General features: G+C 45.1%; 189 protein-coding genes, 9 tRNA genes, 3 rRNA genes, 1 other RNA gene and 3 pseudogenes (2 of these 205 cut by a window edge). 177 read left to right on the top strand and 28 right to left on the bottom strand.

Annotation, left to right across the window (positions count from 1 at the left end):
• From MKX35_RS09720 to MKX35_RS09785, 14 genes are all read left to right on the top strand, one after another.
• Positions 1 to 1,010, top strand: the 3' portion of a protein-coding gene (locus tag MKX35_RS09720) for a LysM peptidoglycan-binding domain-containing protein (protein ID WP_076300748.1). It extends 799 nt beyond the left edge of the window; the window shows 1,010 of its 1,809 coding nt (coding positions 800-1,809); its start codon lies off the left edge, out of view; its stop codon occupies positions 1,008 to 1,010.
• A 445-nt stretch (positions 1,011 to 1,455) separates the two neighbouring features.
• Positions 1,456 to 3,013: ribosomal RNA gene (locus tag MKX35_RS09725) — 16S ribosomal RNA — on the top strand.
• A 232-nt stretch (positions 3,014 to 3,245) separates the two neighbouring features.
• Positions 3,246 to 6,174: ribosomal RNA gene (locus MKX35_RS09730) — 23S ribosomal RNA — on the top strand.
• Between the two features lie 146 nt (positions 6,175 to 6,320).
• Positions 6,321 to 6,437: ribosomal RNA gene (rrf, locus tag MKX35_RS09735) — 5S ribosomal RNA — on the top strand.
• Together the 16S, 23S and 5S rRNA genes form the textbook arrangement of a ribosomal RNA operon.
• 133 nt (positions 6,438 to 6,570) lie before the next feature.
• Positions 6,571 to 7,110, top strand: coding sequence for an AAA family ATPase (locus MKX35_RS09740; protein ID WP_076287119.1), 540 nt, complete (start codon positions 6,571 to 6,573; stop codon positions 7,108 to 7,110).
• Between the two features lie 82 nt (positions 7,111 to 7,192).
• Positions 7,193 to 7,267 (top strand) — tRNA-Glu (locus MKX35_RS09745).
• An 88-nt stretch (positions 7,268 to 7,355) separates the two neighbouring features.
• Positions 7,356 to 7,431, top strand: a tRNA-Val gene (locus tag MKX35_RS09750).
• A 43-nt stretch (positions 7,432 to 7,474) separates the two neighbouring features.
• Positions 7,475 to 7,551: transfer RNA gene (locus tag MKX35_RS09755), tRNA-Met, on the top strand.
• 26 nt (positions 7,552 to 7,577) lie between these two features.
• A tRNA-Asp gene (locus MKX35_RS09760) sits at positions 7,578 to 7,655 on the top strand.
• A 15-nt stretch (positions 7,656 to 7,670) separates the two neighbouring features.
• Positions 7,671 to 7,743: transfer RNA gene (locus MKX35_RS09765), tRNA-Lys, on the top strand.
• A gap of 36 nt (positions 7,744 to 7,779) precedes the next feature.
• Positions 7,780 to 7,854: transfer RNA gene (locus MKX35_RS09770), tRNA-Gly, on the top strand.
• A gap of 10 nt (positions 7,855 to 7,864) precedes the next feature.
• Positions 7,865 to 7,941, top strand: a tRNA-Arg gene (locus MKX35_RS09775).
• A gap of 19 nt (positions 7,942 to 7,960) precedes the next feature.
• A tRNA-Leu gene (locus MKX35_RS09780) sits at positions 7,961 to 8,039 on the top strand.
• A gap of 80 nt (positions 8,040 to 8,119) precedes the next feature.
• Positions 8,120 to 8,192, top strand: a tRNA-Lys gene (locus tag MKX35_RS09785).
• A gap of 118 nt (positions 8,193 to 8,310) precedes the next feature.
• Here the strand turns inward: MKX35_RS09785 and MKX35_RS09790 are convergent.
• The 3 genes from MKX35_RS09790 to MKX35_RS09800 all read right to left on the bottom strand — a co-directional run bounded on the left by MKX35_RS09790 (position 8,311) and on the right by MKX35_RS09800 (position 11,840).
• Positions 8,311 to 9,231 (bottom strand): aldo/keto reductase, encoded by a 921-nt coding sequence (locus MKX35_RS09790; RefSeq protein WP_042191140.1) that lies wholly within the window; start codon positions 9,229 to 9,231, stop codon positions 8,311 to 8,313.
• A 218-nt stretch (positions 9,232 to 9,449) separates the two neighbouring features.
• The gene (gene fabV / locus MKX35_RS09795) at positions 9,450 to 10,640 is read right to left on the bottom strand and encodes an enoyl-ACP reductase FabV (RefSeq protein ID WP_076284851.1); all 1,191 of its coding nucleotides are present in this window, start codon (positions 10,638 to 10,640) and stop codon (positions 9,450 to 9,452) included.
• A 264-nt stretch (positions 10,641 to 10,904) separates the two neighbouring features.
• Positions 10,905 to 11,840 carry an aldo/keto reductase gene (locus MKX35_RS09800; RefSeq protein ID WP_076299710.1) on the bottom strand — a complete coding sequence of 312 codons (936 nt, stop codon included), beginning with the start codon at positions 11,838 to 11,840 and terminating at the stop codon, positions 10,905 to 10,907.
• Positions 11,841 to 12,024: 184 nt separating this feature from the next.
• Here MKX35_RS09800 and MKX35_RS09805 point away from each other — a divergent pair, with 184 nt between their 5' ends.
• The 11 genes from MKX35_RS09805 to yajC all read left to right on the top strand — a co-directional run bounded on the left by MKX35_RS09805 (position 12,025) and on the right by yajC (position 24,254).
• Complete coding sequence (locus tag MKX35_RS09805; RefSeq protein ID WP_076299709.1) at positions 12,025 to 12,999, top strand: ornithine cyclodeaminase family protein; 975 nt, start codon at positions 12,025 to 12,027, stop codon at positions 12,997 to 12,999.
• A gap of 11 nt (positions 13,000 to 13,010) precedes the next feature.
• A complete protein-coding gene (locus tag MKX35_RS09810; protein WP_081382906.1) occupies positions 13,011 to 14,174 on the top strand; it encodes a dipeptidase in 1,164 nt (387 codons plus the stop codon).
• An 11-nt stretch (positions 14,175 to 14,185) separates the two neighbouring features.
• On the top strand, positions 14,186 to 16,312 hold the full coding sequence (locus MKX35_RS09815; protein WP_076299707.1) for a CocE/NonD family hydrolase: 2,127 nt from the start codon (positions 14,186 to 14,188) through the stop codon (positions 16,310 to 16,312).
• A gap of 116 nt (positions 16,313 to 16,428) precedes the next feature.
• Positions 16,429 to 17,148 carry a BofC C-terminal domain-containing protein gene (locus MKX35_RS09820; protein WP_179086702.1) on the top strand — a complete coding sequence of 240 codons (720 nt, stop codon included), beginning with the start codon at positions 16,429 to 16,431 and terminating at the stop codon, positions 17,146 to 17,148.
• A 254-nt stretch (positions 17,149 to 17,402) separates the two neighbouring features.
• Positions 17,403 to 17,906 (top strand): crossover junction endodeoxyribonuclease RuvC, encoded by a 504-nt coding sequence (gene ruvC, locus MKX35_RS09825; RefSeq protein ID WP_036677679.1) that lies wholly within the window; start codon positions 17,403 to 17,405, stop codon positions 17,904 to 17,906.
• On the top strand, positions 17,903 to 18,520 hold the full coding sequence (gene ruvA / locus MKX35_RS09830; RefSeq protein ID WP_076299706.1) for a Holliday junction branch migration protein RuvA: 618 nt from the start codon (positions 17,903 to 17,905) through the stop codon (positions 18,518 to 18,520). Before ruvC ends, ruvA begins: the two co-directional genes overlap by 4 nt.
• Positions 18,521 to 18,556: 36 nt before the next feature.
• The gene (gene ruvB, locus MKX35_RS09835) at positions 18,557 to 19,564 is read left to right on the top strand and encodes a Holliday junction branch migration DNA helicase RuvB (RefSeq protein ID WP_042191128.1); all 1,008 of its coding nucleotides are present in this window, start codon (positions 18,557 to 18,559) and stop codon (positions 19,562 to 19,564) included.
• 32 nt (positions 19,565 to 19,596) lie between these two features.
• Positions 19,597 to 21,699, top strand: a complete 2,103-nt coding sequence (locus MKX35_RS09840) for a SpoIID/LytB domain-containing protein (protein ID WP_081382904.1) — start codon at positions 19,597 to 19,599, stop codon at positions 21,697 to 21,699.
• 9 nt (positions 21,700 to 21,708) lie between these two features.
• Entirely contained in the window at positions 21,709 to 22,737 is a 1,029-nt protein-coding gene (gene queA, locus MKX35_RS09845) for a tRNA preQ1(34) S-adenosylmethionine ribosyltransferase-isomerase QueA (RefSeq protein ID WP_076299705.1), read from the top strand.
• Between the two features lie 21 nt (positions 22,738 to 22,758).
• Positions 22,759 to 23,895 (top strand): tRNA guanosine(34) transglycosylase Tgt, encoded by a 1,137-nt coding sequence (gene tgt, locus MKX35_RS09850; RefSeq protein ID WP_042130504.1) that lies wholly within the window; start codon positions 22,759 to 22,761, stop codon positions 23,893 to 23,895.
• Between the two features lie 50 nt (positions 23,896 to 23,945).
• Entirely contained in the window at positions 23,946 to 24,254 is a 309-nt protein-coding gene (gene yajC, locus MKX35_RS09855; RefSeq protein WP_076299704.1) for a preprotein translocase subunit YajC, read from the top strand.
• 94 nt (positions 24,255 to 24,348) lie between these two features.
• Here the strand turns inward: yajC and MKX35_RS09860 are convergent, their stop codons facing one another.
• A complete protein-coding gene (locus MKX35_RS09860; RefSeq protein ID WP_256716318.1) occupies positions 24,349 to 25,188 on the bottom strand; it encodes a phosphatase PAP2 family protein in 840 nt (279 codons plus the stop codon).
• A 95-nt stretch (positions 25,189 to 25,283) separates the two neighbouring features.
• Positions 25,284 to 25,676 carry a TIGR04086 family membrane protein gene (locus MKX35_RS09865; protein ID WP_042191121.1) on the bottom strand — a complete coding sequence of 131 codons (393 nt, stop codon included), beginning with the start codon at positions 25,674 to 25,676 and terminating at the stop codon, positions 25,284 to 25,286.
• A gap of 225 nt (positions 25,677 to 25,901) precedes the next feature.
• On the opposite strand from MKX35_RS09865, the gene MKX35_RS09870 reads away from it, so the two are divergent.
• Positions 25,902 to 26,666 (top strand): DUF421 domain-containing protein, encoded by a 765-nt coding sequence (locus tag MKX35_RS09870; protein ID WP_076299702.1) that lies wholly within the window; start codon positions 25,902 to 25,904, stop codon positions 26,664 to 26,666.
• A gap of 5 nt (positions 26,667 to 26,671) precedes the next feature.
• On the opposite strand, the gene spoVB is transcribed toward MKX35_RS09870, so the two are convergent.
• On the bottom strand, positions 26,672 to 28,267 hold the full coding sequence (gene spoVB / locus MKX35_RS09875) for a stage V sporulation protein B (RefSeq protein ID WP_076284844.1): 1,596 nt from the start codon (positions 28,265 to 28,267) through the stop codon (positions 26,672 to 26,674).
• A 196-nt stretch (positions 28,268 to 28,463) separates the two neighbouring features.
• On the opposite strand from spoVB, the gene MKX35_RS09880 reads away from it, so the two are divergent.
• The 6 genes from MKX35_RS09880 (at position 28,464) to MKX35_RS09905 (ending at position 35,245) form a co-directional block, all read left to right on the top strand.
• The gene (locus MKX35_RS09880) at positions 28,464 to 28,715 is read left to right on the top strand and encodes a post-transcriptional regulator (RefSeq protein WP_042191115.1); all 252 of its coding nucleotides are present in this window, start codon (positions 28,464 to 28,466) and stop codon (positions 28,713 to 28,715) included.
• Positions 28,716 to 28,942: 227 nt separating this feature from the next.
• The gene (gene secD / locus MKX35_RS09885) at positions 28,943 to 30,193 is read left to right on the top strand and encodes a protein translocase subunit SecD (protein WP_042191112.1); all 1,251 of its coding nucleotides are present in this window, start codon (positions 28,943 to 28,945) and stop codon (positions 30,191 to 30,193) included.
• Positions 30,183 to 31,082, top strand: coding sequence for a protein translocase subunit SecF (secF, locus tag MKX35_RS09890; RefSeq protein WP_076284843.1), 900 nt, complete (start codon positions 30,183 to 30,185; stop codon positions 31,080 to 31,082). Before secD ends, secF begins: the two co-directional genes overlap by 11 nt.
• A gap of 165 nt (positions 31,083 to 31,247) precedes the next feature.
• Entirely contained in the window at positions 31,248 to 32,198 is a 951-nt protein-coding gene (locus MKX35_RS09895; protein WP_042191108.1) for a cation diffusion facilitator family transporter, read from the top strand.
• Between the two features lie 29 nt (positions 32,199 to 32,227).
• A complete protein-coding gene (gene recJ / locus MKX35_RS09900; protein WP_076284842.1) occupies positions 32,228 to 34,630 on the top strand; it encodes a single-stranded-DNA-specific exonuclease RecJ in 2,403 nt (800 codons plus the stop codon).
• 96 nt (positions 34,631 to 34,726) lie between these two features.
• The gene (locus MKX35_RS09905; RefSeq protein ID WP_042191103.1) at positions 34,727 to 35,245 is read left to right on the top strand and encodes an adenine phosphoribosyltransferase; all 519 of its coding nucleotides are present in this window, start codon (positions 34,727 to 34,729) and stop codon (positions 35,243 to 35,245) included.
• A 207-nt stretch (positions 35,246 to 35,452) separates the two neighbouring features.
• Here the strand turns inward: MKX35_RS09905 and uraA are convergent, their stop codons facing one another.
• On the bottom strand, positions 35,453 to 36,766 hold the full coding sequence (gene uraA, locus MKX35_RS09910) for a uracil permease (protein ID WP_042191101.1): 1,314 nt from the start codon (positions 36,764 to 36,766) through the stop codon (positions 35,453 to 35,455).
• A gap of 306 nt (positions 36,767 to 37,072) precedes the next feature.
• On the opposite strand from uraA, the gene MKX35_RS09915 reads away from it, so the two are divergent.
• Both MKX35_RS09915 and dtd read left to right on the top strand, forming a co-directional pair.
• Positions 37,073 to 39,253 carry a RelA/SpoT family protein gene (locus tag MKX35_RS09915; RefSeq protein ID WP_076284873.1) on the top strand — a complete coding sequence of 727 codons (2,181 nt, stop codon included), beginning with the start codon at positions 37,073 to 37,075 and terminating at the stop codon, positions 39,251 to 39,253.
• A 21-nt stretch (positions 39,254 to 39,274) separates the two neighbouring features.
• The gene (dtd, locus tag MKX35_RS09920; RefSeq protein WP_076284841.1) at positions 39,275 to 39,718 is read left to right on the top strand and encodes a D-aminoacyl-tRNA deacylase; all 444 of its coding nucleotides are present in this window, start codon (positions 39,275 to 39,277) and stop codon (positions 39,716 to 39,718) included.
• Between the two features lie 165 nt (positions 39,719 to 39,883).
• On the opposite strand, the gene MKX35_RS09925 is transcribed toward dtd, so the two are convergent.
• The 3 genes from MKX35_RS09925 to MKX35_RS09935 form a co-directional block, all read right to left on the bottom strand.
• On the bottom strand, positions 39,884 to 41,005 hold the full coding sequence (locus tag MKX35_RS09925; RefSeq protein ID WP_076284840.1) for a TolB family protein: 1,122 nt from the start codon (positions 41,003 to 41,005) through the stop codon (positions 39,884 to 39,886).
• 130 nt (positions 41,006 to 41,135) lie between these two features.
• The gene (locus MKX35_RS09930; RefSeq protein ID WP_179085779.1) at positions 41,136 to 42,599 is read right to left on the bottom strand and encodes a sensor histidine kinase; all 1,464 of its coding nucleotides are present in this window, start codon (positions 42,597 to 42,599) and stop codon (positions 41,136 to 41,138) included.
• 2 nt (positions 42,600 to 42,601) lie between these two features.
• Entirely contained in the window at positions 42,602 to 43,294 is a 693-nt protein-coding gene (locus MKX35_RS09935) for a response regulator transcription factor (protein WP_076284838.1), read from the bottom strand.
• A gap of 103 nt (positions 43,295 to 43,397) precedes the next feature.
• Here MKX35_RS09935 and MKX35_RS31850 point away from each other — a divergent pair.
• The 17 genes and pseudogenes from MKX35_RS31850 to MKX35_RS10015 all read left to right on the top strand — a co-directional run.
• Positions 43,398 to 43,493, top strand: a pseudogene (locus MKX35_RS31850) (hypothetical protein); the annotation flags it as partial.
• An 84-nt stretch (positions 43,494 to 43,577) separates the two neighbouring features.
• On the top strand, positions 43,578 to 43,733 hold the full coding sequence (locus tag MKX35_RS09940; RefSeq protein ID WP_179085778.1) for a hypothetical protein: 156 nt from the start codon (positions 43,578 to 43,580) through the stop codon (positions 43,731 to 43,733).
• A 148-nt stretch (positions 43,734 to 43,881) separates the two neighbouring features.
• On the top strand, positions 43,882 to 44,391 hold the full coding sequence (locus tag MKX35_RS09945) for a type 1 glutamine amidotransferase domain-containing protein (protein ID WP_076299701.1): 510 nt from the start codon (positions 43,882 to 43,884) through the stop codon (positions 44,389 to 44,391).
• Between the two features lie 44 nt (positions 44,392 to 44,435).
• A complete protein-coding gene (locus MKX35_RS09950) occupies positions 44,436 to 44,885 on the top strand; it encodes a hypothetical protein (protein WP_076284836.1) in 450 nt (149 codons plus the stop codon).
• A gap of 351 nt (positions 44,886 to 45,236) precedes the next feature.
• Positions 45,237 to 45,377, top strand: a complete 141-nt coding sequence (locus MKX35_RS09955; protein ID WP_339266673.1) for a hypothetical protein — start codon at positions 45,237 to 45,239, stop codon at positions 45,375 to 45,377.
• A 189-nt stretch (positions 45,378 to 45,566) separates the two neighbouring features.
• Positions 45,567 to 46,820, top strand: coding sequence for a histidine--tRNA ligase (gene hisS / locus MKX35_RS09960; protein WP_076299700.1), 1,254 nt, complete (start codon positions 45,567 to 45,569; stop codon positions 46,818 to 46,820).
• A gap of 81 nt (positions 46,821 to 46,901) precedes the next feature.
• On the top strand, positions 46,902 to 48,680 hold the full coding sequence (gene aspS, locus MKX35_RS09965; protein WP_042191089.1) for an aspartate--tRNA ligase: 1,779 nt from the start codon (positions 46,902 to 46,904) through the stop codon (positions 48,678 to 48,680).
• A gap of 66 nt (positions 48,681 to 48,746) precedes the next feature.
• On the top strand, positions 48,747 to 49,502 hold the full coding sequence (locus MKX35_RS09970) for a tRNA threonylcarbamoyladenosine dehydratase (protein WP_042191088.1): 756 nt from the start codon (positions 48,747 to 48,749) through the stop codon (positions 49,500 to 49,502).
• Between the two features lie 238 nt (positions 49,503 to 49,740).
• Positions 49,741 to 51,039: an NCS2 family permease gene (locus MKX35_RS09975; protein WP_076299699.1), complete on the top strand. Its 1,299-nt coding sequence runs from the start codon at positions 49,741 to 49,743 to the stop codon at positions 51,037 to 51,039.
• A 130-nt stretch (positions 51,040 to 51,169) separates the two neighbouring features.
• The gene (locus MKX35_RS09980; protein WP_076284835.1) at positions 51,170 to 53,353 is read left to right on the top strand and encodes a HelD family protein; all 2,184 of its coding nucleotides are present in this window, start codon (positions 51,170 to 51,172) and stop codon (positions 53,351 to 53,353) included.
• Positions 53,354 to 53,748: 395 nt separating this feature from the next.
• Entirely contained in the window at positions 53,749 to 54,030 is a 282-nt protein-coding gene (locus MKX35_RS09985; protein ID WP_042191081.1) for a CD3324 family protein, read from the top strand.
• 244 nt (positions 54,031 to 54,274) lie between these two features.
• Positions 54,275 to 55,579 (top strand): replication-associated recombination protein A, encoded by a 1,305-nt coding sequence (locus MKX35_RS09990; RefSeq protein WP_076284834.1) that lies wholly within the window; start codon positions 54,275 to 54,277, stop codon positions 55,577 to 55,579.
• A 374-nt stretch (positions 55,580 to 55,953) separates the two neighbouring features.
• Positions 55,954 to 56,970, top strand: coding sequence for an ABC transporter ATP-binding protein (locus tag MKX35_RS09995; protein WP_076284833.1), 1,017 nt, complete (start codon positions 55,954 to 55,956; stop codon positions 56,968 to 56,970).
• A complete protein-coding gene (locus tag MKX35_RS10000) occupies positions 56,957 to 57,892 on the top strand; it encodes an ABC transporter ATP-binding protein (RefSeq protein WP_076284832.1) in 936 nt (311 codons plus the stop codon). The genes MKX35_RS09995 and MKX35_RS10000 overlap by 14 nt, the downstream gene beginning before the upstream one ends.
• Before the next feature lie 4 nt (positions 57,893 to 57,896).
• Positions 57,897 to 58,859: an oligopeptide ABC transporter permease gene (gene opp4B / locus MKX35_RS10005; protein WP_076284831.1), complete on the top strand. Its 963-nt coding sequence runs from the start codon at positions 57,897 to 57,899 to the stop codon at positions 58,857 to 58,859.
• A 27-nt stretch (positions 58,860 to 58,886) separates the two neighbouring features.
• The gene (locus MKX35_RS10010) at positions 58,887 to 59,792 is read left to right on the top strand and encodes an ABC transporter permease (RefSeq protein ID WP_076284830.1); all 906 of its coding nucleotides are present in this window, start codon (positions 58,887 to 58,889) and stop codon (positions 59,790 to 59,792) included.
• A 19-nt stretch (positions 59,793 to 59,811) separates the two neighbouring features.
• On the top strand, positions 59,812 to 61,659 hold the full coding sequence (locus tag MKX35_RS10015; protein WP_076284829.1) for an oligopeptide ABC transporter substrate-binding protein: 1,848 nt from the start codon (positions 59,812 to 59,814) through the stop codon (positions 61,657 to 61,659).
• Positions 61,660 to 61,999: 340 nt separating this feature from the next.
• Here the strand turns inward: MKX35_RS10015 and mnmA are convergent, their stop codons facing one another.
• Positions 62,000 to 63,121, bottom strand: coding sequence for a tRNA 2-thiouridine(34) synthase MnmA (gene mnmA / locus MKX35_RS10020; RefSeq protein WP_076299721.1), 1,122 nt, complete (start codon positions 63,119 to 63,121; stop codon positions 62,000 to 62,002).
• Positions 63,122 to 63,413: 292 nt separating this feature from the next.
• On the opposite strand from mnmA, the gene cymR reads away from it, so the two are divergent.
• A complete protein-coding gene (gene cymR, locus MKX35_RS10025) occupies positions 63,414 to 63,833 on the top strand; it encodes a cysteine metabolism transcriptional regulator CymR (protein ID WP_042191066.1) in 420 nt (139 codons plus the stop codon).
• Positions 63,834 to 64,055: 222 nt separating this feature from the next.
• On the opposite strand, the gene MKX35_RS10030 is transcribed toward cymR, so the two are convergent.
• Positions 64,056 to 65,273, bottom strand: coding sequence for a sialidase family protein (locus tag MKX35_RS10030; protein ID WP_076284828.1), 1,218 nt, complete (start codon positions 65,271 to 65,273; stop codon positions 64,056 to 64,058).
• Between the two features lie 33 nt (positions 65,274 to 65,306).
• Positions 65,307 to 65,672: a hypothetical protein gene (locus tag MKX35_RS10035; protein ID WP_042191062.1), complete on the bottom strand. Its 366-nt coding sequence runs from the start codon at positions 65,670 to 65,672 to the stop codon at positions 65,307 to 65,309.
• A 199-nt stretch (positions 65,673 to 65,871) separates the two neighbouring features.
• On the opposite strand from MKX35_RS10035, the gene MKX35_RS10040 reads away from it, so the two are divergent.
• The 3 genes from MKX35_RS10040 to MKX35_RS10050 all read left to right on the top strand — a co-directional run bounded on the left by MKX35_RS10040 (position 65,872) and on the right by MKX35_RS10050 (position 68,735).
• Positions 65,872 to 66,246: a hypothetical protein gene (locus MKX35_RS10040; protein WP_042191060.1), complete on the top strand. Its 375-nt coding sequence runs from the start codon at positions 65,872 to 65,874 to the stop codon at positions 66,244 to 66,246.
• A gap of 157 nt (positions 66,247 to 66,403) precedes the next feature.
• Positions 66,404 to 67,612 (top strand): glycosyltransferase family 2 protein, encoded by a 1,209-nt coding sequence (locus MKX35_RS10045; RefSeq protein ID WP_076299698.1) that lies wholly within the window; start codon positions 66,404 to 66,406, stop codon positions 67,610 to 67,612.
• 25 nt (positions 67,613 to 67,637) lie between these two features.
• Positions 67,638 to 68,735 (top strand): glycosyltransferase family 4 protein, encoded by a 1,098-nt coding sequence (locus MKX35_RS10050; RefSeq protein ID WP_076299697.1) that lies wholly within the window; start codon positions 67,638 to 67,640, stop codon positions 68,733 to 68,735.
• A 76-nt stretch (positions 68,736 to 68,811) separates the two neighbouring features.
• On the opposite strand, the gene MKX35_RS10055 is transcribed toward MKX35_RS10050, so the two are convergent.
• On the bottom strand, positions 68,812 to 69,486 hold the full coding sequence (locus MKX35_RS10055) for an SOS response-associated peptidase (RefSeq protein WP_076299696.1): 675 nt from the start codon (positions 69,484 to 69,486) through the stop codon (positions 68,812 to 68,814).
• Positions 69,487 to 69,611: 125 nt separating this feature from the next.
• Between MKX35_RS10055 and MKX35_RS10060 the strand changes: the two genes are divergently transcribed.
• The 6 genes from MKX35_RS10060 (at position 69,612) to leuS (ending at position 76,549) form a co-directional block, all read left to right on the top strand.
• Positions 69,612 to 70,061 (top strand): DUF523 domain-containing protein, encoded by a 450-nt coding sequence (locus tag MKX35_RS10060; protein WP_076299720.1) that lies wholly within the window; start codon positions 69,612 to 69,614, stop codon positions 70,059 to 70,061.
• A gap of 229 nt (positions 70,062 to 70,290) precedes the next feature.
• A complete protein-coding gene (locus tag MKX35_RS10065) occupies positions 70,291 to 71,436 on the top strand; it encodes a cysteine desulfurase family protein (RefSeq protein WP_042191052.1) in 1,146 nt (381 codons plus the stop codon).
• A 99-nt stretch (positions 71,437 to 71,535) separates the two neighbouring features.
• Positions 71,536 to 72,057, top strand: a complete 522-nt coding sequence (locus MKX35_RS10070; RefSeq protein WP_042191050.1) for a PRC-barrel domain-containing protein — start codon at positions 71,536 to 71,538, stop codon at positions 72,055 to 72,057.
• A 14-nt stretch (positions 72,058 to 72,071) separates the two neighbouring features.
• A complete protein-coding gene (locus tag MKX35_RS10075) occupies positions 72,072 to 72,281 on the top strand; it encodes a hypothetical protein (protein WP_036677557.1) in 210 nt (69 codons plus the stop codon).
• A gap of 233 nt (positions 72,282 to 72,514) precedes the next feature.
• Positions 72,515 to 73,582: an AI-2E family transporter gene (locus tag MKX35_RS10080; protein WP_042191048.1), complete on the top strand. Its 1,068-nt coding sequence runs from the start codon at positions 72,515 to 72,517 to the stop codon at positions 73,580 to 73,582.
• A gap of 516 nt (positions 73,583 to 74,098) precedes the next feature.
• Positions 74,099 to 76,549, top strand: a complete 2,451-nt coding sequence (gene leuS / locus MKX35_RS10085) for a leucine--tRNA ligase (protein WP_076299695.1) — start codon at positions 74,099 to 74,101, stop codon at positions 76,547 to 76,549.
• A 59-nt stretch (positions 76,550 to 76,608) separates the two neighbouring features.
• Here leuS and comER read toward each other — a convergent pair whose 3' ends face one another.
• Positions 76,609 to 77,460 carry a late competence protein ComER gene (comER, locus tag MKX35_RS10090; protein WP_076284823.1) on the bottom strand — a complete coding sequence of 284 codons (852 nt, stop codon included), beginning with the start codon at positions 77,458 to 77,460 and terminating at the stop codon, positions 76,609 to 76,611.
• 186 nt (positions 77,461 to 77,646) lie between these two features.
• On the opposite strand from comER, the gene MKX35_RS10095 reads away from it, so the two are divergent.
• The 6 genes from MKX35_RS10095 to MKX35_RS10120 all read left to right on the top strand — a co-directional run bounded on the left by MKX35_RS10095 (position 77,647) and on the right by MKX35_RS10120 (position 84,823).
• A complete protein-coding gene (locus MKX35_RS10095; RefSeq protein ID WP_076299694.1) occupies positions 77,647 to 78,285 on the top strand; it encodes a ComEA family DNA-binding protein in 639 nt (212 codons plus the stop codon).
• Positions 78,286 to 78,400: 115 nt separating this feature from the next.
• On the top strand, positions 78,401 to 78,919 hold the full coding sequence (locus tag MKX35_RS10100) for a deoxycytidylate deaminase (RefSeq protein WP_042191041.1): 519 nt from the start codon (positions 78,401 to 78,403) through the stop codon (positions 78,917 to 78,919).
• Positions 78,920 to 79,036: 117 nt separating this feature from the next.
• Positions 79,037 to 81,715: a ComEC/Rec2 family competence protein gene (locus MKX35_RS10105; RefSeq protein WP_081382903.1), complete on the top strand. Its 2,679-nt coding sequence runs from the start codon at positions 79,037 to 79,039 to the stop codon at positions 81,713 to 81,715.
• A 363-nt stretch (positions 81,716 to 82,078) separates the two neighbouring features.
• A complete protein-coding gene (locus MKX35_RS10110; protein WP_042191039.1) occupies positions 82,079 to 82,618 on the top strand; it encodes an RNA polymerase sigma factor in 540 nt (179 codons plus the stop codon).
• Complete coding sequence (locus MKX35_RS10115) at positions 82,615 to 83,733, top strand: hypothetical protein (protein ID WP_076299693.1); 1,119 nt, start codon at positions 82,615 to 82,617, stop codon at positions 83,731 to 83,733. The genes MKX35_RS10110 and MKX35_RS10115 overlap by 4 nt, the downstream gene beginning before the upstream one ends.
• Positions 83,734 to 83,806: 73 nt before the next feature.
• Positions 83,807 to 84,823 carry a LacI family DNA-binding transcriptional regulator gene (locus tag MKX35_RS10120; protein ID WP_076299692.1) on the top strand — a complete coding sequence of 339 codons (1,017 nt, stop codon included), beginning with the start codon at positions 83,807 to 83,809 and terminating at the stop codon, positions 84,821 to 84,823.
• 543 nt (positions 84,824 to 85,366) lie between these two features.
• On the opposite strand, the gene MKX35_RS10125 is transcribed toward MKX35_RS10120, so the two are convergent.
• Entirely contained in the window at positions 85,367 to 86,317 is a 951-nt protein-coding gene (locus MKX35_RS10125) for a sugar kinase (RefSeq protein WP_076299691.1), read from the bottom strand.
• 345 nt (positions 86,318 to 86,662) lie between these two features.
• On the opposite strand from MKX35_RS10125, the gene MKX35_RS10130 reads away from it, so the two are divergent.
• The 5 genes from MKX35_RS10130 (at position 86,663) to holA (ending at position 91,254) form a co-directional block, all read left to right on the top strand.
• Entirely contained in the window at positions 86,663 to 87,304 is a 642-nt protein-coding gene (locus MKX35_RS10130) for a bifunctional 2-keto-4-hydroxyglutarate aldolase/2-keto-3-deoxy-6-phosphogluconate aldolase (RefSeq protein ID WP_042130419.1), read from the top strand.
• A 235-nt stretch (positions 87,305 to 87,539) separates the two neighbouring features.
• The gene (locus MKX35_RS10135) at positions 87,540 to 87,776 is read left to right on the top strand and encodes a hypothetical protein (protein WP_042191032.1); all 237 of its coding nucleotides are present in this window, start codon (positions 87,540 to 87,542) and stop codon (positions 87,774 to 87,776) included.
• Between the two features lie 384 nt (positions 87,777 to 88,160).
• The gene (locus MKX35_RS10140) at positions 88,161 to 88,709 is read left to right on the top strand and encodes an RNA polymerase sigma factor (RefSeq protein WP_036677530.1); all 549 of its coding nucleotides are present in this window, start codon (positions 88,161 to 88,163) and stop codon (positions 88,707 to 88,709) included.
• Positions 88,706 to 89,956 (top strand): anti-sigma factor family protein, encoded by a 1,251-nt coding sequence (locus tag MKX35_RS10145; protein WP_076299690.1) that lies wholly within the window; start codon positions 88,706 to 88,708, stop codon positions 89,954 to 89,956. Before MKX35_RS10140 ends, MKX35_RS10145 begins: the two co-directional genes overlap by 4 nt.
• A 278-nt stretch (positions 89,957 to 90,234) precedes the next feature.
• Positions 90,235 to 91,254: a DNA polymerase III subunit delta gene (holA, locus tag MKX35_RS10150; RefSeq protein ID WP_076299689.1), complete on the top strand. Its 1,020-nt coding sequence runs from the start codon at positions 90,235 to 90,237 to the stop codon at positions 91,252 to 91,254.
• Positions 91,255 to 91,503: 249 nt separating this feature from the next.
• On the opposite strand, the gene rpsT is transcribed toward holA, so the two are convergent.
• Positions 91,504 to 91,776 carry a 30S ribosomal protein S20 gene (gene rpsT / locus MKX35_RS10155; RefSeq protein WP_042130412.1) on the bottom strand — a complete coding sequence of 91 codons (273 nt, stop codon included), beginning with the start codon at positions 91,774 to 91,776 and terminating at the stop codon, positions 91,504 to 91,506.
• 310 nt (positions 91,777 to 92,086) lie between these two features.
• Here rpsT and gpr point away from each other — a divergent pair, with 310 nt between their 5' ends.
• The 16 genes from gpr (at position 92,087) to dnaJ (ending at position 112,407) form a co-directional block, all read left to right on the top strand.
• Positions 92,087 to 93,088 carry a GPR endopeptidase gene (gene gpr, locus MKX35_RS10160; RefSeq protein WP_042191024.1) on the top strand — a complete coding sequence of 334 codons (1,002 nt, stop codon included), beginning with the start codon at positions 92,087 to 92,089 and terminating at the stop codon, positions 93,086 to 93,088.
• Positions 93,089 to 93,244: 156 nt separating this feature from the next.
• Positions 93,245 to 94,618, top strand: coding sequence for a stage II sporulation protein P (locus MKX35_RS10165; RefSeq protein WP_076299688.1), 1,374 nt, complete (start codon positions 93,245 to 93,247; stop codon positions 94,616 to 94,618).
• A 64-nt stretch (positions 94,619 to 94,682) separates the two neighbouring features.
• A complete protein-coding gene (locus tag MKX35_RS10170; RefSeq protein ID WP_076299687.1) occupies positions 94,683 to 95,168 on the top strand; it encodes a hypothetical protein in 486 nt (161 codons plus the stop codon).
• Positions 95,169 to 95,302: 134 nt separating this feature from the next.
• Positions 95,303 to 97,117 carry a translation elongation factor 4 gene (gene lepA, locus MKX35_RS10175; RefSeq protein WP_076299686.1) on the top strand — a complete coding sequence of 605 codons (1,815 nt, stop codon included), beginning with the start codon at positions 95,303 to 95,305 and terminating at the stop codon, positions 97,115 to 97,117.
• 105 nt (positions 97,118 to 97,222) lie between these two features.
• A complete protein-coding gene (locus MKX35_RS10180; protein WP_256716316.1) occupies positions 97,223 to 99,028 on the top strand; it encodes a cache domain-containing sensor histidine kinase in 1,806 nt (601 codons plus the stop codon).
• Positions 99,013 to 99,780 carry a response regulator transcription factor gene (locus tag MKX35_RS10185; protein WP_076299684.1) on the top strand — a complete coding sequence of 256 codons (768 nt, stop codon included), beginning with the start codon at positions 99,013 to 99,015 and terminating at the stop codon, positions 99,778 to 99,780. The genes MKX35_RS10180 and MKX35_RS10185 overlap by 16 nt, the downstream gene beginning before the upstream one ends.
• A 95-nt stretch (positions 99,781 to 99,875) precedes the next feature.
• Positions 99,876 to 101,180, top strand: coding sequence for an ABC transporter substrate-binding protein (locus MKX35_RS10190; RefSeq protein ID WP_076299683.1), 1,305 nt, complete (start codon positions 99,876 to 99,878; stop codon positions 101,178 to 101,180).
• A gap of 91 nt (positions 101,181 to 101,271) precedes the next feature.
• Positions 101,272 to 102,156 (top strand): carbohydrate ABC transporter permease, encoded by an 885-nt coding sequence (locus MKX35_RS10195; RefSeq protein WP_231573337.1) that lies wholly within the window; start codon positions 101,272 to 101,274, stop codon positions 102,154 to 102,156.
• Between the two features lie 63 nt (positions 102,157 to 102,219).
• Positions 102,220 to 103,047, top strand: a complete 828-nt coding sequence (locus tag MKX35_RS10200; protein ID WP_076284811.1) for a carbohydrate ABC transporter permease — start codon at positions 102,220 to 102,222, stop codon at positions 103,045 to 103,047.
• Positions 103,048 to 103,066: 19 nt separating this feature from the next.
• On the top strand, positions 103,067 to 105,316 hold the full coding sequence (locus MKX35_RS10205) for an FAD-dependent oxidoreductase (protein WP_076299682.1): 2,250 nt from the start codon (positions 103,067 to 103,069) through the stop codon (positions 105,314 to 105,316).
• A 212-nt stretch (positions 105,317 to 105,528) separates the two neighbouring features.
• Entirely contained in the window at positions 105,529 to 106,701 is a 1,173-nt protein-coding gene (gene hemW, locus MKX35_RS10210; RefSeq protein ID WP_076299681.1) for a radical SAM family heme chaperone HemW, read from the top strand.
• A 93-nt stretch (positions 106,702 to 106,794) separates the two neighbouring features.
• Positions 106,795 to 107,286 carry an N-acetyltransferase gene (locus tag MKX35_RS10215; RefSeq protein ID WP_042194380.1) on the top strand — a complete coding sequence of 164 codons (492 nt, stop codon included), beginning with the start codon at positions 106,795 to 106,797 and terminating at the stop codon, positions 107,284 to 107,286.
• 104 nt (positions 107,287 to 107,390) lie between these two features.
• On the top strand, positions 107,391 to 108,422 hold the full coding sequence (hrcA, locus tag MKX35_RS10220; RefSeq protein WP_042191003.1) for a heat-inducible transcriptional repressor HrcA: 1,032 nt from the start codon (positions 107,391 to 107,393) through the stop codon (positions 108,420 to 108,422).
• A gap of 62 nt (positions 108,423 to 108,484) precedes the next feature.
• Entirely contained in the window at positions 108,485 to 109,066 is a 582-nt protein-coding gene (grpE, locus tag MKX35_RS10225; protein WP_042191002.1) for a nucleotide exchange factor GrpE, read from the top strand.
• Positions 109,067 to 109,180: 114 nt separating this feature from the next.
• Positions 109,181 to 111,028 (top strand): molecular chaperone DnaK, encoded by a 1,848-nt coding sequence (dnaK, locus tag MKX35_RS10230; protein WP_042190999.1) that lies wholly within the window; start codon positions 109,181 to 109,183, stop codon positions 111,026 to 111,028.
• Between the two features lie 257 nt (positions 111,029 to 111,285).
• Positions 111,286 to 112,407 (top strand): molecular chaperone DnaJ, encoded by a 1,122-nt coding sequence (dnaJ, locus tag MKX35_RS10235; protein WP_042130386.1) that lies wholly within the window; start codon positions 111,286 to 111,288, stop codon positions 112,405 to 112,407.
• Between the two features lie 316 nt (positions 112,408 to 112,723).
• Here dnaJ and MKX35_RS10240 read toward each other — a convergent pair whose 3' ends face one another.
• A complete protein-coding gene (locus tag MKX35_RS10240; RefSeq protein ID WP_076299680.1) occupies positions 112,724 to 117,205 on the bottom strand; it encodes a S8 family serine peptidase in 4,482 nt (1,493 codons plus the stop codon).
• Positions 117,206 to 117,489: 284 nt separating this feature from the next.
• On the opposite strand from MKX35_RS10240, the gene MKX35_RS10245 reads away from it, so the two are divergent.
• The 11 genes from MKX35_RS10245 to mtaB all read left to right on the top strand — a co-directional run bounded on the left by MKX35_RS10245 (position 117,490) and on the right by mtaB (position 127,400).
• Entirely contained in the window at positions 117,490 to 117,849 is a 360-nt protein-coding gene (locus MKX35_RS10245; protein WP_042190997.1) for a hypothetical protein, read from the top strand.
• Positions 117,850 to 117,888: 39 nt separating this feature from the next.
• Complete coding sequence (locus MKX35_RS10250; RefSeq protein WP_042130382.1) at positions 117,889 to 118,068, top strand: YfhD family protein; 180 nt, start codon at positions 117,889 to 117,891, stop codon at positions 118,066 to 118,068.
• A 93-nt stretch (positions 118,069 to 118,161) separates the two neighbouring features.
• On the top strand, positions 118,162 to 118,536 hold the full coding sequence (locus tag MKX35_RS10255) for a hypothetical protein (RefSeq protein WP_076299679.1): 375 nt from the start codon (positions 118,162 to 118,164) through the stop codon (positions 118,534 to 118,536).
• A 521-nt stretch (positions 118,537 to 119,057) separates the two neighbouring features.
• On the top strand, positions 119,058 to 119,969 hold the full coding sequence (locus MKX35_RS10260; protein ID WP_076299678.1) for a methyl-accepting chemotaxis protein: 912 nt from the start codon (positions 119,058 to 119,060) through the stop codon (positions 119,967 to 119,969).
• 197 nt (positions 119,970 to 120,166) lie between these two features.
• Complete coding sequence (locus tag MKX35_RS10265) at positions 120,167 to 120,727, top strand: RNA polymerase sigma factor (RefSeq protein ID WP_076299677.1); 561 nt, start codon at positions 120,167 to 120,169, stop codon at positions 120,725 to 120,727.
• Positions 120,687 to 122,363 carry a DUF4179 domain-containing protein gene (locus tag MKX35_RS10270; protein ID WP_076299676.1) on the top strand — a complete coding sequence of 559 codons (1,677 nt, stop codon included), beginning with the start codon at positions 120,687 to 120,689 and terminating at the stop codon, positions 122,361 to 122,363. The genes MKX35_RS10265 and MKX35_RS10270 overlap by 41 nt, the downstream gene beginning before the upstream one ends.
• 136 nt (positions 122,364 to 122,499) lie before the next feature.
• Complete coding sequence (locus MKX35_RS10275) at positions 122,500 to 123,078, top strand: DNA-3-methyladenine glycosylase I (RefSeq protein WP_042190988.1); 579 nt, start codon at positions 122,500 to 122,502, stop codon at positions 123,076 to 123,078.
• Between the two features lie 190 nt (positions 123,079 to 123,268).
• Positions 123,269 to 124,324 (top strand): 50S ribosomal protein L11 methyltransferase, encoded by a 1,056-nt coding sequence (gene prmA, locus MKX35_RS10280; RefSeq protein ID WP_076299675.1) that lies wholly within the window; start codon positions 123,269 to 123,271, stop codon positions 124,322 to 124,324.
• A 2-nt stretch (positions 124,325 to 124,326) separates the two neighbouring features.
• On the top strand, positions 124,327 to 125,010 hold the full coding sequence (locus MKX35_RS10285; protein ID WP_076284800.1) for a site-2 protease family protein: 684 nt from the start codon (positions 124,327 to 124,329) through the stop codon (positions 125,008 to 125,010).
• 278 nt (positions 125,011 to 125,288) lie between these two features.
• A complete protein-coding gene (locus tag MKX35_RS10290) occupies positions 125,289 to 126,053 on the top strand; it encodes an RsmE family RNA methyltransferase (protein WP_076299674.1) in 765 nt (254 codons plus the stop codon).
• Between the two features lie 3 nt (positions 126,054 to 126,056).
• Entirely contained in the window at positions 126,057 to 127,400 is a 1,344-nt protein-coding gene (mtaB, locus tag MKX35_RS10295) for a tRNA (N(6)-L-threonylcarbamoyladenosine(37)-C(2))-methylthiotransferase MtaB (protein WP_076299673.1), read from the top strand.
• A 788-nt stretch (positions 127,401 to 128,188) separates the two neighbouring features.
• Here the strand turns inward: mtaB and MKX35_RS10300 are convergent.
• Both MKX35_RS10300 and MKX35_RS10305 read right to left on the bottom strand, forming a co-directional pair.
• Positions 128,189 to 128,515, bottom strand: a complete 327-nt coding sequence (locus MKX35_RS10300; RefSeq protein ID WP_042190979.1) for an AzlD domain-containing protein — start codon at positions 128,513 to 128,515, stop codon at positions 128,189 to 128,191.
• Entirely contained in the window at positions 128,506 to 129,240 is a 735-nt protein-coding gene (locus MKX35_RS10305) for an AzlC family ABC transporter permease (protein WP_076284796.1), read from the bottom strand. The genes MKX35_RS10300 and MKX35_RS10305 overlap by 10 nt, the downstream gene beginning before the upstream one ends.
• Before the next feature lie 229 nt (positions 129,241 to 129,469).
• On the opposite strand from MKX35_RS10305, the gene MKX35_RS10310 reads away from it, so the two are divergent.
• The 4 genes from MKX35_RS10310 (at position 129,470) to MKX35_RS10325 (ending at position 135,043) form a co-directional block, all read left to right on the top strand.
• Positions 129,470 to 131,680, top strand: coding sequence for a hypothetical protein (locus tag MKX35_RS10310; RefSeq protein WP_341044127.1), 2,211 nt, complete (start codon positions 129,470 to 129,472; stop codon positions 131,678 to 131,680).
• Positions 131,681 to 131,838: 158 nt separating this feature from the next.
• Positions 131,839 to 132,399, top strand: a complete 561-nt coding sequence (locus tag MKX35_RS10315) for an ECF-type riboflavin transporter substrate-binding protein (RefSeq protein WP_076284794.1) — start codon at positions 131,839 to 131,841, stop codon at positions 132,397 to 132,399.
• A 110-nt stretch (positions 132,400 to 132,509) separates the two neighbouring features.
• The gene (locus tag MKX35_RS10320; protein WP_076299671.1) at positions 132,510 to 134,216 is read left to right on the top strand and encodes an ABC transporter ATP-binding protein; all 1,707 of its coding nucleotides are present in this window, start codon (positions 132,510 to 132,512) and stop codon (positions 134,214 to 134,216) included.
• Positions 134,213 to 135,043 carry an energy-coupling factor transporter transmembrane component T family protein gene (locus tag MKX35_RS10325; RefSeq protein WP_042190968.1) on the top strand — a complete coding sequence of 277 codons (831 nt, stop codon included), beginning with the start codon at positions 134,213 to 134,215 and terminating at the stop codon, positions 135,041 to 135,043. The genes MKX35_RS10320 and MKX35_RS10325 overlap by 4 nt, the downstream gene beginning before the upstream one ends.
• 52 nt (positions 135,044 to 135,095) lie before the next feature.
• On the opposite strand, the gene MKX35_RS10330 is transcribed toward MKX35_RS10325, so the two are convergent.
• The gene (locus tag MKX35_RS10330) at positions 135,096 to 136,082 is read right to left on the bottom strand and encodes a Na/Pi cotransporter family protein (protein ID WP_076284792.1); all 987 of its coding nucleotides are present in this window, start codon (positions 136,080 to 136,082) and stop codon (positions 135,096 to 135,098) included.
• Positions 136,083 to 136,181: 99 nt separating this feature from the next.
• Between MKX35_RS10330 and MKX35_RS10335 the strand changes: the two genes are divergently transcribed.
• A complete protein-coding gene (locus MKX35_RS10335) occupies positions 136,182 to 137,606 on the top strand; it encodes a class I SAM-dependent rRNA methyltransferase (RefSeq protein ID WP_076284791.1) in 1,425 nt (474 codons plus the stop codon).
• A gap of 288 nt (positions 137,607 to 137,894) precedes the next feature.
• Positions 137,895 to 138,043, top strand: a pseudogene (locus MKX35_RS10340) (alcohol dehydrogenase catalytic domain-containing protein); the annotation flags it as partial.
• 25 nt (positions 138,044 to 138,068) lie between these two features.
• Here MKX35_RS10340 and MKX35_RS10345 read toward each other — a convergent pair.
• Positions 138,069 to 138,743, bottom strand: a complete 675-nt coding sequence (locus MKX35_RS10345; RefSeq protein WP_076299670.1) for a DUF4097 family beta strand repeat-containing protein — start codon at positions 138,741 to 138,743, stop codon at positions 138,069 to 138,071.
• A gap of 397 nt (positions 138,744 to 139,140) precedes the next feature.
• Here MKX35_RS10345 and MKX35_RS10350 point away from each other — a divergent pair, with 397 nt between their 5' ends.
• The 30 genes and pseudogenes from MKX35_RS10350 to rnpB all read left to right on the top strand — a co-directional run bounded on the left by MKX35_RS10350 (position 139,141) and on the right by rnpB (position 176,570).
• Positions 139,141 to 139,941 carry a MerR family transcriptional regulator gene (locus MKX35_RS10350; RefSeq protein WP_076299669.1) on the top strand — a complete coding sequence of 267 codons (801 nt, stop codon included), beginning with the start codon at positions 139,141 to 139,143 and terminating at the stop codon, positions 139,939 to 139,941.
• Between the two features lie 293 nt (positions 139,942 to 140,234).
• Positions 140,235 to 143,747, top strand: a complete 3,513-nt coding sequence (gene addB / locus MKX35_RS10355; protein ID WP_076299668.1) for a helicase-exonuclease AddAB subunit AddB — start codon at positions 140,235 to 140,237, stop codon at positions 143,745 to 143,747.
• A gap of 2 nt (positions 143,748 to 143,749) precedes the next feature.
• Positions 143,750 to 147,868, top strand: coding sequence for a helicase-exonuclease AddAB subunit AddA (gene addA, locus MKX35_RS10360; RefSeq protein WP_076299718.1), 4,119 nt, complete (start codon positions 143,750 to 143,752; stop codon positions 147,866 to 147,868).
• 41 nt (positions 147,869 to 147,909) lie between these two features.
• Positions 147,910 to 149,091 (top strand): exonuclease SbcCD subunit D, encoded by a 1,182-nt coding sequence (locus MKX35_RS10365; RefSeq protein WP_076299667.1) that lies wholly within the window; start codon positions 147,910 to 147,912, stop codon positions 149,089 to 149,091.
• 1 nt (position 149,092) lies between these two features.
• On the top strand, positions 149,093 to 152,506 hold the full coding sequence (locus MKX35_RS10370; protein ID WP_076299666.1) for an AAA family ATPase: 3,414 nt from the start codon (positions 149,093 to 149,095) through the stop codon (positions 152,504 to 152,506).
• A 366-nt stretch (positions 152,507 to 152,872) separates the two neighbouring features.
• Positions 152,873 to 153,232, top strand: coding sequence for a histidine triad nucleotide-binding protein (locus MKX35_RS10375; RefSeq protein ID WP_042130338.1), 360 nt, complete (start codon positions 152,873 to 152,875; stop codon positions 153,230 to 153,232).
• Positions 153,233 to 153,371: 139 nt separating this feature from the next.
• Entirely contained in the window at positions 153,372 to 153,545 is a 174-nt protein-coding gene (gene rpsU, locus MKX35_RS10380) for a 30S ribosomal protein S21 (protein WP_036657994.1), read from the top strand.
• A 15-nt stretch (positions 153,546 to 153,560) separates the two neighbouring features.
• Positions 153,561 to 154,004 carry a GatB/YqeY domain-containing protein gene (locus MKX35_RS10385; protein WP_042190953.1) on the top strand — a complete coding sequence of 148 codons (444 nt, stop codon included), beginning with the start codon at positions 153,561 to 153,563 and terminating at the stop codon, positions 154,002 to 154,004.
• 139 nt (positions 154,005 to 154,143) lie between these two features.
• Positions 154,144 to 155,508 carry an NfeD family protein gene (locus MKX35_RS10390; protein WP_076299717.1) on the top strand — a complete coding sequence of 455 codons (1,365 nt, stop codon included), beginning with the start codon at positions 154,144 to 154,146 and terminating at the stop codon, positions 155,506 to 155,508.
• Between the two features lie 63 nt (positions 155,509 to 155,571).
• The gene (gene floA / locus MKX35_RS10395) at positions 155,572 to 156,573 is read left to right on the top strand and encodes a flotillin-like protein FloA (protein ID WP_042190951.1); all 1,002 of its coding nucleotides are present in this window, start codon (positions 155,572 to 155,574) and stop codon (positions 156,571 to 156,573) included.
• Positions 156,574 to 156,591: 18 nt separating this feature from the next.
• A complete protein-coding gene (locus MKX35_RS10400) occupies positions 156,592 to 157,143 on the top strand; it encodes a hypothetical protein (RefSeq protein WP_076299665.1) in 552 nt (183 codons plus the stop codon).
• Between the two features lie 169 nt (positions 157,144 to 157,312).
• Positions 157,313 to 157,606, top strand: coding sequence for a sporulation protein YqfC (yqfC, locus tag MKX35_RS10405; protein WP_060621997.1), 294 nt, complete (start codon positions 157,313 to 157,315; stop codon positions 157,604 to 157,606).
• A complete protein-coding gene (gene yqfD / locus MKX35_RS10410; RefSeq protein ID WP_076299664.1) occupies positions 157,603 to 158,784 on the top strand; it encodes a sporulation protein YqfD in 1,182 nt (393 codons plus the stop codon). The genes yqfC and yqfD overlap by 4 nt, the downstream gene beginning before the upstream one ends.
• A gap of 15 nt (positions 158,785 to 158,799) precedes the next feature.
• Positions 158,800 to 159,771 carry a PhoH family protein gene (locus MKX35_RS10415; protein WP_042190944.1) on the top strand — a complete coding sequence of 324 codons (972 nt, stop codon included), beginning with the start codon at positions 158,800 to 158,802 and terminating at the stop codon, positions 159,769 to 159,771.
• 14 nt (positions 159,772 to 159,785) lie between these two features.
• A pseudogene (locus MKX35_RS10420) lies at positions 159,786 to 162,042 on the top strand (HD family phosphohydrolase).
• A complete protein-coding gene (gene ybeY, locus MKX35_RS10425) occupies positions 162,039 to 162,536 on the top strand; it encodes an rRNA maturation RNase YbeY (RefSeq protein ID WP_076117315.1) in 498 nt (165 codons plus the stop codon). Before MKX35_RS10420 ends, ybeY begins: the two are co-directional and overlap by 4 nt.
• On the top strand, positions 162,536 to 162,931 hold the full coding sequence (locus MKX35_RS10430; RefSeq protein WP_042190936.1) for a diacylglycerol kinase family protein: 396 nt from the start codon (positions 162,536 to 162,538) through the stop codon (positions 162,929 to 162,931). Before ybeY ends, MKX35_RS10430 begins: the two co-directional genes overlap by 1 nt.
• Before the next feature lie 205 nt (positions 162,932 to 163,136).
• Positions 163,137 to 163,556, top strand: a complete 420-nt coding sequence (locus MKX35_RS10435; protein ID WP_042130321.1) for a cytidine deaminase — start codon at positions 163,137 to 163,139, stop codon at positions 163,554 to 163,556.
• A 664-nt stretch (positions 163,557 to 164,220) separates the two neighbouring features.
• A complete protein-coding gene (gene era / locus MKX35_RS10440; RefSeq protein WP_042190933.1) occupies positions 164,221 to 165,114 on the top strand; it encodes a GTPase Era in 894 nt (297 codons plus the stop codon).
• Positions 165,115 to 165,226: 112 nt separating this feature from the next.
• A complete protein-coding gene (locus tag MKX35_RS10445) occupies positions 165,227 to 165,370 on the top strand; it encodes a YqzL family protein (RefSeq protein WP_076117313.1) in 144 nt (47 codons plus the stop codon).
• Between the two features lie 36 nt (positions 165,371 to 165,406).
• The gene (recO, locus tag MKX35_RS10450) at positions 165,407 to 166,162 is read left to right on the top strand and encodes a DNA repair protein RecO (RefSeq protein WP_042190931.1); all 756 of its coding nucleotides are present in this window, start codon (positions 165,407 to 165,409) and stop codon (positions 166,160 to 166,162) included.
• Positions 166,163 to 166,586: 424 nt separating this feature from the next.
• Positions 166,587 to 167,474 (top strand): glycine--tRNA ligase subunit alpha, encoded by an 888-nt coding sequence (gene glyQ, locus MKX35_RS10455; protein WP_042130314.1) that lies wholly within the window; start codon positions 166,587 to 166,589, stop codon positions 167,472 to 167,474.
• Positions 167,467 to 169,542 carry a glycine--tRNA ligase subunit beta gene (glyS, locus tag MKX35_RS10460; RefSeq protein ID WP_076284782.1) on the top strand — a complete coding sequence of 692 codons (2,076 nt, stop codon included), beginning with the start codon at positions 167,467 to 167,469 and terminating at the stop codon, positions 169,540 to 169,542. The genes glyQ and glyS overlap by 8 nt, the downstream gene beginning before the upstream one ends.
• 239 nt (positions 169,543 to 169,781) lie before the next feature.
• The gene (locus MKX35_RS10465; RefSeq protein ID WP_076299716.1) at positions 169,782 to 170,258 is read left to right on the top strand and encodes a YaiI/YqxD family protein; all 477 of its coding nucleotides are present in this window, start codon (positions 169,782 to 169,784) and stop codon (positions 170,256 to 170,258) included.
• Between the two features lie 39 nt (positions 170,259 to 170,297).
• Positions 170,298 to 172,118 carry a DNA primase gene (dnaG, locus tag MKX35_RS10470; protein WP_042190927.1) on the top strand — a complete coding sequence of 607 codons (1,821 nt, stop codon included), beginning with the start codon at positions 170,298 to 170,300 and terminating at the stop codon, positions 172,116 to 172,118.
• 40 nt (positions 172,119 to 172,158) lie between these two features.
• Positions 172,159 to 173,292 carry an RNA polymerase sigma factor RpoD gene (gene rpoD / locus MKX35_RS10475; RefSeq protein WP_042130309.1) on the top strand — a complete coding sequence of 378 codons (1,134 nt, stop codon included), beginning with the start codon at positions 172,159 to 172,161 and terminating at the stop codon, positions 173,290 to 173,292.
• 106 nt (positions 173,293 to 173,398) lie between these two features.
• Entirely contained in the window at positions 173,399 to 174,223 is an 825-nt protein-coding gene (locus MKX35_RS10480; RefSeq protein ID WP_076284781.1) for a hypothetical protein, read from the top strand.
• A gap of 5 nt (positions 174,224 to 174,228) precedes the next feature.
• A complete protein-coding gene (locus tag MKX35_RS10485) occupies positions 174,229 to 174,999 on the top strand; it encodes a tRNA (adenine(22)-N(1))-methyltransferase (protein WP_076284867.1) in 771 nt (256 codons plus the stop codon).
• Entirely contained in the window at positions 174,975 to 176,090 is a 1,116-nt protein-coding gene (locus MKX35_RS10490) for a Nif3-like dinuclear metal center hexameric protein (RefSeq protein WP_076284780.1), read from the top strand. The genes MKX35_RS10485 and MKX35_RS10490 overlap by 25 nt, the downstream gene beginning before the upstream one ends.
• Before the next feature lie 64 nt (positions 176,091 to 176,154).
• Positions 176,155 to 176,570, top strand: an RNA gene (rnpB, locus tag MKX35_RS10495) — RNase P RNA component class A.
• Positions 176,571 to 177,101: 531 nt separating this feature from the next.
• Here the strand turns inward: rnpB and MKX35_RS10500 are convergent.
• Entirely contained in the window at positions 177,102 to 178,322 is a 1,221-nt protein-coding gene (locus MKX35_RS10500; protein WP_076299662.1) for an aminotransferase-like domain-containing protein, read from the bottom strand.
• A 93-nt stretch (positions 178,323 to 178,415) separates the two neighbouring features.
• Between MKX35_RS10500 and pdxR the strand changes: the two genes are divergently transcribed.
• Entirely contained in the window at positions 178,416 to 179,855 is a 1,440-nt protein-coding gene (gene pdxR, locus MKX35_RS10505) for a MocR-like pyridoxine biosynthesis transcription factor PdxR (RefSeq protein ID WP_076299661.1), read from the top strand.
• 5 nt (positions 179,856 to 179,860) lie between these two features.
• On the opposite strand, the gene MKX35_RS10510 is transcribed toward pdxR, so the two are convergent.
• Positions 179,861 to 181,801 (bottom strand): S8 family peptidase, encoded by a 1,941-nt coding sequence (locus MKX35_RS10510; RefSeq protein WP_076299660.1) that lies wholly within the window; start codon positions 181,799 to 181,801, stop codon positions 179,861 to 179,863.
• Between the two features lie 309 nt (positions 181,802 to 182,110).
• On the opposite strand from MKX35_RS10510, the gene MKX35_RS10515 reads away from it, so the two are divergent.
• The 6 genes from MKX35_RS10515 (at position 182,111) to thiI (ending at position 186,948) form a co-directional block, all read left to right on the top strand.
• Positions 182,111 to 182,608 carry a YpuI family protein gene (locus MKX35_RS10515; RefSeq protein WP_042190914.1) on the top strand — a complete coding sequence of 166 codons (498 nt, stop codon included), beginning with the start codon at positions 182,111 to 182,113 and terminating at the stop codon, positions 182,606 to 182,608.
• Positions 182,609 to 182,841: 233 nt separating this feature from the next.
• On the top strand, positions 182,842 to 183,063 hold the full coding sequence (locus MKX35_RS10520) for a DUF1540 domain-containing protein (RefSeq protein ID WP_042190912.1): 222 nt from the start codon (positions 182,842 to 182,844) through the stop codon (positions 183,061 to 183,063).
• A 12-nt stretch (positions 183,064 to 183,075) separates the two neighbouring features.
• Positions 183,076 to 183,489 carry a DUF5353 domain-containing protein gene (locus tag MKX35_RS10525; protein ID WP_231573335.1) on the top strand — a complete coding sequence of 138 codons (414 nt, stop codon included), beginning with the start codon at positions 183,076 to 183,078 and terminating at the stop codon, positions 183,487 to 183,489.
• 182 nt (positions 183,490 to 183,671) lie between these two features.
• Positions 183,672 to 184,379, top strand: a complete 708-nt coding sequence (locus MKX35_RS10530; RefSeq protein ID WP_076284776.1) for a lytic transglycosylase domain-containing protein — start codon at positions 183,672 to 183,674, stop codon at positions 184,377 to 184,379.
• 127 nt (positions 184,380 to 184,506) lie between these two features.
• Entirely contained in the window at positions 184,507 to 185,658 is a 1,152-nt protein-coding gene (locus tag MKX35_RS10535) for a cysteine desulfurase family protein (protein WP_076284775.1), read from the top strand.
• A 3-nt stretch (positions 185,659 to 185,661) separates the two neighbouring features.
• Positions 185,662 to 186,948 carry a tRNA uracil 4-sulfurtransferase ThiI gene (thiI, locus tag MKX35_RS10540; protein ID WP_231573334.1) on the top strand — a complete coding sequence of 429 codons (1,287 nt, stop codon included), beginning with the start codon at positions 185,662 to 185,664 and terminating at the stop codon, positions 186,946 to 186,948.
• 37 nt (positions 186,949 to 186,985) lie between these two features.
• Here the strand turns inward: thiI and MKX35_RS10545 are convergent, their stop codons facing one another.
• On the bottom strand, positions 186,986 to 187,678 hold the full coding sequence (locus MKX35_RS10545; protein WP_042190906.1) for a TerC family protein: 693 nt from the start codon (positions 187,676 to 187,678) through the stop codon (positions 186,986 to 186,988).
• A gap of 172 nt (positions 187,679 to 187,850) precedes the next feature.
• Between MKX35_RS10545 and MKX35_RS10550 the strand changes: the two genes are divergently transcribed.
• The 6 genes from MKX35_RS10550 (at position 187,851) to MKX35_RS10575 (ending at position 193,494) form a co-directional block, all read left to right on the top strand.
• Entirely contained in the window at positions 187,851 to 188,510 is a 660-nt protein-coding gene (locus MKX35_RS10550) for a TerC family protein (protein ID WP_076284774.1), read from the top strand.
• 269 nt (positions 188,511 to 188,779) lie between these two features.
• The gene (locus MKX35_RS10555) at positions 188,780 to 189,289 is read left to right on the top strand and encodes a hypothetical protein (RefSeq protein WP_042190902.1); all 510 of its coding nucleotides are present in this window, start codon (positions 188,780 to 188,782) and stop codon (positions 189,287 to 189,289) included.
• 206 nt (positions 189,290 to 189,495) lie between these two features.
• Positions 189,496 to 191,337, top strand: a complete 1,842-nt coding sequence (typA, locus tag MKX35_RS10560; protein ID WP_042190900.1) for a translational GTPase TypA — start codon at positions 189,496 to 189,498, stop codon at positions 191,335 to 191,337.
• A gap of 125 nt (positions 191,338 to 191,462) precedes the next feature.
• Positions 191,463 to 191,759 (top strand): YlaH-like family protein, encoded by a 297-nt coding sequence (locus MKX35_RS10565; RefSeq protein ID WP_042190898.1) that lies wholly within the window; start codon positions 191,463 to 191,465, stop codon positions 191,757 to 191,759.
• Between the two features lie 83 nt (positions 191,760 to 191,842).
• Entirely contained in the window at positions 191,843 to 192,940 is a 1,098-nt protein-coding gene (locus MKX35_RS10570; RefSeq protein ID WP_042190896.1) for an LCP family protein, read from the top strand.
• Between the two features lie 101 nt (positions 192,941 to 193,041).
• Positions 193,042 to 193,494: a pyridoxamine 5'-phosphate oxidase family protein gene (locus tag MKX35_RS10575; RefSeq protein ID WP_076299659.1), complete on the top strand. Its 453-nt coding sequence runs from the start codon at positions 193,042 to 193,044 to the stop codon at positions 193,492 to 193,494.
• A 29-nt stretch (positions 193,495 to 193,523) separates the two neighbouring features.
• Here the strand turns inward: MKX35_RS10575 and MKX35_RS10580 are convergent, their stop codons facing one another.
• On the bottom strand, positions 193,524 to 194,099 hold the full coding sequence (locus tag MKX35_RS10580; RefSeq protein ID WP_076299658.1) for a YhcN/YlaJ family sporulation lipoprotein: 576 nt from the start codon (positions 194,097 to 194,099) through the stop codon (positions 193,524 to 193,526).
• Between the two features lie 105 nt (positions 194,100 to 194,204).
• Here MKX35_RS10580 and MKX35_RS10585 point away from each other — a divergent pair, with 105 nt between their 5' ends.
• A complete protein-coding gene (locus tag MKX35_RS10585) occupies positions 194,205 to 195,536 on the top strand; it encodes a PhoH family protein (RefSeq protein ID WP_042190890.1) in 1,332 nt (443 codons plus the stop codon).
• Positions 195,537 to 195,926: 390 nt separating this feature from the next.
• Entirely contained in the window at positions 195,927 to 197,153 is a 1,227-nt protein-coding gene (locus tag MKX35_RS10590; protein ID WP_076299657.1) for an extracellular solute-binding protein, read from the top strand.
• Here MKX35_RS10590 and MKX35_RS10595 read toward each other — a convergent pair.
• Positions 197,145 to 198,272, bottom strand: coding sequence for a coiled-coil domain-containing protein (locus tag MKX35_RS10595; protein WP_256716314.1), 1,128 nt, complete (start codon positions 198,270 to 198,272; stop codon positions 197,145 to 197,147). The two genes, MKX35_RS10590 and MKX35_RS10595, sit on opposite strands and share 9 nt — an antisense overlap.
• Before the next feature lie 327 nt (positions 198,273 to 198,599).
• Positions 198,600 to 198,836 (bottom strand): DUF2626 family protein, encoded by a 237-nt coding sequence (locus tag MKX35_RS10600; RefSeq protein ID WP_042130273.1) that lies wholly within the window; start codon positions 198,834 to 198,836, stop codon positions 198,600 to 198,602.
• A gap of 345 nt (positions 198,837 to 199,181) precedes the next feature.
• Here MKX35_RS10600 and MKX35_RS10605 point away from each other — a divergent pair, with 345 nt between their 5' ends.
• The 27 genes from MKX35_RS10605 to spoIIGA all read left to right on the top strand — a co-directional run.
• Positions 199,182 to 199,832, top strand: a complete 651-nt coding sequence (locus MKX35_RS10605) for an RsfA family transcriptional regulator (protein WP_042130271.1) — start codon at positions 199,182 to 199,184, stop codon at positions 199,830 to 199,832.
• Positions 199,833 to 199,996: 164 nt separating this feature from the next.
• Entirely contained in the window at positions 199,997 to 200,953 is a 957-nt protein-coding gene (locus MKX35_RS10610) for a ketopantoate reductase family protein (RefSeq protein WP_076299656.1), read from the top strand.
• 27 nt (positions 200,954 to 200,980) lie between these two features.
• Positions 200,981 to 201,367: a DUF3397 domain-containing protein gene (locus MKX35_RS10615; RefSeq protein ID WP_042190883.1), complete on the top strand. Its 387-nt coding sequence runs from the start codon at positions 200,981 to 200,983 to the stop codon at positions 201,365 to 201,367.
• A gap of 151 nt (positions 201,368 to 201,518) precedes the next feature.
• Entirely contained in the window at positions 201,519 to 203,228 is a 1,710-nt protein-coding gene (locus tag MKX35_RS10620) for a peptide ABC transporter substrate-binding protein (RefSeq protein WP_076284769.1), read from the top strand.
• A gap of 222 nt (positions 203,229 to 203,450) precedes the next feature.
• Entirely contained in the window at positions 203,451 to 204,383 is a 933-nt protein-coding gene (locus MKX35_RS10625) for an ABC transporter permease (RefSeq protein ID WP_076284768.1), read from the top strand.
• Between the two features lie 33 nt (positions 204,384 to 204,416).
• Positions 204,417 to 205,331 (top strand): ABC transporter permease, encoded by a 915-nt coding sequence (locus MKX35_RS10630; protein WP_042194363.1) that lies wholly within the window; start codon positions 204,417 to 204,419, stop codon positions 205,329 to 205,331.
• An 11-nt stretch (positions 205,332 to 205,342) separates the two neighbouring features.
• Positions 205,343 to 206,338: an ABC transporter ATP-binding protein gene (locus tag MKX35_RS10635; protein ID WP_042190876.1), complete on the top strand. Its 996-nt coding sequence runs from the start codon at positions 205,343 to 205,345 to the stop codon at positions 206,336 to 206,338.
• Positions 206,335 to 207,255 (top strand): ABC transporter ATP-binding protein, encoded by a 921-nt coding sequence (locus MKX35_RS10640; RefSeq protein ID WP_042190873.1) that lies wholly within the window; start codon positions 206,335 to 206,337, stop codon positions 207,253 to 207,255. The genes MKX35_RS10635 and MKX35_RS10640 overlap by 4 nt, the downstream gene beginning before the upstream one ends.
• Before the next feature lie 231 nt (positions 207,256 to 207,486).
• The gene (gene bshC / locus MKX35_RS10645) at positions 207,487 to 209,118 is read left to right on the top strand and encodes a bacillithiol biosynthesis cysteine-adding enzyme BshC (protein ID WP_076284767.1); all 1,632 of its coding nucleotides are present in this window, start codon (positions 207,487 to 207,489) and stop codon (positions 209,116 to 209,118) included.
• A gap of 122 nt (positions 209,119 to 209,240) precedes the next feature.
• A complete protein-coding gene (locus tag MKX35_RS10650) occupies positions 209,241 to 210,512 on the top strand; it encodes an adenosylhomocysteinase (protein WP_179085783.1) in 1,272 nt (423 codons plus the stop codon).
• Positions 210,513 to 210,876: 364 nt separating this feature from the next.
• On the top strand, positions 210,877 to 211,314 hold the full coding sequence (gene mraZ, locus MKX35_RS10655) for a division/cell wall cluster transcriptional repressor MraZ (RefSeq protein WP_036683674.1): 438 nt from the start codon (positions 210,877 to 210,879) through the stop codon (positions 211,312 to 211,314).
• 36 nt (positions 211,315 to 211,350) lie between these two features.
• A complete protein-coding gene (gene rsmH / locus MKX35_RS10660; RefSeq protein ID WP_042190866.1) occupies positions 211,351 to 212,304 on the top strand; it encodes a 16S rRNA (cytosine(1402)-N(4))-methyltransferase RsmH in 954 nt (317 codons plus the stop codon).
• Between the two features lie 23 nt (positions 212,305 to 212,327).
• On the top strand, positions 212,328 to 212,720 hold the full coding sequence (locus MKX35_RS10665) for a septum formation initiator family protein (RefSeq protein ID WP_076284765.1): 393 nt from the start codon (positions 212,328 to 212,330) through the stop codon (positions 212,718 to 212,720).
• A gap of 123 nt (positions 212,721 to 212,843) precedes the next feature.
• On the top strand, positions 212,844 to 214,997 hold the full coding sequence (locus tag MKX35_RS10670) for a penicillin-binding transpeptidase domain-containing protein (protein WP_341044139.1): 2,154 nt from the start codon (positions 212,844 to 212,846) through the stop codon (positions 214,995 to 214,997).
• Positions 214,998 to 215,077: 80 nt separating this feature from the next.
• A complete protein-coding gene (locus tag MKX35_RS10675) occupies positions 215,078 to 217,003 on the top strand; it encodes a stage V sporulation protein D (protein WP_076299654.1) in 1,926 nt (641 codons plus the stop codon).
• Between the two features lie 55 nt (positions 217,004 to 217,058).
• Complete coding sequence (locus MKX35_RS10680; protein ID WP_076284762.1) at positions 217,059 to 218,546, top strand: UDP-N-acetylmuramoyl-L-alanyl-D-glutamate--2,6-diaminopimelate ligase; 1,488 nt, start codon at positions 217,059 to 217,061, stop codon at positions 218,544 to 218,546.
• Complete coding sequence (locus MKX35_RS10685; protein ID WP_305953487.1) at positions 218,546 to 219,949, top strand: UDP-N-acetylmuramoyl-tripeptide--D-alanyl-D-alanine ligase; 1,404 nt, start codon at positions 218,546 to 218,548, stop codon at positions 219,947 to 219,949. Before MKX35_RS10680 ends, MKX35_RS10685 begins: the two co-directional genes overlap by 1 nt.
• A 21-nt stretch (positions 219,950 to 219,970) precedes the next feature.
• A complete protein-coding gene (gene mraY, locus MKX35_RS10690; RefSeq protein ID WP_042190854.1) occupies positions 219,971 to 220,936 on the top strand; it encodes a phospho-N-acetylmuramoyl-pentapeptide-transferase in 966 nt (321 codons plus the stop codon).
• A 3-nt stretch (positions 220,937 to 220,939) separates the two neighbouring features.
• Positions 220,940 to 222,361, top strand: a complete 1,422-nt coding sequence (gene murD / locus MKX35_RS10695; RefSeq protein ID WP_076299652.1) for a UDP-N-acetylmuramoyl-L-alanine--D-glutamate ligase — start codon at positions 220,940 to 220,942, stop codon at positions 222,359 to 222,361.
• Positions 222,362 to 222,415: 54 nt separating this feature from the next.
• Positions 222,416 to 223,513, top strand: a complete 1,098-nt coding sequence (spoVE, locus tag MKX35_RS10700) for a stage V sporulation protein E (RefSeq protein WP_042130238.1) — start codon at positions 222,416 to 222,418, stop codon at positions 223,511 to 223,513.
• Positions 223,514 to 223,518: 5 nt separating this feature from the next.
• On the top strand, positions 223,519 to 224,631 hold the full coding sequence (gene murG, locus MKX35_RS10705) for an undecaprenyldiphospho-muramoylpentapeptide beta-N-acetylglucosaminyltransferase (RefSeq protein ID WP_042190850.1): 1,113 nt from the start codon (positions 223,519 to 223,521) through the stop codon (positions 224,629 to 224,631).
• A 308-nt stretch (positions 224,632 to 224,939) separates the two neighbouring features.
• On the top strand, positions 224,940 to 226,223 hold the full coding sequence (gene murA / locus MKX35_RS10710; RefSeq protein ID WP_042190848.1) for a UDP-N-acetylglucosamine 1-carboxyvinyltransferase: 1,284 nt from the start codon (positions 224,940 to 224,942) through the stop codon (positions 226,221 to 226,223).
• 63 nt (positions 226,224 to 226,286) lie between these two features.
• Positions 226,287 to 227,057 carry a cell division protein FtsQ/DivIB gene (locus tag MKX35_RS10715; protein ID WP_042190846.1) on the top strand — a complete coding sequence of 257 codons (771 nt, stop codon included), beginning with the start codon at positions 226,287 to 226,289 and terminating at the stop codon, positions 227,055 to 227,057.
• A gap of 344 nt (positions 227,058 to 227,401) precedes the next feature.
• A complete protein-coding gene (gene ftsA / locus MKX35_RS10720) occupies positions 227,402 to 228,664 on the top strand; it encodes a cell division protein FtsA (RefSeq protein ID WP_042190844.1) in 1,263 nt (420 codons plus the stop codon).
• Positions 228,665 to 228,725: 61 nt separating this feature from the next.
• The gene (ftsZ, locus tag MKX35_RS10725) at positions 228,726 to 229,847 is read left to right on the top strand and encodes a cell division protein FtsZ (RefSeq protein ID WP_076284759.1); all 1,122 of its coding nucleotides are present in this window, start codon (positions 228,726 to 228,728) and stop codon (positions 229,845 to 229,847) included.
• Positions 229,848 to 230,199: 352 nt separating this feature from the next.
• Entirely contained in the window at positions 230,200 to 230,352 is a 153-nt protein-coding gene (locus MKX35_RS10730) for a hypothetical protein (protein ID WP_341044140.1), read from the top strand.
• A gap of 143 nt (positions 230,353 to 230,495) precedes the next feature.
• Positions 230,496 to 230,686, top strand: the start of a protein-coding gene (spoIIGA, locus tag MKX35_RS10735; protein ID WP_042194361.1) for a sigma-E processing peptidase SpoIIGA. The gene runs 757 nt beyond the window's last position; 191 of the gene's 948 nt are visible here — the first part of the coding sequence; its start codon is at positions 230,496 to 230,498; its stop codon lies off the right edge, out of view.

A 230,686-nucleotide genomic window follows, 5' to 3' on the forward strand; every position in this document is an offset into this window, starting at 1 on the left:
AGGCAGATGCTTGTGACAACATGGGATATCCAGGCCTAGGAGGAAATCCTTATCTCTATGATTCTTATCAAAATAGCCCTAATATGAACATGAATTGGGCACCAAGTTATGTTCAACCGGCGTCATATGGACCCGAATGCATGTCTCCATACTACTTTTCAGAAAATATGTATTCACCTAACATGAGTCCAGAACAATGGAATCCGAATGCTGCGCCTAATGTGAGTCCAGAACAATGGAATCCAAACGCTTGGCCTAATATGAGTCCGGAACAATGGAATCCGAATGCTGCGTCTAACGTGAGTCCAGAACAATGGAATCCGAATGCTGCGTCTAATGTGAGTCCAGAACAATGGAATCCGAATGCTTGGCCTAATATGAGTCCGGAACAATGGAATCCGAATGCTGCGCCTAACGTGAGTCCAGAACAATGGAATCCAAATGCTGCACCTAACAATATGGAGGCTAATGTTTCAGGGATGAACCCGATGTATGGGATGTCATCGAACCTTCCTTGGCCAACTACTTGTGGGTGTGGGGGAATGCATGTTCAACCCTATTCATATGAAATGCCCGTATATAATACCTATCCTGCATATGGAAACCCAAATACATTCTCTGCTTATGGAGCGGGAACACCTAATCAGGGAATAGTTCCAGCATCTCCTCTTGGAGCTTTTGGCGGGCCGATAATGTCGAGTATTCCGTCTAATCCGCAGTATCCAGGTATTGGTAATTATTCGCAGCATAATCGGGTTCCGGAAATCCAAGATCCTGAAACGTTTGTACAGGACACTCCCGAAGTTGCTAGAACAGTGAGTGAGGAATCTACTTCTGGCGCTTCTCTCAAGAGCAAGGGAACTGCAACGAAGGAAACGGCATCAAAAGCAAAGACCTCGAGTCAAAACAGCAGTAAGAAAAACAAAACAGCTGTGAAGTCTCAACGTTCAAATGCTGGTGGTCGTACAGAGAGCTCAAAGAAACGCAGAAATCCGTGGATTTCTAATTAATACAGTTCTAAACTAACATCCAATCTCTATTTAACGTGTAGGTTCTGATTATTAGAATCTGCACGTTTTTTTATGAGAAGATGGGAACGAGAAGTAGGACTGAGGCGAAAGTACTTATTTATGTTTTTTGAATTTAGGGGTTGTTTTTAAAGTGGGTTATATGTTACATTATAAATCCAGTCGCAAAGAGGAGATATAAACTTTCGGTTGGTGAATGTTAATCCGGATGAAATTACAAAAGACTTTGAAAAAAAGTGTTGCATTTCATCGGAAAACATGATATATTACAAAAGTTGCTGCTGAGACATTGAACGGCGCCAACGAGAACTTGATCTTTGAAAACTGAACAACGAGTGAGTAGGAAATCACGAAAGTGAAATCCAAAATTAGAGAATTAATTTTCTCGTCAGATGTTTCAAAATGAGCATATCGCTCTTTTCAATACTAATTGGAGAGTTTGATCCTGGCTCAGGACGAACGCTGGCGGCGTGCCTAATACATGCAAGTCGAGCGGAGTCATTTTGAAAGCTTGCTTTCAAAATGACTTAGCGGCGGACGGGTGAGTAACACGTAGGCAACCTGCCCCTTAGACTGGGATAACTACCGGAAACGGTAGCTAATACCGGATAATTTCTTTTTTCTCCTGAAGAAAGAATGAAAGACGGAGCAATCTGTCACTGAGGGATGGGCCTGCGGCGCATTAGCTAGTTGGTGGGGTAACGGCCCACCAAGGCGACGATGCGTAGCCGACCTGAGAGGGTGAACGGCCACACTGGGACTGAGACACGGCCCAGACTCCTACGGGAGGCAGCAGTAGGGAATCTTCCGCAATGGACGAAAGTCTGACGGAGCAACGCCGCGTGAGTGATGAAGGTTTTCGGATCGTAAAGCTCTGTTGCCAGGGAAGAACGTCCGGTAGAGTAACTGCTATCGGAGTGACGGTACCTGAGAAGAAAGCCCCGGCTAACTACGTGCCAGCAGCCGCGGTAATACGTAGGGGGCAAGCGTTGTCCGGAATTATTGGGCGTAAAGCGCGCGCAGGCGGTCATTTAAGTCTGGTGTTTAAACCTTGGGCTCAACCTGAGGTCGCACTGGAAACTGGGTGACTTGAGTACAGAAGAGGAAAGTGGAATTCCACGTGTAGCGGTGAAATGCGTAGATATGTGGAGGAACACCAGTGGCGAAGGCGACTTTCTGGGCTGTAACTGACGCTGAGGCGCGAAAGCGTGGGGAGCAAACAGGATTAGATACCCTGGTAGTCCACGCCGTAAACGATGAGTGCTAGGTGTTAGGGGTTTCGATACCCTTGGTGCCGAAGTTAACACAGTAAGCACTCCGCCTGGGGAGTACGGTCGCAAGACTGAAACTCAAAGGAATTGACGGGGACCCGCACAAGCAGTGGAGTATGTGGTTTAATTCGAAGCAACGCGAAGAACCTTACCAGGTCTTGACATCCCTCTGAATCCACTAGAGATAGTGGCGGCCTTCGGGACAGAGGAGACAGGTGGTGCATGGTTGTCGTCAGCTCGTGTCGTGAGATGTTGGGTTAAGTCCCGCAACGAGCGCAACCCTTAACTTTAGTTGCCAGCAAGTAATGTTGGGCACTCTAGAGTGACTGCCGGTGACAAACCGGAGGAAGGTGGGGATGACGTCAAATCATCATGCCCCTTATGACCTGGGCTACACACGTACTACAATGGCCGGTACAACGGGAAGCGAAGCCGCGAGGTGAAGCCAATCCCATCAAAGCCGGTCTCAGTTCGGATTGCAGGCTGCAACTCGCCTGCATGAAGTCGGAATTGCTAGTAATCGCGGATCAGCATGCCGCGGTGAATACGTTCCCGGGTCTTGTACACACCGCCCGTCACACCACGAGAGTTTACAACACCCGAAGTCGGTGGGGTAACCCGCAAGGGAGCCAGCCGCCGAAGGTGGGGTAGATGATTGGGGTGAAGTCGTAACAAGGTAGCCGTATCGGAAGGTGCGGCTGGATCACCTCCTTTCTATGGAGAATCGTCTTCTGCAATGAAGACATTCAAATCGGAAGTTAAACTTCCAAAATCTCAGGTTTAGGCCTGTTACTCACTCGTTGCTCAGTTTTGAGAGTTTAAGCTCTCAGTAAGACTTGATCCTTGAAAACTGGATACCGAAACGAATTTGCGTTTTAGAACATCTTTTAGCAACTTGTGCAAACAAGTAAATGTTATTAGTGAGATTTTTCTTAGGAGAAATCAAGGTTAAGCTAATAAGAGCACACGGAGGATGCCTAGGCGCCAGGAGCCGACGAAGGACGTGGCGAACAACGAAACTGCCTCGGGGAGCTGTAAGCAAGCTTTGATCCGGGGGTGTCCGAATGGGGAAACCCAGCTGTGGTAATTCGCAGTTACTCATCTCTGAACACATAGGAGATGTAGAGGCAGACCAGGGGAACTGAAACATCTAAGTACCCTGAGGAAGAGAAAACAATAGTGATTCCGTCAGTAGCGGCGAGCGAACGCGGAACAGCCTAAACCTAAGAGCTTGCTCTTAGGGGTTGTGGGACGTCTCACATGGAGTTACAAAGGAATATGGTAGGCGAAGAGGTCTGGAAAGGCCCGCGATAGAGGTAAAAGCCCTGTAGCCTAAACTGTGTTCTCTCCGAGACGGATCCCGAGTAGTGCGGGGCACGTGAAACCCCGTATGAATCCAGCAGGACCATCTGCTAAGGCTAAATACTACCTGGCGACCGATAGTGAAACAGTACCGTGAGGGAAAGGTGAAAAGCACCCCGGAAGGGGAGTGAAATAGAACCTGAAACCGTGTGCTTACAAAAAGTCAGAGCCCTATCTATGGGTGATGGCGTGCCTTTTGTAGAATGAACCGGCGAGTTACGTTTAACATGCAAGGTTAAGTCGAGAAGACGGAGCCGCAGCGAAAGCGAGTCTGAATAGGGCGAATGAGTATGTGGACGTAGACCCGAAACCGTGTGATCTACCCCTGTCCAGGGTGAAGGTGCGGTAACACGCACTGGAGGCCCGAACCCACGCATGTTGAAAAATGCGGGGATGAGGTGGGGGTAGCGGAGAAATTCCAATCGAACTCGGAGATAGCTGGTTCTCCCCGAAATAGCTTTAGGGCTAGCCTCGGTATAAGAGTAGTGGAGGTAGAGCACTGATTGGGTGCGGGGTCCGCAAGGATTACCAAGCTCAGTCAAACTCCGAATGCCATATACTTATTGCCGGGAGTCAGACAGTGAGTGCTAAGATCCATTGTCAAAAGGGAAACAGCCCAGACCATCAGCTAAGGTCCCCAAGTGTGTGTTAAGTGGGAAAGGATGTGGAGTTGCACAGACAACCAGGATGTTGGCTTAGAAGCAGCCACCATTGAAAGAGTGCGTAATAGCTCACTGGTCGAGTGACTCTGCGCCGAAAATGTAACGGGGCTAAACACACCACCGAAGCTATGGCTAGATACGTATGTATCTGGGGTAGGGGAGCGTTGTATGTGGGTTGAAGGTGTACCGTAAGGAGCGCTGGACAGCATACAAGTGAGAATGCCGGTATGAGTAACGAAAAGATCAGTGAGAATCTGATCCGCCGAAAGCCCAAGGTTTCCTGAGGAAGGCTCGTCCGCTCAGGGTAAGTCGGGACCTAAGGCGAGGCCGAAAGGCGTAGTCGAAGGACAACAGTTTGAAATTACTGTACCACCGTAATCCGCTATGAGCGATGGGGTGACGCAGGAGGGTAGTGACGCGGACTGATGGATATGTCCGTCTAAGCAGTGAGGCTGATGTGTAGGCAAATCCGCACATCATTAAGGCTGGGCTGTGATGGGGAGCGAAAATTACAGTAGCGAAGGTCATGATCTCACACTGCCAAGAAAAGCCTCTAGCCAGGAGAAGGTGCCCGTACCGCAAACCGACACAGGTAGGCGAGAAGAGAATTCTAAGGCGCGCGGAAGAACTCTCGTTAAGGAACTCGGCAAAATGACCCCGTAACTTCGGGAGAAGGGGTGCCCCGGTAGTGTGAATAGCACGAGGGGGCCGCAGTGAAAAGGCCCAAGCGACTGTTTAGCAAAAACACAGGTCTGTGCGAAGCCGCAAGGCGAAGTATACGGGCTGACGCCTGCCCGGTGCTGGAAGGTTAAGGGGAGTGGTTAGGGGTAACCCGAAGCTATGAACCGAAGCCCCAGTAAACGGCGGCCGTAACTATAACGGTCCTAAGGTAGCGAAATTCCTTGTCAGGTAAATTCTGACCCGCACGAATGGCGTAACGACTTGGGCGCTGTCTCAACGAGAGATCCGGTGAAATTTTAATACCTGTGAAGATGCAGGTTACCCGCGACAAGACGGAAAGACCCCATGGAGCTTTACTGCAGCTTGATATTGAATTTGGGTACGATCTGTACAGGATAGGTGGGAGCCGTAGAAATCGGAGCGCAAGCTTCGGTGGAGGCGCCGTTGGGATACCACCCTGATCGTATCTAGGTTCTAACCTAGTACCCTTACCGGGTACGGGGACCGTGTCAGGCGGGCAGTTTGACTGGGGCGGTCGCCTCCTAAAGAGTAACGGAGGCGTTCCAAGGTTCCCTCAGAATGGTTGGAAATCATTCGAAGAGTGCAAAGGCATAAGGGAGCTTGACTGCGAGACCTACAAGTCGAGCAGGGACGAAAGTCGGACTTAGTGATCCGGTGGTACCGCATGGAAGGGCCATCGCTCAACGGATAAAAGCTACCCTGGGGATAACAGGCTTATCTCCCCCAAGAGTCCACATCGACGGGGAGGTTTGGCACCTCGATGTCGGCTCATCGCATCCTGGGGCTGAAGTAGGTCCCAAGGGTTGGGCTGTTCGCCCATTAAAGCGGTACGCGAGCTGGGTTCAGAACGTCGTGAGACAGTTCGGTCCCTATCTGTCGTGGGCGCAGGAAATTTGAGAGGAGCTGTCCTTAGTACGAGAGGACCGGGATGGACGTACCGCTGGTGCACCAGTTGTTCCGCCAGGAGCATGGCTGGGTAGCTACGTACGGACGGGATAAGCGCTGAAAGCATCTAAGCGTGAAGCCCCCCTCAAGATGAGATTTCCCAATTAGTAAGACCCCTTGAAGACGACGAGGTAGATAGGTTGGAGGTGGAAGTGCAGTAATGCATGGAGCTGACCAATACTAATCGGTCGAGGGCTTATCCTATACTTAAGACGAAAATTCAATTCGGATTCAGTTTTCAGGAATCAAGTTCTAAACCATATGGTCCTAGTGGCTGTATGATGATGAATTTGTTTTCAGCATTTGGCGATGCTGAGACCTGAATAATGCATTTGTACCGCAAATGCCCGTTTGGTGGCGATAGCGGAGGGGTTCCACGCGTACCCATCCCGAACACGACCGTTAAGTCCTCCAGCGCCGATGGTACTTGGACCGAAGGGTCCTGGGAGAGTAGGACGTTGCCAAGCACGCAAGACCACTGTTGAGTAATCGACAGTGGTCTTTTTGTTGTGCCTTGTAGAGTGAATTTGCTTGTAAGGGTTTTTATGATAAAGTGGTTTAATAGAGTAACTAATAGATTATTCATGGGGGATAAAGATCTTGATTATATGGATCAATGGAGCTTTTGGTGCGGGGAAGACAGAAACTGCATATGAATTACATCGCAGACTTCCTGATTCTTTTGTATACGATCCAGAGAATGTAGGGTATTACATAAGAGCAAACATTCCCGATGTGATGACAAAAAGTGACTTTCAGGACTATTATCTTTGGCGTGAAATTAACCATTCCATGTTAAAATACATAGCTAGCGAATATAGGGGAACGATTATCGTACCTATGACCATAGTCAACCCAGAATATTGGATGGACATTGCTGGTAATCTAATAAATGAGGGATTAGAGGTTCATCATTTTACTTTGTGTGCCTCACGAGAGACGCTGCTCAAGAGATTGGGTGGTAGAGGTGAAGGGAATGACTCGTGGGCCGTTCAACAGATCGACAGATGCCTCACAGGGCTTAATAAGGACGTATTTAAAGACCATTTAGACACAAATAACCTGACTACTCTAGGAGTCGTAAAGATGATAGCTAGTAAGCTTGATATCACTTTAACGCCTATTATAGAAGAAAAGTGAAAATATATTAATTTAGGTATTGCTATACTTCGAAATACATGATATAATCTTTTTTGTTGTCAAAACATTTTGTTTTCAATAAGGCCCGTTGGTCAAGGGGTTAAGACACCTCCCTTTCACGGAGGTAACATGGGTTCGAATCCCATACGGGTCACCAATTTCTTTAAAACGTAATTGTTCTTCTGAAATAAAATGTTGCATTACAGGTTGGAATGTGTTATGATAATTGAGTTGCTTCTTTACATGGAGGCTTAGCTCAGCTGGGAGAGCATCTGCCTTACAAGCAGAGGGTCGGGGGTTCGATCCCCTCAGCCTCCACCATGAAGCTTTCTTATGGTAATGAATAGCTAAATATTTTTAATGACGCGGGGTGGAGCAGCCCGGTAGCTCGTCGGGCTCATAACCCGAAGGCCGCAGGTTCAAATCCTGCCCCCGCAACCAATTTTCATCAAGCAATTATATCTTTTGGAACCGTGGTGTAGTTGGCCTAACATGCCTGCCTGTCACGCAGGAGATCGCGAGTTCGAATCTCGTCGGTTCCGCCATTTTTCTTGCTTCATGAGCCATTAGCTCAGTTGGTAGAGCACCTGACTTTTAATCAGGGTGTCGAAGGTTCGAGTCCTTCATGGCTCACTTCTTAAGTGAGTCGGACACTAATACATACCGTGTGCGGACGTGGCTCAGCGGTAGAGCATCGCCTTGCCAAGGCGAGGGTCGCGGGTTCGATTCCCGTCGTCCGCTCCATATAAATTTTGCGCCCTTAGCTCAGCTGGATAGAGCGTTTGACTACGAATCAAAAGGCCGGGAGTTCGAATCTCTCAGGGCGCGCCATATTTTAACTTCATACTTTGCCGGCGTGGCGGAATGGCAGACGCGCTCGACTCAAAATCGAGAGGGAAACCGTGGAGGTTCGAGTCCTCTCGCCGGTATCAATTAGCAAGCGAAGCTCTTATGCGTTAAGCTAAGGGCTTTTGCTTTTCAAGTATAGTAAGGTAAATCATTATATTGTGGACTCTTAGCTCAGTTGGTAGAGCAGTAGACTCTTAATCTATTTGTCCAGGGTTCGAGCCCCTGAGAGTCCATCCTTAAAAGAAACGGCAGAGATGCCGTTTCTTTTTTTATAAGAGTTATACGGTTTCAATTATAGTCACAAAAAAAGCCACAAAGTACGATATTAGCGTACTTCGTGGCTTTTAATATTTATGGAAGGATATTACCCGCAGCGCGGTAAATTTCATACCATTCTGGTCTGGTGAGTGTAATATCGGATGCTTTGGCAATATCCCGCAATCGCTGCGTATTGGTTGTACCTACAACAGGCTGCATATTTGCCGGATGTCTGAGAATCCAGGCAATGGCAATAGCAGTATTGGTAACCTCTTTTTCAGCTGCTAAGCGGTTAATGACCTCGTTCAATTCAGGGAACTTGTCGTTGTCCAAGAATACACCTTCAAAAAATCCATATTGGAAAGGCGACCATGGCTGAATGGTCATGTCGTGTAGACGGCTATACTCTAAGATCCCGCCATCATGAACAACCGAACCGGAGTTGGTCATATTCACATTGAAGCCGGTATCAATCATACCCGTAAACATAATGCTCAATTGCAGCTGGTTGAACAGCAGCGGTTGCTTTACATTTTTCTTAAGTAGCTCGATTTGTAACGGATTCTGGTTGCTGACACCAAAATGCTTGACCAATCCCTTGCTTTCCAGAATGTCAAAAGCCTCAGCCACTTCTTCCGGCTCGAACAGCGTGTCAGGACGGTGAAGCAAAAGCACATCGATATAATCGGTCTTCAAGCGTTTAAGGCTACCCTCCACAGATTGTAGGATATGCTCTTTGGAGAAATCAAAATAGCCCTTGCGGATTCCGCATTTGGTTTGGATCAGCATTTTATCGCGCATACCAGGATTGTTCTGAAGTACCCCAGCGAATACCTCTTCAGCTTTTCCGTCCGCGTAAATGTCGGCATGATCAAAGAAGTCTATTCCGAGCTCCAACGCACTATGTACATGTGTATCAGCCTCTTTTGCAGACAAATCCGCAATCCGCATACAGCCCAGCGAAATTTGGGATACGTCAAGTACTCCATTCGCTACACTAATTTTCTTAACCATGAGTGATTCACTCCTTAGAATGTAAGTTAGAACTTGCAGTATTCTATCAAACCATATCACAAAGTGGGAGGCTAAGCCAATATGCCCTACGACGTATAGGTAGGTTGTAAGCAAAGTACAAAAAAGAGGCCGCCACATCAGTAGAATTCACTACTTTTGCAGACAACCTCTTTTTTTTATACATCCATAATTAATATATGGAAGTGCTCAGAAACATTTTAGTACATATTCGGAATGTCGACATTAGGATCAATATCTGCTTCGTAGTCTACGCCATCTGTTCTAAAGCCAAACAGATTGAAGAAATCTTGGCGGTAGCCTTCAAGATCTGCCAGCTCACCTGCATTATCAGTTGTCAGCTCGTCCCAACGTTTCATAACCTCTGTCTGAACGTCCTCACGCATTTCCCAGTCGTCAATGCGGATCAAGCAGCTTCCGTCAGCAGTAGCCTTGCCTTCACCGTATAGGTGCTCAGAGAACAAGCGATACATTTGTTCAATACAGTTCTCGTGCAGGCCTTTTTCCTTCATCACTTCATAAAGTGCAGAGATATATAGGGGCACTACAGGAATAGCTGAGCTGGACTGAGTTACGAGCGCCTTATTAACGGATACAAAGGCACGTCCGCCTTTTGATGAAAGAAGGTCATTCATTTGGATCGCAGTCTGTTCCAGATCGTGCTTGGCTTGGCCAATTGTTCCGTCCCGATAGATAGGGTGAGTGATTTCAGGCCCGATGTAGGAGTAAGCAACGGTAGTAGCACCATCTGCAAGGACATCAGCTGCTTGAAGCTGATCGATCCACATTCTCCAGTCTTCGCCGCCCATTACAGCGATGGTCTGACGTACTTCCTCTTCATTAGCAGGCTCAATGGTGGTCATGGATACTTCGCCTGTATGGAAGTTCAAGGTTTTATTCGAATAAGCTGTTCCCACTGGTTTAATAACGGAGGAGAAGGTTTCTCCTGTTACCGGATGGGTACGACGAGGTGAAGCGACACTATAAATAACTAAATCGATGGTGCCATATTCAGCTTTAATCAATGCAATGGTCTTCTCTTTAATCGCATCAGAGAAGGCATCGCCAACTATGCTGTGTGATTTAAGTCCAAGCTCTGCTGCTTGTTGTTCAAAGGCAGCGGAGTTGTACCAGCCTGCAGATGCGGTGCGCTGACCTTCCGCAGCCTTATCGAAGAACACACCAATGGTATTGGCGCCAGCACCAAAAGCAGCTGAAATTCTAGAAGCCAGTCCGTATCCGGTAGAGGCACCGATGACAAGTACATTCGCAGGTCCCTCAATTTTCTTTTGCGCTTTTACATATTCAATTTGTTGTTCTATTTGTTTGGCGCATCCCTCTGGATGGGCTGTTGTGCATATAAATCCGCGTGTTTTAGGTTGAATAATCATCAAGGAATTCCCCTTTGTATAAAAATTTAAGTCTACTGATACACAGAGAAAGTATAGCAAACAATATTTACTAATACAAAGAATTTAGGATATTCGATAAGAATCCGCTGCCCTGTATTTTTGTTTGTTGGCTAGCTGCGCTATCGAGTCTTGATCATTTATTAAGGCTTGCGGACTCCAGTGACGCTATTCCGTAGAAAAGGGGCTATCCCAGTAGTCATTTCATGACATCTAGGACAACCCCCTTTACATTATAAGGCGCTATTACGCCTTAAAGATTGAATCAATCGCTTTGATCTCATCCGGTGTCAGCTGAACTTTCAGAGTCTGGAGATTCGATACGATCTGCTCCGGACGTTTAGCTCCGGGAATAAGTGCGTCGATGGAAGGTACGGTCAAATACCAGGCTAGCACCACATGTGCGACTTCAACACCTTTGGTATCGGCAATTTGGCGAACCTTGTCCACCTTCTCCAGGTTTTTGGAAAAGGTCGCTCCTTGAAACATTGGGTTGTTCTTTCTATTGTCGCTGAACGTATCGCCTTGCTTATACTTGCCGCCAAGAAGGCCGGACGCGAGTGGGAAGTAAGGAACGAAAGAAATGCCAAGCTCCTGCGTGTAAGGGAGCAGTTCTTTTTCTGCATCACGGTGCAGCAGGTTGTAATGGGATTGGAGAACATCCACATGCCCGTCCTTGTTGGCTTCTCTCAGCTGTTCAATGGAGAAGTTGGAGACCCCGATCGCTTTGATCTTTCCTTCATCCTTCAGCTTCTTAAGCTCGCCAACAGCTTCATCCTTAGGAGTGCTTTCATCAGGGAAATGAATATAGTAAAGATCGATATAATCGGTCTGGAGGCGTTTCAAGCTGTCTTCCACAGACTGTCTTAGAAAAGCTGGAGAGTTGTCGATCGTAACCTTATCGCCAGTAATCTTGTGAGCGCCCTTAGTAGCAATAACCACATTGTCACGGCCGCCTCTTTCTCTCAGCACTTCTCCAATAAGTTCCTCGGATCTACCTGGACCATAGATAAAGGCAGTATCAATGAAATTGATCCCATGGTCAAGAGCGTTGCGAACGATGTCTTTACCAGTCTCATCATTTAAGCCGGGAAATAAATTATGCCCACCAACAGCATTGGCACCCAGTCCGAGAGGGAGTACCTGCAAATTTGTTCTACCTAAAGTTATTTTACTAGACATAATCAATCGTCAGCTCCTTAAAATAGAATATGAACTATATTAAGTATAGCTAATAGCCCGTGGTAAGACAAATTGCTGATTTTCAGCTTTATACATGAATATTTAAAGCGTATAAGTTATGATATAAAGAATAATTTTGCGTTCCCACATTTGTTGCCACAATGAAGTAAAGGAGGTTTGTCTTATGCTAGTTATTAATCAAAATGAAGTGGCTGAGCTATTAGCAATGGAGTCTTGCATCACAGTGATGGAATCCGTTTTGAAGGACTTGTCCGCAGGACAAGCCATACAGAGCTTAAGACAAGTACTCCCGCTGCACCAAGGCAATCTGATTGGCTTAATGCCGGGCTTTTTGCAGAGTGAAGAAGTAGCAGGTGCCAAAATCATCAGTGTGTTTCCAAGCAACCAGGGCTCAGGTTTACCTTCCCATCAAGGGCTTGTTACGTTATTCGATTCTTCTACCGGTGTTCTGAAAGCTGTAGTAGATGGACAGAAGATTACCGCAATTCGCACAGCGGCTGTTAGCGCAGTAGCCACTCGTTATTTGGCTAGAGAAGATGCAGAGGTGCTTGCCATTCTAGGTACGGGCGAGCAAGCCAAAAGCCATCTGGAAGCGATGCTACTGGTTCGATCGATTCGTGAGGTCAGAGTTTGGAGTAGGACACTTGCAAAGGCAAGAGATTTCCAAGCAGAAATGAGCCGTAAATATGGTGTGGACATCCTTGTGGCTGAGTCTATTCAAGAGGCAGTTAATCCAGCAGATATCATTTGTACCGTAACGGCATCTACAGAGCCTGTGCTCAAAGGAGAATGGCTGAAGCCTGGAGTACATATCAATGCGGTTGGAGCCTGTAGAGCAGCGGATCGTGAGCTGGATTCGGAAACCGTACGGTTAGCTAAGTTATATGTAGACCGATTGGAATCCGCGCATAATGAATCTGGGGATTATTTAATTCCGCTGAACGAAGGCGTGATTACTTCAGGCCATATTATCGGTGAAATCGGTGAACTGATCAGCGGGAATATTGAGGGCAGAGCTACAGCTGATGAGATCACTCTTTTTAAAGGACTAGGACTTGCAATAGAGGATTTAGCAGCAGCCAACTTCATTTATAATGAAGCTGTTAAATTACAAAAAGGCATTGAAATTGCATTCTAAGGAGCGACCACATGATGAGCACATATGAAGGTTTGTATGATTTCAAGTTGACGGAGCAAGACGAAGAGCGGGCCGTACATTTGCATGAGCAGAACATTAATATTGATTTGCTATTTCAAGGTCCCTTATCTCCAAACGCAATTCCAGAGTCTGTGTCCGAAAAAATAAAAGAGCTGTGTGAGCCCTATAAAGATGAGCCGATGATATATAGCAGCATGCCAGCAAAAATGATCACAAAGCTGTTGGCCAGCGGTGAGATCCCCGAGTATAAAAGTGAATGGTATAAATCGGGAATTACCGCGGGTAACCGGGAACTTCACTTAGAATCTTTAGAAAGCATGGTCACTAGCATGGCTGAAGTTCAGCTTCAGTTCGACTCCGCAGATTGGTTAGTAAAAGCATTAACCGCAGAGGACATTCGTTCAGCCAAGCGTAATGGGCATAAAGCGGGTATTATCACGGCACAAGAAACAGATGGCCTAGGTACCAATCTGGACCTATTAGATGTGTTACATAATTTTGGCTTAAGAATTTTACAATTAACTTATAACAATCAGAATCAGGTCGGTGCAGGCTGTGCAGAACAGTCGAACGCTGGGATTACGAATTATGGAAAAAGATTCATTGAGCGTTTGAACAAGCTCGGGATCATTATAGATACGGGACATTGCGGAAAACAGACCACGCTCGATGCTTGCCAGTATTCTAAGACTCCGGTCATTGCTTCACACACGGGTGTAGAGGCTATCTATCCACATATGCGCTGTAAAAGTGATGAAGAGATTATCGCGATAGCGAAGACGGGGGGAGTCATCGGTATTTTTGCTATGCCGTGGTTTGTTCATGAAGATCCTAACCATACGACCATTGATCATGTGCTGGATCATATCGAATATGTGAGTCGGCTTGTAGGCGTGGATCATGTCGGGATTGGAACGGATTGGCCGATGAGCGATGTGCTCTGGTCATTGGTTTATTTTAAAGAACATATTGCACCTAAGCTAGGATTTGCCAAAGGAGACGGACCTTCTACTGAAACCGTTGCTGGGCTTGAAAAATATAGCAATTTTATCAATTTTACTAGAGGTCTAGTGGCTCGCGGTTATAAGGATGAGGATATTGCAAAGATTATGGGTGGCAACTGGCTGCGTGTATTTGAAGAAATTTGGGGATAGGGGATAAATAGATGACAACATACTTGAACACAACTACATTTAACTTCTACTGTTCTGGCATTTATTCAGGGAAAATACATTTTACGGAACAACAAATTAAACTCGCTAAGGTTGATCCACGCAGACGAACACAAATGCAATACAATGCGCTGGATGGCCAGTTCAAGACCGTTCTTCCATTTCAAAAAATCCACGAACACATGGGCGCTTACGCTAAAGCAGAATGGGTCAATGATGAGGTAGTTCTAAGTAATGGTGATCTTTATCAAAAGCATATTCAGTATCAGGCTGTATTGGATGGCCGTGAGCTTACTTCACAAGTATGGGCGCTACGAAAAGAGACGGCACTGGATATTGTGACCTTGGATGGTGAGATTATTGCCTTTCTTACGCCGAATCGGTATGGCATCGAGCTGATTGTTAAAGCAGGATATGAGACGCTGACGCCTCTGGTTGTTTATGATGATCCCCTTTTGTCCAAGCCAGAGTATGGTGTAAATGATTTGGGTACGAATCTGATTCCGATGCGTGATGGCGTGAGACTGGCTACGGATGTGTTTCTTCCTGAGGGCATTCAGCCGGGAACCAAGCTGCCGACGATTCTTGTGAGAACCTGTTATGACCGTAACGGGAAAAAAGAGATTTTTATGAGATGGGCTAACAAAGGTTATGCAGTGGTGTCACAGGACGTTAGGGGTCGGGCGGATTCGGAAGGGGAATTGATCCCTTTTTATAATGAACGGGATGATGGTTACGATACGATCGATTGGATTATCGCGCAGGATTGGTCAGATGGCAATGTTGGAATGTGGGGCGCGTCCTATCTCGGTTTTGTGGTTGTCTCGGCGGCGACCAGTGGGCACCCTAATTTGAAGGCTGTTGTGGATGAAGTGAATGTTGGCTCACCGTTTGTAGATACAGCGCGTAAGGGTGGGACGCTTTGCTCTTGGCCACTCTTGTCTTGGACGCTTGCACAATCTGTGGGTACCCGGACGGATTTTGATATTTTTGGGGGCATTACGGTGAACCCAGAAGCGGCCGTCGATGCGAGACCGATTAAGGAGATTCCACAGCAAATGATCGGCAAAGCATCTGGACCATGGGATTTGTGGAGCCAGCATCCGGAGTATGATGATTTCTGGAGAAACTGTACCTTTACGGAACGCGGGGATCAAGTGCAGGTCCCTATGTATGTGATCTCAGGCTGGTATGATGGCGACAGCCCTGGCGTATCGGAGACTTGGAGAATGCTGACTGAACATGATGTGCCAAATCGTAAAATCCGTCTGGGTGCATGGGAGCATGGGCCAAACCGAGCCAGAGATTATGAGGGTGTAAGCTTCGGCAATGATGCAGTCGTCTATGATTATGATGTTTCTGTATTGCGCTGGTTCGACCGCTTCCTCAAAGGCATTCCGAACGGAATAGATCAGGAGCCTAGAGCCTCTTATTATGTCGTTGGTGAGAATCAGTGGAGAACGTCGGAGGATTGGACACCAGTTGAAGCTACAACTACGCCGTTTTATCTTTCCAGTGCTGGTCGGGCTAATTCAGGACAAGGAGATGGGAAGCTGCTCACAGCGCCAGAGGAACACTCTCCAGAAGATACTTATGTCTATAACCCAAATGATCCTATGAATGATAGCGGTGAGCGGGAGCCTGAAAATTTGCGGAAATATGAGCTCCGAAATGATATTCTTGTGTACACTAGTGAGGTGTTGACGGAAGAATTGACTATTGCTGGCGAATTGTCTGCTGTCATCTACGCCGCTAGCACAGGTAAGGATACGGATTGGGTAGTTACACTTAGTGGTGTGAATGAACATGGAGACTCTATCCGGTTATCTAACTATATTGTCAGAGCTAAATATCGTCATGGGTTTGATGCACCAGAGCTGCTCACGCCAGGGCAAGTGGAGGCATACGATATTTTCATGCCGAATATTGCTCACAGATTTGCGGTAGGACACCGAATTCGTTTTTCGATTACCTCTTCCAGTAAATTCGTTGCTTTCCCGAATACGAATACTGGTGGTAACCCGTATGAAGACTCAGAGGCGATTACAGTGCTGCAGACTGTTTACCATAATAGTGAATATCCAAGCCATGTGAAGCTGCCGGTTATTCCTAACGCTTGAACGATACTGCAAGGTCAACCTTGCAATTAGGATAAAATAGCGATTATTCACAGAAAAGCGCATAAATGATCCCTTCTCAGGTCACAATAGGGAAAAACCAGAATGAAGGGATTAACGTGTCGCGCATAAAAAAACAACTTTGGCAGCGATGGAGACGTTGGAAAAAGGCGCTTTGGGTAGGGGCAGCTTGTTTAGCTCTTACTGTACTGGCATGGCGCAGTATGCAGGTACCTGAGGAAATCAGTGGACTGCTGACGGATTCTAGTTGGACGGATAGTGCCGAAAGCGAGTTGGCCGCAGCTGTATTTAAAGTAGGCGTGGACAGCGGTGAGGAGAAAGAGAAGAGCACCATAAAAAACGAACAACTGTTGCAGACGATCGCTCAAAGCGGACGCAGCAGAACCGTTCATTTAAAAATATCGTATGTATCTGGGGAAGAAGTTCAGACATTGCCAGGTGTAAAAAACCCGCTTCAGCTTAAAAAAATAATTCACGAACACCCTGCATGGAGCGGCTTCATCAGCAGTGATGGAGATTTGTGGCTGGAACAAAAAGTGAATGATCTATCGACCCTAACGAAAAAAGAAGCCTATATCGGGGTCGATGCATTTGGGAACTTGAAATTATTTAAAGGCCCTCCGGTACAGGAAAAGGTTCTGAAGACCTTTTTTCAAATGGATATGGGTTCCTTGAAATCCTCTCTGCCGGAAAGTATTTGGAAAGAGCTTCATGAGGGCATTCGTGTACAAGATATTGAAGAGTACAACAGCGTATTGTCCACCTTCAGTGACTATGCGCGTGAGGCTGCCGAACATGTCATGCAGAATAAGCAATAGCATCCTTAAGCATATCAGCTGTCCTAAAGTCATTATTAATGGCTATAGGGCAGCTTTTTTTTGCAAATATAAGAAAGTTTGAGGTTCTCATTGTAGGCCTAAAGTTGTCATTTCGCATTAGAGGGTAAACTTTTTTTCTCCCGGAAGGGGTATTTTTGCTATAATGGTTTGAAGGAATACATATGTTCGCTTCATAGCGGAGTAATGGATGAAAACGGTGGAATAAACTGCCTGTTATAGAGGAGAGATCGTGCTTGCGCATTTTGGGAATTGATCCAGGGCTGGCGATTGTCGGTTTTGGCTTTGTGGATAAGGAAGGTCATAAGTTGACCCCGGTCCAATATGGTTGTATCCAGACTGAGGCTCACACACCTGAGGAAGAACGTCTGCTGCATGTCTATGAAGGCATGGGTCAGCTCATTGATAAATATAAACCTGATGCTGTAGCGATAGAGAAGTTGTTCTTTGCACGTAATGTTACAACAGCATTGCCAGTAGCACAGGCCCGCGGAGTGACGATATTAGCTGCAGTACAGCGTGGCTTACCCGTCTCGGAATATACACCTATGATGGTGAAGCAGGCTGTAGTTGGTTATGGTAAGGCAGAGAAACGGCAGGTACAGGAAATGGTGAAGCTGCTACTGAAATTATCGGCGATCCCTAAACCGGATGATGTAGCGGATGCACTCGCGGTAGCGGTATGTCATGCCCATTCGAGCAGTCTTAATTCTAAATTAAATGAGGTATTGCGAAAATGATAGATTTCTTAAGAGGACCCGTCGTTCATTTAGAGTCGGAATATGTGGTGCTGGATGTACAGGGCGTAGGATATCGGGTGTTCTGCCCGAACCCTTATGCTTTTGCTAAAGTAGAAGGGCCTGTAATGATCTATATTCATTATCAAACACGTGAGGATGCGACGCTTCTGTTCGGGTTCCCGACTCGGGAGGAGCAAAAATTGTTCCGCAAGTTGATTGAGGTATCTGGGATCGGTCCGAAGGTTGCGCTCGGAATACTGACAGGTGGAACTCCAGATCAGTTGATCTCGGCAATTTACCAAGAGAATATAACCTTCTTAACGAAACTGCCGGGCATTGGCAAGAAGACGGCGCAGCGGATGATCCTAGATTTGAAGGACAAGCTGGACGGACTCAGTATGGCTTCCATGCAAACGGGATTATTTGCAGTTCCAATGGAAGAAGCATCGGATGGGTTAGCTTGGCAAGAGGCTAGGGATGCCCTTAAGGGATTGGGTTATACCGAAAGTGAATTGGACCGTGTGTGGCTCGCTATGAAAAAAGAGGGCGCAGAGACAGGGACTGTAGATGTGTTGATGAAGAAAGCACTTGGGCTATTATATATTGCTAAGTAAAGCCGAACACATCCTTGAAGAAAGGGAGCGATAGGAATGGATGACCGGATTATATCCGCTAATTTGATGATGGACGAGCAAGCCGTAGAATTAAGTTTACGCCCTCGTTATCTGGGAGAATATATCGGACAGAATCAGGTAAAAGAAAACCTGAAAATATATATCGAAGCAGCCAAAATGAGAAGTGAAGCGCTGGATCATGTGCTGCTCTACGGGCCTCCAGGTCTCGGTAAAACAACACTCGCAAACATTATCGCCAATGAGCTGGGTGTGAATTTACGAACAACGTCCGGTCCTGCTATAGAGCGGCCGGGAGATTTAGCCGCCCTGCTGACGAACCTGCAGGAAGGCGACGTGCTGTTCATCGATGAAATTCACCGCTTACACCGGACGGTGGAGGAGGTTATGTATCCGGCGATGGAGGACTTCGCGCTGGACATCATGATCGGCAAAGGGCCAAGTGCCCGTTCGGTACGCTTGGATTTGCCGCCTTTCACACTTATAGGTGCTACCACCCGTGCTGGCCTGCTGTCAGCGCCACTACGTGATCGTTTCGGAGTGGTCAGCCGCTTGGAGTTCTATACCATAGATGAGCTAAGCTTCATTGTTGCTCGAAATGCAGATCTTTTAGGGATTGAGATTGTCGGAGATGCGGCGGAAGAGATAGCGCTTCGTTCCCGTGGAACGCCGCGGATTGCGAACCGACTATTGAAGCGAGTCCGTGATTTTGCTCAAGTGCGCGGCGATGGGATTATAACCCCTGAGATTTCTGGGGAAGCCCTGAAGATGCTACAAGTGGATCCACGTGGGCTGGACAGCATCGACCATAAGATGTTAAGAGCGATGATTTCAAGCTTTCGTGGCGGTCCTGTAGGGCTGGATACGATTGCTGCTACAATTGGTGAGGAAAGTCAGACCATTGAGGATGTTTATGAGCCCTACCTGCTGCAGATAGGATTCTTGCAGCGGAGCCCTCGTGGAAGAATTGTAACCCCGGCCGCTTATCATCACTTAGGCCTTCCGCTCCCTCCGGAGCAGCACTGAGTCAGTAACTACATTTAAAAGGAGGATGCTGGATGAAGCATACGAAGATGAAATGGAGAGGAATAGCACCATTAAGCAAAGGATTGCTAGCAGCTGCGATTGCTGTGGGAAGTCTCTTGATCCCTGCGGGTGCCAGTCATGCCGATTCTAATAGTACGATACGAGTTGCCCTTTATGCCGATATTGGTAGTAAATATAAATCTACCGTGCCAGTAGTAACTATGTTATCGACACAAAGCTTCAACTTGATGTCAAACCAACCAGGGAGCACTCCTTTGTTATCGGTGCCTGCCCAGAGCAGAATTCGTGTTAGTGTGGATGGTTATAGAGTAAAGGTAATGGAGACTTCAAGCTGGAAAACAGCTGCCGATGCAGCTAAAAAGCTTCAGTCCACCTCTGATAAGCCTCAAATTTATATGATTTCTAGAAATGGAACCAATGTGTATCAGTTGTATACAGGTGTCTATGCCAGTGAAGCTGCTGCCAAGGATGGACTTGCCCGTGTAGTAAAGGCAGGACTCGGCATTCCTGCTGATCAAACCCCTGCGGTGAAAGGGGATAAGCATTTATCGGCGGGTCGCTATTTTTCGGAACAAGAAGCTGATACTGCTCTGAGTAGTATTACAGCTGCTGGTTTTGATGCCTGGAAGGTGTTTCTCTCAGGAAGTGATGGCAGTGCTCAGTTTGAGGTATGGGTAGGCGAAGCTGCGAACGACAAAGATTTGGGTGCTGTTCAGACCGCAGTGTCTGCAGCATTGCCACAGCTTGCTATGTCTGCTGCAACTTCACCTGGGTTAATCATGCGTCTGGATGCTGGGCTGGACCTTAGCAGCGAGACACAGGCTAATCATTATATGGTTTCCGGAAATGATGCTAAATTTTTGGCCGTTGGCAGTGAGGCTGGAATTCAGCTCGAAGAAAGATCCAAGCGTACCTACCGTGGAAATATGGAACTAAGTAATTTGAGAGGTTCCCTAGCGGTTATCAATGAAGTGCCACTGGAACAATATTTATATGCAGTGGTTGGAGGAGAGGTTTCCTCCAGTTGGCCGGATGAAGCTCTAAAGGCTCAGGCTGTCGCCGCCCGAAGCTATGCAATGGCGCAAGGCAACCGTTTCGAAGTAGCGAATGTAGTGGATTCTACATTGAGTCAGGTATATAACGGAATCGGATCAGAGGCTCCAGTTATTATTAAGGCAGTGGATGCTACTGCCGGTGAAGTATTGATGAGTGGTGGTAAAGTTATAGAGGCTGTGTTCTCCTCGAACAGTGGCGGAGTAACCTCTGATCCATCAGAGGTATGGGGAAATGGTGGAGATGCATTTGCCAGCGTTCCCAGCAAAGAGGATGTCGTAGCTACCGCGACCGCTAAGAAGTGGTATTATTTACTGCTCGCTAATGGCACCTCTGGATACGCACGTGAGGATAACATTAAATTGACAGGAAATAAAACTGCAGCGGGACTGGCTATAGCGACAGCTACCACTAAAGATGTCAATGTACGCCCCCTTCCTGCTGTTGAAAGTAGTGTAAGTGCGGTAGGTAAGCTGAATCCAGGCGAGAATGCTGTTGTTCTAGACAAAGTCTATGAGTCCGGTAGTTATAGCTGGATCAAAGGGCCATACACCTCTGCCGACCTTCTAAAAAGCTTGCAGGGTAAAACAACTAGCGCGCTTCCTTCCAGCATCCTTAATCTGCAGGTCACTCAGCGCGGCCCTTCTGGAAGAGCGATTCAGGTGAAAGCAAATGGTCAGGCACTGGATGTGAAATATCCTGATATGTTCCGTTCTGCGTTCAATGGATTGCCAAGTACATTGTTTGATATTGTACCAGCCGGAAGTTATACTGTATTAGGCGCTGACGGTGCTACCAGCACGATTGGAAGTTCACAGAGCGCAGGTGTACTCTCTGCATCAGGTAAGGTTAATGTGAACGGTAGTGGAACTGTAGTGATGGGTGGGGATTCCTCAGCCAGAGCGATTACTAACAGTTCGGGCTTTCTGTTCATTGGCCAAGGATACGGTCATGGTCTAGGCATGTCGCAATGGGGCGTGAAAGGCATGGCTGACAGCGGGTATGATTACAAGCAGATATTGCAACACTATTATCAGAACGTTACTATAGTTAAGGAATGAAGACAGACCATGAATGTAGACGCATATGATTTTCATTTACCGGAAGAATTAATTGCCCAGACACCACTCTCTGACCGTAGCTCTTCTAGACTGCTCTTAGTAAACAAGGAGGATGGGGAGCTGGCTCACCGGCATTTTACCGATATTATTAATTATTTTCAACCGGGAGATACGCTTGTTCTGAATGATACGAGAGTCATTCCTGCCAGATTGTTTGGGGCTAAAGAAGATACGGGGGCTAAAGCTGAAGTGCTTCTCCTTAAGAATCTGGGAGACGATCGTTGGGAAGCTCTTGTAAAGCCAGGTAAAAAGCTCAAGACAGGAGCGGTTATCATCTTTAGTGATGAGCTTCGTGCTGTTATTGAGGACGAGGCTGATATGGGTGGACGAACGCTTCGGTTCATTTATCAGGGTATTTTTCAGGAGATTCTGGACAGGCTGGGAACAATGCCACTGCCTCCTTATATTAAGGAAACACTCGATGATCGGGAACGATATCAGACCGTTTATGCTAAGCATGAAGGATCAGCTGCTGCTCCTACAGCAGGGCTTCACTTTACCAAAGAACTGTTGGATCAGATTGAAGCCAAGGGTGTAAATATTGCTTATATTACACTTCATGTAGGTCTCGGAACGTTCCGTCCGATGTCTGTAGAGAAGGTTGAAGAGCATGTTATGCATTCAGAGTATTTTGTAATGTCTCAAGAAACAGCAGACACTATAAATGCTACCAAGGAACAAGGTGGTCGCATTATAGCGGTAGGGACAACTTCTTGTCGGACACTTGAAACAGTCGGAAGACAATGCGAAGGCGGTCCACTAGTGGAATGTAGTGGCTGGACGGATATTTTCATCTATCCGGGCTATAAGTTTAGTGTAGTTAGTGCGTTAATTACTAATTTTCATTTGCCGAAGTCGACTTTGGTGATGTTGGTTAGTGCTTTGGCAGGTCGGGAACATATTCTAGCTGCTTATGAAGAAGCGATAGAGCAGAAGTACCGGTTTTTTAGCTTTGGAGATGCAATGTTTATTTACTAAGGTAAGAGGATGGGTTAACTTATGGCAGCAATTACTTATGAGCACATCAAAACGTGCAAACAATCCGGAGCAAGACTTGGAAGAGTCCATACTCCACATGGTGTGATTGAGACACCTGCATTTATGCCAGTCGGCACACAAGCTACAGTCAAGACAATGAGTCCTGAAGAACTGAAAGAGATGGATGCTCATATTATTTTGAGCAATACGTACCATTTGTTCCTGAGACCGGGCCATGATATTGTCCGTGAAGCAGGCGGACTGCACAAGTTCATGAACTGGGACCGTCCCATTCTAACGGATAGCGGCGGATTTCAAGTATTCTCGCTTAGTGACATGCGCAAGATTACCGAAGAAGGCGTTCATTTCCGTTCCCATCTAAATGGGGATAAGAAGTTCTTGTCTCCTGAAGTAGCTATGGAAGTTCAGAACGCACTTGGCTCTGATATCATGATGGCATTCGATGAGTGTCCTCCATTCCCAGCGGAATATGACTACGTGAAAAAATCATTGGAGCGTACAACACGCTGGGCAGAACGTTGCCTGAAAAGTCATGCTCGCCCGAATGATCAAGGGCTGTTCGCTATCGTTCAAGGAGGTATGTATGAGGATCTTCGCCGTCAGAGCGCGGCAGATTTGACTTCCATGGATTTCCCGGGGTATGCTATTGGAGGGCTCAGCGTCGGAGAGTCCAAGCAGCTAATGTATGAAGTGCTGGATTATACAGTTCCCCTGCTGCCACAAGGCAAACCTCGCTATTTGATGGGCGTTGGTTCACCGGATGCGCTGTTGGAAGGTTCAATCCGGGGAGTGGACATGTTCGACTGTGTCCTGCCTACCCGTATTGCTCGTAATGGAACAACGATGACCAGTCAGGGAAGACTCGTTGTACGCAACGCAAAGTATGCCCGCGATTTTGGGCCGCTTGATCCGGAGTGCAACTGCTATACATGCCGGAATTATTCCCGCGCTTATTTGCGCCATCTAATCAAAGCCGATGAAACCTTCGGACTTAGATTGACGACATACCATAACTTGCACTTCCTGTTGGATTTGATGCGTAAAGTGCGCGAAGCCATCAAGGAAGATCGGCTGCTTGATTTTCGCGATGAGTTTTTTGCTAAATACGGATTATATGATAATCTTAAAGGCTTCTAAAGCTTCGTTGAGGTCCATGTTTTAATGTGCTTTGAAAGGGGGGGAGAAATATGTTTCAATATGCAGCAACAACAGGCGGAGGTAGTATACTGGGTCTTGTAGGTCCATTCGTACTTATGTTTGTAGTATTCTACTTCTTGCTGATTCGTCCGCAACAGAAGAAGACCAAAACACGTAATGCAATGTTGAAGTCTCTGAAAAAGGGCGATAAAATCGTTACTATTGGTGGTCTTCACGGTACGATCATGGAGATTTCCGATGATATCGTGGTTCTACGGGTCAATGATGTAACTAAACTGACCTTTGATCGCGGTTCCATTAGTCACTCCGTTGCCACGGACGTGGAGGAGAAAGTATAGTTTCGTTATTTAAAAGTACATAAAAAGCGGTGTCTTCTCATTAAGAGAATGACACCGCTTTTTTGACGTTCATCTTTCATCGTGATCTATGGGTTTAACGCATATCCGTTATTCGGCTGCGAACGGTGAGCGATTCTTCACGTCCCCGTAAGGTTAATTTGGCAAGCTGTACACCAACTGTTGAAGCTAGGACTGCTAGCAGAGTGCCGCCTATCATATCTGTAAGCCAATGAATGCCCAGATAGAATATACCAAAGACGATTACGACTGCGGAAATACTCGTAATAACCATCCACCGGCGGTTTCCTGAACGGAATGCCAGTAATGCCATCGTAACGGAAATGGACGTATGTAGACTCGGGAAGCAATTGTTGAGACCGGATAGAGGGCGGTACTCTTGCTCAAACTTCGGAAATACATCCAGCATAGTAAATTTAACGCCTGCAGGTACATAGGACCATACTTCATTTACAGGGAAGTATAGGTAGAATGGAATTGCTACAGCATAGTTAATGATAATAGCATAGCAGGTTGCGTACAGCATCACACGGTTCTTATCTAACAGATAGACACCTAGAGAAGCTGCTAGTACAGATTGAAGCATGAAGATGTAGAAGAAAACTATGATAGGCGTTAGCCATGGACTATAGAATATATCCTGAACAACTTGGACAAAATGCCCCTCTAGTCCAAATATAAATGATGTATAGTCTGAGGTGAGATGCATTTTTTCTTCAATTTGTAGTTCATATTTATTCAAGACCAGTACACCAAACATGCCTACCATCAGTAGCAGAAACTTATAGGATTGCAGCATCTCTTTCCCAATTTCAACTAATGCCATGATTGGATTTCGACGAGCGCCAATCCATACTAATATCACTACTAATGCAACTGTGTACAAAACAATATGATTCATTGATTGGTAAAACAAAGCATTCGAAGCCTCCTTGATTCTCTTTATGAAGTCAGATGATCACAGTTTAACATATTTCCAAGGAATGTTTCGAATTTTATGGAATAATAATTTTAGCTTTTCTGTAAATTAACCCCAAACATTCCGCCAAGTGCACCAATTGCTGCCGCAGCTAGAACCCAAAGAAGGTCAACACCAGAGGGTGAGCTATCCAGTGCCAGAAATCCAATTAACAGAACGATAATCCCGTAAAAGATTCCTGTAAGACTTCCTTGATACCAGCCTTTGTTCGTGGCTCTGCGACCGGCGGTTAGTCCTCCGAATGCTGCGGCTATGCCGTGCACTATATAAGTGTACATTGAGAGATCCTGCTCCTTCAGACCGCTGCCCCATAATAAAAGAGAGAGGACAAACGCGCCAAGCAGCATCCAAAGGAATGATCGACATAGGCCAGACAATACAGGATTGGCTATTCTCCATGAGAACAGGCGCCGGATTAAATACATGGTACAACCTCCTAAAGTTTTTTTAGAAAAATAATCTACATAAGTTATTATTCATTGTATGGGGAGGCTTGCCCCAATAGTACAAGAATGGGCATTGTAGCCTTTTTACCATTAATTAATATGTGAACTTCCGAATGTTCCCTGTGCTGAGCGGTCAGAATAGGGTTACATTAATCCGCCCGAGAAAACAAGTCTGCGGGTGAGAGTGGAGGGGAGCGAAGCTATATGTCCCAGCATATCACTACCCATATTTTCTTGACCGTGCTGATGTATTTCTTCATATTCCTGTGCATGCGTATCATGGGGAAGAGGGAAATCGGTAAGCTGTCTGTATTTGATCTAACGATCTCAATTATGATTGCTGAGATTGCTGTTTTTGTGATCGAGGATATTAATCGCCCGATTTACGAAGGTCTGGTTCCGATGGCCACACTGGTTATCATTCAAGTTGTGGTTGCTCAGCTCAGTCTTAAGAGTAGAAAGATTCGGCTGTTAATGGACGGTAAACCGAGCATACTTATTTCTGGAGGCAAGCTGCACCGGGGAGAGATGCGTAAACAAAGGTACAATATTGATGATCTGTTGCAGCAATTGCGTGGTCAGAACATCGCTAGTCCTGCTGATGTGGAATTTGCGATTCTGGAGCCCAGTGGTCAGCTTACCGTTATCGAGAAAGACAAAGGACTTTCATCTTCCAATCAAACAGGCAATAGCAGTTCAGTTGCTGAGAACAATAAGACCGATGAGGATGCTGATGTAAGCAGTCAGAAAGTTAAACTGCCAAAGAACAAAATCAGATATGAAGGGCTTCCTATTCCATTGATTATGGATGGAAAGGTCCAGGATCATAATTTAGAGATGATAGGAAAAACAAGGTTCTGGTTAAGAACACAGATCCGCCAAAAGGGTGTATCAGATTTTCGGGATGTATTTCTTTGCTCCATAGACCATAAAGGCCGAGTTTATGTTGACAGTTTGGATAATCGCTAACCATTCTAAAGCCAACGCTTAATGAAAGGCAGTCGATCCAAATCACGAAGGGAAATAAGGCCAGCTAATAGACTGAGACCGAAATACAGGGCCATTCCTACCGCAGAGGCAAATAAAAATTGAATCCATTGTGCTTCTGCAATGGGAATGGAGATGTATACATAACGCACGCCTGCTCCCATAATGATCATTGCACATAAAGTCTTAATGGTATCGGTTATTCGTAAGGATAATGAAATTAGACTGACTACGCTGTACCCGTGCAGCAGAGTAACAAGAACGCTGTTCACAATAATGGCGATGATTGCGCCGTAGATTCCGTATTCTGGCTGTGAAGCTAATATAACAATCAGAATGATTTTGACTACTGCCCCAATAAGAGTATTGATGAGTGCCCTTCCCGGTCTGTCCATAGCTTGAAGTGCAGCTTGTAAGGGTGCTTGAACATAGATGAACAAAGCGAAAGGGGCCATTAGTTTTAGCATAGGAGCGGTGTCCGGATTTCCGTATAACAAGTTGCATAGTGGGACTGCCAGTACATACATAAGAACAGCAAAGGGAGCCCCTGTTACAAGAGCGAGTCGAAGAGCTTGGTGCATTCGTTTGTGAATGGTAGGCAAGTCCTTTCTCGCGGCAGCCTCGGATAAGGAGGGAACCAAAGACACTGCGAGAGAGGAAGTTAACGCACCGGGAAGCAACAGTAAGGGGATAACCATTCCTTGTAAAGACCCATATTGAGCAGTCGCGGCGGCTGTTGCGATTCCGGCTAGTGCAAGACTACGTACGGTAATTATAGATTCCAGTAGATAGGAAAAAGAACCGACAAGCCGGCTTGCCGTAACAGGAATTGATACACCTAGTAAACGCCGTAGTATGGGGGAAGTTAATTGTACGGCATCTGGATCAGGAGGTATAACTTCCTTCTCAATCGTTTGCTGTTCTAGGATGGGGGTTGTTTTTTTATCCTTTTTCGTGATGACATAATATTGCCACAGAATGGCTAACATTCCGCCAATCTCTCCCACCGTTACGCCTAGCATCGCCCCTGCAGCTGCAAAAGCGATACCTTTAGGTAACAGCAGCCAAGAGAACCACAGCATAAAAAATATTCGCACGATAGACTCAAAAACGGAAGAAAGTGCGGAAGGAATCATGTTCTGCCTACCTTGAAAATACCCGCGGTATATTGCAGATACAGCAACAATTCCAATCATTGGGATCATGGCAATAAAAGTATAATAAACTCTGTGGTCTGTTAAGATCACATTGGAGACCCATGAAGCACTGACCAGCGCAACAATGGTAAAGAAGATTCCTAGTCCGACACTAAGAGTAAGGCCAGTCCGTAAAATTTGCCGCGATTTCTCAGGGCGGTTCTCTCCCTCTGCTTCCGCTACCATCTTTGCAATTGCTAGGGGAAGTCCGCCTGTGATAACAGTAGCCAGTACGATAAAGAAAGGGTACGCGAGCTGATATAGACCCACACCTTCTGCTCCAATGATGCGTGGCAAAGCAATTCGGGGTATAAATCCAAGCATTCGATTAATGATGCCGGCGGCAAGCAAGATTAAAGTTCCTTGTATAAAGCTCTGTTTCCTCAAAGGTCACGCCTTCTTCCCCAAATGAAATGAAACGCTGGCCAACTTGTCTATTCTTATGGATATGCTATACCCCTATCCCGGCATGCCTTGTTTTAGTAGTTGTAACTTTTTATGACGGAAGGAGGAAAGCAGAGAACTTGGGTCGAATACCTATGGTAAGCATACGAACACGAGCGATCTTTGGAGGTGTCATCACGTGGAATCGGAACAGTGGAATCATGATCAACATAGTGAAGAAATCGAAGCCATGTGCCGCAGCAAAGCTGAAGAATTCCGGCTCCTCGGCTATGAGTATGTAACCAGCAAGGATATTTGGGATTGTATCAGTCGTAATTATGATAAGGACGGAATGCCTCCCTTACATAAGCTGGTAAATGATATTTATTCCTTAAAAGCCAATAGTTACATGACTTATTTGACTCTTGCAGCTTATCGGGGGTTGAACTGAACAATACACATCTCGCTTCTTTTCTTTGCGAAAAGCCTTATAAAGCAGTAAAGTAAGAGAATAATAATAACTTCACATCTCCTATATAAACGGATGTCTTGCTGATATGTGCAGGGGCGGCCGTTTCTTTGTGTGAGTATAGCTATGACTATGCTGTGAATTGACGGTCATTTCACGTGTAGCTATAATAGGAATATTGAGTGAATGAAAGGGGAACTAGCTAGAGCATGAAGAGACTAATGGGCTTTATTATTACCGTGCTCGTTTTGACAGGCGTCATGGCATTTACTACTCCTGGACTGCTGGACAAGGTTAGACTTGGTCTTGACCTGAAAGGCGGATTTGAGATTTTGTACCATGCAGAGCCTATGGAAGCGGGAGCAGCGTTGTCCCGAGCTTCACTGTTGAAAACAGCAGAAAGTTTGGAAAAACGGGCCAATGCGCTCGGAACCAGTGAACCAGAGGTTACAACTGAAGGTACTGACCGTATTCGTCTGAAAATTGCAGGCGTTACTGATGAAGCCGAGGTTCGTAAGAAGATGAAGGAGCCTGCAGTTCTGACTTTCCGTAGTGCTGCTGAAGGTGACGCTGAAGGTACTTACAGCAAGATCGAACTGGTAGGTAGTGATTTTGTTGAAGGTGCGGCAGAGGTTGGACGGGATAACCTGAATCAGCCAATCATCAGTATCAAAATAAAGGACAAGGATAAATTCGCAGAGATTACAAAACGCCTCTTAGGAAAGAATCTCGCAATTTATTTGGATGAGAACAAACTATCTGACCCTACGGTACAAGCAGTACTTACCGATGGTAGTGCGTCTATTTCCGGTCAGTATACAATTAAAGAAGCACGTGAACTGGCTGACACTATTAATCTTGGTGCGTTGCCACTGAAACTTACTGAGAAATACTCCCAAAGTGTGGGTGCAACACTTGGTAAACAATCGCTTGATCAAACGATCAAAGCCGGTCTTTTGGGTTCTTTGATTATTCTTATCTTCATGATCGGTATGTATCGCTTGCCAGGTCTCTTGGCTAGTTTTGCGCTGATCTTGCATACATGGCTGCTAATTGTAGTCTTTGTCTTAGCAGACTTCACATTGACGTTGCCTGGTATAGCCGCATTTATTCTGGGTATAGGGATGGCCGTCGATGCCAATATCATTACAAATGAACGGATAAGAGAAGAAATGCGCAGTGGTAAAAGTGTACTTTCCTCTGTTAAAGCAGGTAATAAATCCTCTTTCCGGACAGTAATGGACTCCAATGTCACAACTGTTATTGTGGCAGGTGTCATGTTCGCCTTCGGTACAGGTGCAGTCAAAGGCTTCGCATTGGTGCTGATCGTGGAAATCGTTCTGAGTATCGCTACGAATCTTTATTTCTCCCACTGGTTGCTTAGCCAGCTTGTTAAAGCCGGTAAGCTGAACAAACCGAAGAGTTTCGGTGTTAAGGAGAGTGATATTCGTGCGCTTTAAGAAAGAGCTTGATTTCGTACATTTGAGTAAATTTTTCTATGTTTTTTCTATCGCCCTTACAGTGGCAGGTTTGATTTTCCTAGCAACCTTTGGATTGAATTACAGCGTTGATTTCAAAGCGGGATCTAATGTTGATATTTCTCTGTCTAAGAATTTGACATTGGAAGAGGTTAATTCAGCAGTTGAAAAAACTGGGATTTCAAGTGAGCCAAGCATTACGATAGGAAGTGAACGGGTTAACGTTCGTTATGATCAAGTGCTCGATGAGCAACAAGATGAAGCTCTTAAAGCAGAGATCTTGAAGCTGGACGAAAAAGCATCGTTTGAGATTAACACCGTGGATACTGAAATGTCTAAAGAACTTGCACGCAATGCGATCTATGCGGTTCTCATTTCTTGTCTAGGGATTATCATTTATGTAAGTATTCGTTTTGAATGGCGGTTTGCATTGGCAGCTATTGTTTCATTGATCCATGATGCCTTTATGGTCGTTGCAATCTTCTCCATCTTCCGCTTGGAAGTGGATTTGACGTTTATTATTGCGGTGCTTACGATTATCGGTTATTCCATCAATGATACGATCGTTATCTTTGACCGTATCCGTGAGAATTTGCGTTTTGGTAAACAAAAAACCTATGAGGATTTAAAAGAGCTTGTGAATAAGAGTGTGGCTCAAACGCTTATGCGTTCTCTTTACACAGCATTTACCGTATTTATTGCGGCGTTCTTCCTGTTGATTCTTGGAGGCGAGTCCATCAAGATGTTCTCGCTTGCGATGGTTATCGGATTGCTATTCGGAGCGTACTCCTCTATCTTTATTGCAAGTCCGGTCTGGCTACTGCTTAAGAAGCGTGAGAAGATAAAGGTAAAGAGCCCGGCTAAAGGGTAATGTCTCAAGAGAAATAACATGGCTACACTTGAATGAAAAAAACATCAACTTTATAATTTAAGAAAGCCGCGTCAAATGCGACGCGGCTTTCGAAATCTTTGGGGTAGTATGTCATGTGTATTGTATCATCATGAGATTACTTGCTAGTGGTAAGGGGGGCCTCGTATGAATAAAGAACGATCACCGCAAAGCAAGACGGTTGCTTGGACAGGGATCATCAGCGATGTTACTTTGGCAGTAGCTAAGGGGAGTTTTGGCTATATTTCAGGTAGCAAGGCTTTAATGGGCGATGCATTATATTCTGGAGCAGATGCTGCAGCTAAATTGGCGGATATTCTCCCATGGCGCTCTGAACAAAGCAGAAAGAGCAAGCAGCGGATAGAAGAGCGACGAGGGAATAAGGAGCCGCTTTTAGCTATACTTTTTTCGGTATTAATTCTTATGGGGGGGCTGCAAATCGCCTTCTCTGCAATCCGTGACTTAACCGAGGGACAGTCATCCACTCGCGGAGAACTTGCACTTGTAACTGTCTTACTATCTATTGTACTTAAAGAAGCTGTATTTCAATATCAATATCGGTACTTTAAAAAAATAGGTGATGGCAGTCATGCTGCTTATGCCAATAGTCATCGTTTCAGTTTGTATACTTCTATCACAGTATTAGTTGGGATATCGTTATCAATGGGGGGTACCTATTGGCATCCTCTACTCTATATGGACCCTATTGCTGCACTTTTAACAGGATGCTTAATTCTACGTAAAGGTTATTTGCTCATTGTTAATACTGTTAGTGTTAAGAATGCGCAGGAGCTACCTTCTGAGGAGGCAGCTAATTTTATTGAAACCGTACAACGTGTTCATGGTGTTATTCGTGTAGAACATTTGAAGGCACTTGAGCAAGGGAATTATGTGAATCTGCAAGTGAAGATCAGTGTAAATCCGCGTATTACGGTGATGGAAGCACAGGATATTTCAGAATGTGCAAGAAAGTTGCTGCAGCACAGGTTTGTTCATGTTGGTGAGGTACATATGGACGTAGTTCCTTATGATCCTGGTTATCCATACAAAAGTAATTATGAATTGGTGGATAATGATATTCCGACGCTGCTTCAGTAGTTCGCAAGGTGAGAGAAAGGTGAGCGCTATTGCTTTATTCAAAAACAAGATGGCAATCTCCGGCAGCCGATCCCGACGTCGTAAGGGATATGGCCCGGAGCCTTTCTATTTCTCCGCTCTTATCCTCACTATTAGTGACTAGAGGAATTGATACGCCACATGAGGCTCTATCGTTCATGGATGGCGGTGTGGAAGCTCCGCATGATCCGTTCCTTCTAAAAGGAATGGCCGAAGCGGTTCCCAGAATTAGAAAGGCTTTAAAAGAAGAAGAACATATTCTGATTTACGGCGATTACGACGCTGATGGTGTGTCCAGTACAGCATTAATGATTCATTTGCTGCGTTACTTAGGCGCTTCCTTTGATATTTATATCCCGCACCGTTCTAATGAGGGCTATGGGCTGCATAATCATGCTTTGGATTGGGCTTTACAGCAGGGTGTATCCTTGATCATTACTGTAGATACTGGCATTAGCGCCTATCATCAGATTGCTTACGCTAATGAACTCGGGATTGATGTGATTGTTACGGATCACCATGAGCCACCAGAGCTTCTCCCAGAGGCTTATACGTTGATTAATCCGAAGCTGCCCGACTGCCCCTACCCGTTCAAAGGATTGGCAGGTGTAGGTGTAGCTTATAAGCTCGCCCAGGCTATGCTAGGGGAGGAAACTCCCGAAGAATGGGCAGAGATAGCTGCTATCGGTACTGTAGCAGATTTAATGCCGCTGCTGGGTGAGAATCGTGAGATTGTTCGAAACGGTTTGGTGAGTATGCGAAATTCTCGATTCCCAGGTATTCGTGCCTTACTCGGTGTTAGCGGCGTGACCATGAGTACTGTGAGTGCGGTTAATATCGCTTTTGGAATGGCGCCTCGTATCAATGCGAGTGGTCGTCTGGATCATGCTGGACGGGCAGTGGCGTTGCTTACAACCGAGCATACTGATGAGGCAGAGCAACTGGCTGGGGAGCTTGATCTGCTTAATAAAGAACGCCAATTGGTCGTAGAAAGAATTGTAGTGGAGGCCACTGCAAAACTGGAGCAGATGACTCAGGGTGGAGAAATACCAGACATCATAGTCCTTGCTGAACAAGGCTGGAATGTGGGTGTGGTAGGTATAGTGGCTTCCAAACTGCTGGAGCGTTACTATCGACCTGTGATTATTCTGGATATTCATCCGGAGACCGGCATGTGCAAAGGTTCTGCCCGCTCTATTCCTGGACTTGATATATATGCGGCGTTATCCTCTTGTTCTAACTTAATGGATCATTTCGGTGGTCATCCAGCAGCCGCGGGAATGAGTCTGCATCGGGACGGCTTAGAAGCCTTCGCTGCGGCATTAAATGAATACGCTGCTACTGTGTTAACACCGGAGCATTTCGTTCCTGTTACTTCTGCTGATGCAGAAGTGTCGATTTCCGATTTGTCCCTACAGACCGCGCTTGAATTGGAAAGGCTTGCACCTTTCGGGATGTCGAATCCATTGCCAAAGTTCATCATTCGCGGGGCTACAGTGAAAGAGACACGCACCATGGGGCAAGAAGGAAAACACTTGAAGATCGTCTTGCAACAGGGTAAGAGTACGATCGAAGCCTTGGCTTTTGGTAAAGGGGATTTGGCTAAGCTGCTCCCTGTGGGCACCCCGATCAATGTGCTGGCTGAACTGTCGATCAACGAATGGAATGGCTCAAGGAAACCACAGCTGATGCTACAGGATTTATCAGTTCAGGATGCTCAATTATTTGATCTTCGTGGTGCTGCTGACGCTGTGCGGCAGGCTGCGCATATTAGAGAGCTGCTACTTCCCTATAGTGGTGCTGGCCCATATCGTGCTGCAGCAGTATTCCAGAGTGGACGTATGTCTTCACAGACTGAATTGATAGGAATGTCCTTCTGGGTATATGATAAAGAAGCTGGCATTAGCGCCGCTATTAAGGATGATTCGATTCAGGAGTCAGGGCATGTCTCACTGTTATGTCTACTGGATATGCCGGAGACTCCTGAACAACTAGACGCGTTACTAAAGGCTTTTCCTAATGCTGATAATATTGCGTTATTGCATTCTATAAAGGATGGCCGAGAACGACTTATCATTCCGACACGGGATCATTTTAAAATACTCTATAAATTGCTGGCTTCGATCACTGCTGTTGCAACGCCAGAACATGAAGTGCTGCTGCGGCTAAGTCGACAATCCTCATTAAGTATTCGAATGCTTAGTAATATGCTAGATGTGTTCGAGGAGCTGGATTTTATCGAAAGAAGTCAAGGAAGTGTGACCTTTATTACGCAGCCTACAGCTAAAAGCCTTACAGCATCAAGACATTTTGTTAGACTGGGGCAGATGGCGGAAATGGAGCAGTACTTCATGGAAGGTAGCTTGTCTGAACTGCAGGATTGGATGTTATCACGCCGTTTAGGCGTATCATAAAGACTAAACAAAACAAAGCAGACGCTTACGAAGTAAGTTTTGTCGAACCGGACTCAAAGTAGCATATGCTAACAAAACTTTTAGGAGATGAAAAATTTGGATTTTAAAGATAGTATTCGCGTGATTCCTGATTTCCCAAAAGAAGGTATTAGTTTTAAAGATATCACCACCTTGTTAAAAGATGGTGATGCATATCGCCAAGCGATTGATGCCTTGAAAGCTCTTGTATCCCACTTAGAAATCGATGTGATCGCTGGACCGGAAGCACGTGGTTTTGTAGTTGGTGCACCTCTTGCTTATGCATTGGGTGTAGGCTTTGTGCCGATTCGTAAGAGTGGTAAACTGCCGTATGAGACTATCGAGGTTGGATATGATCTTGAATATGGTAAAGACACACTTGCTGTTCACACGGATGCCATTAAGCCTGGACAAAATGTATTGATTGCTGATGATTTGTTAGCAACAGGAGGTACTATAGCTACTTCGGTTAACCTTGTGGAGCAGCTTGGTGGTAAAGTGGTAGGCGCAGCGTTTTTGATTGAATTAGTTGAGCTTGCTGGACGTAATAAGCTTTCTGGAATTGAAGTTATTACATTAGTTGATTACGAAGATTAATGCGATAAACTTGTCTTTTCCCGGGAAATAAATCGGGATTTATGTATCGAATAATGTGGAAAAGTGCAAACAACAGCAATTCTCTGTTACTACTAGCGGAGGGTTGCTGTTTTTCGATTTTTTGGTCAAAAGAGATACGAAAAAAGACTGCCCAATCCATAAAATGGATCTGGAGCAGTCTTTTTGAATTATTAATTCATAAATAAATTAGTGAGCAGCTTTATCGCTTTCTCCACCTTCATTAGACAGTCCAAGAACTTCAATGAGTTTGAAGAATAGGGCTAGAACGATACCAACAATCGTAGCTAGAGCCATACCACTGAGTTTTACGCTACCCATAGTAAGGGTTGTACCACTAATTCCGACAACAAGCACCAACGTAGCCATAATCATGTTAGTGGCTTTGGAAAAATCAACTTTTTGCTCTACGAAGATTCGCAGACCGGATGCGGCAATTACACCGAACAACAGTAGTGATACACCACCCATTACAGGTGTTGGGATGTTAGCGATAACGGAGGAGAAAGTTCCAGAGAACGATAGCAGAATCGCAATCACTGCTGCGCCACCGATCACATATACAGAATAAACTTTAGTTAATGCCATAACCCCGATATTCTCACCGTAGGTTGTATTTGGAGTAGAACCGATAAAACCGGAGATAATTGTAGATATCCCGTTACCCATCAGGGAGCGGTCAAGTCCAGGGTCTTTAGCCAGATCTCTGCCAACAATATTGCTGGTTACAAGTAAGTGTCCAATATGTTCAACGATTACTACTAGCGATACTGGGATGATAGTCAGGATTACATTCCAATCGAAGGATGGAGTAACAATGGTAGGGTGAGCTAAAAAATTCGCATTAGATATTGCAGCAGTATCCACCATTTTCATAATATAAGCTAAGCCATAACCAGTTACGATACCGATGAGGATGTGAATGATTTTTGGGAAACCGCGGAAGAGTACAGCTCCAATTACGGTTACGCCCAGTGTCACCATAGAAAGTGTGATTGCTTTGCCATCTGGAGTCCAGTCTGCAACTGCAACACCTTCAGGGGCAATAAGTCCTGCCATTCGCGCGGCAACAGGCACAAGTTCAAGTCCGATCGTTGCTACGATAGCTCCCATTACTGCTGGAGGGAAGACAACATCGATCCATTTTGTTCCTGCATAACGGATGATCAAAGCAACGAGCACAAAGATAACACCTGTGATGATGAAAGCGCCCAAAGCAAGCGAGTACCCTTTCATATGATCATCTTTATGATCAGCAAGCACTGATAATACGGGTGCGATAAATGCAAAGCTGGAGCCAAGGTAAGCAGGTATTTTACCACGGCAAATCCAAATGTATAGCAGTGTGCCGATACCGTTCATCAGCAAAATCATGCCAGGGTCAACCCCGAACAAGTTAGGCACTAGCACTGTACTGCCAAACATGGCGAACAAATGCTGTAGGCTTAATAGAAAACCGGGGCCCCATGGAAGTTTTTCATTAACTTGAATTTCGCGTTGCAATGGAGTTCACTCCTCTTTCTTAATGGATATGATGTTGTCCAGCGAAAATCCGCCTTTACTAGATTAAATAGAACTGGACATTTTTACAACAACATTTTCACAAGTGTTATTAATTTGTCCGATTTTCATAACTTTTACTTCTTGAGTACCATGAGATGGCAAGTGTTGACGTAATCCCTCGTAAGCGTCATAATTATAGACAACTTTGAACAAGAGCGTAAGTTGCTTGCGAAATGATTGGAACCTGCAGATTTCAGAATGATTGCGGGTTCATTTTATTATAGAAAGGAAACGGATACGACGAGAATGGGCATAGAGCGATTAATTGATAAGGCTGGCGCCTATATAAAAGATAAAGATCTTCTCCGCATCCGGGAAGCTTATGAATTTGCCGATCAGGCTCATCACGGGCAGATCCGCAAGTCGGGGGAGCCATACATTCTGCATCCGCTGGCGGTGGCAGATATTGTCGTCAATATGCAAATGGATGTTATATCTATTGTTGCGGCGCTTTTGCATGATGTTGTGGAAGATACGACGGTCTCATTGGAACAAATCCGCACGAAATTTGGCGATACCTGCGCGATGCTTGTCGATGGCTTAACTAAGCTGGAACGCATCCGTTTTCGCTCAAAGGAAGAGCAGCAGAACGAGAATTACCGTAAGATGTTTATTGCGATGGCGCAGGATATCCGGGTCATCGTTATCAAACTAGCGGATCGTCTGCATAATATGCGTACGTTAAAGTACCAATCTGAAGAGAGCCAGCGACGTATTTCTTACGAAACGCTGGAGATTTTCTGTCCTGTGGCTGATCGTTTGGGGATTTCCGCGATTAAGTGGGAGATGGAGGATATTGCGCTTCGTTACTTGAATCCGCAGCAGTATTATCGCATTGCTAATCTAGTGCATAAGAAGCGGGCTGAACGTGAGCAATTTATCGACAGCGTAATTGGCCGTATTCGTGCCAAGCTAGATGAAATGGGCATTGAAGGTGATCTTTCAGGTCGTCCGAAGCATATCTACAGTGTCTATAACAAAATGAGTACGAAAAACAAACAGTTTAATGAGATCTATGACCTGCTGGCCATCCGTATCATTGTGGATAATATCAAGGATTGTTATGCAACCCTCGGAATTATTCATACCCTTTGGAAGCCAATGCCAGGTCGATTTAAAGATTATATAGCTATGCCCAAAGCCAATATGTATCAATCTTTGCATACTACAGTGGTAGGTCCTGGCGGAGAGCCAACCGAAGTGCAAATTCGCACTTGGGAAATGCATCGTACGGCTGAATTTGGGATAGCAGCACACTGGGCATACAAAGAAGGAACCAGCAATAATGTGAATCCTGAGAATCGGATGCCTTTTTTTCGCGAAATATTGGAGCTTCAGCATGAGGCCAAGGATGCCGAAGAGTTCGTAAAATCACTCAAAATGGACTTTTTCTCGGATCTTGTGTTCGTGTTTACGCCTAAAGGCGAGGTTATTGAGCTTCCTGCGGGTTCTGTACCACTTGATTTCGCATTCCGTATTCATACCGAAGTGGGTAATCGTACGATTGGTTCTAAGGTGAACGGGCGGATCGTACCGTTAGATCACAAGTTGAAGACGGGAGATATTGTAGAGATACTGACATCGAAGCATTCGTACGGACCAAGCCGCGACTGGCTCAAGATTGCTCAATCCTCACATGCGCGAAGCAAAATTAAGCAATGGTTCAAAAAAGAGAAACGTGAGGAAAATGTCGAAAAAGGTCGCGAAGCGATTGAACGTGAGCTGAAGCGTCTGAATGTCGAAGTTTCTGAGTGGATTTCTGATGATAAGCTTTTAGAAGCAGCGAAGAAATTTGCTTTTAACGATGTTGAGGATATGCTGTCTGCCGTTGGATTTGGTGGGATTACCGCTTCGCAGATTGCTTCCCGTTTGACGGAAAAGCTGCGCAAAGAGCAGGAAGAAGCTGCTAATCATTTAGAGCTTACTTCAGAGATGAAGGAGATCAAGTCTTCCGGCGAAAAACGTAATCAACCAACCAATGGTGTTAGTGTAAAGGGAATTGAAAATTTACTTGTCCGTTTTGCACGATGTTGTAATCCGGTACCGGGTGACGACATTGTAGGGTATGTTACACGGGGCCGGGGTGTATCTGTACATCGCCAGGATTGTCCTAATATTCCGGGTGAAGGTGACGGAGAAGAAGCAGCAAGGGTGATTGAAGTGGAATGGGAAGGTACGATGGAAGCAAACTACAGTGTGGATATTGAGATTACAGGTCATGATCGTAATGGACTGCTCAATGAAGTGCTGCAGGCAGTTTCCGAGAGTAAAACGAACATTTCTGCGGTCACTGGGCGCTCTGACAAGAATAAAATGGCAATGATTCATATGACCATTCTCATTCGTAACACGGAACATCTGCAATCCGTTGTAGATAAAGTGAAACGAGTCAAGGATGTATATACAGTGAATCGGATCATGCAATAGGGCAAGGAGCGGAGTAGTACGATGAGAGTTGTAGTACAGCGTTGTAAGGACGCCAAAGTAACCGTGGATAAGGCAGTGACCGGAGAAATTGGCAAAGGCTTAATGCTGCTAGTTGGCGTTACGCATGAGGATACAGAAAAGGATGCCAAATATTTGGCGGATAAAATAGCAGGACTGCGAATTTTTGAAGATGATGCTGGTAAAATGAACTACAGTGTCACAGAGACTGAGGGAGCGATTCTTTCAGTATCCCAGTTTACTTTATACGGGGATTGTCGTAAGGGGAGACGGCCGAATTTCATGGGAGCAGCAGCTCCTGCGGAGGCCGAGCGACTTTATGATTACTTTAACCAAGAGCTTAGAGCTGGCGGCCTTCAAGTGGAGACGGGTGTTTTTGGAGCGATGATGGATGTGTCGCTGACCAATTGGGGCCCGGTTACTCTCATTTTAGATAGCCGCAGTTAATGAAAAAAATGTCGAAGATTGCTTCCTATTTATCAAGACCTTAACATCAAAAATTTCAAACTTAAAAAGCGTCCAACATATTAGTCACGACTAATATGTTGGACGCTTTTTTTGTATTGTAATATTCGTTCTCCGTTGGTGTAATCAACATATTAATCTTGTTAATCACTTCAACACTAGCCGATAAGTCGTGAGTTTGGGCTTATTATCCACAAATGTGCTCGTCGAGACCATTAGTTGCTTGCCCGAAGGACTCCAGGCGACGGTTGCGACATCCTGGAAATCGCCGAGTTGCTCGATCTTGCCGGTCTTCGCATTCGCAACGTAGACACCGTTCATGCCGTCCCTGTCCTTGTTATACACGGCGAACGCCAAGTACGAGCTATCTGGGGACCAATCGAAGGCGTACATCTGAGTCGTCACGGCGAGCTTAGTCCGCTTCGAGGTGTCGTTCGAGTTCATGAGGAACAGCGTGCGTTCCGTATCCCCCGTACTCTTCAGCATGGCTAACTGATTGCCGTCAGGGGACAGCGACATTCTCCAGACGGATTTGTCCACGATCGTCTCTTTCTTCGTCTCCAGATTGTAGGCCGACAGTGTGTTATCGGGATTAGGGTTGACGTAGAAGAGCGTATTCCCGGTCTTCGCTGCATAATCGAATATGACGTTTTTATCTTTGCTAAGCAATACCTCGTCTTTACTAACTGTCCCAACCTGCAGAATAGCACCTTTACCGTTGCCGACGATCAGATGGCTGGAGTCTGTCCACTGGCCCCATTCCTGTCCGCCCCTATCCTTATCCGTGATTATTCGGCTAGTTCCGGTTGGCACATGCACAAGGACACCGCGGCCACCGTCCATCATGAACGAGGTGTTTTCATGGAAAAAGACATATTGGCCGTCCGGCGAGACAATCGGACTCTCATGCACGCGGTCTTCGCTCGGTTTCAGCGCCTTGACCTGCTTCGTTTTCAAATTGTAAATGTACAGCTGGGCAGGCTTCATTGGACCAGAGTCGGAATCAATCTTCTTCGCGTCCGGATTCGTCTGGGCAATTAATAATTCGTTCTCGTTCAGCCAATCTTGCGCATACAGGCCGTCAAGTCGCTCGAGTTGATCCATGGTAATTGGTTTATCGATTTGCGAATCAGGCTTCTCTGGCTTGTTCTTGTCGATGACGGTAACTGGTGGGCTATTAGTTGCTCCACCGCCGTTACTCTGTGTTGTGCTGCTGCAGCCTGCGATCCCAACCGCTAGTAATACGATCCCAACTTGTTTCATCTTCATGAATGATGTATCTCCTTCTAAGCTGTGTTATAAATCTGATAAGAGTGTACCAACAGGATGTCTCCACAGTATTTCGAATTGTTTCCAAGTTGTAAACGGATCGAGACTTGGAGAAGAGAGAAGTTATGACTTATACAGAATCATGATGATAGAGGGGAAACTGTACTTCAAACACGCTCCCAGTGGAGTCTGACCGTTTCAATTGTATGATTCCTCTTTGCTTCTCCAACCATTGCTGAACGAGAGCAAGTCCCAAACCGCTTCCTTTCGTTTCTTTTGAACGCGCCTTGTTCGCGGTGTAGAAGGGTTCAAAGATTCGCTCCTGGGATTCGAAAGGAATGCCAATTCCCGTATCAATAATTTCTACCTTTGCGTGATTCTGTTCGGTATACAATCGAATATTGACGCTTCCACCGGGGAGGTTGTATTTGATCGCGTTGTCCAGTAAATTAACGAAGATGTGTATTAAACTCTCGCGTTCCGCCCATATGGTGGCAGGTACTGTGTGAAGCTGAAAGGTTAGTCCGAATTTGTCAGCCTTGCCTTTCATAAGAGAGATGAGCTCGTCCAGCACGATATCAAGTGACACGGCTTCAGCCTGATATTCGAATTCGTACTTCTCCAGTGAGGCAAGGCGCAGCGCGTTTTCCACTAGCTTGTGCAGTCTAGACGATTCCTTGCGAATGCTTTCCATCGCTTGCTGAAACAGTAAAGGATCATCTGGGTACAGTTCCAGTAGATCGGCATATGCAGTGATAGAAGTGAGAGGTGTCTTAAGTTCATGACTAATATTGTTAATGAATTGCTTCTGTTGCTGCTCCAATACTTGTAGCTTGTCTACGACAAGCGATAGCTTCGCTTTCTCCGTTTCTAACTTCTTCATACTCGATTCGATCTCACGGCTCATGCTATAAATGCCCTCGCTTAATTCGCCAAGTTCATCCTTACGGACTAGTGGTGCATGATCAATATACGCTCCTGCTTCGATGTTGTTCGCTGTCTGCTTGAGCAGAGTTATAGCTTTGGATTGTCGGTAGACATAGAGGAAGCCGAGCAGGAAGCTGGCGAGCAGAACGGTTGACCCGGATAGGAGGAACATTGTTCTTGTCTGCCGGTAAAAGGCGTGCAGCTCGCCCACGGGTCTCTGGAATTCGGCTACAGCGATCAGTTGTTCCTCGAACATGATGGGTGTGAAATAATATAGCACGTCCTGGACGTCCGAATAAGCAACCTTGCCCTGGAGTGCATACTGCAGCGCATCCGGCATAGTGGGGGAAGGAACGAGAGGCAGCGAATTCCCGATCTCGACACCGGTCTCATCGTACAGTCGGACGTGCAGTCCGTTGGATTGCCCCAATCGATTGGAGAGATCCATGCCACGATACTTCATGAATGCCTTCAAGCTGACTTGTTCCCCGGACAAGTAGCTCATCTTCACCGTCAATTCGGCGCGGTTCGTCATCTCTGCCATTTCACGCTCCAGTCCAGTACGTTGGTTGTGACGGATACTGCGTAGTACTAGCACACTAAGCACGCTCACCGTGAACAACAACAGGCCGGCGAGCAGCAGGGAGAACTTCCATCGTAAGCTCACCCTCATAAGTACTCCCGGGTGGCCTTGTAACCTACTCCGTATACGGTCTGGAGCAGACGTTGACCTTCGTCGCCCAGCTTACTGCGGATTCGCTGTATATGAATGTCGACAGTGCGCGTGCCCCCGTCATAGTCGAGCCCCCAGACAAGATCTAGTAGTTCCTCGCGCGTGTATACCCGTTCCGAATGGAGGACGAGCAGGTGTAGCAGCTCGAATTCTTTGGGCGTCAGCCCCACCTTCTCACCGGCCACCTGTACGTCACGATGTGACGGGTTTACTGTCACCGCACCAATCATAATTGGACTGTCGGAGGGAGCGTGTTCCGCACTTTTCTCGACTCGACGGTGCAGCGCTCTAACTCGGGCGACGAGCTCCCGAATATCGAACGGCTTGGTCATATAATCATCTGCACCCAGCTCTAGGCCTAGTACTTTGTCTACAATGTCGTTCTTGACCGTGAGCAATAGGATGCCAATCCCTCTCCGGTTCTCCAGCCGACGGCACACATCATAACCAGACAGCCCTGGCATCATAACGTCCAGTACGAACACTTGCGGCTGGAACGATTCAACGAGCCTAAGCGCGGCTTCGCCGTCAGCGGCCGTTTCGACCTGAAAGCCTTCCCGCCGCAGTGCATAGGCGATCGCTTTCACGATAGAGCATTCATCGTCTACGACAAGCACTCTTTTATCCATGCTGTTAATCCTTTCCACCTCGCTATTGTTGTTGTGATACGCCTATTCTACATATTGCGCTCAGCAAAAGCGAACCAATTGGGGGTTTGAAAGCAAACACCAGCTCAAACGGAAATTCCGAAATTCCAGTAAGCCTCCTTCTTCTGATGGCTACAAGTATCCTGCGCGTAAAAGTCTGCTTGTTTCTGTTGTGTTGTAAGTAGAATCTTGTGCGGATAGAGCCTCTTTGAGCTGGATAAGCTAAAGGTAGACAGTTATCCCGCACGATGCAAGGAGCTTAGCAATGAGACATTCACAGAAGGCATGGGTATGGAGAAGTATCCCGGCACTAGCGACAGGGAGTCCTGTAGAAGCCTATGCATTAGCCAAAAAGACGGAAGATGAAATTGAATCTCAAGTGATCAAAGGAAGAAGCCGTAATCTCTTACCGCGTACCTGAAATGGGTGGTGGAGGCGGCTTTTTGATGCGGTTAACCGGGGATATTTTCTGATTAGAGGTTAGAAATCATTGTGATAAGGGTAATAGACGACAAGAAAGATCAATAAGTACCTATTCATTTGCACTAGCAGAGAGGAGAACTTATCACATGAGTAATGTTGCATTTTTACTAGCTAATGATTTTGAAGATTCTGAGATGAAGGTCCCTTACGATGAAGTTATAAAGGCAGGACATCAAGCTGACATTATTGGTTTAAAGAAGGGTGAGACCTTACTAGGCAAAAAGAAGGAAGTCTCCTACGCAGCCGATAAAGCCATAGCTGACGTTCAAGCAGGTAATTATGACGCGATAGTAATTCCTGGAGGTTCTTCCCCAGAAAATTTATGGCAAAATGCAGATATTTTGAAGTTTGTGAAAGAAGCAAACGAAGCTGGTAAGCCTATCGCTTCTATTTGCCACGGACCCCAAATTCTGATCAGTGCAGACTTGCTTAAAGGACGTACCATCACCTGTTATCCTCCGTTGAAAGATGATGTTGTGAACGCTGGTGCGGAGTTTAAAGATGAAGAAGTGGTAGTTGATCGTAATTACATTACTTCGCGTACCCCGAAAGATGAGCCTGCCTTCGTTCGTGAAATATTGAAGGTCCTGCAATAGCAATTAATAACACTGAGTCTTATAATCTAAAGGAGGTAATGGTAATGACCAGAAAAATCCAAGCATATTTTAGAACGGAAAATGAAGCAGAAGGTGCTAAAATAGCATTGATTAGTTACAAGGTAGATGGCTTGGAGGTATGGCCACTCACGGACCCTATTGGGGAAGATCGTAGAATTCTGTTTCCGATAGCCCCGTTTAGTAATACGACGTTAGCCGCAGGTACAGTGGGGACGCTTGGAACGGGTAGCACTCCGGCAGCTGGAGCTATGTTGGCCCCTGGTGTTGCCGCCTCCGAAACGCGTGATGAGCCTGAGACCCATTATAGCGTGGATGAAGACCAGGTTAGTGCGGATGTAGCAGATGGAGAGCTCGAAGATGGGGATTTAAGTAAACTTCGTTATGTGATGGACCTAAGTGTTGCAGAAGAGAATTATAATGAGGTTGTGGAAACCCTTCGAGGCAAAGGAGCATTTGTAGAGCAATTCGATTAACAACAATCTATTAAAATAAACCGCTTTCATGAATGTAATATAATCGTAATATTACATACATGTTTCCTTAATATAGCGTGTTTATAATAAAGGCATGACCCCCTTTTTAATAATATATGATGATGGACCTGCAGCATTTGGCTGCAGGTCATTTTTTTTGTAACGGTTGAAGTTAAAGGTCAAAAGTTGAAAGTTGTCGAATTTTTTATTCAGCTTCGCATTTCCTGCCTTGACTTTAGCACAGTAGTTCAGTAGAATTTAAAAATATACGATTTTATCATATGGTTTTGATGACGGGAACAAGTAATTCGAGGACCCACAACTCCAGAGAGGAATCCCCTGTAGATTCAGATGATATCCAGTACAATGGATGATCTATCGTTTCTGCTTGGCTGCAAGGATTCTGTTGATGAGCGAATGAATGACCTCCCCGAGAACGTACGGCGAAAGTGGGCAATGTATATTGCCGCTATCAGTAGCCGTTATGCGTAGGCGGGCGTTAACCGCTTTGAGCGGATTCAGAATGGTTCTGATCCGGAATGTGGGTGGTACCACGGGTGTATTATTGGTTATGATAATCCCTCGTCCCTGTTTTTTATAAACAGGGCGGGGGATTTTTTGTTTTGTTTAGCATGATGAAGAGAGCAGATTTAGAGGGGTATTTTTTAGGAGGGATAGACTGTGGCTAAAGAAAGATTCGAGAAACCTACAGGAACGCAGGATGTGCTTCCGGGAGCTGTGGAGAAATGGCAGTATATTGAGGGGAAGGCTAGAGATTTATGCCGTCGTTTCAATTACCGTGAAATCCGTACACCGATGTTCGAGTATACGGGGTTATTCGAGCGTGGAGTAGGCGAAACAACGGATATTGTAGAAGGCGAGATGTACACGTTCAAGGATAAAGGCGATCGTGATCTGGCGCTGCGTCCAGAAGGAACGGCTGGTGTCGTTAGAGCTTATGTTCAGAACAAGCTTTACGGTGAACCTGATGTAAGTAAGCTGTATTATATCGGACCTATGTTCCGTTATGAGCGTCCACAGGCAGGTAGATATCGTCAATTCCATCAGTTTGGTATTGAGGCTTTTGGAGCTGTGGATCCGGCTATTGATGCGGAAGTAGTCTCCTTAGGCTATCAATTCTATAAGGATCTTGGCCTTAAGGATGTAAGAGTGGAAATCAATTCTGTCGGTAACGCACCTAGCCGTGCAGCTTATCGGGAGAAATTATTGGGTTTCTTAAGACCAATGAAGGATACCCTTTGCAGTGACTGTCAGCGTCGTATTGAGCGTAATCCGCTTCGCGTGCTGGATTGTAAGGTAGATCAAGATAAATTTACAGATGCGCCTTCCATTTTGGATAGTCTGGACGAAGAGTGCACGACTCATTTTGAAAAGGTGAAGATGCACCTTGATATCATGGGTGTGGAATTCATCATTAACCCTCGACTTGTAAGAGGACTGGATTATTACACGCATACAGCGTTTGAATATAAAGCAGCAGGTATTGGTTCGATTGATACCGTGGGCGGCGGAGGCCGTTACAACGGTTTGGTTGAAGAAATTGGTGGACCGGATCAACCGGGTATTGGTTTTGGGATTGGACTTGAACGAATTCTCCTCATTTTGGAGGATCAGAAGGTAGAGCTGGAGACGGCGAAGCCACTGGATGTGTACTTCGTAGCTCTCGGTGAGGAAGCTGATATCGAAATCTCTAAGCAGCTATATATTCTGCGCAGCCAAGGGTTCTCAGCAGAACGTGACTACCTAGGCCGGAAAATGAAGGCACAGATGAAATCCGCAGACCGTATGTCGGCACGTTATACTGCGATTCTTGGCGAAGATGAGCTGAAGAATGGTGTAATTACCGTGAAGTCGATGAATACAGGGGAGCAACGCACCGTGAAGCTGGATGAGCTGGGTCAGGCACTGGTTTAGACCATCTGACTAACGTCTTATGGTGACTGTATAGAGAAAGATTAAAAATGTATTTTTAACCATGAAGGGGAATGATAAATTATGCAAAGAAGTCATCAGTGTGGACAATTAACACCAGAACATATTGGACAGACGGTAACCTTGAACGGATGGGTGCAGACTCGCCGTGACCTTGGGGGCGTATTATTTATTGATCTGCGTGACAGAAGCGGTATTGTACAAGTTGTATTTAACCCAGACTACTCTGGCGAAGCCTTACAAATTGCTGATAAGGTTCGTAGTGAATACGTCCTGGCTGTTAAAGGTAAAGTTGTTAAACGTGATGAGGAAACCATTAACCGCAACCTGCCAACAGGTGAAATTGAAGTGCAAATTACGGACATTGAAGTGCTGAACGCAGCTAAGACACCTCCGTTCTTCATCGAAGATGGTGTGGAAGTAGACGAGTCTCTGCGTCTCAAATATCGCTATTTAGACCTTCGTCGTCCGGAGATGCAAAGAACCTTGCTGCTTCGCTCGAAAGCTTCTAAGATTTTCCGTGATTTCCTTGACAGTGAAGGATTCATCGACGTAGAAACACCGATCCTAACTAAGAGCTCACCGGAAGGCGCGCGTGATTATCTGGTACCAAGCCGTGTGCATGAAGGCGAATTCTTCGCATTGCCGCAATCTCCACAAATCTACAAGCAATTGTTGATGGTCGGCGGCGTTGAGCGCTATTACCAAATTGCTCGTTGTTTCCGTGATGAAGATTTGCGTGCTGACCGTCAGCCTGAATTCACTCAAGTCGACATTGAGACTTCATTCCTGTCACAAGATGAATTGCTTGGTATGATGGAGAAGCTCATGCAGCGTCTGTTCAAGGAAACTGTAGGAGCAGATATTGAGCTTCCGTTCCAACGGTTGACTTATGCTGATGCTATGGGCAAATACGGTTCTGACAAACCTGATCTGCGTTTTGGATTAGAGCTTGTAGAAATGAACGATATTGTTGCTACTAGCGGTGTTAAGGTATTCGCTTCTGTAATCGAAAAAGGCGGCGAAGTGAAATGTCTAAATGCTAAAGGCTGTGGCACTTGGACTCGTAAAGAAATCGATGACCTTGGACCTTATGCTGCTCGCTATGGCGCGAAAGGCTTGGCATGGATTCAAGTGAAAGACGGCGAATTCAAAGGGCCGATTGTGAAATTCTTCTCCGAAGAAGAAATTGCGGCTGTGAAGGAACGTACAGGCGCTGAAGAAGGCGACCTTCTCCTCTTCTCCGCTGATAATAAAAAGGTTGTAGCAGACGTTCTAGGCGCCCTTCGTGTTAAAATTGGACGTCAGCTCGGTCTGATTGACGATAACGTGTTCAAGTTCGCTTGGGTTACAGACTTCCCACTCCTTGGATATGACGAAGATCAGAAACGTTATGTAGCAGAACACCATCCGTTCACTCGTCCACGTGAAGAGGATCTGCATCTATTTGACACAGATCCAGGTGCGATCCGTGCACAAGCTTATGACATCGTTCTGAATGGTTATGAAGTAGGCGGAGGCTCCATGCGGATTTACAAACGCGAAGTACAGGAGAAAATGTTCGAAGCCCTTGGATTTACGAAAGAGGTTGCTTATGAGAAGTTCGGCTACCTGATGGATGCGTTCGAATATGGTACACCTCCACACGGTGGTATCGCTTTTGGTTTAGATCGTCTAGTTATGCTGCTGTCCGGTCGTACAAATCTGCGTGAAACCATCGCATTCCCGAAAACGGCAAGTGCAACAGATCTACTTATGGACGCACCTTCGCCAGTAGATGGTTCACAATTGGAGCAGCTGCACATTAAGCTGGCGCTTAAACCGAAGAAAGAAAAAGAATAATTAACTAATCGAAGCAGGCGAGGCAGATTTCTGCTTCGCCAAAGCTTTTGAAGGAGGCTGAACCTCATGCTACATCAGTTCTCACGCACGGAACTGGCGATCGGACCGGAAGGTCTGGAAATAATGAAGAACAGCACGGTAGCGGTGCTTGGCATCGGCGGTGTTGGCGGTATAGCAGTTGAGGCTTTGGCGCGTACCGGCATCGGCAGACTGATTCTGATAGATAAGGACACTGTAGACATCACCAATGTAAACCGCCAGATTCATGCACTCACAACTACGGTTGGGCAGAAGAAGGCTGAACTGATGGTAGATCGTGTGAAGTTGATCAATCCGGAATGCGAAGCGATTGCGCTCAACATGTTCTATACGGAAGAAACCTATGAGGAATTGTTCAAATTAAAACCTGATTATGTACTTGATGCTTCGGATACGATTATTTATAAGGTTCACATAATCAAAGAATGTCTGTCCCGTGGAATTCCAATGATCTCAAGCATGGGCGCTGCCAACAAAATGGATCCTACAAGATTCCAGGTAGCGGACATTTCCAAGACAACTTATGACCCTATTGCGCGTGTCATTCGTCAGAAGCTGCGTAAGGAAGGAATTAAGAAAGGCGTGAAGGTGGTTTTCTCTACGGAGCCGCCAATGAAGCCACGTCAGGATGTTACGGATAAGATCGTTCCGGAGAATGCGCCGGATCGACGTAAAGCGAAACAACCACCAGCTAGTAACGCCTTCGTTCCGCCGGTAGCAGGCCTGATCATGGTCAGTGTTGCCGTGCGTGATTTGCTTGAGGCTGGAGGCGTCAGCGTGTAAGTGAATCGCTGAGCTGAAGCTGTTTCAATTATAGCGATAGTAGTAGTAAAATGGACCAAAAGGGCGACCAGCTGAAATCCAGTTGCGTACGCCCTTTTGTTGTGGTTAACAGGCGGGTCTGCAAGATGCAGACCACAAATAGGCATAATAATTGAACCGGGATGAACCGTTGATTATAAGCCTTATTATCCGGGTAATATCCGCCTGCGGAACTTAATATCAGTGGAGGTTTTTGTACATGAAATCAAATTTTTGGCGAAATAGTGTAGGGCTTGCACCTGAGAAAGACTGGAAACGGGAGTGGGCTGCAGGGATCCTTTCGTATTTTGCTTCGGTATACATTGTAATGGTGAATGCGACCATTCTTCATGACGCGGGTATGCCGCTTAGACCAGCAATGGTGGCTACACTATTGACTGCCATTACAGGCTGTCTACTGATGGCCTTCGGTGGGAAGACACCAATCATCGTGGTACCAGGGATGGGGATAAACGCATTTTTCACATACACACTTGTACATTCAATGAATTTAGGTTGGAGAGAGGCACTTACTGTAGTTGTAATAACCGGTGTGTTATTCGCTATCGTGGCCTTCACATCGCTTTATCGTATTCTAAGTGAGGCGATTCCTCAAAACCTACAGCATGCCATTACAGTCGGGATAGGGCTTTTTCTGACCTTTATAGGACTGCAAAAAAGCGGGATTGTGATTGCGCATCAGACCACGTTTGTTGCTATAGGACATTTTAGCGATCCAGCAGTTATCACTTCCTGTGTAACCTTGTTACTCGCTTTAGTACTGTTTATCCGCGGGACCAACGGTGGTTTGCTTATCAGTATGCTGGTTGGTACAGGTCTAGCCTACTTGCTGGGAGCGGCTCACGCGCCTGAGAAGCAGGCATCCGGTCATGTATTTACGGGTTATGAAAGCTTATTTCTGGGAATGGACTGGAGCGGCATAGTGAGCCTTGTGTTCTGGATTGCTGTTTTCTTACTGCTCTTAATTGTTGTATTTGAAAATATTGGGCTAGTCGCCTCACAGACTATGATGGCAGGGCGTCCTGAGCGCTTCAAGAGTAGCTTACGAGCACTCTCTATTGCCAATATCGCTGCAGGTCTCTTCGGAAGCAGTCCTGTAGTAGCCGCTGCGGAATCTAATGCAGGTATTGCTGCAGGTGGACGTTCGGGACTGACCTCACTCGTGGCAGGGCTGCTGTTCGGGGCGACATTCCTGTTCCTCCCTCTGCTCTCCTACATTCCAGATAGTGCTATCGCTCCGATCTTGATTGTAATCGGTGGGCTTATGGTACAGAATGTGCGTGAAATGGACTTGGGAGATTTAACAGAGCTCTTTCCTTCTTTCCTAATCATGGTCATGATTCCATTCACCTATAGCATCGTAGATGGTATGGCTTTTGGATTTATTACTTATCCGATCGTGAAGCTTGCGGTGGGCAAGGGCAAGGAAGTACCTCCTGCGCTGTATGGGATTGCGGGTTTATTTGTAGCTAACTTTATTTTGCAAGCTGTGCTGTAGTCGTATGATCGCTTGAAAGATTTGGTATTTTAGTGCTGATTATGCTACAATGGGTATCCTTTTTGTGTGAGAAGAGGGAATGAGGAGAATGAAAATTTAAGCTCGATAAACTTTTAGGAGGTAACTGAAATTGGAAGACAACTTTCAAAGTGCCTATCAAGAGGAAGAAGACAGGCTGAATCAAGCGCTTACTGAGATTGACACCTTACTGGAGAAACTTAACCAGACTCCGGTGTACACGGGACATGATTATACGGAACAGGTGTTAGAAGCGAACCGTGATCAGAAGCGCAAAGATCTTGCCAAGCTTCGGCAGGAGCCTTATTTCGGACGGCTTGATTTTCAGGGCAATGATGAGAAGCAGCGGAAGGCACTCTATATAGGCAAAATCGGCGTAGACCGCGAGCAGGTAAGCGACCGTCCGCTAGTCATCGACTGGCGCGCACCGGTAGCAAGCCTGTTCTATTCGTTTACCGGTGGTACGGAGCCTGCCTCCTATGAAGCTCCTGAGGGGCTGATAGAGGGGCTGGTATACCTCAAGCGCAACGTAGTGATACGAAAGCAGATTCTGGAGCGGGTCGCAGATACGTATAACCGGGAGAGTGACGCACCTGTGGTGTCAGATGAGTTTCTCGTCTATCGCCTGGGTGAGAACAAAGATAATCGTCTCCGCGATATCGTATCGACCATTCAGGAGGAACAGGACAAGATTATCCGTGCCGCCAAAAATACAGCATTGATTATTCAGGGCGTAGCGGGAAGTGGTAAAACTACAGTTGCACTACACCGGTTAGCCTTTCTGCTGTATCAATACAAAGATCAGGTCTCTGCAGAAAAAATGATTATTTTTGCACCGAACCGGATGTTTCTGGATTATATTTCGGATGTACTGCCTGAACTTGGTGTAGGAAATATTGCCCAGAGCACTTTCCCGGATTGGGCTGCAAATGTACTAGGTCTGGAGCTTCCAGAGCAAGATGCTACGGAGACGATGAACCGTTGGTTCGAAACTCCGGGCGGCATGCCTGTGATTACAGAAGAGACACCTGGACGCTTCAAGGGTTCTACGGTGTTGATGGGAATAATAGAGTCCAGCATCAAGCTATTGGAAAGCAGCTCGGTACCTGAGGGGGATTTTATCCCATGGGAAGGTGCTGTACTGCGCCGCTCCATGATCTTGCGCTGGCATAATGAGGAGTACGCTCCTTATCCGCCAGCGAAGCGTAAGGAACGTGTAATGGCACGGATACATCGCTGGATTGAGATGGAGCTGAAGAAAAGTCCTTCAGCTGCAGCTATGAAGGATCGCAAGAAAAAAGGTGCTGCGCGAGAAAAAGCATACAGTGCAAAATGGCCTAAGTATGATCCGCTGACGATCTACAAGCAAATCTTTCGTGCGGCTAAAGTCCCGGAAGATTGGCCGGTGGATCCACCTGAGAATATTCCAGCAGCTGTGCTGAAGGAAACGGCAAAAGACCTGAAAAAAGGGATTATACGTGAAGAGGATTTACCACCGCTGTTGTATATTTATTATCTTTTGAATGGGAACGAAGGCGGCACTCGTTTTGATCATGTGGTGATCGATGAAGCCCAGGATTTCTCCCCCTTCCAAATTGCCGTGCTGGATTTATACGTGCGTGGACATTCCTTTACCATTCTAGGCGATCTGTCGCAGGGTATACACGCTTATAAAGGCGTACACGCATGGGAAGAGATGCAGACCTTATTTGCCCCTGAGAACACGGCTTACCATGCGCTGACACGCAGTTATCGTTCAACCATGGAAATTATAGACTTCGCTAATGGAATTCTATCCTCGGGAGTAGAAAGTTCATTGTTGGCTGTTCCTGTCTTTCGTAGTGGGGACCCTGTTCGGATGATCGCCTACGGAGAAATAGTCGGAGAACGGGAAGCTGAAGGAAATGCTCGTTTGAGCACTATACAATCGGCACTGAAGTCCCTGTCTGGAAGGGAATATCGTACGGTGGCTGTGCTGACACGTAGTCTACGTGAAGCCACAGAGCTGTACGCTGAACTGGAGCAGCATTTTGAAGATATTCATCTGATCGACGGTAGTATGACGCAATATCAGGGTGGATTATCGGTACTACCTGTGTATTTATCTAAAGGTTTGGAATTTGATGCGGTCATCTTAGCAGATGCCGATCAAGACCATTACGGAGCGACAGCATGGGATGCGAAGCTGATGTATGTAGGTTGTACACGAGCGCTTCACGAGCTGTGGTTACTCCATAATGGGGAAATGCCTTCCTATGTGCAAACGGCGGCTGAAAGCGATTCTGAGGGGAACTAAGACTGGTGGAGAACAGTTATAACTGTTTTTGAACTTGTAACTCCCCTACGGGTATGGCTTAATAATAAGTGTCCGGCCGGGCAAGAACACTTCTGGAAGGAGGCTGAGTGAGATGATTTCAGTATACGAGGTGGTTTCCGTCTAAGACGGAAACCCGCTTAAAGCGAGGAGGCCGTAAGGCCTCCTTATTTCAAAACATGAGATATATGTACCGATTATCCATTAGGATTACGAAATGTGAATTAGAATGTAGACGCTACCAAGAGGTTTTTATATAATGAAATTACGGATTTTTCCAAATATGAGGAGAAGAAAGGAGGCAGGTGACGTGGAAATTACTTTATCAGTAGTTGACGGACGCATAGGAACACACCTGTTGAAGGAGGAAATGCAAGTTGAGTTATGTAAATGGGAAGGATGTGCTCCCCCCTGGCTTGCTCAAAGAGCTTCAGGGATACATCCAAGGTGAACTGCTCTACATCCCGAAGAAAACGGAAGAGCGGGTTAGATGGGGCGAGAACAGCGGTTCGAGGAAAGAGATAGCAAACCGCAATGAGGAAATTTTCAGTTGTCATCGAAAAGGCGATTCCGTAGCAGAGCTTCAGAAGAAGTATCATCTGTCTGAAGAGAGCATTCGAAAAATCATATCAAAAATGCGGCTGGCAATAAATTGCTAGCGTACAGTTCAAGCATAAACGCCTTTGGCGTCCCTATAAGGACGGTAAGCGTTTATGCGAGAAATAATAAGGATAAAGTATAGCGTGGAACCTATACTTTCGTATATTTTGAAAAAAGAGCATGGCTCCCGCCTTTCTAAGACGAGATCATGCTCTTTTTATTTTTTTGTGAAAAATAAGTCTATGGTATGATAATGGGAGATGTACATTGGCTTTTATAAGAATATAGCAAGGAAGTGGAGTTATGGATTTATTTTCTATGGGAGAGGACAACGGGAGCGGACGGTTGCTTGCGGACCGAATGAGACCGGAGAATCTGGATGAATATATTGGTCAAGAACATATCATAGGCCGGGGAAAGCTGTTGCGAAGAGCGATCGAGGCAGACCAGGTCTCTTCGATTTTGCTCTATGGACCTCCTGGATGTGGCAAAACAACATTAGCTCATATCATTTCTCATCACACACAAGGTGAATTCGTACGCCTGAATGCGGTGGAGGCTTCTGTGAAGGATGTGCGGGAGGTCATTGAACGAGCTCAAAATAATAAAACACTTTATGGTTCTAAGACGATTCTTTTTCTGGATGAGGTGCATCGGTTTAACAGTTCACGTCAGGATGCGCTATTGCCAGCAGTAGAAAAAGGTACCATTACATTTATTGGCGCAACTACGGAGAACCCGTTCCATTACGTTAACGGAGCACTTATGAGCCGTTCTACCTTGTTTCAGCTAGAGGCGCTAACGAGTGAACACAGTCTGGTCGCGATGCGCAGAGCTTTAGCAGACAAGGATAGAGGGCTTGGATTCATGGAGCTTCAGGTCGATGAAGAAGCATTACTGCATATTGCTACCATGGCTAATGGAGATATCAGGCGGGCTTTAAATGCTCTGGAACTTGCAGCGTTAACTACTGCTCCAGAGGTAGACGGGAGTGTGCATATCACGCTGGAGGTGGCGGAAGAGTCGATTCGGCGCCCCATTGTGAAGGCAGATGAATCGACGCAGTATGATGTTCTATCTGCTTTTCACAAAAGCATTCGAGGTTCTAGTGATGCTGCCTTGTTCTGGTTTCTGTATGCGGTAGAGAAATTGGGGATGGACCCGATGACTTTTATTCGTCGACTAATTGCAGCGAGCAGTGAGGATATCGGCTTAGCTAATCCCCAGGCTATGGTCCAAGCGGTGAGTGCGCTTGAAGCCTATAGAAATAACGGTTGGCCAGAAGCGAAGCTGAACATTGCGCAAGCCATTCTTTTCGCGGTGGAGAGTCCGAAGTCTAATGCCGTCTATACTGCTATTTCAAATGCAATGGCGAGTATGGATGAGATTAAATCCGCCGAGGTACCGCTACATTTACGTGATACACACTATAAAGGTGCTACTGCTCTAGGGCATGAAGGGTATCAATATCCGCACAATTTTCCGGGGCATTATGTGAAGCAGGAGTATCTGCCTAAGGAGATTTCTCAGCGTGTCTTTTATCAAGCGACCGAGCAAGGGAATGAAATTAAAATCCGTCATAACCAACGACTCCGACGAGAACAATAATCCACCAGTGACTGTAGTATCTTCCATTTTAATGCTAATAAGCAAATAAATTTAATGTAACACAAAAAAATATTTATTCCAAAAAAAGGCGGCCTAGAGCCGTTTTTTTGTTGTCTGCGTTACTTTTAATCACATGAACGAATTTTTTTTATAGGAAAAGATTGATAATTTACCATAAGTTAATTAAAATGAACTACAAAGTTACGGAGAAACAAGTTTTAATTCCGATGGAAGTACTTGTACTATTCTTAATGGTGTTAATAATCATAACAGTCAATGTTTGATATGTTTCATGAAAAGAATGCTGTTATATCAAAATTTACATAATATTTCATTGGGTAAATTTTGAAACTTTTGCCGTTAGGGGGATTAATTTGAGCGAAGAATTACTAGAAATCAAGAATTTGTCCACATCGTTCAGAATCGTAGATGACTATTATGCTGCAGTAGACGATGTTACCCTGTCCGTTCGTAAAAATGAGATTCTTGCCATTGTTGGAGAATCCGGCTCAGGAAAAAGTGCGCTCGCCTTTTCAATTATGGGATTGCACACAAGGGCCAAAATAGACGGAGAAATCAAATACAAAGGTCAGGATATCGTTACTATGTCTCCTGCTGCACTCAACAAGCTGCGCGGTCAAGAAATGTCTATGATTTTTCAAGATCCTTTATCCGCATTAAATCCACTCATGATTATCGGTTCACAGATTGAAGAAGTACTCATCCTACATGATTCCAAGCTTTCGAAGAAGCAAAGAAAAGAGAAGGTCATTGATCTTTTGACCAAGGTTGGAATCTCCCGTCCCGAACATACATATCAGCAGTACCCCCACGAATTATCTGGTGGAATGAGGCAGAGGGTTGTGATTGCTATTGCGATTGCCAACGGCCCCAAGCTTTTGATCGCCGATGAGCCGACTACGGCACTAGATGTAACCATCCAATTGCAAATTCTTGAACTTATAAAAAAATTAAAAAACGATATGCAAGCAGGCATTATCTTAATTACCCATGACCTAGGGGTTGTGAGTGAAATGGCTGACCGGGTTGCGGTAATGTACGCCGGGCAAATCGTAGAAATCGCAGATATTTATACGTTAACGTCTAATCCAAAGCATCCGTATACAAGATCCTTGTTGAACTCCATTCCAACCGTTAAAGAAGAGAAGTCTAGACTTCATGTGATTCAGGGAATTGTCCCACCATTACAGAACCTTCCGCGTAAAGGATGCCGTTTCGCGGCCCGAACACCTTGGATTCCGGAATGGGAGCATGAGGAAAATCCGCAGCTGCATGAAGTAGCCCCAGGGCATTTTGTTCGCTGCACCTGCCATAATAACTTTCATTTCCCGGATACTAACGAGGAGGCAATCTACAATGGGACTTCTTGAGGTTAAAAATTTAGCAGTTCATTTTCCAATCCACGGCGGCGTTTTTCGAAGAGAAATTGGCGTAGTCAAGGCAGTTGATAATGTTAGTTTTACTATTGAAGCAGGCAAAACTTACGGTTTGGTTGGTGAATCCGGATCAGGTAAGACGACTACTGGTCGTGGAATCATTGGACTCAATTCTATTACTAGCGGTAGTGTGATTTTTGAAGGACAGGATTTGGCTTCAAAGGGTGTACGTAAGCAAAAAAATATCCGCAAGGACATTCAGATGATCTTTCAGGATCCGTACTCTTCCTTGAATCCTAAGAAACGTGTGCTGGATATTATTGCTGAACCCTTACGTAATTTCGAAAAGATGTCTCCGGGCGAAGAAAAAAGACGTGTGCAGGAATTGCTTTTGCAGGTTGGATTAAGCCCTGAAAATATTCTTAAATATCCGCATGAATTCTCAGGCGGTCAACGGCAGCGGATCGGTATTGCAAGAGCTATTGCGCTCAAACCGAAGTTGATTATTGCGGATGAACCTGTCTCTGCGCTGGATGTTTCCGTACAGGCACAGGTGCTCAATTTTATGCAGGATATTCAAAAAGAACTGAATCTTACGTTTCTGTTCATCAGTCATGATCTCGGAATCATTAGGCATATGTGTGATCACATTGGGATTATGTATAAAGGACGTCATGTGGAGCAAGGGACTGCTAAAGATATTTTTGACAATCCTCGCCATATTTATACCAAACGTCTAATTGCTGCCATTCCTGATATTGATCCTAAGCAAAGAGAGAAGCAGACGGAGTTTAGAAAATCAGTAAGTCTGGAATATGAACAAGCGCACCGGAATTATTTTGATGAACAAGGCATGCCTTATCCATTGAAATCCATTTCCGAGACTCATCTGGTAGCCTTGCCTGAGAAAGGTTGAGAATATGTGGAAGATTATTGTTCGTAGAATTCTTATTATGATTCCTCAAATATTTCTATTAAGTATTCTTGTTTTTCTAATGGCGAAGGCGATGCCGGGAGATGCGTTATCAGGGATGCTTGATCCAAATATTGATCCTGCGGCCATCGATGCGATGAGAGAAAAGCTAGGCTTAAATGATCCGTGGTACATCCAGTACTGGGATTGGATCACTAAAGCGATTCAAGGTGATTTTGGTCAATCCTTCCGTTTCAAAATGCCTGTATCAGAGCTTATCGGTCAACGCCTCATGAATACACTTTGGCTGGCGATTGTCACGCTGATCCTTACATACCTTATTGCTATTCCACTTGGTATTACTAGCGGTCGTTATAACGATTCATGGCTGGATCGCCTCATTACTGGATACACCTATATTGGCTTTGCCGCACCATTGTTTATTTTCGCTCTCTTAATGGTATGGCTCTTCGGATTTCATCTTCATTGGTTTCCTACTAGCGGCAGTGTTAGTCCTGGAGAAGTTCCGGGTACGCTAAGCCACTTCTGGAGTAAGTTATACCATTTGCTACTCCCTGCTTTATCAATGGCGCTGATTGCAACGGTAGGAACGGTACAGTATTTGCGAAATGAGATCATTGATACGAAACAAAAGGATTTCATCCTCACGGCAAGAGCCAAAGGCGCTTCAGAGTCTCGTGTATATAATCGCCATATTTTGCGTAATTCCTTACTGCCGATTGCTGCATTTTTCGGGTATGAGATTACTGGGCTCATTGGTGGTACGGTGTTCGTTGAAAGTATCTTCAGCTATCCGGGTATGGGTATGCTGTTCCTCAGCTCGATAACGATCCGGGATTTCAGCGTAGTAACTGCCCTAGTTCTTCTGTATGGGGTTGCTGCCATCGTCGGTGCGTTGTTATCAGACATTATCTTAAGTATCGTAGATCCTCGTATCCGGATTAAATAAGAAGATGAACACTTTGAGGTGAATGAAATGGCAAAGACAAGCGCAGAGATAGCTCTGCTGCAGGAAACAGATAAAAGTCCATCAGGCTTCAGAATTGTTTGGCGAGAGATTATCCGGGATAAATTGGCTTTGGTCTCACTGGTTTTCCTATTTGCGATTATCGCCGCTGTTTATGGGATTTCCTTATTTTTAGATCAAAAAGAAATTGTTACGGTTGACTTGTTCGCCCTGTATGAGAAACCTTCGGCTGTACACTGGTTAGGGACCGATTATGGAGGACGGGATGTATTCGGTCAATTAATTATAGGCACACGAAATTCCATGTCGATTGCTTTTATGGTTACTTTTTTTACGGGAGTCATCGGTATTCTAGTAGGTTTGATCTCAGGTTACTTTGGTGGAACGATAGATAATATTTCGATGCGTGTTGTCGATTTCTTCATGATTTTGCCTTTTATAATGATTGTTATAGCTTTTGTGAGTGCAGTTCCTAAATACAATACGTTAACCTTCTCCTTTATCATGACTGCCTTTCTATGGATGGGGATTGCCAGGTTAATTCGTTCCAAGACGTTACAAGAGAAGGAACTGGATTACGTTCAGGCATCTAAGACCCTAGGTTCCTCCAATCTTAAAATAATGTTCACACAAGTGCTGCCGAACTTAAGCTCAATCATTATCGTCACGATGACTTTAAATTTGGCAGCTAATATTGGATTGGAATCAGGCCTATCCTTTCTAGGTTTTGGTTTTCCAGAAAGTACACCCAGTCTGGGTACTCTTGTAAGCTATGCGAGAAATCCGCAAACGCTTGAGTTCAGATGGTGGATCTGGTTACCCGCATCACTGCTGATCTTGGTACTGATGTTGAGTATAAATAATGTGGGTCAAGCGCTCAAACGTGCGACCGACGCAAGACAAAGAAAAGGATAATAAGGGAGGAAATGATTAAATGAGAAAAGCCATTCGTTCAAAAGCTTTACTAGTTTCATTGATGTTAGTAATGTTGTTCGCTCTTGCGGCTTGCGGCTCCAAGAACAACAACGGAGCGGCTGAGTCAACAGCAGCACCAAGTGCCAGTGCTCCTGCGGAAACCGCAGAAGCGACGGCAGCACCTGAAGCAGAAGACGGACTTTATAACATTAAGGATTTCAGTAACATTAAGACTAATCAAGGTGAAGCTATTGATGGCGGAACAATTACTTTTGGACTCGTTTCCGACAGTCCGTTTGAAGGTACCTTGAACTTGAACTTCTATTCTGGAGCTCCAGATTCTGAAGTGCTGAATTGGTTCGATGAAGGCTTGTTAACTTGGGACAAAGACTATGTGTACACGAATGATGGTGCAGCAACTTATGAAGTAGCAGAAGATGGACGGACCTTTACCTTTACGATTCGCGACAATGTGAACTGGCAGGATGGAAAGCCAGTGACAGCAGAAGATTGGCTGTTCGCGCATGAGGTTATTGGTAATCCGAAATATGATGGTCCACGTTACGGCTCTGACTTTACGAATATTGAAGGTATGGAAGAATACCACTCCGGAAAAGCAAAGACCATTTCTGGTATTAAAGTTCTGGGTGAGAAGAAGCTGCAAATTACTTATCTTAAATCTTCCCCTTCCCTGTTAACGGGTGGCATATGGATTTATCCATTAGCTAAACATATCTTTGGTGGTATGGATGTTGCCAAAATCTCCTCATCCCCTGAAGTTCGTCAAAAGCCAATTGGCTTCGGAGCTTTTAAAGTGGAAAGTATCGTTCCTGGTGAGTCTGTAGTATTCGTTAAGAATGAAGATTACTGGCGCGGCGCACCTAAATTGGATAAAGTAATTTTGAAGGTAATCAACCCTACGACTGTTGTGCAAGAACTGAAGTCTGGTGGAGTTGACTTGGTGGATGCCTTCCCTATCGATCAATTCCCAGATAATGCAAAAATGTCAAATGTCGAGTATCTCGGTGCTGTTGACCGTGCATATACGTATATTGGATTTAAGCTAGGTAAATGGGATGCAGAGAAAAAAGTCGTTGCTACCGATCCTAAAGCTAAAATGGCGGATGTGAACCTGCGTAAAGCCATGTGGGCTGCTGTAGACAATGATACAGTGGGTAAGAAATTCTATAGTGGTCTTCGCTGGAATGCGACAACTTTAATTCCACCTTCTCATCCGGAATTCCATGATGCTTCTAATCCAGGTGTACCTTATGATCCAGAAGCTGCTAAGAAGATCTTGGATGACGCTGGTTACAAACTTAACGGTGAATTTAGAACGAATCCGGATGGCAGTGAGCTGAAGATTAATTTCATCTCGATGACAGGATCGGACATTGCAGAACCATTGGCTCAATATTATGTACAATCCTGGAAAGCGATTGGTCTGAATGTGAATTTGGAGATGGTAGAATTTAATACGTTCTATGATCGTGTTGGACAAAATGGTGAGGATGATCCTTCTGTGGATGTTTACCAAGGTGCTTGGACTGTAGGGATTGATGTTGACCCAACAGGTCTTTATGGTAAAGACGCGATCTTTAACTTCCCGCGTTACTCGAGTGCAGAGAATGATCGTTTGCTCACCGAAGGAGTCTCCGAGGATGCATTCGATGTAAATAAACGTAAAGAGATCTATAAAGAATGGCAACAGTTTATGGTTAACGAGATTCCTGTATTCCCTACGCTTTATCGTGCGGCCCTAGTTCCGGTCAACAACCGTATACTGAATTATGGAATTGGTGATGGAACTGGACTTTACTATAATGACATTGCAGTTTCCGCGGATAAAGCTGCAGTAGCTCAGTAAGTAGAAACAACACAGAACAGCAGTTCAGGGAGAGCTTACTGAACTGCTGTTTGTTTGTTTCTCTTTGAAGCGTTCATTTGGTTATTATTCGCTTCAAAGTCGGTTAGTTGTATTTCATGCAACTAAAACCTAAATGTTAGAGCTAAGAATGTAATATAACAGTACTTCATACATCTATTTTCCGGATGTGAAGATAAATAAGGGTTATCGGGTGATTTTAACTGTACATACTACAACTAAATCGAAAAGGGATTCTGAACACAAGAAATAGCTGTATAAAATACAGCTATTTCTTGTGTTTTCGTATATTAGAGTTAATGTTGTAAGTTATAGAATACACTTAAGCTTGCGCTGAAGGAACAACCTTCTCGGCATATTCTATCGTTCCGCCACCAAGACATTGCTCACCAAGATAGAAGACAACGGCTTGGCCAGGTGTTATCGCTTTTTGTGGAACATCAAAGTCTACGTTTATCGTTCCGTCTTCCCGTGTTGTAAGGGTCACGCCTTGATCAGGCTGGCGATAGCGGAATTTGGCGGTGCATTTTAGCGGCTCAAGACCTAGCTCTTGCCCGTTAATCCAGTTTACACCGGAGGCAATCAGACTAGTGGAGTACAGGCTGTGGTGCTTGTCTCCTTGAACTACATAAAGAATGTTGCGGCTAAGGTCTTTTTCGGCTACAAACCAAGGTTCACCGTTACCGGAGCCACCAATGCCAAGGCCTTGGCGTTGACCCAATGTATAGTACATAAGTCCATCGTGGCGACCTTTGATTTCTCCAGTTGTTATATCTACCATATCACCCGATTGCGCTGGAAGATACTGGCTGAGGAATTCGCGGAAGTTACGCTCACCGATGAAGCAAACGCCTGTGCTATCTTTTTTCTTGGCAGTATAGAGTCCAGCTTCTTCGGCAATTCTCCGAACTTCCGGTTTCGGAAGATGACCAATCGGGAACATTGCTTTAGAGAGTTGATACTGTCCCAGCGCATTCAAGAAATAGGTCTGGTCTTTATTGTTGTCTACACCGCGGAGTAGCTTGTACACACCATCTTCTTCTATAACTCGTGCATAATGTCCAGTCGCTACATAATCGGCGCCAAGCTGAAGGGCTTTGTTCAGGAACTCTCCGAACTTGATCTCTCGGTTGCACATGACGTCTGGATTCGGCGTCCGGCCGGCTTTATATTCATCGAGGAAATAAGAAAATACTTTGTCGAAGTATTCCTTCTCGAAATTAACGGTATAGTAAGGAATATCAATCTGCTCGCATACGCGGCGAACATCCTCTGCATCGCTTTCGGCCGTACATACTCCGAATTCGTCGGTATCGTCCCAATTTTTCATGAAGATGCCGATGACGTCATAGCCCTGCTGCTTGAGCAGAAGCGCCGTGACGGAGGAATCGACCCCTCCGGACATGCCGACGACGACACGGGTGTCTTGTTTTGCTTTTGTCATCGTAATCACCATTTCTGTACCCAAAATACCGGTCATTCATGGAACACCCGGCTCAAAATGTATTATAACATACCTGTCTACTGTAAAGCCTTAAATAAGAGGCTGAGAATAGAAAAATGTCCACCAGGGGTGAACATTCTTGCAAAATGTTTCGTTTGCCATTTCATTTGTGACTTCGAATATGATAACATAAACTAAGAGTAATCATCGGAATACCTTGATATGACAAACGCATGACTTACCGAATCAATAGTATACAATAACTAGACACTAAACCGAAAGAGGTGCCCCTTTGAAAATATCAACCAAAGGACGTTACGGACTAACAATTATGATGGAGCTTGCACTGAAATTTGGTGAAGGACCGACCTCACTTAAGAGTATCGCTGAGAAAAATGGACTTTCTGAACACTATCTGGAGCAGCTAATTGCTCCTCTGCGTAACGCAGGACTTGTAAAAAGTATTCGTGGAGCATACGGTGGATACATTTTATCACGTGAGGCTAGTGCTATCACAGCGGGTGACATTATTCGTGTGCTAGAGGGCCCAATTTCTCCAGTAGATTTTACTGAAGAAGATGATGCAGCAAAACGCGATTTATGGCTGCGTATTCGCGATAGCATCGCCGACGTACTAGATTCCACGACTCTTCATGACTTGATTAATTATAAAGAAGAGAGCTTGGCGGACAACTATATGTTCTACATATAGTTAATGTATTTGGAATAAAAAACTTAAAGTTATAGCATTATCGATGTTTAAGCCCCCTTTTTGGGGGCTTTTTTAATGGGAAAATCACATTCAGAGTAATCAATGAAGCTTGTCTTCTCGATTACCGGGAGAAAGGTCCAGGTTACTCTCGCTACGCAAAAAAAGGATGCCCTATATTCGCTCGGCATCCTTTTAATTAATCATCAGAAGTTTATTAATAGCTTATTGATTATCACCAAACCAGATGTTCTCTGTACCGGTCCGCGTGTCCGTCCATACGCTCACTAGACGGCCTGTTTGGGGGACAATGGCATTGCCGATGTAGTCCCCAATTAGGGGAATACCGGTGACGTCAAAGGAAGTTGTCGTTATACGGGTGTTTGTAAACGTCATCCCCCCATCTCTAGATGTAGCTAGATAAACATCAAGGTTGAGGGGATTGACTCGATTAGTGTAATAGGTAACGAATATTGCACCATCCGCAGGGGATACGGTGATGGCTGGGAAAAAGTTTTGGGAGCCCACCGGACTACCTGTAATGGATATTGGTGCCCCCCAATCCACACCGAAATTGGTGGAAGTGGCAAGAAAAATATCGGAATAACCTTCTCGAAAATCTTGCCATACAGCATAGACATTACCTCGCGTCGTCGGTGCATTAGAAATATCTGCTGCGAGGGAAGGGTATGTCAGACATCTAAATGTATATCCCGGCAATGGATCTGGTGGGACTACAACGCTGGCGACCATGGTTTCAGGAGTAAAAGTGACCCCACCGTCTGAGGATGTGCGAATTTTAAGATCAGTATTACCGGGAGGCTGATTGATCCATCCCACGATAACAATCCCATTTAATGTAATCGCTATACCGGGGAATTCTTCGAATTCTTCGACCGAAGACAGCAGGGAGGGGCTGGAATAGGTATTACCGTTATCTAGGGAACGATTGAAGAATATCGTATTTCCCGGTATGAATTGTGTGTTGTAATCATGCGTATAACCAGTATATACATTTCCAAAAAAAGGACTTGATCCAGCTTTGTCGGTGACAACGACCACCTGATCATCATTTACAAACTGCCCAAACCCTTGATTCACGATGACTGGCGGTCCGAATGAAGAAGCATTGTCGGCAGATGTATAGGATACGATCGACCCGCTGAGACCGTCTGAATCGAAGGCGTGGGCTAATACTACGAAAGTGGTCGGAAAAATATAATCAATATGTGGTGCTTCGATGCCTGCAAATCCTGTCGGTAACGGCAATAACGTTGTTGTCCAAGTGGCACCTGCGTCAATAGATTTGTATAAACCTATATTAGGAGGGCCTGATCGAAGATCTACAGCTACGGCAACCATAACTGAAGGATTAAGCCAATTTACCGCGATAGTGGGCTCAAACTGAACGCTTGCGCTCGGCGAAATTTGAATATTAGCCATGCTAAGCTCCTTTCGTCATAGAGTTTTCGTTACTTACGGGTTCAGCTGAGCTATGAAAGTAAGTTCGGATTGCAGCACTCTTTGATGGGGGATGACGTTTCCTGACGAATCCGTTCCGAACACCGTGATAATCGTGTCTGCCGGTGCGTTTCCAGTTACGAGAAATTGGACTTCATAAGCTGAATTGCCTGCGATATTAAAACTGAGAAACTGGCTGGTGTTCGCATTAACATTTAATGAGTTGGAGTAGACTAAACCTTTACTAACCAAGGTATTCCATACGTAAACGTGATAGACTACGTTAGATGAAAAACTAAGGTTGTCATTATCGATATTAATGACCACGTTGGATGCTGGGGTAGTACCTGTGTTCGTAATGATGCCTGTTGTTGTTGCCATGAGCTTCACCTCTTTATTAGTTTGCTATATATATATGAATTGAGATTCATTGTGTTTGGACAAGGGAATCAGAAAAATCGCGGAAATTGGAAATATGAGAGGTATGCTATTATTCCATGAATCTCCCCTTCCTCTTGCCTCGCAACTTACAAATTAATCCTGAATAAATTGATAGAAAATGAGGGGAGGAGTGATGGAAATGGCTTTTACAACAGGTCTTATTACTAATACGAGAGCTACTGGTACTGCAGCAAGTAATGTAGTGGTCAGCGTTCGCAACACAAGTAACGCGAGTGCAATGATGATCGTCGAAGTTTTCGGCGTTCCATATTCAACGCTTGCACTAACACCACTGTATGTCACAGGTTATTATGTTCCAGCAATGAGTTCTGATGTCAGAGAGTTCTTCATTGCAGGGAATGTCGCTTACGAGGTTCAGGTAAGTAGTCCTTATCCATTGGCTAATGTGGTGTGCTCCATGTACGGATTGGATGAGTTCGGAAATCTTGTTACAGAACAGAGAGTGCTTCAATCTGAATTAACGGAGATTACCGCACTTTCTTTACCTGTATAACAGTATTTTGGGGAAATCAAGAAGCAACCACCGATGAGAATTGGGTGGTTGCTTCTTTTTTAGGCGCAATAAATCCTCTTAGAGGCATTCACACAGGCACAAAGGTGGAATTTAAATATACTAATTTTATACTCCAATGTAGAGAGAGGTAAAAATCATGGCGGATGTAGGAGTAGTTATGCCTTTGTATACCCAAAAGCCGGAATTCCTCCGGCAAGCTCTGGAGTCTGTTCTGCGCCAAACCTTCACCGAATTTCGACTGATCATTGTAATTGATGGTGCACCAGATATGGAACCGCTTGTGAGATCAATAATTGCTGAGGATCCAAGGGTAACTATTATCTCTTATGTACAGAACAGGGGTATTGCACATGCGCTGAATACGGGCTTTGATCTTTTATTTAGCGAACCGAGTATTCAGTATTTGAGCTGGGTCTCCAGCGATAATGTTTATGAACCCCGTTTTCTCGAAATCCTTCGAGGGGCACTTGTGAAGGGGCCGCAGGAACTAGGAATCGTGTACAGTTCTTTTCAAAGTATAGATAACGATGGAAACCTACTTCATAACGAGCATCAGCTAGCTACTCAGCGAAATTACCAGTCACAGCCCAAAGAGAGATTGCTGGATTACTCGCTTATTGGTGTTTCTTTCATGTACAAATCGCAGGTTGCGAAGCTTGTTGGGGGGTACGGAATGGAGCCGGTGGAGGATTATGATTACTGGCTGAGACTTGCTGAACATTGTGATATTCGCTTTATCCCCGTGGAGCTGGTGAATTATCGTGTGGACTCTACCTTTAGTGTATCTGCACAGTTACATTCCACTGAAAATCATCGGAGATGGAGATATACGTACCACTTGACCCGCCATCAGGCGCGATTCCGTAGAGGGATTCGTCCTATGATTACCGTTTTATATCCTGTAGTAAATGCTGGTGCGGAGGAAATAGCGAGGATAGAGAATTTGTATGAACAGACGTATAGCAATTATGAGTGTCGGGTGCTGGATTTATCACTTACGGGTCAACCATCTGTTCTAATAGGTTCAATCCCTCATCCTGCAACAGAGTTTGTTTACATGCCAGGAGTTGTGGAGTCGCACGCGATTTGTGGAGCGCTAGAGCACTTGGCCACTCCCTACACGATAGTTTTAGGTCCCAAGATTTTCATTGGAGCACTCGATATTGAATACATGCTGGAGGCTTTGATTACTACCGGTGGAGACACGATCTCCAATTATTATACAGATGATCATAGCTTGATTGGATTCCGGCATAGACATGTCCCATCGACTAAAAATCACTACTATAATGAGCTGTTTCGAAGCACAGACTTGTATGATTTGTTGAAGATCTATTTTTCCTAAAATAATATGTGAATGAGTGATCGTAATGAAGATTTTGTTCACCTTCTTCAACCCGAGCGGCGGCATGCAGACCCTGAACCGAGTGCGCTGCCAAGCATTACATGATCGCGGTGTAGAGTGTCATTTGTTGTACACACACCCTGGAAAAGGGCAGCAAAATATCCCTAATATTCAAACCTATATTACCAATAATGATGACGAGATCAGGGGACTGCTCACTCGGGAAGCTTTTGACTTGATTGTAGTGTGTACGGATATTTACTTAGCGGAGAGGTTTAGAGGGTTTGGTTACAAGGGGCCGCTTGTTTTTGAGGTGCAGGGATTGGGGACCTTAGATGAAGCGGAGCAAGTTATTAGTAATTTTAATGAGCGGATTCACAAGCTAACCGATGCACTGCTCTATCCAGAAACCACTCATTTGCAGACGCTTTTTAAAGGTGGATTTCCATCTGTTAGTCAATATTGCTTTGACAATCCGATCGATTGCGATCAGTTTGGATATACCAATTATCCCGCAAAAAGCTTTCCCATCCTCGGCTGGGTGGGACGAATTCAAACGAATAAGAACTGGAGAGAATTTCTACAAATCGGACAACGGCTGCTGGCGATCCATCCCGAGCTTTATTTATGGATTTTTCAGGACGATACTTTGTTTGAGCCGGAGCAAAAAGAGAGCTTCGAACAATTTGTAGCCGAGACAGGGATTTCCTCACGTTTGATTTCGCATTCCAATGTTTCTCACGGGCAAATGGCAGATTATATGAGCATTATTGGTGACTCGGGTGGACTGCTATGTTCAACCTCTATTCTCGAGGGGTTTGGGTACGCAGTAGCCGAGGCGATGTTGTGTCGTTGTCCTGTTCTTACTACGGATTCGGATGGCATTCGGAGACTTGTCATTAATAATCATACTGGAAAAATATACACAAGAGGGCAGCTGGATGAAGCTGTGAATGCTGCTTTATCTTTAATGCATGATCCAGCACTGCGGGACAGAATTAGGATGAATGGCGAATGGCATATCCGAAACAATCTTTCCTCCGGGCTGTATGCGGATAGATTTCTCCAGATGTCTCATCAATTGATGAGACGCCGGTCTAAGATCGAGCGTCGATGGTCTTAACTCTGCGGTTATGCCGCAGGGTTAAGATGTTTTTTTAAATATAAGAATTTATATGCTTACGTTATAAATTATCCTTCTATTTCTGCGCCTCTTCAATTAATTCCTTTGCATCATTCCTAACATTTCCGACAGCCATGGAAACTGGATAGGCTCGCATTAGTTGTTGATCATACGGTTTCAGGAGCTTTATTAGAGAGGTAGTGTCCTGATTGCCCCGATCCAGCCACTCTGTCTCATCCTCAGGCTTCAAAATAACCGGCATGCGATTATGGATTTCAGCCATAAGCTCGTTCGGAGTAGTCGTTATAATCGTGCAGGTACTTAGTTTATTACCCTCAGGGTCCATCCAAATATCATATAATCCGGCCATAGAGAAAATACCTCCATCGCGCATCACGATCCGCATGGGTTGTTTGCTGCTGCCCTGCACCTTCCATTCGTAGAAGCCGTCAGATGGGATGATGCAGCGGCGTGAGCTTACTAAGCGCTTGAAAGAAGGTTTCTCCAGCAGCGATTCTGCCCGGGCATTGATCATTTTATTGCCGATTTTGTCATCCTTTGCCCATGAAGGAACCAGGCCCCAACGCAGTTCCCCGAGCTTATTGCTGGAACCTGTATGAATGACTGCCGGAATTTGCTGCATGGGCGCGGCGTTATATTTAGGTGCATAGTGGATAATGGTTGAATCATTCGCAAAATATCTGACCATCAACTCTTCCATAGTGACGGTTATTGTATAGCGTCCGCACATTATTTACACTCCCCAGTCAGTAGATTAGAAGTTCACTCCGTTTACAGCTTAATTTCATCATGTTATGCTCGGAATATTTCTTATTATAAACGAAGCGGAATGAATGAAGAAAGAGGTGCTCATTGGTGATTTTGGTAAGCTCTTGTCTAGCTGGCATGAAGGTGAGATATAATGGTACGGATTGTTTGGATGAGAAAATTCAGAAGCTTTTGAATGATAATCAAGCGATTGCTGTGTGTCCAGAGTTGCTGGGAGGATTCTCAACGCCTAGAGAACCAGCCGAAATCATTGGTGGGAATGGCGAGGATGTGCTGGCAGGGACGGCTAAAGTAGTGGATCGATCAGGTACAGATGTTACAGATATGTATTTAAAGGGTGCTTATATCACGCTTGCAAAAGCCCAAGAGGTATCAGCTACGATGGTAGTGCTTAAAGAAAACAGTCCTTCTTGCGGCAGCAGTATGATTTATAATGGGGAATTCAAAGGGAAGAAAATAGCCGGAAATGGCGTTACTACAGCTTTACTTAGAAAAAATGGCATTGAGGTAACCTCTGAAGAGAACTGGCTACTATAATCCTAGCTTCATAGGGAAATGATTACAATATTGTGTTCTTTCGCTTGTGGAAAACTCACTTCTCGCGCGGTATAATTTAATAGTTCCAAGTATAAACGCCTTCGGCGTCCTTTTTAGGACGGTTAGCGTTTAAGCGAGAAATATAAGGATAATGTATAATGTGAAACTTATACCTTCTTATATTTTTAGAAGAACTAGTTTCCTATACTCTAGAAGCGGAGAAATGAATATGAAATCCATCTATTTGGACCACGCCGCATCAACCCCGGTTCATCCCGAGGTGGCTAAGGTCATGCTGAATATAATGACAGAACAATACGGAAATGCATCGAGTGTACATCAGTTCGGGCGTTCAGCTAAAAGAATATTGAACGGGGCGCGCGATAATATCGCCGCCTTTTTGGGCTGTTCACCTGACGAGTGGGTGTTCACTGGAGGCGGCACCGAGAGTGACAATTTAGCACTCTATGGAGCAGCAGCTGCAGTTTCCCATAAAGGAAAACATATTATCACCACCCAGATCGAGCATCATGCAGTGTTACATACCTGCGAAGAGCTAGAGAAGGAAGGCTTCAAAGTTACCTATCTCCCTGTGGATTCGACGGGTAGGGTATCTGTTACAGACGTAGAGGCTGCATTGCAGGAAGACACGGTGTTGATCAGCGTAATGTATGCCAATAATGAAGTCGGCACCGTTCAGCCTATCCAGGAGATTGGTCAGCTTGCTAGAGAACGGGGAATTCTGTTCCATGTAGATGCTGTACAAGCTCTAGGTGCACTCCCTATTACACTCCGAGAGCTTCCTGTAGATTACATGAGCTTTACTGCTCATAAGATCAATGGGCCTCAAGGGATCGGTGGTTTATACGTTCGAAGCGGAGCGCCACTGCATCCAAGACTTCATGGCGGCCTTCAGGAGCGCGGCAGACGTGCCGGAACAGAGAATCTAGCAGGAGCAGCTGGGTTTGCCAAAGCCGTTGAAATAGCGGTTAAGGGTCTGTCAGAACGTCAACAGAATATGAAGCTCCTACGCAGTAGACTGCTCGAGGAGCTGGATACTCTGATTGGACGGGAGCGTTACTCGCTTAACGGTAATACCGAGGAGTTTTTGCCTAGTATTCTGAATTTGAGCTTCCCAGGGGCTGGGACAGATGTTATGCTGATGAACCTGGATATGGAGGGGATTGCGGCAGCAAGTGGTTCGGCTTGCACCTCAGGATCCCTGGAAATATCTCATGTTCTGAAAGCAATGGGACTTCCCCAAAATATTTTAGAGTCTGCGATTCGATTTAGTATCGGTTTGGGTAATACTACTGAAGAAATCGAGTACGTTGCTCGAAAAGTTGAAACCATTTTGAATCGCCTACGTAAATGAGACTAGTTACTCTAGGTTTCGATCTGTATCGGGGCGATTCGGGCTTTTGGCTTTCTGAGAACTCGTAAGTACACTCAAAGTGAGGGGACCGAGGCAGCCATGAGACTACAAGATCTGATCGGCTTGGCTGTATTTGAAGTTGAAGAGGGGAATGAAATCGGCAAGATTGTCGATATTCTACTCGATTCAAACTGGAATATTACGGGTATTGAACTGGAAAGCAAATCTTTTTTTGGTGGCCATGTGAAATTTGTGGCATGGAAAGATATTGTGGCCTACGGCGAGGATGCTGTCATGATTCGTAGTAAAGAGTCGATTGATAAGACAGATGCCGATCATATACCTTGTACTTTTCTATTAGGAAAGAACAAACTTAAGGATTTGAAAGTACTGACTACAACTGGAACTATACTTGGACGAATATCGGATGTTTATTTTGACCAAAAGTTGGGAAACACAATAGGAGCGCTGGAAATCAGTGACGGGCTTGTGACTGATTTGATCGAAGGCCGCAAATGGCTGCCTTGTTCTGATGAGATGTCCATTGGTGAGAATGCTCTAATGGTTCCTGCAATGAGCGAAGAACGGCTACAAAAAGCCATTAATATTGTTAACGGATAGGTGGAATGTATTATATGAAGTGTCCAAACTGTAACTCCAAAGATATCGGAAAGATTGGTTCCCACCAGTTCTATTGCTGGGGCTGTTTCATTGAATTGACGGTAAACGGCGAGAAAATGTCGGTGTATCAAGTTGAAGAAGATGGCACACTCAGCTCGCTGGACGATCTGTTCTCCGGGGATGATATGACTCAGGATTTCCCGCAAATTCATGCGTCGTCTTAACTATGAATCTTGCTTTGTAAGCAAGAATGATCTATGTACTTAAAGCGTCAATCTCCTTTCAGTTGAAATCAGCTGCAGGGTTATTGGCGCTTTTTTTGGGTTCCCCGCAAAGCATCGAAGCACAGGCCTCACTTTGTGGGGTTATTTTGTGTGCTTGATGGTTATTTTGCTGCGGCCATACATATACTTATTTACGAAGCTAGTCCAGGCTACAGTCGCAGGAGGGTACACTCATGGAGCAATGGTCCCAAAGTAAGTGGTTCCGCTGGATGATCGGAGTGCTGCTCTCCCTGATCATTTTGTATTTCGTTTGGTTGCTTCGTCCAATGCTGCAGGGGATATTTGTATTTTTGAAGGCAATCCTCGCTCCATTTCTGGCAGCTATGATTATTTCCTACGTATTGAATCCCGTCGTTAGTATGCTGGCCGGACGGAAGATGCCGCGTAGTGTAGCTGTTCTACTAATATATGCAGTATTCCTAACGGCGATTGCAGTGATCGCAATTAACCTTATCCCAATGTTTATCGAGCAGCTTGAAGAGTTGAATGAACATTTGCCAGAGATGACGCTGCAAGCCCAAGGGCTGATGCGACATATGAATTCTAGACTAATCCCGCCCGGGGTCGAGATGGGGATGAACAACTGGTTTTTCCAATTGGAAAGTCGTCTCGCCGAAGGGATTTCTAATTTTCTCGATAATATAGGGACAACGATTAATGTGCTGTTCAATGCTTTCATCGTACCGTTTCTAGTGTTCTATATTCTGAAGGATTTTGATGTGTTTGAGCGGACGGTGGTTTCTTGTCTGCCCCGCGCACGGCGCAAGTCTATTGTAACTTTGTTAAAAGATATCGATGATGCACTCGGCAACTACATTCGTGGACAGTTTCTGGTCTGCATTATTATAGGTGTGCTTGCTTATATCGGTTATGCCATCATCGGAATGCCGTATGCTTTACTGTTTGCGAGTGTGGTGGCAGTGTTCAATATTGTTCCGTATATGGGTCCCTTTTTGGGGGCTGCACCAGCCATTGTAATGGCTTCGACTGTTTCTTTTCGTTTAGTGCTGTTGGTTGCAGTGGTTAACACAGTGTGCCAAATCGTGGAAAGTAACATTATTTCACCACAGGTGGTGGGAAAGAAGCTGCATTTGCATCCGCTGCTCATTATTTTTGCGCTTCTGGTTGGCGGTGAATTGGCGGGAATGATCGGACTTATCCTTGCTGTACCGTTTTTCGCGGCTGCAAAAGTCGTTATTCAACACTTTATGACGTATTTAATCAAACGAAAGCCCGTGTAAATAGGGTAAAACATTGACTATAGTCAACAGTTTTGTATATAATGTTGGGGAATATTACTGATGAACAGTCGGTATATATAGTTGATCGATGATGAGGAGTATTAATTCTATACCGTTATTGCAGAGAGCCGGCACTAAGGTGCGAGCCGGTTAACGGAACGGAGTGAACTCACCTCGGAGTAACGGCGCAAGTTTCAGGAAATCCGCTAGACATAATGGATGTCCTAGGTGAACCGCCGTCGCCTCACCCCCGCTAAAGGGTGCAAAGTGAGTGGCAGAATAAAGTATATTCAGCCGCTAACTAGGGTGGTACCACGGGAATTATAACCTCTCGTCCCTAGCGATAATACGCTAGGGATGGGAGGTTTTTTTGTAAATATAAGAGGGTATAGGTTTCCCGAAATACTTCATGTCTTATATTTCTCGCATAAACGCTCACCGTCCTTATAAGGATGCCGATGGCGTTTATGCTTGGTTAAGAAATCTAAGTAGTAATACTCCAAGGAGGAGCAGACAATGAGCGACAATCAAACAAACAGTATACCTGCCGGCGGTTACCGGGCGCAGGCTATTGAGCCCAAGTGGCAAAAGTTCTGGGATGAGAACAAAAGTTTTAAGACAGGTGAAGATCCAACCAAACCGAATTTCTATGCACTGGATATGTTCCCGTACCCTTCAGGTGCAGGACTGCACGTAGGTCATCCAGAAGGCTACACAGCAACGGATATCGTATCCCGTTACAAACGGATGCGTGGTTTTAACGTGCTGCACCCAATGGGCTGGGATGCTTTTGGACTTCCTGCAGAGCAGTATGCAATGGATACAGGTCAGCATCCACGTGATTTCACAGATAAGAACATCGATAATTTCCGTCGTCAGATCAAATCGCTGGGTTTCTCCTACGACTGGGATCGCGAGATCAGCACTACAGATCCAGATTATTACAAATGGACGCAGTGGATTTTCATCCAGTTGTACAACAAAGGCTTGGCTTATGTAGCAGAAGTACCTGTTAACTGGTGCGAGGCACTGGGTACAGTACTTGCCAACGAAGAAGTTATTGATGGTAAAAGTGAGCGCGGAGGACATCCGGTTGTCCGCAAACCGATGCGTCAGTGGATTCTGAGAATTACTGAATATGCTGAGCGTCTGCTTGAAGATCTGGAAGAGCTGGATTGGTCTGAGAGCATCAAGGATATGCAGCGCAACTGGATCGGCAAATCTACAGGTGCAGAAGTGAACTTTGAAATTGAAGGTCACGATGCTAGCCTGACCGTGTTTACAACACGTCCAGATACATTGTTCGGAGCTAGCTACTGCGTATTAGCACCAGAGCATGAACTGGTTGATGCCATTACAACAGAAGCACAACGTGCAGCGATTGCAGAATATCGTGTGAAAGCTTCTCATAAGAGCGATCTGGAACGTACAGATTTGGCTAAAGAGAAGAGCGGAGTATTCACGGGTGCGTATGCAATCAATCCTGTGAATGGCGCCAAGGCACCGATCTGGATTGCAGATTATGTACTTGCCGGATATGGAACGGGTGCGATCATGGCGGTTCCAGGTCACGATACGCGCGACTGGGAATTTGCTAAACAATTCGGCCTGAATATCGTGGAAGTTGTACAAGGTGGCAACGTTGAAGAAGAGGCATATTCCGGAGACGGACCGCATGTCAATTCTGATTTCTTGAATGGACTTAAGAATGAAGAAGCAATTGCGAAGGTGATTGCTTGGCTGGAAGAGAAGGGCGTAGGTAAAGGTAAAGTAACCTATCGTCTGCGCGACTGGCTGTTCAGCCGTCAACGCTACTGGGGAGAGCCGATTCCAATTCTGCATCTGGAAGACGGTACAATGAAGACTGTTCCGGTTGATCAGCTGCCGCTGGTACTGCCTGATGTAGATGCGATCAAACCATCGGGTACTGGGGAGTCTCCACTTGCCAATGTAACAGAGTGGGTGGAAACGATCGATCCTGAGACTGGTATGAAGGCTCGCCGTGAGACCAACACCATGCCGCAATGGGCGGGCAGCTGCTGGTACTACCTGCGTTATATTGATCCGAAAAACGATCAAGAGCTGTGCTCCCCTGAGAAGCAAAAAGCATGGCTTCCAGTGGATCTGTACATTGGCGGAGCGGAGCATGCCGTACTTCACTTGCTCTATGCACGTTTCTGGCACAAGGTGCTTTATGATATCGGCGTAGTGGAAACGAAAGAGCCTTTCCATAAGCTGGTTAACCAAGGCATGATTCTTGGAAATAATAATGAAAAAATGAGTAAATCACGCGGAAATGTCATCAACCCTGATGAGATTGTTGAAGCTTTCGGTGCAGATACACTGCGTGTCTATGAAATGTTTATGGGCCCTCTGGAAGCAACCAAACCTTGGAATGAAAAGGGTGTTGAAGGGGTTCACCGGTTCTTGTCCCGTGTATGGCGCCTGTTCGTGAATGAGGAAGGTAAGCTCAATTCCAAAATCACAGCAGATGGCGGTACGGAAGAGTTCAAACGTACTTGGCACAAAACGATTAAGAAAGTCACTGAGGATTTCGAACATCTGCGTTTCAATACGGCGATTAGCCAGTTGATGATTTTCATTAACGATGCCTACAAGCAAGAAACCTTGTCCCATGAAGCTGCCGAACACTTTGTGCAAATGTTGTCACCACTGGCGCCGCATATTGCTGAAGAGCTGTGGCAACTGCTTGGTCATGAAGGAAGCATCAGCTACGTGGCTTGGCCAACTTATGATGAAGCATGGACAGTCGATGCTGAGGTTGAAATCGTTATTCAAGTTAATGGTAAAATCGTACAACGCGCCCTGATTCCGCTGGATATGGGTCAGGAAGAAATGCAAGCTCATGCGCTGTCACTTCCTAATGTGAGTGCAGCTGTAGAAGGTAAAACCGTACGCAAGATTATTGCGGTTCCTGGCAAACTTGTAAATATTGTAGTGGGTTAAGCGAAGAACGCAATTCTGCCCGCAGCATCGGAGAAATCCGTGCTGCGGGCTTTGTTGTTCTAACGTTCTTTAGGACCCTGATTAATAGTGTCGTGTCCGAATAGCTCATCAAGCTTAATAACATCCTCATCATATTTATCATGCGTTGTCGTGATGAGGCGTTCAAATACACCATCTAGACTGGTACGTAAGTGGTTTAACGCTTCTGCGGTAATGCCACCGCGAACAGCGACCCGTTCTTGAAGCTCTTGCGGGGTAAACTCCCCTTCTGTCAGTAATTTGCCTGTTCCAAGCAGCATTTCACCAGCGAGTCGGCTGATTAATGTCTCTTCAATTCCAGTGGCCTCAACGGCTGCTTCTATCCAGCGCTCAATGAAATAGCTTAAGAACGCAGGTCCACAGCTGGAGAAATCAGAAGCGATTCGGGTATGTGCTTCTTGGATTTCTAAGGGAACACCTATGAAAGACAATAGCTGTAGCAGTACAAGCCTGTCTTCTTTATTAAGCCTGCTGCCAAATATGCACAGTGAAGTCCCACTCTTGACGCAGTGCGTAATGCTTGGGATGATCTTGGCAATTTTGGACGGCAAAGCGGATTCCAGATGATGCAATTGAACTGGACTTGTAATGGATACGACAATTTGCTCACTCCGGAGACATGAGCCGATCTCATCTGTTAATGTTTTAAATTCAAGTGGCTTTACGCATAAAAAAACGATATCACTTCCTAACGCGGTCTCCCTATTGCTTCCGCAAATGGAAATGCCGGGGTGACGCTTCTCAAGCTCCAGCAGCTTATTCAGGCTGCGGTTGCTGGCAAGCACATCACACGGTTCTAGCGCTCCGGAAGAAAGAAAGGCGTCGATCAGCAGGCTGCCCATGCTGCCTGTTCCGATAAATCCTACTTTCACCTGTGGTTCCTCCTTTCTAGCATTGCTTTTTACTAACTGACATGAATTCTCTTCGTTATATGTATGCAGGATAGCCTTGGACAAATGACAGGTTTTGTATGAATTATTAAAGGGAATTCCAATTAAAGGAATGTATGAAGATTCACAAAAAAGTATAGGACGAATTTTCGTGAGGGGGAGCGCATTTTGAATAAAGGGAATATAGTGCTCGGAGTGGTTGTAGCTCTACTGGGTGGTGGGTTGCTATGGTCTGCAGGGAACAAGGGGGATTCCGGCATTGCCGGATGGGAAACCTTGAATGGAAGCATGGAACAAGCGATTGGAGTCGCTGAGCCAGATGAAGCTTCGACTACAGAGGGCAAAGTGGGAGGCCAGCAGACGAAGGTAGATAAGCAAAGTGCTGGGAAAGTTACAGTGGGAGCCGAAGCTACTGGGAAGACTGATGCTTCTGGGAAAAATGATAGTGCTGGAAAGGCTGAAGTTAGTGATAAGTCTGATGCTGCTCAGAAGGTGAAGGATACTGCACAAGTAGATCATACTGTCCCGACTCCAGTAGATGAAAAAGGGACAACAGTTACTGGAGAGAATGCTTTGGAGGCGCTTGAAGTTACCACGTCAGTCGCTTCACAGGATGGTAAAATAAATGTGAACACTGCGGGTGCTAAGGAGCTGATGGATCTTCCGGGCATCGGAGAGAAGAAGGCCCAGACTATAATCGAATACCGCAACCGTGAAGGGGCTTTTCGTAGTCTGTCAGATTTGGGGAAGGTGAAGGGGATCGGGCCCAAAATGCTTGAAAAGCTAAAGCCTTTAGTAATATTTTGAAGATAAAAGGGTATTGAAGGTACTGTTGAATGTGCTACAACCGTTGTCCTAGTGAATACTTGCGGGGATGTGCTACAATAGTTAACAACTATTTAGAAGGATATGGAGATTGATTATGACTGCTGCTTATCGTAAAGACTGGGATACTTACTTCATGGACATTGCCTGCATGGTCTCAACTCGTTCACGCTGTAATCGCCGACATGTGGGTGCTGTGCTGGTACAAGGCAAGAAGTTGCTAGGAACAGCGTACAACGGGGCGCCAATGGGCGTACCTGATTGTTCAGAGGCAGGCTGTATGCTCTCGGAGCAATATGAAATGGAAATCGTGGATGGCGTAGAGACAATGGTGAAGAAACAGCGCTGTATTCGCACGATTCATGCGGAACAGAATCTTTTGCTATTTACAGACCGAATCGATCGGGAAGGCAGTACCGTCTATGTGACAGATGAGCCTTGCTGGACCTGCGCCAATATGCTGGCGAACAGTGGTATCGTGGAAATCGTGTATTACCGACCTTACCGTAAGGATATGGAAAAGGTTGAAGCGATGATGGCTGCCAAGGGTATCATATTTCGTCAATTGGAGAACTATGAGCCGCCAAGTGAAACGATGATCAAAGTATCGGAATAGCTGATCTGTATAACTCCAATTTAATAAGATGGCTTGAGGAAGAACCTCTCGTGCGCTTTTATGGCGTATGCAGAGGTTCTTTTTTTGTATCCAGTATTGTGAAAGGGGGATGGGCACGTGAAGGAAAGACCCTTGTTAAGCTTTACAGTATGTTGGGTGGCTGGAAGCGCAGCGGCTTGCTTAATCTCAGGGAACGGACTGCTGTTAGCATGGGCTGGATTAATACTTTTACTGGTGAGTCTGAGGGTGTGGGGAACAGTAAGTTGGAAATACATAGCCATGTTGTGTTTATCCATTTCTTTAGCGGCTGGATATTGGGAGTGGAACGAAGCTCGCAATATTAGCGGAATTCCTGAAGCGCTGGGTAGCACGATTGCAGAGCTGAATGAGAGCCCCGTGGAAGCTAGAGGCACGATCATTTCCGTCGTGGAACGGGATGGGGATCGGGTTGATTTTATAATGAAGCTCTTACATATGAACCTACTTGCAGAAGGAGATGATAATTCATCTGATCCTTTGGATGGACAGGACAGCAAGATGCAAGGGGAGTTAATCGCAGTTCAGATCAAACTTCTGGCTGAGCAAGAAATTGCTGTCGCTGCGAAGTGGCGAAGAGGGGATGAGGTGCTGCTTAATGGCGTGCTGGAAGAGCCGGCAGTAGCGCGTAATTTTGGAGGCTTCGATTATCGTGCTTATTTACATACGAAGAAGATTCATTGGCTATTGAAGGGGCAGGGAGCGGAAAATATAAGGGTAACCGTGCCAGATTCATGGAGTCCGTTAACGATTTTTCGCTTAAATGACAGCGCGCGAACGGCCCTTGGGGCGGAGCTGGACCATCTTTTTCAAGGACGCCACTCTGGGTACATGAAGGGCTTAATCATTGGGATGCAGGATGATCTCGATCCGGATACCTTTAAGCAGTTCTCCCAGCTCGGTTTGACGCATATTCTCGCTATTTCAGGTATGCATGTAGCGGTGTATGTAGGCGTTCTTTTATTTCTGTTCAGACGCTTACGCTTGACAAAAGAGACCGCACTAACGCTCACTTTCATACTCGTTCCGGTATACGTCCTCTTGTCTGGTGCGGGTCCGTCCATTGTGCGTGCGGGGCTGATGAGTATGATTGCCTTGCTCGCTGCAAGAGTTGGAATGTTGAAGGATGGACTGAATATTTTGGCGGCATCGGCACTGGTTATGTTGATCTGGAATCCTTATATGCTGCTCAGTGTCAGCTTCCAGCTGTCTTTTCTGGTGACCCTGGGTTTGATGGTATACGTTCCGCTTATGAATCCTCTTTTGAGCATACTGCCACGCTGGCTTAAAGGTGCGGTCTCTGTGACGTTAGTGGCCCAATTAGTTTCTTTCCCGCTCACGATTTATTATTTTAATCAGTTTTCGCTACTATCCTTTGTCGCCAATTTGGTCTTTGTACCTTTTATTACCTTTGTAGTATTGCCGCTAGGGACGCTTGCGCTACTGCTTGGACGACTGTGGGAAGATGCTGCAAAAGTACTGGCACATGTTACGGAGCTGCTGAATAACTTTACTTTTTACGCTGTGGAGTGGATCAATGAATTTACTGGTGGAGTACTGATTTGGGGCTCGTCTTCACTGCTGTGGATCGGGGTGTACTATGTTTTGTTGTATGGTCTGCTGTATGTTGCCAAGCTAAGAAAGGAAGCTCGTTCTGCACCGCAATATATGGAGGATGAGACTAGACCATTAGCGGAGGCTGGTTTATCTGTGAACAGTCACGGTGGGTTTGAGAAAGTGAGGAATGCACAGTTTGCTATTGGTGCTTCCATGGTTGGACGCTGGAGCGGAGTGATTGTTCTGCTATTGGCAGTTGGACTGGGGATGTTGCTGTATAGGGGTTATCAGTCGGATGCTCAAGCAGGTAGAGGTACAATTAGTTATCTGGATATCGGACAGGGCGACAGCATTCTCATCACTACACCGAGTGGAGCACATATTCTAGTGGACGGTGGTGGAACCTTAAACTTTGGTCAAAAAGAAGAGTGGCGCGTTCGCCGAAGTCCGTTCGAGGTTGGCGGTAAAGTGCTGGTGCCTCTGCTGAAAAAACGTGGTATCCACCGTTTAGATGCGATTATTTTGACACATGGAGATCAGGATCATGCCGGAGGACTCCAAGCCGTGTTGGATGAAATTCCGGTTTCGGCGTTGCTTTTTAATGGAACGTTAGTTGATCGCGAGTTTTATATGGGGATGATGAGGACTGCACTAGAGAGGGATGTTCAGTTGTATGCTGTGCATCAAGGAATGACCCTTTCCCCGGATGACAAGACGGAGCTGTCCTTTTTATGGCCGGAGGGAAGGGATGGAGAAGTGTCGGGTACTCCTTATCAGAATGGCATTCCTCTACTGGAAGACCAGAACCACGATTCGGTAGCTTTTCGCTTAGAGATGAATGGTAGGAACTTTCTATTCACCGGAGATATGGATCTGGACGCCGAGGAGGGGATTGTAGAGAAGGCTAAGCAAAAGGGGATCAGCGCTGGACCTGTCATTGATGTGCTGAAGGTGGCTCACCATGGGAGCAAGACATCTTCTGGCGAAGCTTGGCTTGACTTCTGGCAGCCTGCAGCAGCGGTGATTTCTGCGGGTGTTAATAATCTGTATGGTCACCCGAAAGCTGAGGTGTTGGAGCGATTGGAAGATCACCATGCATCTATATTCCGGACGGATCAGCAGGGGGAGATACAGATGCGGGTGCGGGCGGAGGGGGTTGAAGTGCGATATAAGTTGATGGAGGCATTGCATTTTGTGCAATAGAACGCAATCCAAGATAGCTGGATCTTCATTCTACTGTACTTTGTACACTCAAAATGAAGGAAAACGCCTAATTCTCTGAATTTTAATAGTATCTATTGCATGAAGTGCAACAGAATCTTTCTATGGAGTTGGAAAATCAAGTTCTATTGCACGAAATGCAATAGAAAGCTATTTACAGATAAATTCAGCTCCCCCAATCGGACACGTGAGCACCACTGATGACGTTTAAGCGTTCATCGGTGGTGCTTTTTAATAGACGGATATAGAGATTATGCTGTTAAGTAATAAATGACCTAATTATTTATTTTAAAGGGAACTTTTTCAAGTTTGGAAAGTCTTTTTAGGCAAGGGGTGAGACGAAACATGCTAAGCGAAGATATGCCATATGCAGAAGCGTATGCGTCCGAAATGACCTTGCGGGAAATGATGGAGGAGTATGGATCGGATGTGTGGAATTATGCTTTTTTCTTAACTAGAAGCCGTGAGCAAGCGAATGATATTAGCCAAGAAGTGTTTTTGAAGGCATATAAAAATGTGGGGAAGTACCGGGGACAATCGTCGATGAAAACTTGGCTACTCACGATTACTAGAAATACAGCCTTTAGTTGGAGTAAAAATAGCTTTTGGCGCAGATTCATACCATTTGGAGATCAACCTGTTACTGTAAATGCTCCGTCTGCGGAAAGAGAAGCGCTCGGAAATCAGTATGCGAACCGAATCTGGGAAATGATTATGAACCTACCAGATAAGAACAGAGAGGTGCTTGTACTGGATATTCAGCATGGACTATCGATTGCCGAAATGTCTGATTTGCTGAATATAGCTCAGGGGACTGTGAAATCTCGACTCGCGCGAGCGAGGGAGAAGGTTAAGCAAGCCATCCAGAAGGAGGAGAGAGAATGAGAGGCAAAGCTGATGACAGTAACCCGGTGATGATCGGACAGAATGATTGGTATGCGCAAGCAGGCAAAAAACCTTTTATTGAAGATGGCTTTACACCTGAGCTGATGATTCAGATCGAACAGGCTGCTACGCTTAAAAATAAAAATCACAGACGTTATCGAATAAACAAAAGTTTGCTACTGACCAGTGTGGCTATGATTTTGTTGATAGGTGCACTTAACTTGCCTATAGGTGCATGGAAGAGTCAGGGTCCAGTCCAATCTTCATCGGTGCAGTCACAAGCCGCAGCGATACTGCCTTCTTCTACTCCTGTTACTAATGACAAAGCGTCAGAGCCTCCGACAAGCCCAGCAGAGTTTGAGATTAGCGGTAAGAAATACTACATGCCTTTGCCAATGAGCAGAGATAAGACTAAAGCATATGCCGTGGAGACAACAGCGGGAATCCTTTGGTCGCCGCCACCCCCGATGGTTGACTACAAGAAGCCAAAGTACACACATCCTACAGAGCCGTTCACCCTTTACCTGAGCTCGAAGGACCAGACGGAGCTATCGGCTTCTTCGGCTACTAGGATATATACTTTTCCTCTTTATGCGGGAGGGGCAAGTACTTATCAATATTTGAGTGGGGTTTTTGGAGCGGGAGATTATGTCCTGTTAACTTCTTACAAAAAGACTCTTGGTGTAGGTATGTATGAGGATGGTGAATTTTCAATGCTTAATGTTAAAAAAGCAGCGGCAGGGGAAACTGTGGTACTGATCACGCTTAAATCCTTTGATGATACACTATTAGATTACAAGTCAATCATTGCTGTTGATAAGGAGCATGAGCAGCTCGTACTTAGTTACTTAGAATATGCAGGGGATAAAAAGTACAAAGAGAAAACCGTACTTTATGATATGGAGACCATGAGCATTCCAACATCTGCTATAGCAATTGGGTTTAAAGAGATTAAGGGAGAAACACTAATCATGGATTATAAAGTGGGCGGGGAACAACGTAAAGCGGATATTCTTATGAAAGCTGGATTGGGGTGGCTGGATGAGAATTGGGCTTTTTTATCGGAAGAGCAACAAAATAAGCTTTATATGGATTTTATGAACAATACTCCTTAGTAGATAATTCACCCAATAAAAGCTATACTTTTTGATAAAGTAATTTTCTTTTGAGAAGAGTGGAGCCGAAGTGATGAAGAAGTTAACAATTGATGATGTGGCTCAAAAAGCGGGAGTGTCGAAGAGTACGGTTTCCCAATTTTTGAACAAACGTTTTAAATATATGAGTGAAGCGACGAAAAACCGGATCGAGGCTGTGATTGAGGAGCTCAATTATCAACCGAATGGACTTGCGCGCAGTCTGAAACAGAATCGGACGCATATGGTCGGAATCATCGTTGCTAATATCGATTATTCGCTGTCTATTCAATGTATCCGGGCGATCGAGAACGAGCTGCAGCAACACGGAATCCAAGTAATCATATGCAATGCCGATGAGAATACGGAAAAAGAAAGCAAGTACGTCGAAACCTTAGTTGCCCGCCAGGTGGACGGTTTGATTATTTTTCCGACGGGAAACAATCCATCTGCATACAGCCGACTAATAGAGGCGGATTTTCCGTTAGTATTTATGGATCGTCTGGTAGATGGAATCACTACGCAGAGCTTGCTGCTCGACAATGAAATGGCGGCCAAGATAGGTGTGGGACAGCTTACACAGCAAGGCCATGAGCGAATTGCTCTGGTCACCCTGCCGTTAGGGGAACATGCGATTACCCCTCGTAAAGAGCGGATCAGTGGTTATAAAAAAGCAATGGAAGAAGCGGACCTAACGCTGCGTGAGGAGTATATTTGTAGTGTGCCAAAAGAAGAATTAGCTGCAGGACTGAAGCGCCTTTTAGCGTTGCCGGACCCTCCGACAGCGTTATTGGCTACGAACGATATCACGCTAGCAGAGATTTTGAAATATGCGAATCGAAATGCCATCGCTATTCCGGAACAATTGTCTGTCATCGGTATAGATGATGCGGAGTTCGCGCAAATTTATAATCCGGTCATTACAACAATTCGTCAACCTGCTTACGAAATGGGCATGCAAGCCGCTAAGATTATACTCTCTTGTATCGAGGATAAGGGCGCTTCTGTTCCTATCACTTATCGTTTTCCGCCGACATTGCAACAAGGGCAGTCTGTGAAGTCTTATAAATAAGTATAGGCTATAAAAATACAAAGAAATGCCGTTCCACAGTTCAACTGTGAGACGGCATTTTTTACGTAAATGTAAGGACTGATCAAGGGTTAAATAGCACGGGGTAGCTCAAAGATGCAGATGTTAACTAATCAGTAGTTACAGGCAGCGAATAAACCTGCAAAGGTACAATTTTACATTCTTAGTTCAGCGAAAGGTATGGATGAATAAGGGATAACTTTTTCATTGTGCGATGTAAGTGGAGGAATGTGGGATACGGGATTATACGGATTTCCTCCCTATAATTATTAGAATTCCGGTTGTTCTCAATGAGTATAGGGATTTCCTCCATATAAATTCGGATAAAACCCGAAATGAGTCAAAATCCGATGAATTAGAAGGAGGTTTTCCCTATACTCTTCGATTTATAGACTAAAACGCAAAATTAAAGTGAGGAATTCCCTATACCAGGGAATGATACTGAGAAGAAGCAGAAAGTGGGGCATAAATACCCCGGAAATTTCCTGGAAATGCGGCCCCCCCATTACCATATCAAATATGTGCTTAAACCTCCTGCTGCATAAACTTCGCAAGCTCCTCACGGGTCGGAAGTCCATCCATATCGCCAGGCGACATGACAGCTAACGCACCGATCGCATTGCCACGTTTGACGGCCTCAACAATCGGAAGCTTTTCCAGCATCGCACTGATTACACCAACGGCAAAACCATCACCTGCACCTACGGTATCAACGACCTGCTCTACCTTAAACCCGTCTACATAACCTTCTCCTTCAGCGGATTTATAGTAAGCGCCTTCAGGTCCGAGCTTGATGACGACTAAGCTGACGCCACGCACCAGATAATAGTCCGCAATTTCTTCTGGCGTACTTAGACCTGTAAGAATCTTGCCTTCACCGAGTCCTGGAAGGAACCAATCACAGCGTGTAGCCAGATCATTGATCGTGTTCACCATCGTTTCTGTATCCGGCCATAAGCTAGGACGCAGATTTGGATCGAGAGAGACCGTCTTTCCTTGTCGCTTCATAAACTCCATAGCATGAACAGAGAATTCATGACAGCTCTTGGATAAGGCGGCGGAGATACTTGTTACGTGTAAATGTCCTGCAGCATTAAAGTATGCCTCGTCAAAATCAACCAGACTAAGCTTGGAGGCTGCGGAATTTTTGCGGAAGTATTCGACTTTAGGATCGCCTGTAACAACCTTTGATTTGATTAACATACCCGTTGAATTTTCTTTAGTAAAAGTAATGTTGGTGGTATCAATGTTCTCTTTCTTCATTGCTTGAGCAATGAAATGACCAAAGTTATCTTCGCCAAGCTTCGTAACATAACCTGTAGGATGATTTAAGCGCGATAAGCCTGTAGCAACATTGCTCTCGGCACCTGCCAACGCTTTGGAGAACGAAAATACTTCATGCAGGGGACCCGTTTCATTCGCATAAAACATCGCCATCGGCTCCCCGAAAGTGACGGCATCCAACTGTTTACTCATTTGAGTTCCTCCTAGGGTAATGAATTTATCCCAGTATAATGATGTATAATTTGAAATTATCACATAAATCGGTTTTGTACAATAAAAGAATGATTTTTAATCCAAAAGGTGTTTTGGATAAAAGAAAATAAATGACCAATAAATCCTTATAAAAAAAGGGTTCGTTGGTCGTTTATATAAATTTATATCTCTATATTCATAAAAATGTATTGACTGTTAACTGTATTGTTATTACTATCTGATTATAGATTATATCATTTTAATTAGTAAATTTAATAAAAAAGTTTATCTAAATTAGTATTTCATATTCATCTATGATCGTACCAAGAGAAAGGGAGTCTACTGATGAAGAAAATGAAAGTATTGCAGAATGTGGCGTCCGTTGGAGTTGTAGCCGTTATTCGTGCTGATAGTGCTGAGGAAGCTTTTAAAATGTCCGTTGCTTGTATCGAAGGCGGTTTGAATAATATTGAGGTAACTTTTACTACTCCGGATGCGGATGTGGCGATTAAACGATTGGTAGCGGAGTACGGAGATCGCGCAGTGATTGGTGCAGGAACTGTACTTGATCCATTAACGGCGAGAATAGCCATTCTTGCAGGCTCGGAATTTGTGGTCAGTCCCTCTTTTGAAGCAGAGACAGCTAAAATGTGTAATCTTTATGGTATTCCGTACATGCCTGGCTGCATGACATTAAATGAAATGAAGGAAGCATTGAAGTTTGGTGTGGATGTGCTGAAGCTGTTCCCTGGCAGTGCGTTTGGTCCGGATTATGTGAAAGCGGTTAAAGGCCCTATGCCGCATGTGAACATTATGCCAACAGGTGGCGTGGATCTGAATAATATGGAAAAATGGATTGCCAACGGCTGTATAGCAGTAGGTATCGGGGGTAATTTGACTGCACCTGCGAAGGATGGTCGATACGATCAGATTACCGATCTTGCAGCTCAGTATGTGGCAAAATTTAAAGAGGTAAAAGGTATATAATTCTGTTTTTCTTAATTCGAATAGATAGATTTATTGAAGGTTGTATAGCTGACGCATGTCAGCCGTACAACCTTTTTTATATACATATTTTCCGACATTCAGATTTTCTTACATTATATGTTTTCATAAAGTATAGAATGAGGACAAAGGCAATAAACTATAAAGTAGAAGAGTTATGATGTTTGACTGACGTCTACGAATTGGAATGGTTTATTATCGGACCGGGAGTGAGTATATGCCTGCTTATCATGATAAAAAGCTGTATCTTGCAGCTGATGAAGAGGATGCGGAATACGTAGAAATTGCGTCGGCATTCCATGGTTGTAAGGTGACGGAAGGCCAGATCTATAGATTAGAGAGAAATTACAATAACCCTCATATTTTTGAGAATGGAGAGGCGTATGTTGTGGATGATGAAACTAGGGACAACTACGCAGTATTCATGCTCTGCAAGATTGTGTTATATAAATAGAATTATGTGCTCGATACTAAGGTTATTTCTTGTTTACTGACGGCTTCTTTTCCGACAGGAGGATAAGCCGTTTCTTTTGGAAATGGGGGATATTTCTTACCTAAACGCTTGCCGGCCTTATTGGGATGCCGAAGGCGTTTATACTTGTGTCATTTTTGTTATAAAGTTATTCAAAAGAGTATTTGAATGATTGAAGTTTCCCCTGTATGCTTAGTAGGAATTATTGGCTGCGAAATGCTATGAAATGTGCGATAGCGCTTTATAAAAGATGGCTTAACATGACGTTCTAAGAAAAGTTTGGTATTCTAAAAATATTAATTACAGGGTTGCAACAAATTCGCAGTCTTGCGCGTCAGTAAGATTGCATAGAGAGGGGGAACCTTCGTGGTGGAGCAGGGACTCATCAGAGCCGCTCAAGCGGGCGATCGCGACGCTCTAATCACCCTATTGCGAGAAATTGAAGGGCATGTATATAAAACCGCCTTCTACATTTTGCATAATGAACAAGATGCGCTGGATGCATCTCAGGAGGCCTTGATCCGGGTTTATACCAAAATCGGTTCATATGAGGAAAAGGCCCAGTTCAAAACGTGGGTTCAGCGAATCGTTACCAATATTTGCATTGATAAATTCAGAAGAACTAAACCTACAGTTTCTATTGATGAGCATGAAATGGTGTTTCAGGATAAACACAATGTGGAACGTGAGGTTCTATCCTCTTATTTAGCTGAGGATATACGTGAAGCGATTGATCAATTGCCCGAGCATCATCGGACGGTCATCGTCCTGCGCTATTTACAAGATTTTTCTTACAACGAGATTGCAGACTGCCTGGATTTGCCTTTGAATACAGTGAAATCATATCTGTTTAGGGCCAGACAGCAGCTGCAGAATAGACTTCAGGAGTACCAGAAAGGTGGTGTATCGGGATGAAATGCGCGGAGGTGATGGAATGGATGCACCGCTATATAGACCAAGACTTGAGCCAAGATGAGATTGTTGAGATGTTCCGTCATATCGATAATTGTCCTTCCTGCGCGGAAGTCTTTGAGCGGCTGACACTTCTCTCCAAAGAATTGGAGCAGTTGCCAGACGTGAAACCCCCGTTTAGTCTGGTTGACTCTATTTTACCTCAGCTTGCAGAATTGGATCAAAGCAGTCGTGAACAAAGCGCTGTGAGAACCGAGGAACCAGTTGTAGTTCCATTTTCACGTGAAAGCTCCCGCGGTAAACCTTCCAAGGGAACCTCTATAGCAGCACGGACAGGCATTGGAGCTATCGCAGCTGCCGTAATATTAGGGATCGCTATTTTTAATATGCCGGATAAAATGCCTGGGGCAGAGGTAGAACAAATGATGCAGGATAGTAGTAAAGCGACCAGCGATAGTGCTAATAATATGGCTATTGATTCGCAAACTTCTACTTCTGCTGAATCATATGAGGCTGCGCCTGCTAATAGCGGAACGGATTCGGGGGCTCTACCAGCTGCTCCTGATGTGAATGAGGATAACGCTGCATTAGATAGAGCGATGGGGCCGGTAGACCCTGCGTCGATGCCGACTTCTCCAACAGAAACTAATGCTGGATCTGGAGGACGGTCGATACCAGAACCAACAAATAATGTGAAGCCCAATCCTACGGAGAAGATTATGACGCCGAAGCCAGATACTGTAACGAAAGTTCAAACTCCGGATACTAGTGCTGGCGGTAATAATCAGTCCAAAGCTGATAAGAAGGATCAACCTGCTTCTATAGATAAAGGGATCGCAGCTGATTCAGCGCCATCTACGGAGGAAACATTAAAGACTTCTGATGACTTCGGAATGGGCGTTATGGGTTTTAACATTTCTAATGATTCTAATGATTCTAATGTACAGACTTGGACTTCCCCTGATGGGCATTATGCCGTTGAGTTTGCTGGATTACAGCTTGTTATTTATAAGAATTCACCCGAAGGTTCAGTGGAAGATAGGATAGCAGTGACTTCTTATCCATTAGAAGGAAATTGGATTTCTGGAGAATGGTCGGCGGATAGCTCGCAGTTCACGTATGTGACGGAGAAGGATGGTGTGAATACCACTAAGGTGTACACTGTACAGGAAGCAACAGCTTCTTCAACGCCGGTTACATCACCTGGGGCGACACCATCGAAGACTCCATCTTCAACGTCAACAAATTAAATTGAGGCTGGAACATTTTTCGAAGTTTCAGAATATACTATAGCAACCGGACAGGAACTAGAAAGTATAGGATTTGAAGAACATCGGTATGACCGTCGGATGGGAAGTTTCTAGGGCTTCTCACTCCGGCGTTTATATAGATGCGCCGCTTAAACGGAGGGGCTTTGGCCATGGCTGCCAGAGTTTCTCCGTTTTTGCATGTGCATTTATGTCGTTTTTTTTGCTACAATAGGAATCTGGGCAAATTGGGCTAGATGAATGGAAAAGGAAGTGGCGGAATGGATGCCAAAACGGCGATAAAAGAAATCAAACAAGGGAAAATCTCACCGCTGTACCTTTTGTACGGCAGTGAAAAATTTCGAATGAATGAATTCGCGGCATTGCTGGAAGACCAGCTGATTGCCAAAGAGGATCGCGATTTTGCGGTTATTCCCTTTGATCTCTCTGAGACGCCGGTGCAGGCTGTGGTAGAAGAAGCTGAGACTGTACCTTTTATGGTAGAACGTAAATTATTGCTGGTGCGGGACGCATCGTTATTTACAGCGGGAAAAGAAAATGCCAAACTTGAGCATCGTATAGATATTTTAAGTGATTATTTGCAGCATCCTGTAGATTTCAGTGTGATCGTCTTTATGGTGAATAGTGACAAGCTGGACGAGCGTAAGAAAATTGTGAAGACTGTTAAAACGGCGGGTACGGTATTAGCTTTCAACCCGCTAGGGGCAGAAGAACTGCTGCGCTGGGTAGAGAAAGGGATTCGTGAGCGGGAGTGTACGATGGCACCTGGCACCGCAGAGATTCTTATCACTAATGCCGGGACAGGTTTGCAGGGCTTATCCGCGGAAATGGACAAGCTATGTTTGTTCGCTGGTAAGGGCGGAACCGTAGACGCAGAAGCAGTAGAGAGTCTGGTGCATCGCGGAACGGAACAAAATGTGTTTACACTTGTAGAGGATATCGCTAATCTGCGTCTAGATAAGGCGCTTGATACGCTGTATGAGCTGTTGAAGCAGCGAGAAGAACCCATTAAGATTGCTGCGCTGGTTGCGCGGCAGTTCCGAATTATTTTACAGGTGAAGGATTTATCAGCACATAGTTATTCGCAAGGTCAGATTGCCTCTCAGATTGGACTTCATCCTTATGCAGTAAAGCTTGCAGGGGAGCAGGCCCACAAGTTCTCAAGTGAACGTCTGCGGCAAATTTTAAGTGCACTAGCTGATCTGGATTATAAGATGAAGACAGGAGCTATAGATAAAGTGCTTGGTCTGGAGTTGTTTATGTTGCGGCTAGGTACTTGAACTAAGCAGTGGAAAAAGTATATGGAGATGATCCATCTATGAAAAATGCCTAATCGGAATGAAAGTAACTTATTCAAAAGAGAAAAGTTGATCGTTTAAGAAAACTACCTTTCTAAGGTGGTTTTTTTTTCATTCAACTAACGTCTAAAGGAAACTATTACTTATATTTATAGAATAGTAGGCACAAAAAAACCCAACCGTATGAAACATAGCGGTCAGGTTCTTCAATTGCTCATTATGAATGTCGTCTTAGGCTTGAGCCTTAAGAGCGTTCAATTTCTTCGCCAAGCGGGATTTTTTGCGGGCAGCCGCATTTTTATGAACCAGACCTTTAGTTACGGCCTTGTCCAGCTTTTTGGAAGCAGCTTGGAAAGCAGCTTGAGCAGTTTCAACTTCCGTACCTGTCAGTGCTACATCAGCAGTTTTCACAGCTGTACGAAGCGCGGATTTTTGGGAAGCGTTCAGTGCACGGCGTTTTTCGTTCGTGTTTACGCGTTTAACCGCGGATTTAATATTTGGCATTGCATTCACCTCCTGTAAGACATTCGAAATCATTATCAAATGATTCACAACTTAAAATAGTTTAGCATGACCGGTAGTAAAAAGCAATACTTAAAGCTTTCAAATTAAACCATTTTAACCTGCATAAACAAGGGCTTTCTCTCGCACACTATCGACAAAAGAGCATAGGCAGAAGCTTGCAATTTGAGTTTTTGTTAGAAGTAACTCAAAGAAGTGTCTACTCACAAAACTAAGTATCGCTTCCGATGTGAGTTTTCTCCGAAGTAATTCAATGGAGCGATACTAACAAAACTTTTAGGAGGCTGGAACAATGGAACCGGATCTGCAGCTATATTCGGTACGCACGGACTTGGCGTTAGAGGCAAAGGAAATGGCTCAAGGGCCACAAAGGACGCCAATCCCTGGTGTAAACGAAGAAGTGGAAGAGTCTGATGGGATAAAAGTTACCCGGCTTGGTGTGGCTAACGCTGCCGGATCACAGGCGATAGGTCGCGCGATTGGAAATTATGTCACGCTTGAGGTACCAGCATTGCGCAATGGAGATACTGGCTTGCAGCAAAAAGTAGCTGAAGTCTTTGCTCGCGAATTCGAGGACTTCCTGACTAGGATTGGGATTGGTAAGGATGCATCTGTACTAATTGTTGGATTGGGGAACTGGAATGTGACTCCAGATTCATTGGGGCCGCTGGTGGTGGAGAATGCGCTCATTACTCGGCAATTTTATGAGCTCGTGCCGGATCAGGTCTCTCCAGGCTACCGTAAGGTAAGTGCTATTGCTCCCGGGGTGTTAGGGTTGACCGGTATCGAGTCGAGTGAGGTTGTACAGGGGATCGTGGATCGTACAAAGCCGGATCTTATTATTGCCATTGATGCGCTGGCATCTCGTTCGCTTGAACGGATCAATACGACGATTCAAATTGCCGACATCGGTATCCACCCCGGTTCGGGGATTGGCAATAAACGGCGCGGATTGACGCAGGAAATTCTGGGTGTTCCTTGTATTGCTATCGGTGTTCCTACAGTTTGCTATGCTTCGACCATTGTAAATAATGTACTGGAGATGATGAAGAATCATTTCGGGCAAGGAGCTGGTCACACCAAGGAAATTATGGGGATGCTAGACGATATTTCTGAGCAGGAACGATTGTCATTAGTGAAGGAAGTACTTGAGCCACTAGGACATGATTTGATCGTTACACCTAAGGAAATCGATGAATTTATTGAAGGCATCGCCAATATTGTAGCCAGTGGTCTGAACGCGGCCCTGCATGATGCGGTCGATCCTGAGAATGTCGGCGCTTATACCCACTAATTGAATCATAGCTAGCACAAGTCCGGCGGGATGCTGATGTACAGTATCTCGCCGGACTCTATGTCTATTCTCTCATTTAGGGTTCTACTATTTCTCTTTCGCTCATAGATTTGGAGTATAAGAGATTACAGAGGGCTGGAGGAGGACATAAATATAATGAATAAAAAATGGTTTCAGCTTTGGAACATCGGCCGTTTACGTGGAAGAGTGCTGGATGCTTTATCGCTGGGAAGAACGATGCTGCTGTTGGCCGGAGGTTCGCTAGTATTTTTCATGCTGCTTGGCGCTGGTGGATTGGCCGGACAGAAGTTGAACTCTTCACCCATTCCATCTATGAAGGGGCTTGCGGCCTCCCTATCGAGTGGATTTTTCATGGAGCTGTTGGGGATGGAGGTCCCCCATTTACCGCAAGGGAAAGAGCCTTCCGCTTTTTCAGGTGAAAAAGTAACTTCCTTTGTATTTCAATTGCTGACCAGTGTGAACCCAAGTGATCCGAAGAGTCTTGTTTCTCGTGAAGTGCCAGGCTTGGCAGCGGATGATCCATTTCTTTTGCGAAAAGGATCGGGTGGCTCTACAGGAGCTCCTGTTGATTATCATCCGGGAACGGATGAACTGGCTGAGGGTGGAGGGGAAGAGGTTGATCCATCGGTTCCAAACGAAGTGGACAAGCCCGAAGATACTCCAGCACAGCAGCCTGAAGCGACAATAGCTCCGTCTCCTGAGCCATCAGGAGCTGCGGGAGGTACGGATAAGAGTGAACCGCAAAGCGAGACAGATAATACCAAGGATACGTCAGTTAAACGGATTCTTATCTATCATTCACATCCTCGGGAGGCCTATAACCCTCTACTAGGAGTAGCGAACGAAAATCCAAGCTCTGCGGTTTCAACTAAAAATGTAATGCTTGTAGGAACATATATTACGAAAAGATTGGAACAACGCGGGATTGGTACAGTTCATGCCAAAGAAGATTTTCTAACAAAAATTGCCGACTATAACTGGAATTTTTCCTACAAATACTCTCGAATGCTGGTTAAATCTGCGATGAGCTCAAATCAAGAAATGAGTGAACTTATCGACATTCACCGCGACTCGCAGCGTCATGGCAAAACAACTGCAGTGATTGATGGGAAAAGTTACGCTCAGGTGTATTTTATTATTGGACATGCGAATAAAGATTGGAAGAAGAACGAAGAGTTTGCGAACAAGATTCATCAAACGATTGAAAAGAGTTACCCAGGAATATCTCGCGGAATATGGGGAAAAGCTGCGGGTAAAGGAAACAACGGGGAGTACAACCAAACCCTCTCACCTAACAGTGTCTTGATTGAAGTGGGCGGTATTGATAATACAGCAGAGGAATTAAAGCGTACGGCTGATATTTTGGCAGACGCTATTGCGGATGTGTACTGGAGCAGTCATGACTCGGAGAAGGTAAACGCTGCTGGCAAGGCGACGAATCCCACAACCCAAGAGAGCAAGGGACAAACCAATGCTACAGCACCTCAAAAGTCGAACGGAGCTTCTTGAGCTACAGACATTTAATTTAGAATAAACAGCTTTATTACCAAGTATTTAAAAAGGAGTGGCTTACATGTCTCGTTTCGGTAAAAAACTGGTTATGGTCGGTATTTGGGCAGGGGTCGGCATACTCTTAGGTATGCAGTTTAGTGGCAGCGGAGGGGCAACCGTCTCTAAGCTACTGCCAGGCTGGACCGACCTATCGACTACGCCAACCAGTCAAGTGACGGGCATGCAATCACAGCCGATTAAGAATGGGGTTACACAAGGTGGGCAGACTTATGTGTATGTTCCGATGGTGATCGACCCTATCACAGGTGCATATACGCCTGTTTCTCCATTGCCTCAGAATAGCAATCCTGCGCCAACTACAGATCTTCCTCAGAAGGTGGTAGATGGGTATAATACGAAAACTCCAGAGCAGATTTTGATTCCTGAGGAACAAAAGCCGACAGTCGATGTGATAGCGGATAAAACGGCAGGCCTTCTGCAGCAGGCTTCTCAAAAGGGCATACGCTGGGTAGTCTCATTGTTCGATTCGGCGGAAGAATCACAATGATTTCAGGAGAAACAGTTATTTCACGGGTACGTGAATAGCTGTTTCTTCTGTTTTACGTAAGGGCGGGATTGATGGAGTAAGCTTGTACTGTTATAATAAGTGGATTAATATCAGGCTGTCTGTGGGGGTAAGGAATGAGTGACGTTCAGAAAAGACAACAACAAATTCGCAATTTCTCGATTATTGCACATATAGACCATGGTAAATCGACACTAGCTGACCGCATTTTGGAATACACGGGGGCACTAACCACGCGTGAAATGCAGGAACAGGTACTCGATCAGATGGATCTGGAGCGCGAACGTGGTATCACAATAAAGCTGCAAGCCGTGCGTTTAACCTATCGTGCAGACGATGGTGTAGAGTATTATCTCAATTTGATTGATACACCGGGACACGTCGATTTCACCTATGAAGTTTCCCGCAGTCTTGCAGCATGTGAAGGCGCACTGCTGGTTGTGGATGCGGCTCAAGGAATTGAAGCGCAGACACTGGCCAATGTGTATTTAGCACTGGATAATAACCTTGAAATCCTACCTGTGCTTAACAAAATTGATTTGCCAAACGCTGACCCTGACCGGGTAAAGCAGGAGATTGAGGATGTTATCGGGCTGGATACCAGTGAAGCGGTTATGGCATCTGCCAAAGCCGGTATTGGGATCAAGGAAATTCTGGAGCAGGTGGTGAAGCAGGTTCCTGCGCCATCCGGTAATTCAGAAGAGCCGCTTAAAGCGTTGATTTTTGACTCTCATTACGATCCTTACAAAGGCGTTATCGTCTATGTGCGCGTAATGGACGGTAAAATCCGTGCGGGATCGAAGATTAAGATGATGGCAACTGAGAAGACTTTCGAGGTCATTGAAGTTGGCGCATTTATGCCGCGTATGACCATTGTCGATGAATTGAACATCGGGGATGTTGGATTTATCGTAGCTGGGATCAAGCATGTTGGAGATACCCGTGTCGGTGATACTGTCACTGACGCAAAGAATCCTACTGCTGAGCCGCTTCCAGGTTACCGTAAGATCAACCCGATGGTATATTGCGGGTTGTATCCGATTGAAACCTCAGATTATAACGATCTTCGTGAGGCATTGGAGAAGCTCCAGCTTAATGATGCTTCGCTAAGCTTTGAGCCGGAAAGCTCGAGCGCGCTAGGATTTGGTTTCCGTTGCGGATTCCTTGGACTCTTGCATATGGAGATCATTCAAGAGCGGATTGAGCGCGAGTTCAATTTGCCGCTAATTACAACAGCACCGAGTGTTATTTATCGAATTATGCTGACCAATGGCGAAATGATTCAAATCGACAACCCGTCACATTATCCGGAAATCGGAACGATTGACTACATTGAAGAGCCATATGTTAAAGCAGCAATCATCGTGCCTAACGACTTTGTAGGTACCGTAATGGAGCTGTGCCAGAACAAACGTGGCGAGTTCGTAAATATGGAGTATCTTGATACTAATCGTGTAACGATTACTTACGAGATTCCACTGTCTGAAATCGTTTATGATTTCTTTGATCAGTTGAAATCAGGTACAAAAGGTTACGCATCCTACGACTATGAAATTTGCGGGTACCGTCGTTCGAATCTGGTCAAGATGGATATCTTGCTTAACAATGAGCAGGTTGATGCTTTGTCCTTTATCGTTCACCGTGACCGTGCATACAACCGCGGACGTATCATTTGTGAGAAACTACGTGGGATTATCCCTCGTCAAATGTTCGAAGTGCCGATTCAAGCCTCTGTGGGTACGAAGGTGGTTGCGCGTGAAACCGTTAAGGCGATGCGCAAAAACGTACTTGCTAAATGTTACGGCGGCGATATTTCCCGTAAACGGAAGCTGCTGGAGAAACAAAAAGAAGGTAAGAAACGCATGAAGCAAGTGGGTAGTGTAGAAGTACCACAAGAAGCGTTTATGGCAGTACTGAAGATCGATGAGTAGAAAATAGGTAGAGCCGGGAGAATATCCCGGCTCTATTTTTTTAAGCAGGAGCAGATTACAATAGGGGGAAGGATTGTAAGCACATACAAAGTGAGGGGAGTCCTCGTGAAGCGATTATATTTGAAACTTACGCCAAGTACCTTTAAGAATCGGATTTTGTTAGCTTTCTTACTGTTGGTACTAACACCCATTGCCATGCTCGTTCTGTATAACTTCAAAGAGACAGAACAAATGCTTCAGGATAATGCGGAAACGAAGAACATAGAGCAGCTTATTGGGATTAAGAATGGTTTTGTTGATCTCATGAGTCTCGTTATGAAAACAGGGTCATTACTTGAACAAGATACAACGATTTTATCGATAATGAAGAATCCCGAGCAATCGGATGAAATCACGAGAAAAAAGCTCGTTGAAAACAAGTTTGGAGCGATTGAAAATACATTCTTCATGAGTGGAGCGACGGTGTATTATACTTTAATCGACCTTCATGGAAACGCATACACTTCCTTTATGCCGAGGGAAACCTTGAGCTACGATGAAATCCAATCGGAGGATTGGGTTCAAGCATTGAAGCGAGAAGGAGCAAATCGATTTATATGGAATCCGAATGATAAGAATAATGTGGTCCGGGAAAGTACGACAAGTAAGAAAATGCTTAGCCTCTATGAGGTTATGCGTGATAATGGTTTTAACATTTATGCCTATGCAAGACTAAGTATCGATTATGAGGAGTGGTTTACTAGATCAACGTTAGGGAGTAAACAGGAAGGTTCTTTTTTTCTGCTCGATGCCTCAGGGAGAATGATGCTTAATCCGGATAAGGATGAGACCTTTTCTCCAGATATTGCGCAGAGTATTGTGAAGAGTGATCACCAGCGGCAGACAGAGCGTGCTGCATCTATCATCGATCCGAAGGAGAAGAGCTTATACACATACAGCTACATCGAAGAGTTGAATGGTTATGTCGTTAAAAAGGTACAGCTAGCACAGCTATTTCTTGAGGTGTATAAGCAGAAGCAACGATTTTTTGCTGTATTTGGAGTCATACTACTGCTATTTGTTCTATTAACTTATTTTATATCATCGACGATTACAGTGCCGCTAAAGAAGCTGCAGAAGAAGATGGAGATGACCGCTAAAACGAATCTCAAAATGAAATTACCCGAGCAAGGGCGGGGAGAGATTCTTGCACTGACTCAGAGTTTCAATATAATGATCCATGATTTAAATGAGCTATTGCAGCGTCTTCAGCTTGAAGAAAAACAGAAGCAATTCGTTCGATTTCAGGTGTTACTTTCGCAGATGAATCCACATTTCCTACTAAATACATTGAATACGATAAAGAGCATCGCCTTAGATAAAGATGATGATGAAATTTATGAAATTTGTGTTGCGCTAGGCAAAATATTGGAAACAACATTAAATACTGAAGTGGATTTGATTCTGTTAAAGGATGAGATTGTACTCATAGAATCTTACATGGAGATTCAGCGGCAACGCTTCGGACATGGGATTGAAATTCAATATGATATCAACGAGGAACTACAGTACGCATTAATCCCTAAATTCTGTCTTCAGCCCTTAATTGAAAATAGCTTGATTCACGGCTTCGGTCAGTCTGTGAAACAAGGGAGAATTGATATTTCCGCTAAGGTGACTGGACAGCAACTATATCTGCAGGTTAAAGATAACGGCATGGGGATAGATAGAGCACAGCTGAATAAGGCTGCACGGAAACGAAAAGGAATCGGTGTTCAGAATATTAGGGAGAGCTTAGAGCTGTTGTTCAAGAATCAACGGACAGGCATGGACATTGTATCATCAGACACAGGAACTGAAGTGATTATCCATTTTCCACTTCTTATTTCAAAACCTTACGATGGAGGTAAGCTCACATGTGGAGAACGTTAATTGTGGATGATGAACAACCCGCGGTTAAAAGTATACGGAAGTTATTCTTAAAGGCTGGAATCCCGTTTGAAATTATAGGTGAGGCGGAGAATGGAGAAGTAGGCTTGCAAATGATTCGTGAGCTTCGACCTGATGTGGTAGTGACGGATATCAATATGCCAGTGATGGATGGGGTGAAGCTCCTTCAAGTTGCGCGAGAGGAAGGCTTCGACTGCCGATTTGTAATGTTGACCGCATTGAGTGAATTTGAATACGCTCGGCAAGCGCTCGTATTTGGAGCTTCGGACTACATTCTGAAGCTATCTTTAGATCTCCAAGGTTTGAAGCAGACCATGGGTAAGGTTCATGCCGAGCTGGAGCGAATGGTGAAGATGAAAAAGGCCGATAAATGGTTTCCTGAGAAGCAACAAACGGGACCGACAGATCATGTGGAGATGAACAAAATAATTGCTTATATTGAAGAGCATTATTCTGAGGACATCTCGCTCAAATCCATGTCAGAGTTGATACGAATGGATGCCAGCTATATAAGTGACTTATTCAAGAAAAAGACAGGGAAAACCTTGACGAATTATATTCAAGAGCGGCGTATTCAGGCTGGAAAAATGCTGCTTGCAGAGACGAAGCTAACAATTAGTGAGATTGGGCAGCAGGTGGGCTTTGAGAACGATAATTATTTTATTAAAATTTTCAAAAAGTGGTGTGGCGTCACGCCAAATGAATTTCGCAAAGAACCAAAAAACGTTCTATAGTTTCCCAAATGTAGTTCATCCCCCAGAATCCGCTCTGATGATAAAGTTATAGACGTAGAGCACAACACATAATCCTTCCAAGGGGGAAGATATCGATGAAGAAAAAGTGGTATCCTGCAGTGCTTTCTGTCTTATTAGCAGGTACGATGCTGGCTGGTTGTGGTACTAGTGGAAGTAATGATGCGCAGGGCAGTGCAAATGGACAAACAGCAAAGGAGAAAATAAAACTTACGATGTGGGGGGCAGTTCCTGCAGAAGCCGGGCCTCAAGCTGTAATTGATAACTGGAATAAAGATCATCCAGACATTCAAGTCGAGTATATCCGTAATGTAAATGATGATGCTGGAAACTTAAAGCTGGATACTGCCTTGATGACCAATCAAAACATAGACCTTTTCATGAACTACGATCTTGCTCATTTACAGAAACGTATGGATGCAGGCGTTGCCTTGGATCTAAGCACGAAGACAGATTATGATATCGACAGCCAGATCGGCGAGGACGCAGCAATGTGGAAAATCAATGATAAGTACTATGGGATTCCTACAAAGAAAAACATGGCGTTTGTGTGGTTGAACAAAGATATGCTGGATGCAGCAGGATTACCGATTCCTGCGGTGGACTGGACCTGGTCAGATCTTGAGGAGTATGCGAAGAAGCTAACGAAGCCTGGTGTGTACGGATTATTGCAGGCAGATTCCTCCTTCTCAACAACGATGGACGGTACGCTTGCTGGAATGGGTGTGAAACAGGCGGATGGTACTTCAAACTTTGGGAATGATCTATGGAAAGAACACCTGGAAATATTGCATAACATGATGTTCGTGGACAAATCCACACCGGAATATGGCGAGCAACTGACCAGTAAAATGCCGGTTGACACCATGTTCTTGCAAGGCAAAGCGGCAATGCTGGCAGCAGGTGAGTTTATTTTCCGAAATGCGAACAACTTGAAAGACTATCCGCATGATTTCAAAACCGCGTTCGCCGCTATTCCAAAAGTGAATAAAGATCAAAAGGATTATAAATATTCGGGCGGTGTGGGTGACATGCTTGCTCTTAATGCGAAATCCAAGAACCTGGATGCAGCTTGGGAGTTCGCAAAATGGTATGCGGATGGCGGTATGCTGCCAATGGCAAGCGGGGGTCGTATTCCAGCCTCTAAGAGTGTAGATAGTAAGGAAGCAATGAGCCTTCTCATGAAGGGTGTGGAAGACAAATATGATACAGATTCAATGAATAAAATTGTATTCGGCAAATTCCCGTCCTTCCAGCTAAATGTAACTCAACAAGCCATTGATGCACGTAAAGAAGAGTATGAAAAATACTTCTTAAATAAGCAAGATATTGAAACCACGATGAAGAATATGCAAACCCGTTCGCAAGAGTTATTGAAGTAATGAAATAGTTAGCACAAAAGAGAAGGAGGAAGATTTCTTCGTTCTTCTCTTTCGTGTACCCATTTTTCAGCATACGAAAGGCGGCGATACCGTGAAGCGGAGAAGCTGGATGGACAGACAAGGCTGGATCGGCATGACCTTTATTCTTCCGAATATGATTGGTATTCTCTTATTCTTTATTATTCCTGCAATCTATTCCTTTGTCCTCATGTTTACGAATTATCAATTTTCAAATCCGAATTGGCAATTTACTGGGCTGGATAATCTCAAACGATTGTTCCATGACGATAATTTCTATGCCTCGATCAAATATACGGTGATATTCCTGATATCGGTTCCAGTATCGATGGTGCTCGCATTTATTGTAGCGCTATTTCTAAACCGCAGTGTGTATCTTAAAGGCGTATTACGTGGAATGTTCTTCCTACCGTATATCTCAAGTGGAGTAGCCGTTGCATTTGTCTGGATGCTGCTATTTCAGCCTTCACAGGGACCCATCAATGAAATGCTTCGCTGGATTGGCATAACATCGCCGCCAGGATGGTTTGCGGATACGGAAACCGCAATGTATGCCATTGATATCGTACAAATCTGGCTGATGCTTGGCTACAATATGATCATATATTTAGCTGCATTACAGGAAATTTCGACAGAACAGCTGGAGGCTGCCCGGATCGATGGTGCAAGCACATTCAAAACAACATGGAAAATTGTATGGCCTCTTGTTAGTCCCACAACTTTCTTATTAATGATTACCGGATTAATTATGACGATGAAATCGTTCTCGATTATTCAAGCCATTACGGCTGGAGGTCCTAGCGGAAGTACGACGGTCTTATCACTATTCGTTTATAAAACAGCGTTCAGTTATTACGATATGGGATACGCTTCAGCCATTTCATGGTTCTTGTTCGCCGTCATTCTCGTCATTACAGTCATTCAGTGGATCGGCCAAAAGCGCTGGGTTCATTACTAAATGATCCCACAAAGTGAAGCTTTGCGGGGGGCCCCGAAACCATAATTTAAAGGAGCAGGCGGTATGAATGAAAAAGCAGGAAACATGAAGGTGAAACTGCCAGTAACGATCATCATGTTTGTTCTAGGACTATTTATGATTGTGCCTTTCCTATGGATGCTCAGCACATCCTTTCAGACACCTGCCGAGGTGTTTAACAAATGGCTGCCTTCATCTCTCAACTGGAGCAATCATATTCGGGTGTGGACAGGAAGTCATGATTTTGTTCCGTATTATTTAAATTCACTTAAGATTTCAATTATTGGAACTGTGGGGGCTGTGTTTCTATCTGCCCTTGCCGCTTACGGATTTTCACGTACTTCGTTCAAAGGTCGAGATGGACTATTTGTCATATATCTATCCATGATGATGGTTCCACCTCAGGTGCTTTTTGTTCCAAAGTTTATCATGTTTAACTGGGTTGGGATTTACAATACGCATTGGGCGCTGATCCTACCAGCCATGTTCTCAATCTTCGGTGTATTTATGCTTCGGCAGTTCTTTATGAGCATTCCTAAGGAAATTACGGAATCTGCTTTTTTGGATGGGGCGGGGCATTATAAGATATTTTTCCGCTTAATTCTGCCATTAGCGAAGCCAGCAATAGCAACGTTTGCTATTCTCGATTTCTCCTGGCAATGGAATGATTATGAGAATGCGCTTGTATTCTTGCAAAGCCCTAAACTATATACCATTCCGCTTGGATTGCAGAATTTTATTCTTGAGAACAATGTGGACTACAACGGGATGATGGCTGCTTCATCGGCTGCGATTATTCCAATGATTATTATCTTCTTTGTGGGTCAGAAATACATTATTCAAGGGATTTCAAGTTCGGCTGTGAAAGGCTAACTATAGGAGGGGTACTAACATGAGAACAGAAACGGTTAAATCCGATGTAACAGTGGTCGGTGGTGGACTTGCAGGAATGAACGCGGCGATCGCTGCAGCGCGCCTAGGGTTAAAGGTAGCACTAGTGCAGAATCGTCCTGTACTTGGTGGTAACTCGAGTTCAGAGGTTCGGGTATGGGTATGTGGTGCAACAGGACATGGTGTAAATCGATATGCACGTGAGACAGGCATTATGGGTGAGTTATTCATCGAGAATCAATACCGGAACCCGGAGGGAAATCCATACTTATGGGATCTAACCTTACTCGAAGCCGTGAAGGCAGAGTCGAATATCAGCCTGTTCCTAAATACCGATGTACGCGAAGTGGAAGCGGAAGGTGAGGCAGAGGATCGGACGATTCGCAGTGTGATTGGTTGGATGATGGGATCTGAGCGGTTGATTACGTTCAAGAGTGAGGCGTTCATCGATTGCACGGGCGATGGTTTGGTTGGCTTCCTGGCAGGAGCTGATTTCCGATTAGGACGTGAAGCCCGCCATGAATTTAATGAGGAATGGGCACCTGAAGTGCCTGATAACATTACATTAGGCAGTACATTATTGTTTTATACACAGGATACAGGAAAACCGGTTCGTTATGTTGCTCCATCGTTCGCGAAGGATATTACAACAACGTCGATTCCGATCCGTCGGGTCATTCGGAGTGGAGATTCAGGCTGTCACTACTGGTGGATTGAGTGGGGCGGTGAGCTTGATACAGTGGATGAGAATGAACGTATACGTGATGAGCTATCCTCTGTTATTTATGGGATTTGGGATTACATTAAAAACTCAGGTCATTTTGATGCCGAAAATATGACGCTGGAGTGGGTTGGCTCAATTCCGGGTAAACGTGAATACAGACGGTTTGTTGGCGATACGATCTTAACGCAAAATGATATTCTTGCTCAGCGTGAATTTGAAGACCGGATTGGATTCGGAGGATGGTCGATTGATCTGCATCCACCGCAAGGGATGTACGCAGAAGAGAGCGGCTCGAAACATCTGCATGCGGATGGGATTTATCATATTCCATTTAGTTCGCTCTATTCGAAGAATGTGCGAAATCTACTCTTCGCGGGTCGGAATATCAGCGCATCTCATGTGGCTTTTGGAACAACACGCGTCATGGCAACCTGTGCGATCATGGGTGAAGCGGCTGGAGCAGGTGCAGCATTATCCGTCATCAAAGGTGTAACCCCTCGTGAAATTCGCAAGCAGCATATGCATGAATTGCAACAGGTGATGTTAAAGCAAGATGCTTCGATTATTGGATTGCGCAACGAAGATCCGCTAGATCTCGCGAGAAATAGTGAGATTCATGCGTCCAGTACGATGAAAGGCATAGTACTGGATCGACCAGCTGAAGCTTATGAGCTTTCTCATGACGTAGGAATTTTGTTTCCGGTTGAAGGAAATATCCTTGGGTTGAAGCTGCTTGTGTCAGCAAGTACTCAGTCAGAGCTGACCGTTGAGCTATGGACGACTGGGCGTGCGGAAAATTACGTTCCAGCAGAGTGTAGACAGGTTGATGTTGTAATAGTACAAGCTGGAGAGCAGCAATGGATTGATGTTCCGGTACAAGAGGAGCAGTGGAGTTCAATCGGCGAAAGTAATATCTTCGCTATTATTCGAGCTAATGAGCATATTCAATTGCATATTTCAGAAACCCCAATCACAGGTGTTATTACATTTGAGAGAGGCGTTAAACCTGTAGTTGATTCAGCGCTGGAGGATCATCAGCCAGATCAGCCGGTGATGGAGTGGAGCATGAAACAGCTTGTACGCAGGCATTTCTGTTTTGCGGTAGAAACATCCGCATATGCTGCATCCAAAGTCACTGACGGGTATGTTCGACCTTTTGCAGGGCCACATAGCTGGGTTTCTGAGCCGATGACTGCTGGTAGAACGGAGTGGGTAGAGGCGCGTCTCCCGGATGCTGCTTCAGTCTCTGAAATTCATTTTACCTTTAACGATGATGTTAATGAGGATCTTATCAACCTACATCACCATGAAACGCCATTTCTAGTGATTCCTGAACTAGTAAAGGCTTACGATGTAGAGTTGCTCATTGATGGCGTGTGGCAAGTCATGTTCCGCGTCAAAGACAATCATCGCCGGAAGAACGTACATCGTTTAGAGAACCCTGTCCTTACGGACGCTGTTCGGATCGTTATTCATGAAACTAACGGAGGAGAACGTGCAGAACTCGTGGAAATGCGGATATATTAAGAAGAAACGGCTTAGCCGTCCTTATAGGGACAGTATCCGTTTCTGCGAGAAATACAAAATATATAGGATAACGTAAAACTTATACTTTTTTGTATTTTAAAATAGAGATCATTTATAAATGATCGCCCTTGGAGGGAAGCCGTCAGGCTTCCCTTTTCTTGTTTTTTAGATTACACTAGTCAAACGATATTTTTATATAAAGGAGACAGCTAATGACCACGAATACTAATGGCCGTCCCCCTGAGGCCGTATACATTCATATTCCTTTTTGTACCAATAAGTGCTTTTATTGTGATTTTAATTCCTACGTTCTCAAGGATCAGCCGGTTATGGATTATCTCCAAGCCTTGGATCGAGAAATGGAGCTGACCGTCAAGAACACTCCACCGGGTGTTATCAAAACGATCTTTGTCGGCGGTGGTACCCCAACAGTACTGAAGCCGGATGAGATGGCTTATTTTCTAAAATCAGTTCGGACACATTTCCCAAACTGGGATAAAGATATCGAGTTCTCTATGGAAGCAAATCCGGGAACTACGGATATAGATAAGTTGACGGTTATGAAAGAAGGCGGCGTGAATCGGGTGAGCTTTGGTGTTCAGGCGTTTCAGAACGAACTCCTTACGGGTATTGGCCGGATTCATAATGTTGACGATGTATACCGCAGCTTGGAGAATGCTCGTGCAGTTGGTCTTAACAACCTGTCGGTTGACCTTATGTTTGGTTTGCCGAACCAAACTGTAGAGATGCTGGGCGAAAGTATTCGTAAGGCCTTGGAGCTTGATTTACCCCACTATTCTATTTACAGCTTGAAGGTGGAGGAGAACACTCTTTTTCACACCCTATTTAATAAGAACAAACTTCCTCTTCCTAATGAAGAAGATGAACTGCAAATGTACCTCTTGTTGATGTCATCTATGAAGGAAGCGGGCTATAACCAATACGAAATCAGTAACTTCGCAAAACCAGGTATGGAGAGTCGTCACAATATCACTTACTGGCGTAATGAAGATTATTATGGTCTTGGAGCAGGTGCACATGGATATGTGGGTCGCCAGCGTCATATTAATGTTAAGGGTGTAAATCCTTATGTTGAAGCTACACGTAAAGGGTTGCCTCGATTAGACGCATACCCAATCACTGAAGCAGAAGCGATGGAGGACTTTATGATGGTTGGCTTACGTATGCATGAAGGCGTCTCTAATGAGGCTTTTCAAGCGCAATTTGGGCGTTCGATAGAGGATGTATTTGCGAAATCCTTGCATAAGATGCTGCATGCAGGTCTACTTGAGCACGAAGAGGGGACTTACCGACTCAGCAAGCAAGGGATCCTTTTCGGGAACGATGTTTTCGCGGAATTTGTAGGTGCACTGACAGAAGTTTAATTTTAAAATACCCCTTGAATTGTAATTCACTCTGTTGTATATTTATTCATATTATCAACAGAGGGGTGAATTAAAGTGCTTGCCAAGACGGAAATGATCCGCCATTCGTCTCCAGCAGGAGACGCACAGGTGATTTGCAGAAATGCTGTGATAGAAGATGTTGAACCGTTGTATCTGATGATAGAAGAATACGCACAGCGCGGGATCATGTTGCCCCGTTCCAGGCAGGCGCTGACACGCCAGATCGATCAATTCGTTGTTGCAGAAATTGGCGGCAGATTCGTTGGCTGTGGGTCACTCTTCAGACTCGGGAATGATCTTGTAGAGATTCGATCGATCGGTCTGAATGACGAAGGTAAGGGCAAAGGTGTCGGCTCAATGATTTTAGAGAAGTTGGTTGAGGAAGCCAGAAACCAGAAAATCCCTAAGGTCATGGCACTAACCTACGCCGTAGATTTCTTTCTTAGAAACGGATTCGAAGTCGTTGAGAAAGAGATTTTTCCCGAAAAGGTATGGACAGATTGCGTGAATTGTAAAAAGCAGCATGCCTGCGATGAAATAGCAGTACTTAAGATGCTGAACTGACTTGACAATGTCAATGTCAGTTTGGTATTTTTGTATTAGTGGTTAGCACTCATCTGAGTCGAGTGCTAACGAATCGGAGCCAACAGCCGATAGGAGGGGATAACATGTTAACTGATCGCCAGAGAATGATACTAAATGCAATTGTAGATGATTATATTTCATCGGCAGAACCAGTAGGATCTCGCAGCATTTCTAAACGGGGTGATGTAGGGTACAGCCCTGCAACTATTCGAAATGAAATGGCTGACCTAGAGGATTTGGGTTATCTCGAGCAGCCTCATACATCGGCGGGGAGAATACCTTCCCATAAAGGATACCGATATTATGTGGATCATTTGGTACCGTGGAATTCCGCCGAAACGGCAGAGATGGGCACGATCCGCGCTTTTTTTGCCGAGAAGCTGAATGCGATGGAGCAGGTAATCCAACATGCGGCGATGATTCTTTCCAATATGACGAATTACACTTCCATCCTTCTGGGACCGGAGGTTTTTCATACATCATTGCGTCATTTTCAGTTGTTACCACTAGATGATAAAACCGCTGTAGCGATTATTGTTACAAGTACGGGTCAAGTTGAGAACCGTACGGTGAACATTCCGCCGGAGATATCCGTTTCCGAGATGGAGAAAGTGGTTAACCTACTGAATAGTAAGCTGGTCAATGTACCACTCTATAAGCTGAAGACTCGGCTGTATTCCGAGCTTGGCGAGGAAATGCAGCGTCACATCTCACATTATGAAGAATTAATGCAAGTGCTAGACATTGCGCTGGAAAGTGATCAAGAGCAGCGTATCTATCTTAGTGGAGCGACGAATATGCTTACACAGCCTGAGTTCAAGGATGTTGACAAGGTGAAAAGCATTCTTGATCTGCTGGAAGAGACGCCTACATTGCTCAAAATGCTGGCCCCTACAACAGGCGGCACAGGTATCCAGGTCCGAATAGGGACGGAGAACAATCATGAAGCGTTCGCTAACTGCAGTCTGATCACCGCCACTTATTCTCTTGATGGGCAGGCACTGGGGAGCATTGGTATCCTTGGTCCGACACGAATGGAATATGCAAGAGTGATGGGGATCTTGGGCATTTTATCCCGAGATTTGACAGCGATGCTGGCACACTGGTATAAGTGAACAGAGTCAACATTGATTACGTGAATGATTTTAATGAATGATTTTAAGGAGGTGAAGACAACTTGAAAAAGGAACAAGTTCAAGATGCTAATGAATTCAAAGAAGATTTGATAAATGAGGAACCTGAGGCTGATGTAGCTTCGGAAACCGACTCATTTACGGCAGAAGAAATTAGTGAAGGTGCTTCAGACACAGGTTCGGAGGTAAAACGTCTGCAGGATCTCGCTGATGAATATCAAGGACGTGCGCTACGTGCGCAGGCTGATTTCGATAACTTCCGTCGTCGTACTCAGAAGGAGAAAGAAGAGTTGGCTCAATATGCCACCTCCAAGCTCGTGACTGAATTGCTTTCAGTACTGGACAATTTTGAGCGTGCTTTAGTGACTACTCCTAGCAGCCCAGAATCCGAAGCTTTCGTGAAGGGTGTTAATATGATTTTCCGTCAGTTAGATGGGGTATTGAAGTCCGAGGGACTTACGGCTATGGAAACAGTAGGACAGCCTTTTAATCCTGAATACCATCAGGCTATTATGCAGGTGGAGAGCGAGGAGTACGAAGAGGGTATCGTAACGGAAGAGGTCCAAAAGGGATACCTCCTGAAAGATAAAGTCCTTCGTCCTGCTATGGTCAAAGTCAGCATGTAATCTGTATATATAGGACGGGCAGTATCTGTCCACCATGTACCAATCGAATTTTTTAAATATTTTATTATTTTAATGAGCGAATGCTCCATATACCTTTAGAGGAGGCAAATTATTGTGAGTAAAGTTATCGGTATTGACTTAGGAACCACGAACTCTTGCGTTGCCGTAATGGAAGGCGGCGAAGCCGTTGTAATTCCAAACCCAGAGGGCGCACGTACAACCCCTTCGGTGGTAGGTTTTAAGAAAGACGGCGAGCGTATCGTCGGTGAAACAGCTAAACGCCAAGCAATTACTAATCCTGATCGTACGATCAGCTCTGTTAAACGTCACATGGGTACTAACCATAAAGAAAGCATCGATGGTAAAGACTATTCCCCACAAGAAATTTCAGCAATGATTCTTCAAAAGCTGAAATCCGATGCAGAAGCATATCTTGGCCAAACTGTTACTCAAGCAGTTATCACAGTTCCTGCTTATTTCAATGACAGCCAACGTCAAGCTACTAAAGATGCAGGTAAAATTGCAGGCTTGGAAGTTTTGCGTATTGTGAATGAGCCAACAGCTGCAGCTTTGGCATATGGTCTGGAGAAATCCGAAGATCAAACTATCCTTGTCTATGACCTTGGTGGCGGTACGTTCGATGTATCTATCCTTGAACTGGGCGATGGATTCTTTGAAGTAAAAGCTACAAGCGGCGACAACAAACTTGGTGGCGATGACTTTGACCAAGTGGTTATGGATCATCTGGTATCCGAATTTAAGAAAGAGCAAGGCATTGATCTGAGCAAAGATAAATCTGCTGTACAACGTTTGAAAGATGCAGCTGAAAAAGCGAAGAAAGAATTGTCGGGCGTACTGACAACTACTATTTCTCTTCCGTTCATCACTGTAGTTGACGGAGTACCTCAGCATTTGGAGATCAACTTGACTCGTGCGAAGTTTGATGAGCTTACTGCTGGTCTAGTAGAACGTACTTTGGGACCAACTCGTCAAGCATTGTCTGATGCTGGTATGACGCCTGCAGACCTTACCAGAATCGTTCTGGTTGGTGGTTCTACACGTATTCCTGCTGTACAAGATGCAATTAAGAAGCTTACAGGTAAAGATCCACACAAAGGTGTGAATCCGGATGAAGTTGTAGCTCTTGGTGCTGCTGTTCAAGCGGGTGTATTGACTGGTGATGTTAAGGACGTTGTATTGCTCGACGTAACTCCGCTTTCCCTCGGTATCGAAACTGCAGGCGGCGTGTTCACGAAAATGATCGAGCGTAACACTACAATTCCTACAAGTAAATCCCAAGTATTCTCGACCTTTGCTGACAACCAACCTAGCGTTGAGATTCACGTGCTACAAGGTGAGCGCCAAATGGCGAATGGCAACAAAACATTGGGACGCTTCATGCTGAACGAGATTCCACCAGCACCACGTGGCGTACCACAAATCGAAGTTTCTTTCGATATTGATGCCAACGGTATCGTGAATGTGTCTGCAACTGATAAAGGCACTAACAAGAGCCAAAAGATCACTATCACTTCTTCCAGCGGTCTGAGCGACGCAGAAGTAGAACAAATGATGAAGGATGCCGAGCTTCACGCTGAGGAAGACCGTAAGCGTAAAGAATTGGTAGAAGCGAAGAACAGCGCTGACCAACTCGTGTATTCCACTGAGAAAGTGATCAAAGATCTTGGTGATAAAGCTGATGCTTCCGAAGTTGAAAAAGCAAACGAAGCTAAAGATAAAGTGAAAGCAGCACTTGAAACTGACAATCTTGAAGAAATCAATGCAGCTACAGAAGCATTGACTGAGATTGTACAACAGTTGTCCATGAAGCTGTACGAACAAGCTGCTCAAGCAGAGCAAGGTGCTGAAGGTGGCGCTGGAGCTGCTGAAGGCGCTCCTAAGAAAGACAATGTAGTTGACGCTGATTACGAGGTTGTTGACGAAGATAAGAATCAAGGGTAACCTTAAACGATAAGTGTATAGGGCGTAACTGATAAATTCTTATATAGTTAAGAAGGGAAGGTCAAAACCGGGTCATCCCGTGTTTTGACTTTCCTTTTGTAATATCAGTTTGCACACTCTTCGCGAATGCGCCTTCTGATATTGTAAGAATAAACATCTGCTGGAACTGGATGGTCAGATCCTGGGGTTTTATCGTATAATGGTTTCTTTGGCAGGTAATTAGGAATTTGAGTATGTAATGTACGGAGGTGAAAGCAGTGGCAGATAAACGCGATTATTATGAAGTGCTTGGCCTCAGTAGAGATGCTTCAGACGACGAGGTGAAGAAAGCGTACCGGAAATTGGCGCGCCAATATCACCCAGACGTGAATAAAGCAGATGACGCTGAAGCTAAGTTTAAAGAAGTAAAAGAAGCTTACGATGTTCTTAGCGACGGACAACAGCGAGCTAGATATGACCAATATGGCCATATTGATCCTAACCAAGGTATGGGCGGCTTCGGAGGCGGCGGTGGCGACTTCGGAGGATTAGGCGATATCTTTGATATGTTCTTTGGCGGCGGCGGACGTCGTGATCCTAACGCACCACAGCGTGGTGGGGATTTGCAGTATACGATGACCATTGAATTCAAGGAAGCGGTATTCGGTAAAGAAACTGATATCACTATTCCACGTACGGAAACTTGCGATACCTGCTACGGCTCCGGGGCTAAACCGGGTACTAAACCAGAGACTTGTTCCACTTGTCATGGTAGTGGGCAACAGGAATTCGTACAGAATACACCACTTGGACAGATGCGTAATCGTCGTCCATGTTCACATTGCAGTGGTACAGGTAAGATTATTAAGGAAAAATGTACGACTTGTAGCGGACAGGGTAAAGTTAAGAAGCAGCGTAAGATTCATGTACGCATCCCTGCCGGTGTCGATGACGGTGCGCAGCTGCGCATGACTGGCGAAGGCGAGGGCGGCTTACGCGGTGGTCCTGCTGGAGACTTGTATATTGTCATCCGTGTCAAATCGCATGATTTCTTCGTACGTGAGAACGATGATATTATGTGCGAGGTTCCACTTACGTTTGCACAAGCCGCACTTGGCGATGAGATTGAGATTCCTACCTTAACGGAAAAAGTGAAGCTGAAGATTCCTGCGGGAACGCAGACCGGTACTTTCTTCCGCCTTAAAGGTAAAGGTGTCCCACGTCTACGTGGATCTGGCCAAGGTGACCAGCATGTTAGAGTCATTGTTGTGACACCTAGCAAGCTGAATGATGAGCAAAAAGATTTGTTGCGACAGTTCGCCTCTCTAAATGGAGAAAACACACATGAGCATGAGCAATCTTTCTTTGATCGTGTGAAGCGTGCGTTCCGCGGGGACTGATATTTCTAACTTCATTAATTGAGCAAATAAATAATACAGCAGAGCAGCTATCCTCCCGTTATTTGGGGATCGCTGCTCTGCTTTTTTGATTAAGCCAGTTTGCTCATGTCGACTGTTAGTAGGGACAAGCTAGCTAATCTCATGCGGTGCTTTTCATGCCAATAGCGACTATGGGGTCCGTTAGCATACCAAATATCGCATAATCCAGCGTTTAAGGTCATCTGAGTCCGATGACTGCCTCTGAAACGCAAATGTGACTTATAGACGAAAAAGCCCCAGCAGTCATTGGCTGCTGGGGCTTTCTTTTAAAGTGAAGCTAGATGTTGTTCGAAGAACGTAGGTCCTCAAGCACACGGCTCAGAATTGTTGCTGCTTGTGCACGAGTCAATGTACCTTGTGGATTGAAGCTGTCCGCAGTAACACCTTTGAGATAACCTTTGGTTACAGCATAGGCTACAGCGTTGCGTGCCTCCGCAGCGATGTTATCGGCATCCTTAAAGCTTAAAGGTGTCTTGGCTACTGTAAGATCAGCACCAAGAGCCTTAGCGATGATAAGAGCTGCTTCCTCGCGAGTCAGCACATCACGAGATCCACTTTCTTTGATGCGAGTACTCCAAGTGTCACCTTTTCCAAGTAGACGGTCGAAGAGCGTTAGAAGCTCTGCCTGATTTAAAGTGTCAGCAGGTTTAAAGCTGCCATCGGCTCCTTTGCCGGCAATGATACCATGTGAAGCAAGGATTTCGATATCGGTTTGAGCCCAGTGTGTGCCAATATCTTTAAAGCTTATTTTTCGGGATGCTGCACTGTAAGAACCGTCACCAGTAACGTTAAACTGTAGAATCCCTTCTTTAGAGATAGAACCAGGTAGTAGATAGGACCATTTATGATCCTTTGATTCTACATAAGCGGCAGTCTTTCGTGCATCATGAAGACTGCTGGCCTTTAGATTAAGCTGAAGGATGATCGGCTTTCCGGTTGTCCAACCATTTTTGATAGTGAGAATGGAAGAACCGATATTTATTGCTGCTGAGCTACCTGCTAAAACTGCTGTGTTGCCTGCATCTGTCAGGCTAATCGTAAGGGTCAAGCCGTTGCTGTTGATGAAATCTGGAAGAGTCGCCGCTGGAATAAGTACATTGAACCCACTACCGTTTAGGCGGAGTGCATACTCTGATTTCTTTAACTGCTCGGCTTGGGCCGGGGTAAGAGAAATAACAACTTGGCTATATTTATTGAAGCTTACATCGCTAAGATCAAGAACAGAAGTTTTATCTTTTGCATTCTGGATCGAATTGGCTAATGCAGTGTCTAAGATGTTGAACACCGCTGAAGGCTTGCCACCTGCTGGATCTGCAGTCTCTACTAGCTTCCCAGATTTCAATGCGATTCCAGAAGCAGGAGCACTGGTTGCTGTAGGTACATACGAATCAGGTGATGGAGTTGGTGTTGGCTTCGGTGTTTCAGGTGTAGTAACAGTTACGCTTACCGTTCTCACACCAGATGGGATTGTTGATGTTGTAGCATCATTCCAGATCTGCACATCATACAGCTCGAGGGAATAGGCTCCTTCTACTGTAGGTTTGAAGGTTATTTTGCCTAGTGAGCCAGAGCCGTGATAAGCGCCACCTGACAGATTGACGCTATACTGTGTCAGTTTGCGGCCGTCTTCTAGATCATAGGTTTGTGAGAATTCTGTAAGTGGAACACCAGAGAAATTCTCCTCTTGATACGTAGCCAGTTGTACGCTTGGCTGGATCGCCGGTGTTTCGAGAGAATCATCGTAAATGACAGCGAATGAAGCCCCATAGACGCCATAAACCTCATCTGTCACGGAATACCCAAGATCAACGGTTACCGGTTGTCCCACATCAATGGTGGCTGCAGATAGAGACGGAGTTACATTGAAAATACCATCTCCTGTGCTATAAAGCAGTCGCTGAGCATAATCATCGTCGTCCGCGCCGTTACCTACTTTATCAACCACATAGATTTTGTACTCATTAAGCCCCTCGTTAACAGGAACGTCAATGGAAAAAGCACCATTACCTGCAATTACTCCACCGAATTTATAAGTATTCCCATCATAATGTTTACCTTCGGCGTACACGGTAAACCAATTTCCAATAGGTTGTGTATTAGAAATATAATAGGCCATTAGGTCATCATCAATAAAACCGCTGATTTGAGCCGCACCAGGATCGGTTGGCGCTTCACGTTCATACTCCTCAAGTGTGATGCCGGAAACTAATGGCTTCTCGGTATCAATTGTGAACTCGGTCTTTTGATTCTCGAGCAGTTGCCCATTAGGAAGCACAGGAGTGATGTAGTAATGACCATCTGCTAAAGTGGACTTGGCGGAGGTCTCCAGGTCTGTTAACGTTCCATCCCAATTTGTAATCTCGTAAACGCCACGATAGACCTTTTCATCGATAGAATAAACTTCACCTAAAACTGTCGCAGGAGCATCTATTGGAGAGGCTACGAAACTTATGCCATCCAGTTCTTCATTGACAGAGAAGGTAAAGGTGGTGTCGTCTGAGCGTCCATCCCCATTAGGAGAGATCTGTGGACTTTCAAAAGAAAGCTGATTAACAGGTTCTAAGTTGAATTTATCGCCGACAAGTGCATTAAAGGGTAGGCGAAGAGTTTCAGTATCAGAGGTTAGGAACAGGATCCCTTCATATGCACCCTCTTTTGCGGTGTCAGATACCTTTATTGTGAATTGTGCATATTGATCTAAACCTGAGGTAACGCTGTTTGGTGCAATATTAATACTAATGTCACCAGGCACTTCTGTAAGCCATTTGGTGGATAGAGTATAGGTTGATCCATTCTTATTAAAATCTTCCACATAGACTGATTTCGTTACGCTAGCTCCTTTTGGGAGCAGGCCAAAGGACAAGGAACCTGTGTAATAAGGGATTTCTACAGTCCCAGGAAGGCCGCTAATTAAGCTCTCCCCAACTTTAGCGATAGATTCAGCTTTTGCTGATTTCTCCAAATTAATTAATCCGGCACCTTGTTGATATAGTGAGTAAGCATCCCCATCACGGTTAAAAATAGGATCCGCATTGTTCATCAGCAACGCTTTAATTTCATTTGGCTTAAGATCAGAGTTTTCACTCAGTAGCAAAGCTACAGCCCCTACAACATGTGGGGTTGCCATACTGGTGCCGCTTTTTAAGCCATAAGCATGTTCGTAATCATCATTCCAGCTAGGAATTGTGGAGTTGATATTGACCCCTGGTGCAACAACGTCAGGTTTGATTAGATAATCAGGCATCCCCGGACCCATAGAGCTGAAGTTTGCTAACTGATTGACTTCAAGCCCTATATAGTAACTGATAATATCTTTAGCAGCATCCAATTGAGCTTTTATCTTTTTCCCATCTGCTTGAGAAATTCCGTAGGTAGGAATGTAATTCCCAGGCGCACCAAGGGTGGGACTGATTTCACCAGCAGCATTATTGGCAATTAGGACAAGCTTGGCTCCAGCTGCTTTGGCATTTAGAGATTTATCTCCGAAGCTCAGCACACCACGATCGACGAGGACTACCTTATCTTTGACATCCAATTTTGTGTAATCGGAAGGACTCCCAAGACCAGCATAAACGATCTTACTGCCAGCAGTATTATCAACTAAGTCTGGGGAGTAAGTTGCTAAGGTCCCTGGAATTTTTTTAACATCGCCAATATCAAAGAATGGGGTATTCACTGGGGTAGTAGAAGCACCTACACTAAGTGCGAGTTGAGATCCAGCAGGTTCGCCCAATGTTCCTACATCTGGTCCAGCGTTACCGGCGGCAACAACAACATTCACACCCGATTTTATGGCGTTGTCTATCGCGATTGAACTTGCGGAATAGCTTTGGTTGACATCAGAGCCCAGGGAGAGGTTAATTATATCGGCTCCATCAGCGACCGCTTTCTCAATACCCGCGATTACAACCGCTGTTGGACCGGAACCGTAAGGGCCAAGTACGCGATACGCGTACAAATCCACCTCAGGTGCAACATCCAATATTGTACCGGCTACATGAGTGCCATGCGAGGTTTCATATGGGCTACCATTTTTTGGAGGGAAGTTGGCATCAGGAGGTGTTTCTGACGGATCATTATCCTGATCATATGCATCGTAACCGCCCTTATAATTATCCTTTAATAAAGGGTGATTTTTATCGATGCCGGTATCTACAACCGCTACCTGTACCCCTTCTCCTGTGTAACCTAATGCATGTAGTGTATCCGCACCTATAAGATTGCCACTGTCCGAATAAGAACGTGTAACAGGCAAAGTCGCTACCTCAACACTGTCTGCTAACGCATGTACTTCATCATTTGGATAAACAGCTGCAACGCCCGGAAGCTCTAACAGCTTGTTTACTTGATTGGCTGGCAGAGTAATGGAATATCCGTTAAAAATCTCACTGTATTCAAAACCGATGTCGGCATCGATTTTCTGCGCTGAGGAAATAAAGCTTTTATGCTCTGAGATAATTTTACTGCGTTGTAAGGAGACTGAGGATCGTAAAGAAGAAGTTTTAGCCTCATTTTCATACACACTGACTGGTTTATTAGTTAATTCCACGATCACGGATACTGGTGCTGAACCTTTGAGCACACCCGCGTAGTTATGAGGGGTCACACTTTGAGACTGTACATTATTAGCTAGGTTAGTTGATGTTTCAAGGGATGAGTTCGCAAATGCAGCGGATGGAAAAAGGACAGAAACAGCCAGTCCGAAGCTCGCTGCCCCAATACCAAATTTTTGAATAGAGTGTTTAAAGGTACGTTTCAAATAAGTTCATCCTCCCAAATGAATTTTTATATTGCAGGGTGTATCTGTAGTTCTCCTCCTCAGCGTAAAATGTAAAAAATTATGAAAATTAAATTTATTCTACAGCTATAACTTCAAATCGAATATACAACTTTAGCACTATATTGCAGGGAAGCGTCGAGGAAAATGTCGAATTCCCAGTAAATAAGTGGAGTATGAGAAAAAAAGGGCATAAAAGAAGTGAAATGAAGACAATATAAAGGAATGCAACAGATATCTGAATTTCAAGCGAGAGCGGGGATAAGATGTCGGAAAGATCTATTTTGGCTTATTTTAAAAGTCCTGAAGAAGCTGAGGGTGTTGCTCGTAAGCTCCGTGCACTTCGGGCCATTGAAATTTCCGTTGATCGCTTCAGTAGATATGGAGGCACGAGCTTTAGCTCAGGGGTAAACCCAGTGACAGGCAATGTTGCCAGAATGGACTCCATGACTGCTGAGCGTGCACACACAGGCATACTAGCTGCTGCTGATACCAGCGCCAGTGGGATGAGTCATGGCGGAGATGGAGGACCGACGGGTAGAGATATTTTACTTACGGTGATCTTGAATTCGGAGTCCCATGATCAAGCATTACGCTTAATTGAAGAAGCAGGCGGGATGATTTGAATAATAATTTTCTTAATAAGAAGGGAGACGATCGATACTATGGATAGAGAGAACTCGCAAATATTCTCAAAGACCGAGAAGATGAAAATGCTGTACGAGGCGAAGGCAGAGGACGTAGAGTTTTCAGCAGCGGAGGCAGATCTGGAGGATATCGAAGCCCAGGCCCGGGCGTTAGAAGCAGACAAACGTCAGCTGCATGAAATTATGAAAAAAGAATAGATGCTAAAAGCTAAGGCAGATACCTCACATTGTGGGGTATTTTTGCGTTCTGGTGTGTATAATTAGGAGAATAGCCCAAGCAGGGGGGAGAATATGGACAACGTTATTTTATGGATAGGTTTAGCACTACTTATCGCATTCTTAACTTTTATGAATCAGAAGCAACTGTACTCTTCAAAAGTAAAACAGGCCTACCGTGAGCTGCGGGAGCTGACTGAAAAAGTTCGGCTGGAACGATCTGAGGCAAGCGATTTATACCGTTGGGAAGTAGAGTTAGCCGAGATGGAGAAACACCCGAACGAACTTAATAAACTGGATGCTGAGATTGGGGTTCGCCAGGCGTTTGTGATGTATTTGGAAAGACATAGTCCTCTGGATGCAAGACTTCCAAGTTTAAAGGAGGCTGCTGCCCATCAGAAGGATTCAGTATGGGGAATCAAGATGGGAGATTACGGATCCAAGAAATAAGGAACTGTACATATAAGGGCTATGTTTGCTGGACCGTTTGGTATGTGCATTTTGCAAGAGACAAATTAGTATTAATAGGAACTTGCTTCGAACCCTGGCTGGAATTACGGCTGGGGTTTTTGTGGTTAAAAATAATTACGGAAAAACTCCCTGTATTTTTCTCCAGGCGCCTAAAAATGTGAGCTTTTAGGGAGAATCTCCCACAAATAACTCTTAAAACTAGAAAAAGGCTTGATTTTATAAGATTATAGGGAGCATTTCCCTAAAAAAGAGATAAATCTTCGATATTTGTGTATTTATAGGGAGGTTTTCCCTAATTATCATCACTTAAAAGTATTTCAGGGATCAATCTATTAGAAATGAGCAATACTCGCTCGCCATTGGCCTTTTTTAACAACGAATTTTAATAAATTTAATAAGAATCATGTATTTCTCTCTGCGCAATAAGAGCGTATAATTGTTCAGATATACTTCATGATGACGCGACGAGTAACTTATAGATATCCAGGAGGAATTATTATATGGGAATGGTACACTCTCAGGGAGTTACCGATGAGCTTGTTGTCCGATCTTTAGAAAAAAATTTAGCGATTATAAGGTTTGATCTTGATCGACGAGTGGCTTATGTGAATGACGTTTTTGCTAGTACGATGGGGTATAACAAAGAAGAGATGTATGGGATGCATCATAAAGAGTTTTGCTTTCCTCACTTTGTAAATAGCCCGGGCTATGAGGTGTTCTGGCAGGATCTTTTTTCAGGAAAAAGTGTTCAGGATAAGATCGAACGAATGGATGCAAAAGGAAATGCGGTATGGCTGGAAGCTACATATATGCCTGTCTATGATGAAAATAATGAACAGGTCATTGGCGTATCTAAGATAGCGACTAATATCACGGATCGACAAAATAACATGAGTGTTGTGGTACAGCGGATGCAAGAGATGTCGGACAGCTTAAATCATAGAGCCGAGAAAGGCATAGAACGTAGTCAAGAACTATTGCTGAGTATCGATAAAATAGCCGAAGTATCCATTGAAAATACACAGACTCTAGCTAATCTGGAGACACAAGCGGTATCGATTCAGGGAATTGTACAAACTATTCGTAACATTGCTTCGCAAACGCAACTGTTAGCGCTTAATGCAGCAATTGAAGCGGCACATGCCGGGGAGTTTGGGCGTGGTTTTGACGTGGTTGCAAAAGAAGTTAGGAAGCTATCTTCCATGGTGCAGGATTCGATCATTCAAGTGAAAGATAGTGTGGATGCCATTACGCTGGAAATCAATAAGATCTCCAAAGGAACAAACCAGGTGCAAGAAAATATAGAAGCTAGTCAACAGCAGATTCAAATAGCCTTAGATGATTTCAATAATATCTCTTCCTCAGCCCAGGATTTAGATACACAAGCACGAGAGGTTATGAATATCATTTAATTTCTGTATGCTGTTAGCGTGAATATAAAGGAAAGCCAGTTCTCAGATTTATGGGGAGTGGCTTTTTATGTTGCGAGTATAATTGCTATCTTTCATCTGTTATTACTAGCATCTATAGTTTATGCTCAGAAAAACGAACCTTTTCCAGAGATTGGTTGTCATATAGATATCACAGATAAGAAAGGAGGGCGCGAGATTTGGAGACTAACCGGGAATTATTCGAAGCCTACAACAAGGATGTATATCGGACCTGCTACTATATGGTGCATGACGCCGCGGATGCGGAGGACTTGACGCAGGATGTGTTCATTACCGTATTTCACACGAATCGTGAGAACGTAGAGCATTTGAAGGCTTGGATTATGAAAATAACGGTCAACCATTGCCTGAATCATTTGAAACGGAAGCGTACTTTACAACAAAAAATCTCAGACAATCTTTATTTATTTAAGAAGTCTCCTGAAATCCCTGTAGAACGATTGATTGAGCAGCGGGAGACGACAATGGAATGGGCGAAATATTTGAGCCAGCTCCCAGTCAAACTTCGGATGGTGATTACGCTTAGGTACATGCATGATTTCAGCTTGGCTGAAGTATCAGACCTGCTATCCATCCCGCTCGGGACGACCAAATCAAGGCTGCATAAAGGGCTAAAGGTATTGCGGAGAATTTTGCTGGAGGCTGGGGTTCAAATTGAACGGAAAGAAGGCGAATCTTATGAAAAAGTTGGAGAATATGCTGGAGCATCAGTTAAATGAGGGTCAAAGTGTAACATATCCTGATTTTGAAAGCATGTGGGAGAGAATTGAACATAAAAATACAACATCTTTTCACGCTCGGATGAGCAGTGGTAGCCAGAAACAGGGGAGAAACTGGAGCAAAATAGCACTTGTTTCATCGTTTTCATTACTTCTAGCGGCGGCGCCAGTATATGCGGCAGTTCATTATAATTGGGATACAATGCTCCGTGAAAAAGGTGGTATTCAGGCGGCACTGGCACAAAACCTCGGTCAAAAGCTGGATCAATCGGTGACAAAGGACGGAGTGACGCTAAAGCTACATACCGCCATTGTGGATGAGAATCGAACGGTCATCTTATTCACATTGGATGTTGGACAACGACAGGACAGTGAAACTTGGCGTGTGACTGAGATGACCCTGAAAGGTACTGAGGGGGGAAATAGTTCTGGAGAGTATAATTATCTGAACTGGGACGAAAAGAACCAAATTTATAACGGTTATTTCGAAAGTGAATGGACACCAGAGAAGGACACCGTGAATGTTCAGCTAGTTACAAATGATATTCAGGCTTTTAGTGAACAATCGTTAGATTTGCCGCTGGATATTCACTCGACGGAGACACAGAGCTTCCCTATTGGACAGGAGGGGATGCGCAGCATAGAGGTGAAGCCATTTACCCAAGGTCAAGAGAAAATGTTATTCTCTTCAGCGATCATTTTTGATCAGCCAGAAGCAAAAGAATGGGCCTATCCAAATATTGTCGGTTACAAAAATGGAACGCTCATAAATTCGCTGCCTGGAGGTACTTTCGGTACACCAGGAGAAAAAGGGGAGTATACAGCGCAGCAATACTTTAAGGCGGAGGATGTTTCCGGTGGTCAAACGACTTATAAGCTGCAATATATGAAGAAAGAAAAAGATGTTAATGGACCACTTTCATTCGATCTTCAATTAAGTAAAAAGCAGATGGAGAGCGGGACGATAAAAACCAGTCTAAATCTGCCGCTCGAGGCAGGTGAGACTGATTACACGCTGGAGAATATGGTTGTGTCGCCTACTCAAATTCGAGTCACAGTTAGAAGTAAGGATATAGACAATGGCTTCCCTTATAAAAAGTATGCTCTTGAAGTAGCAGGCAAGACGCTTGAGGGGAATTTATGGAGATCTCCAGAGGGTGAGCCGGAGCTGACAGTGCTTCGTTTCGAACGGCCAGTCGACCTTGAAATCACGAAAGAGACTCCGATTACCTTTGTAGCTAAATATAAGGTGACTCAGCATGGTAGCTATAAAATTACCAAAAATAATGATGACAAAATACCGCTTCTTTTAACGAACATCTCTCAAAAGAAACAGACGATTATCCAGCAACTCAACGGGTATCCGGTGAAGTGGACCTACTATATGCAGGGATCCGATCTTTATGTAGAAACTGGAAGTGAAGATGCTCGCTTCGGTGGAATTAACCAGACACATATCGGGTTGGGTAAAGAGCGCATCCTAGGTAAACCGCTAACCGTCAATTTCGCGGGGGATGGAAACAACAAGGCCATTGATGTGTATAAGGATTTTAAAGGTACAGAAGCTACTATCTATATGTTCTACTATACAACTGATGATCCTGATAAAGAAACGAGAGTGCAGATCCAGTTATAAGAGTTAGAAGAAGCATAATTAAAGGAAATAGAATAACTTTTTTAGGGGATGAACCTTGTGTTCTTCCCTTTTTTTCGTATACAGTGAGTAGACGTTGTTAAGGTTTAGCTATGAATAATTAAAGGGAGGAAAAATGATGGAAGTCACTCGCTGTGCTTGGGTCAATGATGATCCTCTATATATTGCCTATCATGATGAAGAGTGGGGAAAGCCTCTGTATGGTGACCAAAAGCTGTTTGAATTGCTTATGCTGGAAGGGATGCAGGCAGGGCTGAGCTGGTACACGGTACTAAAAAAACGGGCGCGTTTCAGAGAGGTATTTGACGGATTTGATCCGAATAAGATTGTCCATTATGATGAAGCCAAAATGGCAGAGCTAATGAGTGATCCAGGGATTATTAGAAATCGATTGAAAATTGATGCTATCATTCGTAATGCGGGCGTGTATTTGCAAATTTGCGAGGAATATGGCAGCTTTGCAGAGTATCTCTGGAGCTTTGTCGGAGGTGTGCCAACTATTAATCATTGGAAGACTCGTGCAGATGTACCTGCTTCGACGGCTCAGTCTGATGAGATGAGTAAGGCATTAAAGAAGAAAGGCATGAAGTTTGTGGGTACTACAATATGCTATGCTTTTATGCAGGCATCGGGGATGGTGGATGATCATTCGCTCAACTGCTTTTGTAGGCGTAAAGAGGACGTCGCAGGTCGTTGAGCTGTAGTTTGGCGTTACACCAATAAGAAATGTTATACTATGAAGCGAATGCTTTCGAAGCGAGTTTTGCACGAGGTAAACCAATGAAGCAAATGCTCACAAAACTAAGCCTATGCTTTCGAAGCGAGTTTTGCACGAAGTAAACCAATGAAGCAAATGCTCACAAAACTTTTAGGAGGATTACATAAAGATGTTATGGCATGAAGTGACGATACATACAACAGAAGAAGCACAGGAAATGATTTCGAATTTTTTATATGAAGCTGGTGCGGGTGGGGTTTCTATCGAGGAATCCGGCACACTGAATAAAGAACGGGATACACGTTACGGTGAATTGTACGACCAACCTTTGAATGATATTCCTGAAGGGGAAGCGGTCATAAAAGGGTATTATGCCGATTCCACAGATATGGATGCTGTTATAGAAGAATTGACTCCACGGGTAGCCGAATTGCATGAGTACGGGATTGATCCAGGCAAAGCGTTGATTTCTTGGAAGACTGTGGATGAAGACGAATGGGCGCATGCTTGGAAGCAATATTTCAAACCGCTACGCGTATCCAAACGTCTTACCATTAAACCAACCTGGGAGGAATATACGCCTGAGAGTCCAGATGAAGCCATCATTGAGATCGACCCTGGCATGGCATTTGGTACTGGGACTCACCCTACAACAGCTCTGTGCCTCCGTGCACTTGAAAAGAATATTAGCGGCGGTGAAGAAGTTATCGATGTCGGCACCGGTTCAGGAATTCTGGCTGTAGGTGCGATGCTGCTAGGTGCAAAATCCGTATTGGCCTTAGATTTAGATCCGGTGGCTGTGGAAAGTGCACGGGAGAATGTAGCTCTTAACAAGCTTGAATCATCCATAACGGTAAAAGAGAGCGATCTTCTATCGCTGCTGGGCGGGGAAGGCGTAGCTGATACAGCGGCTGGAGAGATGTGGCCATCCGCTAGACCTGGTCACTCACTAGAAGGAGCCGTTCCTGCTAAGCAAGAGCAAGAAGGCAGCCTTGGCGTGACATTGCCTGTACAAATTGTAGTTGCGAATATTTTGGCGGAAATCATCGTATTATTTACGGATGATGTGTACCGCGCGCTTCAGCCTGGAGGCCTCTACATTACCTCAGGTATATATAAAGATAAAGAAGGACTTGTAGCGAACGCGCTGAAAGCGTCTGGTTTTGAGATTATTGAAATATCCCGTGAGGAAGATTGGGTGGCGTTTACAGCCGGAAAGAGGTAAAGATGGATATATTACAAAATATAATTCGAGTAGATTTAGATCAGCTTCCTTTCCTGCTCATTACAATTTTAATTGCTTTTACAGTACATGAATTCAGTCATGCATATTTCGCGAATAAGTTCGGTGACCCAACAGCAAGATTACTTGGCCGCATGACGCTTAATCCTGCTGTTCATTTCGATTTCTTTGGTATTTTGCTGCTGCTAGTTGCTGGCTTCGGTTGGGCACGTCCGGTTCCGGTAAACCGCGATAACTTTAGTCGTCCTCGTCTCATGGGAGTCATCGTGTCGGCTGCAGGACCAATCAGTAACCTGCTCTTAGGAATTATTGGTGCTATAATATACGGTGCACTTGCGGCAACTGGAGTTTTGGAGACGATCTCGAATGATCGCGTGCTTGAGGCTGTAAATCGGTTCTTTGGCGCTTTCATTCAATGGAATTTCTTCTTGTTTCTATTCAACCTTATTCCGCTGCCGCCACTGGATGGTTATCGGATTGTGGAAGATATCGCCCCACGTTCGATCCGCGGCAAATTACAGCAATTTGAACAATGGGCTGTATTTCTCTTTTTATTGATATTGTTTATTCCCGGTCTACGGACGTATACGATTGACCCACTTGCCACGTGGGCTAGTGAAATGTCGATAACCTTTGTACAGCTGTCTCTAAGAATTTTTGGCAGCTAAGGCAAGGGATGAAGTCTGTTCAACCTTTGTCAAACATTGTATTATGTAATTTGATCAAAATTTGATCGTTAATTTTCGTCTGACCGAACCTTATATTTCTTGAAGAAACGGGTGACGTCCTTATAAGGGCGACTAAGCCGTTTCTTCAAATATAAGAAAGTATAAGTACCACTCTATACTTTATGACTTATATTTTTCGATTAAACGCTTACCGTCCTTATAAGGACGCCGAAGGCGTTTATACTTGTTACTGAATTTATGAACAGGATGATGATGAGATGCAGCGATATTTCGTTACACCGGAGCAGTTTGGTGCGGATACCGTGAGAATTGATGGGGAAGACGCCCGTCATATCGCTAAAGTGATGCGTGGTAAGGCAGGGGACAAGCTTATTGTTAGCGATGGTGTTTCCCGTGAGGCATTAGTAGAGATTGCGCAGATTGAAATTGGGGAAGTCACTGTGAACATTTTGGAGTCCCTGGAGATGACGCATGAACCTCGAATTAAAATTACAGTCGCTCAGAGCTTGCCTAAAGCCGATAAGATGGAAACTGTCATTCAGAAGTGTACAGAGATTGGTGCTGTAGGCTTTGTTCCTTTTCTGTCAGAACGCACAATAGTGCAATACGACGAGCGTAAAGAAAGCAAACGACTGGATCGCTGGCGTAAAATTTGTAAGGAAGCTGCCGAACAGGCTCATCGGAACATCGTTCCGTCTGTAGGGTCACCGTTGTCCTGGAAGCAGCTTTTGCAGACTTTTAGTGAGTATGATGCTGTTTATTTCTGTTATGAAAAAGAGGAAGGCTTACAGCTTCGAAGCAGCGTCGCTCCATGGATAGCATCGCTTTCGCCGCAGTCTGGCGGGAAAGTTATGGTTGTGGTAGGTCCTGAAGGAGGTTTTACTCCGGAGGAATGCCTCAAGGCAGAAGAAGCCGGGGCAGTATCCGTAGGACTAGGACGGCGAATTCTGCGCTGTGAGACAGCGGGCATGGTTGCCGCTGCTTGTATATTATATGAATCTGGAGAAATGGGAGGAGCTTAAGAGATGCCATCCGTAGCGTTTTATACTTTAGGTTGTAAAGTGAATTTCTATGATACCGAAGCCATTTGGCAGCTATTTAAAAATGAAGGTTACGAGCAGGTTGATTTCGAGGGTCCCGCCGATGTATATCTGATTAATACTTGTACAGTAACTAACACAGGTGACAAAAAAAGCCGTCAAATGATCCGACGTGCCGTGCGCCGTAATCCAGAGGCCATCGTAGCCGTAACAGGCTGCTACGCACAAACCTCTCCTGGGGAGATTCTAGATATTCCTGGAGTTGACCTTGTCATCGGTAACCAGGACCGCGATCAGATCATGACACATGTGAAGAATATTGAAGCCTCACGTCAGCCGGTCAATGCTGTGCGTAATATTATGAAGACACGTGAGTTCGAAGAGATGGATGTGCCGGGCTTTGCGGATCGGACGCGTGCTTTTATGAAGATTCAGGATGGTTGTAACAACTTCTGCACCTTCTGCATCATTCCATGGTCGCGTGGACTTTCTCGCAGCCGTGATCCAAAAAGCATCGTAGCTCAAGCGCATCAATTGGTAGAAGCAGGGTATAAGGAGTTTGTACTAACGGGTATTCATACCGGAGGTTACGGTGATGATCTTGATAATTACCGTCTTTCCGATTTACTGTGGGATCTAGATAAGGTAGATGGTCTGGAACGGGTGCGTATCAGTTCTATCGAAGCTAGTCAGATTGATGAGAAGCTGCTTGAGGTGCTGAACCGTTCCTCCAAAATGTGCCGTCATCTGCATATTCCGTTACAAGCCGGTCATAATGATGTGCTGAAAGCGATGCGCCGTAAATATACGACAGAAGAGTATTACGCCAAAATGCAATTGATCCGCCAGGCAATGCCAGATGTCGGGATTACCACTGACGTTATCGTTGGATTCCCGGGCGAGACTGATGAGATGTTCCGTGCCGGTTACGATTTCATGAAGGCTGTAAATTACTCGGAGATGCATGTATTCCCGTATTCCAAGCGGACAGGTACTCCTGCAGCGCGGATGGAGAATCAGATCGATGAGGAGATCAAAAATGTACGCGTGCAGGAGCTGATTGATCTATCCGAAGAAATGCAATTAGCATATGCCCGTAAGTTTGTAGGACAGACGCTAAGTGTGATTCCGGAAAGATCCGCTAAAGGAGCTCCGGGCCGCAATATCCAGCATGGATTCAGCGACAACTATTTGCAGGTCTTCTTTGATGGAGAGGATTCACTTCAAGGAGAACTTTGTGAGGTGAAGATCACCGAAGCTGGTGTGAACGAATGCCGAGGCGAATTGGTCGTGGTTAGTCAGAGCGGTCTTAAGCTGGCTGTTCGTTAAGGAATAGACGTTAGTTAAAAGACAGCAAAGGAGCAATTCTCCCGTTAATGGAGAATTGCTCCTTTGTATGTTTGGCGTTAGCTGAGAAATGCAACCGCATAGCAGAGAAATAGCTGCTACATGGGAGAGGTATAGCTCTCTCTTAATCTTGCGGTTTTCTATGGAGATACCAGCATACTTTTTAGCCAGTTGAACATACTTTCGGACTCCAGGGACAATATTCTTGGAAAAGTGGTACATATATTAGCAGTGATTTTGTAAAGAAGCCCAAAACTGCGCCCGTATCGCCCGGAAGGCGCGAAAGGTGAGAAAGAGGGGTATAAATCCCCCAGATATCGCTGAAAGGCGCGAAAGATGAAAAAGAGGGGTATAAATCCCCCAGATATCGCCCGGAAGGCGCGAAAGGTGAAAAAGAGGGGTATAAATCCCCCAGATATCGTCTGAAAGGTGTGAAACGTGAGAAAGAGGGGTATAAATCCCCCAGATATCGTCCGAAAGGTGTGAAACGTGAAAAAGAGGGGTATAAATCCCCCAGATATCGCTGAGAAGGTGGTGCGGAGCGCCTGAAAGAGAAGCTCTCGCTTACAATCACTATAAATGACTTGTACTAAGTCATCTTTTTAACTCTTTTATGGACGAAACTTGCCTGATGAATCCTGATCGTTACGCAGAAATAATGCAGCTATTCCTGATAACGAATTCTTACGAGTAGCGCCAAGAAGTGGTCAGATAAGAGACGGGGGACCAGCAGCCACAGTAACTCATTGCTTTTGGGGTCCCCTGCATGATCAAAAAAACATCCGCAGGATCATAATCGAAACAATCCCAACCAGTACAGTTCCTAACAAACTCCGGGTCTTTATAGCGATCCAAAAAGTAGGGATTGCCGCAAAAAGCTCAACGTTATTAGCTATAGGTGAGAACTTTCCATCATTTAAGAGGATCTCCTGACCTATTAGTGCCGCCATAACAGAGATAGGAACATAATTTAACCAGCGCATTCCCCATTCAGGCAATTCGAATCGGCTTAGAATCATTAATGGAGCCACCCTTGGAATGAAGGTTACCAAAGCCGCCCCTAGAATAATCAAAAATACATCCCATCTCACTTCCATTTTTCAAGCACCATCCCTACTGTTGACGCAATGACCGTTGCAATAATGACACCCACACTACCGGAGAATACGAAGGAGCTAGCTACAGCGATGATTACTGCTAGGATTGCGACAACTAAATCAAGTTTTATTTTATTACGATCAATCATGGAAATAACAAGGATGCCAATGAACATGGCAGGTAAAGCAAACTGTAGACCGAATTGATCTGGATCAGAAATCCACTGTGCCAAAAAAGCTCCCGCTATATTCGCAATAAACCAATTTAAATAGGCAGTGAGATTAAGGCCATGCATCCATTTTTCACTGATTTGTTGCTTATTCACTGTTTGATTAATAGCAACTCCAAAGGTCTCATCTGTCAGCAGGGTTCCAACCAGCATGTTTCTCAGTGGGGTAAGATGCCGGAAATAAGGTGAAAGAGCTGCACTAAGCAAAATATGACGAAGATTCACGATAAATATCGTAACGATAATAGCAACAGGCGAGCTGCTTACAGCTATCATTCCAGCAGCTATAAACTGTGCTGAACCGGCATAAAGCATCAGACTGATCAAGGCAATCTCAGCAATGCTCAGCCCGGCGGTTTTTTGAACAACACCTGCTGCAAGTCCAATGCTCAAATAACCGAGTAGTGTAGGAATGCAATCTTTTACCCCTTTAAGAAAGCTATCCTCCTCTTTTGGAGTAGGGATTGTCTCTAGTTGAAAGTTCTCTATACTCATCGTAGCCCCCTTGGTTCAAAAAAAGAATGTAGTAGCTAGCATATTACTTCCTAATATATTGATCAACCTTTCACCTGATTATCTAGTCTGAAAGTCCTGAATTTGGCTTTATGGAGTTATAGGGTAAACACTTGGTGTACAATTGTCGATATAAGTAAAAGAGTGTGGGGATAAACCACCAAACGACATTATAACCTAAGGGAGAGAACAAATGACTGTGTACAGGAAAATGACGAAAATGCTCCTCATCATGATATTGTTAGCTACTGCGGTTTTTCCGGTAAGTGTCTTTGCAGCTGCCGGCGATATCAACTCGATTGAGTTTGAAAGCTCAGCCAAAGTGCAGCTTACGGTTGGACAAACGCCAAAGCAACTGAAGGTATATGCGAATGTGGAAGGGTCCTCCTCCAAAAGAGATGTGACTGGTGCAGTGGTATGGAATTCTTCTAACACTAACGCTGTAAAAGTAGTAAATGGCTTATTGACTCCGATAGATAGCGGAAAGGCTATTATTACAGCTACTTATAATCATGCACTCGCTACTATAGAAGTAGAGGTTTCACATCCGATCAAAGAATTGAAGCTCGAATATAGCTCCGAAGGGAACTATAAATTGGGTGACGAAGAGGATAAACTGTTGGTCAAAGCCAATGCGATTGGTGGCGAAACAGCGACTTCTGCCAAGGATGTAACGGCTGATACCACTTGGAGCAGCTCCAATACAAGCGTATTGACGATTGCAGAAGGTAAAATCACACTGGCGGGAGAAGGTACCTCAACCATTACTGCCAAATACAAGGATCTAACAGCAACCTTTAAAGCTGTAGTCAAATTGCCTTATTCTGAAATTGAGCTTAAAAATGATAAGGGCATCGTAATTAAGGAAATTGAAATGCTCGTTGGCGATAATCCGGTGAAAGTAGCTGCGTTTACCAAAGAGACTACAAAGACGACCGCAAATGATATTTCAGAGAAAGCGGAATGGTCTTCTTCTAATACAAGTGTCGCTACTGTAGACAAGGGAGAAATCAAAGTACTGTCCGCAGGAAAAGCTGTAATTACAGTATCTTATCTGGGGATTACACAAACTGTGGATGTATATGTACGTGCTCCTTACGAGGCGTTATTGCTTACTCCATCAGGCGATCAATTCTTGTTTATGGGTGAGAGCTTGAACGTTAAAGCAGAAGTTCGAGATGCTGCGAATTCCACTCCGAATGTATCCAGTAGTGCAGTATGGAGTTCGGACAACCAACTCGCGGCGACGGTTACTGCGGGTACTGATGCTGCAGCGATCACCGCAAAAGCAGTGGGAACATCGGTTATTAAAGCAGAGTACAGAGGGATTAGTAAAAGCTTTAAGTTGACGGTATACCCTACGATTACTGAGTTGGAAGCTGATAAAAAGGAACTGGACATGTACACAGAGGATTCCGTTAGTTTGCCAAAGGTCAACGGAACCAAGCTAGATGGAACGAAGCTGGATCTCAGTCAAGAAATCGAGTGGACTTCTGCCAACGATGAGATCGCCACCATCAAGGATGGCAAGCTCGTTGCTGAAAAGGCTGGTACTGTTAATATTGTCGGCAAAATAAAATCAGAGAATCCTACCTCCTCCAAAGCGGCTATCCGGGAAAAAAGTGTTGTAGTGAGTGTTACAGTTAAAGATAAGGTTCATATTTTGCTCGGACCAGAGGAAAACGTTGTGATTGTTACTGGTGAAGAGAAGGCTGTTCCTGAAGTCAAAGCTGTGATGGAAAATGGGAATGAACTCGATGCTACAGGTACTATGGAATGGGAGATTACCGGTACGAATGCAATTATCAAGACAACCTCTTCCGGCAAGGTAATCAAAGGGCTGGTGAAGGGTTCTGCCACTTTAAAGGGAACCTACGCTAATAAGACTATTAGTATCCCGGTTACTATTGAACAAAAGGTTACTAAAATTGTTGTAGAACCGAATGCGATTGAATTGAATATTAAAGGTTCTAAATCCATAAAGGTAACGGCTTACTACTCTAATGGTAAGACGGGGAATATCTCCAGCAGCATGAATTGGGAGTCCTCGAATGAAGCAGTTGCCACGGTTAAAAGTACATCTGTTAAAGCCATAACAGAAGGAACTGCGACGTTATCAGGTTCTTACCAAGGGCTCGCTGCTAGTGTCAAAATTAATGTAGTTCCTAAGCTAATGAAGTTGACTGTCAACGAGAATAGACTGAAGATGGCTCCGGGAGCTGTTCAGAATGCAGTTGTGATTGCGCAGTATGATACGGGGAAGACCGCTATTGTTACTGGAAGTGCGGTGTGGACTAGCTCTAAGCCTTCTGTAGCTAGAGTATCTGCTAGCGGCCAGATTGTAGCTGTGAGCAAAGGAACGGCATCCATTAAAGGAAAGATTGGCACCAAGACAGTGACGGTAACCGTTACTGTGAAATAGATAGAGCAAATCATATAATAACTCTATAAGTGGTCTGGGTCTGCAAAGCCAACATTAATGTTGCTTTGCAGATTTTTTTATTTTAATCTATATTAATTCCGACTATTCCGATGTATAATTACATAAAATAAAAGAGAAGCGTTGGGGGAGATGAAAATATGGCAAAACAAAAGGTGTTATCGATTAAGACGATTGTTGCGATTGGTATCGGTTCTGCTTTATTCGTTATTTTGGGCAGGTTCGGTTCGATTCCATCCGGAATTCCAAACACTAACATTGAGACTACATACGCTTTACTGGCATTGTTCGCACTGTTGTACGGTCCGTTTGCCGGATTACTCATTGGCCTGATCGGGCATACACTGAAGGATGCGATTTTTTATGGTTCCCCTTGGTTCAGTTGGGTGATCGCTTCTGGAATTGTTGGGCTCGTTGTTGGTCTGCTTGTGGCTAGAATTGGGATTCATGACGGGGTGTTCGGACGAAAGGAACTGATTCGTTTTAATCTGGCACAGATTGTAGCAAACGCAATCGCCTGGTTCTTAGTAGCACCTGTACTGGATATTCTAATCTATGCAGAACCAGCGAATAAAGTATTCACACAAGGACTTATCGCCGGAGCATCCAATATAGTCACTGTAGCAGTGATTGGCTCACTACTCGCAATTGCATATGCAAAGACAAGAACGAAGCAAGGCAGCTTGACCAGAGAAGCCTGAGTAGCATATAATCCAAACCAAAAGCCGGTGGAGATCACCGGCTTTTTTATGGCTGTAAAACATATAATGGAAGTGAAATTCTTCTAACGAAGCTAAGAGGAAGGTCAAGGATGAAAAAAGCAGTGATTGAATTTAAGGATTTTAGTCTTCAATATCGGGCACAGCAGGAGCCTACACTCACAGATATCAACTTAACGATTGCCGAAGGGGAGAAGGTACTTATTGTGGGACCCTCTGGTTCTGGAAAAAGTACACTGGCTCATTGTATAAACGGACTCATCCCTTTTGCCTATAAAGGTGAAATGTCTGGGTCATTGCGAATTATGGGTCTGGAGCAGAAAGAACTTAGTATTGCGGCATTGTCGGATCAGGTAGGGACTGTATTGCAGGACCCGGACGGACAATTTGTTGGATTAACGGTTGGAGAGGACATCGCCTTCAGTCTGGAGAATCACGCGGTTCAACAGGCCGAAATGATAGAAAAGGTAGTGGCTGCGGCAACAGCCGTAGATATCCACGAATATTTGGGAGCGTCACCTCAGGAATTGTCAGGCGGTCAGAAGCAAAAAACGACCTTAGCTGGTGTTCTAGTTGGTGATGTGGACATCCTGTTGTTTGATGAGCCTTTGGCAAACTTAGATCCATATACCGGCACAAAAGCGATTGAGCTTATTGACCGGGTGCAAAAAGAGACCGGTAAAACGGTTATTATTATCGAGCACAGACTCGAGGAAGTACTTCACCGTGCGGTGGACCGCATTATTGTGATCCATGACGGACGCATTGCGGCGGATATGCCAGCCGCTGAGCTATTAAGCACTCGCTTACTTTCAGAAGTAGGCATTCGGGAACCTCTCTATTTAACGGCTTTAAAGTATGCAGGATGTACGATTGCATCAGATATGAATCCACAGCATATAGATGAAATTCGGCTGGACTCTTGCTCCAGCAAGCTTGAGTACTGGTATGATAATAATAATTCGCAGCAGGATAAACGTGAGAGTCTACCTATCCTTGAGTTACATGATGTTTCATTCGGTTATGAGAAGAGCAGACCAGTACTTCATAAACTTAACCTTCTTATTCATAAAGGAGAAATGGTCTGTATAGCTGGGAGAAATGGTGCCGGGAAATCCACGGTATCTAAGCTTATCTGTGGCTTTTATAAGCCCACTTCCGGTTCGATATTGATGAACGGAAGGGATATTGCCAAGGATACGATTAAGGAGCGGGCAGAGCGGATCGGTTTCGTGATGCAGAATCCTAATCATATGATTTCTAAGACGCTTTTATATGATGAGGTTGCGCTAGGCCTTAAATTACGAGGGGTGTCCGAGGAGATTATTCGTGAGCGAGTGCATCATGTTTTGAAAATATGCGGTCTATACGCTTTTCGTAGCTGGCCCATCTCTGCGCTCAGCTACGGTCAGAAGAAACGTGTGACTATTGCTTCTATTATGGTCCTGGAGCCGGAAGTGATCATATTAGATGAGCCGACTGCAGCACAGGATTATAGGCACTACGACGAAATGATGGAATTTCTTTTGATGCTTCGGGAACAGGGAATGACGGTCATTATGATTACGCATGATATGCATCTTATGCTGGAGTATGCCGATAGAGCTGTAGTGTTGTCTGATGGTATTAAGCTTGCTGATGATAGCCCTGAGCGAGTATTAACCGATATAGAAGTAGTGAGGAATGCTAATTTGAAAGAGACCTCACTATTTACATTGGCTATGAAGGTCCAATTGGATCAGCCAGAAGAGTTCGTAAGAAGATTTATTGCATACGACAGGAGGAGCCGGGGCGGATGAAGGCCACAATGTTAACTTTTACGAAGCAAGATTCACCTATTCACCGTCTTACAGGCGCTACTAAGCTGATTTTATTTATAGTGTGGTCTGTGACAGGGATGATTACATATGATACAAGATGTTTAATAGTAATGCTATTATTTAGTTTGATTGCCTTTAGAGTCTCTAAAGTTCAATTTCAGGATTATGCTTTCGTACTATATTTTATCCTGATCTTCTTTGTGCTTAATCATATAGCTATCTTTATTTTTTCTCCTTTGGAAGGTGTAAAGGTTTACGGTTCACGTCATGATATTGTTCATCTTGTAGGTCGGTATACCGTTACATATGAGCAGCTATTCTATCAATTAAATATTGCCCTTAAGTATGCAGTAGTCATTCCCATGGCACTGTTGTTCCTTCTAACGACAAATCCTAGTGAATTCGCAGCGTCTTTAAACCGGATTGGTGTGAATTATAAAATTGCATATTCTGTATCGCTTGCGCTGCGGTACATTCCGGATATCCAAAGAGATTATGAGAATATATCGTTCTCTGCTCAGGCACGGGGAATAGACATCTCTCGAAAAGAAAAGCTGCCTAAGCGGCTTAAAAATATCATTTCGATTCTAATGCCCTTGATTCTGACTAGCATTGAGCGAATTGAGAATATTAGTACGGCTATGGAGTTACGTGGCTTCGGAACTAATAGAAAACGGACTTGGTACAGCAGTCGTCCGTTCTCAAGAAATGACTATATTGCTTTAATCTTATTCGCTCTGATCGCAATATCTTCGACGGTAATCACTTTTTACGATGGATCGCGGTTTTATAATATTTTCGATTGAAGTATAATAGTACAGTTGTGGAAAGTTTGGGATCAGGCGTTACAGTATATTGTTACGATTGAAGACGTTTCTCCAGTCTTGACCATACAGGCAGGTAACATAATGGCAGTGCGATTAGCGAGCATACTACATTAAAAATAGTCTGTGCATGGGCGATTTGTGAGGCGGCTCCTCCGCCAATCCATGCAGCAGTTGCTTGTAGGGGCCCAATAAGAGGTAGGAACAGTAGCGCACCGCCTACATTGAGCGCAACATGCGACCAAGCGACGAAGACGCCGGAAGATGAGCCGCCGATGGAAGCAATGACTGCCGTGACGCAGGTACCGACATTAGCACCGAGCACGATGGCTATGCCGAGCTCTGGCGGCATGGCACCCGAGGCGGCAATACCCATGGCCATGGCTATAACTGCTGCGCTGCTATGTAACAGGGCAGTTAAGCAGGCACCTGCGGCGAGTCCCCATAGGGCACTTGTGGCGGCATGATTCAGGAACCAGAGGAATAGGCCACTCTCTTGAAGAGTTCCGCCGATGGATTGCATGACTGCGATTCCCCATAAGACTAGGGCGAATCCTGATACAGCCAGGCTGATGAATTGCAGCGGCTCTGATATTTTCCGGCACAGTGCTACCGCCCGTGACGTATGTGGTAACTCGCCTGCTATAACCGCAGCTGCCCACAGACTCAGCGAGGCAGCCAGCAATGGGGAGGCCATGGAATTGATCTGAAGTCCGATCAGTTCTGTGGTCAAAGTAGTGCCGATGTTGCTACCTAAGATAATGCCTAGTGTACGAGCATAGGTGAGCAGGCCGGCATTCACCATACCGATCGTTAGCACGGTTACAGCCGTGCTGCTCTGAAGCAGGGCCGACAGCAAGCTACTGGCAATCATTCCTTTGATTGGTGTAGAGGTAGCCTTATTAAGGCTTCTAGTCATCAGAGGGCCTGCGAGCTTGGACAAGGCTGTTTCCATAAGCTTCATGCCAGCCAGAAAGATAATAAGACCATATATGATAGGGAAAAGCAGTTCACGGAACATAGGGCATACTCCTTTGGACGAGGGTTGTACACCAATATATGAAAGTAACAAGTAGGACATGTATAAAATCATTTTTAGAAAAACAGGGAGTTGAAGTCATTGGCATCGGTTATTTTAGAACGCAATCGTAAAAAAAGACTGGAGCAGGGCCATCCATGGGTCTACGCAGGTGAAGTTGCATCAGTTGAAGGAAACCCAGAAGCAGGGGGATTAGTAGATGTCCTAAATCATCAAGGCCGGTTTCTGGCTGTAGGATATTACAATCCAGCATCGCAGATTCGGGTGAGAATTGTATCACAGGGACCGTTGGCTATAATGGACACCGCTTTTTTCGCAGAACGGTTTACGAATTGTCTACAGCATAGAGAACGTTTCCTTCCTGGGGCAGATGCTTACCGTTTGGTTTATGGAGAGGCGGACTTTTTGCCAGGGCTTATTGTGGATCGATTCGGGGATATTCTGGTTGTGCAGCTCCTTACACTTGGAATGGACAAGCGCCGTGCAGAGATTGTTGAAGCACTTGTACAGATTATGGCACCGCGTGGTATTTATGAACGCAGTGATGTTAGCGTGCGCGAACTGGAAGGGATGGAGCAGACTACAGGTGTGCTGTACGGGGAATGCCCACGTCATGTTACCGTAAGTGAGAATGGCCTTAAGCTGGTAGTAGATATCGAAGAGGGCCAAAAGACAGGCTACTTCTTTGATCAGCGTGAGAATAGAGCATCCATTGCCCCACTCATGAAGGGCTGGGGTGGACGAAGTGGCATTACGCTGCAAGAAATCGAAGCAGAAGATGGCTCGTTACAAACTTTGCCGGTAAACAAGAGTGGTAAACACGTAACCTTCCCTTATTGGGATGGTGCTACTGTGCTGGAATGTTTCTCGCACACAGGCAGCTTCACTCTGCATGCTTGCAAGTATGGTGCGAAAAAAGTAACCTGCCTTGACGTTTCCGCTCATGCCATAGAGAGTGCCAAGGTCAATGTGGATCTGAATGGCTTTAGTGATCGAGTGGAATTTGTAGTGGATGATGCTTTTGCCTACCTGCGCAATCAGGTAAAAGGTCTGGAGGAACGTTCGGAGCGGGCGACGATTGCAAGTGGAACGGAATCAACAGTAGCGTCTACAAATGCTAAATCCGGAGGCAAAACAACCAAAACGGATACTTCCAAACCGATGACAGCAGGTGGAGGTAAAACTTGGGATGTAGTTATCCTAGACCCTCCAGCGTTTGCGAAAACTAAAAGTGCAGTAGCAGGTGCTTGCCGTGGTTACAAGGATATCAATCTACACGGCATGAAGCTGGTGAACGAAGGCGGATATTTGGTTACTGCAAGTTGTTCTTACCACATGCAGCCGGATCTATTCCTTGAGACAATTGCCGACGCAGCTAAAGATGCAGGTAAAGTATTGAGACTTGTGGAATGGCGTGCCGCAGGCAAAGACCATCCGCAGATTCTAGGCGTTAACGAAGGACATTATCTGAAGTTTGCGATTTTTGAAGTGCGGAGTAAGAAATAAGCTGGCTGTTCAAATATAAGTAATGGATTTTAATCCGTAAAGGAGTCTTCGATCGAGGCCTCTTTTTACGGATTTTTTGCTATGTTCTAAGAAGAGTAAGATTCGGGATTAACAAGGTATGTCCGCTTAGTCCGAAAAGTTGCCAAAACAGCACGAAATTCATTAATAGCGACTCCTGAATCAGAATGTAATCCAGAAAGTATAAGCCGCTGTAATGCGGCTTATACTTTATTTTGATGGAAGTCACGATCAAGCTTAATTTTGGCCCTCGGGTACATCATAAGATAATCGATTTGCGGGTCGGATCAACAAATTTATCAAGGTGATTTTCCATTACAAGAGGAATATTTTATCGGTCATAGGCCGGTGGAATAGTCGAAGAGGTAGGACCAGAAGTTTCAAAAGTGAAACAGGGGTTATCCCTTGTATTTGATTTCATACGAGCCAATATTTAACTACTGGCTACTCAGAAAATTGTAAGGTAATATCGCCGTTATTTGTATAAGCAGATAATTTTTTCGAACCATTCTCTTTATTGGCAGGCAAATTGCTATCTCCTTTCTTTACCTTGCTTAAGATCGCGAAATCATCATATGACCCTGAAATTGAACCGCTAATATTTCCGTTTTTTGTTTCAAGGGTTATAGCCGTCCCTACATTCAATTTGTCCAGTTGGATATTTCCGTTATTTATGTTTACTTCCACTGTCCCTAAAAACACGATTGTTGGTAATACAATACTTTCATTTGATGTTTTTAAAGTTAAATTTTTTAAAGTTGCATCAGGTATCGATACCTGAATAGTTCTGGTTACTTGCGAGCCTTTTCCTCCGATATAGTCGTTCCATTCCTTATTACTGTCACTTACCATTGACAGTTCTTTATCGTCAGATAGATCAATCTTGTAAAAATTTTTCTCACTTTCATAGTAAACAATATGAATTTGTTCATCTTTAGATTGGAGAATATTTATTTTTTTGTCCTTTACATCAATTGTTAAGGTATCAATCTTTTGGGCAGGTATGGTGTAATTTTTTTCCTCCATGGAAGTGGAGTCGGAGGAACATCCTGCTAATGATATCAATAGTGTCACCAATATGCCTATAGTAGTTAGTAATTTTTTTGCAGTACTTTTCATTGTAAAATGCTCCTTCGTTAAATTATTTTTCTTTTAAATATAGCCAGTCCTACGAATGCCAATCTTAAACTGCATTGCAGACAAATTTCGATATGCAACAAAGCATTAGAGTTGAACATAATGATTTTGAAAAAGTCTACCCAAATATGTTGCAAGGGTTGAATTGGAATAAATACACAAAATGATAGTCACTAAAGTAGGATCTGTCAGCCAACCATACCAATATGAATGCATAGACAGCAATACATGTTTGATAATCCTTTGATATATGATTTAGTTCTTCATATTTGCCTTCCTCTCTGGTAATAAATTCATTTTGTATTTCGTTGCGTTTATCAGTCGCATATGTTTTAATCATCATAAACTTTTGTGTTACAAAAAGGTCAAGAGGGTAGATATGAACAACTATTTTACAATTAAGCAAGCAGCAGAGATCGTAGAGATGACCACTGAGACCTTACGGCACTATGATCGTATTGGATTAGTCAAGCCATGCCATAAAGATGAATTGTCGGGATATCGATACTATTCCGAGCAGGAGCTCTTAAAGCTGCAAACCATTGAACTGCTCAAAGCAATGGATCTTACTTTAATGGATATTAAAGATATTTTGCAGCAGAATGATCTCTCTAAAGTAATTGCATTTCTAAAACAAGCAGAAAAAAGAGCAGACGATAAAATTGCTCGACTGCAGTATGCAAAATCGAAAATTAAACGTGCCTATCTACATTATGAAAATAAGTTCTACGACGGTTATAGTCAAAGTGAAAATTACATTGTCAGACACATAGAGGAAAGGGTAATTATGCTTTCGAATAAAATGGAAAGCCCCACACTTAAGAATTTATGGGACTATCACAGACATTTCTATCAACAAATTGAAACGTCTCTGCATTCACAATTTCTGTTTGAAGATATGGCAGGAATGTTCACGACTGAAGGAATAACACGATTATTTGCTGTTTGCTTGAAATATCCGTCTTTAGAGGGGCTGACTGTGCTACCAGAAGGGGACTATCTGTGTGCAATTTGTACCGAAGAGAATAAGAATGCTGTATTACAAAGTTTACTTGAAAGGGCAAAGACGGAATACGATGTGTGTCCAGATTTTGTTCTTCATAACATTATTGTGACTGGAATATTGCAGTGGGATTATCAGATACAACTGTTCATTAAGAAGGAAAAGAAAAATGTTTGATTGAAAGTCGCTAATTTAGCGGCTTTTTTTGATTAAGGAATCACGTTTCTTGCTTAACAAACTAGAAATACTAAACAGCAAGTCACCAAAATACGATAGTTGCTGTTTACTTCGTAGCTTTTTTATTGTAAATCATTAGAAAATACTAGCAAACGCATGTTCTGATATGTGCAGCTATGTTATACTGAGGGGACGAGGAACGACTGAACTTTTTCATTTGAACATTATCAAACGGTGAGTATTTCACCTTGTATCATATACATTTTCTCCGCTACGGAAGGAGTCTATCATTTATGTCGGTAACCTTTTTACTAGGCCGCTCTGGTAGTGGCAAGACAACAAAAATATGGGAGTCTATTTCTTCTTCATTAGAGAAGGAGCCTCTTGGCGCGCCGATCATTATTCTTGTACCGGAACAAGGTTCCTTTGGAGCAGAACGGGGGCTTTTGACCGTAGGGAATGTGAAGGGAAGCATTCGGGCGCAGACACTGAGCTTTTCTCGGCTTGCCTATCGAGTGAAACAGGAAACTGGAGGCAGCGCTAGTCTGCCGATCAGTGAAGAAGGTAAAAAGATGTTGATTTACAAAATCATCAGTCGCCGTAAAGAGGAACTGAAATTATTCGGTGCCTCTGCCGACAGACCGGGTTTTGTCGAACGGTTGAATCAACTGCATACGGAGATGAAGCGTTGCTGCTTGGCTTCCTCTGATTTAGAGGAGCAGTTATCCGCAATGCGAGGCGCTATTGCAAGAAGTCCTATTCTTGAAGGCAAGCTGGATGATTTACAGCTGGTATTCAGCGATTTAGAGAAGGAAATGTCACGCCTCTATATCGACGAAGAGGATCGTTTAGCGGAACTAGCTGAGCATATTCCTGATTCCTCTTACATTCGCGGGTCGGAGATTTGGGTAGATGGGTTCCACGGCTTTACCCCGCAGGAATTCGTAGTGCTTCGAGAATTGATGCAGCAAGCATCGAAGCTGACCGTGTCCCTTACACTTGATCGTTCGTATCCCTATGGAGATCAGTTGAATGAGCTTGAATTGTTTCACCCAACTGCGGTTACTTACATTAAACTGCGTGGAATAGCTGAAGAGCTGGGCATTGATGTGTGGGACGAGCTTCTGGAGCCAGCGGTTCTTCCGCGTTTTGAAGAAAGTCCTGTTCTTGCTCATCTCGAAAGGGGATATGACCGCCGAAAGGTCTGGATGGGTGCAGATGAACTGGCAAATGAAGCGATATCTATAGGCGCAGCAGTTTCTCATAGAGCAGAGGTTGAGGGAGCACTGCGTGAAATGATCAGACTGGCGCGAGATGAAGGTGCAAAATATGGTGAAATGGCCGTATTGATGCGTAATATTGGAGATTACGAGCAACTGATTAAACCGTTGTTCCAAGATTACGGAGTACCTTTTTTTCTGGACCAGAAGGTAAATGAGCTGCACCATCCATTGGTAGAGTTTGTACGCTCCGCATTGGATGTGGTGCGTCGACGCTGGCGCTTCGAGGATGTATTCCGCTGTGTAAAGACAGAGCTTTTGCTACCGCTGGACGGTAGTATTACGCGTGAGGATATGGACGCCTTAGAGAATTATGTGCTGGCTTGTGGTATTCAAGGGTATCGCTGGACGGATGGCCGTTCATGGAAAGGGATTCCTAGCTTGTCGCTGGAAGGCGGCAGACAGATGGATGAAGAACTGCTTGCTACAATGGAGCGATGCCGTGCTAGTATAACGGGACCTCTATTTGCTTTTGAGAAACGGATACAGAATAGTAGAAGCGGCCTTGAACTATGTACCGCAGTGTACAAGCTGCTTGATGAGACGGATGTTGCCCGAAAGCTGGAGAAACTTAGTGTCGGTGCTATGGAGAAGGGGCAACCCGAGAAGGCTAGAGAACATAGTCAGCTGTGGGGTGCAGTGCTTGATCTGCTAGATCAGATCGTCGAGATGATGGGCAACGAGAGACTTGAATTTGATGTGTTCACCGGAGTCCTAGAGACAGGACTTGCTGAGCTTAAGATGGGACTTGTTCCTCCCGCGCTCGATCAAGTACTGGTTGGTAACATGGATCGGACTCGACCAACGGGAGTTAAATACGCTTTTTTGCTTGGATTTAATGAAGGTGTTGTGCCTGCGCAGTTTAAGGAAGATGGAATTCTCTCGGAAGGCGAACGCTCTGTGCTTGAGAACGCCGGTATGGAGCTTGCTCCTGATGCTTCTCGTAAGCTGCTGGACGAGCGGTTTTTGATCTATAATGCGCTAACGACAGGAAGTCGAAAGCTCTGGATTAGCTACGCCACTGCTGATGATGAGGGCAAGGCGCTTCTTCCCTCTGAGGTAATCCGTCATTTGCATAGAATGTTCCCAAGGGTTCATGAGCACAGCTTGGCAGCACTTCCACCTGCAGGACTACCAGAAGAAGTCAGAGATTCCATTCACCTCGGTTACATTGGTCATCCAGAACAGAGTCTTCGTGCATTGATTATGCAGCTACGCCAGTGGCGCCAGGGGACGGAGATACCTGAATTATGGTGGGATGTGTATAACTGGTTCGCTGCTGATGATATTCGTAGTCTCGAATTGAAACGTCTGCTCAGTTCATTGTTCTACCGTAACGTGGGAACGAAGCTAAAACGTGGAACAAGCCTTAGATTGTACGGTGGATCGACACTGCGAGGCAGTGTGTCCCGGATGGAGAAGTTTGTTGCTTGTTCCTTCTCCCATTTTGCATCTTACGGACTTAGACTGAAGGAACGCCAGTTATATAAGCTGCAAGCACCTGATATTGGACAACTGTTCCATGCTGCGTTAAGTGACATGGCGGTAAGACTGAAAGAAGAGGGCCGCGGCTGGGGAAGCTTGTCTCCAGAGGAATGTCGGCGTGAGGCAAGTGAGACGGTAGAACGTTTATCGCCGATGCTGCAGGGTGAAATTCTGATGAGCTCTAAACGTTACGGATACATCTCACGCAAGCTGAAAAATATTGTTGGACGTGCTTCTGTAATTCTGGGCGAGCATGCCCGCCGAGGCAGCTTTGAGCCGGTAGGGCTGGAGCTGGATTTTGGACCGGATAAGGAGTTGCCTCCTTTAAGAATTACGCTGCCGAATGGCTGTGTGATGGAGGTTGTTGGACGGATTGACCGTGTAGACATGGCCCGAGGAGAGAATGGAATTCTTCTGCGGGTGATTGACTATAAATCGAGTCAAAAAGACCTCAAGCTGCACGAGGTGTACTATGGATTATCGCTACAGATGCTGACCTATCTGGATGTGCTGCTTACGTACTCGGAGCAATGGCTCGGGCAACCGGCGCTTCCAGCAGGGACACTGTATTTCCACGTACATGACCCACTGTTAACCTCATCTAACGGGATGAACAAGGAACAGGCAGAACAAGAATTGCTGAAACGCTTCAAGATGAAAGGACTGCTTACAGCAGACCGCGAGGTAGTATCCCTGATGGATATGACTTTAGACAAAGGGTATTCTTCTATCGTGCCTGTAGCAGTAAAAGCTGATGGCAGTTTTTATAGTAGTGCTTCTGTAGCTACACCAGAGCAATGGGGACACTTATTATCATCCGTTCGGGGAACTATCTCGGATATCGGGACACGCATTACGGAAGGTGATGTGGCGATTGAGCCATACCGGATTGGGCAAGAGACAGCCTGCACATTCTGTTCCTTTAGACCCGTCTGCCAGTTCGATGATGCCGTGGAAGGCAATGGGTACAACAATCTGGGTAAGCCAGGGAAGGACGTTATTTGGGATCTGCTGTCCCGCAAAGGAGGAACTACACCGTGAGTATGAAGTTTGAAATAGAAGCGAAACCGGAAGGAAGCATATGGAGTGATGACCAGTGGCGCGCCATCGCTGAGAGCGGTGATGATATCCTCGTTGCCGCGGCGGCAGGTTCCGGTAAGACAGCGGTACTTGTAGAACGGATTATTCGCAAAATCAGCAAGGAAGAGAATGGCTTTAGCGTAGATAGATTGCTAGTAGCTACGTTTACCAAAGCTGCTGCTGCCGAGATGCGCCAGCGGATTAGGGAAGCACTAGATCGGGAGCTTGAGGAGAATGGAGAGAATGACCATTTACGCCGTCAGCTGTCGTTGCTCGGGAAAGCCTCGATTACAACACTACACTCCTTCTGTCTGGAAGTGATCCGGCGTTATTATCAGATTATTCCTATAGATCCTGGTTTCCGTATCCTGAACGAACATGAAGCAGAGATGATGCGGCAGGAGCTGCTTCAAGAGCTACTGGAGGAAAAATACGGTGAAGTAGGTGAAGATGGCGCGGATAGCGTATTTGTACAGCTTGCTGACTGGTTCAGTGGTGAACGCAGCGATGATGCGGTACATGCGCTCATACAGCGACTGCATGATTATGCACGCAGCCATCCTTGGCCAGAGCAGTGGCTTCGTGATACCGCAGCTGATTTCTCATTACCAGACACAGATAGCTTAGGTCGAACTCCTTGGGTGCTAAGTATTCTTGAAGAAGCGAAGTTGACCCTTGCGGGTGCAGCCAGTCAGCTTATCCAAGGCCGGGAGATCGCGCTACAGCCGGGTGGTCCGGCGCCTTATGCCGAGAATTTGACGACTGACCTTGAGATGGTAAATGCATTGCAGGAGGCTGTGAATGAACGGCCATGGGCAGAATTATATGATATTTTCATGGAAGTATACTTTGGAAAATTGAAAGCTTGTAAGAAGGATTCGACAGATCCTGGACTGCAGGAAATGGTTAAAGAACTGCGCGATAGTGTGAAGAAGAGTATTTTAGATCTTCAGAAGGCATTGTTTGGCCGTCCTGCAGATGTTTTTTTGAGAGAACTGAACGAGGCGGCTCCTCTTATGGCAGAGCTTGCTGAGACGGTGATAGCGTTCGGTGAACGTTATCGAATCGAAAAAGCAGGACGGGGTCTCGTTGACTTTAGTGATTTGGAGCATTATTGTCTGCAAATTTTGCGCCATCCTGATTCTCTACCAGGCCATTCCCTGCCTTCTGATGCAGCGATGGAGTACCGTGCTCAATTCGATGAGGTTCTGTTAGATGAATATCAGGATACGAATAGTGTGCAAGAAGAGATTGTGCGGCTTATCTCCCGCGAAACACCTGGTAACCGATTTATGGTCGGAGATATGAAGCAAAGTATTTATCGGTTCCGTCTGGCAGAGCCGGGGCTGTTCCTGGATAAATACCGTAGCTTTGGCTCTAAGAATGCCGGAGGTGGCAGCAATACAGTTGGCGAATCCGAGTTAAGCGAGTTATCTGAGAAGCCTAATGAATCGTCCGGCGGTTCGGTTATCGATCTAGCCCGTAATTTCCGTAGTCGTATGGAGGTTGTAAATGCCGTAAATATGATTTTTCGGCAGATTATGAACGAGACAGTGGCGGAGATTAATTATGACGAACGTGCTGAGCTTGTGTATGGAGCGAATTTCCCGGGTGCAGCAGAGAAGGGGCCAGATACTTTTTTTGCACCAGAGCTATTATTGATCGATCGCGGAGCGGCAGCAGGTAAAGTAGAAGAGACTGAGGACAGTGAGACTCCACTTCAGGAAAGCGAAGCTATTGAAAGTGAGACTGCGCAACTGGAAGCACGGGCGATTGCTCACCGCATTTTACAGATGACTGGCCTGAATGGCGGATCTCCGCTGCTTATTTATGATAAAGGGCTTAAGATTATGCGCCCAGTGATTTATGGTGATATCGTGATTTTGCTTCGTTCGGCGAGAATATGGACCCCTTTAATTATTGAAGAGCTTCGGATGGAGGGAATCCCTGCTTACGGGGATCTGAATAAAGGCTATTTTGAAGCTACAGAAGTAGAAATTGCACTCTCACTCTTAAAAATAGTCGATAATCCTCAGCAGGATATTCCACTCGCTGGTGTGCTTCGTTCACCTGTTGTTGGTTTAACTGAAGAGGAACTGGCTAAAGTTCGGATGTACAGCCATGGTTCTTTCTATCGTGCTGTACAAATGGCAGCAAACATGCAAGATGCAAACGAAGCTGAGGAAGAATACGATCTTTTCTCGGCTCATGTGATAGAAACAGCAAGTGCAGCGGAAGAGAAAGTTACCTCAGATAATAATGATGAAATCATTAATGAGGTGGAATCTGGAAGTGGAGCTTTACCGCAAATCAGCCTAAAGCTGAAGCATAAGCTTAAGAATTTTCTAGAACGGCTTGAAAGCTGGAGAGATGCGGCTAGACAAGGCAGTCTCAGTGAGCTGATCTGGCGTATTTATGGTGAGAGCGGCTATCTGGAATGGGTTGGAGGCTTGCCTGGAGGCTCACAGCGACAGAACAATCTTAAAGCTTTGTATGATCGGGCTGTTCAATTTGAGAATGATACTGCGGCGCGTGGGTTGTTCCGTTTTCTGGTGTTCATTTCACGGCTTCGTGAGAATGGCGGAGATCTTGGTGTAGCTGGTGGTGGCGGCGAAGAGGGCAATGGGGTCAGAATTATGACTATCCATAAATCCAAAGGCTTAGAGTTTCCTGTTGTTTTTATAGCGGGCATGGCGAAGCAGTTTAATCGGCAGGATTTGCATTCTCCTTTCCTGATGCACAAGGAGCTTGGCTTTGGGCCACGTTTTGTGGAGCGGGAAACACGGGTCAGCTACCCTACGCTTCCTTATTTGGCTATTAATCGTCGTACACGACTTGAATTATTGGCTGAGGAAATGCGGGTATTATATGTAGCTTTAACTCGTCCGAGAGATAAGATGATTCTAGTCGGTACCGTAAGAGATTTACCACGGAAAATTGCTAGCTGGAGCAGTGTGCAGAATCGGGATGAGCTACTGCTTGCTGATCATTTACTAGCCCGGGGTCGCAGCTATCTGGACTGGGTTGGACCGGCATTGATCCGGCATCCGGCGGCGGCTATTCTTCGGAAGCTAGGCGGCTCTGAAGGTACCGTCTCGACAGTGCTGCACAGCGATGTCTCGAACTGGAGCATCAGTGTGCAGAATGCTTCCGAACTGAATTCCGGGGCGTTCCTTCCTTCGGATAACTCAGAGGACAAAGCAGAAGAACGTCAATCTGTACTCAAGGCGCTGCAAAAAGGTGAATCTGTAAGTGTCTATGGATCAGTGAATAGCGATGAAATTGCTAGAAGACTAGAATGGCCCTATCCGTTTGCGGCTGCCTCTGGTATTCCTGCCAAAACCTCTGTTACAGAGTTAAAATCTTTGTTGTCGATGCAGGACCAGCCTTCTTATGATCTCTTAGAGGAAAGTGGCTATCCTGTCACCTCAACAGAAAACAATAAACGTACAGATGTGGCAGGAGCAGACAGTCTGCATTTGCGGCGTCCGAAATTTATGGAAAAGCGCAGTCTAACCCCAGCGGAGCGCGGGACAGCCTACCATACGGTTATGCAGCATATTCCGCTGGAGGGTTCTGTTGATCCTAAAGTTGTGGAAGAAACATTAGCCCGTTTGCAGAGATTAGCTATTCTAACTGCTGAGCAGGTGGAGGCGGTATCCCCCGATCAGATAGAGACTTTTTATACGAATGAACTTGGTCGTAGATTAATAGATTCTTCTTGGAAGCTTAGAGAAATGCCGTTCAGTTATATGCTTCCCGCAGGCGAGGCTTATGGAGGGCTCGATTATATGAATAAAGCCGTCACAGAGCTATGCCATGGAAATAATAATGAAGGCTTTAGTGAAGGAGTGCTGATCCAAGGGGTCATTGACTGCCTGTTCCGCGAAGAGGACCGGATTATTCTGTTAGACTATAAGACGGACTCTGTTTTAGAACATCAGGGTGGGTTAGAAGCGCTTAAGGAAAAATATCGTTTTCAGCTAGAGTTATACAGCAAGGCATTACATGATATTTTGGGAGAACCGATCAGCGAGATTTGGCTGTACTTTTTTGACGGCGGACATGCTGTGAAATTATAAATCTATTCATTACCGCGTAGGAGCGGGGAAAGAGGACGAAGATGCGGATATTGCATACGGGAGATTGGCACCTCGGCCGAACGCTGGAAGGAAGAAGCCGGCAGAAGGAGCAAGAGCAGTTCATAGATGAATTGGTGGAGATCGCCGATTTTCATAAAGTGGATTTGATAATGATGGCGGGAGATGTGTACGATTCCGTTAATCCACCAGCGGCTTCAGAACAACTATTCTATGAGGCTGCCGCAAGGCTGACTGCAGGGGGCAGGCCCCTTGTTGTGATTGCCGGAAACCATGATCAACCGGAGCGCGTATCTTCAGTTTCACCGCTTGTATTAAGGCAGGGGATTACATTAGTGGGGCTTCCTACCTCAGAGCCAGTGACTGTTCATGCTGCACGCACGGGTGAGATCGCCAAAATCGCAGCTCTTCCTTATCCCTCCGAGGCGCGTCTCGGTGAACTGCTTGCAGGAGATAGCGGAGAAGAGGAGCTTCGACTGGCTTATAGTGCACGGGTTGGCAAGCTCATGCAGCTGTTGGGACGGGAATTCACGCCGCAGACTGTAAATTTGGCGATGAGTCATATTTATGTGCTTGGTGGTGTGGAAAGTGATTCGGAACGTCCAATTCAAGTGGGCGGAGCGTATACCGTTGATCCTTCTGCTTTGGCTTGTGGAGCGCAATATACTGCACTAGGTCATCTTCATCGCGCACAACGTGTCAAAGGGGAAGGAATGATCCGTTACAGCGGATCTCCGCTGGCATACAGTTTTTCTGAAGCAGGACAGGCTAAATCGGTGACGCTTATTGATGTTGCGCCGGGTGGTGAGCCAACCTTTGAAGAAATTTATCTTCGCTGTGGGCGTCCGCTTGTAAGATGGAGCTCCACTGGTGGATTGCAGGAGGTATATAACTGGCTGGATGAAGGTAGAGATGCTTCTGCTTTTATAGATTTGGAGATTCGGCTTAGTGAAGCCATGTCGATGAATGATATTCAGCGCCTGCGCAAATCACGCGAGGGGATCATTCATATTCGTCCAATCTACCCGCAAATGGAGATGGAGCTCGAACAAACTGCCCGTTCACGAATGCCGGTGCAAGAATTGTTCCGTAAATTCTATCAGCGTCAGACAGGTGGAGCAGAACCGGAGGATAGCTTGATAGAGCTGTTCTTACAGCTAACCGAAGAAGAACGGCGTCAGCCGGAGGAAGGAGAGGAGAACTAAGGTGAAACCTATTCTATTAAAAGTAGCAGGATTACAGAGTTATAGAGAAATGCAAGAAATAGATTTTGAAAGTCTGTGTGAGACGGGTCTGTTTGGGATTTTTGGACCTACGGGCAGCGGCAAGTCTAGCTTGCTGGATGCTATTACTTTGGCGATGTACGGGAAAGTGGAACGTGCCGTTAATGGAACACAGGGGATTATGAACCACTCTGAAGATTCACTCAGCGTGGCGTTTACCTTTGAGCTCACTTCTTCCGCGGGGGCACATCGTTATCGTGTTGAAAGGAAGTTCAAGCGGACTGGTGAACAAACTGTCAGCAACACGATTAGCCGTTTCATTGAAATCACACCTGACGGTGATAATGTTATGGCGGATAAGCTCGCAGATGTTACACGCTGTGTGGAGGAGCATATCGGTCTAAAAATGGATGACTTCACGCGAGCGGTTGTATTGCCGCAGGGGAAATTTGCCGAATTCTTATCACTTCGTGGCGTAGATCGTCGGCAAATGCTGCAACGCCTGTTCCATCTGGAACAGTATGGCGATCAGCTGGCAATTAAGCTTAGTCGCCGGGTGAAGGAGAATGAGGCTGCGCTCCGCGCGCTGGAAGCGGAGCAGCAGGGTCTTGGCAGCGCAGGCAAAGGGGATGTAGAGGCAGCGGCGGAGCGCCTCGAGCAGGCCACCCTTTATGCTGCGGAATGCCGCCGCAAACTGGAGGCGGCGCTGCAGGTCTCGGAGCGTTTTGCGCGTATACGCGAGCTCCAAGAGGAACGGACCCGCCGCGAGTTACAGCGGCAGGGGCTGCTCGCCAAGGAGGAGGAGATTCTCCTCTTTGAACAGAAGCTCGGCCAAGCTGACGAGGCCGAGGCAAGGCTTCCCGCGCTGAAAGCATGGCGCAGCGCGGAAGAAGCCTTTAAGAGCCGATTGGCCCGCGCGGAGGGCCAATCGGTGATGGCCGCCGCCGCCGAGCAGGAGGCGGCGCGTGCCGCTGCCGTCGCGGCTGCTGCGCAGGCCGCACTTGCGGCGGAAGAGCCGGCCCTCCGGGAGGGGGCCGGCACCTACCGCCGCGCGCTCGAGCTCGAGTCCGAGCTCGGCGGCCTACGGCGCGAACTCGCGGCTCTGCGCGAGCGCCGCGAAGAGGCCTCCCGCAAGCTGGCGGAGCTGCGGGAGGGAATGGCCCGGGAGCGTGAGCTTTTGGCCAAGGGCCAAAAGCGCCAGCAAGAGCTGCAGCAGAGCTTGCAGCCGCTCGGTGTCCGCTCTCAGGAGCGGCAGTCTCTGCAAGAAGCGATGCAGAGACTGCAAGGGCTGCACTCCGCCGAATCCCAGTGGGATAAGGCGGAGAAGGAGCGCCGCGAGCGTGCCGCTGCACTCGCGGCTGCGCAGGCACGACTCGCGGAGGCCGAGGGCCGTCGCGAACTGCAGGAAGCTGCTCGCGGGCAACTGATCCGCGAGGCGGCGCTGCATCAAGAGAAGCTGCTGGCGATAGAAGAAGCTGCGCGTACTGCAGCGGACCGCCTGGAGCAACATGTCAGCTCTTTGGAAGCGGCTATGAAGGATCAAGAGCTTCACAGACTGTCGTTAGGACTAGCTAAGGAGCTGGAAGAAGGACAACCCTGCCCTGTATGCGGCAGCGAGCATCATCCTGCACCTGCATTATTGCAGGATAGCTTAGAGCAACAAGAACTGGAAATGAAGCTTCAGCAAGTTCGAACATTGTCTAGACGGGCTTTGGAAGCTCGTCATCTGTTCCGTGGTCTTCGTGAACAGGATCAAGTATGGCTGGAGCAGGTATTTGGAAATGAAGTCATCGAAGCGGCAAATCACCCTGCAGCTGCAGGTTCAGAAGTAAGTAGTGCAGTTACTTCCACCGATTTAATCATTCCAGATGAAAAAGCCTTGGCAGAACTTGAAGCTGCACATTTGGGATTAAAAGGACAGTCAGGTGAAGTACGCCGAACTGCGGTACAGTGGCAGCAATCGATGCAGGAGGTCCAGCAACTGTGCCTCAAAGAAGCGGCAGCTGTCGCAGGTGAACGGAGCTGGGTAGAAGGAATTGCTGCCAAAGCTGAGGAACTCAGCGCCCAGCTAACGGCTCTACGGCAGAACTGGACACAGCAGTTCCCGGATCTGGCACCTGGAGAAGTGGAACAAGCTTACCGTGATCTGTTAGCTAAGGATGCACAAGCTGAAGAAATTAGATCTCGACTTGATATCAGTGTCAAGTTTCTGGAGGAGAAAAGTGCTTCAGTGCAGAACCTTCAAGAGACCATAACGGGGCTGGATAAAGAGCTGGCTCAGTGGATCACACAGATCGAAGGCAAGGAAGAATTGCAGCGTGAAAAAGAACAGCGTCTACTGGAGTGGACGAATGGTCGTGCTGCTGCTCCTCTTCTAGCGGAATGTGAAGGACGTCTGCAGGAATTGTTAACTGCTCTGGAGACAAGCAAGCAGTCACATCTCGCAGCGGCGGAGAAGGCTCAGCATGAGGTTAAGGAAGCAGCGATTACTCGCCAGGCTGCGGAATCTGCGCGTGAACATTACGTAGCAGCTACCAGTCATTGGGAACAAAGCTTGGCTTCTTCACCGTTTAGTTCAGCCACTGAGGTTGAAGGAGCAGCGCTCACATCCGAAGCAAGGGAAATGGCTTATTCCCGCGTACGTGCTCATCGTGCCGAAGAAGCTGAGGTCTCGTTGCAACTGCGTAATATTGAAGAGAAGCTTGACGGAGCCAGCTTAAGTGAAGAAGAATGGCAAGAAAGTCAGGGGATCTTAAGAGAAAGCAAGGCTGAGGATGAAGTATCTCTTCAGTCAAGAGCACGTGCAGAGCGTGATCTGGAGGACCTGCGGCATCGACATATTCGCTGGATGGAGCTCGAAGCTAAGCGGATTGAGCACGCTTCTATGCAAGATCAACTCTCCACACTACAGACGGTCTTACGTGGGAACGCCTTTGTTGAGTACATTGCTGAGGAACAATTGATGCAGGTGTGTCAGTCCGCTTCCCAGCGGCTTCGATTCCTGAGTAAGCAGCGTTATGCATTGGAGGTTGATTCGGGTGGCGGCTTTGTGATCCGTGATGACGGGAACGGCGGGGTGAGAAGACCTGTCTCAACCCTGTCTGGTGGAGAGACCTTCCTAACATCCCTTTCGCTGGCACTTGCTCTTTCAGCTCAGATCCAGCTGCGTGGGCAATATCCGTTACAATTTTTCTTCTTAGATGAAGGGTTTGGTACTCTCGACCCAGAGCTGCTGGATACAGTGATTACTTCACTTGAAAGGTTGCATAATGACCAGCTGTCTGTCGGTATTATCAGCCACGTTCCAGAGCTTCGTGCAAGGTTACCGCGCAAGCTGGTGGTAGTTCCTGCTGAACAAGGTGGAGGGGGATCTCGTATCCTTTTGGAAAAAATGTGAAGCATTTTAAACTGTGTGATCGATATCACAGATACAGCATCAACGCGCTGTTATAATACAGCTAAGCCGACATTACTTTAGAAACACCTCGGCGGACGTATGACCGGGAATGTACTCCTTTTCATACGTCCGCCGCCGAATCAGCTTTATAAGCTGTGAAGGGTGTTTCTCTTTTTTTTGCCTTTTTAGGCCCTACGGGTATATATATAGCTCAACTTCATTTGTAAACGGATTTCATTCTGTAATAGATACAGTTTTAGAGTGTGGATGTTGAATCTTCTAGCGTCTTTCGTAATTGGTGATTATCCTGTATGATTATCTTATGATGAAGTGGAATTTCACCAATTTTTAGGAGGCAAGCACTCTATGGAGACCGTGTTTAGCAAAATTATTGAGGGTACTATTCCTTCCAAAAAAGTATTTGAGAACGAACGTATTCTTGCATTCTACGACATCGAGCCGGCTGCACCGGTACATGTGTTGATCATTCCAAAGAAGTTCATTGCTTCCATGAATGATGTCACACCTGAGGATCTTCCGCTAATTGCAGAAATTCACAGTGTAGCGCAACAGATCGCTATCGACCTTGGGATTGCCGAATCTGGTTATCGTTTGATCAATAATTGTGGTCCAGATAGTGGACAAGCTGTGCCTCATCTTCATTATCACTTGCTTGGTGGGGCCAAGCTGGGAGCTCTCACAGGAAACTCAGCTTCTCACGCATAGTACAATCATTAAATGTTGAAGAACTTGCCAGAAAAAAAGAATAACACGAAGGTTGACACCCTATTTCCGTTTGACCTATAATGGAATTTGATAAACCGTGTTATGCTCTTGGACGGTATGGTCGGAGGGAGGGGAAACTGTGTCTGAAACGAAAGTTCGCAAAAACGAGACAATTGATGCTGCACTTCGTCGCTTTAAACGTTCCATCGCAAAAGATGGTGTCTTGGCTGAGGTGAAGAAACGCAAACATTACGAAAAGCCAAGCGTTAAGAAAAAGCTGAAGTCTGAGGCTGCTCGTAAGAGAAAGTTTTAGGAGGATTACCCACGCATGAATCTTAGCGAGAGATTGAACGAAGATATGAAGCAAGCGATGAAGAGTAAGGACAAGTTCACGCTCTCCACGATTCGAATGGTTCGTTCTACAATAAAGTATCTTGAAATAGATTTGAAGAGAACATTGGACGACAACGAAGTGCTTGATATCCTTAGTCGTGAAATCAAACAGCGCAAAGATGCCCTCCAAGAATTTGAATCAGCGGGTCGCGACGAGCTTGCCGCGAGTACGAAGGCAGAAATCGAGATTATTATTAAGTATCTTCCCGAGCAACTTTCCGAAGAAGAAATTAAAGCAATTGTACAGCAGACCATCCAGGAAACCGGTGCTTCTTCGAAAAGCGAAATGGGTAAGGTCATGAGCGCACTGATGCCTAAGGTCAAAGGTCGCGCCGATGGTAAACTCGTGAACCAAGCGGTTCAGCAATTTCTGCAATAATATAGCGCCAGCACCCCTTGTAAAAGGGGTGCTTTTCTTTGTTTTGAAACGTAATTACGCTTACAACGTAATAAAGTTTATGTGTCCCGGGTCAAGTTGAAGAAGGGAGGTAAAAACATTGAAAAGATTACGGAAAATTATGTTAGCCAGCATTCCAGTTGTTTTACTGCTACTGCTCTTAACGCCGTTTATCCCGAATGTCAGCGCTGATGTAACAGTACCAAAAGCACCGAATGCTGCGAATGGTGAGATGAAGAAAGGCCCTGTGTTTATTATTCCGGTTGATCAGAAAATTGAAAGAGGTCTGCAAAGCTTTTTGGAAAGAGGGTTCACAGAAGCTGCTAATTATGGAGCGGTTCTAATTGTACTGGAGGTGGATACACCGGGTGGACTGGTGAGTTCAGCAGAACAGATTGGGACGATGGTAAGAGATAGTGACATACCTACGGCTGCTTTTATTAAAGGTGATGCCGCTTCCGCAGGCAGTTACATAGCACTTAACGCAGGTGCAATCATCATGAAGCCGGGCAGCATGATCGGTTCTGCATCTCTAGTAGATAGTAGCGGCCAGAAAGTAGATGACGCGAAGATGGTCTCCTACTGGAAATCAAAAATGATTGGAGCCGCTGCTCTAAATGAGCGTGATCCTGATATTGCTGCGGGAATGGTCGATAGTAATTTGGTTGTGGATAAGCCAGATCTTGGCGTATCTAAAGCGCAGGGCGAAATTATTGCCTTGTCTAGTGACGAAGCTTTAAAAGCTGGTTATGCTGATCAAATTACAACCACTCCAGAAGAGGCGATTACTTGGTTAGGTTATACTACAGATGACATTTTTCGTGTGGAGCATACGGGTGCCGAGAAAATGTCGCAATTTCTGACGAATCCGATTATTATGACGATTTTGCTATTCATCGGGATCACAGGCATTGTGATTGAGTTGATCGTTCCGGGCTTCGGTGCACCTGGGATTATTGGGACATTAGCCTTTGTTTTATATTTTTTCGGAAATTCTGTAGCAGGGTTTGCCGGATCAGAGACTTGGCTTTTGTTCATAATCGGACTTGTCATGCTTGTGCTGGAGCTATTCGTGCCGAGCTTTGGGATATTGGGGATACTTGGTTCCGTGAGCCTTGTGGCAGGTGTCGTACGCGCAGCATACAGCTTCACACATGCATTGTTTAGTCTCGGTATCGCATTCGCGGCTGCAACAGTAGTCATTGTGATTGTGGCTGTCGCATTTAAAGAACGTGGAATTTGGAATAGGTTTATTTTAAAGGATACGCTCTCTAAAGATCAGGGATTTGTACCTGTTGAAGAGAAGTTAAGCTTAGTTGGAGCTATAGGAAACAGTATTACTCCACTTCGTCCATCCGGAACGGCTATGATTGGCGGCGAGCGAGTAGATGTCGTTACTGAAGGCAGCTTTATTAGCGTTAATGCACCGGTCTCTGTTGTAAAAGTTGAGGGCGGACGGATTGTGGTGAAGGAAATTAAGGAATAAGGTAAAAGATAAAAGGTATGGCGAATAGTAGCTCCACAATAATTTACTGGAGGTTGTAAAGTTATGGAAGCATCTTTAATTACTTTTTTGTTGATTGCGGTAGTTGTAGTCATTTTGTTGAGTGTCTTTTTAAGCTTCTTCCCGGTCATGCTCTGGATTTCTGCATTGGCGTCAGGGGTTAGGATTAGTATTATTACCCTAGTAGCGATGAGACTGCGTCGTGTAACACCAAGTCGAATCGTTAATCCAATGATTAAAGCGACTAAGGCAGGTCTTGGACTGAATATTAATCAACTGGAGAGCCACTATCTCGCAGGTGGTAACGTAGACCGGGTGGTTAATGCGCTTATTGCAGCACAACGTGCAGATATTCCTTTGGAATTTACACGCGCAGCGGCTATTGATCTTGCAGGACGCGATGTGCTTCAGGCTGTGCAAATGAGCGTTAACCCTCGTGTAATTGAAACACCAGTTGTTGCGGCTGTCGCTAAAAACGGGATTGAAGTTAAGGTAAAAGCACGTGTAACTGTACGTGCCAATATCGACCGTCTCGTGGGTGGTGCGGGTGAAGAAACAATCATTGCCCGTGTTGGTGAAGGGATTGTAACGACAGTAGGTTCAAGTGATTCACATAAAGATGTCTTGGAAAACCCGGATTTGATTTCTCGGACGGTATTGTCCAAAGGTCTGGATTCAGGTACTGCTTTTGAGATCCTCTCTATTGATATTGCGGATATCGATGTAGGCAAGAACATCGGTGCGTATCTTCAAACCGAACAAGCAGAAGCGGATAAACGTATTGCACAAGCTAAGGCAGAAGAACGCAGAGCAATGGCTGTCGCTCATGAGCAAGAGATGAAAGCACGTGTAGTTGAGATGAAGGCGCTGGTTGTGGAAGCTGAATCTCAGGTGCCTATGGCGATGGCTGAGGCACTCAGAAATGGTCAAATCGGTGTGATGGACTACATGAACATCAAAAATATCGAGGCGGATACCCAAATGCGCGGTTCCCTCGGCAAAATGAATGATCAGGACGACAATAACCGTCCTAACAATAATAAATAAAAGGGGATGTGAATCTCCATGAGCTGGATCTATATTGTTGCGGTTATTATCTTCGCGATTGTATCCAATGTGAACAAAGCTACGAAGAACAAACCCAAAGGTACTACACGCGGAGGGATGCCGACCTTTGGTGGAGGAGACGGGAATCCTCTCCACCGTAATAAGGATGTAGACGGGAACAGAGATCAGCCAGAACTGTCTGGTAGCGGGTTTCCTGCTCCTGTTACTACATCCTCCCGTGAGTATGACGCATCACCTGCCTTTCCAGAGCCTGCGTACATCCCGACACCAGATTATTCTACTGGAGAAGGTATGTCTTTGGAGCATGCTGATGACGGAGTTGAGTTACGCACACAAAGAATGCAGGAAGAGGTGCGGCGTCTTCAATCTGCTTTTGATGGAATAGCTGGAGCAGATCCCAGGTCGAAGAAGACGAAGAGTTCATCCCCTGATACAGATGTTCAGTCAAATAGAACAGGGAATAGGGATGAGCTGCGTAATGGTGTGGTTTGGGCGGAGATTCTAGGACCTCCGCGTGCTCGCCAGCCGCATTCCTCCCGAAGATCGTAATTTTCGGTCAAGTAACAATTAAGCCTTAGCTTTCTTATCTTAACGATAGGAAAGCTGAGGCTTTTTTATGTTTTTTATACCTGAAAGGTGCTCCTTTATGAGTTCTTCTCATAAACAAAAGCGTTGCCGCATAAGGTGTACAGAAGGCAGGAAGGGGGAGCGTCTACTTATGACCCGTATTGGCCGCAGGCTGCGGGGATGGACAAACGGGGTGTTGGATTTACCACAGGACTTACTACAGGAAATGCCCCGGATCACCCTGATCGGCAATAAGGAACTGTATATCGAGAATCATCGCGGCGTGCTGCATTTTTCCTCAGGCCAGCTTAAGCTCGCGTTAGCTAAAGGATCGCTTGAAATCACAGGCGAGGATCTTGTCATTCGCAATATTCTTGGTCAGGAGCTGGCGGTAGAAGGCATTATCGGAGAGATCAGATATAAAGAAAGCGAGGGGAAATCATGAAGGAACCACCTCTTTCATCACTGCGGGGATTCGTTACACTGCATGTGACGGGGCCTCAGGTGGAGAGATTCATTAATGTCATTTCTGAAGCAGGTATAGTGATTTGGGATGTGAGGCCCGCGGAGGGCGGCGCTTCCCTTAAGCTGCTTCTGAATGATTTTTATGTCCTCCGTCCGATTTTAAAGAAGACAGGCTGTCGGATGCACGTTACAGGAAGAAGCGGACTGCCTTTTTTGATGGCGCGGCTTTGGAAACGTAAATTTTTTGGCATGGGAATATTAGTATTCGGGATTATGCTCTTTATGTTATCCACGATGGTATGGAGCATTAGAGTCGAGGGGAATGAAAAAATTGCCTCTGAGGATATATTGGCAGCTGCTCGCCAGGAGGGGGTGTATCCTTTTCAATGGATATGGCGTCTGGATGAGCCGGACAAGCTCTCTAAGGGGCTCCTAGCCCAATTACCCGGCGTTTCATGGATAGGGGTGCAGCGGACGGGGACGAGCATTAAAATTCAGGTGGTAGAATCTAAACAGCCGGATATCAAACCTCTACTTAGTCAGCGGCATTTGATTAGCAGAACAGATGCGGTGGTAACTGAAATATATGCGGAGCAGGGCAGACCGGTTGTAGCGCGTAACTCACGGGTTAAAAAAGGGGATATCCTGATCTCGGGTGCTTTAGGCGACGAAGAGAATGTACAGTACGTGGTGGCTAAAGGTGAGGTTAAGGGTCTAGTGTGGCATGAATACAATATAGAAGTGCCTCTTACAACAACAAATAGCTCATATACAGGGGAGCGTAAAGATCGAACCTATCTGGTGCTTGGTAAATGGGCTATCCAGCTATGGGGTTATGGCGATTCTCCTTTTGAGAAATCACGAACACTTACTGAGCACGATCCGCTGTCCTGGCGGTCCATTAAGCTGCCGCTGGGCCTAATGACTGAGAAAGAAATGGAGATTAGTGAAACAAGTGAGACATTAACTCCAGAGGCTGGATTTGAAAAGGGAATAGAGCGAGCGAAGAATGATATTTTGGCGCGTTATGGCGTTGATAGCGTCATCAAAAGTCAAAAAGTTTTGCATGAGAAGAAAGAGAATGGTAAAGTTTATATGAAAGTGATCTTTGAAGTAGAAGAAAACATTTCCGAAGAACTGCCAATAGTAAACAATTGAGGAGAATGAGGCTACTTGTCAGAACAGACTGCAAGCATTCGTATTACTTTGCAAAATGCGGGAGAAGCGCAATCGCTGTTCGGCCCGCAAGATGGATTCCTAAAAATCATCGAGAGTGAAATTCCTGCTATTATTGATTCCCGTGAAGCAGAGTTAACGATACGTGGTGCGGAGCGGGAAGTAGACATGCTGGGACAATTGTTTAATGTGTTGCTGTCCCTCATTCGGAGCGGTTACATACTTACTGAACGTGATGTGCAGTACGCTGTGGAGCTGGCGAAAGACTTTCGGGTCGATCAATTGCTCGATTTGTTCAAGGGAGAAATTACAACAACTTTTCGTGGAAAGCCTATCCGTGTCAAAACGATTGGCCAGAAGCATTATGTGACAACGATCAAGAAGCGTGATATTGTATTCGGAATCGGTCCTGCAGGAACGGGTAAGACCTACTTGGCGGTAGTGCTTGCAGTTACGGCACTTAAAGAAGGTTCTGTTAAGCGTATCATTCTTACGCGCCCAGCTGTAGAAGCAGGAGAGAGTCTAGGGTTCCTCCCAGGGGATTTGCAAGAAAAGGTAGATCCATACCTTCGTCCGTTATATGATGCCTTATACGACGTTATGGGGCCCGATCAGGTGGCTAAGGCACTTGAACGGGGATTGATTGAAATTGCTCCGCTCGCTTATATGCGTGGTCGTACGCTGGATGATTCATTTATTATTTTGGATGAAGCCCAGAATACAACGCCTGAGCAAATGAAAATGTTTTTGACTCGACTCGGCTTCGGGTCCAAAATGGTGATTACGGGTGACGTTACCCAGATTGACCTGCCTCGCGGCAAGAAATCCGGTTTGATTGAGGCTAAAGCGATTTTATCCGGCATAGAAGAACTCGGTTTTGTTTATTTTGCGGAGCAGGATGTAGTACGGCATTCCCTGGTGCAGAAAATTATCGTTGCCTATGACCGCTCTGCCGAAAACCTCCAATAAAGGGGATTGTCTTCATGGCTTCAAAGCAACCATCTAAATTAAGCGGATTTGTATATACGAACAACGGATGGAAGTATAGCGCGGCGACACGCTATGCTCTTTTCCTGTTACTCGGACTTGTGTTCTACTTCAGCCTGTCGCCCGATCTACTACCTAAGCGGTACGATATTAAAGAGAATACGCTCAGCGCGAAGGAGATAACAGCGCCTAAGCAAATTTTGGACAAGAAGGCAACACTAAAGGCGGCGGAAGAAGCGGCCGAAGGTGTATCTCCAAAGTATAAAATCATCCCGATGAGGGCCGATAATCTTGTGACATCGCTACTGGACCGGATTGATCGCCTGAATCAGGATGATTTGATTTCGCAAAGCGATAAGACTGAGATTTATCGTGATGAGATCCCGCAGAGGGCCAATGATTTTATTTTGAATTTCATAGCCTCAAATCGGGGTGGAGGCACTTATTCCGATCATCTTTTGGAGGAAATGCAATCTGTCATAAAAGAGCAGACCTATGTCATTCCAGATGAAACTTACATTAAGATTCCGCGACTGACCTCTCAGGACATTATCGAAATGAAGCCTGTCGCTCGTGATATTGTGACTAGGCTGATGAACGATCAAATCACGGACGCCCAGACTGCGCGCGCCAAAGTGGCGGAGCAGGTCAGTATCAGCTCTCTGAGTCAGCGTACGGCGCGTGAGGTTGTTCAAGAGTTAGTCCGGCTCGTTATTACAAGCAATAAGTTCTATGACGAAGATGCAACGAAGGAAGCGAAGGTACAGGCTCGTGAGAACACACCTGATGTGTTTATTGAGCAAGGGGAGGTTCTTGTCGCTAAAGGGCAAAAAATCACCCCTGAGCTGTACGCCCTATTGGATGAGAATGGCCTGCTAAGCAATGAGGTCAACTATTGGCCTCAGGTTGGATTGCTATTACTTGCTACCATGCTATCTGCGGGTCTGATGGTGTTTATCCGTTACTCTGGCGGAACTGCGGGCTTCAAGTATAATAATTCCCAGTTATTAATGCTGGTGCTTGTGTTTGTTATTACGATCATCTCCATGCGGTTGACCGCAATTTTGCAGACGGATGTCCATTCCTATCTCGGGTATCTGGCTCCAGTAGCCATTGGTGCTATGCTGATTACCATGCTTCTGGATATGACATTAGCGTATTTCTGTTCTATTCTGATCAGTATACTCGCCAGTATCATTTTGAATGTTCAGCAGAATTCGGTGTTTGATTTTACCTTTGGCTTCTTTTCAATTGTTGTTTGTTATGTAGCTATTTTTGCCACTCATCGTGCAGGCCAGCGTTCCACATTATTAAAAGGCGGGATTATGGTATCCCTTTTTGGCTGTGTGACCGTCTTTATGCTGACCCTCTTAGCTGGTGGTGAATGGAAAGATGTAAGCACGCTGTATGCCGTTGGTTTTGCTTTTGCGAGTGGACTTTTGACTGCAGTGCTTGTGATTGGTCTGATGCCTTTCTTTGAAGCTACCTTTGGTATTCTATCTGCCCTGAAGCTGGTAGAGTTGTCTAATCCGAACCATCCCTTATTGCGCAAGCTTCTTACGGAAACACCAGGAACCTATCACCATAGCGTAATGGTAGGTAACTTGTCAGAAGCGGCCGCAGAAGCGATTGGAGCAGACGGCCTATTGTGCCGGGTAGGATCGTATTATCATGATATTGGTAAAACAAAACGTCCGTTTTATTTTATTGAAAATCAGAATAATATGGAAAACCCACATGATTCTATAGAACCGAAGCTTAGTAAATCTATCATTGTAGCTCACGCCCGCGATGGGGTGGAGATGCAACGAGAATATAAGCTGCCCAAACCGATTCGTGATATTGCTGAGCAGCATCATGGGACGACGTTCCTGCATTATTTTTACCATAAAGCCCTGAAGCTGGCGGAAGAAAAAGGTGTAGAGCCTGATTTTACCGAGGAAGATTTCCGTTATCCTGGCCCGAAAGCCCAGTCGAAGGAATCGGCTGTTGTAGGAATTGCCGACAGTGTTGAAGCTGCGGTGCGATCCTTGCGCAAACCAACCGTCCTTCAGGTGGAAACGATGATTGAGAAAATTATTAAAAGTCGACTGGATGATCATCAGTTTGACGAATGTGATTTAACGATTAAAGAATTGGACATTATTGCACGGACGCTGAAAGAAACGGTCATGGGGGATTTTCCATTCACGGATCGAATACCCAGAAGATGTGCGTAAGCCGAAAAAAGAGGAAGGGGCAGCTAACCCATGAGTTTGGAGATCGTTTGGGATAACGAGCAAGAAGAATACGAGATAAAGGACGATCTCATAGCACTGCTGGAGAGCATTTTGCAAAAAGCAGGTGAGGCGGAAGGGATCGATCAGGGAGAGGTTGCGCTTACTTTTGTCGATAACACTCGTATTCATGAGTTGAACTTGGAATACCGGGGAATTGACCGTCCGACGGACGTACTTTCTTTTGCGATGAATGAAAGCGGAGAGGACGAGCTGGACATTATATACGAAGTAGAAGAAGGCGAAGCGCTGGAAGATGTTCCGGATGTACTGGGAGATATCATCATTTCCGTAACTCGTGCTCAGGAGCAAGCGCAAGAATATGGTCATTCGCTGGAGCGTGAGCTTGGTTTCCTCTTTGTGCACGGATTTCTGCATTTGTTAGGATATGATCATCAGGATGAAGCTTCAGAGGCTGAAATGATGTCTAAGCAAGAGAAAGTACTAGCTCAGGTTGGGTTGACTCGCTAATGGTGAAGAACACGGCGGTAGGACATAAGAAGTTCTGGCACTCTTTTCGGTTTGCATCGCAAGGCATCGTGTCGGCATTCAAATCCGAGCTTAACATGAAGGTGCATTGCTGTTTGGCTGTGGTTGTACTTGTTGCCGCTGCCGTGTTCAGACTTCCGCTGGCCAGTTGGATGTTGCTGCTCTTCTCAATCACGCTTGTCTTAACCGCCGAGTTGCTCAATACAGCAATTGAAGCGACGGTAGACTTGATCTCGCCGGAGATTCACCCACTGGCTAAGAGAGCAAAAGATACCGCCGCAGGAGCTGTGCTTCTAACGGCGGTGTTTGCTGTCTTAGTCGGGGTCTATGTTTTTTACCACCCGGTGATGGACTGGATTACCGGACTTATGTCATAATCAGGTTACAATTCAATTCAGGGGAGAGGCGGACCCGCGTTTTGCGATTCCGCCTCTTTGGTTACTGGATGTTTAGGAAGCGAGTTTTGTACGAAGAAAATTCAATGAAGTATTGCTAACAAAACTAAGTGGATGCTTTCGAAGCAAGTTTTGTACGAAGTGATTCCACGATGTAGCGCTAACAAAACTTTAGGAGGACCCAAATATGGATTCCGCTCTTCTTATGCAAGAAGCGATTAAAGCACGTGCTAAGGCATATATTCCTTACTCCCGATTCGGAGTTGGAGCCGCCCTTCTTGATCAGGATGGTCATATTCATCACGGATGTAATGTAGAAAATGCTGCTTTTGGCCCAACCAATTGTGCAGAGCGCACCGCGTTATTTCGTGCCATTGCTGACGGTCATGCTATCGGTTCTTTCAAGGCAATTGCCGTTGTTGCCGATTCCGATGGCCCCGTATCTCCTTGTGGTGTATGCCGCCAAGTTATGATTGAGTTGTGTTCACCCGACATGAAGGTTATCCTTGGAAACATGAAGGGCGATATTGTTGAGACGACGGTGGGAGAATTACTTCCCGGCGCTTTTGGTCCCGTAGATCTGAAGCAAGGACAAGCTCCAGAATAAAATGAGAGTTTGATTTAATGCCTGTTTAAAGGCGAATCAGGTATAGTTAGACGAAGGTTGCTACTTTAATTGCACAATGTACAGTTAAATGCTACTCTTTCGCACAAAAATGAATTTAGTTGCAGATAGTGCAATTAAATTTATGATATAGTCTATATTTGGCTCTTAAGACAGGATTTAGTTGCACAGAATGCAATTAAAACACCAAAAGCATAACTCAAACTCAAATTAGTTGTACAAAATACAATTAAAAGTGTGCGCTAACAATCAAGTTAGGCTAAAATCGTGCAAATTATGTGTTGTTAGAGTAACATTACGAGGTAAGCGCCGCGGCAACGCCGCCAGCGATTCTAATTACGTAAGGTTACTTGTAACACAGCCTAAAGCCAATCATCTCAGTAATCTTTATCCATGGTGAGCTTAATGCGAACCGTGTGAATAAGCGACAGTGAAGCGTGTCCCCGATAGGGGACGAAAGCGCTCATGCACGACCGTTTCAATCCCGCCGAACGTTGCAGGTACGCCTATTTCCGGGTGTCCAGAGGGCCGGGGCCCTTGGGGTCCCCCTTGGCTAAGGGGGATTTAGGGGGATCGAAAAAGCTTTAAAAAAGATTGAATGATTGAAAAAGATTGAACTAGAAGGAAAGTATGGAAGGAAGATAATATGAAATTCAAATCAGGCTTTGTCGCAATTATCGGCAGACCGAACGTAGGCAAATCGACACTCATGAACCAGGTTATTGGACAGAAGATTGCAATCATGTCGGATAAGCCACAGACCACTAGAAACAAAATCCATGGGGTCTATACAACGAATAATTCGCAAATCGTGTTCCTGGACACACCAGGTATTCATAAAAGACAGTCCAAGCTAGGCGACTACATGAACCAAACTGCAATGAGCACGCTGGGTGAAGTTGAGGCTGTGCTGTTCCTTGTGGATGCTGCAGATGGTTTGGGCGGTGGAGACCGATACATTGCTGAGCAATTAAACGGACTTAAGACGCCAGTTATTCTTGTACTGAACAAGATCGATAAAATAGAGCCGGAAGCATTGCTCCCACTTATGGCTCAGTATAACAAGCTGCATAACTTTGCTGAAATCATTCCAATTTCTGCTAAGATGGGTAGCAATGTTAACACGCTGTTAGAGCAAGTCGCTAAGTATTTACCAGAAGGTCCGCAATACTACCCAGAAGATCAAATTACGGATCACCCTGAGCAATTTGTGTGCGCAGAACTAATTCGTGAGAAGATTCTGCATTTGACGCGCGAAGAAGTACCGCATTCCATTGCTGTGGCTATCGAAGATATGAGGGTTGAGCCGAATGGTGTGGTGCATGTGTCTGCCGTTATTTTTGTTGAACGTGATTCTCAGAAGGGGATCATTATCGGTAAGCAAGGTGCGCTGCTGAAAGAGGTTGGCAGACGTGCTCGGACAGACATTGAGAACCTTTTGGGTTCGAAGATTTTTCTGGAGCTATGGGTAAAAGTGAAAAAAGACTGGCGTAATCAGGACCGCGTTCTGCGGGATTTGGGCTTCCATAAAGACCTTTAAGATCTTTATCCGTCATTCCTCGTTTGGCAGGAATTGCAAGGATAGAACCTGGCTCATCGCACATCCTAATTCTTGAAGAGACATCGTCTTTCCCAAGAAAGGATGAATACGAATGCGAAACTTTTCGTGGAAGTATTTTGCAATGACAGGAGACGTCGATGCTTACCTGCTATACAAGGAAGCTGGCTATCCACTTGAAGACAGTGGATTACAGCTAGTGGAAGAAGAGAAGGTCTGTGATGAAGAAGCGCAATAAGGACTGGTTGCTTGCCGAATGGTTGGGGGAAGAGGCATGCTACACAGGGTGGAAGGGATCGTCATCCGCAGCATGGACTACGGCGAGGGGAACGCAATTATTACGCTTTGCACCGAGAACGCCGGGAAAGTAGGAGTTCTGGTACGAGGTGCTAAGAAGGTTAAGAGCCGCCATGCTGCCCTGATCCAGCTGTTCACCGTCGGGGAATTTGTTTTTTTTAGAAATAACGGAGGTCTTGGAACGCTGAATTCCGGCGAGATCACGAAGTCTCACCACCCTCTGCGTGAGGATTTGATTAAAGCAGCATATGCATCATACGCTTGTGAACTGCTTGATAAAGTCCTGCATGATGAGGAGACGGGGAGCTTCTGGTTTCGCCAGCTTACGGCCTGCTTGAACGCACTTGAAGAAGATAAGGAACCTGGAGTTATCATAAATGTTTATGAAATGAAGATTTTGCAAGCAGCCGGTTATGGTCCAGAGTTCGACACCTGTGTGATATGTGGAGCAGAAAAGCCTGATGAACAACTGCTGATAAGCCCTCGCCTTGGTGGAGCACTCTGCCGCAGCTGTAAACATAATGATCCTCCAGCAATGGAGGTCTCTGCTCGTGCGTTGAAATTACTACGCTTATTCGCCAGACTTGATCTAACTAGATTAGGGAATGTGGATGTCAAAGAAAGCAGCCGTGATGAGCTAAAAAAAATTATGCGTGCCTTTATGGATGTGCAGCTTGGATTAAAGCTAAAATCACAGAATTTCCTGGATCAGCTCGACAAGTACAAGATTTGACGAAATCTGATTTTTCCGTTACTATAGGAACAGTTTAATTATAAGATTATCGCCGTTTTGCTCGACTTCGGGAGAACGTGCATTGATCGGGAAAGTAATGAGCGATATTGTCGCGATTCAGCGAGCTGGGGGTAGTGAGAGCCTGGCGGGACAATGTTCATGAACATGGCACCCGGGAGTACGGATACGGCGAATGAAAGTGGATTTCGTTCTTGTCTTTAGCAAGTGATATTGCTGAATCAAGGGTTGGAATCAAGTAGGGTGGAACCGCGGGAGAATAAGTTAAGCTCTCGTCCCTATGTCTGTTAATCAGGCATGGGGGCGGGGGTTTTTTGTTGCTGTCAGGAGCGAAAAATGCCGCCTCCATGGTAAGAAGTTTTAAGCAAGATGAACTAAAAACTTGTAAAGCGAAGGAGACGGTATTATGAACTTTCAGCAGATGATTTTGACGCTGCAGCAGTTCTGGGCTGAACAGAACTGTATTATCGTACAGCCTTATGACACTGAAAAAGGCGCCGGCACGATGAACCCTATGACATTTTTACGCTCACTAGGTCCTGAACCATGGAGAGTTGCGTACGTAGAGCCTTCACGTCGCCCATCCGATGGACGTTATGGAGAGAATCCGAACCGTCTGTATCAGCATCATCAATTTCAAGTCATTATCAAACCATCGCCTGATAACATTCAAGAGATTTACTTGGATAGTTTGAAAGCACTCGGCATTGATCCGCTCTTGCATGATATCCGTTTTGTTGAGGATAACTGGGAGAACCCTTCACTGGGTTGTGCAGGTCTAGGATGGGAAGTATGGCTAGATGGTATGGAAATCACTCAGTTTACGTACTTCCAACAGGTCGGTGGAATTGAGGCCAATCCAGTTGCCGTAGAAATTACTTACGGAATGGAGCGGCTAGCATCCTACATTCAAGATAAAGAAAATGTATTTGATCTTGAATGGGTTAGCGGCATGACTTATGGTGATGTTTTTCATCAACCGGAGTTTGAACATTCTACTTACACCTTTGAAGTATCTGATGTAAAAATGCTATTTTCACTGTTCAACATGTACGAAGAAGAAGCGCGTAGAGCGATGGAGCAGCATCTTGTGTTCCCTGCCTACGATTACGTGTTGAAATGCTCACATAGCTTTAATTTGCTGGATGCACGTGGAGCCATCAGTGTTACTGAACGGACTGGATTTATTACCCGAGTGCGTAATCTTGCCCGCTCTGTAGCGGCAACATATCTTGAGGAACGCGAGAAGCTTGGCTTCCCGCTGCTGAAGAAAGAAGGTGCTGACCGTGTCTAAAGATATCCTGTTTGAGATCGGTCTGGAGGAAATTCCTGCACGTTTTATCCGCGCTGCGATGGAACAGCTGCAAGATAGAACATCCAAGTGGTTGGATTCTGCACGGATTACCTATGCTGGAGTTACTGCTTATGCAACGCCACGTCGTCTCGCTGTTTTTGTTAAGGATGCGGCTGAGAAGCAAGAGGATATCAGCGAAGAAGTCAAAGGACCATCACGCAAAATCGCACTGGATGCAAACGGGGACTGGAGCAAAGCTGCTTTAGGGTTTGCCCGTAGTCAGGGTGTATCTCCGGAGCAATTTACGTTCAAAGAGCTTGCTGGAGTTGAGTATATCTATGCTACTAGAAATAGTGCTGGGGTAGAGACAGCTTCGTTGCTTTCTGAAGGTCTTTTAGGGATTGTAAATGCGATGACTTTTCCGAAAAACATGCGTTGGGGAGCTTACGATTTTAAATTCGTGCGTCCGATCCGCTGGTTAGTTGCTCTTTTCGGGAAAGATATTATTGATTTGGAAATTACGGATGTAAAAGCGGGTAATGTGAGCCGTGGACATCGTTTTCTGGGTACAGAGACTGTAATTTCGGAGCCTGCACAATATGTTGAGAGCATGCGTGCGCAGCATGTCCTTGTAGACGTGAAGGAACGGGAAGAATTGATCCTGAAACAAATCAATCAATTGGCTGAAGAAAAAAGCTGGACGATTGCGATCAAAGAGGATCTTTTGGAGGAAGTACTGTTCCTAGTTGAAACACCAACCGTGTTGTTCGGAACCTTCGACCCATCTTTCTTGAACATTCCACAGGATGTGCTGATTACTTCGATGCGTGAGCATCAGCGGTATTTCCCGGTATTTGATGCAGCGGGCAAACTTCTACCTTTCTTCGTAACGGTGCGTAACGGGAATGCAGTATCTTTGGATGTTATTGCTAAGGGTAATGAGAAGGTACTCCGTGCTCGTCTATCAGATGCCAAATTCTTCTATCAAGAAGATCAAAAGATGAAGATTGATGATGCACTAGCCAAATTGGAGAATATCGTCTACCATGAAGAGCTTGGCAGTGTTGGAGATAAAGTGCGTCGTATTCGCCAAATCTCCGATCGTCTTGCTGTAAAGTTGGGATTGTCTGATATAACCCTTTCTGAAGTAAGTCGGACTGCTGATATTTGCAAATTCGACCTTGTGACTCAAATGGTTTATGAATTCCCAGAACTTCAAGGCACCATGGGTGAAGATTATGCACGCAAAGCAGGAGAACCTGAAACTGTGGCAAAAGCAATCTTTGAGCATTATCAGCCAAGGTTCGCGGGTGATGCAGTACCATCGACAGATGCCGGTTCAGTTGTCAGCATTGCGGACAAGATCGATACGATTGTAGGTTGCTTCTCTATCGGTATAATCCCAACAGGCTCACAGGATCCTTACGCACTGCGTCGCCAGGCTGCAGGGATTGTTCAAATCGTGCTGGAGCATAAATTGCCGATTACGCTGCGCGAGATTTTTGAAGCAGCGATTGAAATTCATAAAAATTCAGGGAATTCGAAACATTCTGACGATGAACTACGTATAAACCTGTACGAGTTCTTCGGTCTGCGTGTTAAACGACTTTTATCCGACAATGTACGCTATGATGTTGTGGACGCTGTTACAGCAGCTGGCTTTGACAACGTGGTAGATGTTGTGGGCAGAAGCCGTGCGCTTATGGGTGCTGTGTTAGACCAAGCAGACTTTAAAATTACAGTAGATTCACTCACTCGTGTCAGTAATTTGGCAGCTAAAGCAACCAGCGAAGTGATTGATCCTTCTTTACTTAAAGAAGATGCTGAGCTGAAGCTGTACAAGACATGGCAGGAATTACACACACCGTATCTTGAAGCGATGTCCGCGAATAATGCCGAAGAAGCACTCCGTATTCTCTCGGGTCTAAAAGATGCTGTTACAGCATTTTTCGATTCCGTTATGGTTATGGCAGAGGATGAGCAGGTACGTGCTAACCGTTTAGCTTTGCTAGCTGGTATTGATGCTGACTCCAAGGCGTTTGCTGATTTTGGCAAGCTCGTTTGGTAAACGACTGAGCACCGGAGTTCCCGGCTGAATTCAAGATTCGACATTTGATCAAAGGACAGCTTTTTGAACAACATCTATAAGAAAAGTTTGTGTCTTATGGTATAGAATGTTGGTTTGGGGTATAAATATACGGAACGGTGCCAATGCGTCATTTGACATCCGTTCCGTATTTATGCATAGAAAGAAGGATTTCTTGCGGTAAGGGCGTATATATATTACACGGGAAATTGGTGATGATCATGGAGAAGAAGTCCCGGTCTAGAACTATAGTCGTGGATGGGGATGCTTGTCCGGTCAAAAAAGAGATTGCTGAAGTTGGCCGTGCCTTTGGTGTGCCGGTACTGATGGTATCTTCTTATGACCATGCACTGAAAGCTGAAGAGGGTGTAACGGTTGTGCAGGTGGACCGGGGAGATCAGAGCGCCGATCTATATATTGCCAATCATATTTCTGCTGGAGATGTGTTATTGACTGGGGACTATGGTCTCGCAGCACTTGCACTAGGGAAACGTTGCAGTGTTCTTTCTTTTCGTGGCCAGGAATATGACGATTCCAAAATGGATTTTATGTTGGAAGGCAGGCATGCCAGGGCCGTGGAACGAAGACGGGGACATTATTCTAAGGGTCCAAAACCTATAACGGCAGAAGAAAAAATATATTTTCAACATAAAATGACAAAACTTTTAATACTTTTGCAGGAGAATGTGGAGCAATAGCGAATTATATTTATTTGTTAAGAATTGAAGGTGGTTGAAGTGGCTAGCGGACACGGGAATATTCCGGAAGAAGTTATCGAAAGCGTGCTTGCACGTCATGATATTGTCGATACAGTCGGTAAGGTAGTCCATTTGTCCAAGCAGGGGAAATATTTATGGGGCCTCTGCCCGTTCCATTCGGAGAAAACCCCTTCCTTTACAGTTACCCCCGACCGGGGAGTATTTCATTGCTTTGGCTGCGGCATGGGTGGAAATGCCATCAAATTTAGGATGGAAATCGAAGGATTAACCTTCCCCGAAGCCGTCAAAATAATGGCTGAAGAAAGTGATATTCCCGTTCCTGAAGGTAAGGGAGGCCTAATGTCTCCTCCTGATCCGGAACGCGATCGGTTGATTCAAGCTTATGAATGGTCTGCAAAGTTTTATCATTACTTGCTGAAGAATACGGAACACGGCAAAGCCGCAATGGAGTATTTAAGAGCCCGGAACTTCAGCGATAAAATGATTGACCAGTTTCAGATCGGATATGCTCCGGACCGCTGGGATACTTTGCTACAATTTTTGGAGAAACGGAATTTTGACCTTGCTGAGATGGAGAAAGGTGGACTCTTGTCTGCCCGAGGTGAGGGTAAAGGCTATATAGACCGTTTCCGTGGTCGGATTATTTTTCCGATTGCGAACCGCACAGGCAAGGTGATTGCGTTTGCCGGAAGAATTTTTGGTGAAGGACAACCCAAGTATCTTAATTCTCCAGAGAGTAGATTGTTTAACAAAAGCCGGATTTTATACAATTTGCACCAGTCCAAAGCATCCATCCGCAAAACGCGGCAAATCGTCCTCTTTGAAGGATACGGAGATGTCATTTCGGCCTGGGAAGCAGGTGTGCATAACGGTGTAGCAACAATGGGAACATCTTTAACTGAAAGTCATGTAGCACTGATGAAGAGTCTGGCCGATGAAATTGTACTGTCTTATGACGGTGACCGGGCAGGACAAGCAGCTGCTATGAAGTCCATTCCAATGCTTGAAGGCAGTGGCTTGCGTGTAAAGATCGCCTTACTGCCAAGCGGGCTCGATCCAGATGAATTCATCTCAATGCATGGTGGAGAAAGGTTTATGGATCAGGTTATTGATTCAGCGGTTTCATCCATAAAATTTAAGCTTATATATCTGAAAAAAAACCATATACTCCTAGAGGAAGATGGCAAAATTGCCTACGTCAAAGAAGCTTTGGAGGTCATTGCTTCGTTACATTCCTCGACAGAGAGAGAGGTTTACCTAAGGGAAATCGCTTCTGAGCTGGAACTTTCATATGATAGTTTGAAGCAGGATTGTAATTTACTTAGGGCATCGATGCAAAAAAACATCCCTGAAGGGGATAATAACGACAAAAGGTGGAATAATGGTAGGCATAAAAAAGGGCAAGTGCAGACACCAACTTTGCTGCCCGCTTATCATGTCGCGGAACGGCGTCTACTGTCCTTTATGATTCAGGACCCGGAAGCTGCCACGTATGTGGGCGAACGCCTCGGAGAAGATTTCAACATCGATGATCATGCGGCAATTGCCGCTTATCTATATGCCTATTACGCGCAAGGCAAACCACCCGGCATTAGTCGGTTTCTATCATCGCTTCAGGATGATCGTCTAGAGAAAACTGCTACATCAATTTCCATGATGGATACACCTCCAGACTGGAATATGCAGGTGCTGGATGATTGTATCCGTGAAGTACGGAAATACCCACTGCAGCGCAAGATGGATCAGAAGCGTGAAGAGATGATTCAGGCGGAAAAGTCAGGTGACTTTTTGCGTGCGGCACAAATAGCAAGTGAGATTATAGCCCTAGAGAGACAATGAAATGTTGACAGGATGTACCTAGGGAGGAGGGAGTCGAATTATGGCGAACGATCAGCATACTGAATTGGAAGCAGAATTTACTTTGGATCAGGTTAAGGATCAGCTTATTGAGCAAGGCAAGAAAAGATCATCATTGCTATACAAAGATATTATGGAGAAATTATCGCCGTTTGATCAAGACCCCGAGCAAATGGAGGAGTTCTATGAACAACTCAGTGATTTGGGGATTGAAGTTGTAAACGAGAACGATGAGGAGGTTAACAGCCTCCGGCCAAATGAGGACAATGAAGACAAAGAGGGCGATGAGTTTAGCTTTGATGATGATTTGTCACTGCCGCCAGGGATTAAGATTAATGACCCTGTCCGTATGTATCTAAAAGAAATTGGACGCGTTCCGCTGTTGTCGGCTGACGATGAAGTAGAGCTTGCTATGCGTATTAAAAATGGTGACGAGGAAGCCAAACGTCGTCTCGCTGAAGCGAACCTACGTCTTGTAGTAAGTATTGCTAAACGTTATGTTGGACGCGGTATGCTGTTCCTTGATTTGATTCAGGAAGGTAATATGGGTCTGATCAAAGCGGTAGAGAAATTTGACCATAACAAAGGGTTCAAATTTAGTACGTATGCAACTTGGTGGATTCGTCAGGCCATTACCCGCGCGATTGCGGATCAGGCACGTACGATTCGTATTCCTGTACACATGGTCGAGACGATCAACAAGCTGATTCGTGTCTCTCGTCAATTGCTGCAAGAACTGGGACGTGAACCTTCGCCAGAGGAAATTGCGGCTGAGATGGAGCTGACGGTTGAGAAAGTTAGAGAAATCATGAAGATTGCCCAAGAGCCAGTATCGCTCGAAACACCGATCGGTGAAGAAGACGATTCTCATCTGGGAGATTTCATTGAGGATCAGGAAGCCTTGGCTCCTGCGGATGCAGCAGCTTATGAACTGCTGAAGGAACAGCTGGAGGATGTACTGGACACGCTCACGGAGCGTGAAGAGAATGTACTTCGTCTGCGTTTTGGCCTAGATGATGGCCGGACGAGAACACTTGAAGAAGTGGGCAAAGTGTTCGGCGTTACCCGCGAACGGATTCGCCAGATTGAAGCTAAAGCATTGCGTAAGCTTCGTCACCCTAGCCGCAGTAAACGGCTTAAGGATTTCCTTGAATAGTATTTCATGAACTGGACCTTCTGCTGCTCAGTAGCAGGAGGTTCTTTTATTTGAATTACGACCCTAAAAGTGCTGACCCTGTGTATCTGGAAAGAAGGATGAGCCAGTGAATTTGGAAAAACGCGAAATTATTATAAAAGAGATTCAGTATTGGAGAAACAACAGATTGCTACCAGAGCAATATTGCGACTTCTTAACCAACCTGTATGATGATGAAGCTGCGGCGAAGGATAGAAATCCGATTTCGCTGAAGAATCTACAGCAGGGAAACATCAAAATTTGGCTGTTTGGTTTTGGAATTATTTCCTTGATTTTCTTGATTAGTCTTTATTTTAGCGTTTTTCCCTGGCCTTTGCAACTTGCAACAGCACTATCCGTACTAATTATTTGTTATGGATACTCAGCGGTTTACAGGAACCGAAATCATGTTATTAGTCTTATCCTGGCGGGGCTGGGCAGTGTGTTATCGCTTGGTTTTGGGCTATGGCTGATTGCTTTGCATGATCTTGATCCTCAGCTCTGGAGACCGATTCTGATTGGGGCTTGTGGCTTGTTATGGTGCATTCTGGGATTTGTACTCCGTATAGGCTTGCTGCAGTATTGCGGTTATGCTTTTTGGGCCTTATTATATGCGGGATTCTTCGGTGGAAAACGCCCTGAGGCTTCGATGCTAGAGCTTGAGCTCTTATGGCTTCCACTCTGTGTAATGATGGTGTGGCTGAGCTGGCTATTACATCACAAAGTTAAAGGCGTTGCCAGTGTTTTTTTTGCAGTGGGAGTATCACTATGGATGATGCCGGAACTCGATGCTCTTTTATTGAGGCAGGATTATCCACAGTGGATTTCGTTTATGCTAATTTTAAAAATTGCGGTAGGCTTGGCCCTGCTGTTCTTGTTTCGAAAAAAATGGATAACGTGGGTGGCAACATGAACAATGTGAAATTATCAGATCGACTTCAGCAATTGCTGGAACAAATTCCGCAAGGAAGCAGGTTGGCAGACATCGGCTCTGATCATGCTCTGCTTCCTGTGGCTGCTGTAGAAAGCGGTAAGGCTGTATTCGCAGTAGCAGGTGAGGTAAACCCGGGTCCCTTTGATGCTGCTTGTAAGGGCGTTGCAGAGGCCGGACTAGGGAAGATAATCTCGGTGCGTCGAGGAGATGGCCTTGAGGTATTGGAACCTGGTGAAGTTAATTGTATCACGATCGCTGGCATGGGAGGGGCTTTAATTGCCTCGATTTTAGACCGTGGTCAGAGTCAAGGCAAGCTTAAGGATGTTACAACACTGGTACTTCAACCGAATGTGGGCGAGGATATTTTGCGCCGCTGGCTGTTAAATAATGAATGGGTTCTTACCGCTGAAAGTATTCTGGAAGAAGACGGCAAGTTATATGAAGTATTAACAGCTGTACCAGAGGATGCAGGTGCCGGAATTACAAATGCCAATGTATATCGAGAGGTAACGTTAGGCGATTCCGCTATGGTTCGTGGTCAGGAGACCTTGCTACAGATGGGACCTTTTCTGATTCAAGCACCGAATGAAGTGTTTTTTGCCAAATGGCAGGGAGAGGTTCAAAAATTGGAAGGCATTCTTACTTCATTGTCACGTTCAGAACTCGAATCTGCGGAGAATAAACGAAAATTAATTCGAGAACAGATCAAGGAGATTACGGAGGTGCTGCAATGCTTGCCAAAGGACAAACAGTAATTCAATATATGGAGCAGCTGGCTCCAAAGCATTTAGCTGAAGATTGGGACAAAGTCGGTCTGCAACTAGGTTCCTTACAGAAAGAAATAACCAATGTACTGGTTGCACTGGATGTGAACGATGAAGTCGTTGAAGAGGCAATTCGTCTCGGCTGTAATCTAATCATTGCCCACCATGCGATTATTTTTCGTCCGCTGCAAGGGATTCAAACAGACACTCCAATGGGCCGAATGTATGAAAAATTGATTAAAAATGACATCGCGGTATACATCAGTCATACTAATCTGGATGTTACCGAAGGTGGAATGAACGATTGGATGGCGGAAGCTCTTGGTATAGAGAACGGAGTGCCTATTAAAGACATTCATTCCGAGCAATTGTCAAAGCTGGTTGTGTTTGTGCCGAAGGATCATCATCAGAAGGTACTGGATGCCATTTTGAATGCAGGAGCAGGGGCAATCGGCAACTATAGTCATTGCAGCTTCAATATCGAGGGATACGGGACTTTTATTCCGGGAGAAGGCACAGATCCTTATATCGGGGAAAAAGGGAAGCTGGAGCGTGCTGAGGAGATCCGTATTGAGACAATCGTGCCACACAATATCCGCAATAAAGTGGTACAGGCTATGCTCAAGGCTCATCCTTATGAAGAGGTTGCCTATGATTTGTACACGATGGATCTTAAAGGCCGCAGTTTAGGGCTTGGGCGGGTTGGAAAGCTCAAAGAGCCTACCACACTTGGGCAATTCGTTGAGACGGTAAAAAAAGGTCTGAAAGTTGACCATGTACGTGTTGTGGGTGATTTGGATCGTCCAATTCGTAAAGCGGCTGTTCTCGGCGGTTCGGGTGGAAAGTATTATAACAGTGCTATTTTCCGCGGTGCGGATGTGTTGGTTACGGGAGATCTTGATTACCATACAGCACAGGATGCCGTGCTCGCTGGGATCACTCTGATTGATCCAGGGCATAATGCAGAGAAGATCATGAAAGAGAAAGTAGCAGAGTGGATGACTGGGAAACTGGTGGAGCATAAGTACGATACAGCTGTACATGCTTCGCAGGTGAATACGGAGCCATTTAAGTTCCTATAAAATTGCCATTTAATAATGCTTGTGCCAGACAGGTGATGTCTGTATAATATATAATGTTGTTCGGAAAGTTTGACAGACAATCGCCGGTGACGTGAAGACGTCACGGGAGGAAAGTCCGGGCTCCATAAGGCAGGATGCTGGATAACGTCCAGTCGGCGCGAGTCGAAGGATAGTGCCACAGAAATGGACCGCCGATGGCCGCCTTAGGGCGGCACAGGCAAGGATGGAACCGAGGTGTAAGAGACCCCGAGGAACGCTGGTGACTTCGTTCCTGGTAAACCCCATCTGGAGCAAGACCTAATGAGACGCAGCAGATTCCTTTATTGGAATAGGCAGCCTTAGCCTGAGGCGCGTCTAGGTTGGTCGCTGGAGCTGTGCAGTAATGTACGGCCTAGATAGATGATTGTCGCTTATGGTGGGAGGGTAGTTCCCGATTGAACCACGACGAGCACAGAACCCGGCTTACGGCAAACTTTCCTAACTGCAACGTTATGATAACAACAACAACCATACAAGCGGCGGCGTATCTCGGGAAACCGGATCACGTCGCTTTTTTAAAATATAAGAAAGTATAAGTTTCACTTTATACATTATCCTTATATTTCTCGCAACGCTTACCATCCTTATAAAGTCGCCGAAGGTGTTTATGCTCGTGGCAAGAAGATATGTAGAAAGTGGGAAACGTGTAGCATGGGTAATTATCAGATTTGCGGGTTCTGCGGACATTTATATGAACGAAACAATAAGAGGATGTGCAATAGTTGTGATGAGATGTATCAGAAAATCAGGCGTATCGTAGAGACTTCACCCGACACGATGGTATTAAATATATCCCTTCAAACAGGGGTAAGTGTCAGTCGAATCATGTCTTTCGTTGAAAATGGATATTTTAGGCTCAATAAAGATAGCATAGAAGTATTTAAGAAGTAAATTATTCTAAGCATGGCTGGAAAATAAAAAAAACCGTCTTCCTCATCCCATAAAGGATGAAGAAGACGGGTTTTGTCATGCTCATGATCGAATGCCGGTCTGACTTTCCTGCCATTGTACCAACGCCTTCTCCAGACGCTGAACAGCAACGGGTACAAGCTCAGGTGGCGTATGTGTGAAATTCAGACGCATCTTATTCTTATGGGGCTGTGATGAATAGAACACTTCGCCTGGAACAAAAGCAACACCGTTCTCTACTGCTAGAGGAAGTAATTCCTTCGTGTTGATCTCTTGGGAAAGCGTTAGCCAAAGGAACATACCGCCTCGTGGCTCCAGAAAATGAGCTCCTTCCCAGTTCTGCGATCGGAGTTCCGCGGATAAGAGCTTCATTCGGGAATAATATTCTCGTGAGATGACACGGATATGCTGCTCAATATCGAAATGCAGCAGCAGTTCATCTAAAGCGCGCTGGTCAATGGTGCTAGAATGCAGATCTGCTGCTTGCTTTGCTTTGGCGATGGTCTTGATTAGATTGGAATTGCCGATAATCCAGCCGGTACGCAGGGCAGGGGCTACGATTTTGGAAAAAGTTCCAGTGTAAGCGACACAATAATCGCCACCATAACTTCTGTCGATGGACGCTAGTGAGGGTGGATAAAGATCTTTATTCTCCTCAAAGGTTATTTCACCGTAGGGATTATCCTCCAAGATAAGAACATTGTAGCGGCGGCAAATTTCCACCACTTTCTCACGGCGTTCCTTACTCCAGGTTGCTCCTGAAGGATTGTTAAAGGTCGGAACTGCGTATAGGAGTTTGGGCCGTAGTTTCTGAATTTGATCTTCCAGGTGATCAGGCAGAATGCCTTGCTCGTCGTTATTTATCGTATGAATATCAGCTCGGTAAGAGCCAAGTACTTGTAAGGCTGCCAGATAAGTAGGAGCTTCAACAAGGACAGCATCACCGGGATCAAGCAGTATTTTACATAGTAGATCTATGGCTTGCTGGGAACCTGTGGTCAGAATCATCTCAGACGCTGTAACAGGGATTCCTTGCCGAGTAAGTCTTTCAGCGATTTTGTCACGTAGTGGAGTAAAGCCCTCGGTTAGTCCGTATTGAAGCGCTGAGGTATCGCTGGAGAGTACACGGTTATAAGCGTCTCGTACTGCCTCCAAGGGAAACAAATCCTCCCCAGGCAGCCCGCCTGCAAGTGAAATGATGTCATTGCCCTGTGTAACCTTTAGAATCTCACGAACGGCTGATGATCCTAGATGATTGGCTGCAGCCGAGTATTTGATATCCATAAATGAGTTCTCCACCTTTCGATTTGGTGCTATCATAATAGGAGTACTGTATAACAGTAAAGCGTTGAATATAACAGTGGAGGTGAGGGGTTCATGCATATCGATTTGATTCGCAGCGGCAGTAAATCTCTGCCTCATCAAATCAGTGAAACCCTAAGTCAGCGGATTTCATCAGGATTGCTCCAGCAAGGTGTCCGGCTGCCCTCCGTAAGAAGTTTGGCTACAGCTTTGAGAGTAAGCCAGGTTACAGTAAGCAAGGCATACGATGTGCTTGAGAAGCGGGGACTTATTTATTGCAGACAAGGAAAAGGCTGCTTTGTAGCCGACCCTGAACACACCAGATGTCAGGAAGATGGTCACTGGCAGGATGTATATGATGATTATTTGCCGCGAGCTCAGCTTTGGCGCAATTTTGATTACTCTGAAGTTAAGTATCCCTTTCATATAGCTGCAATTCATAGTGAGTTACTTCCTCTAAAAAATATTGGTGACTCCTTCGCATCATTAGTTACGCAGCAGCCGGAGCTTATGGCAACCTATGGGAACTTCCAAGGTGATCTGGAGCTGCGAGGAATTATGAGAGATCATTTAAAAACACGTGGAATTGCACTTACTTCCTCTGATGTAATGATCACAAGCGGAACTCAGCAAGGCATTGATCTGGTGGCTCGTACGTTTGTCGGACCTGGGGACACAGTGTATCTTGAGGCTCCTAGTTATACAGGAGCTATAGATGTTTTTGCAGGACGAGGTGCAGAGATGATTTTTGTACCTACGGACGGTGAAGGGATGCGGGTGGATATTCTCACAAGAATGTGTGATCAAAGACCGCCTAAGCTAATTTATACCATCCCTACTTTTCAGAATCCAAGTGGAGTAACCATGAGCATAGCAAGAAGACAACGTCTGCTGGAATTAGCCCGCAGTTACCGTTGCCTTATTGTTGAAGATGATCCATTTAGTGATTTATATTTCCATGCGCCTCCGCCGCCTACGATCAAATCGATGGATTCCGAAGGGCATGTAGTATATATGAAGAGTTTCAGTAAAGTTATTGCACCCGGCTGCAGAATTGCCTGTGTAGCCGCTGGTGGGAATATTCTGTCACGGCTTATCGCCGCCAAGTCCGCAAGTGATTTAGGGAGTCCGCTGCTTACACAAAGGGCGGTACTGCCATTCATAGCGGACAAGTATGAAACCTATGCTGCTCAGTTACGAGTTACACTCCGTGGTCGCATGGAAAAGGCGGCGAAGCTTCTGAAGCTTTACGCGCCGCCTGGAGTAAAATACATTCTCCCAGAGGGTGGTCTTAATCTCTGGTTGGAGTTGCCGGCTTCACCTGATATCGGAAGGCTACATGAGCTGGCCGAACAGGAGAGCATTTCTTTTTTACCGGGTGATGTTTGTTACTCTGCGGAGACCCCTTCCCGGCATATCCGTTTGTGTTATTCACAAATGAATGAAACGGATATGGAGGAAGGCTTACGATTATTTCTCCGTTTGCTTGGTAGATTTTTGCAGATGGGTGGTTAAGGTTGTTACTTAGAGTTACTTAATCTTTGTTTCAATTGATTCATTTGTTTTTGGACATGCTGTGGCCATAGCTGTAGTGGAACCTGATTGCCGCTAGCGGCTTGCAATGTTTTATAGATATCGACCTGACCCCAGCCAAAATATTTGTCATGCCCGGGAGTGCCTAAATCAACAGCATTTTTGGTCATAAGATCCATAACTTCCGTATTCGTTAGATTCGGATTTAGTGAACGCACCAGACCCGCCAGCGCAGCGACATGAGGACTGGCCATCGATGTACCGGATAACGCGGCATACTGGCTATCTGGGTAAGTGCTTGCTATGCTTTCTCCGGGTGCTGCGACATCAATATAATCGCCGTAGTTGGAGAAGGAAGCTTTTTCCCCTGAAGCATTAGTTGCAGCTACTGCAATCACTTCGGGATACGCAGCAGGAAAACCTGGTCGTTCTGTATTATCGTTGCCTGCAGCAGATACGAGGACGATATCTCGGTCGTAGGCATATTTGATCGCGTCATGAAGAAACTGGGAATCCGCATAGTTACCTAAACTCAAGTTTATGACTTTCGCACCGTTGTCCGCTGCCCAAATGATTCCTTCTGCAACAGAATAAGTGGTACCTGCTCCTGAATTATCGAGTGCTTTTACCGGAAGGATCTTGTTGTACCAGCTGATTCCAGCTACTCCCTCTCCATTATTGACCAGGGCGCCTATAATTCCAGATACATGTGTGCCATGTCCTACATCATCTTCTGGAGTGGAGCCATTGGTGATCGCGTTATACCCTGTCAAAAGCTTGCCCTTCAAATCCGGATGATTGATCTGGACTCCCGTATCCACTACTGCTACGATCACTTCTTTACTTCCCTTAGAAAGATTCCAGCCCAGCTCCGTTTCGATCGCTGGCAGATTCCATTGATAGGTGGAGAATAACATGTCATTTGGAGTAACTGTTCCCTCTGCGTTTTTAGATATCGTATCATTGGTTAAATACATATAGTGAGGCTCCGTATATTCGGGGTGCCATTTATTGGTGAAATAGTCTTTGAGCTCATAATAAGTCATCTTCTCCGAACGGAAAATATAGGCATACCCAAGCTTACGTGGCTTCTTGCCGTTGATATCAGCGGTTATCGTTTGAAGCTGCCCCGGAGTAGGTGAGTTGTTGCGGAAACGTACGACAATTTCATTCTCATAAAAATGGCTCGCGTTTTCGTTATCATGACCGGTCTTAACGGTGATATCTTTTAAATTATCGGTATGAACGGATTCTACACGGTACTTACCTTCCTTCGGATAAGGAATGAGACGCAGGTTCTTCAGCTGATGGTCTGCCACACGACCAAGCACCTTTTGGTTAATAAGTGCAATGATGCCTACATTTTTTTCTTTGTTCCGCTGAGCGATAAAGTAATATTTCTCTTTACCGATTGTAAACGTTGGAGATTCATAGGATTGATGACCATGGATCGCTGATTTCGCCGTCTTAAGATATTTTTGCAGCTGCTGATTCTCCTGTTCGGTTCCTTGAGGAAATGAAGAGGACTTAAAGGTTTCCGTTTTATGCTTGCGAAAATCAATCCACATAAGCATAGTGATAAATCCGTGGTTCTGCTGCAAACGTTTTGCATACACTGATTTATCATGAAGCGAAGTCATTCCATCCGTTTCAGAGAGGAGCTTAGTCAAATGTCTGCTGACATCCACTCTATTCAGATGATCCGTCGCATCAACATCTTGGGATAAGGAGCTTTTCTTCAATGATTTTTCCTGTGAAGGGTTTGGTGCTGAATGTAGGGCTGAAGTTGGAGCAGGATTTGGTACAGCAACATTAGCGACTTCTCTGGTCGTCGTCCCATTAGTGGCAGGACGTAGCGCAAAGGTAAGTAATACAACTGTGAACGCAGCTGTTACCAAACCTGCAACCGTTAGATTTTTACGTGACATGATTTCCGCTCCTCTACGCATTGTAATGCCTATAGGTTTAGAAGAGAGCGTATGTTTTATGCATCTTAGAAAAGGATACCTTCCTAACGTTTTTTATGATAATATCAGAGAGAATAAGCATCTTGAGTTCGCATCCTGATATTGCAGGAGATACGTCGATAGATGTTCTTTTGATTTTCAGAAGGTTAGACTTCTCTGTGTTTGCATCCTGATATTGCAAGAATAAAGAGATATGTCTAAAGACTATTTCTTCATAAGATTAACTTTATTGACTACAAGAGCAGGGAATAATAAGGGGGAGCAACCGCCATGTCAGCAGCCAATGTGCAGAAATTATGTGAATCGACGAGAGACAAACTTAAAGATGTAATTGATAAGATGGAAATTTTTCTGAACGAGCATGCATTGCCTCAGCTTGTAACAGAAGATGATGAAGAAACTGTACAATTTTATCAAGGATTTCTGTCCGATGTCCGTCATCTGTTAGTGTTCTCGGAAATGTCTTATGAGAAGCTGGGAGTTGCGCTGCGTCGTGCTACATTCGATGAATCTTTTGCGCAGAAAGCGCTTTATAATGTATATCACTATGGCGTGAATAACTTCTTCTATCCAAAGAACGAAAGCTATTCTGAAGATGGACGTTATGCTTATACTGGACAGGATGCTATCCGTTTCCGTAAAAAGCCAGTTCGTCCGGCGCGTGATATCATTCTAGAAATTACCAAGACCTATGAAGAGCTACGCGATGACCTTACTTATTATGAGAACGACTATTTGACTGAGAAACGTATGCAAAATCAGGTTTAACAGTTCACTAGTTCGTGTAAAGGATCAGCACTTCGTCATAATGACGAGGGCTGATCCTTTTTTGACGTATTAGAATTTATATATTTGGGGCCCGCACAAAGTACCTGAGTACGCATCGAAGCAACCCCCCACTTTGTGGGGATATTTTGCGTGGGCATCGTTACATCAACTGGAAACCATCCTGTCGAATAGGGGGTAAATCGTGCGGACATAATGAAGCCGAGGTGATAAATATGTCGAGTGTAAAGCCATTAGTCAAATGCAGTGTAAGCAATTGTCATTATTGGGGCGAGCATAATTTATGCCGGGCAGAAGAAATTATTATTGAGATCGACAAGCACGCTGGCAGTGGATTTAAAGAAGAATATGCTGAAGAAATGACGAATGAAGGTCACCACGATCAAGTCGCAACATCGTCTGCAACATGCTGTTTAACATTTAAGCCGAACTCCTAGGAGGCCGCCCTAATGGACAGAGAAAAGGAACATGAATCAGGTTCATCAAATGAACAATCCGGTCCGAGAAAAGTTATTTTGCGTCCACGCAGAGTAGACTATCCACGCCGGGACAGAGAACATCAAGAGGAATATGCCGCAGAGGTGAATCCGGTTTCGATGCCGATCCGGGATACAACACCACGCGTGGCGAGTGAAGCTAAGGAGCATGAAGAGGAATATAGTGGAAGCAAAGCGATAGGTTATACTGGGCTAGCTATGGGTATTGCCTCCTTGTTTCTCTGGTCCATCATACTTGGGCCCATTTCAGTTGTGATTGGTTATTATGCATATGCCAAGGAGCAAAAAACGCTTGGGGCATGGGCGATGGGGTTAGGGATTGTATCCACACTTAGTTACTTTGTGATGATACCCTTTGCTCGCTAAAAATGAACTGGTAAGTTTGAATTATAACAGGCTTTAGACCTAAATATCAGGGTCTGAAGTCTGTTTTTCATTCCAGCATATAGCAATAATCTCGGATAAAATGTAATATTAAGCCGTAATTCATCGAAATCTAAGGTTAGACCAATAGATATGATTCAACAGGATCAAAGGAGTGCGCCGGTATGGAGATTAATCCCGCTGTAACCAATGGGTTAGGGCAGCTTAAATGGGTAAGCTTAAAGAGTGCAACCGACAAGAGTAGCTCAGCAAATGAAACTAAAAGATCGGGCGCGTCAGCCTCTCAATTTGCAGCAATGCTTCAAGCTTTATCTTCTAACTCGTCTAATGGCGGGGATACAAACTTCTTGACGTCACTTCCGGATGCTTCATCAGTTAGTAGCTTGTTATGGCAACAGATCGGAACAGCTGAAAGCATCGATAGTGTAATTTCCGGGGAAATAACGGATACTAAACCAACAAGCTATGATGATCTGATTCAAACGGCGAGTGCTAAGTACGGGGTGCCAGTCGATTTGATAAAAGCTGTGATTGATACAGAATCTTCCTTTAATCCAAACGTTGTCTCTTCGGCTGGTGCTAAAGGATTAATGCAATTAATGGATGGAACAGCGCGTGGGTTAGGGGTTTCTGATTCATTCAATCCTGCTCAAAATATTGATGGTGGTGTACGCTATCTGTCTTATCAATTGAAACGCTTTGACGGACAGGAAAAGATGGCATTAGCGGCTTACAATGCAGGGCCTGCAAGGGTAATTAACCTTGGAGTTAGCAATGATCAGGAATTATTGGAGAAACTTACACTGCTCCCTAAAGAGACGCAGTCTTATCTCACTAAAATAGAACGCGCTCGCGCGGAATACGCTGTATAATAAAAAGGATCAAACAGGTATTTCCCTTAAACCACATGCTGGTATTTGGGATCACCGTTTGATCCTTTTTCGAAATTTAAAAAAGAATGATTCTGTACTTTAAAGAAGTAAAGGAGACAATCGATATATGCTTTACTGGGATTATGCCGCCGCCACACCACCCTATGAAGACGTGGTGAAGACGATGGAACAAATTATGAAGCTGCATTATGCTAACCCGTCCTCCTTACACCGTGCCGGTAGTGAAGCGGCAAAGCTGATCAGGCGTTCACGAGAAGTATGCGCGGCTGCGTTATCTGTACAACCAAAGGAGATCCTATTTACATCTGGGGCTACGGAGAGTAACAATTTAGCCATTAAAGGTGCCGCTTTGCAATATCAGTCAAGAGGACGTCATCTGATAACTACGGAAATAGAACATCCCTCTGTGTATGAAAGTTGTCTGCAGCTGCAGCAAAATGGCTGGGAGATTACTTTTGTAGCGCCTGACAGCACTGGAATGATTGATCCAGAGCGAGTGGCTGCTGCAGTACGGCGTGATACCGTACTCGTAAGTGTGATGCATGTAAATAATGAAATTGGAACAATACAGCCGCTGATGGAGATTGGCAGGCTGATTAAATCCGTAAATCCACGAACCTTATTTCATGTGGATGGCGTTCAGGGATATGGTAAGCTTGCTGTTGACCTTAAAGGATGGAAAGCGGATCTTTACAGCTTGTCTCCTCACAAAATTCGAGGTCCTCGCGGAGCGGGGCTTCTCTATATTAAAGAAGGAATCCAACTGTTCCCCTTACTTTCAGGTGGTTCTCATGAAGAGGGACTACGTGCTGGAACTGAGAATGTACCTGCAATTGTTGCTTCTTCCAAAGCCGTGCGGATGGGTGTTGAGCAGCGCGAAACCTTCTATGCCCGATTGCTCCCACTTCGGGATCGGCTGTTACGCTTCTTGCACAGCGTTCCTGAATTTGTTATAAACAGCAGAGAGGATGGAGCCCCTCATATTGTGCATTTCTCATACCCTGGCATGAAAGGGGAAGTGTTCGCCCGTAAGCTGGAGGAACTAGGGATGGCTGTTTCTACTCGATCGGCTTGCTCCTCCCGGCTGGCAGAACCTAGTCGTGTTCTATTATCTATGGGGAAAGATGTCTCTGTAGCTTCAGGAGGCATCCGCATCAGTTTCGGTGATAGTCACACTGAAGAAGATGTCGCAGCGCTTGAGAAAGCACTAATTACTGCGGTACGAGCTTTAAAGATTGCTGAAGGAGGTATGAAGTAACTAATGAGTGTGATGAATCAAGAATCTGCTAAAGGCAGTGCCAATAGTATTGATTATGCCGATATGCTGCTTTTGCGTTTCGGGGAGTTTACATTAAAGGGCAAAAACCGTGCCAGATTTGAGAAAACGGTACTACGTCATGTGAAAGAAATGATTAAGCCATATCCAAAGGTGGTTCTAACCAAAGAATTTGGAAGAATTTACGTGGAACTGAATGGAGAAACTGCTGCCCCATTGGTAGAAGCGTTGAAGAATGTATTCGGAATCGCTTCTGTCAGTCCGGTAAAGGTGGCCAAGTCAGATCTCGAGGATATTGTGGCTGTCAGCCGTCATTTTTTGGAGATCATCGCTCCTGCACCGGGAACTACATTTAAAGTTAATGCACGCCGGGTGTGGAAAGAGTTCCCATATGGCTCCATGGAGATGAATAAGCTAGTCTCGACACCACTGCTGCAAGGCTATTCCGGACTTACTGTGGATGTAAAGTCACCTCAATTGGAGCTGAAAGTCGAAATTCGTCAAGGTCATACTTTTATATTTTGTGAAAATATTGCTGGTGTTGGTGGATTTCCGCTTGGTACGAATGGAAAAGCGATGTTATTGCTGTCCGGAGGCATTGATAGTCCTGTAGCCGGTTGGTCATCCATGCGTCGTGGACTCGAAGTGGAGTGCGTACATTTCTATAGTTATCCTTATACGAGTGAGCTTGCCCGGCAAAAGGTGGTTGATCTTACGCGGGTATTGTCACGATATGCGGGAGTCATCAAGCTACACTTAGTACCTTTTACAGAGGTGCAGACATCTTTTACCGGAATAGGTCAGGATAATCTGATTATTACGTTGATGCGTCGAGCTATGCTGAGAATTACTACACAGCTTGCTGAACGTGAGGGTGCCCTCGCGATCGTAACCGGTGAAAGTCTTGGACAGGTTGCTAGCCAGACGTTACCAAGTATGAATGTGATCGGTCGTGCGACAGAACTTCCTCTTTTACGTCCGCTGGTAATGATGGACAAAAGTGATATTGTAGAGCTGTCTAAGAATATCGGCACCTATGACCTGTCAATTCTTCCTTATGAGGATTGCTGTACATTATTTGTACCTAAATCACCTACAACGAATCCGAATTTACGGATTGTAGATAAGATTGAAGCTACGCTCCCAGGTTACTCTGCATTACTGGACGCAGCGATTGAAGCCACGGAGACCGTGCTGATCACTCCGTATGGAGATGAGAAGCCTAAAGATGTAGTAAGTGCTCAGGCTGGATTACAGGAAGAATGGTTCTAATATTATAAACAAAAGGCTGTCTCATTCGTAGCAACATCTACGGTTGAGGCAGCTTTTTTGAATTATTATGGCTTGATTGGCGTCTCCAGTGTCCTCCAATTAAGATGCCAACAATGATCACAAATATAAACAGAGCTCTCAATAGTGGATGCTGCTCAAAAAATGGGGATAGCTGCTGCTCATCTGTAATCATGCTTGAGGCTGTAAACCCTAGGACTGCTGAGCCAATATAAATAATCCATGGATATTTGTTGATTAATTTAATAAAGAGAGTGCTTCCCCAGACCACAATTGGAACGCTGATTAACAGTCCTATGACAACTAGAGAGATATTGTGCTTAGCGACTCCCGCAATGGCGATGACATTATCCAGCCCCATCGCAGCATCGGCTAGAATGATTGTACCCACAGCGGCCCCTAAGCTTTGACCAGCCTTGATATTCGTTGAATTGTTCTCATCTGTTAACAGCTTATAGGCAATTAGAATAAGTAAAATCCCGCCTGCCAGCAGTAACCAAGGGATTTTTAATAACCATACGACCAGAACCGTTGCGAAAATCCGTAATACGACGGCACCTGCTGTTCCAAGCACAATTGCTTTTTTTTGAGTGCTGTTCGGCAAATTACGCGCAGCAAGTCCGATGACTATGGCATTGTCTCCCGCCAGAATGAGATCTAGAAAAATAATATTGAGCAGTGATAATACAAACTCCCATATGGATGTATTCAAGGCATAGTCACCCCTAAAGTTAGTTAAGATGAGCACGAAGATATGCTTAGTTTTGTATACGCAAAAAAAGGGGCATACATGCTTTCATCCTCAAAAAAAGTTGGACAGGAAGCATAGCTTGTCACTTCCGAACATACATGTAGTTACATGTGATTCGGGGAGGTAAAAGCGAATGGAATCATTATTGCTCCTTGGTGAAATATTGATGATCAATCTTGTGCTGAGTGGAGATAATGCTATGGTCATTGCGATGGCCAGTAAGGACCTTCCGGAGAAGCACCGGAAGATTGCGGTATGGTGGGGAGCTGCGGGAGCTGTTATTCTGCGCTGCTTGCTAACTTTTGCTGCGGTATTACTGTTGAAAATCCCTTATATCCAGGCTGGAGGAGGAATTCTGCTGCTATGGATTGCGTTCAAGCTGCTGCTGGAAGAAGAGGAGGACCTTAGAGTCGCGGAAACATCCTCCGTATGGAAATCCATCCGAACGATTCTCGTGGCTGATTTTATTATGAGTCTTGATAATGTCCTGGCAATTGCCGGTCTAGCCAAAGGGGATTTGGCTTTAATTGTCATCGGGATTGCGCTCAGCATTCCGATTGTAGTATGGGGAAGTGGCCTCATTGTGGGGTGGCTGCATAGATTTCCGATACTCGTATTTATCGGCGCTTATATTTTAGCCTTTACAGCAGGTGATATGATGCTTCAGGATGCAAAATTAGGGACAATGCTCTCCTTTTTGCTCCCATCCACGCATTCCATACTGCCGATCGCTTTAGGAATATTAGTAGTTGTTACTGGAGCAATTAAACGAAGAACAACATCAGTAGGTTAATAAATTGCAATAAAAGGCAATACTACAAGGACATCTCCATAAATTGGAATCGTCCTTTTTTGACGTATCAGAAAGTATATATTTGGGGCCCCCGCAAAGTACCTGAGTACGCATCGAAGCAAAGCGCCACTTTGTGGGGATATTTTGCATGGTCAGTGATGGCATTTTGTGTATGTTTCAGATAATATATGAATAAGAATCCTGTCGTTTTCTGGGTATGAGACGGCAAGGTAATGAGGTAGACGTGAATTTGAAGGGATGGGTGAAGGATGTCTTCCAAGAATGACATGAGACTAGGTATATTCATTGTAGCTGCGGGCGTCTTGATTTTATTCGGTAAGCTGGGGGTCTTCGGATTTTTGGGACGAGCCCTTTGGCCGCTAGTGATTTTACTTCCAGGATTGGTTCTACATATGTTATTTTTTAGCCGCCGCGCTTCGGCAACAGTATTGATTCCCGCGGGAATATTAACGGTATATGGTTTATTGTTTGGTCTTTGCAATATATGGGGATGGGGGCTTATGAAATATTTATGGCCTGTGCTTCTGCTCGGCATTGCCGTAGGTCTGTATGAATATTCCATAAATTCTCCAAGACGGTCAGGGGGACTATCTGCAATTGCTGTAATACTAGGCGTTCTAAGCATAGCGCTTTGTATTTTCAGTCTTATGGGTACGGGTGTGATCTATCTAATTGGTATTGTATTCATCGTGGCAGGAATTTGGCTGATTACAGGTCGGGGTAGAACTCGTGGCCGAAATAGATGGTATCGAAGTTAATTAATGTTGGATCTTGTGAAAAAAAACGGAATTTGCCAACTGTTTTTTTCATAAAAAGACTTGCTTTTCATAGTGCTTTCACTATAATATTAATGTTATGTTGAAGCGTCGGCTTTCTGCCTGGCGCTTCTTTTGTGAGACTGCCGTGACATGCTAAGAATTTTAACAGTTTTAATTTGATAAATGAGAGGATTTGGATACAAATCATGCATTCAAGAAAAGATATTCGCAACATTGCGATCATTGCCCACGTTGACCATGGCAAAACAACACTCGTCGATCAGCTTCTTCAGCAATCGGGGATCTTCAGCGCACACGAACACGTACAAGAACGCGCTATGGACTCTAACGATATCGAGCGGGAACGCGGAATTACAATCCTAGCTAAAAATACAGCAATTACTTATAAAGAGTTTTTGATCAATATTGTGGATACACCTGGACACGCTGACTTCGGTGGCGAAGTAGAACGGATTATGAAAATGGTTGACGGTGTATTGCTGGTTGTTGATGCTTATGAAGGCTGCATGCCGCAAACGAAATTCGTTCTGCGTAAAGCATTGGAACAAAAACTTACACCGATCGTTGTCGTGAACAAGATTGACCGTCCAGCTGCTCGACCTAAGGAAGTTATTGATGAAGTGCTCGATTTGTTCATCGAACTTGAAGCAAATGACGAACAATTGGAATTCCCGGTTGTCTATGCATCTGCTCTTAATGGTACATCAAGCATGGTTCCTGAGAAGCAAGATGAGACAATGCTTTCACTTTACGAAACAATCGTTGAGCATATCCCAGCTCCAACTGAAAGTGTAGAAGACCCGCTTCAATTCCTCGTAACGTTGATGGATTATAACGAATACTTGGGTCGTATTGCTATTGGCCGTGTAAACCGCGGTGTGATCAAACAAGGTCAATCTGTAACTGTAATTATGCGTGACGGTAAGAGTAAAACCGCACGTATTGAGAAATTGTTCGGCTTCCAAGGTTTAAAACGTATTGAAACAGAAGAAGCGGGCGCAGGGGATATCGTTGCTATCGCAGGGATCAAGGACATTAACATTGGTGAGACCATTGCTGATCCAGCGAATCCAGAAGCACTGCCTGTTCTTAAGATCGACGAGCCTACGATGCAAATGACTTTCCTTGTGAATAACAGTCCTTTTGCTGGTAAAGAAGGTAAATGGGTAACTTCCCGTAAACTGCGTGAGCGTCTCTTTAAAGAACTTGAGACAGATGTGAGTTTGCGTGTGGATGAAACGGATAGTCCTGATGCATTTATCGTTTCTGGACGCGGTGAGCTTCACCTTGGTATTCTGATCGAGAATATGCGTCGTGAAGGTTATGAAATGCAAGTTTCTAAACCACAAGTAATCATTAAAGAAATCGATGGTGTTAAATCGGAGCCACTTGAGCGTCTTATGATTGACATTCCTGAAGAAAGCATGGGCTCTGTTATGGAAAGTCTGGGCACTCGCAAAGCCGAAATGGTCAACATGATTAACAACGGTACGGGTCAAGTACGTCTGGAGTTCCTGATTCCTGCACGTGGTTTGATTGGTTACAACACTTACTTCTTGACTTTGACACGTGGTTACGGTGTTATGAACCATGCTTTTGACAGCTATGCTCCACTGGTTGCTGGTCAAGTTGGCGGACGTCATCAAGGTGTGCTTGTAGCCAGTGAGACTGGATCAACAACACAATATGGAATAGTGGGCGTTGAGGATCGTGGTATTCTCTTCTTGGATGCAGGTACAGAAATTTATGAAGGTATGATCGTAGGCGAGCATACCCGTGATAACGATATTATCGTTAACATCTGTAGAGAAAAAGCACTTACCAACATGCGTACCTCAGGTAAGGACGATACTGTAAAAATGAAGACACCACGTACCTTCTCTTTGGAAGGCGCACTTGAATATTTGAATGATGATGAATATTGTGAAATCACACCTAAATCCATTCGCTTGCGCAAAAAGATTCTGAACAAAGGCGAACGCGAACGTGTAGAGAAGCAACGTAAAATGGCACAAGCAAACGCGTAAGATCAGCTTATTATAGTAAAGAGCCGTCGGAGGTTTAACTTTCGGCGGTTTTTTTTATAACAAAAACTTCCCTTACTGATGATATAATGTAAACGTATCTTAAATTTGGGAGGAGTGCGGTATCTATGCAAGTCTGGTTTGCTGAGCATCCAATCGTCGCTTATATTGTTATTTTTATATTGCTTACATTTGTGTATAATCAGGTATTTCGTGTGAATCAAAAGTTATCGATTGGCAAAGAGATTATGCTGTACATAATGATGGCAATCGGCTCCGGCATGCTCCTCATTTTTCAACATGATAAGCTACCGATCATTCAGTGTCTGCTGGTCGCCGTCGGATTAATGCTGATGGTACGGATACGTTATATCGTAGAAGCTCGACAGAAGAGAAAGGCTGCAGCTGCAGCAAAAAGACAGTAATCGAAACTTTTACTGCTTATGCAACGTCTATTTAAGTGTAGCAATTTTAATTCCAAATGAAATGAAGAGGACTTTATTCTACTATGAGTACACGAAACAGCAGTTTACCTCCACGAGCAAGTGGTCAACAACCGAATAATAGAAAACAGCCTGTGAAGGGTGCTCCTAAGAAAAAAAAGAAGAAACCGCAAAAGAGAGGCTTTTTTGGCAGATTAGTTAGAATCCTGTTAACCTTACTCATTATTGCGATTCTTGGCGTATTGGGCTACGGGGGCTATCTGTATTGGAAACTTGAAAATGGGGTCTTTAATGCAGGTAGTAAAGGAACGGTTGCCCCAGGACATTCGGCTACAGAAAAACCACTGACGATGCTTATCCTGGGTACGGATAATAGACCAAAACATCAATCTAGATTGACAGATGTTATTATGGTTGCAGCGCTTAATCCTAAGACGAAATCAGCAACCATTGTCTCTCTTCCACGCGATACCTTAGTTGAGCTCAATGGATACAAGCAAACGAAGATTAACGAATTCTATGCTCGCTTTAAGGGGAAAGAAGATTCTTCTGGCATTTTGGCAGAAGATGAGATGAAGACAATGATGGGCAAATATCTAGATATTGACGTAGATTATACAACGATTCTGGATTTTCAAGGCTTCCGCGATGTGGTGGACGAGCTTGGTGGAGTCAAAGTCAACATTAGCGATAATATGTGTTATACAGACAGCGTTGACGGTACGAATATCAATTTGAAAAAAGGTCCGGCGGAGCTTGATGGAGATAAAGCGCTAGATTATGTGCGATACCGTAAATCTAATTGCAAGCCTAAGACTAAGGGTTCAGATGATTTTGATCGGAACAAACGTCAGAATGAGGTCCTTCATTCACTGGTGGATCAGATGCAATCGCTTGGTGGAGTATTAAAAATAGGCAAGGTACTTGACGCAGTGGATAGTAATATGAAGACTGATATCGAAAATTCGCAGATTAAAGATATGATTGCGACTTATTGGAAGATTTCCAAAGATGATATCGAATTCAAGCCCGTGACTGGAACGTGGCGAAGTCCGTATGTATATATTAATGATGAGGAGCTTGAGGCTGCCAAGAAAAGCTTGCAGGATCGATTAGCAGGAGTTTCTGCTAATTCCACTTCAGAATCCACTGAGGCGCCTTAAAGTCCTTAATAACACTTCGCCCTAAAATTGAATGCAAGTTTCAGCCTGTGCTATAATATAATAAATTGAATGAATTTACGCCGCATAGGGGGCCAGTACTTATGTCCGAAGCCGTTGCTCAGCTGAACGAAACCTTGTTATCGATGCTGCAATCGGAAACTTTTGTTCTTCTCAACACAGTTGATGCGGAATCAGGAGGTCCAACGTCCACGGCCATTTCGTGGATTTATGCAGTTAGTCCTAGTACTGTGCGTCTGGCTGTAGATCATCGTTCCAGACTCGTGAACAACATGAAGGTCAACCCGTTAGTAACCGTCACTGTGTTCGGTGAGGGTACTGTCTATGCTATTAACGGCAGTGCCGTTGTAAAGCAGGATCCACTTCAGGATGTACCTTTCAAGATGTGCTGCTTTGATGTTGAAATTATGGCGGTGCGTAACGCGCTTTTTTATGGAGCGCAGCTTGAATCCGCCCCAAGATATGCAAAGGTTTATGATGGACGTGCCGCTGAGAAGCTGGACGGACAAGTATTTGCTGCCATGAAAAAAGCCTAGTGAGAATATCACTGGGCTTTTTTTGTCCTCTACTGTGCATTTTTAATCGGCTTAGTATCTTCTGGCAGCTGCGGCATGATTCGACCGATGATATCAGCCAGTTCGGATGAGAATCCGGAAATTGGATGTCCCTGCGAGATATGACGGCTCATGTCCGCTAAGCGGCTGGAGAGATCCATATCGGCAGTGACAAGTGCACGTACACTTCTCGGGTCTTTGCGGATAGCTTCCGCTACAGAATATTTAATGCTTCCAACACGTGATCGGTCTAGAGAACCTTCTACGTCAAGACCTACAATGGCTACCTTGTTCATGACTACACAGTGTGCACCATTCACACCAGGAACTCTTTTGGCCAACTGTTCAAAATGGTCCTTAAGTGCAATTTCACTTTCGCCCTTAACACTGACGGTGTGACCAGCTTTTGAGGTGGCCTTAGGATTAGTTGCATCATCGTTGGCCAATTGCCGAACCTCATGGTTTCCCGTACCCTTTACAGCATTCGCAGATTGTTTATTCTGAGGAGAGGGTGATGTCTTTTTATTAGCGATACCGCAGCTTGTCAATAGCAGCAGTACCAGCAACAGACACATTGATTTTCTCATATGTGATTACTCCTTTCAGCCAAGATCGTTTCTGTACCTTATCTTTTCCCTTGGCGGAAAGAGTTATGTATGATCAATCAAACCAGGCGCTGTGGAGGGGATAATATGAACAAGATATTTGTGCTAGATACCAACGTGCTTTTGCACGACCCCAATTCGATTTTCTCTTTCAAGGAGCATGAGGTGGTTATTCCGGCGGTTGTGCTGGAAGAAATCGACTCCAAAAAGCGCAACGCTGACGAAATCGGTCGAAATGCCCGCACGGTTTCCCGATTGCTCGATGGACTTCGTGAGCTAGGTCATTTGCATAGTGGTGTGGAGCTGGAGCATGGAGGCAAGCTGAAGGTAGAACTTAACCATCGCAGTTTTGTGAAGGTACAGGAAATGTTTGGTGAGGTATCTAACGACAATCGGATTTTGGCTGTAGCTCTCAACTATTTAATCGAAGAGAAAGAGAAGCCTGATCCGCGTCCCGTAGTGCTTGTGAGTAAGGATGTGCTGGTCCGTATTAAAGCGGATGTGCTAGGAATTACGCCAGAGGATTACTTGTCAGATCGCACTGGAGATTTAAATGAACTTTACACTGGTTACCAATCTCTGCAGGTACATCCGGCATTGATTGATGAATATTACAGTCACCGCTCTTTAACGGTTAAACAGCTCGGGTTGTCGTATCCGTTGTACCCTCATGAATTTGTGATCCTCAAGGATGAGATAGGCACGGGCAAATCAGCTCTTCTCAAAGTGAATAGTGATGCGACCCGTCTGGAGCCGCTTTATCTGGGCAATGATTCAGTTTGGGGGATCAGCGCCCGAAATGCTCAGCAACGAATGGCATTGGAGCTGCTTCTCAATGATGAAATCCCGCTTGTAACCATTACGGGTAAGGCTGGTACAGGGAAGACATTATTGGCGCTTGCTGCCGGACTATTCAAAGTTGAAGATGAGCATAAATACAAAAAACTGCTTATTGCTCGTCCAGTAGTTCCTATGGGTAAAGACATTGGTTATTTACCCGGAGAGAAGGATGAGAAGCTCAGACCCTGGATGCAGCCTATTTATGATAATCTGGAGTTTCTGTTCGACACCAAAAAAGCTGGCGATATCGATAAAATCTTAATGGGCTTAGGCAGCATACAGGTAGAAGCCTTAACTTATATTCGTGGCCGTTCAATCCCTGCGCAGTTCATTATTATTGATGAAGCTCAGAACCTTTCCCGTCATGAGGTGAAGACAATCGTCTCCAGAGCGGGTGAAGGAAGTAAAGTGATTCTTATGGGTGATCCGGAGCAAATCGATCATCCGTATCTGGATGCTGCGAGTAACGGACTTAGTTATATTGTTGAGAAGTTTAAGCAGCAAGGGATTAGCGGACATATTACTTTGGAAAAAGGCGAGCGTTCCCGCCTAGCCCAATTGGCAGCGGATCTTCTCTAACCTATTCCTATCTTCAATCTCAGCCGGGAGAAGCATAACTCCCGGCTTTTTCCTGCCCGCCCAGAAACGGCGGAGGAATTTAGTAGGCTATGATACATAAATGGAGAGCGGTTAGCGGAGGGAGAGGAATTGTTCTGGAGAAGCGACAGCGCTCGCCTTTGTCTTCAGATTTATACCGATAAGATATATAATCAATAAATCTGGGGACAACAGCGATCGGAAGAATAATCCGCACACGGAGCGCCCTTCGCACACCAAAGAATTATGCACGAATAAACTCCTCCGTCGTTTCCCCTATATAATAGAAAGAGAACGTTTTCACATTCTAAAGACAAGCAGCGGAGGGTTTGGTAAAATAGGGGTGACGAATCATGGGGAAGGTGGGGAATTGTGCTGAAACGCAAAAATTATTGGCTGCTTTTTGCAATTTTACTACTATCGCTGACAAGCTTGTCACCCAGTATGGAATTGAGTACCAATAACGACCCACATCCTATGAAAAAACCACAAAGTCAGTCGACAAACCCCTCTTCAGGGGAAGAGGGAACTATAGATAGCCTGCGCATAACAGTATCGTTAAATAGTGAGGAATTCAATGAACTGGAGCTTTTAAGCAATCGTTATACTTTAGAAAGTGGAGTAAAGGTAATATTAAGAAATATTGATAGCGAGGATGCAGACGAAGTTTTGAAGCGTGATCTAACCATCGGGGATAGCCCGGATATCGTTATGGCGGATGGACGAAGTATTCTCGACTGGGCTACACGTGGATATTTATTGCCGGTGGATGTGTATCAGAGCATTCCGGGAACTGCACCGTTAACTCAGTTAATCCCATGGATGCAATGGAACGGATATAATTGGGGAGTGCCGCTGGATATCGACCCTTATGTACTTGTTTATTCACCACAGCGTCTTGCGGAACTGGGATTCACTACCTTACCAAGAAGTCTGGAACAGTGGAACACATTGCTTCAAAATGTGCTTAAAGAGCAAGGAAAATATTTGCTCGCAATGGATACACGTAATCCATATGGATTGTCCGCTGTTATGGAGAGTATGAACAGCAGCTTGCTATCGGATAACCAAGAAGTGATAAATTGGACTCAGAATGCTCGCAGTTATTTTTACCTTACCAGTCGATATAACAAAGATGTTTGGGATATGATTCAGAGCGGAAGCGTTGCTGTTGCAGCTCTACCGCTATCTGAGTGGAAAAAACATGGGAATTCGTCTTTAGTTGCTGAAGCACCACTGACCGCAAGTAACGGGAGAGGACTTGAATCTTATTACAGCCGTTCCTTTGCACTTCCAGCTCAATCCCCAAATCCAAAGGAAGCCGTGAATTGGCTGACGTTTATCACTTCTGAGGATTCTCAAATGGATTGGCTGGAGAACACGGGAAGCCTGCCTGCGCTGGATGTCCTATATCGTTCAGAGCATGATTTCAAATATAGGCTTCCTTTTGGAGTCGAATTATTACTGACAGAAGAAACCGCCCTGGAGGTCGAATTCCAAGGCGGCTGGAGTAAGATTGTTGAAGCAGTATCCTTACTGCTTACAGGAAAAATGGATGCGGCCGGGTACAAAGATTTCATCAAGGAAGGCTTAGAATGAGATAGAAAGTTTAACTTGGAGGACGCCTTCTTTACTATCTACTTCTGTGGCGCGGAGGAAAGAAACGATTTTTCCAGGGTAAAAGCCTAAATCAAATTCCTCCTCAAGTGTTCTTCTAGTGGTATCAGGTAATTCGAGACCATTAAATACAACATGATCTACTTGGAATATAAGTCCGTTGATGGGTTCTTCCTGTATGATGTAGTGACCGGTTAATGAAAGGGCTAAAGCTCCACTTTTTCCTGTGGCAGTAATCGTTCCGTCATTAAAATGAAATGCGAAATCGTTAAATAGCTTATTCTGGGACTGAAGGAATTCGTTTAAATCCTCTTCCTTCAGATTCAGAACATAAGTCATCCCCTTACGAGTAAGAACTCCCTCTCGATTCTGGACAAACTGCGGTAATTTATTCATTGCGGAAGACAATGCTTTGAAGTAGGTCTTTACCTCGCGCAAACCAATATTCTCCCAATATAATGTGAATTCTTGAAGTAGAGCGCTCATATTATCAGGATCACTACTGTCTTTAATCCCGCCTTCAATTTCTTTATTGAGCGCGGCTACCCGAATTTTCTGTTCCTCCAGAGCGGTTCGCAGCTGTGCAAGATCCTTCGAGCTGCGCTGTGCAGTCTGGAGGGTCTTCTTTAGATTCTTATATTGGTCCTCGTATTGTGTGAGAATGTTGCGGTCATTTCCGATAATAATTTCATAATAATCAAATAGTGCCAGAAATCTGCTAATGCTCTTCGCGGATAGAAATGCGGTCAAGAGACCGTCTCTATCCCCCATATAATAAGAACGAAGGACCGCGCCTGCACGCTCTTGTTGGTTTGCGATGGCAGATTTTTTCTGGATAGCTTGCTCTTCTAGGTAATCTACCTTTTCTTCAAGCGCTTTTTGTTCAGCTGTAATCTTGATGATCTCCCGTTCGATTTCTGCGGAAGATAAGGTCTGCTCCAGAAGTTTACGGGTTTCTTCATTATCTGGTATAGAGGAATTGAAAAAAGAACCGCTAGGATCGGCAGACAGGTACATCGTAGATTGTAACGGAAACAATGTACAGCAGAAGAGAATTAGTATGGTTGCCATCATGCGGCTTTGGGCATTGCGGGAGCGCACCACACCACCACCTTTTTTTGAAATTTAAGATAAAAATTTATCTGTTTCACTCCATAAATCATCCTTCTATTTCTCGTAGAAACGGAAACTGTCTGTAAAAGACGGCAAAACCGGTTCTTCCTGAATGGATATATGTATGTACTAATAATATGTTTAACCCTTCTAAAATAGCATACATACAAAAAATCCCCACAAAGTGAGGCTATCCTTCAATGCGTACACAGGTATTTGAGGGACCTCATATATAATATATTAACTGATAAACAAAAAAACGGAAGTGATCCTTATTAGATAAGGACCTCATCCGCTTCAAGAGAGCACTGCAATTTATAGTGGAAGACCCATTTGAAAGATCGTCCAATAGCTGAAACCGGTGAAAGTCAAAATCATGTATGCCCAGAAAAGTAGGACATAAGTTTTTTCAGTAAACTTCAAATAACCGAGAATTACGAAAAAAGCGGTTTGCAAAAAGAAAAGCAAGGCCATTTCTGTCAGACCTCCGGCGAAAGCCATCAATCCAATAGCCAATGTAAAAAAACCTAATACCCGAAACATGCGGTCCAAGAGAGAGTCCCCCTTCCAGTATGTATCTCACGAATATTCCTTCGACTTATTATACCCGTTCAGTAAAAATGTGTAAACGAATTCATTGAAAAAAATACACTAATCTTGAAAAAATGTGATTTTTATAATTGACTGAAGTGATTAGTGCTTGAAAAAAGAGAATTTATTACTTAAAGCGTATGATGTGGGCAGATAATGGAAATACAATTTAGTATCAAATAGATTCTATGAACTCTATGAGAAGCATAGAAATGGAGTAAGCAGCTTTTATCCCTATTCACTACCCGGCAGAGCTGTCGGTTATGGAGATGGTTATTTCAAGATGTTGTTAGGAGGTTTGGTTGGATGACAGCCGTTAGACAGGATGCTTGGAGTGCAGAAGATGATCTAATACTGGCAGAAGTAACCTTGCGCCACATTCGGGAGGGCAGTACACAACTTGCTGCTTTTGAAGAAGTGGGTGAGAAAATCGGCAGAACGTCGGCTGCTTGCGGATTCCGCTGGAACAGCTGTGTTCGAAAAAGCTATGAAGGTGCAATTGGAATCGCTAAAGGCCAACGTCAAAAGAGAAGTTACCTGAAAAAGCAACCGTCGGTAAGAGGAGCGCAGGTAGCGGGTCTGATTCTCGGGGATACCGATGAGGAATTCGGACGAGGCGAAGGATTAAGTGAAAACACATTATCCATTGATGCGGTTATACGTTTCCTGAGACAATGGAAAGGTACGATCCAGGAGGCAGGACGCCAGCTGAAAATGCTGGAGAGAGATTTGCGCGAGAAGGAAGATGAATTAACAGAATTAAGATCTGAGAATGAGCGGTTGTCAAAAGAGGTTAATCTTGCTCAAAGTGACTACCGGGTAGTCAATGATGATTACAAAGCTTTAATTCAGATTATGGATCGTGCGCGTAGGCTAGCTTTCTTAAACGAAGAAGAAGAAGAAATGAAGACTCGTTTCAAAATGGATGGGAACGGAAATTTAGAACGTATTGAATAAAAGATAGGCAAACTAAAACACCCGTAAGTGGTTCGCTTTATTAGCGCCATTTGCGGGCGTTTTGGTTTTGTATTGTCATTTATGGAGGACGACAACGGCGGTTCTTCTTGGTATATTAAGGCTATACTTAGAAAAATTGCGCTTGAGATCAACAGGAGGATCAGATGAAAATCGATATAATCGGTGCGGGTTCACTTGGGCTGCTTTTGGCAGGGAGGCTGACCCAGTCCGGGAATGAAGTGAGATTGTGGTGTCGAGGGGTAGAGCAGTACCGGAAATTAAAAGATGAGGGCTTAACTGTGAGCTATGAGGATGGGCGCGATCCAATTTCGATTTCGGGGGATCGATTTGTGTCCGCACCAATAGAGGGATTTGCAGATGCCTATCTCCGTGAGCCCAGTGATTGGATCATAGTAACGGTTAAACAGGACATACTACATAATGTTTTACCTGAATTTCTATCCCCTCTTAGGGAACAACAGGTACACATCATTTGTTTTCAAAATGGCATTGGACATATGGAGATGCTCAGTAACTTGCTGCCGAAAGCAAATTTATATGCTGCCGTAACAACAGAAGCTGCGAAGCGAAAGTCTTTAACTGAGGTCATTCATGCAGGTGCGGGGGAGGTATGGATAGGGAAATGGAGCTTAAAGAATGGACAAGCCCATAGTATACATACTGATTTACAAGTGAATTATTTAATAGAAGTTCTCATTATGGCAGGATTCTCAGCCTTTTTGTCGAATGAAGTGGATACCATGATTTACCGGAAGCTCCTAATCAATGCCGTTATTAATCCGCTCACAGCGATTTGGCGTATTCCAAATGGTGAACTGCTTGCTTCAGAAGAGCGCCTGCAGTTAATGAGAGAACTTTTTAGAGAAGCTACTATGGTATATGATGCCTGCGGAATTACTTATGATCATGATGCGTGGGATAACATCCTTAAAGTGTGCAGGACAACGGCTGGCAATACTTCGTCCATGCTGGCAGATGTTCTAGCTTCAAGAAGCACAGAAATTCATTGGATCAATGGAAGTCTTGTAGAAATGGCAGAACGCACTGGAACATTGGTTCCTTTACATCGCTTGATCTGCCAATTAGTTGAGGGAATATAGGTATGATCTCGGAGGAGAGGTGAAGCTATGGGATTGCTGATGAATTCGGTCGGTACTTTAAGTTTGATTCCAATAATACCGTTTTTAATTGTTTATTTCATTGGAAGAGGCTTAAAAAAAGATAAAAAGAAAACTTTTATGCTCGCTATGGACGTGACTACATTTTTTTTATTATTATCGGTCTCCGCATTATTTAACAACTTGTTTAATAACGGTTTTGGGTTTTATCTTATACTACTTATTGTATTAATATCCACTGGATTGATTGGAGGCGCTCAGAATCGACTGAAAGGAAAAGTAGATGGGAAGCGGTTATTTCGGGCAGTTTGGAGACTTTCCTTCTTTTTTATGAGCGTCGGATATTTATTATTTATGTTTGTAGGGCTAATTAAGTACATATCACAAGCGATGTAATGTTCCACTGCTCCGGTGAAGCGGCAACGTCACAAAAGTTTAAAGTTTTAATAAAAAAAGAATTTTCTGAAAACATACCACTAGATTTTTTTGACCACTGGTTGTATAATCATAAACCATATACCACATTCTATTTAGGGGGAACTGCTAGATGAAGAAGAGTAAAAGTCTATTGCTAATGCTTGCATTAGTACTTGTTATCGGCACAGTGCTTGCTGGCTGCGGCGGAAACAACGCGAACAGCGGCAATAAAGGTAACGCTGGTAACACTGGTAACACGGCAACTGGTAATGCGGCTACAGAAGAGAAATTGGCTGCGGACCAAACATTGAGAATCAACCTAAGCTCTGAGCCTCCGACATTTGATCCAGGATTGGCACAAGATAGCCAAGCTAACACAGTCCTGAAGACTATGTATGAAGGTTTGACTCGCATGAATGATGAATCTGGTCAAGCTGAACCAGGTGTTGCTGAAAGCTGGGACATTTCTGCTGACGGTCTGGTATATACTTTCAAACTCCGTGATTCACAATGGAGCAACGGCGATCCTGTAACAACAGAAGACTTCGTTCGCGCTTGGAAACGCGTGCTCGATCCTGCTGCTGCATCTGCAGCGCCTTACGCTTATCAATTGTACTACATCAAAAACGCTCAAAAGTATTACAACAAAGAAATTACAGATTTCAGTCAAGTTGGTGTCAAAGCGGTTGATGAGAAAACTCTAGAAGTTACTCTTGAAGCCCCAACTCCATACTTCCTTGGATTGCTTTCCTTCTATACTTATTACCCAATTCACAAATCCACTGAGGGTAATGCTAAATGGGCAACAAGTAAAGACAGTATGATCGTTAACGGTGCTTTCACTCTTACTGAGTGGACTACTGGACAAACGCTTGTTGTATCTAAAAATGATAAATATTGGGATAAAGATGCCATTAAACTTAGCAAAATCGACTTCTCCCTTGTAAACAGCGGTGCAACTGAACTACTCAGCTACAAGAATGGTGAATACGATCGTGCCGGTGGACCAACTGGTGAAATTCCATCAGAACAAATTCCAATCGTGCAAAAAGAACTTCCAAAAGAATTCAGCCGTAAAGGTATTGCTTCCGTATACTACTACGAATTCAATATCACTGAAAAACCTTTCACAAACGCTAAAATCCGTAAAGCTCTTGCAATGTCCATTAACCGTCAAGCTTTGATTGACAATGTAGTACAAGGTGGACAATTCCCAGCATTCGGTTATGTACCTCCGGGTATCGCTGGTGCTGATGGTGAATACCGTACAGCAGTTAAAGATAACTACTTCACTGAAGATCTAGAACAAGCTAAAACTTTGCTTGCTGAAGGTCTGAAAGAAGAAGGTATGGATAAACTGCCTACATTCTCTTTGACTTACAACACAAGTGAAGGTCACAAGAAAATCGCTTTGGCGATTGCTGATATGTGGAAAAACAATCTTGGTATCGACGTACAAACCGTTAACCAAGAGTGGGCTGTATTTATTGAAAACCGTCAAAACCTGAACTACCAAGTTGCACGTGCTGGTTGGACTGCGGATTACAATGATCCAATGACTTTCCTTGATATGTGGGTAACAGGTGGCGGTAACAATGATACTGGTTACGCTAACCCTGAGTATGACAAATTGATCAGCGAAGCTAAAGCAAGTACTGACTTGAAAGTACGTCAAGACAAGTTTGCTGCAGCTGAGAAATTGCTCATCGAGCAAGATCAAGTTTTGATTCCTTTGTACTACTACACTAACAACTCCCTGACTAAAGAGTACCTCAAAGGTGTTACTCTTGACTTCAGTGGTGCAATTGACTTGACTCGTGGATACTTGCTTGAGCACTAAGATTTAGCTCATGTAATTTAAACAGAATAGTTAGTTGACTGAAGTAACACAATACTTCGGGATATATATGTGGAACTCCATATATATCCCTTTTTTTTGTATTTCCGTCTATTTGTTATTTATTGTTATTTATAACATATTTAGAAAATGGACAAAAATCCGTTTTTTTCATAAAATCAATATAATGCTCTCAAAAAATTTGTCGGAGGAGGTGTGATGGGGATGGTTCGTTATGTCGCAAATAAATTCTTCTATATGTTGGTTTCATTATTTGTACTGATTTCAGCAACTTTTTTCTTGATGAAAGCTATTCCAGGGGATCCGTTTACTTCTGAGAAAAAAGTACCGCCAGAAATTAAAGCGCGTTTGATGGAGCAATATGGTCTGGACAAGCCGCTCTCTCATCAGTATTTTAAGTATTTAGGTGATATTGTCCAAGGTGATCTGGGTGTATCCATGAAACGCCTGAATCAAGATGTATCACATTTGATCGGTCAAACCTTTTCAGCGTCGCTGAAGCTGGGACTCGTCGCAATTGTTGTGGCGGTTATTGTTGGGGTTCTTCTCGGCATGTTAGCGGCACTCTATCACAGAAAGTTTCTTGACAGCGCCGCGATGGTGTTGGCAGTTCTGGGGATTGCGGTTCCGAGCTTTGTAGTCGCGTCATTATTACAGTATGTGTTCGCTTTCAAATTGGGTTGGGTACCGGTTTCAGGTTTTAAAGGGCCAATCTATTATTTCCTACCTGTAGCAGCGCTCTCGGCGCAACCAATAGCATTTATAGCTCGGTTGACCCGTTCAAGTATGCTTGAAGTTCTGAATGCGGATTATATCAAAACGGCTAAGGCTAAGGGATTAAGCTGGATGGCAATTCTGAGCCGCCATGTACTTCGTAATGGTATCCTGCCAGTTGTTACTTACATGGGTCCTATGACAGCTAACATCGTAACTGGTTCGGTTGTTATCGAGCAGATCTTTGGTGTTGGGGGTATTGGTAAACAGTTCGTGGAAGCGATTGGTGTCCGTGACTATACCGTTATTATGGGGATAACCATTTTCTATGGTGTACTACTCATGGTGGCCCGTTTCATTACTGATATTGCTTATGTATTGATTGACCCACGTATGAAATTAAGTGGAGGAAAGGAGGGCTAAAGAGTGGCATCTGATAATAACTTGTTAAAGAACATGAATCTAAAACCGGAAGACTTTCAAAAAGTCGGTGTAGATGAAAAAGAAGCCGAGGTAATTCAGCGGGAGAGTCTCTCTGCCTGGAAAGATTCTTGGCAACGGTTGCGTCAAAACAAAATGGCGATGACCGCGCTTGGGATTCTAGGCTTGATCGTGCTTGCAGCGATTATCGCTCCTTTATTCTCGAAATATAACTATTACTCCAATGACTTGATGAATACCAATAAGCCCCCTTCCTCCGATCACTGGTTTGGAACGGATGATCTTGGACGTGATATTTTCGTTCGTACTTGGTACGGCGCACGGATCTCCTTGATCGTTGGTCTAGCTGCGGCAGCCATCGACTTGTTTATCGGTGTTATCTATGGAGGTATTATGGGCTTCTTCGGCGGCCGTGTAGATAATATCATGAACAAATTCTCTGAAATTTTGTACTCCATTCCTTATCTGCTTGTTGTAATTTTGCTTTTGGTTGTGCTTGAACCAAGTCTTGGTACCATCATCCTGGCCTTAACCATCACGGGTTGGATTACGATGTCGTGGATTGTACGCGGTGAAATTATGCAGCTTAAGAATCGCGAGTTCGTATTGGCTTCTCGTTCCATGGGTGCAGGTTCTGCGAGACTGTTGTTCAAACACCTTCTGCCGAACGCAGTGGGTCCGATTATTGTAACGATTACACTTTCTGTACCAAATGCAATTTTTGCTGAGGCTTTCCTAAGCTTCTTGGGTCTTGGTGTACAAGCTCCTATCGCTTCACTTGGATCTATGATTAACGATTCACTCACCGGTTGGTTGTACTATCCATGGCGCTTCCTGTTCCCTGCCATTCTGATCAGTTTAACCATGCTTTCTTTCAACATTTTCGGTGATGGTCTTCGTGACGCGCTTGATCCTAAGCTGAAAAAATAGGAGGGTTATGGATGGAACCTATTTTACAAGTCAAAGATTTGCATGTTTCGTTTTTTGTTAAAGGCGGAGAAGTGCAAGCTGTCCGTGGTATGAATTTTGAAATTGGCAAAGGTGAAACGGTTGCCATCGTCGGCGAGTCCGGCAGCGGTAAGAGTGTAACTGCACAATCGATTATGCGGTTGATCCCTTCCCCACCCTCTAAAGTGAAAAAGGGAGAAATTATTTTCCAAGGACAAAATCTGCTAGACAAAAGCATGAAAGAAATGGAATCCATTCGCGGTAAAGATATTGGCATGATTTTTCAAGACCCGATGACTTCTTTGAACCCAACCATCAAAGTGGGCAAACAGATCACTGAAGTTTTGATTAAACATCAGAAAATGTCAGCGGCCGAAGCGAAAAAGCAAGGTATTGAGATGCTCAAATTAGTTGGCATCACAAATGCTGAGGCTCGCTTTAACCAATATCCCCACGAGTTTTCAGGCGGTATGCGCCAGCGTGTAATGATTGCAATCGCGCTAGCCTGCCGTCCGGCTTTACTCATAGCGGACGAGCCTACAACGGCTCTTGACGTAACCATTCAGGCGCAGATCATGGAAGTTATGAGAGAGATGCAGCAAAAACTAGGTACCTCCATCATTTTGATTACCCATGATCTTGGCGTCGTTGCCGGTATGTGTGATCGGGTTATTGTAATGTATGCAGGTGAAGTTGTGGAGACCGGAACAAGATGGGAAATCTTTAAGAATCCACAGCATCCATATACCAAAGGTCTGCTGCGCTCGATGCCGCGTCTGGACCAAAAGAAGGGCGAGCCGCTCATTCCGATCATCGGCACACCGCCAGATCTGATCAAGCCGCCGATCGGCTGTCCGTTCACCGCGCGTTGCAATGAAGCAATGCATGTTTGCGAACAAATCGATCCCGGCGCCACAGAATTCAGCGAAACGCATATGGCGCGTTGCTGGAATCTGCATTCGATGGCCAAGGAGGTGCAGTACTCTTGAGTAAGAACCTAATAGAGGTAGAAGGTCTTAAGAAATATTTTAATGTAGGTCAAGGCAAGGTTCTTAAGGCTGTTGATAATATTAACTTCTCCATCCGTGAGGGCGAGACGCTTGGAATGGTAGGGGAATCCGGTTGTGGTAAGACTACTGCTGGACGTACAATTCTTCGCTTGTATGAGCCAACTGCCGGAAGTGTGAAATATAATGGTACAGACATTTATAAATTGCCTTCTAACAAAATGAAAGCAATGCGCCGTGACATGCAGATGATTTTCCAAGATCCGTACGCATCACTTAACCCGCGTTTTACGGTTTCTGATATCATCGGCGAGGCACTGGACATTCACGGAATGGCTGGCAGTCGTGCAGAACGTAAAAAACGGATCGAAGAGCTGCTCGATATGGTTGGTCTTAACCATGATCACGCTACTCGTTATCCGCATGAATTCTCTGGTGGACAACGCCAACGTATTGGGATTGCCCGTTCGTTAGCGGTAAATCCTAAGTTCATCGTTTGTGATGAGCCGATTTCCGCGCTTGACGTATCCATTCAGGCTCAGGTCGTAAACTTGCTTAAAGAATTGCAAGATCGTCTGGGATTGACTTATCTTTTCATCGCGCATGATCTGTCCATGGTTAAACATATCAGTGATCGCGTAGCAGTTATGTATTTGGGTAAAATGGTAGAATTGGCGGAAAGTGAAGAGCTTTATGCAAATCCTATCCACCCTTATACCAAATCTCTCTTGTCAGCTATTCCAATTCCGGATCCGGAAATTGAAGTGAACAAGAAACGTATTCACTTGCATGATGAGCTTGGTAGTCCTATTTATTCTGCTAACGAAAAGAGCAATGATAGTGACTTTGAATTAGTAGAAGTATCCAAAGGACACTGGGTAAGCAAAAAATTTGCTTAAATCTATAGCGAGTATTAGACAGGCGGGAGCGTTATGCTCTCGCCTCTTGTATGTAGTGGGGATATTTAATAATCATTTTAATGGATAAGAAAATAAAACGGCTGCTCTTGCATTGCTTTTTTGCAGGTATGTAATTCTTTTGACGCGGCCCCTGACTTTGGATACAATCATATAGAGTTTACGAACTTGGATTTACATATAACTGCTCAGTAGAACTGGAGGCACTAGCAAATGAATATTGTTAAGGAACCGCTCCCGGGTGGATCTGCACTCGCGCGCGACTATATAGAAAATTTTGAGAAGGTTAGTCATTTGTATGGTGGGGATTTCCGAAGCAAAGAGAGTCGAAGCATTCGGGCAGAATGGCTGGATCGTAGTGATGGTCTCCGTGCAGACCGGACACAAGTTGCTGCATGTCTACGGCAATATAATGAAAAGCATAATTCACATGATGCGGTGATGTCTTCACTGGCACTTTTAGAACAGCCGGGAACGTTAGTGGTTACTGGCGGACAGCAAAGCGGATTATTTACAGGACCACTACTTGTAGTATATAAAGCAATGACAACCATTATGGCGGCAAAAGAAGCAGCAGAACAGCTCGGTCGGCCTGTAGTCCCATTATTCTGGATTGCAGGAGAGGATCATGACTGGGATGAAGTGAATCATACGTATGTATTGAATCGTACGCAAGAGATTACAAAGATTAAGATAGAGAAATCAGAGGAGAAACGATCCTCGGTGAGTAATATTCGTGTAGAAGATGAAAGCTGGCAGCAAGTAGTGGAACAGCTGGATGCGCTACTTCAAGATAGTGACTTTAAACCGCAAATTATGGAATTTATTCGATCTTCTTCGTTTAGAGCAGATAGTATGACGGATGCTTTTGCCAAGCTGATGGGTTCTTTATTTGGTAAATTTGGTCTGATCCTGCTCGATTCTGCTGATCCTAACCTTCGTAAGTTAGAAGAGCCTTTCTTTACTTCGCTAATTATGCAGAATGATGCACTGGAAACAGCGTACATGAATTCTGCTTCTGATATCGTGAACGCTGGGTATGAGCTTCAAGCTGACGTTACGGCAGGCAATGCCAACCTCTTTTATATACATGAAGGTGTACGATTATTGCTTCATAAGAAAGATGGCGTTTTTGCCGATCGCAAGGGCCAGGTATCGTTCACCCGGGATGAACTACTGGAGGAAGTGAAGGTTCATCCGGAACTATTCAGTAACAACGTGCTGACACGTCCGCTTATGCAGGATTATGTGTTGCCGGTTCTAGCAACGGTGCTAGGTCAAGGTGAGATTGCTTATTGGGCCATTCCGCATCGTGCGTTTGAGATCATTGGGGGACAAATGCCCCTGATCATCCCGCGAATGTCTTTCACAGTGGTGGAAGGTACGCTTCATAAGCATATGGATAAATATCAACTAAGCTTTGAGGACGTAAGACAGGGACTAGATCGTAAAAGACATGAGTGGTTGGCTGCACAGGATGAGCTGGGGATTGAACAACGTTTCGAAGAAACTAAAGCTACTTTCTCCGCCATGTACGAACCACTGATTGAGCAGCTTGGAACCATTCAGGCAGGTCTGCTAAAACTAGGGAATAACAATAAAGATAAGATTTTAGATCAGATCACTTTTTTACAAGCGAAAGCCCAAGATGCAATGGCAAAACAGAATGAAGCTGCAATCCGTCAATGGGAGCGAATCGAGCTGTCGTTAATGCCACTGGGTAAACTGCAAGAAAGAGTGTACAATATCATGTATTACTTGAACCGCTACGGACTTCCATGGTTAGATGAGCTGATGGCTATTGAACCGGATTATAGTGGGACGCATCGTATCATTTATATGTAGAGAAGTATTGCTCCATAAAACAAGGAAGAAACGCTCACAAAACTTGGATTATGCTTACGAAGCGAGTTTTACTGCGAAGTAAAACATAGAAGTATCGCTCCATAAAACTTTTAGGAGGTTTCATTATGAGTTCATCAAAACAAAATAGTATCGTGGCTGATATGTCACTCGCACCCGAAGGTCATTTGAAAATCGACTGGGTTCGTCAACATATGCCGGTATTGAACCGTATCCGTGAGCAGTTCGAAGCTGAACAGCCATTCAAAGGACTAAAAGTATCTATTACACTTCATTTGGAAGCTAAAACCGCTTATCTGGCGAAGGTAGTCAAAGCAGGCGGTGCAGAAGTAACCATTACTGGATCGAATCCACTGTCTACACAGGATGATGTATGTGCGGCGCTTGTAGAGGACGGAATTACCGTATTTGCTAAATACAACCCGTCACCTGAAGAGTTCAAAGCCCTTAATATCAAGGCGCTGGAAAGCAAACCGGATTTGATTATTGATGATGGTGGGGATTTTGCTACATTGCTGCATTCGGAGCGTCCTGATCTAATGGAGAATATTCGTGGGGGTGCTGAAGAAACAACAACCGGCATCATTCGTCTAAAAGCTCTTCAAAAGCAAGGTGTGTTGAAGTTCCCAATGGTCGCAGTAAATGATGCTTATTGCAAATATTTGTTTGATAACCGCTATGGCACAGGCCAATCCGCATGGGATGGAATTATTCGAACAACCAACCTGATCGTTGCGGGCAAAACCGTAGTTGTTGTCGGATACGGCTGGTGCGGTAAAGGTGTTGCTATGCGTGCCAAAGGTTTGGGCGCAAAAGTGGTTGTCACAGAAGTGGATGCTATTAAAGCCGTTGAAGCACATATGGACGGTTTCGAAGTTATGCCTATGCTGGAAGCTGCTAAGGTTGGTGATTTCTTCGTTACAGTAACTGGTAATCGTTATGTCATTCGCGGTGAACATTATGATGTGATGAAGGATGGCGCAATTATGTGCAATGCAGGTCATTTCGACGTTGAAGTGAATAAGCCTGAATTGTCTGAAAGATCCGTATCTCAGCGTACTGTTCGCAAAAATATCGAAGAGTACCAGCTTCACGACGGACGTAAACTATATCTGCTTGCAGAAGGCAGACTTGTAAATCTGGGTGCTGCGGATGGACACCCTGCCGAAATTATGGATACGACCTTTGCGCTACAAGCGCTGTCGTTGAAATATGTAAATGATAATTATAAGAGCATCGGCGTAAAAGTTGAGAATGTTCCTTACGAGCTGGATGAGCAGGTAGCACGCTACAAGCTGCAAAGTCTGGGCATTAACATTGATAGTCTGACTCCAGCACAAGTGGATTATTTGGACAGCTGGAATCTGAACGATTAATTACGGAACGCACAACAATAAAGTATATTAACCAAGTGTACCTTGAACTGAAGCAACTTTTGTAAAATATAAGAGAGTATAAGTTTTACGCTATACATTATCCTTATATTTCTCGCTTAAACGCTTCGGCGTCCTTATAAGGACACCGAAGACGTTTATGCTTGAAAAGCCATGCAGCGGACAAGATTCCGATTGTATGGCTTTTTTCTGTGGCGAAATGTTTTTTGGGTAACGATCCATCTGATTTAGCAAAAAATTCCTTTCACCAGAAAAAGGTTTTTGATTTTTAATGGCGAATCTATTATGCTTAAGTGGTGAAAAGTGGGGTAAAGTGGGGATTCGGGGATTAGGGGTGGGAAAAAGGATGTTCATGGGAGAGTATCAACACAGCATTGACGACAAAGGCCGAATTATTATTCCGGCTAAACTCCGTGAATTGCTTGGAACCTCCTTTGTGACGACCCGTGGTCTAGACTCCTGTTTATTTGTTTATCCCATGGAAGAATGGGCAATCATGGAACAAAAGCTAAAAAGCCTTTCACTGATGAAATCAGATGCCCGTGCATTCAGTCGCTTTTTTTTCTCAGGCGCAACAGAATGTGTATGGGATAAACAGGGAAGGGTAAATCTGCCGGCCAATTTAAGGCAGTATGCCAAACTGGACAAAGACTGTGTTATTCTGGGCGTTTCGAACCGGGTGGAAATCTGGAACAAAGAGCTATGGGAGCAGTACTTCGAACAGTCCGAGGAATCGTTCAACGAAATTGCCGAAAAATTGGTGGATTTCAATTTTGATCTATAAAACACAATATCGAATACTGTCCTGGAGGGATGCAGCTTGTTTCACCACATCACGGTGCTTAAAGAAGAAGCGACAGAAGGGCTGCACATCAAAAAAGACGGAATCTATGTAGATTGCACTCTCGGTGGAGCAGGCCACAGCGCACTAATTGCTTCCAAACTTAGCGGCGAAGGCCGATTAATCTGTTTGGATCAAGATGATTGGGCTCTGGAGAACGCAAAAGAAAGACTAGCTGAATACGGAGACAAGGTTGTACTCATTAAGACCAATTTCCGTGATCTGGAGAGTGTACTTAAGGATGTGCCCTTTGTACCACAAAAAGATGGCATTCCCCAAGTGGATGGGGTCCTCTTTGATCTTGGCGTATCCTCTCCCCAGTTTGATGAGGGAGAACGCGGATTTAGTTACAATCATGATGCTCCGCTGGACATGCGAATGGATCAGACGGCGCTATTAACGGCTGCTGATATTGTGAATACGTGGTCTGAGCAGGAGATTGCCCGTGTGCTTTTCCAATATGGAGAAGAGAAGTTCTCGCGGAGAATTGCTAAGAAAATTGTAGACAGAAGAGAAGAAAGTCCTGTGGAGACCACAGGAGAATTAGCTGAGCTTATCAAGGAAGGTATTCCGGCGGCTGCACGAAGAACGGGAGGACACCCCGCTAAACGTAGCTTTCAAGGTTTACGGATTGCTGTAAACGACGAGTTGGGTGCTTTTGAAGAAGGATTACATAGCGCAGTACGTTGCCTTGCACCAGAAGGTAGAGTATCCGTTATCACTTTTCATTCACTCGAGGACCGAATTTGCAAGCAAATACTAAGCAGCTATTTAAGCAGATGTACATGCCCGCCTGACTTTCCGTTTTGTGTATGTGGCGCGAAAGGCACGCTTAAGTTAATCAACCGCAAACCGCTTGTGCCTTCTGAAGAAGAGCTTGAGCTTAATACTCGAGCCCGTTCAGCTAAGCTGCGCATTGCAGAAAAATTGTAATTGACGATAAAGGAGAGTCAGAGATGGCCTATACCCGCGGCAATTTAGCAGTTCAGCCCAAAAGAAAAGAAGAGGTAAACCCCCTTTACCGCGAGAAGACAAAAGTAGTTACCAAACGAAGAGTACTTCCGCTGCAAGAGAAACTTTTGTATATGCTGACGCTAGGAGTATGCGTTTTGGTGGCTATCACCCTGATTTCACGTTACGTTCATATTTATGATTTGAACTTGCAGGCCCAGAAATTAGATAAGGATATAGCGACTGCTAAGAAGCAAATTTCCACGTTTGAGATGGAGAAGCAGAACTTGGAGCAGAAGGTTGCCCAAAAGGCAAAGGATCTTGGATACGTAGCACCGGATGAAAATGCTACAATCTTTATTCCGGCGAATCCGATATCGACAGAAGGCGATAATTAGTGAGCGATTGGCAAGATCGCAATAAAAAAATTGTGAGGTTCGCTTATGGTAAAGAGAATAAAACTTCGCACGCTGTTTATAGGAGGGTGTATTACCCTCTTTTTTCTTGTTTTGATAGCTAGAGTGTTCTGGATTCAAGTAATGGAGGGCTCAGAATGGCAAGAAAAGGCTGCTACACTTTGGGCGCACACTTCGACTATCAAAGCAGAGCGAGGAACGATTTCTGACCGTAATGGGAGTGTGCTCGCAAGTGATGTCCCTGCTTATACTGTGGTTGTAAACCCGGCAGTCATTGCTGAAAAGGGAATTGGTGATGAGGTCGTCAAGGGATTGCATGAGCTACTCGGCAAGCCAGAAGATGAGCTGCGGAAACTGGTTGAAGCGAAAGACGAGAACGGTAAATACCTCAAGAATCGTGAGGTTCGTAACGAAGGCTGGAAGATCGATCAGGAACTTGCGGATAAGGTGAAAGAATTTTATGTAGCCCTAGGTAAAGAGCATAAAATTCAAGAGACTGGGATTGGTCTTGTTAGAGAGCAGAAACGATATTACCCTAAGGGTTCGCTTGCTGCGCATATATTAGGCTATACAGATCGAGATGGCAAGGCGATTATGGGTCTGGAAAAATCCCTGGATGAACAGCTTAAGGGAGCCGATGGCAAGCTGCTTTATCAAAGTGACGGTCAAGGGGTTAAGCTGCCGGATTCAAAAGATACCTATAAACCTGTAGTAAATGGAAGTAATTTCAAGCTTACAATCGACAGTACAATCCAGCAATATATACAAGCGGCCATGGAAAAGGCATATGCGCAATATAAGCCGAAAAGTATGAGTGTCATTGCTGCTGATCCGAATACGATGGAGATTTTGGGGATGGCGAATATGCCTACCTTTGATCCTAATAAATATATGGATACGGGTGCTGATGCAGCGGGTTTCTACAATCATGCTATCAAATCAACTTATGAGCCCGGTTCGACCTTCAAAATTGTAACACTTGCTGCAGCTGTAGAAGAGAAGCTTTTTGATCCCGTAGCTACATTTCTGTCAGGATCTATCAGAATTAAGGGATACAGTAAGGCATTACATGATATTAATCGTGCCGGCTGGGGGCAAATCAGTTTCCTGGAAGGTGTGAAGCGGTCTAGTAACGTTCTTTTTGTAAAACTTTATGAAATGCTCGGACAAGATAGACTTTTACAGTATATTGATGATTTTGGCTTTAATGGGAAGACAGGAATCGATTTGCCAGGGGAAGCCAGTGGGGTCGTTAACCCTAACCTTGGACGTCCTATCGAAATTGCTACACTTGCATATGGGCATGGTAAAGTGCTAGTTACCCCGCTTCAACAATTGGTTGCTGTATCTGCTATCGCCAATGGTGGGAAACTGATGACTCCATATGTGGTAAAAGAGGTTACGGACCCAAACACCGGTGACACTAAGGTTACTCAGCCTAGTGTAGTGCGTCAGGTGATTGATGAGGCAAGCGCCAAGAAAACCGGTGAATACTTGGAGCAGGTAGTTGCCGACCAAGTCAAAGGTACAGGACGCAACGCTCACATAGAAGGTTACCGTGTCGCAGGTAAGACAGGAACGGCTATCAAGGTTGAAGGTAAGGACTACGTGAAGTCCAAAGTACTGGTCTCCTTTATTGGTTATGCGCCTGTGAATGATCCAAAGATCGCTGTTATTGTTATTATTGATGAACCGAACGTTGAGGTTGGCGGCGGTAAAGCTGCAGCTCCTGTATTTAAAGAAATCGTATCTCAGTCTCTGCAATACATGGGAGTTCCAAAGTTAGCGACTGAAACTAGCGATAAGGATAGTAAAAAAACAGTTGAATCTGAAGCGCCTGTGCTCCGGACCACACCTGATCTGATGGGCAAAACGATGAAAGAAGCAAGAGAGACACTTCTGGATCAAGGATTTGATTTTGAAGTGGTCGGTGAAGAAGCTTCTGTGGAAACCCAATATCCAGAGGCTGGAACGAAGCTTGCTCAAGGACAGCGTATATACCTATTAAGCAAGCAAGGGGACAAGCCTACCATTCCAAAATTACAAGGAGAGTCGCTGCGTGATGCGCTTGAGATTCTAACACTTCTAAAAGTGGAGATTGCGGTAGAAGGCGAAGGATATGTCTCGGAACAGATTGAAGGAACAAAGAACGGCAAAACATTGGTTACTTTGAAGCTGAAACCATTAAATGATAAGAGTGAAGAGGATCCTACAACTTCGACTGCTGATGAGGGTACGGAATCGGAGAGTGGGCCATAGGCTTGTTCTAACCCCTGTTTGTCCCGAATAGTCATGAAGATAAGAGCTCATGTCTATAGGTGAAAGCGGGGGAGAACGGAATGAAAGTTTCGAAGGTCGTAACACGGCGGAGAATGTTGTGGACGCTGCTGGGACTGGCAGTGTTATTCGGTTCGCTGGTCGTGCGTCTTGGCTTTGTGCAATTATCCCAAGGCGAGAAATTAAGTGACAAGGTAGAAGATTCCTTGCGCCGCAATATTCCTTTTACAGCCAAGCGTGGTGAAATTTTGGATCGTGAAGGTATACCGCTGGCCTATAATATCAGTACGCCTACGGTTTATGCGGTGCCTGTGCAGGTGAAGGAGAAGCAAAAGACAGCGCAGCAATTGGCGCCTCTGCTTGGGATGACCGAGGAGAAGCTGATGAGCTTGCTGACTAAAAAATCAATGTCGGTGAAACTACAGCCCGGCGGCCGCAAAATTACGATGGAACTTGCCGCGAGCATCCGTGATTTGCAGTTGCCGGGCATCGTTGTCGCTGAGGATAGCAAAAGATATTATCCGTACGGCGATCTTGCCGCGCATATACTAGGCTTTACAGGTATTGATAACCAAGGAATTACCGGGGTCGAGAACATATACGATAATTTACTTAAAGGAATAGCAGGCAATATTTCGTATTTGTCTGACGCAGGTGGAAGACTCATGCCTGGATCATCGGAGAAGTATTCTGCCCCTCAGGATGGACTTAATCTGCAATTGACGATTGATAAACAGATTCAATCCATTATGGAACGTGAGCTAGATCAAGCTATGGTAAAATATCAGGCGCAGGGTGCTTGGGCTATAGCGATGAATCCGAAGAATGGTGAAATTCTGGCCATGGCTAGTAGACCGGGTTATGAACCGGGTTTATATAAGGAATATGATCCGCAGATCTATAATCGGAATTTGCCCATTTGGATGACTTACGAGCCTGGTTCGACGTTCAAAATCATCACACTTGCTGCAGCACTGCAAGAAGGTAAGGTAGACCTGCAAAATGATCATTTCTATGATCCTGGGTTTATCGAAGTGGCGGGTGCGAAGCTGCGCTGTTGGAAAAAAGGCGGCCATGGCAGCCAAACCTTCCTTCAGGTGGTTGAGAACTCCTGTAACCCTGGTTTTGTTGCTCTTGGGCAACGGCTGGGCAAAGAAACCCTCTTCAAATATATTCGTGATTTTGGTTTCGGCAGCAAAACAGGAATTGATCTAAACGGAGAATCTAATGGGATTCTGTTCAAGCTTAGTCAAGTAGGTCCGGTGGAGCTTTCGACTACGGCCTTCGGCCAAGGGGTCTCGGTTACACCTATTCAGCAGATTGCTGCGGTATCCGCGGCTATCAATGGTGGCAATCTCTATAAACCACATGTAACAAAATCATGGGTTAATCCGGAAACGGGAGAGACTGTATCAGAGGTGAAGCCTGAGCTTGTGCGGCAGGTTATTTCGGAGGAGACATCCAAGAAGGTGCGGGCAGCACTTGAGAGCGTGGTTGCCAAAGGCACGGGACGGCCGGCTTTTATCGACGGCTATCGTGTAGGTGGCAAGACGGGTACTGCACAGAAGGTTGTAAATGGACGTTATTCTCCGACAGAGCACATTGTTTCTTTTATTGGCTTTGCGCCGGCGGATGATCCACAGATCGTTGTCTACACTGCAGTGGATAATCCGAAAGGGATTCAATTTGGGGGTGTAGTTGCAGCTCCAATCGTGCAAAATATTTTGGAAGACTCACTGCACTATATGAAGGTTCCTGAACGCAGTGATCAGCTTCCAAAAACTTATAAGTATGGTGAAACTCCGATTGTGACCGTGCCTGACCTTACAGGTGCAACCGTACAAGATATCTATGAGGATTTAAATATGAATTTTAATCTGGCGCGTTCAGGCTCTGGCAATACGGTCATCAATCAGGCTCCGAAAGCTGGGGCAAGAGTAGAACAGGGCTCAACCATCAGGATTTATATGGGAGCTTCTAGTGAATAATGATAAAGGTATAAGGGTTCAGTTTGTATCCGAAAATGTAGAGTGAGGGATTACTATGAAAGTTAATGAATTATCTGCTTGTCTTGCTACTTCGCGTCTATATGGGGACGGGGAGGTGGAGATTACTGATCTTCAGACGGATTCCCGCCGTGTAAGTCCGGGTGATCTGTTTATCTGTTTACCGGGTCACACCGTAGACGGACATAAATTTGCGCCGCAAGCCGTAGCCTCTGGAGCATCTGCTATCGTATGTGAGCATAAGCTAGAGCTTGATATCCCACAGATCGTTGTGGATGACTGCCGTTTTGCGATGTCTGTCATGTCGAATGCATTCTTTGGCTCACCTAGCAGCCGAATGAGAATGATCGGGGTTACGGGTACAAATGGGAAGACAACAACGACTTATCTTATTGAGCGAATTATGCAAGACCAGAATATGAAGACGGGTCTGATTGGGACCATTCAAATGCGCTATGACGGCAAAAGTTACCCTATGTCAGGGACCACTCCAGAATCGCTAGATCTGCAGCGCTCGCTTCATGATATGGCCTCCAAAGGTGTGGAATGTTGCGTAATGGAAGTCTCCTCCCATGCGCTTCAGCAAGGACGTGTGAAGGGTGCGGACTTCCGTACAGCAATATTTACGAACTTAACCCAGGATCATCTGGATTATCATCATACAATGGAGGAGTATCGGGCGGTTAAAGGTCTATTCTTCTCTAGACTAGGAAATGTGATCTCTCCTTGGAAAGAAGAACGCAAATATGCTGTGCTTAATGCTGATGATGAGGCGAGTCACTATTTTGCAACCCAAACTGCAGCGGAAGTGATTACATATGGCATTGATAACAATGCTAATGTCCGAGCTTCGCAAATCTCGATCACTGCAAAAGGAACTTTTTTCCATGTAGATACGTTTAAGGGTGAGACGGACATTTCGCTTCGTATGGTTGGTAAGTTCAATGTCTATAATGCACTTGCGGCGATTACGGCAGCGTTGTTGGAAGATGTGTCACTGTCAGATATCAAGACTAGTCTTGAGGCGATTGATGGGGTAGCTGGACGGGTGGAGTCAGTAGATGAGGGGCAAGAATATGCCGTTATCGTTGACTATGCACATACACCAGACGGGCTGGAAAATGTATTAAGAACGGTCTGCGAATTTGCTACAGGTAAAGTGCTTACTGTGTTTGGCTGCGGAGGAGACAGAGACCGCACGAAACGTCCTTTAATGGGTAAGATAGCTGCAAAATATAGCGATATGGTATTCGTAACCTCTGACAACCCTCGGACGGAGGACCCTGAGCTAATTCTGAAGGATATAGAAGCAGGACTAGTAGAGGATGGGGTCACCTCTGACCGGTATCATATGATTGTTGATCGCCGAGAAGCAATTGGGAAGGCTATTGAAATGGCAAGCTCTGGCGATGTAGTATTGATTGCGGGGAAAGGTCATGAGACCTATCAACTGATTGGCGGAGTGGTTCACGATTTCGATGACCGCATCGTCGCTAAAGAAGTTATAAGGGGTCGAAGCTATTGATTACAAGAACACTGGGACAAATTGCTGTGATGTGCGCAGGGGAACTTCCTGCTGCCGAAGCTATGAATATACCACTTACGGGCGTCGTTACTGACTCCCGTAAGATAACTACAGGTTGCCTGTTTGTTCCTCTAACGGGAGACAAATTTGACGGTCATCATTATGCAGCTACAGCTATTGCTGCTGGTGCTGCAGGGACCTTATGGCAGCGTGATAAAGGTCCTGCGCCTGAGAGTGGCGGAGTCATAATTGTTGAAGATACGCTAGAGGCGCTTCAGAAGCTGTCCGCTACGTATTTAAATGAGGTCGCTCCGAAGGTTGTCGCTGTTACGGGCAGTAATGGCAAAACAACGACAAAAGATATCATTATGGCCTTGCTCGAAATGCAGTACAAGGTGCACAAGACAGAGGGGAACTTCAATAATCATATTGGTCTTCCGCTCACGATTCTATCCATGGCTGGGGATACAGAGATTGCAGTGCTTGAAATGGGTATGAGCTCGCGGGGAGAAATTGCTCTGCTGGCTTCTTTGGCTGCACCAGATGTTGCAGTCATTACTAATATAGGTGAGTCACATCTGCTGCAACTGGGATCCCGCAAAGAAATCGCCCGTGCCAAGCTGGAAATAGTCGAAGGGCTAAAGCCAGGTGGACTGCTAATTTATAACGGTGATGAACCGCTGCTGACTGAGGTAATGCAAGAGTCCACTTTTGAGGCTCCGGAGGGGATGGTGTCCTTCCGTTTCGGCCTGAACGGAGATAATGATGATTATCCGACTGGGATGATGTCCCATAGTGGTGGTATGACGTTTACGTCAAGCCTTCATAAGGAACATGCTTTTACATTACCGCTGCCAGGCCAGCATAACGTTGTTAACGCGTTGGCTGCACTAGCGGTTGCTCGCCATTTTGGAATTACAGAACAAAATGTAGAGAATGGGTTAAGCAATCTTAAGTTGACGGGCATGCGGATTGAAGTGATTCGGACTTCTTCCGGGCTTACACTTTTGAATGATGCTTATAATGCCAGTCCGACTTCTATGAAGGCGGCCATTGATGTGCTTCAAACTATGAAATGCAGTGGCAAAAAAATCGCAGTACTGGGGGACATGCTGGAACTTGGGCCGGATGAAATACAGTTTCATAAAGAAATTGGCTACTACCTAGACCCCGCAGTGACTGATTTTGTATATACCTATGGTCCATTGTCAGTCCATATTGCAGAAGCTGCAAAGGAAAGATTCGGAAACGAGCGTGTGCTGGCTTTTACGGATAAGTCAGAATTAACAGCCGTCCTTATCGAGAAAAGCAGCTCCAAGGATATTGTACTATTCAAAGGATCTAGAGGGATGAGGCTTGAAGAAGTGCTTCAGAGCCTTAATAAAGAGATTAAAGAGACCTAAAAAAATGGAGGGGGTGCACCCATGGATTATCAACTATTGTTATTGACTATTGCTGTTTCCTTTATCCTTGCGGTCATTGCCGCTCCGCTCTTCATTCCGCTACTGCGCAGGATGAAATTCGGACAGCAGGTGCGAGATGACGGACCGCAATCCCATTTAAAGAAAGCGGGAACGCCGACGATGGGCGGTATCGTAATCATCGTGGCTTTTACATTGGCTTATCTGAAATTTTCCGTGGTGAATAACGATTTCTACGTACTACTAGTGGCTACGCTTGGTTTTGGACTGATCGGATTTTTGGATGATTATATCAAAATCGTATTCAAGCGTTCTTTGGGCCTTACGGCGCGTCAAAAATTGTTCGGGCAGCTGTTGGTAGGTGCTGTGATGTGCGGTCTGCTGATTTCTGCAGGACATAGCACAAGTATCAGCGTTCCGGGTACTGATTTCAGCTTTGACTGGGGCGGCTTTTTCTACTATCCATTCATTATTATTATGATGATGGCAGTAACGAATGCTGTTAACTTTACCGATGGAGTAGATGGTTTGCTGTCTGGAGTAAGTGCTATTGCTTTGGCCGCTTATGCTGTTGTAGCGATGCAGGCTACGTCAATTGCAGCTGGCGTGTGTGCAGCGGCAATGATCGGGGCCGTTCTTGGATTTCTGGTCTTTAATGCCCATCCGGCTAAGGTGTTCATGGGAGATACCGGTTCATTTGGTATTGGCGGCGCGATAGGTGCGATTGCTATTGTCACAAAGAGCGAACTGCTGTTTTTAATTATTGGCGGTGTGTTTGTGGTGGAAATGTTATCTGTCGTGATACAGGTGGTTTCTTTCAAAACCCGTGGCAAACGTGTATTCAGAATGAGCCCGATTCACCATCATTTTGAACTTGGTGGCTGGTCGGAATGGCGTGTGGTAATTTCGTTCTGGGCGGTAAGCTTGATATTAGCCGCTGTTGGACTATTTATTAGCAAGGGGTTGTAGCGAATGAAACATCCAGATATGTATCGTGGTGAAGAAGTTGTGGTTCTTGGGCTCGCAAAAAGCGGTGTCCAGGTTGCTAAAGTGCTGCATGATCGAGGCGCTGTAGTTACGGTGAACGATAAAAAGGAAAGAGATCAAAGTCCCGAAGCTTCCGAATTGGAATCTTTGGGAATTTGTGTTATAAGCGGTGGGCATCCGGATGGACTGATTCATGAAGGTGTAAGTCTGGTCATTAAGAATCCAGGCATTCCTTATTCTGCGCCTCCTGTGCAAAAGGCTCTTGAGCTTGGCATTGAAGTAGTTACAGAGGTAGAGGTTGCTTATCGTCTTTGTGCAGCGCCGATGATTGGCATCACGGGATCCAATGGCAAGACGACAACGACGACCTGGGTAGGTCAAATGCTGGAAGCTGCAGGTATGAATCCGATTGTTGCAGGTAACATTGGCACGCCTCTCTGTGAGGCTGCGCAAGAAGCTACAGAGGATAACTGGATGGTGGTCGAACTCAGCAGCTTCCAGCTCAAAGGTACGGAGACTTTCCGCCCCAAAATAGGTTGTTTGTTGAATATTGCGGAGACCCACCTGGATTATCATGGGAGCATGAAGGATTATGTCGATTCCAAAGCAAAGCTGTTCGCCAATCAAGTAGATACGGATACGGCTGTGCTGAACTGGGACGATCCTTTTTGCCGGGAGCTTGTGCCGTATATGAAAGCTACTATTCTTCCGTTCTCTATGTCCGAGGAGCTCACTCATGGTGTGTTTGTTAGCCCATCCTATATTACGGGTCAAGATGACGATCTGAAGCGCCGTATCATCTATCGCGAATCTGCAGACCGAGAAACAATCATTGCTGATGTAGATTCCATTAGCATTCCGGGACGGTTCAATGTGGGAAATGCACTGGCTGCATGTGGAATTGCCATTGCTGCTGGAGCGGACCCCTCTTTATTGGGTGAAGTGCTTGCTTCATTTCGCGGTGTGGAGCACCGGCTGGAGTATGTGGCTGATAAGGCTGGAGCCACTTATTATAATAACTCCAAAGCAACAAACTCCAAAGCGACGATTATGGCATTAACGTCCTTTGAGCGCCCTGTAGTGCTGATCGCTGGTGGATTAGACCGTGGTTCCGATTATTTGGAACTGCTGCCTGTCCTGAGCGGACGTGTTAAAGCGCTAGTGGCGTTAGGGGAAACTAAGGACAAGCTAACGAATGTAGCGCAGCTTGCAGGATTAAAGCAGATTATCTCCGTCGATAATGGGGAGAGTGCCGCTGCCGTGCTTGAGCAAGCTGTGCAGGAAGCTTCCGCTCTGGCGGAAGAAGGAGATATCGTTCTTTTGTCTCCTGCCTGTGCAAGTTGGGATATGTTTACATCCTATGAAGAGCGCGGGCGTATTTTTAAAGAGGCGGTGCATAACCTTTAAGTAGGGGGGTGGATAAGCCCCATCCCTACTACGGATGCAAGAGGTGTGCTCCTGATGAACAAAACTCGTCATGCTCCCGATATTTGGTTGCTGATTCCTATTCTATCTTTGCTGGTGATCGGCATGGTGATGGTATACAGCGCCGGGTCCGTTCTGGGCTTCCGCAATTATGGAGATTCGTTTTACTTTGTAAAAAGACAGCTTTTGTTTGCAGGACTAGGATTAGTCGCAATGTTCGTTACGGCGAATACCGATTACAGGGTGCTGAAAAAGCTGGCTAAGCCGGCACTTCTGATCTGCTTTTTCTTACTTGTTATTGTGCTTATCCCTGGTATTGGTGTAGTACGCGGGGGAGCGCGCAGCTGGCTAGGAATTAGCTCCTTCGGGATCCAGCCTTCCGAATTCATGAAGATGGGGATGATTCTATTCTTAGCCAATTGGCTAGGAAAAGAGGAATACGACATCACTTCCTTCACACGCGGCTTGCTCCCACCACTTGCGCTCATTGGGTCAGCCTTCGCGCTGATCATGCTCCAGCCGGATTTGGGTACAGGTACCGTCATGTTTGGTGCAGCCTTGATGATGGTCTTCACAGCAGGGGCTAGAATGAAGCATTTACTTTCACTTGGAGTAGCTGGTGCGGCAGGGTTTGTTGCTTTGATTGCAGCAGCGCCTTACCGGTTGCAGCGGATTACCGCTTTTCTTGATCCTTGGTCCGACCCCCTTGGTGCAGGCTACCAGATCATTCAGTCGTTATATGCGATCGGTCCTGGTGGGCTCGGTGGCCTTGGATTAGGAATGAGTCGGCAGAAGTACAGCTATGTACCTGAGCCACAAACAGATTTTATTTTTTCTATATTGGCCGAGGAGCTGGGGTTTATCGGTGGTTTGGCTGTGTTGATCCTATTTCTTATTCTAATCTGGCGCGGGATGAAGGTGGCGATGAGTCTACCTGACCGTTTTGGAAGCTATCTGGCCGTTGGCATCGTCTGTATGGTGGCTGTGCAAGTCATTATTAATATTGGTGTTGTTATTGGTCTAATGCCTGTAACGGGCATCACGCTTCCTCTGATTAGCTATGGCGGATCTTCACTTACACTGATGCTAACATCCCTTGGCATTCTATTGAACTTATCCCGTTTTGCGAGGTGAAAGAGATGCGTATCGTATTAAGCGGCGGAGGCACGGGTGGACATATCTATCCTGCGGTCGCTGTTGCTAGGCAAATGGAGTTGGAAGATAGCAAATCTACCTTCCTGTATATTGGTGGAACGCGTGGCTTAGAGAGCAAGCTTGTTCCTCAAGAGAATATCCCTTTCAAATCTATTGACATCACTGGTTTTCGGCGCAAGCTATCCATAGACAATGTCAAGACCGTGATGCGTTTCTTGAAGGGTGTTAAGGCGTCCAAAGAAATGTTAAGAGAATTCAAACCAGATGTTGTGATTGGAACAGGCGGTTATGTGTGTGGTCCAGTCGTTTATGCTGCATCCCGGTTGGGCATCCCTACTTTGATCCATGAACAAAATGCCATACCAGGTCTAACCAATCGCTTTCTGAGTCGGTATGCGAGTACAGTTGCCGTAAGCTTTGAAGGAACAGAGTCCTCTTTTCCGGGCAGCAAAAATGTGATCTATACTGGCAATCCACGTGCCACAACAGTTACTACAGCAAGTCCGCAACGTGGATTCGCATCGCTGGGGATTTCGGATGGCAGTACTGTTGTTTTGGTGGTTGGTGGCAGTCAGGGAGCTAAGGCTATTAATAGAGCCATGATTGAAATGGCCCCTAAAGTGGGTAAGGGTAATGGTGTTCATTATGTGTATGTTACAGGTGAACCTTATTTCGAAGAGACTCGGGCTGAATTGCGTCAAAAGCTGGGTAGCATACCAAACTGGTTGCATGTCCTTCCTTACGTTCATAATATGCCAGAGGTGTTGGCTTGTACCTCCTTGATCGTTAATCGGGCGGGAGCCTCTTTTCTCGCTGAGATTACAGCGCTGGGTATTCCCTCTGTACTCATTCCATCTCCTAATGTGACGAATAACCATCAGGAGGCGAATGCAAGACAGTTGGAACGTGAAGGTGCTGCTGTGGTGCTGCTTGAGAAAGATTTAAACGGCACGGCACTATATGAGGCGGTTCAAAAAATCATCGGAACTGAAGCCGTGCGTGAGCAGATGTCCGTGGCCTCCAAACGACTCGGTAAAAGAGATTCTGCGGCAGTAATCACAAGCGAGCTCCGAAGACTTGCGGGTAAGAAGTCTTAAGATATCATCGTTTTCCATACGGGTTTTCCTTATTGGCAGCTCTCTGTCACACACTTGGAGGAACGAACATAGGATAATCCTATAATCGTGACAATCACCCAGGACACTTCCAAACCTGAGATGTAGTGCAGGATATTCTTGAAATATAAGAAAGTATAAGTTTCACGTTATACATTATCCTTATATTTCTCGCTTAAACGCTTATCGTCCTTCTAAAGGACGCCGAAGACGTTTATACTTGTACATTTCATATGAGCTTGTAACGGAAGTGTTTGTGGTGGGTGAGCGGTAATCTCGGAGGTGATACATTGGACAAATTGGTGATTGAGGGTGGAAGTCCCCTGTCAGGCACCATTCGTATCCATGGAGCAAAAAATGCGGCGCTGCCGATTCTAGCGGCAAGCCTGCTGGCCGAAGGAGTTCACTCACTGCATAATGTGCCGAAGCTGCTGGACATCGAGACTATGCTAGACATCCTAGATCGGCTGGGCTGCAGGTGCGTGCATCAAGAGGATACGGTGACGATAGATACGTCTGCCGTCGGGACATCTCATATCCCTGAGGATTTAATGCGGCAGATGAGATCTTCCATTTTTCTAATGGGACCGCTGTTATCCAGATTTGGAGAGGTAACGATCTATCAGCCTGGGGGCTGTGCGATCGGAGAGCGTAAAATCGATCTTCATCTACAGGGACTTAAGGCGTTAGGGGCGGAGATCGAGGAGAGCAACGGAAGAATATTCTGTCGGGGTTCTAAGCTTATAGGGAGTGATATTCATCTCGACTATCCAAGTGTAGGAGCAACGGAGAATATTATGATGGCTGCCGCAAAGGCAGAGGGAACAACAACAATATCGGGGGCAGCGAGAGAGCCGGAGATACAGGACCTACAGCAGTTTCTAAATAGCATGGGTGCTCAGATTATCGGTGCAGGTACGGACACCATTACAATTCAAGGGGTGAAAAACCTATATCCCTGTACGTATGAGGTGATACCTGATCGGATTGTGGCTGGAACCGTAATGATTGCTGCGGCAGCTACACGAGGGAATGTGACTTTGACACATGCCAATGCGGGGCATCTGACTTCGCTTATTCATGTGCTCAAGCGGGCTGGTGTTCAAATCACAGTGTGCAATGATATAATTAATATCAGTTGTATGGGGCGTCCACGTGCTGTTGAGAGAATTGTGACTTCTCCTTATCCTTCTTTCCCAACCGATCTGCAATCTCAGGTCATGGTGCTGTTGTCTCTCGCTGATGGTTTCAGTGTAATCAAGGAGACGGTGTTTGAGGGACGATTCAAGCATGTTGAAGAAATGGCGCGGATGGGCGCTGATATTTCTATTGATTTGAATCGTGCGTTTATTCGCGGCGTTCAGAGATTGTATGGTGCTACTGTGGAAGCTACTGACTTGCGTGCGGGTGCGGCTCTGGTTATTGCTGGGCTTGCTGCACAAGGGACTACAGTCGTTGAGCAAGCACACCATATTGACCGCGGGTATGATGGAATAGAGAAGCTGTTTCAGAAGCTTGGCGCGCGCATAAGCCGCAAGGTACCCGTACCGGATCCACTTGATTTGGCCAATTAAAGCTCCCTGTCTCCTTCAGTTCTACCAAGGAAGGAGACAGGGCCTTATTACGGAGATATGAGAATGACAACAACCCGATTACCTCTTCTTAAAGAGGACAAGCCTAAGAAAAAAATGAGCCGTAAGATTACGGCGATCCTGCTGCTACTGTTCACTGCGCTTCTTGCTGTGATTTTTTTCAGATCGTCTATTAGTCACATTACAGTGATAGATTTTCAGGGAAGCAAGTATTCTACTAGTGAGGAATTACTCTCGCAAAGTGGAATTCATATAGGTGGACAATTCTTTGCCGTTTCTACGAAGTCTGTGGAACAATCTTTGCTGGAGCTTAAGACGGTTAAGGCTGTGGCCGTAAAGAAGGATTTTCCCGGGGTAATCACAGTGAAGATTGAAGAGTTCCCTGCGGTGGCCTATGAACTGGAACAGGGCGGCATCTTGAAGGCGATTCTGTCGAGTGGAGCAGCGGTGACTGTTAATGAGACTGGTATTGCTGTAGAGAAACCTATATTAACCAACTGGGATCCAGCTGATCCTAATAAGGCTATCCTATGCCAAACGCTTGGAAGCATTTCTAATGAATTGACAAGTGATATCTCTGAGATTGTTCCCTCGCCAACCTTGTCATTTCCGGATCGTATCAAGCTCTATACTAGATCCCGTTTCGAGGTGATCACTTCCATCTCTTTATTGAAGAGCAAAGTGTCATACTTGAATCAGGTAATAGAGACAAAGGAGCCTGGACTTATCACGATGCTTGAAGCCGACTCGTATGTTCCTTTTCAGGTCGAAAGTGAGGAGCAAAAGGGCGATGAGCAAAAAGATGTGCAAGAGTAGAGTAGAGGTAAATAGTCCCTACTAATAGAGTTCAAAAAATGCTACAATCGGAGTTACGGGCAAGAAGCTATATCCCTCTTTTTTCTTCGATTTTTTTGAAATATAATCTTATATATGGTTAGTAATAACCGAATAGGTATATATTTCTTGTGATAATTATCATTCTTATAAAAAATTATGAGTAACTAATCACATTTAGGGATGTTGGAATATTATTCCGTTCAAAAAATTTGTAGAAAAAAGAGGGAAAGGGTTAGGTATGTTGAATATGTACAGAGAAGTTTCCCGGGACCGGGAAAAGGTTATGCAAATTATTTCGATTATAACAGGAGGTGCCATAGGACTTGAGCAACAATGACATCATTGTTAGTTTGGACATCGGTACATCCAAAGTTCGGGCAATAATTGGGGAAGTTACCAATGGAACCTTTAATATTATTGGCGTTGGATCTGCTGATTCGGAAGGAATACGTAAAGGCGCGATTGTAGATATCGACCAAACTGTGCAATCGATCAAAAGTGCTATAGATCATGCAGAGCAAATGGTGGGTATTCAAATATCAGAAGTTTATGTAGGCATTTCCGGTAATCATATTGGCCTGCAATCCAGCCACGGTGTCGTGGCCGTTCAGAATGAGGATCGTGAAATCGGTGAGGATGATATCGATCGCGTTATTAAAGCTGCGGAAGTCATCGCTATGCCTCCGGAGCGAGAAGTGATTGATGTTGTTCCTAAACAATTTATCGTCGATGGTCTCGAAGGTATTCAGGACCCGCGCGGGATGATTGGTGTTCGTCTAGAAGTGGACGCAACCATCATTACGGGTGCTAAGACGCCAATACATAATCTACTACGATGTGTTGAGAAATCAGGGCTGAAAGTGAAGGATCTTGTGCTGATGTCTCTTGGTGCTGGTGGATTGGCGCTGTCCAAAGACGAGAAATCGATGGGATCTGTTCTGGTTGATATCGGGGCCGGGTCGACAACGATAGCCATATACGAAGAAAGTTCCCTTTGTGCAACCTCTACGATTCCGATCGGCGGAGAATTTGTAACTAATGACATTGCATACGGACTACGTACACTTACTGATCAAGCGGAGAAAGTAAAGCTAAAGTATGGTTGCGCATGGATTGACGATGCAGCCTCTGACGTTGTCTTCAAGGTGCTGCGCATTGGCAGTAATGTAGAGAAGGAATTTAACCAAGAGGATTTAGCGGCAATTATCGAACCACGGGTGCAAGAAATCTTCCATTTGATTAAACAGGAAGTGAAACGGCTTGGTTACAGTGAACTACCTGGAGGTTATATATTAACGGGTGGAACTGTTTCGATGCCTGGCGTATTAAAGGCGGCTCAGACTGAACTGGCTGCATCTGTACGCATCGCTGTACCGGATTATATCGGTGTACGGGACCCTGGGTTTACCGGAGGTGTTGGTATCCTGCATAATGTTGTCCGTAGCTTCCGTGGAAGAAGCAGTGGTGGAAGCAGCAACAAAAAGACGGTCAACCGGAGTAAGCAGAACGCCACTCCAAATCAGGAAACGGTTCAGAAGACCGGGTTTGTCGAGCGTCTAAAGAACATGTTCAGCGAGTTTATATAAGTGTAAGTCCAGATATACTTGGACCGGCCATCCAAGCACATTGAGGGGGAGATGGAACAATATGTTAGAATTTGATTTTGAAATGGAGAGCTTGGCGCAAATAAAAGTCATCGGCGTAGGCGGCGGAGGTAGTAATGCTGTCAACCGGATGATTGAAAATGGCGTTCAGGGTGTAGAATTTATTACGGTTAATACAGACGCCCAAGCGTTGCATATGGCCAAATCGGAGCACAAGCTGCAAATCGGGGACAAGCTGACCCGCGGGTTGGGTGCAGGAGCTAATCCTGAAGTCGGTAAGAAAGCAGCGGAAGAATCCCGTGACTTGATCTCTAATACCCTTAAGGGCGCAGATATGGTGTTTGTTACTGCAGGGATGGGTGGCGGTACAGGAACAGGTGCAGCACCAGTTATAGCTGAGATTGCTAGAGAGTGTGGAGCCTTGACTGTGGGGGTAGTTACTCGCCCGTTCACTTTTGAAGGAAGAAAACGTTATAACCAGGCAATGCTTGGAATCGAAGCTTTGAAAGAAAAAGTCGACACGCTAATCGTCATTCCAAACGACCGTTTGCTTGAGATCGTTGATAAGAAAACACCGATGTTGGAAGCTTTCCGTGAAGCAGATAATGTTCTCCGGCAGGCTGTTCAAGGTATCTCTGACCTAATTAAGGTTCCTGGTCTGATTAACCTTGACTTTGCGGATGTAAAGACGATCATGACAGAGCGCGGTTCAGCGCTTATGGGTATTGGTATTGCAAATGGTGAGAACCGTGCGTCTGAAGCAGCACGTAAAGCCATCATGAGCCCACTCTTGGAAACGTCTATTGAAGGCGCCCGCGGCGTAATCATGAACATTACGGGAGGATCCAACCTCTCTCTATATGAAGTTAATGAAGCGGCTGAGATCGTTACATCCGCCTCTGATCCTGAAGTGAATATGATCTTTGGTGCGATTATTGATGAAGGCCTGAAGGATGATATCAAAGTAACAGTAATTGCTACTGGCTTTGAACATAAACCATTGCCTGAAACTCCAGGACGTCGTCCGGTCTCGACGAATAACGAGCCTGCGGCAGCACCGGATAAGAGTTCAGCTAATTTACGTCCTTTCGGCAATCAGAGTTCTTCTGACCAGCTCGATATTCCGACGTTTCTGCGTAATCGTACTCGGGGCAACAACGACTAATTAAATAGAATCAAGATTATACGAGAACACCGTATCGCTTAGCTGATTAGCTATAGCGGTACGGTGTTTTTTTTGCGTAAATGTAATAAGGATCAAGCAAGACTATGAACGGCACTGTGTAGCTCCAAAGGGGTGATGGTTGACTAAGTAGTTACAGTAGGTGGTAACTGGTAGTCGGAGAGCGGAAAGCGGCAACCGTTAACCATCAGATAATCCTGCAAAAATACAGTATTTAATAATAAGTAGATGGTTGAAGCGTTGATTCCTGTGAATCTGCAGTAATTCCTGCGCCAAATAAAGATTTCTAGCCAAAAGTGAGGATAATCCTGTATATTTGCAGTTTTTGGACTTCATGAAGCGGAGTTTTGCACAAAAAGTTGTATATTTGCAGGATTCCGATTCCTCTATTCCATTAAATGATCCAGCGAATGATGGAGCGAATGACGCAGTGAATAAAAGATATAAAAAATTCCATAAAGAAGGAATAAATCCCCACGCGCTATAACTCGACAAAAAAACCGTAAGAATGCCCCCCAAGTTTAGACAGACTTTGAATGCGAGACTTTCTATACTAATCATATCGTCCAAAAACAGAGCCTGATCCAATTTGGCTAGAGGATAGATTCCGCCATTAAGCAGGTGAATGAACTGGTTGTTTATATTGACTTGATATTCGCCGCCAATCTAGTGATCGACGGAATTCTTTTGTGGCTGACAGGCTGGATGGTTAAGCTGAGAATCTCATGGTGGCGTTTAATCCTCTCAGCTCTCGTTGGCGCACTGTATGTAGTGATGATGTTTGTACCGGAGCTGTCTTTCATGTATACCTTCCTTATCAA

Source organism: Paenibacillus sp. FSL R5-0923 (genome assembly GCF_038009145.1).
Classification (GTDB): domain Bacteria; phylum Bacillota; class Bacilli; order Paenibacillales; family Paenibacillaceae; genus Paenibacillus_AQ.

What these genes read in the sequence shown, in the direction of transcription:
- holA (WP_076299689.1), top strand. Translation starts at nt 90,235, where the DNA reads ATGGATGCCAAAACGGCGATAAAAGAAATCAAACAAGGGAAAATCTCA.
- MKX35_RS10045 (WP_076299698.1), top strand. Translation starts at nt 66,404, where the DNA reads ATGGCGGATGTAGGAGTAGTTATGCCTTTGTATACCCAAAAGCCGGAA.
- murD (WP_076299652.1), top strand. Translation starts at nt 220,940, where the DNA reads ATGAAACATCCAGATATGTATCGTGGTGAAGAAGTTGTGGTTCTTGGG.
- MKX35_RS09935 (WP_076284838.1), bottom strand. Translation starts at nt 43,294, where the DNA reads ATGGATAAAAGAGTGCTTGTCGTAGACGATGAATGCTCTATCGTGAAA.
- MKX35_RS10030 (WP_076284828.1), bottom strand. Translation starts at nt 65,273, where the DNA reads ATGGCTAATATTCAAATTTCGCCGAGCGCAAGCGTTCAGTTTGAGCCC.
- mraY (WP_042190854.1), top strand. Translation starts at nt 219,971, where the DNA reads ATGGATTATCAACTATTGTTATTGACTATTGCTGTTTCCTTTATCCTT.
- MKX35_RS10200 (WP_076284811.1), top strand. Translation starts at nt 102,220, where the DNA reads ATGAATGAAAAAGCAGGAAACATGAAGGTGAAACTGCCAGTAACGATC.
- era (WP_042190933.1), top strand. Translation starts at nt 164,221, where the DNA reads ATGAAATTCAAATCAGGCTTTGTCGCAATTATCGGCAGACCGAACGTA.
- ruvB (WP_042191128.1), top strand. Translation starts at nt 18,557, where the DNA reads ATGGATGACCGGATTATATCCGCTAATTTGATGATGGACGAGCAAGCC.
- MKX35_RS10325 (WP_042190968.1), top strand. Translation starts at nt 134,213, where the DNA reads ATGAAGGCCACAATGTTAACTTTTACGAAGCAAGATTCACCTATTCAC.
- MKX35_RS10070 (WP_042191050.1), top strand. Translation starts at nt 71,536, where the DNA reads ATGAGACTACAAGATCTGATCGGCTTGGCTGTATTTGAAGTTGAAGAG.
- pdxR (WP_076299661.1), top strand. Translation starts at nt 178,416, where the DNA reads ATGCATATCGATTTGATTCGCAGCGGCAGTAAATCTCTGCCTCATCAA.
- MKX35_RS09865 (WP_042191121.1), bottom strand. Translation starts at nt 25,676, where the DNA reads ATGTATTTAATCCGGCGCCTGTTCTCATGGAGAATAGCCAATCCTGTA.
- MKX35_RS10330 (WP_076284792.1), bottom strand. Translation starts at nt 136,082, where the DNA reads ATGTTCCGTGAACTGCTTTTCCCTATCATATATGGTCTTATTATCTTT.
- yqfD (WP_076299664.1), top strand. Translation starts at nt 157,603, where the DNA reads ATGAAGGAACCACCTCTTTCATCACTGCGGGGATTCGTTACACTGCAT.
- MKX35_RS09975 (WP_076299699.1), top strand. Translation starts at nt 49,741, where the DNA reads ATGAAATCAAATTTTTGGCGAAATAGTGTAGGGCTTGCACCTGAGAAA.
- MKX35_RS10015 (WP_076284829.1), top strand. Translation starts at nt 59,812, where the DNA reads ATGAGAAAAGCCATTCGTTCAAAAGCTTTACTAGTTTCATTGATGTTA.
- MKX35_RS10515 (WP_042190914.1), top strand. Translation starts at nt 182,111, where the DNA reads ATGTCAGCAGCCAATGTGCAGAAATTATGTGAATCGACGAGAGACAAA.
- MKX35_RS10345 (WP_076299670.1), bottom strand. Translation starts at nt 138,743, where the DNA reads ATGAAAAGTACTGCAAAAAAATTACTAACTACTATAGGCATATTGGTG.
- MKX35_RS09840 (WP_081382904.1), top strand. Translation starts at nt 19,597, where the DNA reads ATGAAGCATACGAAGATGAAATGGAGAGGAATAGCACCATTAAGCAAA.
- MKX35_RS10675 (WP_076299654.1), top strand. Translation starts at nt 215,078, where the DNA reads ATGAAAGTTTCGAAGGTCGTAACACGGCGGAGAATGTTGTGGACGCTG.
- MKX35_RS10665 (WP_076284765.1), top strand. Translation starts at nt 212,328, where the DNA reads ATGGCCTATACCCGCGGCAATTTAGCAGTTCAGCCCAAAAGAAAAGAA.
- MKX35_RS10075 (WP_036677557.1), top strand. Translation starts at nt 72,072, where the DNA reads ATGAAGTGTCCAAACTGTAACTCCAAAGATATCGGAAAGATTGGTTCC.
- prmA (WP_076299675.1), top strand. Translation starts at nt 123,269, where the DNA reads ATGTTATGGCATGAAGTGACGATACATACAACAGAAGAAGCACAGGAA.
- MKX35_RS10080 (WP_042191048.1), top strand. Translation starts at nt 72,515, where the DNA reads ATGGAGCAATGGTCCCAAAGTAAGTGGTTCCGCTGGATGATCGGAGTG.
- MKX35_RS09915 (WP_076284873.1), top strand. Translation starts at nt 37,073, where the DNA reads ATGGGCATAGAGCGATTAATTGATAAGGCTGGCGCCTATATAAAAGAT.
- dtd (WP_076284841.1), top strand. Translation starts at nt 39,275, where the DNA reads ATGAGAGTTGTAGTACAGCGTTGTAAGGACGCCAAAGTAACCGTGGAT.
- MKX35_RS09990 (WP_076284834.1), top strand. Translation starts at nt 54,275, where the DNA reads ATGGATTTATTTTCTATGGGAGAGGACAACGGGAGCGGACGGTTGCTT.
- mnmA (WP_076299721.1), bottom strand. Translation starts at nt 63,121, where the DNA reads ATGACAAAAGCAAAACAAGACACCCGTGTCGTCGTCGGCATGTCCGGA.
- hrcA (WP_042191003.1), top strand. Translation starts at nt 107,391, where the DNA reads ATGTTAACTGATCGCCAGAGAATGATACTAAATGCAATTGTAGATGAT.
- MKX35_RS10190 (WP_076299683.1), top strand. Translation starts at nt 99,876, where the DNA reads ATGAAGAAAAAGTGGTATCCTGCAGTGCTTTCTGTCTTATTAGCAGGT.
- MKX35_RS10285 (WP_076284800.1), top strand. Translation starts at nt 124,327, where the DNA reads ATGGATATATTACAAAATATAATTCGAGTAGATTTAGATCAGCTTCCT.
- MKX35_RS10585 (WP_042190890.1), top strand. Translation starts at nt 194,205, where the DNA reads ATGAACAAGATATTTGTGCTAGATACCAACGTGCTTTTGCACGACCCC.
- spoVE (WP_042130238.1), top strand. Translation starts at nt 222,416, where the DNA reads ATGAACAAAACTCGTCATGCTCCCGATATTTGGTTGCTGATTCCTATT.
- MKX35_RS10715 (WP_042190846.1), top strand. Translation starts at nt 226,287, where the DNA reads ATGACAACAACCCGATTACCTCTTCTTAAAGAGGACAAGCCTAAGAAA.
- MKX35_RS10010 (WP_076284830.1), top strand. Translation starts at nt 58,887, where the DNA reads ATGGCAAAGACAAGCGCAGAGATAGCTCTGCTGCAGGAAACAGATAAA.
- MKX35_RS10630 (WP_042194363.1), top strand. Translation starts at nt 204,417, where the DNA reads ATGAATCTAAAACCGGAAGACTTTCAAAAAGTCGGTGTAGATGAAAAA.
- MKX35_RS10510 (WP_076299660.1), bottom strand. Translation starts at nt 181,801, where the DNA reads ATGTCACGTAAAAATCTAACGGTTGCAGGTTTGGTAACAGCTGCGTTC.
- MKX35_RS10390 (WP_076299717.1), top strand. Translation starts at nt 154,144, where the DNA reads ATGTTAGCCAGCATTCCAGTTGTTTTACTGCTACTGCTCTTAACGCCG.
- MKX35_RS10260 (WP_076299678.1), top strand. Translation starts at nt 119,058, where the DNA reads ATGGGAATGGTACACTCTCAGGGAGTTACCGATGAGCTTGTTGTCCGA.
- MKX35_RS10535 (WP_076284775.1), top strand. Translation starts at nt 184,507, where the DNA reads ATGCTTTACTGGGATTATGCCGCCGCCACACCACCCTATGAAGACGTG.
- MKX35_RS10310 (WP_341044127.1), top strand. Translation starts at nt 129,470, where the DNA reads ATGACGAAAATGCTCCTCATCATGATATTGTTAGCTACTGCGGTTTTT.
- MKX35_RS09955 (WP_339266673.1), top strand. Translation starts at nt 45,237, where the DNA reads ATGATATCCAGTACAATGGATGATCTATCGTTTCTGCTTGGCTGCAAG.
- MKX35_RS10040 (WP_042191060.1), top strand. Translation starts at nt 65,872, where the DNA reads ATGGCTTTTACAACAGGTCTTATTACTAATACGAGAGCTACTGGTACT.
- MKX35_RS10145 (WP_076299690.1), top strand. Translation starts at nt 88,706, where the DNA reads ATGAAATGCGCGGAGGTGATGGAATGGATGCACCGCTATATAGACCAA.
- MKX35_RS10445 (WP_076117313.1), top strand. Translation starts at nt 165,227, where the DNA reads ATGCGAAACTTTTCGTGGAAGTATTTTGCAATGACAGGAGACGTCGAT.
- MKX35_RS10385 (WP_042190953.1), top strand. Translation starts at nt 153,561, where the DNA reads ATGAATCTTAGCGAGAGATTGAACGAAGATATGAAGCAAGCGATGAAG.
- typA (WP_042190900.1), top strand. Translation starts at nt 189,496, where the DNA reads ATGCATTCAAGAAAAGATATTCGCAACATTGCGATCATTGCCCACGTT.
- MKX35_RS10275 (WP_042190988.1), top strand. Translation starts at nt 122,500, where the DNA reads ATGGAAGTCACTCGCTGTGCTTGGGTCAATGATGATCCTCTATATATT.
- mraZ (WP_036683674.1), top strand. Translation starts at nt 210,877, where the DNA reads ATGTTCATGGGAGAGTATCAACACAGCATTGACGACAAAGGCCGAATT.
- recO (WP_042190931.1), top strand. Translation starts at nt 165,407, where the DNA reads ATGCTACACAGGGTGGAAGGGATCGTCATCCGCAGCATGGACTACGGC.
- MKX35_RS10435 (WP_042130321.1), top strand. Translation starts at nt 163,137, where the DNA reads ATGGATTCCGCTCTTCTTATGCAAGAAGCGATTAAAGCACGTGCTAAG.
- MKX35_RS10115 (WP_076299693.1), top strand. Translation starts at nt 82,615, where the DNA reads ATGAGAGGCAAAGCTGATGACAGTAACCCGGTGATGATCGGACAGAAT.
- MKX35_RS10555 (WP_042190902.1), top strand. Translation starts at nt 188,780, where the DNA reads ATGTCTTCCAAGAATGACATGAGACTAGGTATATTCATTGTAGCTGCG.
- ruvA (WP_076299706.1), top strand. Translation starts at nt 17,903, where the DNA reads ATGATAGATTTCTTAAGAGGACCCGTCGTTCATTTAGAGTCGGAATAT.
- MKX35_RS09895 (WP_042191108.1), top strand. Translation starts at nt 31,248, where the DNA reads ATGAATAAAGAACGATCACCGCAAAGCAAGACGGTTGCTTGGACAGGG.
- MKX35_RS10530 (WP_076284776.1), top strand. Translation starts at nt 183,672, where the DNA reads ATGGAGATTAATCCCGCTGTAACCAATGGGTTAGGGCAGCTTAAATGG.
- MKX35_RS10185 (WP_076299684.1), top strand. Translation starts at nt 99,013, where the DNA reads ATGTGGAGAACGTTAATTGTGGATGATGAACAACCCGCGGTTAAAAGT.
- MKX35_RS09940 (WP_179085778.1), top strand. Translation starts at nt 43,578, where the DNA reads ATGAGACATTCACAGAAGGCATGGGTATGGAGAAGTATCCCGGCACTA.
- MKX35_RS10350 (WP_076299669.1), top strand. Translation starts at nt 139,141, where the DNA reads ATGAACAACTATTTTACAATTAAGCAAGCAGCAGAGATCGTAGAGATG.
- MKX35_RS10245 (WP_042190997.1), top strand. Translation starts at nt 117,490, where the DNA reads ATGTCGGAAAGATCTATTTTGGCTTATTTTAAAAGTCCTGAAGAAGCT.
- MKX35_RS10570 (WP_042190896.1), top strand. Translation starts at nt 191,843, where the DNA reads ATGAGTACACGAAACAGCAGTTTACCTCCACGAGCAAGTGGTCAACAA.
- MKX35_RS10165 (WP_076299688.1), top strand. Translation starts at nt 93,245, where the DNA reads ATGAATAAAAAATGGTTTCAGCTTTGGAACATCGGCCGTTTACGTGGA.
- ftsZ (WP_076284759.1), top strand. Translation starts at nt 228,726, where the DNA reads ATGTTAGAATTTGATTTTGAAATGGAGAGCTTGGCGCAAATAAAAGTC.
- rpsT (WP_042130412.1), bottom strand. Translation starts at nt 91,776, where the DNA reads ATGCCAAATATTAAATCCGCGGTTAAACGCGTAAACACGAACGAAAAA.
- hemW (WP_076299681.1), top strand. Translation starts at nt 105,529, where the DNA reads ATGACCACGAATACTAATGGCCGTCCCCCTGAGGCCGTATACATTCAT.
- yqfC (WP_060621997.1), top strand. Translation starts at nt 157,313, where the DNA reads ATGACCCGTATTGGCCGCAGGCTGCGGGGATGGACAAACGGGGTGTTG.
- MKX35_RS10110 (WP_042191039.1), top strand. Translation starts at nt 82,079, where the DNA reads ATGCTAAGCGAAGATATGCCATATGCAGAAGCGTATGCGTCCGAAATG.
- MKX35_RS09945 (WP_076299701.1), top strand. Translation starts at nt 43,882, where the DNA reads ATGAGTAATGTTGCATTTTTACTAGCTAATGATTTTGAAGATTCTGAG.
- MKX35_RS10730 (WP_341044140.1), top strand. Translation starts at nt 230,200, where the DNA reads ATGAAGCGGAGTTTTGCACAAAAAGTTGTATATTTGCAGGATTCCGAT.
- MKX35_RS10170 (WP_076299687.1), top strand. Translation starts at nt 94,683, where the DNA reads ATGTCTCGTTTCGGTAAAAAACTGGTTATGGTCGGTATTTGGGCAGGG.
- addA (WP_076299718.1), top strand. Translation starts at nt 143,750, where the DNA reads ATGAAGTTTGAAATAGAAGCGAAACCGGAAGGAAGCATATGGAGTGAT.
- MKX35_RS10465 (WP_076299716.1), top strand. Translation starts at nt 169,782, where the DNA reads ATGGAGAAGAAGTCCCGGTCTAGAACTATAGTCGTGGATGGGGATGCT.
- MKX35_RS10635 (WP_042190876.1), top strand. Translation starts at nt 205,343, where the DNA reads ATGGAACCTATTTTACAAGTCAAAGATTTGCATGTTTCGTTTTTTGTT.
- MKX35_RS09970 (WP_042191088.1), top strand. Translation starts at nt 48,747, where the DNA reads ATGCTACATCAGTTCTCACGCACGGAACTGGCGATCGGACCGGAAGGT.
- MKX35_RS10250 (WP_042130382.1), top strand. Translation starts at nt 117,889, where the DNA reads ATGGATAGAGAGAACTCGCAAATATTCTCAAAGACCGAGAAGATGAAA.
- MKX35_RS10620 (WP_076284769.1), top strand. Translation starts at nt 201,519, where the DNA reads ATGAAGAAGAGTAAAAGTCTATTGCTAATGCTTGCATTAGTACTTGTT.
- MKX35_RS10680 (WP_076284762.1), top strand. Translation starts at nt 217,059, where the DNA reads ATGAAAGTTAATGAATTATCTGCTTGTCTTGCTACTTCGCGTCTATAT.
- floA (WP_042190951.1), top strand. Translation starts at nt 155,572, where the DNA reads ATGGAAGCATCTTTAATTACTTTTTTGTTGATTGCGGTAGTTGTAGTC.
- MKX35_RS09805 (WP_076299709.1), top strand. Translation starts at nt 12,025, where the DNA reads ATGCTAGTTATTAATCAAAATGAAGTGGCTGAGCTATTAGCAATGGAG.
- bshC (WP_076284767.1), top strand. Translation starts at nt 207,487, where the DNA reads ATGAATATTGTTAAGGAACCGCTCCCGGGTGGATCTGCACTCGCGCGC.
- MKX35_RS10270 (WP_076299676.1), top strand. Translation starts at nt 120,687, where the DNA reads ATGAAAAAGTTGGAGAATATGCTGGAGCATCAGTTAAATGAGGGTCAA.
- MKX35_RS10605 (WP_042130271.1), top strand. Translation starts at nt 199,182, where the DNA reads ATGACAGCCGTTAGACAGGATGCTTGGAGTGCAGAAGATGATCTAATA.
- MKX35_RS10100 (WP_042191041.1), top strand. Translation starts at nt 78,401, where the DNA reads ATGACTGCTGCTTATCGTAAAGACTGGGATACTTACTTCATGGACATT.
- fabV (WP_076284851.1), bottom strand. Translation starts at nt 10,640, where the DNA reads ATGATTATTCAACCTAAAACACGCGGATTTATATGCACAACAGCCCAT.
- MKX35_RS10135 (WP_042191032.1), top strand. Translation starts at nt 87,540, where the DNA reads ATGCCTGCTTATCATGATAAAAAGCTGTATCTTGCAGCTGATGAAGAG.
- opp4B (WP_076284831.1), top strand. Translation starts at nt 57,897, where the DNA reads ATGTGGAAGATTATTGTTCGTAGAATTCTTATTATGATTCCTCAAATA.
- MKX35_RS10320 (WP_076299671.1), top strand. Translation starts at nt 132,510, where the DNA reads ATGAAAAAAGCAGTGATTGAATTTAAGGATTTTAGTCTTCAATATCGG.
- MKX35_RS10625 (WP_076284768.1), top strand. Translation starts at nt 203,451, where the DNA reads ATGGTTCGTTATGTCGCAAATAAATTCTTCTATATGTTGGTTTCATTA.
- MKX35_RS10520 (WP_042190912.1), top strand. Translation starts at nt 182,842, where the DNA reads ATGTCGAGTGTAAAGCCATTAGTCAAATGCAGTGTAAGCAATTGTCAT.
- MKX35_RS10575 (WP_076299659.1), top strand. Translation starts at nt 193,042, where the DNA reads ATGTCCGAAGCCGTTGCTCAGCTGAACGAAACCTTGTTATCGATGCTG.
- MKX35_RS10215 (WP_042194380.1), top strand. Translation starts at nt 106,795, where the DNA reads ATGATCCGCCATTCGTCTCCAGCAGGAGACGCACAGGTGATTTGCAGA.
- MKX35_RS10000 (WP_076284832.1), top strand. Translation starts at nt 56,957, where the DNA reads ATGGGACTTCTTGAGGTTAAAAATTTAGCAGTTCATTTTCCAATCCAC.
- ybeY (WP_076117315.1), top strand. Translation starts at nt 162,039, where the DNA reads ATGAGTTTGGAGATCGTTTGGGATAACGAGCAAGAAGAATACGAGATA.
- thiI (WP_231573334.1), top strand. Translation starts at nt 185,662, where the DNA reads ATGAGTGTGATGAATCAAGAATCTGCTAAAGGCAGTGCCAATAGTATT.
- MKX35_RS10130 (WP_042130419.1), top strand. Translation starts at nt 86,663, where the DNA reads ATGAAGAAAATGAAAGTATTGCAGAATGTGGCGTCCGTTGGAGTTGTA.
- MKX35_RS10610 (WP_076299656.1), top strand. Translation starts at nt 199,997, where the DNA reads ATGAAAATCGATATAATCGGTGCGGGTTCACTTGGGCTGCTTTTGGCA.
- MKX35_RS09810 (WP_081382906.1), top strand. Translation starts at nt 13,011, where the DNA reads ATGATGAGCACATATGAAGGTTTGTATGATTTCAAGTTGACGGAGCAA.
- MKX35_RS10120 (WP_076299692.1), top strand. Translation starts at nt 83,807, where the DNA reads ATGAAGAAGTTAACAATTGATGATGTGGCTCAAAAAGCGGGAGTGTCG.
- leuS (WP_076299695.1), top strand. Translation starts at nt 74,099, where the DNA reads ATGAGCGACAATCAAACAAACAGTATACCTGCCGGCGGTTACCGGGCG.
- queA (WP_076299705.1), top strand. Translation starts at nt 21,709, where the DNA reads ATGAATGTAGACGCATATGATTTTCATTTACCGGAAGAATTAATTGCC.
- MKX35_RS10065 (WP_042191052.1), top strand. Translation starts at nt 70,291, where the DNA reads ATGAAATCCATCTATTTGGACCACGCCGCATCAACCCCGGTTCATCCC.
- MKX35_RS10580 (WP_076299658.1), bottom strand. Translation starts at nt 194,099, where the DNA reads ATGAGAAAATCAATGTGTCTGTTGCTGGTACTGCTGCTATTGACAAGC.
- MKX35_RS10035 (WP_042191062.1), bottom strand. Translation starts at nt 65,672, where the DNA reads ATGGCAACAACAACAGGCATCATTACGAACACAGGTACTACCCCAGCA.
- MKX35_RS10500 (WP_076299662.1), bottom strand. Translation starts at nt 178,322, where the DNA reads ATGGATATCAAATACTCGGCTGCAGCCAATCATCTAGGATCATCAGCC.
- MKX35_RS10400 (WP_076299665.1), top strand. Translation starts at nt 156,592, where the DNA reads ATGAGCTGGATCTATATTGTTGCGGTTATTATCTTCGCGATTGTATCC.
- rpoD (WP_042130309.1), top strand. Translation starts at nt 172,159, where the DNA reads ATGGCGAACGATCAGCATACTGAATTGGAAGCAGAATTTACTTTGGAT.
- MKX35_RS09815 (WP_076299707.1), top strand. Translation starts at nt 14,186, where the DNA reads ATGACAACATACTTGAACACAACTACATTTAACTTCTACTGTTCTGGC.
- MKX35_RS09870 (WP_076299702.1), top strand. Translation starts at nt 25,902, where the DNA reads ATGTCCCAGCATATCACTACCCATATTTTCTTGACCGTGCTGATGTAT.
- MKX35_RS10490 (WP_076284780.1), top strand. Translation starts at nt 174,975, where the DNA reads ATGCTTGCCAAAGGACAAACAGTAATTCAATATATGGAGCAGCTGGCT.
- MKX35_RS10615 (WP_042190883.1), top strand. Translation starts at nt 200,981, where the DNA reads ATGGGATTGCTGATGAATTCGGTCGGTACTTTAAGTTTGATTCCAATA.
- glyQ (WP_042130314.1), top strand. Translation starts at nt 166,587, where the DNA reads ATGAACTTTCAGCAGATGATTTTGACGCTGCAGCAGTTCTGGGCTGAA.
- MKX35_RS09800 (WP_076299710.1), bottom strand. Translation starts at nt 11,840, where the DNA reads ATGTCTAGTAAAATAACTTTAGGTAGAACAAATTTGCAGGTACTCCCT.
- MKX35_RS10125 (WP_076299691.1), bottom strand. Translation starts at nt 86,317, where the DNA reads ATGAGTAAACAGTTGGATGCCGTCACTTTCGGGGAGCCGATGGCGATG.
- MKX35_RS10365 (WP_076299667.1), top strand. Translation starts at nt 147,910, where the DNA reads ATGCGGATATTGCATACGGGAGATTGGCACCTCGGCCGAACGCTGGAA.
- MKX35_RS09790 (WP_042191140.1), bottom strand. Translation starts at nt 9,231, where the DNA reads ATGGTTAAGAAAATTAGTGTAGCGAATGGAGTACTTGACGTATCCCAA.
- MKX35_RS10430 (WP_042190936.1), top strand. Translation starts at nt 162,536, where the DNA reads ATGGTGAAGAACACGGCGGTAGGACATAAGAAGTTCTGGCACTCTTTT.
- MKX35_RS10375 (WP_042130338.1), top strand. Translation starts at nt 152,873, where the DNA reads ATGGAGACCGTGTTTAGCAAAATTATTGAGGGTACTATTCCTTCCAAA.
- MKX35_RS10050 (WP_076299697.1), top strand. Translation starts at nt 67,638, where the DNA reads ATGAAGATTTTGTTCACCTTCTTCAACCCGAGCGGCGGCATGCAGACC.
- MKX35_RS10565 (WP_042190898.1), top strand. Translation starts at nt 191,463, where the DNA reads ATGCAAGTCTGGTTTGCTGAGCATCCAATCGTCGCTTATATTGTTATT.
- murG (WP_042190850.1), top strand. Translation starts at nt 223,519, where the DNA reads ATGCGTATCGTATTAAGCGGCGGAGGCACGGGTGGACATATCTATCCT.
- lepA (WP_076299686.1), top strand. Translation starts at nt 95,303, where the DNA reads ATGAGTGACGTTCAGAAAAGACAACAACAAATTCGCAATTTCTCGATT.
- MKX35_RS10055 (WP_076299696.1), bottom strand. Translation starts at nt 69,486, where the DNA reads ATGTGCGGACGCTATACAATAACCGTCACTATGGAAGAGTTGATGGTC.
- secD (WP_042191112.1), top strand. Translation starts at nt 28,943, where the DNA reads ATGAAGAGACTAATGGGCTTTATTATTACCGTGCTCGTTTTGACAGGC.
- yajC (WP_076299704.1), top strand. Translation starts at nt 23,946, where the DNA reads ATGTTTCAATATGCAGCAACAACAGGCGGAGGTAGTATACTGGGTCTT.
- MKX35_RS10525 (WP_231573335.1), top strand. Translation starts at nt 183,076, where the DNA reads ATGGACAGAGAAAAGGAACATGAATCAGGTTCATCAAATGAACAATCC.
- MKX35_RS10315 (WP_076284794.1), top strand. Translation starts at nt 131,839, where the DNA reads ATGGCAAAACAAAAGGTGTTATCGATTAAGACGATTGTTGCGATTGGT.
- MKX35_RS09950 (WP_076284836.1), top strand. Translation starts at nt 44,436, where the DNA reads ATGACCAGAAAAATCCAAGCATATTTTAGAACGGAAAATGAAGCAGAA.
- gpr (WP_042191024.1), top strand. Translation starts at nt 92,087, where the DNA reads ATGGAACCGGATCTGCAGCTATATTCGGTACGCACGGACTTGGCGTTA.
- MKX35_RS10305 (WP_076284796.1), bottom strand. Translation starts at nt 129,240, where the DNA reads ATGAGTATAGAGAACTTTCAACTAGAGACAATCCCTACTCCAAAAGAG.
- addB (WP_076299668.1), top strand. Translation starts at nt 140,235, where the DNA reads ATGTCGGTAACCTTTTTACTAGGCCGCTCTGGTAGTGGCAAGACAACA.
- aspS (WP_042191089.1), top strand. Translation starts at nt 46,902, where the DNA reads ATGCAAAGAAGTCATCAGTGTGGACAATTAACACCAGAACATATTGGA.
- MKX35_RS10290 (WP_076299674.1), top strand. Translation starts at nt 125,289, where the DNA reads ATGCAGCGATATTTCGTTACACCGGAGCAGTTTGGTGCGGATACCGTG.
- mtaB (WP_076299673.1), top strand. Translation starts at nt 126,057, where the DNA reads ATGCCATCCGTAGCGTTTTATACTTTAGGTTGTAAAGTGAATTTCTAT.
- MKX35_RS10255 (WP_076299679.1), top strand. Translation starts at nt 118,162, where the DNA reads ATGGACAACGTTATTTTATGGATAGGTTTAGCACTACTTATCGCATTC.
- MKX35_RS10550 (WP_076284774.1), top strand. Translation starts at nt 187,851, where the DNA reads ATGGAATCATTATTGCTCCTTGGTGAAATATTGATGATCAATCTTGTG.
- MKX35_RS09925 (WP_076284840.1), bottom strand. Translation starts at nt 41,005, where the DNA reads ATGAAGATGAAACAAGTTGGGATCGTATTACTAGCGGTTGGGATCGCA.
- MKX35_RS10205 (WP_076299682.1), top strand. Translation starts at nt 103,067, where the DNA reads ATGAGAACAGAAACGGTTAAATCCGATGTAACAGTGGTCGGTGGTGGA.
- tgt (WP_042130504.1), top strand. Translation starts at nt 22,759, where the DNA reads ATGGCAGCAATTACTTATGAGCACATCAAAACGTGCAAACAATCCGGA.
- MKX35_RS10300 (WP_042190979.1), bottom strand. Translation starts at nt 128,515, where the DNA reads ATGGAAGTGAGATGGGATGTATTTTTGATTATTCTAGGGGCGGCTTTG.